At 34.9% G+C, this 230686-nt stretch carries 211 protein-coding genes, 2 tRNA genes, 11 pseudogenes and 1 riboswitch (1 of these 225 cut by a window edge); of the genes and pseudogenes, 52 read left to right on the top strand and 172 right to left on the bottom strand.

The window, feature by feature from the left end:
- Both vicK and yycF read right to left on the bottom strand, forming a co-directional pair.
- On the bottom strand, positions 1-1248 hold the 5' portion of the coding sequence (gene vicK, locus QOR44_RS03435) for a cell wall metabolism sensor histidine kinase VicK (protein ID WP_001065469.1). 102 nt of this gene lie to the left of the window's left edge; 1248 of the gene's 1350 nt are visible here — the first part of the coding sequence; the start codon lies at positions 1246-1248; its stop codon lies off the left edge, out of view.
- Positions 1241-1951, bottom strand: a complete 711-nt coding sequence (gene yycF, locus QOR44_RS03430) for a response regulator YycF (RefSeq protein WP_000722052.1) — start codon at positions 1949-1951, stop codon at positions 1241-1243. Before yycF ends, vicK begins: the two co-directional genes overlap by 8 nt.
- Positions 1952-2290: 339 nt before the next feature.
- On the opposite strand from yycF, the gene QOR44_RS03425 reads away from it, so the two are divergent.
- The 4 genes from QOR44_RS03425 to QOR44_RS03410 are packed head-to-tail and all read left to right on the top strand — an operon-like array spanning position 2291 to position 5228.
- On the top strand, positions 2291-3046 hold the full coding sequence (locus QOR44_RS03425; RefSeq protein ID WP_000053151.1) for an amino acid ABC transporter ATP-binding protein: 756 nt from the start codon (positions 2291-2293) through the stop codon (positions 3044-3046).
- A gap of 11 nt (positions 3047-3057) precedes the next feature.
- Positions 3058-3858 carry a transporter substrate-binding domain-containing protein gene (locus tag QOR44_RS03420; protein ID WP_000946165.1) on the top strand — a complete coding sequence of 267 codons (801 nt, stop codon included), beginning with the start codon at positions 3058-3060 and terminating at the stop codon, positions 3856-3858.
- Positions 3859-3870: 12 nt separating this feature from the next.
- Complete coding sequence (locus QOR44_RS03415) at positions 3871-4566, top strand: amino acid ABC transporter permease (protein ID WP_000173642.1); 696 nt, start codon at positions 3871-3873, stop codon at positions 4564-4566.
- A gap of 11 nt (positions 4567-4577) precedes the next feature.
- Positions 4578-5228 carry an amino acid ABC transporter permease gene (locus QOR44_RS03410; RefSeq protein WP_000100034.1) on the top strand — a complete coding sequence of 217 codons (651 nt, stop codon included), beginning with the start codon at positions 4578-4580 and terminating at the stop codon, positions 5226-5228.
- Between the two features lie 48 nt (positions 5229-5276).
- Here QOR44_RS03410 and QOR44_RS03405 read toward each other — a convergent pair whose 3' ends face one another.
- The 8 genes from QOR44_RS03405 to ccpA all read right to left on the bottom strand — a co-directional run bounded on the left by QOR44_RS03405 (position 5277) and on the right by ccpA (position 15435).
- Positions 5277-5843, bottom strand: coding sequence for a PepSY domain-containing protein (locus tag QOR44_RS03405; RefSeq protein WP_000592390.1), 567 nt, complete (start codon positions 5841-5843; stop codon positions 5277-5279).
- Positions 5844-6009: 166 nt separating this feature from the next.
- The gene (locus QOR44_RS03400) at positions 6010-7029 is read right to left on the bottom strand and encodes a DUF3114 domain-containing protein (protein ID WP_141444570.1); all 1020 of its coding nucleotides are present in this window, start codon (positions 7027-7029) and stop codon (positions 6010-6012) included.
- Between the two features lie 97 nt (positions 7030-7126).
- On the bottom strand, positions 7127-7831 hold the full coding sequence (locus QOR44_RS03395; RefSeq protein WP_001261248.1) for a response regulator transcription factor: 705 nt from the start codon (positions 7829-7831) through the stop codon (positions 7127-7129).
- Positions 7832-8053: 222 nt separating this feature from the next.
- The gene (thrS, locus tag QOR44_RS03390) at positions 8054-9997 is read right to left on the bottom strand and encodes a threonine--tRNA ligase (protein WP_000591012.1); all 1944 of its coding nucleotides are present in this window, start codon (positions 9995-9997) and stop codon (positions 8054-8056) included.
- A gap of 456 nt (positions 9998-10453) precedes the next feature.
- Entirely contained in the window at positions 10454-11788 is a 1335-nt protein-coding gene (locus tag QOR44_RS03385) for a glycosyltransferase family 4 protein (RefSeq protein ID WP_001219475.1), read from the bottom strand.
- A gap of 1 nt (position 11789) precedes the next feature.
- Positions 11790-12788 carry an LTA glycolipid anchor biosynthesis glycosyltransferase, IagA/BgsA family gene (locus QOR44_RS03380; RefSeq protein WP_141444569.1) on the bottom strand — a complete coding sequence of 333 codons (999 nt, stop codon included), beginning with the start codon at positions 12786-12788 and terminating at the stop codon, positions 11790-11792.
- 44 nt (positions 12789-12832) lie between these two features.
- Positions 12833-14299 carry an alpha-amylase gene (locus QOR44_RS03375; RefSeq protein ID WP_017649583.1) on the bottom strand — a complete coding sequence of 489 codons (1467 nt, stop codon included), beginning with the start codon at positions 14297-14299 and terminating at the stop codon, positions 12833-12835.
- A 131-nt stretch (positions 14300-14430) separates the two neighbouring features.
- Positions 14431-15435 carry a catabolite control protein A gene (gene ccpA, locus QOR44_RS03370; RefSeq protein WP_001090621.1) on the bottom strand — a complete coding sequence of 335 codons (1005 nt, stop codon included), beginning with the start codon at positions 15433-15435 and terminating at the stop codon, positions 14431-14433.
- Between the two features lie 209 nt (positions 15436-15644).
- Between ccpA and QOR44_RS03365 the strand changes: the two genes are divergently transcribed.
- Positions 15645-16730 (top strand): M24 family metallopeptidase, encoded by a 1086-nt coding sequence (locus QOR44_RS03365; RefSeq protein ID WP_000040811.1) that lies wholly within the window; start codon positions 15645-15647, stop codon positions 16728-16730.
- Positions 16731-16787: 57 nt separating this feature from the next.
- On the opposite strand, the gene QOR44_RS03360 is transcribed toward QOR44_RS03365, so the two are convergent.
- The 12 genes from QOR44_RS03360 to QOR44_RS03305 all read right to left on the bottom strand — a co-directional run bounded on the left by QOR44_RS03360 (position 16788) and on the right by QOR44_RS03305 (position 31165).
- Entirely contained in the window at positions 16788-18578 is a 1791-nt protein-coding gene (locus tag QOR44_RS03360) for a glycoside hydrolase family 3 protein (protein WP_000149441.1), read from the bottom strand.
- Between the two features lie 15 nt (positions 18579-18593).
- Entirely contained in the window at positions 18594-19406 is an 813-nt protein-coding gene (locus QOR44_RS03355; RefSeq protein WP_000228632.1) for an HAD family hydrolase, read from the bottom strand.
- Between the two features lie 152 nt (positions 19407-19558).
- Positions 19559-20398, bottom strand: a complete 840-nt coding sequence (locus QOR44_RS03350; RefSeq protein WP_000034790.1) for an SDR family oxidoreductase — start codon at positions 20396-20398, stop codon at positions 19559-19561.
- 123 nt (positions 20399-20521) lie between these two features.
- Positions 20522-21568, bottom strand: a complete 1047-nt coding sequence (locus tag QOR44_RS03345; protein ID WP_000426046.1) for a mannonate dehydratase — start codon at positions 21566-21568, stop codon at positions 20522-20524.
- 17 nt (positions 21569-21585) lie between these two features.
- On the bottom strand, positions 21586-22986 hold the full coding sequence (gene uxaC, locus QOR44_RS03340) for a glucuronate isomerase (protein ID WP_000143795.1): 1401 nt from the start codon (positions 22984-22986) through the stop codon (positions 21586-21588).
- Between the two features lie 16 nt (positions 22987-23002).
- On the bottom strand, positions 23003-23656 hold the full coding sequence (locus QOR44_RS03335; RefSeq protein ID WP_370457901.1) for a bifunctional 4-hydroxy-2-oxoglutarate aldolase/2-dehydro-3-deoxy-phosphogluconate aldolase: 654 nt from the start codon (positions 23654-23656) through the stop codon (positions 23003-23005).
- 80 nt (positions 23657-23736) lie between these two features.
- Positions 23737-24408: a FadR/GntR family transcriptional regulator gene (locus tag QOR44_RS03330; protein ID WP_000113632.1), complete on the bottom strand. Its 672-nt coding sequence runs from the start codon at positions 24406-24408 to the stop codon at positions 23737-23739.
- A gap of 28 nt (positions 24409-24436) precedes the next feature.
- The gene (gene uidA / locus QOR44_RS03325; protein ID WP_283571842.1) at positions 24437-26236 is read right to left on the bottom strand and encodes a beta-glucuronidase; all 1800 of its coding nucleotides are present in this window, start codon (positions 26234-26236) and stop codon (positions 24437-24439) included.
- Positions 26237-26252: 16 nt separating this feature from the next.
- The gene (locus tag QOR44_RS03320; protein WP_141444567.1) at positions 26253-27278 is read right to left on the bottom strand and encodes a sugar kinase; all 1026 of its coding nucleotides are present in this window, start codon (positions 27276-27278) and stop codon (positions 26253-26255) included.
- Between the two features lie 66 nt (positions 27279-27344).
- On the bottom strand, positions 27345-28895 hold the full coding sequence (locus QOR44_RS03315; protein ID WP_000416099.1) for an MFS transporter: 1551 nt from the start codon (positions 28893-28895) through the stop codon (positions 27345-27347).
- A gap of 205 nt (positions 28896-29100) precedes the next feature.
- Positions 29101-30093, bottom strand: a complete 993-nt coding sequence (locus QOR44_RS03310; protein ID WP_283572663.1) for a D-lactate dehydrogenase — start codon at positions 30091-30093, stop codon at positions 29101-29103.
- 13 nt (positions 30094-30106) lie between these two features.
- Positions 30107-31165: a PTS sugar transporter subunit IIC gene (locus tag QOR44_RS03305; protein WP_001286423.1), complete on the bottom strand. Its 1059-nt coding sequence runs from the start codon at positions 31163-31165 to the stop codon at positions 30107-30109.
- 192 nt (positions 31166-31357) lie between these two features.
- Between QOR44_RS03305 and QOR44_RS03300 the strand changes: the two genes are divergently transcribed.
- Positions 31358-32242 (top strand): LysR family transcriptional regulator, encoded by an 885-nt coding sequence (locus QOR44_RS03300; protein ID WP_000354837.1) that lies wholly within the window; start codon positions 31358-31360, stop codon positions 32240-32242.
- A gap of 36 nt (positions 32243-32278) precedes the next feature.
- Here QOR44_RS03300 and QOR44_RS03295 read toward each other — a convergent pair whose 3' ends face one another.
- From QOR44_RS03295 to QOR44_RS03285, 3 genes are all read right to left on the bottom strand, one after another.
- Positions 32279-33097 carry a hypothetical protein gene (locus QOR44_RS03295; RefSeq protein ID WP_000600997.1) on the bottom strand — a complete coding sequence of 273 codons (819 nt, stop codon included), beginning with the start codon at positions 33095-33097 and terminating at the stop codon, positions 32279-32281.
- Positions 33098-33260: 163 nt separating this feature from the next.
- Positions 33261-34034, bottom strand: a complete 774-nt coding sequence (locus QOR44_RS03290; protein ID WP_141444566.1) for an ABC transporter permease — start codon at positions 34032-34034, stop codon at positions 33261-33263.
- On the bottom strand, positions 34031-34687 hold the full coding sequence (locus tag QOR44_RS03285) for an ABC transporter ATP-binding protein (protein WP_000121094.1): 657 nt from the start codon (positions 34685-34687) through the stop codon (positions 34031-34033). The genes QOR44_RS03290 and QOR44_RS03285 overlap by 4 nt, the downstream gene beginning before the upstream one ends.
- 216 nt (positions 34688-34903) lie before the next feature.
- On the opposite strand from QOR44_RS03285, the gene QOR44_RS03280 reads away from it, so the two are divergent.
- Positions 34904-35542, top strand: a complete 639-nt coding sequence (locus tag QOR44_RS03280; protein ID WP_000478529.1) for a VTT domain-containing protein — start codon at positions 34904-34906, stop codon at positions 35540-35542.
- Between the two features lie 77 nt (positions 35543-35619).
- On the opposite strand, the gene QOR44_RS03275 is transcribed toward QOR44_RS03280, so the two are convergent.
- Positions 35620-36405 carry a DNA/RNA non-specific endonuclease gene (locus tag QOR44_RS03275; RefSeq protein WP_000825437.1) on the bottom strand — a complete coding sequence of 262 codons (786 nt, stop codon included), beginning with the start codon at positions 36403-36405 and terminating at the stop codon, positions 35620-35622.
- Between the two features lie 260 nt (positions 36406-36665).
- Between QOR44_RS03275 and QOR44_RS03270 the strand changes: the two genes are divergently transcribed.
- Positions 36666-38111, top strand: coding sequence for an FAD/NAD(P)-binding protein (locus tag QOR44_RS03270; RefSeq protein WP_050140939.1), 1446 nt, complete (start codon positions 36666-36668; stop codon positions 38109-38111).
- Positions 38112-38167: 56 nt separating this feature from the next.
- Here QOR44_RS03270 and QOR44_RS03265 read toward each other — a convergent pair whose 3' ends face one another.
- From QOR44_RS03265 to QOR44_RS03105, 32 genes and pseudogenes are all read right to left on the bottom strand, one after another.
- A complete protein-coding gene (locus QOR44_RS03265; protein WP_000462434.1) occupies positions 38168-38839 on the bottom strand; it encodes an ATP-binding cassette domain-containing protein in 672 nt (223 codons plus the stop codon).
- Between the two features lie 211 nt (positions 38840-39050).
- Positions 39051-39245 (bottom strand): hypothetical protein, encoded by a 195-nt coding sequence (locus QOR44_RS03260; RefSeq protein ID WP_000560510.1) that lies wholly within the window; start codon positions 39243-39245, stop codon positions 39051-39053.
- A gap of 8 nt (positions 39246-39253) precedes the next feature.
- A complete protein-coding gene (locus QOR44_RS03255; protein ID WP_000962057.1) occupies positions 39254-39382 on the bottom strand; it encodes a hypothetical protein in 129 nt (42 codons plus the stop codon).
- 100 nt (positions 39383-39482) lie between these two features.
- The gene (locus QOR44_RS10255) at positions 39483-40277 is read right to left on the bottom strand and encodes an ABC transporter permease (RefSeq protein WP_346780978.1); all 795 of its coding nucleotides are present in this window, start codon (positions 40275-40277) and stop codon (positions 39483-39485) included.
- 9 nt (positions 40278-40286) lie between these two features.
- Positions 40287-41516, bottom strand: a complete 1230-nt coding sequence (locus tag QOR44_RS03240; RefSeq protein ID WP_001055323.1) for an ABC transporter permease — start codon at positions 41514-41516, stop codon at positions 40287-40289.
- Positions 41517-41639: 123 nt separating this feature from the next.
- The gene (locus QOR44_RS03235) at positions 41640-42701 is read right to left on the bottom strand and encodes an alpha/beta fold hydrolase (RefSeq protein WP_141444565.1); all 1062 of its coding nucleotides are present in this window, start codon (positions 42699-42701) and stop codon (positions 41640-41642) included.
- Between the two features lie 34 nt (positions 42702-42735).
- Positions 42736-43755 carry an alpha/beta fold hydrolase gene (locus tag QOR44_RS03230; protein ID WP_001033939.1) on the bottom strand — a complete coding sequence of 340 codons (1020 nt, stop codon included), beginning with the start codon at positions 43753-43755 and terminating at the stop codon, positions 42736-42738.
- A 34-nt stretch (positions 43756-43789) separates the two neighbouring features.
- Positions 43790-44820: pseudogene (locus QOR44_RS03225) on the bottom strand (alpha/beta fold hydrolase).
- A gap of 31 nt (positions 44821-44851) precedes the next feature.
- Positions 44852-45034, bottom strand: a complete 183-nt coding sequence (locus QOR44_RS03220; protein WP_071659942.1) for a M13-type metalloendopeptidase — start codon at positions 45032-45034, stop codon at positions 44852-44854.
- On the bottom strand, positions 44959-45777 hold the full coding sequence (locus QOR44_RS03215) for a M13 family metallopeptidase (protein WP_001865683.1): 819 nt from the start codon (positions 45775-45777) through the stop codon (positions 44959-44961). Before QOR44_RS03215 ends, QOR44_RS03220 begins: the two co-directional genes overlap by 76 nt.
- Before the next feature lie 20 nt (positions 45778-45797).
- On the bottom strand, positions 45798-46883 hold the full coding sequence (locus QOR44_RS03210; RefSeq protein WP_001868414.1) for a gluzincin family metallopeptidase: 1086 nt from the start codon (positions 46881-46883) through the stop codon (positions 45798-45800).
- Positions 46884-47066: 183 nt separating this feature from the next.
- The gene (locus tag QOR44_RS03205) at positions 47067-50384 is read right to left on the bottom strand and encodes a hypothetical protein (protein WP_181432719.1); all 3318 of its coding nucleotides are present in this window, start codon (positions 50382-50384) and stop codon (positions 47067-47069) included.
- A 45-nt stretch (positions 50385-50429) separates the two neighbouring features.
- Complete coding sequence (locus QOR44_RS03200; protein ID WP_000165742.1) at positions 50430-53087, bottom strand: S8 family serine peptidase; 2658 nt, start codon at positions 53085-53087, stop codon at positions 50430-50432.
- 51 nt (positions 53088-53138) lie between these two features.
- Entirely contained in the window at positions 53139-53654 is a 516-nt protein-coding gene (locus QOR44_RS03195; protein ID WP_000145149.1) for a putative cross-wall-targeting lipoprotein signal domain-containing protein, read from the bottom strand.
- 33 nt (positions 53655-53687) lie between these two features.
- Positions 53688-54029 carry a hypothetical protein gene (locus tag QOR44_RS03190; protein WP_001288731.1) on the bottom strand — a complete coding sequence of 114 codons (342 nt, stop codon included), beginning with the start codon at positions 54027-54029 and terminating at the stop codon, positions 53688-53690.
- Between the two features lie 342 nt (positions 54030-54371).
- A complete protein-coding gene (locus tag QOR44_RS03185; protein ID WP_001068960.1) occupies positions 54372-54947 on the bottom strand; it encodes a hypothetical protein in 576 nt (191 codons plus the stop codon).
- A complete protein-coding gene (gene cylJ / locus QOR44_RS03180) occupies positions 54916-56127 on the bottom strand; it encodes a glycosyltransferase CylJ (RefSeq protein WP_000033001.1) in 1212 nt (403 codons plus the stop codon). The genes QOR44_RS03185 and cylJ overlap by 32 nt, the downstream gene beginning before the upstream one ends.
- A gap of 4 nt (positions 56128-56131) precedes the next feature.
- Positions 56132-58327 (bottom strand): beta-ketoacyl-[acyl-carrier-protein] synthase family protein, encoded by a 2196-nt coding sequence (locus QOR44_RS03175; RefSeq protein WP_283572662.1) that lies wholly within the window; start codon positions 58325-58327, stop codon positions 56132-56134.
- Entirely contained in the window at positions 58324-59277 is a 954-nt protein-coding gene (locus tag QOR44_RS03170) for an aminomethyltransferase family protein (RefSeq protein WP_001092618.1), read from the bottom strand. The genes QOR44_RS03175 and QOR44_RS03170 overlap by 4 nt, the downstream gene beginning before the upstream one ends.
- Positions 59274-61277 carry a hypothetical protein gene (locus tag QOR44_RS03165; RefSeq protein ID WP_000650746.1) on the bottom strand — a complete coding sequence of 668 codons (2004 nt, stop codon included), beginning with the start codon at positions 61275-61277 and terminating at the stop codon, positions 59274-59276. The genes QOR44_RS03170 and QOR44_RS03165 overlap by 4 nt, the downstream gene beginning before the upstream one ends.
- Positions 61274-62152 carry an ABC transporter permease gene (locus tag QOR44_RS03160; protein WP_000462408.1) on the bottom strand — a complete coding sequence of 293 codons (879 nt, stop codon included), beginning with the start codon at positions 62150-62152 and terminating at the stop codon, positions 61274-61276. Before QOR44_RS03160 ends, QOR44_RS03165 begins: the two co-directional genes overlap by 4 nt.
- A complete protein-coding gene (locus QOR44_RS03155) occupies positions 62145-63074 on the bottom strand; it encodes an ABC transporter ATP-binding protein (RefSeq protein WP_000403526.1) in 930 nt (309 codons plus the stop codon). The genes QOR44_RS03160 and QOR44_RS03155 overlap by 8 nt, the downstream gene beginning before the upstream one ends.
- Positions 63064-63540: a 3-hydroxyacyl-ACP dehydratase FabZ gene (fabZ, locus tag QOR44_RS03150; RefSeq protein ID WP_000164166.1), complete on the bottom strand. Its 477-nt coding sequence runs from the start codon at positions 63538-63540 to the stop codon at positions 63064-63066. The genes QOR44_RS03155 and fabZ overlap by 11 nt, the downstream gene beginning before the upstream one ends.
- Complete coding sequence (locus QOR44_RS03145) at positions 63524-63829, bottom strand: phosphopantetheine-binding protein (protein ID WP_000611493.1); 306 nt, start codon at positions 63827-63829, stop codon at positions 63524-63526. The genes fabZ and QOR44_RS03145 overlap by 17 nt, the downstream gene beginning before the upstream one ends.
- Positions 63822-64544, bottom strand: a complete 723-nt coding sequence (gene fabG / locus QOR44_RS03140; RefSeq protein WP_000861303.1) for a 3-oxoacyl-ACP reductase FabG — start codon at positions 64542-64544, stop codon at positions 63822-63824. Before fabG ends, QOR44_RS03145 begins: the two co-directional genes overlap by 8 nt.
- Positions 64541-65389 carry a hypothetical protein gene (locus QOR44_RS03135; protein ID WP_000859501.1) on the bottom strand — a complete coding sequence of 283 codons (849 nt, stop codon included), beginning with the start codon at positions 65387-65389 and terminating at the stop codon, positions 64541-64543. Before QOR44_RS03135 ends, fabG begins: the two co-directional genes overlap by 4 nt.
- A complete protein-coding gene (locus QOR44_RS03130; RefSeq protein ID WP_000533775.1) occupies positions 65389-65694 on the bottom strand; it encodes a hypothetical protein in 306 nt (101 codons plus the stop codon). The genes QOR44_RS03135 and QOR44_RS03130 overlap by 1 nt, the downstream gene beginning before the upstream one ends.
- Before the next feature lie 624 nt (positions 65695-66318).
- Positions 66319-67104 carry an ABC transporter permease gene (locus tag QOR44_RS03125; protein WP_000170564.1) on the bottom strand — a complete coding sequence of 262 codons (786 nt, stop codon included), beginning with the start codon at positions 67102-67104 and terminating at the stop codon, positions 66319-66321.
- A gap of 1 nt (position 67105) precedes the next feature.
- Entirely contained in the window at positions 67106-67924 is an 819-nt protein-coding gene (locus tag QOR44_RS03120; RefSeq protein WP_001080088.1) for an ABC transporter permease, read from the bottom strand.
- Between the two features lie 2 nt (positions 67925-67926).
- On the bottom strand, positions 67927-68919 hold the full coding sequence (locus QOR44_RS03115) for an ABC transporter ATP-binding protein (RefSeq protein ID WP_000061734.1): 993 nt from the start codon (positions 68917-68919) through the stop codon (positions 67927-67929).
- Positions 68920-69118: 199 nt separating this feature from the next.
- Complete coding sequence (locus QOR44_RS03110) at positions 69119-70270, bottom strand: serine hydrolase domain-containing protein (RefSeq protein WP_000251790.1); 1152 nt, start codon at positions 70268-70270, stop codon at positions 69119-69121.
- 60 nt (positions 70271-70330) lie between these two features.
- Positions 70331-70600, bottom strand: a complete 270-nt coding sequence (locus QOR44_RS03105; RefSeq protein WP_000254083.1) for a hypothetical protein — start codon at positions 70598-70600, stop codon at positions 70331-70333.
- Between QOR44_RS03105 and QOR44_RS03100 the strand changes: the two are divergent.
- Positions 70550-70864, top strand: a pseudogene (locus QOR44_RS03100) (transposase); the annotation flags it as partial. The gene QOR44_RS03105 and the pseudogene QOR44_RS03100 sit on opposite strands and share 51 nt — an antisense overlap.
- 1080 nt (positions 70865-71944) lie before the next feature.
- Here the strand turns inward: QOR44_RS03100 and QOR44_RS03095 are convergent.
- The 6 genes and pseudogenes from QOR44_RS03095 to aroA all read right to left on the bottom strand — a co-directional run bounded on the left by QOR44_RS03095 (position 71945) and on the right by aroA (position 77902).
- On the bottom strand, positions 71945-72121 hold the full coding sequence (locus tag QOR44_RS03095) for a hypothetical protein (protein WP_000557949.1): 177 nt from the start codon (positions 72119-72121) through the stop codon (positions 71945-71947).
- A 490-nt stretch (positions 72122-72611) separates the two neighbouring features.
- Positions 72612-72984: pseudogene (locus tag QOR44_RS03090) on the bottom strand (phage tail tip lysozyme); the annotation flags it as partial.
- Positions 72985-73221: 237 nt separating this feature from the next.
- Positions 73222-74583, bottom strand: coding sequence for a 23S rRNA (uracil(1939)-C(5))-methyltransferase RlmD (gene rlmD, locus QOR44_RS03085; protein WP_000902653.1), 1362 nt, complete (start codon positions 74581-74583; stop codon positions 73222-73224).
- A gap of 100 nt (positions 74584-74683) precedes the next feature.
- Complete coding sequence (locus tag QOR44_RS03080; protein ID WP_000089337.1) at positions 74684-76057, bottom strand: LCP family protein; 1374 nt, start codon at positions 76055-76057, stop codon at positions 74684-74686.
- Between the two features lie 56 nt (positions 76058-76113).
- On the bottom strand, positions 76114-76626 hold the full coding sequence (locus tag QOR44_RS03075) for a shikimate kinase (protein ID WP_001127193.1): 513 nt from the start codon (positions 76624-76626) through the stop codon (positions 76114-76116).
- Positions 76619-77902, bottom strand: a complete 1284-nt coding sequence (aroA, locus tag QOR44_RS03070; protein ID WP_000772014.1) for a 3-phosphoshikimate 1-carboxyvinyltransferase — start codon at positions 77900-77902, stop codon at positions 76619-76621. Before aroA ends, QOR44_RS03075 begins: the two co-directional genes overlap by 8 nt.
- A gap of 228 nt (positions 77903-78130) precedes the next feature.
- On the opposite strand from aroA, the gene QOR44_RS03065 reads away from it, so the two are divergent.
- Positions 78131-79195: a DNA/RNA non-specific endonuclease gene (locus QOR44_RS03065; protein ID WP_141444630.1), complete on the top strand. Its 1065-nt coding sequence runs from the start codon at positions 78131-78133 to the stop codon at positions 79193-79195.
- A gap of 107 nt (positions 79196-79302) precedes the next feature.
- Here QOR44_RS03065 and eno read toward each other — a convergent pair whose 3' ends face one another.
- Positions 79303-80610, bottom strand: coding sequence for a surface-displayed alpha-enolase (gene eno / locus QOR44_RS03060; RefSeq protein ID WP_000022832.1), 1308 nt, complete (start codon positions 80608-80610; stop codon positions 79303-79305).
- A gap of 197 nt (positions 80611-80807) precedes the next feature.
- Here eno and QOR44_RS03055 point away from each other — a divergent pair, with 197 nt between their 5' ends.
- Together QOR44_RS03055 and QOR44_RS03050 are read left to right on the top strand one after the other, a co-directional pair.
- Positions 80808-81263: a YueI family protein gene (locus tag QOR44_RS03055; RefSeq protein WP_000137373.1), complete on the top strand. Its 456-nt coding sequence runs from the start codon at positions 80808-80810 to the stop codon at positions 81261-81263.
- 12 nt (positions 81264-81275) lie between these two features.
- Positions 81276-81761 carry an NUDIX hydrolase gene (locus tag QOR44_RS03050; protein ID WP_000409124.1) on the top strand — a complete coding sequence of 162 codons (486 nt, stop codon included), beginning with the start codon at positions 81276-81278 and terminating at the stop codon, positions 81759-81761.
- Positions 81762-81781: 20 nt separating this feature from the next.
- On the opposite strand, the gene serB is transcribed toward QOR44_RS03050, so the two are convergent.
- The 7 genes from serB to QOR44_RS03015 form a co-directional block, all read right to left on the bottom strand.
- Positions 81782-82423 carry a phosphoserine phosphatase SerB gene (gene serB / locus QOR44_RS03045; protein WP_000589685.1) on the bottom strand — a complete coding sequence of 214 codons (642 nt, stop codon included), beginning with the start codon at positions 82421-82423 and terminating at the stop codon, positions 81782-81784.
- Between the two features lie 93 nt (positions 82424-82516).
- Positions 82517-84241, bottom strand: a complete 1725-nt coding sequence (gene ezrA / locus QOR44_RS03040) for a septation ring formation regulator EzrA (protein WP_000094341.1) — start codon at positions 84239-84241, stop codon at positions 82517-82519.
- Between the two features lie 93 nt (positions 84242-84334).
- Complete coding sequence (gyrB, locus tag QOR44_RS03035) at positions 84335-86287, bottom strand: DNA topoisomerase (ATP-hydrolyzing) subunit B (protein ID WP_000134196.1); 1953 nt, start codon at positions 86285-86287, stop codon at positions 84335-84337.
- A complete protein-coding gene (locus QOR44_RS03030) occupies positions 86288-86848 on the bottom strand; it encodes an HAD-IA family hydrolase (RefSeq protein WP_001106189.1) in 561 nt (186 codons plus the stop codon).
- Positions 86849-86966: 118 nt separating this feature from the next.
- Positions 86967-88172 (bottom strand): FtsW/RodA/SpoVE family cell cycle protein, encoded by a 1206-nt coding sequence (locus QOR44_RS03025; protein WP_000078931.1) that lies wholly within the window; start codon positions 88170-88172, stop codon positions 86967-86969.
- 424 nt (positions 88173-88596) lie between these two features.
- Positions 88597-88785, bottom strand: coding sequence for a competence regulator inhibitor paratox (locus QOR44_RS03020; RefSeq protein ID WP_000027835.1), 189 nt, complete (start codon positions 88783-88785; stop codon positions 88597-88599).
- Between the two features lie 41 nt (positions 88786-88826).
- Positions 88827-89006, bottom strand: coding sequence for a CsbD family protein (locus QOR44_RS03015; protein ID WP_000076709.1), 180 nt, complete (start codon positions 89004-89006; stop codon positions 88827-88829).
- A gap of 177 nt (positions 89007-89183) precedes the next feature.
- Between QOR44_RS03015 and QOR44_RS03010 the strand changes: the two are divergent.
- Positions 89184-89831, top strand: a pseudogene (locus tag QOR44_RS03010) (IS3 family transposase); the annotation flags it as partial.
- Between the two features lie 51 nt (positions 89832-89882).
- Here the strand turns inward: QOR44_RS03010 and QOR44_RS03005 are convergent.
- The 5 genes from QOR44_RS03005 to QOR44_RS02985 all read right to left on the bottom strand — a co-directional run bounded on the left by QOR44_RS03005 (position 89883) and on the right by QOR44_RS02985 (position 95250).
- Complete coding sequence (locus QOR44_RS03005; protein ID WP_000734168.1) at positions 89883-91184, bottom strand: sensor histidine kinase; 1302 nt, start codon at positions 91182-91184, stop codon at positions 89883-89885.
- Complete coding sequence (locus QOR44_RS03000; RefSeq protein ID WP_000699093.1) at positions 91181-91834, bottom strand: response regulator transcription factor; 654 nt, start codon at positions 91832-91834, stop codon at positions 91181-91183. The genes QOR44_RS03005 and QOR44_RS03000 overlap by 4 nt, the downstream gene beginning before the upstream one ends.
- 96 nt (positions 91835-91930) lie before the next feature.
- On the bottom strand, positions 91931-93307 hold the full coding sequence (locus QOR44_RS02995) for an ABC transporter permease (protein ID WP_000594351.1): 1377 nt from the start codon (positions 93305-93307) through the stop codon (positions 91931-91933).
- On the bottom strand, positions 93307-93963 hold the full coding sequence (locus tag QOR44_RS02990) for an ABC transporter ATP-binding protein (protein WP_000353149.1): 657 nt from the start codon (positions 93961-93963) through the stop codon (positions 93307-93309). The genes QOR44_RS02995 and QOR44_RS02990 overlap by 1 nt, the downstream gene beginning before the upstream one ends.
- Positions 93964-93972: 9 nt before the next feature.
- A complete protein-coding gene (locus QOR44_RS02985; RefSeq protein ID WP_000594367.1) occupies positions 93973-95250 on the bottom strand; it encodes an ABC transporter permease in 1278 nt (425 codons plus the stop codon).
- 741 nt (positions 95251-95991) lie between these two features.
- Here QOR44_RS02985 and QOR44_RS02980 point away from each other — a divergent pair.
- Complete coding sequence (locus tag QOR44_RS02980; RefSeq protein ID WP_000508795.1) at positions 95992-96153, top strand: TM2 domain-containing protein; 162 nt, start codon at positions 95992-95994, stop codon at positions 96151-96153.
- Between the two features lie 172 nt (positions 96154-96325).
- On the opposite strand, the pseudogene QOR44_RS02975 reads toward QOR44_RS02980, so the two are convergent.
- A pseudogene (locus QOR44_RS02975) lies at positions 96326-97703 on the bottom strand (IS3 family transposase); the annotation flags it as partial.
- A 5-nt stretch (positions 97704-97708) separates the two neighbouring features.
- Here QOR44_RS02975 and QOR44_RS02970 point away from each other — a divergent pair.
- Together QOR44_RS02970 and QOR44_RS02965 are read left to right on the top strand one after the other, a co-directional pair.
- The gene (locus QOR44_RS02970) at positions 97709-97975 is read left to right on the top strand and encodes a hypothetical protein (RefSeq protein ID WP_001872365.1); all 267 of its coding nucleotides are present in this window, start codon (positions 97709-97711) and stop codon (positions 97973-97975) included.
- A gap of 35 nt (positions 97976-98010) precedes the next feature.
- A complete protein-coding gene (locus QOR44_RS02965) occupies positions 98011-98592 on the top strand; it encodes a site-specific integrase (protein WP_001865706.1) in 582 nt (193 codons plus the stop codon).
- Here QOR44_RS02965 and QOR44_RS02960 read toward each other — a convergent pair.
- From QOR44_RS02960 to add, 6 genes are all read right to left on the bottom strand, one after another.
- Positions 98555-98626, bottom strand: a tRNA-Arg gene (locus QOR44_RS02960). The two genes, QOR44_RS02965 and QOR44_RS02960, sit on opposite strands and share 38 nt — an antisense overlap.
- A 110-nt stretch (positions 98627-98736) precedes the next feature.
- Complete coding sequence (gene rplS / locus QOR44_RS02955; protein ID WP_001068667.1) at positions 98737-99084, bottom strand: 50S ribosomal protein L19; 348 nt, start codon at positions 99082-99084, stop codon at positions 98737-98739.
- Positions 99085-99663: 579 nt separating this feature from the next.
- Positions 99664-100860 carry a voltage-gated chloride channel family protein gene (locus QOR44_RS02950; protein WP_000595709.1) on the bottom strand — a complete coding sequence of 399 codons (1197 nt, stop codon included), beginning with the start codon at positions 100858-100860 and terminating at the stop codon, positions 99664-99666.
- A complete protein-coding gene (locus tag QOR44_RS02945; protein WP_000418127.1) occupies positions 100853-101128 on the bottom strand; it encodes a chorismate mutase in 276 nt (91 codons plus the stop codon). Before QOR44_RS02945 ends, QOR44_RS02950 begins: the two co-directional genes overlap by 8 nt.
- Positions 101129-101204: 76 nt before the next feature.
- A complete protein-coding gene (locus QOR44_RS02940; RefSeq protein ID WP_001162136.1) occupies positions 101205-101648 on the bottom strand; it encodes a flavodoxin in 444 nt (147 codons plus the stop codon).
- Positions 101649-101706: 58 nt separating this feature from the next.
- The gene (add, locus tag QOR44_RS02935; protein ID WP_000189647.1) at positions 101707-102729 is read right to left on the bottom strand and encodes an adenosine deaminase; all 1023 of its coding nucleotides are present in this window, start codon (positions 102727-102729) and stop codon (positions 101707-101709) included.
- Between the two features lie 265 nt (positions 102730-102994).
- On the opposite strand from add, the gene QOR44_RS02930 reads away from it, so the two are divergent.
- Both QOR44_RS02930 and QOR44_RS02925 read left to right on the top strand, forming a co-directional pair.
- Complete coding sequence (locus QOR44_RS02930) at positions 102995-103930, top strand: DHH family phosphoesterase (RefSeq protein WP_000583238.1); 936 nt, start codon at positions 102995-102997, stop codon at positions 103928-103930.
- A gap of 108 nt (positions 103931-104038) precedes the next feature.
- Positions 104039-104299, top strand: coding sequence for a type B 50S ribosomal protein L31 (locus QOR44_RS02925; RefSeq protein ID WP_000710757.1), 261 nt, complete (start codon positions 104039-104041; stop codon positions 104297-104299).
- 112 nt (positions 104300-104411) lie between these two features.
- Here the strand turns inward: QOR44_RS02925 and QOR44_RS02920 are convergent, their stop codons facing one another.
- The 5 genes from QOR44_RS02920 to rapZ form a co-directional block, all read right to left on the bottom strand.
- Positions 104412-105932 (bottom strand): zinc ABC transporter substrate-binding protein AdcA, encoded by a 1521-nt coding sequence (locus QOR44_RS02920; RefSeq protein ID WP_001227406.1) that lies wholly within the window; start codon positions 105930-105932, stop codon positions 104412-104414.
- 141 nt (positions 105933-106073) lie between these two features.
- Positions 106074-107471, bottom strand: coding sequence for a C69 family dipeptidase (locus tag QOR44_RS02915; protein WP_000752457.1), 1398 nt, complete (start codon positions 107469-107471; stop codon positions 106074-106076).
- A 14-nt stretch (positions 107472-107485) separates the two neighbouring features.
- The gene (gene whiA, locus QOR44_RS02910; RefSeq protein WP_000011316.1) at positions 107486-108397 is read right to left on the bottom strand and encodes a DNA-binding protein WhiA; all 912 of its coding nucleotides are present in this window, start codon (positions 108395-108397) and stop codon (positions 107486-107488) included.
- The gene (locus QOR44_RS02905) at positions 108394-109368 is read right to left on the bottom strand and encodes a YvcK family protein (RefSeq protein ID WP_001231102.1); all 975 of its coding nucleotides are present in this window, start codon (positions 109366-109368) and stop codon (positions 108394-108396) included. Before QOR44_RS02905 ends, whiA begins: the two co-directional genes overlap by 4 nt.
- Positions 109365-110255 (bottom strand): RNase adapter RapZ, encoded by an 891-nt coding sequence (rapZ, locus tag QOR44_RS02900; protein WP_001278848.1) that lies wholly within the window; start codon positions 110253-110255, stop codon positions 109365-109367. Before rapZ ends, QOR44_RS02905 begins: the two co-directional genes overlap by 4 nt.
- A 153-nt stretch (positions 110256-110408) precedes the next feature.
- Between rapZ and QOR44_RS02895 the strand changes: the two genes are divergently transcribed.
- The 3 genes from QOR44_RS02895 to QOR44_RS02885 all read left to right on the top strand — a co-directional run bounded on the left by QOR44_RS02895 (position 110409) and on the right by QOR44_RS02885 (position 112605).
- Positions 110409-110822 carry an OsmC family protein gene (locus QOR44_RS02895; RefSeq protein ID WP_000965180.1) on the top strand — a complete coding sequence of 138 codons (414 nt, stop codon included), beginning with the start codon at positions 110409-110411 and terminating at the stop codon, positions 110820-110822.
- Between the two features lie 57 nt (positions 110823-110879).
- Positions 110880-110924: riboswitch (PreQ1 riboswitch) on the top strand.
- Positions 110925-111067: 143 nt separating this feature from the next.
- Positions 111068-112051, top strand: a complete 984-nt coding sequence (locus QOR44_RS02890; RefSeq protein WP_001031097.1) for a nucleoside hydrolase — start codon at positions 111068-111070, stop codon at positions 112049-112051.
- Positions 112048-112605, top strand: coding sequence for an ECF transporter S component (locus tag QOR44_RS02885; RefSeq protein WP_000167487.1), 558 nt, complete (start codon positions 112048-112050; stop codon positions 112603-112605). Before QOR44_RS02890 ends, QOR44_RS02885 begins: the two co-directional genes overlap by 4 nt.
- A gap of 39 nt (positions 112606-112644) precedes the next feature.
- On the opposite strand, the gene asnS is transcribed toward QOR44_RS02885, so the two are convergent.
- The 4 genes from asnS to QOR44_RS02865 form a co-directional block, all read right to left on the bottom strand.
- Positions 112645-113991 carry an asparagine--tRNA ligase gene (asnS, locus tag QOR44_RS02880; RefSeq protein ID WP_000038466.1) on the bottom strand — a complete coding sequence of 449 codons (1347 nt, stop codon included), beginning with the start codon at positions 113989-113991 and terminating at the stop codon, positions 112645-112647.
- A 20-nt stretch (positions 113992-114011) separates the two neighbouring features.
- Positions 114012-115205, bottom strand: coding sequence for a pyridoxal phosphate-dependent aminotransferase (locus QOR44_RS02875; protein ID WP_000221826.1), 1194 nt, complete (start codon positions 115203-115205; stop codon positions 114012-114014).
- A gap of 85 nt (positions 115206-115290) precedes the next feature.
- Entirely contained in the window at positions 115291-117756 is a 2466-nt protein-coding gene (locus tag QOR44_RS02870; RefSeq protein ID WP_000192260.1) for a bifunctional DnaQ family exonuclease/ATP-dependent helicase, read from the bottom strand.
- A gap of 149 nt (positions 117757-117905) precedes the next feature.
- Positions 117906-118670 carry a (S)-acetoin forming diacetyl reductase gene (locus QOR44_RS02865; protein WP_000048144.1) on the bottom strand — a complete coding sequence of 255 codons (765 nt, stop codon included), beginning with the start codon at positions 118668-118670 and terminating at the stop codon, positions 117906-117908.
- A 230-nt stretch (positions 118671-118900) separates the two neighbouring features.
- Here QOR44_RS02865 and QOR44_RS02860 point away from each other — a divergent pair, with 230 nt between their 5' ends.
- Positions 118901-119536, top strand: coding sequence for an MBL fold metallo-hydrolase (locus QOR44_RS02860; protein ID WP_000708402.1), 636 nt, complete (start codon positions 118901-118903; stop codon positions 119534-119536).
- Complete coding sequence (locus QOR44_RS02855; RefSeq protein WP_001022579.1) at positions 119533-120243, top strand: alpha/beta hydrolase; 711 nt, start codon at positions 119533-119535, stop codon at positions 120241-120243. Before QOR44_RS02860 ends, QOR44_RS02855 begins: the two co-directional genes overlap by 4 nt.
- A 52-nt stretch (positions 120244-120295) precedes the next feature.
- Here QOR44_RS02855 and ftsX read toward each other — a convergent pair whose 3' ends face one another.
- The 5 genes from ftsX to QOR44_RS02830 form a co-directional block, all read right to left on the bottom strand.
- Complete coding sequence (ftsX, locus tag QOR44_RS02850; protein ID WP_000236202.1) at positions 120296-121225, bottom strand: permease-like cell division protein FtsX; 930 nt, start codon at positions 121223-121225, stop codon at positions 120296-120298.
- Positions 121209-121901, bottom strand: coding sequence for a cell division ATP-binding protein FtsE (gene ftsE / locus QOR44_RS02845; RefSeq protein WP_001173889.1), 693 nt, complete (start codon positions 121899-121901; stop codon positions 121209-121211). The genes ftsX and ftsE overlap by 17 nt, the downstream gene beginning before the upstream one ends.
- Before the next feature lie 18 nt (positions 121902-121919).
- Positions 121920-123018, bottom strand: a protein-coding gene (gene prfB / locus QOR44_RS02840) for a peptide chain release factor 2 (protein WP_011324939.1) whose coding sequence is annotated in 2 segments (ribosomal slippage) — positions 121920-122945 and positions 122947-123018 — 1098 coding nt in all. Because the reading frame shifts where the segments join, the coding sequence is not laid out codon by codon here.
- Between the two features lie 68 nt (positions 123019-123086).
- Positions 123087-124211 (bottom strand): tRNA epoxyqueuosine(34) reductase QueG, encoded by a 1125-nt coding sequence (gene queG / locus QOR44_RS02835; protein ID WP_000351637.1) that lies wholly within the window; start codon positions 124209-124211, stop codon positions 123087-123089.
- An 89-nt stretch (positions 124212-124300) separates the two neighbouring features.
- On the bottom strand, positions 124301-126232 hold the full coding sequence (locus tag QOR44_RS02830; RefSeq protein ID WP_000064640.1) for a fructose-1,6-bisphosphatase: 1932 nt from the start codon (positions 126230-126232) through the stop codon (positions 124301-124303).
- Positions 126233-126383: 151 nt separating this feature from the next.
- On the opposite strand from QOR44_RS02830, the gene QOR44_RS02825 reads away from it, so the two are divergent.
- On the top strand, positions 126384-127244 hold the full coding sequence (locus QOR44_RS02825; protein ID WP_000163483.1) for a metallophosphoesterase: 861 nt from the start codon (positions 126384-126386) through the stop codon (positions 127242-127244).
- Between the two features lie 44 nt (positions 127245-127288).
- On the opposite strand, the gene QOR44_RS02820 is transcribed toward QOR44_RS02825, so the two are convergent.
- Both QOR44_RS02820 and QOR44_RS02815 read right to left on the bottom strand, forming a co-directional pair.
- Positions 127289-129973, bottom strand: a complete 2685-nt coding sequence (locus QOR44_RS02820) for a calcium-translocating P-type ATPase, PMCA-type (RefSeq protein WP_000910750.1) — start codon at positions 129971-129973, stop codon at positions 127289-127291.
- A 343-nt stretch (positions 129974-130316) separates the two neighbouring features.
- Entirely contained in the window at positions 130317-130703 is a 387-nt protein-coding gene (locus QOR44_RS02815) for a YwiB family protein (protein ID WP_000764120.1), read from the bottom strand.
- Positions 130704-130778: 75 nt separating this feature from the next.
- Here QOR44_RS02815 and QOR44_RS02810 point away from each other — a divergent pair, with 75 nt between their 5' ends.
- The 6 genes from QOR44_RS02810 (at position 130779) to QOR44_RS02785 (ending at position 137796) form a co-directional block, all read left to right on the top strand.
- Positions 130779-132095: an HD domain-containing protein gene (locus QOR44_RS02810; RefSeq protein ID WP_001003543.1), complete on the top strand. Its 1317-nt coding sequence runs from the start codon at positions 130779-130781 to the stop codon at positions 132093-132095.
- A 70-nt stretch (positions 132096-132165) separates the two neighbouring features.
- The gene (gene yidA / locus QOR44_RS02805; protein WP_000200668.1) at positions 132166-132978 is read left to right on the top strand and encodes a sugar-phosphatase; all 813 of its coding nucleotides are present in this window, start codon (positions 132166-132168) and stop codon (positions 132976-132978) included.
- Positions 132978-134198 carry an aminoacyltransferase gene (locus tag QOR44_RS02800; protein WP_001865557.1) on the top strand — a complete coding sequence of 407 codons (1221 nt, stop codon included), beginning with the start codon at positions 132978-132980 and terminating at the stop codon, positions 134196-134198. The genes yidA and QOR44_RS02800 overlap by 1 nt, the downstream gene beginning before the upstream one ends.
- A gap of 12 nt (positions 134199-134210) precedes the next feature.
- Positions 134211-135422: an aminoacyltransferase gene (locus QOR44_RS02795; RefSeq protein WP_000285514.1), complete on the top strand. Its 1212-nt coding sequence runs from the start codon at positions 134211-134213 to the stop codon at positions 135420-135422.
- Between the two features lie 18 nt (positions 135423-135440).
- Positions 135441-136676, top strand: coding sequence for an aminoacyltransferase (locus QOR44_RS02790; RefSeq protein ID WP_001185391.1), 1236 nt, complete (start codon positions 135441-135443; stop codon positions 136674-136676).
- 187 nt (positions 136677-136863) lie between these two features.
- Entirely contained in the window at positions 136864-137796 is a 933-nt protein-coding gene (locus QOR44_RS02785; RefSeq protein WP_000254063.1) for a dihydroorotate oxidase, read from the top strand.
- Positions 137797-137839: 43 nt separating this feature from the next.
- Here the strand turns inward: QOR44_RS02785 and QOR44_RS02780 are convergent, their stop codons facing one another.
- From QOR44_RS02780 to QOR44_RS02700, 17 genes are all read right to left on the bottom strand, one after another.
- A complete protein-coding gene (locus tag QOR44_RS02780) occupies positions 137840-138037 on the bottom strand; it encodes a hypothetical protein (protein WP_001290370.1) in 198 nt (65 codons plus the stop codon).
- Between the two features lie 196 nt (positions 138038-138233).
- Positions 138234-138509, bottom strand: coding sequence for an HU family DNA-binding protein (locus tag QOR44_RS02775; RefSeq protein WP_001284634.1), 276 nt, complete (start codon positions 138507-138509; stop codon positions 138234-138236).
- A 102-nt stretch (positions 138510-138611) separates the two neighbouring features.
- On the bottom strand, positions 138612-139214 hold the full coding sequence (locus tag QOR44_RS02770; protein WP_000806954.1) for a YpmS family protein: 603 nt from the start codon (positions 139212-139214) through the stop codon (positions 138612-138614).
- Entirely contained in the window at positions 139189-140028 is an 840-nt protein-coding gene (locus QOR44_RS02765) for an SGNH/GDSL hydrolase family protein (protein ID WP_001035227.1), read from the bottom strand. Before QOR44_RS02765 ends, QOR44_RS02770 begins: the two co-directional genes overlap by 26 nt.
- Positions 140021-140857, bottom strand: a complete 837-nt coding sequence (locus QOR44_RS02760; protein ID WP_000034840.1) for a DegV family protein — start codon at positions 140855-140857, stop codon at positions 140021-140023. Before QOR44_RS02760 ends, QOR44_RS02765 begins: the two co-directional genes overlap by 8 nt.
- 112 nt (positions 140858-140969) lie before the next feature.
- Positions 140970-142628, bottom strand: coding sequence for a DNA repair protein RecN (gene recN / locus QOR44_RS02755; RefSeq protein WP_000923619.1), 1659 nt, complete (start codon positions 142626-142628; stop codon positions 140970-140972).
- Positions 142629-142639: 11 nt separating this feature from the next.
- The gene (locus QOR44_RS02750) at positions 142640-143113 is read right to left on the bottom strand and encodes an arginine repressor (protein ID WP_000747940.1); all 474 of its coding nucleotides are present in this window, start codon (positions 143111-143113) and stop codon (positions 142640-142642) included.
- Positions 143100-143927 carry a TlyA family rRNA (cytidine-2'-O)-methyltransferase gene (locus QOR44_RS02745; RefSeq protein ID WP_001041040.1) on the bottom strand — a complete coding sequence of 276 codons (828 nt, stop codon included), beginning with the start codon at positions 143925-143927 and terminating at the stop codon, positions 143100-143102. Before QOR44_RS02745 ends, QOR44_RS02750 begins: the two co-directional genes overlap by 14 nt.
- A complete protein-coding gene (locus QOR44_RS02740; protein WP_000256279.1) occupies positions 143920-144792 on the bottom strand; it encodes a polyprenyl synthetase family protein in 873 nt (290 codons plus the stop codon). Before QOR44_RS02740 ends, QOR44_RS02745 begins: the two co-directional genes overlap by 8 nt.
- Positions 144792-145007: an exodeoxyribonuclease VII small subunit gene (locus QOR44_RS02735; protein ID WP_001280900.1), complete on the bottom strand. Its 216-nt coding sequence runs from the start codon at positions 145005-145007 to the stop codon at positions 144792-144794. The genes QOR44_RS02740 and QOR44_RS02735 overlap by 1 nt, the downstream gene beginning before the upstream one ends.
- A complete protein-coding gene (gene xseA / locus QOR44_RS02730; RefSeq protein ID WP_001286939.1) occupies positions 144985-146325 on the bottom strand; it encodes an exodeoxyribonuclease VII large subunit in 1341 nt (446 codons plus the stop codon). The genes QOR44_RS02735 and xseA overlap by 23 nt, the downstream gene beginning before the upstream one ends.
- A gap of 125 nt (positions 146326-146450) precedes the next feature.
- A complete protein-coding gene (locus QOR44_RS02725) occupies positions 146451-147287 on the bottom strand; it encodes an NAD(P)H-hydrate dehydratase (protein ID WP_000634981.1) in 837 nt (278 codons plus the stop codon).
- On the bottom strand, positions 147284-148138 hold the full coding sequence (locus QOR44_RS02720) for a bifunctional methylenetetrahydrofolate dehydrogenase/methenyltetrahydrofolate cyclohydrolase (protein WP_000137498.1): 855 nt from the start codon (positions 148136-148138) through the stop codon (positions 147284-147286). Before QOR44_RS02720 ends, QOR44_RS02725 begins: the two co-directional genes overlap by 4 nt.
- A 138-nt stretch (positions 148139-148276) precedes the next feature.
- Positions 148277-149971, bottom strand: coding sequence for a phospho-sugar mutase (locus QOR44_RS02715; protein WP_001106845.1), 1695 nt, complete (start codon positions 149969-149971; stop codon positions 148277-148279).
- A gap of 286 nt (positions 149972-150257) precedes the next feature.
- On the bottom strand, positions 150258-150992 hold the full coding sequence (locus tag QOR44_RS02710) for an amino acid ABC transporter ATP-binding protein (RefSeq protein WP_000230130.1): 735 nt from the start codon (positions 150990-150992) through the stop codon (positions 150258-150260).
- Positions 150985-151677 carry an amino acid ABC transporter permease gene (locus QOR44_RS02705; protein WP_001011647.1) on the bottom strand — a complete coding sequence of 231 codons (693 nt, stop codon included), beginning with the start codon at positions 151675-151677 and terminating at the stop codon, positions 150985-150987. The genes QOR44_RS02710 and QOR44_RS02705 overlap by 8 nt, the downstream gene beginning before the upstream one ends.
- A gap of 141 nt (positions 151678-151818) precedes the next feature.
- Positions 151819-152049, bottom strand: a complete 231-nt coding sequence (locus QOR44_RS02700) for a DUF1797 family protein (protein WP_000443582.1) — start codon at positions 152047-152049, stop codon at positions 151819-151821.
- Between the two features lie 297 nt (positions 152050-152346).
- On the opposite strand from QOR44_RS02700, the gene QOR44_RS02695 reads away from it, so the two are divergent.
- From QOR44_RS02695 to QOR44_RS02685, 3 genes are all read left to right on the top strand, one after another.
- On the top strand, positions 152347-154608 hold the full coding sequence (locus QOR44_RS02695) for an ATP-dependent Clp protease ATP-binding subunit (protein WP_141444603.1): 2262 nt from the start codon (positions 152347-152349) through the stop codon (positions 154606-154608).
- A 185-nt stretch (positions 154609-154793) separates the two neighbouring features.
- Positions 154794-155249 carry an NUDIX hydrolase gene (locus QOR44_RS02690; RefSeq protein WP_000184292.1) on the top strand — a complete coding sequence of 152 codons (456 nt, stop codon included), beginning with the start codon at positions 154794-154796 and terminating at the stop codon, positions 155247-155249.
- Between the two features lie 63 nt (positions 155250-155312).
- Positions 155313-155615 (top strand): DUF1827 family protein, encoded by a 303-nt coding sequence (locus QOR44_RS02685; RefSeq protein ID WP_001237035.1) that lies wholly within the window; start codon positions 155313-155315, stop codon positions 155613-155615.
- Positions 155616-155731: 116 nt separating this feature from the next.
- On the opposite strand, the gene ileS is transcribed toward QOR44_RS02685, so the two are convergent.
- The 17 genes and pseudogenes from ileS to QOR44_RS02605 form a co-directional block, all read right to left on the bottom strand.
- Positions 155732-158524, bottom strand: coding sequence for an isoleucine--tRNA ligase (gene ileS, locus QOR44_RS02680; RefSeq protein WP_000768163.1), 2793 nt, complete (start codon positions 158522-158524; stop codon positions 155732-155734).
- Positions 158525-158808: 284 nt separating this feature from the next.
- Positions 158809-159579 carry a DivIVA domain-containing protein gene (locus QOR44_RS02675; protein ID WP_001131467.1) on the bottom strand — a complete coding sequence of 257 codons (771 nt, stop codon included), beginning with the start codon at positions 159577-159579 and terminating at the stop codon, positions 158809-158811.
- Positions 159580-159588: 9 nt separating this feature from the next.
- The gene (locus QOR44_RS02670) at positions 159589-160377 is read right to left on the bottom strand and encodes a YlmH family RNA-binding protein (protein ID WP_000171108.1); all 789 of its coding nucleotides are present in this window, start codon (positions 160375-160377) and stop codon (positions 159589-159591) included.
- Position 160378: 1 nt separating this feature from the next.
- Positions 160379-160633, bottom strand: coding sequence for a YggT family protein (locus QOR44_RS02665; RefSeq protein ID WP_000604717.1), 255 nt, complete (start codon positions 160631-160633; stop codon positions 160379-160381).
- A 2-nt stretch (positions 160634-160635) separates the two neighbouring features.
- Positions 160636-161241, bottom strand: coding sequence for a cell division protein SepF (locus tag QOR44_RS02660; protein WP_001185359.1), 606 nt, complete (start codon positions 161239-161241; stop codon positions 160636-160638).
- 11 nt (positions 161242-161252) lie between these two features.
- On the bottom strand, positions 161253-161927 hold the full coding sequence (locus QOR44_RS02655) for a YggS family pyridoxal phosphate-dependent enzyme (RefSeq protein WP_000981485.1): 675 nt from the start codon (positions 161925-161927) through the stop codon (positions 161253-161255).
- A gap of 5 nt (positions 161928-161932) precedes the next feature.
- The gene (ftsZ, locus tag QOR44_RS02650) at positions 161933-163213 is read right to left on the bottom strand and encodes a cell division protein FtsZ (RefSeq protein WP_000232007.1); all 1281 of its coding nucleotides are present in this window, start codon (positions 163211-163213) and stop codon (positions 161933-161935) included.
- A gap of 21 nt (positions 163214-163234) precedes the next feature.
- Entirely contained in the window at positions 163235-163441 is a 207-nt protein-coding gene (locus QOR44_RS10295) for a cell division protein FtsA C-terminal domain-containing protein (protein WP_370443801.1), read from the bottom strand.
- Positions 163415-164608 (bottom strand): annotated as a pseudogene (ftsA, locus tag QOR44_RS02645) (cell division protein FtsA); the annotation flags it as partial. The gene QOR44_RS10295 and the pseudogene ftsA, both read right to left, overlap by 27 nt.
- 271 nt (positions 164609-164879) lie before the next feature.
- Entirely contained in the window at positions 164880-166016 is a 1137-nt protein-coding gene (locus QOR44_RS02640; RefSeq protein ID WP_001124859.1) for a cell division protein FtsQ/DivIB, read from the bottom strand.
- A gap of 3 nt (positions 166017-166019) precedes the next feature.
- Positions 166020-167096 (bottom strand): UDP-N-acetylglucosamine--N-acetylmuramyl-(pentapeptide) pyrophosphoryl-undecaprenol N-acetylglucosamine transferase, encoded by a 1077-nt coding sequence (locus tag QOR44_RS02635; protein WP_000516700.1) that lies wholly within the window; start codon positions 167094-167096, stop codon positions 166020-166022.
- 2 nt (positions 167097-167098) lie between these two features.
- Complete coding sequence (gene murD, locus QOR44_RS02630) at positions 167099-168454, bottom strand: UDP-N-acetylmuramoyl-L-alanine--D-glutamate ligase (RefSeq protein WP_000849681.1); 1356 nt, start codon at positions 168452-168454, stop codon at positions 167099-167101.
- A gap of 129 nt (positions 168455-168583) precedes the next feature.
- Positions 168584-168829, bottom strand: a complete 246-nt coding sequence (locus QOR44_RS02625; RefSeq protein WP_000499533.1) for a DUF3165 family protein — start codon at positions 168827-168829, stop codon at positions 168584-168586.
- 44 nt (positions 168830-168873) lie between these two features.
- Positions 168874-170715 (bottom strand): translational GTPase TypA, encoded by a 1842-nt coding sequence (gene typA, locus QOR44_RS02620; RefSeq protein ID WP_000183433.1) that lies wholly within the window; start codon positions 170713-170715, stop codon positions 168874-168876.
- Positions 170716-170946: 231 nt separating this feature from the next.
- A complete protein-coding gene (locus tag QOR44_RS02615; RefSeq protein ID WP_000367664.1) occupies positions 170947-171327 on the bottom strand; it encodes a rhodanese-like domain-containing protein in 381 nt (126 codons plus the stop codon).
- Between the two features lie 11 nt (positions 171328-171338).
- Positions 171339-172307: an ROK family glucokinase gene (locus tag QOR44_RS02610; RefSeq protein WP_000038547.1), complete on the bottom strand. Its 969-nt coding sequence runs from the start codon at positions 172305-172307 to the stop codon at positions 171339-171341.
- A complete protein-coding gene (locus tag QOR44_RS02605; protein WP_000865866.1) occupies positions 172304-172513 on the bottom strand; it encodes a YqgQ family protein in 210 nt (69 codons plus the stop codon). The genes QOR44_RS02610 and QOR44_RS02605 overlap by 4 nt, the downstream gene beginning before the upstream one ends.
- 154 nt (positions 172514-172667) lie before the next feature.
- Between QOR44_RS02605 and QOR44_RS02600 the strand changes: the two genes are divergently transcribed.
- Entirely contained in the window at positions 172668-173063 is a 396-nt protein-coding gene (locus QOR44_RS02600) for an A24 family peptidase (protein ID WP_000606045.1), read from the top strand.
- Here QOR44_RS02600 and nth read toward each other — a convergent pair whose 3' ends face one another.
- The 4 genes from nth to QOR44_RS02580 form a co-directional block, all read right to left on the bottom strand.
- Complete coding sequence (gene nth / locus QOR44_RS02595) at positions 173064-173696, bottom strand: endonuclease III (RefSeq protein ID WP_000949176.1); 633 nt, start codon at positions 173694-173696, stop codon at positions 173064-173066.
- Positions 173697-173808: 112 nt separating this feature from the next.
- Entirely contained in the window at positions 173809-175038 is a 1230-nt protein-coding gene (locus QOR44_RS02590) for an AMP-binding protein (protein WP_000894050.1), read from the bottom strand.
- Positions 175031-176149 (bottom strand): thiolase family protein, encoded by a 1119-nt coding sequence (locus QOR44_RS02585; RefSeq protein WP_000796106.1) that lies wholly within the window; start codon positions 176147-176149, stop codon positions 175031-175033. Before QOR44_RS02585 ends, QOR44_RS02590 begins: the two co-directional genes overlap by 8 nt.
- Before the next feature lie 9 nt (positions 176150-176158).
- Positions 176159-176653, bottom strand: a complete 495-nt coding sequence (locus QOR44_RS02580) for a hypothetical protein (protein ID WP_000732601.1) — start codon at positions 176651-176653, stop codon at positions 176159-176161.
- Positions 176654-176777: 124 nt separating this feature from the next.
- Here QOR44_RS02580 and bioB point away from each other — a divergent pair.
- Positions 176778-177770 (top strand): annotated as a pseudogene (gene bioB, locus QOR44_RS02575) (biotin synthase BioB).
- Positions 177771-178310 carry a biotin transporter BioY gene (locus QOR44_RS02570; protein WP_000857895.1) on the top strand — a complete coding sequence of 180 codons (540 nt, stop codon included), beginning with the start codon at positions 177771-177773 and terminating at the stop codon, positions 178308-178310.
- A gap of 66 nt (positions 178311-178376) precedes the next feature.
- Here the strand turns inward: QOR44_RS02570 and QOR44_RS02565 are convergent, their stop codons facing one another.
- The 11 genes and pseudogenes from QOR44_RS02565 to rsmD all read right to left on the bottom strand — a co-directional run bounded on the left by QOR44_RS02565 (position 178377) and on the right by rsmD (position 188836).
- The gene (locus tag QOR44_RS02565; protein WP_000925634.1) at positions 178377-178943 is read right to left on the bottom strand and encodes an aminodeoxychorismate/anthranilate synthase component II; all 567 of its coding nucleotides are present in this window, start codon (positions 178941-178943) and stop codon (positions 178377-178379) included.
- Positions 178944-179070: 127 nt separating this feature from the next.
- Complete coding sequence (locus tag QOR44_RS02560) at positions 179071-180810, bottom strand: ABC transporter ATP-binding protein (protein ID WP_000841525.1); 1740 nt, start codon at positions 180808-180810, stop codon at positions 179071-179073.
- Positions 180800-182545, bottom strand: coding sequence for an ABC transporter ATP-binding protein (locus tag QOR44_RS02555; RefSeq protein ID WP_000022475.1), 1746 nt, complete (start codon positions 182543-182545; stop codon positions 180800-180802). The genes QOR44_RS02560 and QOR44_RS02555 overlap by 11 nt, the downstream gene beginning before the upstream one ends.
- 178 nt (positions 182546-182723) lie before the next feature.
- Positions 182724-183239 carry a VanZ family protein gene (locus QOR44_RS02550; protein ID WP_000919803.1) on the bottom strand — a complete coding sequence of 172 codons (516 nt, stop codon included), beginning with the start codon at positions 183237-183239 and terminating at the stop codon, positions 182724-182726.
- The gene (rlmN, locus tag QOR44_RS02545) at positions 183239-184345 is read right to left on the bottom strand and encodes a dual-specificity RNA methyltransferase RlmN (RefSeq protein WP_001124990.1); all 1107 of its coding nucleotides are present in this window, start codon (positions 184343-184345) and stop codon (positions 183239-183241) included. Before rlmN ends, QOR44_RS02550 begins: the two co-directional genes overlap by 1 nt.
- 50 nt (positions 184346-184395) lie before the next feature.
- Positions 184396-184974 (bottom strand): YutD family protein, encoded by a 579-nt coding sequence (locus tag QOR44_RS02540; protein ID WP_001224500.1) that lies wholly within the window; start codon positions 184972-184974, stop codon positions 184396-184398.
- Between the two features lie 68 nt (positions 184975-185042).
- Positions 185043-186375, bottom strand: a pseudogene (locus tag QOR44_RS02535) (bifunctional metallophosphatase/5'-nucleotidase).
- Positions 186376-186449: 74 nt separating this feature from the next.
- A complete protein-coding gene (locus QOR44_RS02530) occupies positions 186450-187523 on the bottom strand; it encodes a SepM family pheromone-processing serine protease (RefSeq protein ID WP_000796095.1) in 1074 nt (357 codons plus the stop codon).
- Entirely contained in the window at positions 187513-187998 is a 486-nt protein-coding gene (gene coaD, locus QOR44_RS02525; RefSeq protein WP_000161892.1) for a pantetheine-phosphate adenylyltransferase, read from the bottom strand. Before coaD ends, QOR44_RS02530 begins: the two co-directional genes overlap by 11 nt.
- A complete protein-coding gene (locus QOR44_RS02520; protein WP_000384889.1) occupies positions 187995-188285 on the bottom strand; it encodes a hypothetical protein in 291 nt (96 codons plus the stop codon). Before QOR44_RS02520 ends, coaD begins: the two co-directional genes overlap by 4 nt.
- An 11-nt stretch (positions 188286-188296) precedes the next feature.
- Positions 188297-188836 (bottom strand): 16S rRNA (guanine(966)-N(2))-methyltransferase RsmD, encoded by a 540-nt coding sequence (rsmD, locus tag QOR44_RS02515; RefSeq protein WP_001266831.1) that lies wholly within the window; start codon positions 188834-188836, stop codon positions 188297-188299.
- 129 nt (positions 188837-188965) lie between these two features.
- Between rsmD and QOR44_RS02510 the strand changes: the two genes are divergently transcribed.
- Positions 188966-189415 carry a DUF6568 family protein gene (locus QOR44_RS02510; RefSeq protein ID WP_000592263.1) on the top strand — a complete coding sequence of 150 codons (450 nt, stop codon included), beginning with the start codon at positions 188966-188968 and terminating at the stop codon, positions 189413-189415.
- A 44-nt stretch (positions 189416-189459) separates the two neighbouring features.
- On the opposite strand, the gene asnA is transcribed toward QOR44_RS02510, so the two are convergent.
- Positions 189460-190452 carry an aspartate--ammonia ligase gene (gene asnA / locus QOR44_RS02505; protein WP_000748011.1) on the bottom strand — a complete coding sequence of 331 codons (993 nt, stop codon included), beginning with the start codon at positions 190450-190452 and terminating at the stop codon, positions 189460-189462.
- 113 nt (positions 190453-190565) lie between these two features.
- Complete coding sequence (locus tag QOR44_RS02500; RefSeq protein ID WP_000021304.1) at positions 190566-191630, bottom strand: MmcQ/YjbR family DNA-binding protein; 1065 nt, start codon at positions 191628-191630, stop codon at positions 190566-190568.
- Between the two features lie 305 nt (positions 191631-191935).
- Here QOR44_RS02500 and QOR44_RS02495 point away from each other — a divergent pair, with 305 nt between their 5' ends.
- Complete coding sequence (locus tag QOR44_RS02495) at positions 191936-193111, top strand: IS256-like element ISSag11 family transposase (protein ID WP_000191652.1); 1176 nt, start codon at positions 191936-191938, stop codon at positions 193109-193111.
- A gap of 46 nt (positions 193112-193157) precedes the next feature.
- Here QOR44_RS02495 and QOR44_RS02490 read toward each other — a convergent pair whose 3' ends face one another.
- The 8 genes from QOR44_RS02490 to QOR44_RS02455 form a co-directional block, all read right to left on the bottom strand.
- On the bottom strand, positions 193158-194021 hold the full coding sequence (locus tag QOR44_RS02490) for a magnesium transporter CorA family protein (RefSeq protein WP_000492958.1): 864 nt from the start codon (positions 194019-194021) through the stop codon (positions 193158-193160).
- A gap of 160 nt (positions 194022-194181) precedes the next feature.
- Positions 194182-195141 carry a Gfo/Idh/MocA family protein gene (locus tag QOR44_RS02485; RefSeq protein WP_000049319.1) on the bottom strand — a complete coding sequence of 320 codons (960 nt, stop codon included), beginning with the start codon at positions 195139-195141 and terminating at the stop codon, positions 194182-194184.
- 170 nt (positions 195142-195311) lie between these two features.
- On the bottom strand, positions 195312-197963 hold the full coding sequence (locus QOR44_RS02480; protein WP_000032207.1) for a valine--tRNA ligase: 2652 nt from the start codon (positions 197961-197963) through the stop codon (positions 195312-195314).
- Positions 197963-198529 (bottom strand): AAA family ATPase, encoded by a 567-nt coding sequence (locus QOR44_RS02475; protein WP_001021308.1) that lies wholly within the window; start codon positions 198527-198529, stop codon positions 197963-197965. Before QOR44_RS02475 ends, QOR44_RS02480 begins: the two co-directional genes overlap by 1 nt.
- Positions 198526-199110, bottom strand: a complete 585-nt coding sequence (locus QOR44_RS02470) for a GNAT family N-acetyltransferase (RefSeq protein ID WP_000590589.1) — start codon at positions 199108-199110, stop codon at positions 198526-198528. The genes QOR44_RS02475 and QOR44_RS02470 overlap by 4 nt, the downstream gene beginning before the upstream one ends.
- Before the next feature lie 97 nt (positions 199111-199207).
- Entirely contained in the window at positions 199208-199777 is a 570-nt protein-coding gene (locus QOR44_RS02465; protein ID WP_001166196.1) for a GNAT family N-acetyltransferase, read from the bottom strand.
- A 267-nt stretch (positions 199778-200044) separates the two neighbouring features.
- The gene (locus QOR44_RS02460; RefSeq protein WP_001119098.1) at positions 200045-200356 is read right to left on the bottom strand and encodes a helix-hairpin-helix domain-containing protein; all 312 of its coding nucleotides are present in this window, start codon (positions 200354-200356) and stop codon (positions 200045-200047) included.
- Between the two features lie 108 nt (positions 200357-200464).
- Positions 200465-200719, bottom strand: a complete 255-nt coding sequence (locus QOR44_RS02455) for a DUF1912 family protein (RefSeq protein ID WP_000119699.1) — start codon at positions 200717-200719, stop codon at positions 200465-200467.
- 310 nt (positions 200720-201029) lie between these two features.
- Between QOR44_RS02455 and QOR44_RS02450 the strand changes: the two are divergent.
- The 3 genes and pseudogenes from QOR44_RS02450 to QOR44_RS02440 form a co-directional block, all read left to right on the top strand.
- Positions 201030-201693 (top strand): annotated as a pseudogene (locus QOR44_RS02450) (class I SAM-dependent methyltransferase); the annotation flags it as partial.
- Positions 201667-201864 carry a cupin domain-containing protein gene (locus QOR44_RS02445; protein WP_370657590.1) on the top strand — a complete coding sequence of 66 codons (198 nt, stop codon included), beginning with the start codon at positions 201667-201669 and terminating at the stop codon, positions 201862-201864. The pseudogene QOR44_RS02450 and the gene QOR44_RS02445, both read left to right, overlap by 27 nt.
- Positions 201865-201934: 70 nt before the next feature.
- Positions 201935-202005 (top strand) — tRNA-Thr (locus QOR44_RS02440).
- A gap of 135 nt (positions 202006-202140) precedes the next feature.
- On the opposite strand, the pseudogene QOR44_RS02435 reads toward QOR44_RS02440, so the two are convergent.
- Together QOR44_RS02435 and QOR44_RS02430 are read right to left on the bottom strand one after the other, a co-directional pair.
- Positions 202141-202586 (bottom strand): annotated as a pseudogene (locus tag QOR44_RS02435) (tyrosine-type recombinase/integrase).
- Between the two features lie 611 nt (positions 202587-203197).
- The gene (locus tag QOR44_RS02430) at positions 203198-206263 is read right to left on the bottom strand and encodes an alpha-like surface protein (protein ID WP_283572661.1); all 3066 of its coding nucleotides are present in this window, start codon (positions 206261-206263) and stop codon (positions 203198-203200) included.
- 241 nt (positions 206264-206504) lie between these two features.
- On the opposite strand from QOR44_RS02430, the gene QOR44_RS02425 reads away from it, so the two are divergent.
- A complete protein-coding gene (locus QOR44_RS02425; RefSeq protein ID WP_000564874.1) occupies positions 206505-207698 on the top strand; it encodes a YSIRK-targeted surface antigen transcriptional regulator in 1194 nt (397 codons plus the stop codon).
- 194 nt (positions 207699-207892) lie between these two features.
- Here QOR44_RS02425 and QOR44_RS02420 read toward each other — a convergent pair whose 3' ends face one another.
- The gene (locus tag QOR44_RS02420) at positions 207893-208417 is read right to left on the bottom strand and encodes a TetR/AcrR family transcriptional regulator (RefSeq protein ID WP_000237802.1); all 525 of its coding nucleotides are present in this window, start codon (positions 208415-208417) and stop codon (positions 207893-207895) included.
- A 131-nt stretch (positions 208418-208548) separates the two neighbouring features.
- Between QOR44_RS02420 and QOR44_RS02415 the strand changes: the two genes are divergently transcribed.
- From QOR44_RS02415 to QOR44_RS02380, 8 genes are all read left to right on the top strand, one after another.
- Entirely contained in the window at positions 208549-209412 is an 864-nt protein-coding gene (locus QOR44_RS02415; RefSeq protein ID WP_000203282.1) for a cation diffusion facilitator family transporter, read from the top strand.
- Positions 209413-209496: 84 nt separating this feature from the next.
- Positions 209497-210351, top strand: coding sequence for an aldo/keto reductase (locus QOR44_RS02410; RefSeq protein ID WP_000132676.1), 855 nt, complete (start codon positions 209497-209499; stop codon positions 210349-210351).
- Positions 210352-210460: 109 nt separating this feature from the next.
- Positions 210461-211498: a zinc-dependent alcohol dehydrogenase family protein gene (locus tag QOR44_RS02405; protein WP_000861550.1), complete on the top strand. Its 1038-nt coding sequence runs from the start codon at positions 210461-210463 to the stop codon at positions 211496-211498.
- 15 nt (positions 211499-211513) lie between these two features.
- Positions 211514-211903, top strand: a complete 390-nt coding sequence (gene nmlR / locus QOR44_RS02400) for a stress response transcriptional regulator NmlR (protein WP_000547676.1) — start codon at positions 211514-211516, stop codon at positions 211901-211903.
- A gap of 9 nt (positions 211904-211912) precedes the next feature.
- The gene (locus QOR44_RS02395; protein ID WP_001158467.1) at positions 211913-212308 is read left to right on the top strand and encodes a cupin domain-containing protein; all 396 of its coding nucleotides are present in this window, start codon (positions 211913-211915) and stop codon (positions 212306-212308) included.
- 23 nt (positions 212309-212331) lie between these two features.
- The gene (locus QOR44_RS02390; protein WP_000660666.1) at positions 212332-212649 is read left to right on the top strand and encodes a carboxymuconolactone decarboxylase family protein; all 318 of its coding nucleotides are present in this window, start codon (positions 212332-212334) and stop codon (positions 212647-212649) included.
- Between the two features lie 86 nt (positions 212650-212735).
- Positions 212736-213020 (top strand): DUF2316 family protein, encoded by a 285-nt coding sequence (locus tag QOR44_RS02385; RefSeq protein ID WP_000955820.1) that lies wholly within the window; start codon positions 212736-212738, stop codon positions 213018-213020.
- Between the two features lie 238 nt (positions 213021-213258).
- Positions 213259-213690, top strand: a complete 432-nt coding sequence (locus tag QOR44_RS02380) for a GyrI-like domain-containing protein (RefSeq protein WP_000948275.1) — start codon at positions 213259-213261, stop codon at positions 213688-213690.
- Positions 213691-213733: 43 nt separating this feature from the next.
- Here the strand turns inward: QOR44_RS02380 and QOR44_RS02375 are convergent, their stop codons facing one another.
- The 10 genes and pseudogenes from QOR44_RS02375 to rlmD (QOR44_RS02330) all read right to left on the bottom strand — a co-directional run bounded on the left by QOR44_RS02375 (position 213734) and on the right by rlmD (QOR44_RS02330) (position 229185).
- Positions 213734-214123, bottom strand: coding sequence for a pyridoxamine 5'-phosphate oxidase family protein (locus tag QOR44_RS02375; RefSeq protein ID WP_000632623.1), 390 nt, complete (start codon positions 214121-214123; stop codon positions 213734-213736).
- Between the two features lie 12 nt (positions 214124-214135).
- Positions 214136-217303, bottom strand: a complete 3168-nt coding sequence (gene hupY / locus QOR44_RS02370; protein ID WP_000162167.1) for a leucine-rich repeat adhesin HupY/LrrG — start codon at positions 217301-217303, stop codon at positions 214136-214138.
- Between the two features lie 62 nt (positions 217304-217365).
- Positions 217366-219534 (bottom strand): class 1b ribonucleoside-diphosphate reductase subunit alpha, encoded by a 2169-nt coding sequence (gene nrdE / locus QOR44_RS02365; protein ID WP_000194371.1) that lies wholly within the window; start codon positions 219532-219534, stop codon positions 217366-217368.
- A gap of 1 nt (position 219535) precedes the next feature.
- Positions 219536-219949 carry a class Ib ribonucleoside-diphosphate reductase assembly flavoprotein NrdI gene (nrdI, locus tag QOR44_RS02360; protein WP_000378632.1) on the bottom strand — a complete coding sequence of 138 codons (414 nt, stop codon included), beginning with the start codon at positions 219947-219949 and terminating at the stop codon, positions 219536-219538.
- Positions 219950-220960, bottom strand: coding sequence for a class 1b ribonucleoside-diphosphate reductase subunit beta (nrdF, locus tag QOR44_RS02355; protein WP_001192439.1), 1011 nt, complete (start codon positions 220958-220960; stop codon positions 219950-219952).
- A gap of 553 nt (positions 220961-221513) precedes the next feature.
- Positions 221514-222422 (bottom strand): glycosyltransferase family 2 protein, encoded by a 909-nt coding sequence (locus tag QOR44_RS02350; RefSeq protein WP_000848920.1) that lies wholly within the window; start codon positions 222420-222422, stop codon positions 221514-221516.
- Positions 222423-222639: 217 nt separating this feature from the next.
- The gene (locus QOR44_RS02345) at positions 222640-226341 is read right to left on the bottom strand and encodes a S8 family serine peptidase (RefSeq protein WP_000357579.1); all 3702 of its coding nucleotides are present in this window, start codon (positions 226339-226341) and stop codon (positions 222640-222642) included.
- Positions 226342-226528: 187 nt separating this feature from the next.
- Positions 226529-226957: a GNAT family N-acetyltransferase gene (locus QOR44_RS02340; protein ID WP_000267395.1), complete on the bottom strand. Its 429-nt coding sequence runs from the start codon at positions 226955-226957 to the stop codon at positions 226529-226531.
- Between the two features lie 33 nt (positions 226958-226990).
- A pseudogene (locus QOR44_RS02335) lies at positions 226991-227561 on the bottom strand (phosphorylase family protein).
- A gap of 268 nt (positions 227562-227829) precedes the next feature.
- Positions 227830-229185, bottom strand: a complete 1356-nt coding sequence (rlmD, locus tag QOR44_RS02330; protein WP_001103627.1) for a 23S rRNA (uracil(1939)-C(5))-methyltransferase RlmD — start codon at positions 229183-229185, stop codon at positions 227830-227832.
- A gap of 98 nt (positions 229186-229283) precedes the next feature.
- Between rlmD (QOR44_RS02330) and recX the strand changes: the two genes are divergently transcribed.
- The gene (recX, locus tag QOR44_RS02325) at positions 229284-230060 is read left to right on the top strand and encodes a recombination regulator RecX (RefSeq protein WP_000704972.1); all 777 of its coding nucleotides are present in this window, start codon (positions 229284-229286) and stop codon (positions 230058-230060) included.
- Between the two features lie 83 nt (positions 230061-230143).
- Complete coding sequence (ntdP, locus tag QOR44_RS02320) at positions 230144-230677, top strand: nucleoside tri-diphosphate phosphatase (protein WP_001239184.1); 534 nt, start codon at positions 230144-230146, stop codon at positions 230675-230677.
- Positions 230678-230686: the final 9 nt, after the last annotated feature.

The raw sequence follows: 230686 nt of genomic DNA, 5'->3' as shown, positions 1-230686 counted from the left end.
AATAAATCCCTTATGCTGCTTAACAATTTCTTTTGCAATTGACAAACCAAGTCCAGTCCCACCCTGTTGACGACTTCTCGCCTTATCAACACGATAAAAACGATCAAAGATGAGAGGTAAATCTTTTTTGGGAATACCTAAGCCTTGGTCTGATATTGATAAAATCATCTGCGTTTTAGTTGTGCGTAGATTAACTGTGATCTTACCACCATCTGGTGAATACTTGACTGCATTATTTAAAATGTTATCAATCACTTGAGTCATCTTATCTGTATCAATTTCCACCCAAATTGACTTAAGAGGATAATCTCTGACAATTTCATAAACTTTTCCTGTGACTGTTTTTTGATTTCTAATCTGATCAAATCGATTCAAAATTGAGGTCATGAAAGCTGTAAAATTCGTCATTTCAACATCTAAATGCGTTACTTCATTATCAATGCGCGATAAACTTAATAAATCTGATATCATACGCATCATACGATTTGTTTCATCTAGAGATACCTTAATGAAGCTTGGAGCAACTTCTTCATTAAGCGCTCCCTCATCTAAAGCTTCTAAATAAGATTTTACAGATGTCAAAGGTGTACGAAGTTCATGAGAAACATTAGATACAAAAAGTCTTCTTTCACGCTCTTCTTTCTCTTGCTCAGTAGCATCGTGTGACACTGCAACTAAACCGGAAATAAAACCACTTTCACGACGGTTCAAAGCAAATCGAATCCGTAAGGTAACAAATTCACCGTTTTCATCACGTCTATTAAGAACTACCTCTGGCGTTTTAGAGACTAAATCTTGGAACGAATATGGACTTCCCGACCCTAACATATCAACAATATTCATTGATAAAGCTTCATCATATGCTAGATTGAACTGCTGTTGGGCTGTCTCATTAATCATAACGATTTTTCCTGAACGATCTGTAGCCAGCACACCGTCAGTCATATAAGTTAAGATACTTGCTAAGCGATTCTTTTCTTGTTCTAAGTTATCATGTGCCATTCGGAAGACATCAGATAAATCATTTAGACTTTCACCTAATTCTACCAAATCTGCATCACCTTGAATTAGAATACTATCTGAATAATTTCCTGCTATCAAATCTCTGACTTTCCAATTCAAAAGCCGGATATTTTTAGACATTTTAAAATCTCTAACCGCTAGATAAACAAAATAAACAGCAACAAAAACTAGTAAAAAAAGTAAGGCTAGCTCAAACGACCTAATATTTGCAGCACTATTATTCATAAGACTTCATGTAATAACCTACACCACGTCGAGTCAAAATATATTCTGGACGACCAGGAGTATCTTCAATCTTTTCACGTAAACGTCTCACCGTCACATCAACTGTACGGACATCTCCAAAATAATCATATCCCCAAACTGTTTCCAATAAATGTTCGCGTGTCATGACTTGTCCGATATGTGTCGCTAAATGGTGAAGTAATTCAAATTCTCGGTGCGTTAATTCAATTTCTTCGCCACGTTTCTTAGCAATAAAGGCATCTGGTAAAATTTGCAACTCACCAATAGTAATATCTGAAGAAGCATTTTGAGCACTTTCTTCTGCTACAGCTGTTTCAATATTTTCAGTACGTCGTAAATGTGCTTTGACCCGTGCCAAAAGTTCACGATTTGAAAAAGGTTTAGTAACATAATCATCTGCACCGATTTCTAAACCAATGACTTTGTCAAACTCACTGTCTTTTGCAGAAAGCATAATAATAGGAATATGGCTGGTTTTACGAACTTCCTTAGCCACTTCTAAACCATCTAGTTCAGGAAGCATTAAATCCAAAATGATTAAATCTGGTTGAAATTCTGCATATTGTACTAAAGCTTCACGGCCATCGAAAGCTGTCGCCGTCTCATATCCTTCTTTGGTTAAATTAAATTTGATAATATCTGAAATTGGTTTTTCATCATCAACGATAAGTATTTTTTTCATATTTTACCTCTATTACTTTCTGGTCTCCCACTTCCATTCATAAACTGAAAAATAAAAGTGACCGAAAATATGATAATATGGGCCTAAAGCACCACTATTATCACTAATTATAACAGATTTCCTAGTTAATTGGAAACTTTCAATACATCCTATTAAACTGAAAAATAAATGATACGAGAACGTAATATTTTTACTAAAAATACCGCTCTAAAAATAGCAATATTTAAATCAATCCTACTCTTTAATATTCTGAATTTATTGACAAGCTCACAAACAGGTGATACACTTATCTATAATGTTAGGTAACCTAACAATAAACTGTTATTTTAGGAGGTTCTTATGTCACTCATATCTTATAAGAATGTTAACAAGTATTATGGAGATTATCACGCCCTTCGTCAGATTAATTTGGAAATAGAGCCAGGGCAAGTGGTTGTTCTATTAGGACCTTCTGGATCAGGTAAATCAACACTTATTAGAACAATGAACGCTCTCGAATCTATTGACGATGGTAGTTTGGTCGTGAATGGACATGAATTAGCAAATATTTCATCTAAAGAATTGGTCAACCTCCGTAAAGAAGTTGGTATGGTTTTTCAACATTTTAACCTTTATCCTCACAAAACCGTGTTAGAAAATATTACATTAACTCCTATTAAAGTATTAAAACAATCTAAAAAAGAAGCTATGGAAATTGCTGAAAAATATTTAAAATTTGTCAATATGTGGGAAAGAAAAGATTCCTACCCATCTATGCTATCAGGTGGTCAAAAACAAAGAATTGCTATTGCTAGAGGGCTTGCCATGCATCCAAAACTCCTCCTCTTTGATGAGCCTACCTCTGCCCTTGATCCCGAAACCATCGGAGACGTTCTTTCAGTGATGCAAAAATTGGCAAATGACGGAATGAATATGGTCGTTGTAACTCATGAAATGGGATTTGCACGAGAAGTTGCTGATCGTATTATTTTTATGGCTGATGGGGAAATTTTAGTGGATACTACAGATGTACAAGACTTTTTTGATAATCCCAGAGAACCACGTGCTAAACAATTTTTAAGCAACATTATCAACCATACCAGTACTGACCTTTAGGAGGACGAAATATGCTGAGACGAAAAAGATTAACGTTCTATCTATTATCCTGTATTTTTATTTTCCTGTTATTTTATCCTAACTCAACGTCAGCTAATCAATTATCAGAAATCAAAAAATCGGGCGTCCTTAAAGTTGGAGTCAAACAAGATGTGCCTAACTTTGGTTATTATAATGCTGAGACGAATCAATACGAAGGAATGGAAATTGATATTGCCAAAAAAATTGCCAAATCCTTAGGTGTCAAACCAGTTTTTGTACCGACAACCGCACAAACCAGAGAGCCTCTGATGGACAATGGGCAAATTGATATTCTAATCGCAACATACACTATCACGCCCGAAAGAAAAGCTAACTATAATATTTCTAAAGCTTATTATCACGATGAAATTGGATTTTTGGTGCGTAAAAATAGTCATATCAAAACTATAAAAGAATTGGATGGTAAACACATTGGTGTGGCTCAAGGTGCCACTACAAAAGTCAATTTAGAAAAATATGCTAAAGAACACAAGCTAAAATTTAGCTATGCTCAATTAGGGAGTTTCCCAGAATTAGCGATATCGCTGTACGCTAATCGTATTGATGCTTTTTCAGTTGATAAATCTATCCTTAGCGGCTACCTTAGCCCTCATACAACCATATTAAAAGAAGGGTTCAATACGCAAGAATACGGTATTGCAACCAGTAAACAGGACAAAGTCTTGATTCCCTACGTTAATAAGTTACTGGTATCATGGGAAAAAGATGGTAGTTTAAAACACATTTATCAAAAATTTAAGCTTAAACCCGCTAAAGTAAAAAAAGAATAGGGAGGATTTTTTATGACTTTATTAAACATCAGTCCTTTTGCCATTTCAAGGTGGGGCGCTTTCTTTAACCATTTCGACCTATTCTTTAAAGGCTTCTTATATACTCTAGGTATTTCGTTTGGTGCACTCCTACTTGCTCTGATATTAGGAATTCTCTCTGGTGGTTTATCAACTTCTAAAAGTAAAGTTGGTAAGTTGATATCACGTATCTATGTTGAAGTTTTTCAAAACACACCTCTTTTAGTTCAAATGGTTTTTGTCTACTATGGACTAGCAATCATTAGTAATGGACATGTTATGATTAGTGCTTTTTTCACCGCCGTTTTGTGCGTTGGACTATACCATGGTGCCTATATTTCTGAAGTTATTCGCTCAGGAATTGAAGCTGTCCCTAAAGGACAAACAGAGGCTGCTTTAGCTCAAGGATTCACAGCTAATCAAACCATGCAACTTATCATTTTGCCTCAAGCTGTCAGAACAATTTTACCACCAATGACCAACCAAGTTGTTAATCTAATCAAGAATACCTCTACCGTAGCAATCATTTCTGGAGCCGATATCATGTTTGTAGCTAAGGCCTGGGCTTATGATACGACTAATTATATCCCAGCTTTTGCAGGAGCTGCTATCTTCTATTTTGTTATTTGTTTCCCACTAGCAAGCTGGGCAAGAAAACAAGAAGAATTAAATAAGAAAACTTATTCTTAAGGAGGTTTGATATGTCATCAGTCTTAACACTAACAAATATACTATTTCTCCTTCAAGGGTTCGGTTTAACCTTATATATATCTTTTATTTCCATTTTACTATCAATGTTTTTTGGAACTCTATTAGCAATTATGAGAAATAGCAAAAATCCTATCTGGAAATTAATAGCTAGTATCTATATCGAATTTGTCAGAAATGTTCCAAATCTACTTTGGATTTTTATCATTTTCTTAGTATTCCAGATGAAATCAGTCAGCGCTGGTATTACTTCGTTTACAATTTTTACCTCCGCTGCTTTAGCAGAAATTATTCGGGGAGGTTTAAATGGAGTCGATAAAGGACAAACAGAAGCTGGACTTTCTCAAGGATTCACTTATTTGCAAGTTTTCATTATTATTATTTTCCCACAAGCTTTTCGCAAAATGTTGCCAGCCATTATTTCTCAGTTTGTAACGGTTATAAAAGATACATCACTACTTTATTCTGTTATAGCTATTCAAGAAATCTTCGGAAAAAGTCAAATTCTAATGGGAAGATATTTCGAAGCTGGACAAGTTTTTACACTCTACGCTATTATAACTGCTGTCTATTTCATTACAAACTTTATCATCTCAAGTTTTTCACGTAAACTTTCAAAACGTTGGGAGCAAGCTACTGAGTAATTAAAACGAAGGCCTTTTAGACCTTCGTTTTTTTATATCTTATTTAAATTAATCATTCATATGATCTCTAGAACGTTCAATGATTTTTCCAGTTTCTGAATCAATTTGATAATCAACTTCATTTTTATTTTTCAGGTCCACAAAGTCAATATCATAAACTGATTTTCCATTTTCAATTTCTTCTTTGATCTTAAGATTACTGACTTCTGATTCCTCTATATTAGCATCTTTAAATGCAATCTTTTTGGCTTCTTCTTGACTTATTTTATGAGATTTTTGACTTGACGATGAACTTGACTGAGAAGTAGATTTTGAAAAGCCATTATTATCCATGTCCCGCTCAAGGATTTGTCCAGTCTTAGCATCTACATGATAGCTGTATTCTGCACTTTTGGTATTGAATTCAATTTCGTAGCTCCCTCTAAAGTTTTCAAATTCTTTGTCAATTTTTTGATGTATGACATCCTTCTTAGCCACTTTAGCATCTTTATAAGCAATAGCTAACGCTTGATTAGTTGTCTTTTGGAATTGTGATTGGTAAAATAATACACCACCTCCAAGGATAACAACAAGGACTAAAAGAACTCCTAAAAAAACTTTATTTTTTTTAATCATACAGCACCTTCTTTCTATTATTCAATTATATTTTAACATAAGCTAGACACTTTTTCAATTTTGACCACTCGTTTATAAAAACATGTGGTCAATAAAAACCATTTGACATTAATACCTCAAATTAAAAGATACCATAGTACTATGGTATCTTTTAATAGTATATGTATCAGTTGATGCGCATTTTCTGCACAGCCTTCTTCAAGTATTTGACTTGTTTATCAACCGATTGCTTAGCACTACGCCTTCCAAATGCGTAATATCCTTTTTTATTGAAATAACTACAATCGTAATCCTCTTCTTTAAAGAAAAACCATTTCCTTCTAGATAGATTTGGCGATCTATAACCTCTAGTCATATCGTTTCGAAATTTTGGGTCTAACTTTACAGGATCAACATCTAATTCTTTATGACGTGTATTATTTTTAAAAGCATAATTAAAGCTAGCACCATTGATAATGCCATTACGTGTGATTACTTCTGCGTCAATCTCGTTTAAAAAGTTTCCTTTGTCGTCAATAATAAATTCCGTATGGAATGAAATTAAAAGCTTACTATTAATAACCGGCTCATCATCTGGGAAACCAAAGATTTCACCATTTCTCCGACGTTTATTATGCAAGCGAGCAGATTCATAGTAGGTGATACTATCTGGTTCTCTTAAACATGATAGGTAGTTTACTAAAGCATCTCTATCAGTCATACCAACATCTTTAAAGTATCGTCGAACATACTGTGCTTGCTGACTAGAAATCAAATAGCGGAATTGATGGAGTTTCCTATTTAATACAGTATCTTCGGCTAGACTATTCCCAGGAAAAGAATCATAAATAACTTGTGATAAGGCTATCCAGAAATCATCATGTGGAGCTAACTCATCTGAAAACTGTGCGACCAAGTATTGTGTTTCTGATAATTCTCCTGACAATTCAGTTGGCATTTTAGCCTGCTCTAACACGAATTCTAAAGCTTTGAGGGATGCTTGTAAACTTAAAGAAGTCCAAAAATACTTAAAAATAGGAGAGCCAACTTTTATATCATCAATAGCCTTGAGTCCCTTTAAAAAGAGTAATAGATCATCTTTAGGTATGCTCCATTTATCTGCTAAAGACAGTATCATTTTTATATTTTGATAATAATTTTCTATCCCTTCAACTGTAAAAGGAATATTAAGAGCGGTCTTTGCCATATCTCTCCTCTCCAATTTTACTTATTATAGCAAAAAGGAAAGCTTAAAACCAAGAAATATCTTCACTAAAAAATGGCTCTTACTAGCCATTATATTTTTAAACAAGATACTGCGGTTTTTCGATTTTATATCCTACTCCTCTAAGTGTTTTTATATATTTAGGATATTTACTATCATCTTCGATTTTGTCACGGATATTAGAAATATGCACCATAATCGTTGTCTCATCACCTTCTAAATACCTACCATTAATCTTCTCATAGAGTTGTGTTTTAGTATAAATCCTTCCTGGTGATGACATTAAGATATGAAGAATCTTAAATTCTGTAGCAGTCAACTTGATATGTTTACCATTTTTAGTTAGTTCAACATGTTCCTCATCTAATTCCAATTCCCCTATCTTTATAAATTGATTTTTAGGTTTGGCAAGACTATTGAATTCATAGTAACGACGCAGTTGCGAATTAATTCGAGCTAAAACCTCCAAAGAATTAAACGGTTTCGTGATAAAATCATCTGCTCCAATATTCAATCCTAATATTCTGTCCATATCTGTTGTCTTAGCTGCTAGCATAATAATAGGAATCTGACTATCTTGACGAATGAGTCGCGTCAACTCATATCCATCTATTTTAGGTAGCGTAATATCTATGATTGCTAAATCAATCTGATGTTGCTGAAATAAAGAAAAAGCCTCCTCACCATCACTAGCCATCACAACCTTATAAAGAGCTCCCTCTAAATACGACCTTAATAACTCTATTGTTTCGTCATCACCTTGCACTACTAATACTGTTCGCAATGCTCCATACCCCTTTTTATTAATACTATTTTCCTTTATGTGTCAATCATATTAATTATACCAAAAAAATCTAATTTTGTGAATGTTATATGAGATTATTTATCTATAATTAGCTTATAATTAAACATAAAGAAAAAAATTAGCATCTAAAAAACTGATTCTGTATCATACAGTAATCAGTTCACATCATTTATTAATGATTTTTATAATGACTAATAAAATTTATTTAACTTCGTCAGGTCTAGATTTTCTTGCAATATCAGCTAAAATACTTTCTACAAATTCCTCTATAGATTTTGTTTCAGTCGCTTTGCTTCCATAGCGGCGCACATTTACGGCTTTTTCTTCCATTTCCTTATCACCAACAATCAATTGATATGGAATTTTTTGGGTTTGAGCCGCACGAATCTTATATTGCATCTTTTCGTTACGGTCATCCACTTCAGCACGAATACCACGATCTTTAAGGACACGAGCCACTTCCCAAGCATAATCAATGTGGGCTTCATTTGAAATTGGAATAACAGAAACTTGTTGTGGAGCAAGCCAAGTTGGAAAGGCACCTTTGTAAGTTTCAATTAAAATAGCTGTAAATCGCTCCATTGTTGAAATACCACCGCGGTGAATCATAATTGGACGATGTTCTTCACCATCTGCACCGATGTATTTAAGATCAAAGCGTTCTGGAAGAAGGAAATCTAGTTGGATAGTAGATAATGTTTCTTCATTACCAAGAGCAGTTTTCACCTGGATATCCAATTTAGGACCGTAAAAGGCTGCTTCGCCTTCTGCTTCAAAATAATCTAATCCAAAATCATCCATAGCCTCTTTTAGCATAGCTTGTGCATTTTCCCACATCTCATCGTTATCATAATACTTATGTTTATCTTCTGGGTCACGATAAGATAAGCGGAAACGGTAATCTGTTAAATTAAAATCTTCATAAATTTCTGCTATGAGATTAAGAGCTTTAAGAAATTCATCTTTAATTTGCTCAGGTGTAACGAAAATATGGGCATCGTTGAGTGTCATTTCGCGTACACGTTGCAATCCTGTGAGGGCCCCTGATTTTTCATAACGGTGCATCATACCAAGTTCAGCGATACGAATTGGCAATTCACGGTATGAATGAACATGATGTTTATAAACTTCAATATGGTGTGGGCAGTTCATTGGACGAAGAACGAATTCCTCTCCATCTCCCATATCCATTGTGGGAAACATATCTTCACGATAGTGGTCCCAGTGCCCAGAAGTCTTGTAAAATTCAACAGATGCCATCGGAGGTGTGTAAACGTGTTGATAACCTGAAGCAATCTCCTTATCAACAATGTAACGTTCCAATTCGCGGCGAATAGTTGCTCCATTTGGCAACCAGAATGGCAATCCTTGACCTACTTCAGGATTAACCATAAATAAATCAAGTTCTTTACCTAATTTGCGGTGGTCACGTTCCTTAGCTTCTTCACGGCGTTTAAGATATGCTTTCAAATCTTTTTTATCAAACCAAGCAGTACCATAGACACGCTGCATCATAGCATTATCACTGTTACCACGCCAGTAAGCACCAGCGACATTTAGAAGATGAAAGACTTGAATACGTCCTGTTGATGGGACATGAGGTCCACGACAAAGGTCTACAAATTCACCTTGACGATAAACAGTTAAACCATCTTCAGCATGTTCACTAATTAATTCAACTTTATAAGGGTCATCTTTAAAAAGTTCTAACGCTTCTTCTTTACTGATTTCTTCACGAATACAAGGGTGATTTTCCTTAACAATTTTTTTCATTTCTTCTTCAATACGAGGAAGATCATCATTTGAAATTTGACCTGATTTATTATCAGTATCGTAGTAAAAACCATCTTGAATAGCTGGACCTACACCTAAACATAAGTCTGGAAAAAGGCGTTTTGCAGCTTGAGCAAATAAATGCGCTGCTGAGTGACGAAGAACTCCTAAAGCATCTTCATGGTCAGGTGTTACAATCTCAATACTACCATCTTCTTCGATAGCACGTGTTGTATCAATAAGTTGACCATTAAATTTACCAGCTAAAGCTTTTTTAGCTAAAGAGTTAGAAATTGATTGTGCAATTTCAAATGTTGTGATGCCAGATTCAAATTCACGAATTGCACCATCTGGGAAAGTGATTTTAATCATCTTGTTCTCCTTTTCTTAATAACTGTTAGGATGATACCAATTCCTAAACACATTAATTCACTAATAAACAAAGGGATTGACCTTTGATTGAATTCCACATTATCCTAGCTAGGGATAATAAGTATAACATTAGCAAAGCAATCTGCCTCTTTTATGCAACCATTTCTTTTATAAAAAAAGAGCCTTTACATCCAAAAGGACGTAAAGACTACGTGGTTCCACCTCAATTTATCCAACACAAAAACTCGAGTATACTTGTGTCAGACCTCTAGTGGCGATAAGGGAACCACCCTTTTATGTTTGCATAAAATCAAGGAAGTAGTACTAAGTTCTCTAATTGCACTCTTTCCACCAACCAGTGCTCGCTCTTGAAATCTATTAGAACCTAACATGTCTTCATTTTTTATTATAACAATATTTTTTATAATTTCAAGACATTTACTAATTTTATTCGTCTCAATCTAAAAAATCTCGAATAGATGAAATACGACGTTTAGGTGCTTTTACCACTTTTTTAGAAGCTCTTCCTGTAAAGGTAAAAACTTTCTTAGGTAAATATACCGCTTTTCTGACAAAACGAAGAGTAGAATGGCTATCCTTATTTCCTATTGTCAGAGAGACTTTTTCTTTCACACTAGCTTTTTGTGAAATCAGAAAGTCTAGGTAAAAAGCATATACAGACTTGCTGAAATTCTCAGCAGAAATCTCATATAATTTCTGTTCATAAGCTTCTTGAGTCATTTTGGGTGTCTCTGCTATTGCATCTAGGATAGCATCTGCCAAATCACTTTCCTTCTTGTACAGAGTTCCAAACATTTTATCTGAAATAACATCATCTAGATAAGGATTACTTTGCGCAATGATTGGACGTCCACTCGCCAGACTCTCAATGTAAGTTAATCCTTGCGTTTCACTTGTTGAAGCACTAATAAAGAAATCACATGCTTTATAGTAGATAGCCACTTGGCTATGCTCAACCATACCTGTAAAAATAACTGAATTTTCAAGTTCTAGAGAGTGAACAAGTTCTTTTAGATCTGAAAGATAAGGACCATCTCCAACTATCACTAATTTTACGTGAGGATTTTCATCAACGACAGCTGATAAATGCATCAAGATTGCTTGAATATTTTTTTCAAAAGATACCCGTGATAAACTCAATAGCATTGTATCATTATCCGCAAGTCCAAGCTCCGTTCGTAGATTCTTGATTGTTTCTTCAGAGATATCCTCTCGACGATAGTTCTCAACAGGAATACCTGTCGGAATAACTTGTTTTGGAATTTTGACACCGTAACCATCTAGAAGATTGAGAACAATTCGAGAAGGACATATGACACCATCCAAATCACTTAGGTAGGTACGCATGATATATTTGACCATACTTGGCTTAATCAATTTGCCTTTTGCGATATAACCAACGTAATCCTCATATTGAGTATGATAAGTATGCACAACAGGTATTCTTAAAGCTTTTGCAACTAATTTTCCTAAAAGCCCTAAGCTGAATTCTGTTTGAGTATGAATAATATCAAGTTCGTAGTCTTTAGCTATCCTATAAGCAGAAATTAAACCTCTATAAACTACTCGACGATCCGTAAAAGAAATAAAAGGGACACTTGGTAAACGAATAATTGTAGGGTCTTCAAAACGTTTGACATTACGGTCGGTAGTTGTGAAAATATAAACTTCGTGTCCTTCCTTCTCCAACCCTTCCTTTAAAGTGCGGATACTTGTTGAAACTCCCGAAACTTGGGGGAAGTATGTATCTGTAAATAGACCTATACGCATCTTACAACTCCATTACTTTTTGATAAACACTTGCCAATTCATGGGCAATTCGTTCGATACTTCGACTCTCAGCCACATGATAACCTTCTTTAATCTTATCACTCTTACCAGATAAGACTTTATCCAACTTTTCAACAAAACCATCAACATCAGTCGCTAATTCAACACTGTCTTCGGTCACCCAACCGTGATACACAGGGATATCTCTTAAAACCACATGCTGATGACTAGCTAAAGCCTCTAAAACTACTATCCCTTCTGTCTCTTCACGACTCGGAAAGAAGAAAGCATCGCTAGCACTCATGGCACCTTCATAAACATCACCTTTTATGTAACCAGCAAAAGTAACATTTGAGGGATGTTGCTTGGTAACGATTTGCCTAACCTTTCGAGGAATAACCCATTTATTTGTTTCTCCAAACCAAATAAAACGAATATCAGGCATTTTTGCAGCTACTTCAACAAATTGGTCAATTCCCTTACGCATGAAATAAAGACCGGCCCCTATAACAACTTTATCATCCTTACTTAAGTGAAAATAGTGACGAAATGCAGATTCTTTCTTTTCTGACCTCTGATAGCGACTTAGATCAATCCCGTTAGATAAAACAAAAATTGGTTTCTTGATGCCATATGCTTTTATTAGTTGTTTAGAATAATCAGTTGGGGTTATAATGGCATCTGCTTTTTGATAAAAACGGCAAAGGTACCATTTAAAAAGCGGGGATACTAAATTTGAGCCAATAAAAGAATTTCTAAAGTCCTCTTCAGTGGAATGGCCATGCATAATTACTTTTTTCCCAGTTTTTTTAGCTTTACTCATCAAAAGCCAACTTCTAATACCATAGGTATTCATATGAACAAGGTCAAAGTCATCTGCAGGATTAGTGGTATAATCTATCCCAGCAATTTGAAGAGCTTTCTCTTGATGTTTGATAGCACGACCGATACCTGACTTTTTCAAGTATTCTTCAGCCTCTAAATACAGTAAAACTTTCATAGGTCTTATTATATCTCATTTTACCTTTTTTTTCACCTGATTTATCAGTTAGCTTCCTCTATTTTAGGGACCCAAGCCGAGATAGACGCAGATGCAACTAAAAAATCACCCCAACCATCATCTCCTATAACAACCTCTTGTTCACAATTGCCTAAATAATCAACAAAAGTTTTGCCTGCATAAATTTCCCCTACTTCCATATGTTTCCATCCCTGATCACCATTTGTTAGGACCACAGCTAAACAAGAATTATGTTCCTCATCCCCAAGACAAGTCCAACCAATACAATTTGAATGCGTAAAATAATCGACTTGTTTGCCAAATACATAGTTTTGGCGTAGCTCAGTCATTTTATCAATAATCTCTTTAAAGGATGGTTGACCAAATTCTCCTTGAATGCCATAGTAATCACCATAAAAAAGACATGGAGTCCCTTGTTGGCGTAAAAGTATCAAGCCATAAGCTAAAGGTTTAAACCAATCTTCCACTCTACTTTCTAGAGCTTGTCCACTTTGCGTATCGTGATTTTCTACGAATGTAACAGCATACTCAGGATTATCAATAACAAGACTATCATCAAAAATTGTTCGCATATCAAAATCACGGTTTTGGTGACTGGCATCAAAAAAATTCATATGTAAGGTAACATCAACAAGAGAAAATTGAAATTGTGTTGCCTCTAAATAGTCCTTCATTGATGTTTGGTCAGATTTCCAATATTCGCCAAAGACCTCTAAATCGGGTTTTATTTTTGTACGAATATCATTAATGAAAGTTTGAATAAAGTAAGAATCGATATGTTTCACAGCATCCAAACGAAAACCTTCAATACCGGTAGTTTCAATAAACCACTTAGCCCAATCTTGTAAGTTTTTTATAACTTCAGGATGCTTAAAATCAATGTCATTGTACATGAGATAATCGAAATTACCATTTTCATCATCAATCAAATCATCGTCTGCCCAACCTTTATTATCGCCTACAATCATAAAGATGTCTGTTTCATTATTTTTAGCATCGTAATCTAAACCAGTAAAGTGGTACCAGTGCCATTTAAAATCATTGTACTCACCCTGTCTACCTGGGAAATCAAATCCCGTCCATCCTTCAATTTCATAGGGTTCACTTAATGCTTCTTGACGATTTTCAGGATTGACTTTGATGACTTGAAATTTTTCTTTATGATCACCATTGGCTTTATGGTTAAGAACGATATCTGCAAACGGTTTAATGCCATTTGCCTTTAACGACTTAATAAGCTTTAGATACTCTTCTTTCCTACCATATTTTGTTCTAATTGTTCCATTCTGGTCAAATTCTCCTAAATCAAAGAGATCATAAACACCATATCCTACATCATCACTGCTAGTTCCCTTAAATGCTGGTGGTAACCAGATTTTACTAACTCCAAGTTTTTTAAGGTCTGATATAGAGCCCTCTAATTTCTTCCAGTGATTCCCATCACTAGGTAAATACCACTCAAAAGCTTGCATTATCAATTCATTTGTCATATTACACCTCTAAAAAAAGATTAGGAAGCTAAGCTACCCTAATCCTCTCAATATATCATGTTAAGTATCAGAAAGTTAAGCGCTAAGCTACTACCATTCTACCACTATTTTTCAAATAACATACTCTAACACTAATTATTTGTTGTGCCACGTTTAACAATCCCGTGATTAAGCACTATTTCTTTTTCTTCCAACTCTTCTTTGTGCATAATTTTTGTTAGCATACGCATGCTAACAGCACCCAAATCATAAACCGGTTGACTGATAGAAGTTAAGTTAGGACGTGTATATTGTGCGATTGGCGAGTCATTGCTTGTGATAATTTCAAAATCTTCAGGGACACGTTTACCTGCCTCAAAAAGACCATTTAACAAACCTGCCGCTAACTCATCCTCAGCAACATATGCTGCTGTTGCTCCAGCATTAATCACGCGTTGAGCTAATGCAAAGCCTTCAGCATAACGGTAGTTGGCTTCAAAAACCAACCCCTCTTTAAAGTTTAAGCCATTTTTCTTGAGACCTTCTTTGTATCCTGCCAAACGAACCTTGCCATTAATATCGTCAATAAGTGGTCCTGATACAAAAGCAATGTCTTTATGATTGCCAGCTAAAATATCAATAACATCAACTGCTGCTGCTTTGTAATCGATATTAACACTTGGCAATTGATGCTCAAGGTCCACAGTACCTGCTAAAACAATCGGTGTGCGTGAACGAGAGAACTCTGCACGAATCTTTTCAGTTAAGTGGTGTCCCATAAAAATAATACCGTCTACTTGCTTAGCGAACAAAGTATTAACAACATTAACCTCTTTATCATCGTCTTCATCACTTGAAGCAAGGACAATGTTATATTTGTACATTGCTGCAATATCATCAATACCACGCGCTAAAATTGAAAAGTAGCTATTTGCGATATTAGGAATGACAACACCAACAGTTGTCGTTTTTTTACTTGCTAAACCACGCGCCACAGCATTTGGACGATAGTCAAGACGATCAATAACTTCAAGGACTTTCTTACGTGTATTTTCCTTGACATTTTTATTTCCATTTACCACACGACTAACAGTTGCCATCGAAACACCTGCTTCACGGGCAACATCATAAATCGTAATCGTATCATCTGTATTCATATTGATTTAACTTCCTTTCTATTTGAAAATGACGCTTTCACTGATATTTTATCACCTTTTGGAAACACTTTCAAGCTTTTATAAAGCTTTTTTATGAAAAACTTTCAAAATACTAACTAAACTTGATTTTTTCCTATTTTTTTGGAAAAATAATAGGCATAAGAAACTAGCCTAACTAGACTAAGTTCCTTTTAGGAAGAAGGGTTATTATGTCAAAACTTAATCGTATACGCCATCACTTACATTCAGTCCAAGCTGAACTTGCTGTCTTTTCTGATCCTGTGACAGTCAACTATTTAACAGGTTTCTTTTGCGATCCCCATGAAAGACAAATGTTTTTATTTGTCTATGAAGATCGCGATCCTATTTTATTTGTACCAGCACTAGAAGTATCGCGTGCAAAACAAAGTGTACCATTTCCCGTCTTTGGTTACATAGATTCAGAAAATCCTTGGCAAAAAATAGCTAGCAACTTACCATCCTTTTCTGTTTCTAAAGTTCTAGCCGAATTTGATAATCTTAATGTTACTAAATTCCAAGGTCTCCAAACCGTTTTTGATGGTCATTTTGAAAACCTAACACCTTATATTCAAAACATGCGCCTAATTAAATCACGAGATGAAATTGAGAAAATGTTAGTCGCTGGAGAATTTGCTGATAAAGCTGTTCAAGTTGGATTTGACAATATCTCGCTAAACAACACTGAAACCGATATTATCGCTCAAATCGAATTTGAAATGAAAAAACAAGGTATCAATAAAATGAGTTTCGACACTATGGTTTTGACTGGCAATAATGCAGCAAATCCACATGGTATCCCAGGAACTAATAAAATCGAAAATAATGCTTTGTTATTGTTTGATTTAGGTGTAGAAACACTAGGTTATACGTCAGATATGACCCGTACAGTAGCAGTGGGGAAACCTGATCAATTCAAAAAAGATATTTACCATTTATGTCTTGAAGCACATCAAGCGGCTATTGATTTTATTAAGCCAGGAGTCCTTGCTTCTGAAGTTGACGCAGCAGCAAGAAATGTTATTGAAAAGGCTGGTTATGGACAATACTTTAACCACCGCCTTGGTCATGGATTAGGTATGGATGTCCATGAATTTCCATCTATTATGGCTGGTAACGATATGGAGATTCAAGAAGGCATGTGCTTCTCTGTTGAACCAGGTATTTATATACCAGATAAAGTTGGTGTGCGAATTGAAGACTGCGGTTACGTGACTAAAACCGGCTTTGAAGTATTTACCAAAACACCCAAGGAACTACTCTATTTTGAAGGATAAAAAAAGAGCTTAAAGCTCTTTTTTTATGTTACATAAAAGTACATTATCTTGTTTCTATTAGCATTGACGCCATAAATGTGTATCAATTAAACCACAGTAAGCATCTACTGGTGAAACTCCTGTAAATTCTGATTCTCCAGCCAATTTCGCAACTACTGCACTTATCGTGCTAGGAAGCCCATCGTAAGCATTAATATAAGTCCCTACCTGTGGCATATCTGCTAAAGCAAATGCATGTTGCACTGAAATCACAATAGATGGTATTTCATGAACGTAAAAAGGCTGATCAGGGGTGCCTTTAGCTGCTGGCCAAATAATACGTTGTGTTGTTCCTCCAGCATTGACATCTACCAAGTTAATAATCAGGTCATAGTGTTCTGTTAGATTTGCGATTGGCTGTTTTTGTGCGTAAACATTAGCGATAGCTGCTGCCCGCTCCTCTTGAGGCAATTTCATAATACGCTCTTCGGTAGACTCCCAGACAGTTACTTCATGGCCACGTTCCTCAAGTAACTCTTTCATGTAATCCGATGCACGTTGCTTGTTTCCAGCAATCATCGCACCAAAACCTCCCTTATATCCTTCAACGTTAACAAGTAAGATATGACGATAACGTTCTGGATTTACTGGAAAGATATCTTTTTGTTTATCTTTTACCAGAGTTACTGCTTTATCAGCAACTTCATCAGCTATTTTTTGCGACTCTAATGTGTTGATTAAAGCCATAGCCTTATCTTTAGGCATAAAGAGTTCTTGGCGACGTCCCTCATAGTTATGCAAGCCTAATTTCGCTTTTAGACCGAGAGTACGACGTAAAGCGTCATGGAGACGTTCCTCTGTTAGAATACCTTTTTCGTAACCTTCTTTCATCCATTGAATGTCTTCATCGGGGTCATTAAAGAATAAGAACAAGTCACAACCTGCTTCAATCGCCGTTGGCAACAAATCTCTCCTTGGCATTGAAGCAGTCATTCCAACCATATGAGAAGCGTCCGTTACAATAGCTCCATTATAACCTAACTCTCCTCTCAATAACTCATCTAAAAGTGTTTTATTCAATGAAGCTGGTAACATATCATCAAGGTCTCGCTCTGGATGCATTTCTTTTTCAACATTTGGTAAATGTATGTGACCTGCCATGACTCCTGGTAGACCTGCGTCAGCCAATTCACCATAAATGCGGCCAAATGTCGACATCCATTCCTCTTTACTCATAGGATTGGAAGCAAATGACAAATGATGATCACGCTCATCAATACCATCCCCTGGAAAATGTTTAGCGAAAGGTACAATATTATATTGCATGATTCCTTTCATATACTCTTTTGAAAGTGAGATAATTTGATCAACGTTAGCACCCCAATTTCGACTAGCTATGATAGGATTACGCCAATTACGTGTCAAATCTACAATTGGAGCAAATGAAGCATTACAACCCACAGCAGATGCCTCCATCCCTGCGATTCTTCCCATTTCATAAGCATATTTCGGATCATTTGTAGCAGCCACTTTTATTTCATCGCCAACTTTAGTTCCATCTGTGACAGCACCGTCTCCACCAGCTTCTGTATTTGCAGCAATCAACATCGGCAATTTCGACTTTGTCTGTAAAATTAAATTCTGATCATAGATTTCACTTGAACTACCTCTATTATAGCGAACAGCAGCAATATGATACCGATCCAAAACATCTGTTAAATATTCTTCTGAACGACTAGCTCCCATATTGAAAAAAAGTTGCCCAATTTTCTCATCCAATGTCATCTCATTAATTGTTTTTTCAATCCACTCAATTGCTTCTTGATTTAGGTTAAAGGGTTTTTTTGTTAAGTCAACTAAATGTGTCATAGCCTATCCTTTCTATTAGTTATCTAAATTAGCCCAAAAGGTATTAATAGATTCTTTTTGCCTTTGCTGTTCGAATTGACCTTTTGCAAAAGCTTCACCAATATCTTCTCTAAGAATTTCCCATGATTTGACTTCCTTACCAACAAGTACTGGGTAAAATGCAATACCATTTTGTTCTGCTGCAGCCAAATCACCCGGGGAATCTCCTACCATCAAAATAGTTTCACGGCAGTAACCACTTGCAATTAAAGTAGCGATAACATCTTCTTTTTTACCTCTATCTTGACAATAGATATCATCAACATACTTTAGCAATCCCTGTTCTTCCCACTCTTGCCAAACAGCTTCCTTGTTAGCAGAACTCACGACATAAACATTACCAAATTGACTTAATCGTTCTAAACTTTCTAACACACCTGAAAACGCTAAAGAATCTCCCTCATAATTTTTGATTTGGCGATTCACTTCATCGGACCATTCTAAAGCCTTCTCTAAATCTCTACTAAAATCGTTGGCAAGCGCTAACTCTAAGGAATTATTGGACAATGAGTCTGTCGTTTCGACCCATTCTTTTAATTTATCAATATGTTCTACTCCGGCAAACTCAAGGCCCATAACCAATCCCACAAACCGATTAACTCCACGAGTTCTTGAATAAAGATTGACTCTATCCCACTCTTTTAAAAAACTTGTTCTTTCTTGTTCTGATATCCCAAATATATCTGCAGCAATTGGACCAAAAAAGAGTTGATGCTTATATGTCATTGTATCCATTGCGCAACCATCGGAATCTATGCAAAAAGCGATTTTGTGATTTGTATCTACCATATTATCTCCAGTTTCTAAATTTATCTAACTTATGAGGATTTTCCAATTAGCAACCTACCCATCATTTAGTGGTAAGAGCATTAAACAAATTTCCTTAAAAAACCACTCAACTCAATAATCTCTTATATGTTAAGTGGCTATTATCTTATAAATTAAACACCAGAGTAAGCAGCAAATCCACCATCAATCGGAAGGACAACGCCATTAACAAAACTTGATGATTTTTCATCTGCTAAAAAGAACAATCCGCCAATCAGCTCACTTGCTTCTCCAAATCTTCCCATTGGTGTATTATTAAGAATTTTCTCAGCACGCGCAGTTGGCTGACCGTCCTCAGTAAATAACAAGCTTCGGTTCTGATTTGTTACCAAGAAACCAGGTGCAATAGCATTACAACGGATACCAACTTTTGAGAAATGAACAGCTAGCCATTGTGTGAAGTTACTAATAGCTGCTTTAGCTCCAGAATAAGCTGGTATTTTGGTCAGAGGGGTGAAAGCATTCATTGAAGAGATATTAATAATATTCGCTCCTTCACGTCCAACCATATCTTGGGCAAATACTTGCGTTGGCAATAATGTTCCTAAATAATTTAAGTTAAAAACAAAGCTAATACCAGCTTCATCTAACTCAAAGAAGGTTTTTGTTTCTGAAGGTAAGTCTAATTCGTGAAATTCATTATCAGTTGTAGCTTTAGGATTGTTGCCTCCTGCACCATTAACTAAAATATCAGTTGGTCCAAGATCCTCTAAAACGGCTTGATGCACTTCTTCAAGGTTTTCTTTAGACAAAACGTTAGCTTTATAAGCCTTGGCGATACCACCTTCTTCTACAATTTCATCAGCAAATGTTTGAGCAGCTTCTTGATTCAAATCTAATAATGCCACTTTAGCGCCTGCTTTCGCAAATTCTTTAGCCATATAACCACAGAGAACACCGCCTGCACCTGTTATGACGACAACTTTATTGGTAAATGTAATTATTTTTGACATCTTATCCCTCTCACTAACTTCTATAAGTATTCTACTCTTAGCTAAGTACAATCATATTATGATAATAACTTTCCAAATTTCTCTTGCAGGAGATTGGAGCAGGAGAAATTTGGAAGCATCGCCTTATTTTGAACCTTTAATCACAGCTTCGTATAAACCAGAAAGGTAAGTGGCTCCTAATGCTCTATCGTATAGGCCATATCCTGGACGACCTGTTTCTCCCCAAATCATACGCCCGTGGTCAGGTCGAATAGCACCCTCAAACCCAAATTCATGGCATAACTTGATAACTTCATACATGTCTATTGACCCGTATTCTGATGGATGAGCCGATTCTTTAAATGACTTTCCATCACCTAATTTAATATTGCGAGCATGAACAAAGTTTACACGTTCTAACTCAAAAGCACGTCGCGAAATCTCTAAAACATCATTCTGGGGATCAGAAGCGTAAGAACCCACACATAAAGTGATGCCATTACTTTTACTATCGTACAATTTCACAAAACGCTCAATAGCCTCTAACCCAGTAATAATGCGAGGTAAACCAAAAATAGAGTATGGTGGGTCATCCGGATGAATGGCCATTTTAACGCCTACGGCTTCCGCTTCAGGAATAATACGTTTAATAAAATAAGTGAGATTTTCCCAAAGTTTTTCCTCATCAATTTCAGCATAGGCATCCATGATAGCCTTCATTTCTTCTTTACTATAGCTGGCATCCCATCCTGGCAAAGATAATTCACCGTTTACTGGATCCATTTTTTTAGAAACCGTCTCATCAAATATCAAAGCTGTAGAACCATCTGGATATTGATATGCTAAATCAGTGCGTGTCCAGTCAAATACTGGCATAAAATTATAGCAAATAGTATCAATACCTTCCGCAGCCAAATTTTTGACGGTTTGAATATAATTATCAATCAAGAGGTCACGTGTTGGACGTCCCAATTTGATATCTTCATGAACAGGAACTGATTCGATAACCGAAATTTTAAGCCCTGCTGCCTCTACCTTTTCTTTCAGCTGTTGAATGCGCTCACGTGACCAAACTTCTCCTACTGGTACATCATATATCGCTGTAACAATCCCTTTCATTGTTGGAATTTGACCAATATTTTCTAAAGTAACGGGGTCGTCTTCACCATACCACCTAAATGACATTTCCATGATTTCACTCTTCCTTTTTAGTTCTTAAAATAATTAACTGCATTTTGATAAGCAATGTCTTTAGCCATACTTCCTAAAGCTTGATAATCTTCTGGAACTTCTCCTTCTTCAATCCATTCTCCTAAGTAGGTACATAAAATACGTCGAAAATAGTCATGACGTTGATAAGATAGAAAACTTCTAGAATCTGTTAACATACCAATAAAATTCGCCAACATGCCTTGCTCTGCTAAGGCATTCATTTGACTAATCATCCCTAATTTAGTATCTGCAAACCACCAACCTGCACCAAATTGAAGGTAAGATCTCACTCCAAGTTCGTTAGCTTGAAAATTTGCCAAAGTGTTAGCTACTGCTATATTGTAAGCTGGATTGAGATTATACCAAATCATTTTAGGCAGACTATCTTTTTTAACTAAGGAATCCAATAAACTGTTCATATTAACAGTTAAAGCCACTTGGTCACCAAGTGAATCCACACCCACGTCAGCTCCCAATTTTTCAAAAATAGTAGAATGATTATTTCTCAAAGCTCCAAAATGCACCTGTGTTACAAAACCATATTTTTTATATAATCGGCAAAGTTCCATAAAAACAGCTGTTTGCCATTTGCTGATTTCTGATTGATTTGGGATATAGCCTTCACAAACTTTATTAAATAAATCGTTCAACTCCAATTCATCAGTTTGTTCAAAGACGATTTCCGTAAAACTAATATCGCTAGCCCTACAACCATTTTGAGCAAAATACGCAATGCGTTCTTCCATTGCTGCTATAAATGTTGAAAAATCTGTAATCTCTTTTTGAGTAATGTCACCCAGTTTAGTTATAAAATCAACAAAATGTCGATGTTCAATAAAAGCTTCATCTGGCCTAAATGTCGGAGCAACAACTGTTTTAAAACTCTCATCAGCAGCCAACTTTTTATGCCACTCGAGAGTATCAAGAGGATGGTCTGTAGTACCAATAAACATAACTTTGCTATCTGCAATTAAACGTCTAGGATTTATTTTATGCTCTTTCAAGAAATGATTTAAACGATGATAAATTTCCTCAGCATTTGATTCTGTCAAAATCTCATTAACACCAAAGACATTTTTCAATTCCATAGCAGACCAATGGTAAACAGGATTACCATATGCTCTTTCTAGTGTTCTAGCAAATGCTTTAAATTTCTCAAGGTTGGATGCTGGACCTGTAATTTCTGCTTCAGAAATACCATTAGCCCTCATAAGACGCCATTTATAGTGGTCACCACCAAGCCACAAATCCACAATATTATCAAAAATACGATCTTCAAAAATGTCCTTTGGATCTAAGTGGCAATGATAATCAAAAATAGGTTGTCTCTTGACCTCTTCATACAGCTGTAAAGCTGCTTGATTTTTTAACATAAATGTTTCAGTATTAAACGTCATATTCTTCTCCTACTCACTAATTAAGTGCAGAAACAAACTGTTTAGCTATTTTAGTAACACTATCATAACCTTCTGTGGCGACTTTACTAGATAATGCTGAGCCAACACCAACCGCAACTGCTCCTGCTTTTCTCCATTCAGCTACATTTGAAACAGAGACGCCACCTGATGGCATTAAATCAACATCTGGAATAGGACCATGAATATCTTTGATAAAACCTGGACCCACAACTCCACCTGGAAAAAGCTTTATAATCTGACATTTATACTTTCTAGCTACCACGATTTCTGTTGCCGTTGCACAGCCTGGGAAATAATAAACCTTGTTTTCATTAGCTAAATTAGCAATATCTGAATCAAAGTGTGGGCTAACCAAAAATTTAGCTCCAGCATCAATAGCCTCTTTAGCAAGTTCAGTTGTCATAACCGTTCCGGCCCCCACAATAATTTCTTTATTATTTTTAAAATCATCTGATAATTGTTTGATGACTTTGCTTGCTTCAGGAGTCGAAAAAGTTACTTCAATATTTCGAATACCACCCAAAATAGCATGCTTTGCGATTTCGAGCGCATCCTCAGATGATTTTCCTCGAATAACAGCGAAGAAATAGTTGTTTTTCAATTGATTTAACATAATACCTCCCAAAATGTAACCGTTATCTTTATCTATATTATATAAGTCATCTGATGAATTGTCAAGAAAAATACTAAAAAAATAGCTATTCAAGAATAGCTATTTTTCTTCTTATATTAAGCTTTCAATGCTGAACGTCTAACACTCATGATATGCATAAGCATAGCATCATGTGCAGCTACTGGATTTTTTTCTCGGATTGCTTTGATAATTTCTCTATGTGCTTCTAAACTATCCGACTTCATCTGACGATTTGTATAATTCGCATTTATCAGATGAATTGACTGGTTGATGACTGGCAAAAGACTATCCATTGCAATATTACCACTGTATTTAGCTAGCATGGAATGAAATTCCACGTCTAAAAGTAAATGTTTCGGATCGCCTGCGTGAACAGCATCTTCAATATCTCCAACAAGCTTTTCGAGTAATTGTAACTGATCATCTGTAATTCTATAAGCTACCAGCTCCGCTATTCGAGGTTCCAATAAAAGGCGTAGTTCAAAGAGATCTGATGTCAACCTATCTGTGTCCTTTATTAGAGAGAACCCTAATGGATCCTCAGAAACACCCTTTTTAGAACTAATATATGTTCCAGAGCCCTGTCTGACTTCTAAAATATTACGCGTTGCTAAACTTCTGACTGCTTCTCGGATTGTGCTGCGACCAACATCTAGATCTTCTGCTAATTCATATTCATTGGGGAGCTTAGCACCAACAGGGTATTCTCTTTCTAAAATTAAATGCAATAGACGATCTGCTGTTTGTTCTACTAAGGGTCTAGCCATATCATCACCTCTTCTAAAATAACTACCCCTATTTTACACTATTTTTTTTATTATGGTAATGAGGAATAGTCATCCAGCGTTTTTTAAATTCTTTGACGACTTGTTTCGGCTGACGATTCCTTGAAAAGAGACCTTTGTGATTCCCCTGTACACGAAGTATCATCAGATTAGTTTCAAAGTCTGCAAAGTTCCAGACTTGCTCACCAACTAAATTAGGAATACCATCAAAAACACGATGACTCATTTCATAAAAATCACATTGAAATTCTTCTGTATATGGAATATTCCAAGTAGAGTGTAATCCCGGCAACGTATCAGCGCCATACTCCGTTATGATAATTGGTTTGTCAGGAAATTTATCTTGCCATTCTAATAACTCTTTTCTTAGACCTACTTCTGCATTTGTTAAATCACCGTGGTCAACGTACCAACCATAGTAACGATTAAGGCAGACAACATCAACCAGGTCCATCACTTGGTCTCTATCTGGGGTTGCCATTAAAATATTAACCAAGGTGACAGGACGTTTTTGAGGGTCTAAATCTTTATAAAGTTTTACTAACGGCTCAAAATAATCGTGTGCTCCCGCTTCATGACTAGCCGGTTCGTTAGCGACTACCCACATCACGACGCTAGGATGATTTTTATCACGCTTCACTAATTCTTGGATAGCTTGTTCATGCGCAGCTTTTGTTTGCATCAAACTCCACGTACCATTGTCTTTTGGTGACAAATCTAAGGAAGCGTTAAAGTTTTGAAATAACCCTACTGCTGGAACCTCATCTATCACTAACACTCCCATTCGATCTGCTAAACGCATCATTTCTTCAGAATAAGGATAATGGGATGTTCTAAAAGAGTTTGCCCCTATATCCTTCAAAAGGTTCAAATCCATTAAGTTAGCAGCTTCATTCAAACCTCTGCCATTAATGAACGTATCTTCATGTTTACCAAATCCTTTAAAATAAATAGGTTTGCGATTCAATAGGAATTGACCATTTGTCACTTCTATTTCTCTAAGACCAAAATTTTCCTCATAGACATCTTGGAGTTGATTATCAACAAAAATTTCAACACGCGCTGTGTACAGATAGGCATTTAAAACTTCCCAAAGATGGACATCACTAAGAAATAATCTGCTATCCTTCGTTTCACCCACTAGTTTGTTATCTTCATCAAAAACGCTAATTCTAACTTCGTCAACCTTTTGATTAGTCTCAACTAAAAAATGTAAATCTGCTGACTGTAAATCATCTGATAGACGACTTGTAATTGTAATATCAGAAATATGATTTTTAGGACGTATCATCAACTTAAGAGGACGATGCACACCTGCATAATTGAAGAAATCAAAATTCTCACGTACTTTCTTCTTAATGCTACCATCTTCTTGAATGATTTCACTATAATTTCCGACCGGAAGCGTGGTATAGTCTAAAACGTTATTAGCACAAATTGATACCTTAATTTTCTCATTATTGTACTTACATTCAGGAACAAGAACTTCAAAATGAGTAAAACCTCCCTTATGCTCCCCTACCAATATACCGTCAACATAAATTTTAGCTTGATGTGTCACTGAGCCAAAACGTAGCACCATCTCTTCACCCTCTGATACTTTAGGTACTTCAATGACTTTTTCATACCAAAAATCACCTATATAATCACGTTTTTCTTTACTTACCATCAAATCATTAAATGAAGTCGGGATAACCATGACTTCATCTGAAGGTAGTAATTCATTTGGATTATGTTCTCCTAATTTAAAGTTCCAAATACCGCCTAAATCATAAGTATTTCTTGTTTTTGTCAATAATGGATATAACATACACTCTCCTTTTACACTATCGTTTAATATCATTTGTTTCTTTTTCAATGAGGTAAGCAATATCATCTCGTGTCATGATATTGATATCTCCTTGAATGGTATGTTTGTATTTAAATGTAGTCATAGCAATTTCTAAGGCCCTTTGAGGAGTTTCTTTTTCCAGAAGCGCATGAATTAAACCTGCAGCAAAGGCATCTCCCGTCCCCACACGATCTAATACTTCAACGCCAGTTTTATCAGTTTGATATAACATATTATTATGATACAAATATGATTTTAACATATACTGATTAGTATATCCCATTTCCCTTTGAGTAAAGGCAATATAGTCTAACCCATATTCTTGAACAATCTTTTGAGTTATCTTTTCAAGTAATTCAATATCAAGGTAAGGTCTGGATAAGCCCAACTCATCTTTTAAATCTTCACTTTCGCCAGCTAAATAAATCGGCTCTAAGCCAAAGCAAACATCTGATAATCCTAATAGTGGCGATAATTGCTCACGCGCCTCTTGAAAAGATGACCATAAACTCTCACGAAAATTGAGATCAATCGATATTTTTACACCTCCTTCTTTAGCTTTTGTCATAAGGAACCGAATCACCTCATATAAGTCCTTGGTTAGTGCTGGAGTAATTCCAGAAACATGAAACCAATCCACTCCCTTAAAAATAGAAGTAAAATCATAATCACTCAAGGTACTTTCCCAAAAAGATGAATAGTTACGATCGTAGATAACCTTATTTGTTCTTACCGAAAATCCTTGTTCATAATAATAAATTCCTAGTCGTCCTTCTTTTTTAATTATAGCAGCTGGACTAATTTGCTGTGACAATATAAATTGTCTTGCCATCTTGCCCAAATCATTATCAGGCAAAGCTGAGACCAATCCTACATGGTGACCTAGTTGAGCAAGGCTTGCTAAGACATTAAGTTCTGAACCGCCGAATTGGCATTTTAGGTGATTAGCCTGCATCAGTGTGTGATATTGAGGTGGAGATAATCGCAAAAGAACCTCACCTAATGAAATAATTTTTGCCATAAGAATCCTCCAATGGTAGCTCTTATTTAACAAAATAGCTGCTCTATTGAAGAGCAGCTAAACTTTTTAATCTTTATCAATAGGATATTTTGTTACATCAACATAATCCATATCTGTCAAAGGAACATTACGAGCAATATCTTTAGCACGTTCCTTAGTAGTTGCTGCTTTCATAACTTGAATCTTCTCTTGAATACGAACCATTTCTTCTTTATCTAGTTTGTAAAATTTTATTAAAAGAAGGGCTATAGACAAAGCTATAAATGGAATGGCCACAAGGAGACTAATAGCTGCCATTTTTAAATCAGGGGTCAGTGGTGTTTCGATAGTTGGAAACGATTTTGAAAATCCAATTCCTGCTAACACAAAACCTACTACCATAGGAGCAAATGAAGAAGCAATCGAATCTGTTAAGGAGAAGATAGTTCCAATCATTCCTGATACATAACGACCGGATTCAGAAGTTTCATAGTCAGAAATATCTGCTCCCATAGTCAATACTAAACTAGCAGGTGCTTGTGAAGCGTATCTCGCAATAATATTAGTAACGATAAATAAAATAGTATAAAGATTTAGGCTTGTTAAACTAAGGTCACCAGGCTTACCAACGTAAAGAACTGCACCAAAAGCAAGTAAACCAATCATACCGATCTGAATTGCTCTGACATATGAAAAACGAAGACCTTTTTTACGAGCAATTGTTGAGAACAAAATATTAATAATAACACCAGGAACAATGAAAAGAAGTGAGAATTGTCCTGATAAAGCATAATTACCAAATAAAATACCAAACAATAGAACCATAACAACGGAATCGCCAAAGAATTGGATGGCAAATTTTACCAAAGCTGCAGCAATGGATAATATCTGAAGCGGTTTATTTCCTTTCAACACCTTCCAGTAATCTTTTAGAGCAGTCTTTTGGGTATTTTCTCCTAAACCAAAGAATTCTTTTCTGTCTTTTGCCCAAATCCCAATAATTGCAACGATTGCTAAAATAGCTGAAATAAGAATTGTTCCAAAAATAAGGACATTGAAGAATTGAGGTGTAAAATTACCAAATTTTGGTACTAAGAAACCTGAAACGACAAACTGACCGCCTGTCATTAATGATGTTGTCATAACTGCATCAACGATATTAAAAATAGGACGTTGCTTAGGGTCATTTGTCAGTGCTGTTTGCCCTGCTTTAGTTATTGTCTGTTGCATTGAGTATCCAATTTTATGGATAATTAGAACAAGGATAAATAATGGGAAACGAATATTTTCATCGACACCTCTCAATGCAAGAAGAAAAATCAATGACAAAGCCGTAATAACGTTCCCAATAATCAAAATAGGACGATACTTACCAAATTTTGTATCAGTTTTATCAATCATAATACCAATAGCTGGATCAATAAAACCATCAAAAATACGGATATAACCCATAATTTGACTGACAAAAATGGCTGCCAAGCCAAGAACGCCAGTTGAGAAATAGGTAACAAACATAAACGTAAATAAGTATATATTTGTAGAAGCATTGTTCATGGCAAACATAACTAACTGCCATACTTTCGCTCGGTTATAAGATACAACTTCTTCACGTTGTTCCATATCCATTGTTTTCTCCATGAGAGAACCCTCCTTGTTTTTTGTAAACGCTTTTATGATTAAATAATACTATTCATCTGATGTTTTGTCAATATTTTTATAAAAAATATCTTTTTTTATTATAAAAAAGACTTTTAAGCTATAAATACATAAGATGTTTTTTACTTTAAGATTCATAATCATCATATGTTTTGTTAGTCCACAAAAAAAGATGCCTAAGCATCTTTTAGTTGACTCTCGTAGTAGTTGTTCCCGTTTCAACCACTTCTACACAAGCATTTAAGGCACCCTCTACTAGATTTTTGACCGCTTCATCTGTATAATAAGCCGCATGAGGAGTGTATATTACTTTCGGATGGTTAATCAGTCTTAGGAAATCCTTGTCTGAAATGTCCTGACCTTGACAATTTTTAGGTATATATGGCCCCTCAAATTCATAAGTATCAATACCAGCTCCCTCCAAAAGCCCTTGATCTAAAGCCTCAAGAAGATCTTTGGTTTCCACCAATGCTCCACGTGCCATATTCATTAAAATATCACCTTTTTTAAACTGTTTAAACATATCTAAATTAAATAGATGCGTATTTTCAGCAGTTGGTGGCATATGTAAGGACACAAGATCAGCTTTTTCAACAGCTTCTTCTACCGAATTGACATACTCAAGGATACCATCTGCCATTGGATTATGGTAAATATCATAACCAATAACACGACATCCGAACCCTTTAAAAATTTTAGCAGTCGCTAGACCAATGCGACCAGTTCCTATTATAGCCACAGTCATGTTACCTAGGACTCGTCCTCGAATTGGCAAGGTCCATGAAAAATTCTGTTCACGAACATTAGCTCTAATAAGCTCAACTTTTCGAATAAGGTTAAGAGCGATTGTCACTGTAAATTCTGCAATAGACTCCGGTGAGTAACTTGGCACATTGCTAATGATAATACCATGTTGCTTAGCTAACTCAAGATTATACATATCGACACCAGCACTGCGCTGAGCGATTTGCTTAATTCCCATTTCTTTGAGAAGAGGATAAATAGCATCATCTAAAGGCCCAATCTGTGCATTAGCAATCCCATCAAAACCTTCTACCTCATTAACAGTTTCCAATGTCAAAGGTCCTTCACTCATAGAAAGTTCCACATGATTTCGGTTTGCCCAATCTTGTGCTAATGTTGCTTCTTCTTCTCTAACATTAAATACTTTGAGTTTCATCACTAATATCTCCTTAAATATCTAATTTATAGTCCATTGGATCAATAATTTTAAGTACTTTTATAAAGAGGTAATTAAAAATAAAATTCAATATAATTGGTGCAGCAACAAATATTATAATTATCAATAACATATTCATAACTGACCATCCACCTTTTGCTAAATTAAGAGCATTAATCGGTCCAATCAAACCACTGATACCAAAACCTGCACTAGCTGGTGTTCCTTGAATATTAAAGAGAGCTCCGAGAATTCCTAGTATTGCTGCTGAAGATATCATAGGTAGCATAATCTTCGGTTTTGCTAATACATTAGCCATCGAAATCTTAGGAGACCCTAAAACATGCGCTAAGGCTGTCCCCTTAGAATTGACTGACCACCCAGCCATACAAAGCCCAAAACTAGCAGCACAGATACCTAAATTAGCAGCACCAGAACCAATTCCGGACAAACTAATTGCCAAAGCAATCCCAACTGTTGTGATTGGAGATACGATCAAGAAACAGAAAATCATCGCAATTAAAATTGACATCAAAACAGGTTGTAAACCAAGTAATGAAGCAATCCCTTGTCCAATCATGGTGGTAATCATTTTGACATAAGGTAATAACACATGACCTACTCCTCCAACTAGTAAGAGTGTTACTGTTGGAATGACAATCAAAGTGAATGATTTCGTCTTGTCAGATAAAAATTGGATCAAAAGGACACCTAAGGCAGCAGTAATTCCCATATTAATGATATCGCCTGTTCCTTTTAGCATAATAGCGCCTTTAAGGAAGGTTGCAGCTCCACCTGCAAACATAACCGCTAATCCTAGTGATGCTGATTGAATGGGATTAAATTTAAAATTGAGACCAACCATAATACCAATAACAAGCCCCATCATACTTGTTGCAACTGCTGTTGCAGCGATTAAAGTTGCAAATCCGCTCCACATTGGCAGTAAAGCTTTCATTAATTCTCCAAGGATTGCTCCTGGTATCAAGACAATAACAGTCCCTAAAGCTAAACCATTTAATACGTTCATTATAAACGATTTAGCTGTTTGCTTTTCGACAACATCCGACATAAGATGCCTCCTACTAATAATGATTGTTTGTGATTTCACTAACTATATTAACTATATCATAGCTATTTGCAAAAGGAAAATTGGAAAAAATTATATAAGTATAGCTTTTACTAATATTATTGTGGAAATAATCATAAAGGTCAGATTGATAGACTTGTGCTATACTATTACTAAGAAAAAAGGACAGATATTATGGATATTAGACAACTTACTTACTTTATTGCTGTTGCAGAAGCAAAAAATTATTCACACGCTGCAAAAAGTCTTTTTGTGACCCAACCTACACTTTCACAATCCATTAAAAAATTAGAAGCAGAATTAAATACTATTTTATTCTTACAAAATGGTCGTCAACTCGCTTTAACTGAAGCAGGAGAAATTCTCTATGAGAAAGGACAATTGTTGATGACTAATTTTAATCAAATGGTTACGGAAATCCAGCAATTAAATCAAGAAAAAAAGGAAGGTATCCGTGTAGGGCTTACTTCTCTTTTTGCTATTCAATTTATGAAACAGATTTCAACTTTTATGGCTACACATTCAAATGTTGAAGTATCTTTGATTCAAGATGGTTCCCGTAAATTACAAGAATTGTTAGCAAAAGGAAAGATCGATATTGGCTTATTGTCCTTTCCAAGTACCCGCAATGATATCACTATCGAACCACTGCAAACCTCAACTAAAGGATATAAAGTAAGCATTGTCATGCCAAAATCGCATCCTCTTGCAACACTTCCTGAAATTGAACTTAATGATTTAAGAGATTACAAAGTTGCCTCACTCAACGAACATTACATGCTAGGAGAGATGTTGCCTCGTAAATGTCGTGCTTTAGGATTTGACCCCCATATCGTCTTTAAACACAATGACTGGGAAGTTCTTATTCATAGTTTACAAGACCTCAATGCAGTCACTATTTTACCAAGTGAATTTGAAAGCATTAGCCAAGTTCAAGATTTATGCTGGGTCCCACTTAAGGATAAAAATAATTTTTATCCGATTGGTATTGCTTACCGAAATGATACTTCTTTTAGTCCTATGATTGAAGAATTTTTAAGTCTTTTAAAGACCAATTAATAGCAGTTAAACCAAAAAGTTTAAAACTTTTTGGTTTTATTTATTTTCCAAATGACAAAGAAAATCATAAACTTTTTGATTCCACTCATAAAGTGTTTCGTTACAGTAATCTAAATAATAAACTCTGTGTTTCAAGTCATTAGGCACAAGGCTTTGATAATCTTCTTGATAATGTTTTGGGATAACACATGCAACTAAATGTTCTGCTAAAGAAAGTTGATTTTTAATTTTAGCAGGATGATAACCATCAAAAATAGAATCAGGATGATTGATGATATCTTGATAATTAAAATGAAAGCTGACCCCTGGCTTAAAAGCTACTGTTAACTCCTGTTCAGATGGTGCTTTGCCTAACAATCTTTCCATTACTAAACGATAACCAGAATTGGTATTTGACCAGTTCAACATCACATAGTCAAAGTAATCTTTAGGGTCTCCAGCAGCATTCCTCTTATCATTTACCAGTACTTCAGCAGGCTTATTAAAGGCTTTAACTGCTGATAAGATTTTACCTTCTTTAAAAATTAGTTTTGCAGTTTCAATCGTACATGTATGGCTTAAAAAATCAGAAGTTAAACTAATACCATCCTCATTAAAAGTAGCTGCCGCTTCTCTATATTTGGGAATATAGGGAAAAGTAAAACTATTGTATTTTAAAAAATGAACAATTTTTGTGAGGAGATGTTTATCGTCACATTGTATCTCAATTTTTCTTTTATATTGTTTCTCGTAAGCTATGAAAGCTCCTATCCTTTCCAATTCAAACGCCTTAATTCGAGGATAATCCAGCAAAGCTAATTGGTAAACACCTCCCCATTGTAAACTATATGCTGCACGACAAATTTTTAAAATCATTTCTTCCTCCTTTTGATAATCCCTATAACAATTTCTATTAAATAGTAGCATTTAAACGTAATCGACTCAATAACTTAGTCAATTTTCGATCAAAAATAAGATTAAGATACCAAAAAAGCCTGGACTATACTTACCAGACTAACATACTGTTTATTAAAATGAATCAATCTTTTGTTACTACTAATTGCTTACGATTATTAAAGAAAATTTTATAAGCCAAATAAGTAGCTACAAAAGAAGCTATCGAAGTCGTTGCTAATAGCATAAACGTCACCATCATTTGGTATTTAACCGCTTGGATAGGTGAAGTTCCAGCAAGAATTAACCCTGTCATCATCCCTGGCAAAGATACAATCCCAAGTGTTTTAGCTGAATCAATTGTAGGTACCATACCGGTTTTGATAACATCACGAATAATATCAATCGAAGCTGGCAAAATATCTGCTCCTAAAGCTAATTTTGTCTCCACTTCCTCTTGTTTACTTCTAAATTCGGACAATAATTGTTTATAGCACAAACCGATTGCTACCATAGAATTACTAATAATCATACCACCTACAGGAATCATTTGATTCGGAACAAATTTTAAAATTCCTGAAAAAATCAAGACAGATAAAGTGATTATAGTCCCTGACCCAATAGCTATAAATGAAATAACAAACCCTTTATTAATCCCTTTACCACGCTTAGCTGCGTTATAAGAAGCATTAATAATCATGAATAGCATTAAAAGAGCTGTGAAAATAGGATTTTGATAACCAAATATATAGTCTAGCAAAAACCCCACTACTAATAATTGAATCACTGCTCGGATAGCGCTAATAATCACTTCTTTTTCTAGGTTTAACTTTTGCCAGTAAGAAAAAAATAAAGTAATCAAAACTAATGATGATGCCATTAGTAATGACATTAAAGAAATAGAATTTGCACCGCTCATTTTATAACCTCCATTGCTTCAATACTACCATTGACAACTTTTAAGACTTTATTGGCAAATCGACGACTCTGCTCCTCATCATGCGTAATCCACAAAATCGTTATTCCTTTGTCATGTAATGATTTAATAACCTTTTCAACAATAGCTTTATTATGATTGTCTAAAGCCGAAGTAACTTCATCTAAGAGTAAAACTTTAGGTTCAAACAATAATTGCCTAATCAGAGCAATACGTTGCTTTTCTCCTCCTGATAGTTTTTTGACATCCTGTTTCAGGTAAGACTGGTCCATTTCAAAACGTTGAAATAAATCATCAACGCGTCTATAATCTACTTTTTCGTGTCGAATGTGGTAAGGAAAACTAATATTGTCTTCCACTGTATTACCAAATAAATGTGGCGTTTGAAAACAGTAAGAAATCATTTTTCGACTTTCAATCGGTTCTAATTGGTTCAAATCTTTTCCATCAAAGAAAATATGACCTGCAGTAGGACTCATTAAACCACTGGCCAATTTTAAAACAGTACTCTTACCACTTCCAGATGGTCCTACAATAGAAACAAAATCACCTTCATCAATTGCAAAGTTGATATCATTTAAAACCAACTTATCATCCGTTTTAAAATCAACGTGTTTAAAGGTTAAATAGGACATTGTTAAGCTCCTTTACTTCTTATTTATAATCATTATAATTAAGTCTAACATAAAAATCAAAAAAAAGCTCTTTAGAATAATTCTAAATTAATAAGTAAACTTATTTTACCTCTTATTAAAAATTTTCTGATAAAATAGGCTTTGTAAGAGGCCTTATAAACAAGATAGTTATCATCCAAGTCTCTGCACTTTAGTTGATCAATAAAGGAGACTCCTATGTTTTTAATCGATTTTATTTTACATATTGATACTCATATCTATGCTATGGCTAACACTGTTGGTAATTGGACCTATCTATTGCTCTTCCTCGTTATTTTCGTTGAAACTGGGGCTGTCATCTTTCCATTTTTACCAGGTGATAGTTTATTATTTGCTGCTGGAGCCCTTGCTGCAAATCCAAAAATGTCCTTCAATATTGTAACTTTCCTTATTATTTTCTTTATTGCAGCATTTATTGGTGATAGTTGCAATTTCTTGATTGGTCGTACATTTGGTTACCGTTTTATCAAACATCCTTTCTTTCGTCGTTTCATTAAAGAAAAAAATATTCGAGATGCTGAGCTTTATTTTGAGAAAAAAGGTACTGCTGCCATCATTTTAGGGCGCTATATCCCTATTATCAGAACCTTTGTTCCTTTTGTAGCAGGTATTAGTCAGCTCCCTCCAAAAGTATTTATCAAACGCGCCTTCATTGCAGCATTATCTTGGTCAGTTATTGCAACAGGTTCTGGTTTTCTCTTTGGTAATATTCCTTTTGTGAAGCAGCACTTCTCGCTTATTATCTTGGGAATTGTATTTGTTACCTTAATTCCTGTCCTTATTTCTGGTGTCAAATCATATCGGAACACTAAGTAATGTATCCAAAAATTTCTATTTAACACTATTAATCACTAAGAATGACAACAAAAAAAGAGCAATTAGTTGCTCTTTTATTAATTTAGTGTTATTTCTCCTGTTGCATAATCCATAGTGTATGATGCTTGTGTGTTTGGAATAGCAACATTAAATTCTAATGTGCCATCTTGTGATTTAGCTTCTAGGTGCATTGCAAATGGAACTAAATCAGTATCATTACGGTACAATGGAGTTACACGGTAACGAACACGTTTGTTTTGGTCAACCGCCTTACGAACTAAGCTTTCATAATAATTTTGTCCACGATTGATTTTTTGATTTGATTGGTTGGAATGAGCTGTTTGTGTGACAACATTTTGAGGATTTGACACGGAAGCATCCCAACCTTTGAAATTTCCAGCTAAAGCATAGGCAATTAAATGCCCCTTGTCGACTGCATGCCCATAATGGTCATTAGTAGCTACTTGATGCCAACCTAATGGTTTCCAATTTGCATCGGGAAGAGTGGTATCTCTGCGATTTTGATATTGACGAATGGTTCTATCAAGCATTGCATTAGCAGTTGATGGTCTTTGTTGATTGTCAATTGTATTTTGAACATACGCTTTAACATTGACATCAGCATTTAAATTTGTTTGATTATTATTTAATTCATAAATACCATTAACATATTGAAATGGTAGGTTACCAATAGCATTTTTTAAATTATTTTGAAATTCCTGGCTCGTATCAACAGATGAATTGACATCAGCATGTACTATCGGTGTTACGTTTTGCGGCTGCGTTGGAAGACCAAAGGTCATTACCCCCAACATACCTAATGTAGCAATTACGGTTATAAACAGTTTATGTAATCTTTTCATAAGCTTTACCTCTTTCTAATTACATTAAACAAGCGTCTACCATATTGATATCCGTTTTAGCTAATTGCTCTCCTTTTGTCACAACCATATCATATGCCTATTATTTAAGCATGTCAATCATTTATTTAATCTTATCTTAATTTAATATTACTTTAAATTTAATTTACTCGTTAAATTAGAAATTCTGCAAATAATAGCTTTGTTCATCCCCTAACTTAAATCAAAATTTATGCTATGATAGTGGTAAGGAGGCTTGTTCTGTGAAAAAAACAATTGGTATTATAGGTATGGGAGTTAGTGGTTTAGCTGTTCTACTAGCACTTTCTCGTAAAAAAGAGAAAGTGTTAAAACAGTTAGCTATTTTTTGTTTTGATGATACTGTCCACTTTGGACGAGGAATTCCTTTTCAAGAAGACGTTGACTCAGCTTTAATCAATTCCCCAATCAACGATATTTCATTTGATTATCGCCATATGTCTGACTTCATGGATTGGTTAGAAGAAAATTACTATGACACAAATCTAACCTATGTATCAAGGACACTTTACGGACAATACCTTTCAGAAAGAACTAAATTACTTTTAGATAAACTCCCTGTCACGGTTATTAAAACAAGAGTGGATAAACTAAACTATTTATCAGATAAGCAACAATGGCAAGTCTATATTCAAGATAAGCTTTTTCCTGTCACATTTGATGAATTACATTTAGCTTGTGGTGCTCTGCCTGTTATAGACCCTTATCATTTGGAAGGGAAGACTGATTATATCAAAGACCCTTATCCTATCAAACACTTGGCTCAGGAAAATTGGAAGGGAAAAACAGTTGCTATCATCGGGACTGGTCTAGCTGCAATTGATGTTATAAAATGGTTGCTACTCAATACACAATCTTCTGTTAAAGCATTTTCAAGAACCAACTACTTCCCTAGCGTCCGTATTGTTAATGATTTACCACTTACTTGGCACTTTTTTACCAATGATAACCTTAAAGCATTTCTATCACATCCTTCAAAAACCTTCACTATTGCCGATTTTAATGATTTGATGTCTGGTGAATTGGAGCATCTTGGCTTTAAAAACTGGAAAAATACAACAGAAACCTTTTTATCCCCAGGAATTGATGGTCTCAAGAGAGCCTTTAAGTACCCTAAGCAACTCTATCTATTACAACAACTAGCTTCACGAATCACTGTCTGGTTAACTGACCTTTGGCCACTCATGTCATTATCAGATAAGAAAGAGTATAAAGCACTATATGGAAAAGCGATTATTAACTTGCGAAATCCTATGCCTGATGAATCTGCTAAAGTAATTTTGAAAGCTGCACAAAAAGGGACTTTTTCCCTGATCAATAACGTCAAGACAATTGCAAAAAATGACGAAGGATTTTCAATAGAAAAAGAAAAACAAAATCATATATCTGTCGATCGCGTCATTAATGCTACTGGTTACCAGTTAAATACTAAAAACTGGACAAAAGCCAATCCACTCCTAAAATCGCTCATCAATCAAGAATTTTGTCAAATTGACGATCAAGGAGGGATTACTATTTTAACTGAAAATGCACAAGTTTTGTCTCCAAAATATGGTCCAATGCCAGGTTTATATGCGCATGGTGCACTGGTTAATGGTGTCGTTTATCAGAATAACTCTACAATTAAAATTCAACAAATGGCAGAGCGAGCCTTTTCTGATAATAAATAACCATTTCTAAAAAATACCTCCTCTTTTATTATTTAAGAAAGGGAGGTATTTTTTTATTATAAATTCCTTTGTTGTAATATAGACTGTGCTATACTTTCTTTTGATAATTCTTTTAAGTTATCTCCTGTCAATTGTAAAGCAGTATCAGCCATATGAGCGATTTCTCTACTATGTGTCACCATAATAACACATCGTTTTTCCTTATGCGCAAAATCTTTAAGACGCATCGTAATATCACGTGCAATGTCAAAATCTAAATTCCCCGTAGGTTCATCAAGTAAAATAGCTGGTGTTCCTGCAACCAAAGCCCTCGCAATAGCTACACGTTGTTGTTGCCCTCCTGATAATCTCAAGATATTTCGCGTTAACATATCTTCTTTTAAACCTAAATCCAACAATAATTGTTTATCTGCAGTAGGTTTTACCAACTGAACATTTTCCAATGGGGTTAGATAGTCTAAAAGGTTATAATTTTGAAAGACCAAAGCTATATTCTTTTTGCGATGCTGAGCATAACCTGCTTCTTTAATATCTTTTTTGTTAAATAATACTTGTCCCTCAGTGGGCGAATCAAGACCTGCCATCAAGGATAGAAGGGTTGTTTTACCTGAATCAGAATTCCCTAATATAGTATAAAATACCCCTGACTGAAAACTATAATTGATATTTTCTAATGTTTTATTGTCGTTCCCCTTATAACGATAAGCAATATTTTTTAATTCGAACATAGATTTCCCTTTCTTGAGCTATGTATTCAATAGCAGAGCATATTCATTTTAACCGTTAATATAGATGTCACTATTGGTCGGTATACTTATGGCACTTTAGGACAGTTTTGATAAGATTTCCCTTGGTTTGTAGCGAGCAATAATTAAACTAGTAGTAATAATAGCAAATAAGACGATTGCTAAACCAACTAGAATTACTAACCAGACTTCCTCAGGCTTCACTTGTACATTTCGTTTGCATAAACATATCTGTATCACTATCAGACCCAAGCTGCATATTCCCAAACCCTTTCATAAAGTCTGCTCTGACAGTTCTAGAGGCCTGATACACTAAGGAGTCTGCTAATTTTTGACCAATAAATTGACTGATAAGTACTGATAAAGCAAAGGCTGGAATAGCAATCATTAGTACTTCTACTGCGTACTGACAATGATAATTGCTTTAGACTTACCAATAGCTAATAAAATACCTGTCTCATGGGTTCTACCACCAATCCAGAATAGCAGAGCCATCATCACTAGAATAATAGATACTACTAACATGCCGCCTTGTAGAGAAGTAATTAATTGATTCAAGACATCTATACTTTTTGCATAACTTGTTAGCAAGGTTGCTGTAATTGTCAGTTGGTATTTATTCCAATCAATAGGATTGTTTTTTGATAAAACTTTTAAGAGTTTCTATATCAGCATTCTTTTTAGGATATACAGTTGTTTGGCGATAAAAGGCCTTACCTTTAGAATAGCCGTATAAATCCTTAATCAATTGCGTATCTGAAAAGGCTGTATTTTCTAGCATCTCATAAGGGTAATTTGATTTTTGTACCGTTTTACCTTTATATATGCCAACAATAGTTGCTTCAACTAATGTTTTATCCTTACTGTTTCTAACGGGGTCTTTTGAAAACATTAACTTATCGCCAACTTTAAGATGATTTGTCTTCGCAAAAGCCTGATGAACAATTATAACTCGCTGATCTTTCGGCGTGATATGTCGCCCTCCCTTAAGAGAAATCATCCCCGCTGTGTATTTAGGATCTGTATCGGAGTAACTATTACCATGAACTTGTAAAACTTGTTCTTTATATTGTTCTTTATCATTTGGTCGTGTAACCATTTTTTCCGAGGTTAGTCCAGCATAAGCCATCAAATTATTATTAACGCGCTTAACATTTAGGTTACTTGCTATGTTAACTATTGCTTTTTCAGGGATTTCTCCAGATCCGTAACCATCACCAACAAGGTCAGTACTATCCGATGAAATATGCAAAATTGATCCAGTTTGCCTTGAAAATGTCTTATTAGCAGTAAGACCAGCATTTTTTACCGCAATACCGCTAATTAATGTAGAAGCAACTAGCCATAAACATACGAATAAAGTGATACTCTTACGCTTTTTACGGCTAACATATAAAAAGGAACGTTTAAATAAATTCATATTAACCTCCTATGACATTCGTGACAATATTTGCTTTGGTTGTAGTTTAAGAATAGAATAACTAGATAATACAACTGCAAATAAGCAAATTAAAGCACCCTGAGCATAGAGTCTAAAGACATCCATTACTCCAACAGAAACAGCGAGGTTATCAATTCTATCAATAATTAGACTACTATTTTGTACAATTTGTGAACTCACACCACCATTAACTTGTGATAAAAGGCCAGCTGCAAATGTTTTTCCAAGAAAGACACCACCAATAATAGATAGTGTGAAGGCAGCACCTGCTACTAACAGTACTTCTATCAGATAATGACCTATGATTTCAAACTTAGTTTTTCCGATAGCGAGTAAAATTCCCGTCTCTTTAATGCGGTTATTAATCCAAAATGTTAGCATGACAACTAATATTGCCATCGCCACGAGACTAACAATAAGAATGATTCGTCCCACTAGACGATGCAATGTCTTGATATTACGATAAGAATCTCCATAAAACTCTTTAGCTGTTTGAACATCTAATTTCCCGAAATCAAGCGGCCATTGTTTGATGTTTTGGATAACTGTATCCACTAAACGTTTATCACTTAAGCGCACTGCAACCGTCTGATAACCTTTTTGTTTACTAATCTTCCTAACCAATGTTGCCTGAGCAATCAATGTATTATCAATATTGGGATTAAAAGTATTTTTAGACTTAGCACTATTCGCATCATAAATTCCTGCAATAGTAACATTTTCTTTGCCTAATCTCAATTTGTTACCCACACTTAAATGATTCTTTTGTGCTAATTTCAATGAAACTAGTACTTGTTTTGTATTATCGGCCGCTAAATGGCTTCCTTTCTTTAAGACCAATGCTTTTGTCTGAAAAGCTCGTAAATCTTCTGTACTTTGATAACCTGCTAATGTAACTTGATTCTCTTCTTTAGAAGAGTTATATGGTGATACAGATTTTAAACGGCTACCAACATCAATGCTTAAACTTGCCTCTACTGACTCAACCATTTTTGCTTTTTTCAAAGCTTCGTATGCTTGTTCAGGCCAATAAGCCTTTTCTTTGGAGGTTAAATAAATGCTTTTCCCTTGTTTTGTTAGGATATTTTTTTCCAAAGAATGCTGAATACTCATCAGACTGATTAAACATGTGCCTATAGTTAGAAAAACTAAGAACAAGGTTACTGTTTTCATTTTTTGACGTTTCAAATAAGCTAAACTTAATGTCCATAGGTTCACTATTTTCCCTCCTTTTTCTATCTTAATAATCTCTAGAATAACGATAGAAGTCGTTAGATATTCTCTATCGACTTCTACGTTATCTATCAATTAGTGATTTTATAGCACTGTTTCTAAAAACAATTATTTCTCAAATGTTTTCATAAATTGGTTAGTATAATCAATTACTTCTTTAAGGTTAGTATCATAAATTTGGTGAGTTCCGTCTAGTGTATGAATAGAGACTTCTTTTGGATCTTCTGATAACTCCTTATGTTGCTCTTGCCAACTGCCTTTAATTGGTATATCTAAACTACGTAATTGAAGCCCTAAGTCACTTTCACGTGCTAATAAATACATAGCAGGAATTCCCTTTGGAATCTTATAGTTGGCACTTTCGTTAATCATACTAGAAGAATTCTTCGCTTCTTCTTTCATATTAGAATTATTAAGTATCTTATGTCCAATAGCAAAAAATTGTGCATTAATATCGTCGGATACTTTAGGAATTTTAGGTAATTCTTTTAACACTGGAGCAGCGAAATCAACTTGCTTACCACCTTCCATACCCGGCGTTGATGTATCTAAACCTATTAATCCTAGCACTTCCTTTGGATAAGTACTGATGTATTTAAGGGCATAAACACCACCAATTGAATGAGAGGCAATTACATATTTTCCGGTAATACCAACTTTTTGTAAAGCTTCGTGGATATCTGAGGTAATATTAGCTAGATTTCGTGGTTGGTCAATGACATCACTTAAACCTGAACCAAATGGCTCAACTACCACAACCTTATGAGTTTTACTTAAATTACTAATCAAATTATGGTACTGATGTTTGGCAGTCACCGTCCCTTGACCAGGAATAAAGACAATTGGTACTTTACCTTCTCCAACAGTATAGACATTCATCTTCTTGCCTTTGACTTCAACCTTTTGACCATATTCTTTGATAGGTGTTTTGATATATTTTTGATATTGTTTGTTACTAATAAAGCTCTCTGTGCCTTTATTATATTTTTCAAGTTCTTTCGTTAACTTCATTCGCTTGGCTGCTGTTGCCTTGTCTTCCTTCGGATTTGCAGTTACGTTTTCTTGCTTAGGATCCTCAGTTTTAGTTTTTTGATTATCTTTATTGGCAGAACATCCAACGCAAAGCATTAAAGTCAGGGCGATGGTTGATAATGTCGTTATTTTATTCATCTTTTCTCCTTAGTAAAATAATTGGGGGGAATAATTATTTTTTATGCGATTGAATCCACTCGTCAATAGCCTTCGCCATATGTTTATATTGCGTATGATAAATCAAGTGGCTAGCATCTAGTGTCTCAACAGAAACGTCTTTTGGATCTTCAGATAAGTCAATATGTTGTTGTTCCCAGCTTTTAAGCTTAGGGAATATTTTTTTACGCATTTTTATATCTTCTGCTGACTCATTAGCTAAGAAATACTTAGCTGGCATACCTTTAGGGAACTTAACTTTTTCCATTTTATGAAGATTGTCACTAACACGCCTATCTTCATCGCGCTCTGTTTTATTACCTGATTTTTTAGCACCGATTGATAAGTATTGTTCATTGGTTTTCTTATCAACTTCTGGAATGGATTCTGCCCATTTTAAGGTTGAAGCTGAAGATTCTCCAGTTGTGCCATCACCTTCCATATTTGGTGTGCTTGTATCCATGCCAATGAAACCTTTGACATCGTTAGAATATGTCTTAGCATAATTTAGACCGTATATGCCACCTAACGAGTGAGCCATAAGATAGAAATTTTTGACACCGACTTTTTCAAGAGCTGTATGAATCTCTTTGGTAATATTTTCAATCGTACGTGGCTTATCTGTCATATCACTAAGCCCATAACCGAGCGGTTCAACCGTATAAATTTTATATTTTTTCCCTAATCTATCAAGCAAGTTTTTGTAAGCATAACGTGGTGAAATTTCAGCTTGACCAGGGAAGACTACTAGCGGAATTTTCCCTTGACCCATTGTATATATGTTCATTTTTTTACCGTCACCGACATCAATTTTTTGTCCGTAATCTTCAATTGGTTTCGCTTTATATTTAGTTAGGTCAATAGCACCTTTAGCAATCATAGCTTTTTCTGCTTCTCTCTCTTGTTTTTGCTTAGCGATTGACTTTTCTTGCTTAGGCTGCTCAGTTTTAGTTTTTTGATTATCTTTATTGGCAGAACATCCAACGCAAAGCATCAAAGCGAGGGCAACGGTTGATAATTTCGTTATTTTATTCATTTTTTCTCCTTGACTTAGGTATTTCATTCAACGATTACTTTTGATGGGATTGGATAAATCCATCAATAGCTTTAGCCATATGTTCATATTGTGTTTGGAAAATATTGTGACTACCTTTAAGAATTTCAACGGAAGCATCTTTTGGATCTTCAGATAAATCAATATGCTGCTGATCCCAATTTTTCAAACCTTTAAAATCTGCTTGACGTAGCTTGATTCCCTCCACAGATTGATCAGCAAGAAAATACTTAGTTGGCATCCCTTTAGGGAATTTTACATTCTTCAATTTACCAAGATTATCACCTAAGCGCTCATCTTCATCTCGTTGAGACTTATTGCCGTTAATTTTTTCGCAATTGACAGATACTGTTCGTTAGTCTTATCATCAACATCTGGTAATTTCATTGCCCATTTAGCACTTTCAGGGTCATACTTTGTTTTTTGTTCCCCTTCCATCCAAGGTGTACTGGTATCCATACCAATAAATCCTCTGACTTCTTCTGGATAATTTTTAGCATAATTTAAAGAATACATACCGCCAAGTGAGTGAGCTGCAAGGTAGAAATTTTTAACTCCAATTTTATTTAGGCCTGTGTGAATTTCTTTTGTAATGTTTTCTAGCGTACGTGGTTTAGTAGGAATATCACTGAGACCATAGCCTAATGGTTCTACTGTATAAATTTTATATTTTTTACTTAACCGCTCAATTAAATTCTTATAAGCATAGCGTGGCGAAATCTCAGCTTGACCAGGAATAAAAACAATTGGAATTTTTCCCTGACCAGTTTCATAAATGTTCATTTTCTTGCCATCACCAACATCGATTTTTTTACCATAATCTTTGACCGGTTTTGCCTTATATTTTGTCAAATCAACAGCGCCTTGGGGATGCATCTCTTGATCAGCAGCTTCTTTGTTTTTGGGTTCTTCTTTTTGCTTATCTGTGAGTTTAGTTTGTTTAGGATGATGAGACTGTGTTTTAGATGTAGACGTGTTTGATGCAGCACACGCCGTACAAAGTAGTAGGCTTAAAGCAACAGTTGATAGCTTTGTTATATTCTTCATGCATTCTCCTTATTGTCTGGAAAACATAGCTTTACCAAAGTGTCAAACGTTTTTCTGGTTTTAGATACATTGAATCGCCTTTTTTAACACCAAAGGCATCATAAAATTCTTGGAAATTACGTACTGGGATGTTAGCTCTCAATTCATATGGTGCATGAACATCTGACTGAATTGAGGACTTACTTTGTTCTTTGGTTGCTTTTTGACGCCAAATACTTGCCCATGATTCAAAAAATTCTTTATAGTTTGGATTTTTTCAGTCTTAAGAGCTTCTAGAGATGCCATAACACCACCATTATCTGCAATATTTTCTGCTAAAGTTAATTTACCATCAACTTTACCGCCATCTGCTTTAAGGCCATCCCATTGGTCAATCATAGCTTGTGTTTTTTTCTTATAATGTTTTAAATCTTCTTTAGTCCACCAATCGTGAAGATTCCCTTTCTCGTCATATTTCATACCATTAATATCAAATGAGTGTGAAATTTCATGACCAATAATTGCTCCGATAGCTCCATAATTTTGACTAACTGTTTTAGTTTTATCGTAGAGTGGTGATTGAAAAATCGCTGCTGGAAAGACTATGGAATTGGTATTAGGATCATTATAAGCATTTACAGCATTGGCACTCATTTGCCAATGTTCACGTTGATTAGACTGGTTAAATTCTTCAAATGTTTTCTTGTTCGATAATTTTCTGTAGTTATCATTGTTTTCAAAGAAGCTTGCTTTACTATCAAATTGGTACTGACGATAAAGATCAGGATAATCTTCTGGATAGCCAATCATTAATCTCATGTTATCAAGTTTCTTAATGGCCATTGCTTTTGTATTTTCTGATAACCAAGTGTTGTTTTTTAACCGTGTTTTATAGACATTAATGATTTTCTTAGCCATATGTTCGACGTCTTTTTTAGCTGCCTCACCAAAATATTTCTTACCATAATAATCACCCAAAATATGGCCAAAAGTATATTCTAATTGGGTGTAAGCATTTTTTCTTTCGATTCAATCTGAGTCAAACCAGACGCAACATTCTTAAAAGCACTCGCTGCTTGACGATTTTGTTCTCCTAGAAAATCTGATTGATCAACTAGCATAGAAATCATCATCCATGCTTTCATATTGGCTAATTGTTTACTATTTATAACATCATTAACCTGTTTAAAATAAGTTTTATCTTCTACATTGACTGCCTTATTCGTTGGCCCAACTAGTTTTTCAATCAATTCTTTAAAGTCAAATTCCTTGGCGTAATTGTGAACCGTTTCCATACTTTCAGGGTTATATCGCCCCGCAGCTGTCTCACTTTCAGCTGTGATTTTACTTTGATCAACTTGCGTTTTTTCTGATAAGAGTCTATCAAATGCTATAGCTTGTTTAACTAGTTTTCTATCTTCAATGTTACTTTTTCCAGCTTGTTTAAGCAAAGCCATTGCTGAAGTACGGTAAGCTGATAATTTAGCCTCACCTTCTTTATTGCCCTTCTTATATTGGTCAGGTGATTCAAGTAATGCGGGTGCTTGACGAAGCACCAATTGCTTTTGGCTATTATCTCGAGCATTGGTTTCCACAGTCAAACCAAATGGTAAAACAAAACCACTCATCACAAAATCATGGGCCAAACTTTGAAAGTCTTTCATTGAAGAGACTGCTTCAAGTTTTTGTAAAACTGGTTTTAGAGGTTTGAGACCATTTTTATCTCTTGTTTTAAAGTCCATACCTTGTTTATAGTATGCAACCATTTTTTTCTGTTCATCATTGGTTGTTTCAATCTTTCCTGAGGCCATTTTAGCCATATCAGACACTAACAGTTGCTTTAATTTATCCTCAATTTCTGAAAAACTATTAACACTAATCTGCCCTTGTTTGAGTTTTGTATTGGCTAGCCAATTATCATTGACAGCCCTGTAGAGATTTTCTCTCGGACTGACATTATTTGCTTTCTTCTCACTGGCAGATACTGCATGTAACATAGCAATATCTTTAACCACATATCCTGATATAAGACAAGCTGTTAAAGTAAGAACACTCATGGATTTTAAATAGGATTTTCTTTGCATAAATGACACCTCTCTTTCTTATTCACTTTTAGTATAGCAAGTAGAGTGTTAAATTCTTGTTAAGAATTCACTTTTTTACACTTATACAAAAAAGTAGTAGCTAATGAGCTACTACTTTTGATTTAAGAGATAAAACCTTTTATCCATCACAATTAATGTTGCTAAATAGATTTTATTTTATCATTAATATTTGCTTTTAAACTTTTTAGCTAAACTAAATAATACACTCAGCATAACGATAGCCATTCCAGTGATATAATAACCACGTTTGCTGTCACCAGTGGATGGCAATGTATTTTTAATTTGTTTTTCAACATGTGTCTGATGTGAAGTTATCTGTTTATTGTCTGTTCTAGCCATATGAACTGCGGAAACTGTCTTAGTCTTTGGTAAATCAGACGCTTTAACTGTAGTATCAGTTTGATGAACGTTATTAACCTTGTAGCCTTCTTCAACTATAGGTGCTTCTTGGGTTTTATGTCCCTCTTCAGCTTTACGTGCTTCTTCGACTTTATGTGCTTCTTCAGCTTTACGTACTTCTTCAGCTTTATGTGCTTCGTCAGCTTTACGTGCTTCTTCAGCTTTACGTGCTTCGTCAGCTTTATGTGCTTCTTCAGCTTTACGAATAGCTTCTAAGTCAACTACTTTAATCGGAACATCAACTTTATCAACACCACCATTTACATAATGAATCGATACTTTAGCGTTTGTTAACATTCCTGATTCATTTGTGTTTGGAGCTTCGTCGATTGTTAATGTATAAGCTCCTGCCATTTCTGGAACAACTAAGTGCTTCATCAACATATCCACAGTTACTTTAGCTCCTTTGTCAGCTGTCATTTGGCTTGCTTTAACATCAAAACGGTTTCTATAGATATGAAGGGTCTCATTACGACGATAATTTGATAAGTCAACAGCAGATAACTTAATAATATTATCTCCAAATTCTAGTGGTACTGTCATATCTTTAGTGATTTCTACACCATTTCTAAAACTATAAAGACCGGTTTTATCAACAGATTCAAGTAATGAATCATCTTGATATAATTTTAGTTTTAGAGAGTCATCTTTGGCAACGATGTGGATAAGAGCAGTATCAGAAGTCAAATCACGTTTAGCAACTGCTGTGTTAAGCTCTGGAACTGATTGGTCAAAGAACATGCGACGAACAATACTTGCTTTCTCTCCTGCTTCTGTTACCACTTCAACCCTAATCCAAGTGTTAAAACGACTAAGTGGTAATTTAGCCCGGAACTCATATTGTTTATCGGCATAAAGTACTCTACGTCCACTCATTAATGGTTTTGTTCGATTAGTCAAGTCTTTACCTTGAATAATAACAGGGGTTCCTAGCATGTCTCCATTTTCATTCACCATTTTGACTTCAACATGCTTGCTTTTATCACCATCCTTGATGTGACCGATAATACCAGATGCTGTGATTTCCTTACCATTTAGAGTTGCCTCACTAGCAGTTTCCAATAAGGCAGGAGTTAAGAGAAATACTGATGGGTATTTATGTTCACTAACAGGATCATCTTGTGGTCCAGCAACTGCAAACTGTCTCATCATCATATTTTCAGTAAGAGCACTCGCTCCTTTAACAGCATTAAAATTAAGTTTAGTATCTGCAGTGAGATTAATTCGAAGGACTAGACTGTCACTTGTTTCGTAATACGCTGAATCTTTTTGCATAGTAAGTAGCATATCCCTCATATGCTTATTTTTAGATAATCTAGGACTTAAAGGAAGTTGTTGAACTTTCTTACTTACACTACCCGTCTCCATAATCAAACTTTTAACATTTAATGAATTTTCTGTTTTATGTAATACAAATGTTGTCCATCCTTTAGTTAAAGGTAACTCACTACCTTTACCAACTTCTTTTCCATTCACAGTAACCTTACTATAATGTGACCAGTCAATATTAGCAAAGGTTACTTTTGCTGTATTTTCATTGGCTTGAGTTGAATGACTGAGCTGTTCACCTTTTTTAGTCATATCTTCTTTCTGATGACTATATGGATCTTCTTGCCCTTTATAAACAACTTTAAGACTTGCACCACTGGTTAATTTAAATTTAAGGTTAATTGCATCTTTATAAATATAGTATCCATCTATCTGACTTTCAGTTAAACCAAAACTAGAGTCAAATTTTTTCAATTCATTTGGAACACCATTTTGGATAAGGTATATTTTTTTAATAATTGAAGCTGGGTCTTGAGATTGTTTGAAAAACATATCTAATTCAACTGTTCCAGTTTTTGCAATAAGTTGTCCCTTAAATTCAGAATCCTTTCGTCCAAGTCGAATAGTTTTAAACTTACTCATGTCCATATCGTTTATATCCAAAGAAACATCTTTTTGTTCAACCAATTCTGGCATCTTTCCATCTTTGAAAGTGGTCATGATTTCTGAACTTGAGTTAATGTTATTAATAGTAAACTCTAGACGACGATTTGTCGGGTTGTATTTTAATTGGTAAGTTTTGCTGAGATTAATGTCTTGTTCATCATTTTTCAAGATATTATCAACAGTTTTAACCTCATTCAAACGACGAACAGATAAACTATCAATATGTCTGACATCATTTGGTAATTCAATACCAATCTTAACAGATTTATCTTTAAGCGCTATACGAGAAGTTTCTTGCAATTTATCGTTAACATAAATCTTACCACCCTTGTCTTTAATAGCAGCAAAGCTTGAAAATACAATGGCATGGTAATCTACTGTTTCACCAGTAGCTAATTGCTCAAAAGTAGTATTGCTCAAATAGTCAACCGCTGTGATATTGACATATTTTGTATCTGCAAAATAATCTGTTGTGATAGTAATTTCTTTATTGCGATTATTATTACGATAAATTTTAAGACTAGTGTCATCAAATTGATTAGCTGACAAAGCATTTCTAGGAATGACTAATTTGCCATCAGATTCGACTTGTAATATTTTGCCATTTACTTTGCTAGCTAAAATAGGGTCATCAACAAAGCTAAGTTGAAGAGACTTAGCATATTTAATTGCTCCTGATTTATCTTCAATAGCGTCTTTTTTACTATCCTTTAGTGCTTCATCCGGCGGCGTGTTTAAATCTGGGAAACCTGGAGGAGTTGATAAACTATCTTTGGGTTTGCTTGGCTTAGTTCCCGGTGGGGTTGAATAATCAAAACTTCTCATTGAAGTTGGTGCTGGTAAATCAATTCCTGGTGGACGGTCTAATTTTGGTTTTTCAACTTTTTTATCTTCTTTTTTAAATCCTGGAGGTGTGATAAGGTCTAAATTATTATTGCCACCACCAACATACTTAACAGATTGAAGATAAACGTCTTTCAAACCAATGCCAGTATCCTGAACTTTGAAAGTAATTTTTTTCCAGCGATCTTCTAACTTCTCTACAGTAGTCTTATCTTTGGGACTTAAGTAAGGTTTATTGTTGTCCATTTTGATATAGTATTGATAAATTTGGACACCATCGCCACCGACACCTTTATTATTCAACTGTACTTTAATTTGATAAATGTATTGTTTATCCCCTTTTGCAATTTAATCTTTAATCTTACCATCCCAAATAGAATCTGGCATCATGGCAAAACTATTACGATAATCTAGGCGATAAAGTTTTCTAACGTCGTGTGATCTACCAAGTACACGAACTTCTTTATTGGTATCTGGATCTATAATAGAATATTGAACATACTCCATATTACGCAAAGCTGCAATACGAACTCCTGCTTTGTCATAGAAAGGACTATTAGGAGAGAAAAATACTGTATTGTTATAGATTGGAAGACTCAACATGCCGTTAGTTGTAAAGGTTGATGAGGTCTTGTTGGTTTCTTTATTAACATAGAATTGAACGCGACGTTTTTTGTCACCGTTACCAATTTCAGAAATGCCTTCAAAAGCATCAATAGCTTTTTGCTCTGTCCATGAACCGTAAAAACCTAAAAATGGTAAGTGTAAATCGGCTACACCTTCAGTATCTTTTAAGTTAAGATAACCTTCCAAGAAATTATTGCGAGTTAAAGCCTCTGCATCAGAATAATCCACATCAAGGTCAACAGCTAATGTCTTACCTGCTTCTACAGTAACTTTCCTTGTAACTGCATCAGCTTTTTTTGATACTAGGTGTTCTGAATTTTGCGTACGAAATCCTTTTTCATCAACTGGGTCCGCAATCGCTTCTGATGAGATGATATACGTTTTATTAGTTTTTCCAAAGTTACGAAGTAGAATGCGTGCTTTAAATTTTTTCTCTTTTAATTCACGTAACTCCAACTTACCATCTGCATTATTATCGTTAGTCCCTGTTACAGTTGCAACGACTGTCGTAACAAGAGCTTTGGCAAGATTCATTGCTCCGCTACCTTGTTGGCGCACAAAGTAAGGTGTTTTGCCATCTTTTGATTGTTTATTGATAATTGGCTGTGCAGTGTTCATCAAGAGTAATTTAATAAAATCAGCAGCATTATCAACAGGAATTTTTTTATCTGTAATGTATTGTTTTAAAACTGCAGCTGCCCCAGCTACCTGAGGTGCAGCCATTGATGTTCCTGATTTATCAGCATATTGATTATCCTCCACAGTTGAGAAAATATGACCACCTGGAGCTGTAATCTCAGGTTTTAGACGTAAGTCTGGTGTAGGTCCCCAAGAAGAATAAGAAGATAATTGTCCTGCTAAACTATTATCAATAGCTTGACGCTCTGTTAAAATAGTAATAATTTTATTGCTATTATTTTTGATATTGTTATACGTGCTTCTGGTAATGCGAGCAATATTAAATTTAGCTGCTTCTGATTCAACTAATAATTGACTGCCTAAATCATCTTTAACCTTCGCATTATTGTAAAGCAAGATAGCAGCTGGATTTAACTTAGTAATCGCCTGTACTTTTTCTAAAAATCCATTAGATTTATTATCTTCTGGAATTTCAAGCATGGCGATTTTACCACTTAAATCAAAATGTTTTGACAATTCCGAAGGAGCTCCTGCTCCCAAATCTACAGCCAATCCAATAATAGTTTTTGAAGCGTTTGGGGCAACATGAAGATTAATGACTTCTGTAACTTCTGTTCCAGATTTTTTATCTTTAAATTTCAAAACATGAGCATGCTTTTTAAGGTTCTCCATAGAGGCAACAGCCAAGGTATTATCATCGAGGGCTGGGTTGGCAATCAAGGCTGTATCATAATTTTCTGCTAGCGGCTTAACACCATAAGTATTACCGTCAGTGATATTTCCTTCATTACCTGCTGCTACTGCAATGACGATTCCTGCCTTACACGCTCTTGCAATAACTTCAAGTTCAGGATAGTCTTTCCCCTCATGTACAAATCCAGCAGGTGTTCCAAGACTCATATTAACAACATCAGCTTTTAGTAAAATAGCATCGTCTAGAGCTTTTAGCCACACATCTGTGAAGGTTGTGGGATTTTGTTGGTCATCTGAAAATACCTTCATCGCTAAAATTTGAGCATTTGGTGCAACACCATACAATTTTTGATTATCATCATTAGCTCCTACGATACCTGTTACATGCATACCATGCATTACACCGTAGCTATCCTTGAGGTTATCATTATAGTCATAATAGTTATAACCATAAGGTACTTTTTCGGAATAGAATTTTCCTTTGAGATTCTTTTCATGAATCAGTTTTTCAATACTAGTTTTATTATACTTAGCACGATTTGGTTCTTTGATTTTTAGTGCTTGGTGTTTGAAATCAACCCCTGAATCAATAACTGCAACAACAGTTCCCTCACCTTTATACTGGGAGTTGTTCCAAACTTCTGGCAAACCAATAAGTTGCCCTGAGGAAGATAGTAAAGGTTTTGTCTGAACATATTCTTGTGAGACATAGACCCTTCTAACATCAGCAATCGTTTTTAATTTTTCAATTTCTTGAGCTTGAATATCAAGTGCGACACCATTAATAATAGCATCGTAACGCTTCACTTTGCTTGAATCAAAGTGAACACTTTTTTCAATATTCTTAAGAACTTTATCTTGCTCTTGCTTGATGCTTTGTAATTTTTTCTCAACATCAGCTTGATTTAACTGTGCAACTGTTTTTTTCTGTTCTGTCGCATAATCTAAGATAGATTCCTTATTAAATTCAACAATTACTCTTACTTTTTGAGGCTTTGGCACAGCCGGAGTAGCTTTCTCAGCAACCGCCCCCTGTGGTTTAGTCACAGTAACTGCCTTAGTTGCTTCTGTACTCTTATTGCCTTTCTCTGAGTTTTCTTACTCGTATTTAGGCAACTGCTTTGGCTGATTAACAACTTCTGGTGTAACAGTTACTTTTGGAGCTACCTTCTTAGTATCTTGAGCTAAGTTAGGAATCTCAACTGTTTTTTCATTAATTGTTGGGGGTGTGGTTGTAATAGGTTGGCTAACGTCTGAGTTAACACTAGCTTTTACTGTTTCTGGCCTTTCTACTACCTTATCTCTAGGCATTACTCGGCTCTCAGATTGAACAGTTTCACTTTTGACAACCTTATTCTCCTTAGCTTCAACAGGAGTTGTAGTTGCTTGTGTACTGTGAGTCTTAGAGGTATTTAGAGCTGTTGTGTCTGCTTGAACTGGCTGAGGTACTTTCGTTACAGTGGTAGGTGAGGTTGTTGCTTCATCAGCGTGAATCTCTGTACTTGCTGTAGCTAGACTAACAACTGCTACTGTACCCAATAAAGCACCGCATAGGCTGCGGCACACTTTACTTTTCCTAAATCCAAATTTGTCCGTCTTTTTATAAAATGTCATGGCTTCCTCGTTTCTAAATTTTTGTCTACATCTTTAATCATCATTAAGAAATAATCCATGCTGAATACTCGGCAACGGATCAACCATATCATCACCATTGTCATAAACAATATGATTATCTAGCCCTAAATTGGTTATATTATCAACGGTACTATTTTTCAAAACAACAGTTACATACCGACATATGTCTGAAAATTCTAAATAATGAAGACGTGAATCCATAAAAAAGACTTTGATAGGCTCTTTTTGAGGAGGAATTTCGACAACAACTTTTCCATCATAGTGATGAATATATTTCGTATTCTCTATAATTCTTAAAATAGTATTAGATGAATCATTATGACCAATAGGTTTGGCTGAAAGGAATTCACTCATAAAAGAACCTCACATTACTTAACCGGTTTGTTAACCAGCTAACGAAATTTTAGCACTCCTCTAAGTACTTGTCAATGGCAAATGTTAAGTTAAAATCGTTTTCAGCAATAAGTTCTTTTATCTTTTTTTACATTAGAAAATATTTCAGTTTTTATTATTTCTAATTATTATCACAAAAAAACACCTCTATTTTCTGATTTTCTCATAAAATGTGGAAATGATCAGTTTATCATATCAACTCTAACCATAATTGTTAAAGACTACCCAAGGTATTATAAAAAGCCCTTGAAATACTTCAAAGTGCTTTTTATAGATGCATATGTAGGAACAACATGTTGCGAGTTAGTTATCTGGTAATAATTCTTTTAAGTAAACCGCTTCTACTTTAAAAGTATTATCAAAAGCATAACCATAAATATAGCCATCTATCATTGTTTGATAGGTAATATCTATAGATTTCCCACATTTATAGGAAATTTCTTTTTGTAACCATGCCTTATAAAATAATAATTTAGAATCCATATCACTACTAACTGATTCTCCTAGGTAGTTTTGGTAGGTTTGTTCTGATCTATCTTTGTATTTCTCAATATCAACCCCAGTTGAACCACTGGGAGCATAGGTTAGAATATGATAGTCACCAGAATTAGAGTAACTAATTTTCCCCTTTGGCAAACCAATTAAATAACTACTAACACTAGAAAAAGATTCCTGACAAATCTTATTGGTAAAACCTAACTTTTTTAAGCATTGGTACACAAAATAACTCCCTGTTAACAGTTTATCTTTGCTTACCTGTCTATTTGCTTGTTGATATCTCATCAACCGATCGCCAGATAAATTATTCTCCAATGTAGACTGCCTATTTTTATAAATCATAATATAGTTAACTTTGTCTTTTTCTGATAAAGGATTCAATTTCTGCCTCCGCTTTTTGTAAAGATGCCTCTGCTTCTTCTTTAATTCCTTGGCTTAGTCTTATCATATAACTTTTATAGATATCATAGTCTCTTTCAAGACAGCTAATTGCTTTACGTATCTCTCTTACATCAGGTTTCTTTACCAAATAAGCGCACTTTTCTTTACTGAACTTCTTAATATTCCAAAATTGTTCGTTAAAGAAAGGGATACCTATAAAGGGAATACCTTGTGCAGCCATCGCATAAACTGTTCCTTGCCCACCGTGTATAATAGCGAAATAAATCTCTTTATCTATGGTTTTAAAATCAATAAAATCAACTATCTCAATATAACTTCCTGGAATGTTTATAGCCTCACCACAGCTTGTCAGTAAATAATGATAATGCCTTGGTAATGTCTTTAAAAAAGATTCCACCCAATCTCGTTTAAATGAAGTACCAAAGCTGAGCAGTACAGTCTTATTGTCTTGATTAATTTGGCTGCATTTTGAAAAACCTACATTATCTATCAAAATAGGTCCTATCGTTTTATAGGACGAATCTTTATCAAATTCATAAAACAAAGAGTAATCTGTTACCAAGTTTAGATCACCAGTAAATAATTCTAAAGCATTATTAAAAGGTTTGCCACCATATTTTTTAATATAGTTATTCCACGTTTTAACATTTGTTGAATAAGTAGTGATTACTCTTTTGATAAAATCCTTTGTTTGAGGCTTACTAGCTTTACTTATCTTCCCATTAGGCAATATTCCTTCTGAGTTTTCAACAATTTCACTGATATGCGTTGCCCCTGAAATAATCCAAATTAATGGTATGCTTTCTAAACGACAACTTGTAACAATAGATAGACGGTAACCTGTCAATACAGCATCAAATTTTTCTTGGCGTAACAAGTCTCTTTCAATAGAACAGATGCGTTCAATTTCTTCTTCTGATAAAAAATTAAAGTCTGTTGAAAGAGAAAAGAAAGCATCATATCGCTTACTATTATAAACAGATTTATCTTCTACACAGTGGTGATAGCGATAAGCATCATTATTAAATAAAAATGGATAATAATTGTCTCCAAGGATATGAATATCATGTCCTTGTTCATATAAACAATTAGCCAGTTTTGATAATCTTTGGCTCTCTCCTAAATTCATCATGAAAGGAGCAAATAAAAATTTACTCATTTTATCACCTTTTTTCAATAATAGCAAAAGAGATACCACCGAAGATCGAATAAGATAGGACTAAATAATAGCCCTTTTCTATACTTTCATTAACAGTATAGTCCAGTTCTTCACCAGCACCATTAGATGAAAATCCAAACTGACCAGAAGCAAGGTTTGGCATATTATAATACTCAGACAAGTTCGCTAAGAAATCATAATCTGAACTAACTGCCTTCTTCCGCTCATTCCAAACGAAACCTTTGATATCTTTTATGGTTAGTCCTAAGTCTGATAATAAATTTTGAAGCGCAGCATCAAAAATAGTCATCACATCTGTGAATGTTTTATGGCTATATTTTAATTGTTTACTACCTAATATTATAGGAGAATTATCCAATGCTTGACGAGAGAGGACTTGTACTGAACAATAATCAGAACCGACAAACATTTGACTATCATAGTTTAATTGTTGCCACCACATAAAACTCATGTCTGTCCACTGATTAGCAGAAACAAGAATCACATAGTCTAGATTATCGTTACGCATCATTTCCTTGGCATATTGTATACCATCAAGCGCTCCACTATTTGTCGAAATGACAGATAAAGGACCTGTTATTTTAAAAATGATAGAAAGCATACCAGCTGCTGCATTCATTACTGTAAACGGGAATCGTGAAGCAGAAACATGTGCATATCCTTCTGTTGTGATTTGCTTTTCAATACCTTCAACAACCTCAACTGGTCCAGAAAGTGTTGTAAATACAATTCCTACTTTTGAAGTATCTTGTTTTTTTAGATTAATATTGCTTTCTATTAGTGCTTGAGCTGTTGTTACGGCAACCATTTTGGAAAAATCATCCATTTTCCTAAATTGTGCTGGGTTGACAGTTTTGGGTGGTCTAGCCCCTTTAAAGCGTAATGCTTCAAAGTCGTTGAAATTACTAGCAACTTTTTCATAGGTTATAGAAAGTGATTCATTCTTAGAAATGGAAGCAACAGATGATAAGATAGCCATTTTAAGATTTTCTCTAGCAGGTAATGTTTCTAGAGGTGAATCTAAAGATGACAATAAGACACCACTATTATTTCCACCAAAAGCAAACGAAAAATTTAAAGCATTTCTTATTGGGTATTCTCTCTTTTGATGATAGACAAAATTTTCTGGAAAACCTTCTATCCCAATCTCATTTTTAGTTGCTGGTACAGTCTGTTCCTCTATTGCCGCTAAACAATTAATCAATTCGATAATACCTGCAGCCCCTAGAGTATGACCCGTTTGCCCCTTGGTACTGCTGATCAATGTCGTTGTCGGGAAAAACTTACCATACATATTTTTTTCCATTTTATCATTAGCTTGAGTACCTGTACCGTGACCGTTAATATAGTCAATCTCACTGTAGTCAATACCTGCTTGAGTCACTAGCTGCTTTGCAATCTGTGCCGCCCCTTCACCTGTTGGCTTAGGTGCTGTTATATGATAACCATCTGAAGTAATAAGACCACCGATAATTTTTCCATATTTAGCTAAGGACTGATCTTTGACAAGAACAACAAAACCAGCGCCCTCACCCAAATTGATTCCTTTTCCAGAAGAATAGGGCTGACATGCCATTTCTGTATTAATAGCTCCTAGTGATGTGAAGCCTGCTAAAGAAATATCACTTAACTCATCACAGCCACCACAAATAGCTAAATCACAATCGCCATCTTGAAGTAATTGTGTTCCTAATATTACGGCATTATTACTTGCAGAACAGGCGGTTGAAATAACATACGAAGCTCCCACAATATCATGATAAGCCATCAATTCATCAGCAATATGGTAAACAGATGCTTTTTCTAATAAACTAGCATCTACTTGACGCTCTCCTTCTTCAAATTGATACAAGGCATTTTGACCAGCACTCTTTCCCCCAAGTGAGGTCCCTAAACACACAGCAATATTATGATAAGCTTTTAAATTAACACCTGAAGAAGCAAGAGCCTCTTCAAAAGCGGTAAAAGCAAATTTAAAATTACGTGTCTCATCTTTGTATTGCTCAGGAACCTCTGGGTCACTAGTTATGCTTCCTGTATAAGATTCTAAAATAGAGTCGTGATTTTTATATAAATGTTTAGAAATTCCTTCTTTTAAGTCGAAGAGATGCTGTTTATGCTCGCTATAATTCTTTCCCAAAGAAGAAATAATTCCTATTCCACTAACATATACGCTCATTCTTTGTTCCAACTTTCTGGGATACAATAAGGGCTTGATTGTGTTTTCAAAATTTGGCCATCTTCTGTTACAAAAGTAACTCCTGAATGAGCATATGTTTGGTTAACAATCATCAAACCTAGGTAATTTTCCGAAGAGTCTTTCTCGTCTGCTATCCAAAAAATCTTTCCAACAATTTGGTCATCAAATAGCACTGGTGTTCCTGAAGCGAGTTTTTCCTTCGTTGAGAATCCAACACTTTTAACTGTTGCTGATCTGATGTGCTCTAACAAGCTATCGCGACCTCTAAATTCTTCCTTTGTGAAATCTAGATTCCAAGAATAACCTATTTCATATAAAGAATATTCTTCTTGTTGATAAATATCAGTAATGGGTTGTCCCACTTCAAACCTTAAATATCTATCAAGTTCATCCCCATACTCTGCTATACCTTCACAGACATCCGAAACAAAAGTAGCAAAAATAGAAGATGGTAGGAAAAATTGATAGCCAAATTCTCCAGAAAAACCAAATCTAGCAAGATAACCTTTCTCACCTTTATAAGTCATCTCTATCAAAGTACGAAAATTAAGTGTTGAAATATCATATTCATAAAATGACTGAGCAATTTCTCCCGAATATCTTCCTTCAATTTGCAGCATTTTATACTCGTCAGAAATATCTGTTACGGTATAGTCAAAATTGATGTTGTCTAAATAAGAATCCAAAGCTTTATGACTAGCCAACCAATATTTATCATCAAATTTGTAGAAAGTCACATCATCATAAACTGTTCCATCTTCATTGAGTAAAAAAGTGTAGCCACAAGTATCTGTATCTGCAAATACAATATTCTTAGGAATCACAAGGTCTAAGGCTTCTTCACATTCTTCACCAGTAATTTCATATAAATACCCCTCATAAACTTTATAACCTTTATCTGTTCTCAATGTATTATAAATAGTATTCATTTTTCTTCACACTTTCTATATTCTGTAATGCTCACATTTGTAGCATAAGGTGAGTTCCTTTTAAACATGCACCTTATTTTTAAATGATTGTTCTCTTTGTAAGAATAAAATATTCCATTTTTAGCAGAAATTAGTATATATTTATCATCGCTAGCTACATACAATACTAATTGTTGACTATTTTCCAAAACATAGGATTTATTATCATATTTGACATGTTCCCCTTGGCGGATTTGGACAAACTTTCCTCTAATTCGATAATCAAAAGAAATAGAATATAATTCACTGTCTCTTGGAATTTCATTCTTAGGCAAAACAATCTGATTATAGGCTAAAACCAGTTTGTGACTAGGATAATGCTTTCTGTTAGCTATCATTCTCTTGATGCCATAATCCTTCTCTTCTTCTAATGTTAGGTTAGAGATATGTTTTAAAAGGTCAGTTGCTGACGCTTGGTAGTTGCTGTCCCATATTGGCTGTTTTTTTAGATTGATTAACGCCTCCTCCGATGATGCTTGTGAAATCCTAAAATGATAAGTCAGTGGAAAAGAAAGGCTATCTGTATCAATAAGACATAAGGGTCTAAATTGCATTTGATTGCTGGCTTTGCCAGGAGGAGAATAGGAAATCATTTTATCTTCATTCGGGAGGTAATAATGGAATTGTCTATCTTCAAACTTATCTGCTCGAAGAAAATCATCATGCTCAATCGGGTAACTTCCTGGAACATTCACAAGATAACCTTCACTATCTCTAATCAACTGCTCTTGGCAGTGTAACTTGAAAGTCTGTTTCAATAATTTTGGGAACATCTCTTTAGCCTTTTGATTACATTTATAAACACAAGTGATTTCTTCGTCACTTGTAAATGTCATGATTTTCTCAATTAAAGCACCTTGATAGAAACATTTGATTGTAATGTGATTTTCTTCTTCTTTTACAACTAATTTCTTGTCCAAAGGTTGGCTAAAAATCAAAAAACTATCTTCAAGTATCTTTCTTTTCTGCTTTTCAAAAATAAGGCTGCCATTTGGAGAGATAAGTAAATCATAACCTTGAAAAGTTCTCTTAAGACAAATAGTTGCATCTCTATAATGCTTTTTTCGACGTTCCAGTTGAACATCGATATTACCATAAAGGGTTTCCACAGTTGCTTGAATGTAATAATAATTGGCAAAACGACTTAAAGTTAGGCTAGGGTGAGCCCTCGTTAAGTTTGCCAAGTGATATTTTCCAGTTTTAACCCGAACCCTCTTTACTTGTTCCGATAAAAAGTCAACTTGTAAAACATAACGGTTATCTAACCTAGCAATTTCCATTTGAAACAAGCTCATTTTTAAATAATAAGGAAGTGAAGCACTGTCTTCTGCTTTAAATAATATTTCTTCATCAGAGACTTTGGTCCTAATTTCTGTCTCCTCTTCCAAGGGATTTTCAATTTCCTCCATAATTTGAAAAGTTGATATGTCGTATGTTTTACCATAATAATTCGAAATACGAAACGTATTCAATATCTTAGGGAGGTGACTACGCAATGATCGACAATGCAGTATGTCTTCATATGTCTTATCATACTCTTTGAAGCCATTCAATTTTGATAAAGCTAAGGAGGGTTTATTGTAGTTACTGATTTCGGTATAGATATTAGAAAACTTCAGTTTTGTTATCTTCTTTAAGATAGTTTTATATAGATAAGTGATTGCCTGTCCACTACGACTTTTCGAATCAATTAAAAGAAAACCACTAAAGCTACTATTCCAATCTAAACAACCATAGGTAATAAATTTAAAGAAAGCTGATGTTCCAATCAAAACACCATGATTTTTCAGTAAAAATAAATGTGTCACTTCTTTAACTTTTAACGTTAAATCAAGGTCATCAACAGTTAAAGGCCTACCGTCTGGAAATTGATAAACATGATTCCTATTAAATAAATGAACCACTTCAGAATAATCTTCTAAGGAAGCTTCAGAAATCTTTAATTTATTATCATCTTTCATTTTTTAACCTTTTTAATAATAAAATGAATTGCCAATAAAATAAGAATGAGGGCAATGATATAAATCAACATAAAGTGATTACTCAGCCTTTCTCCATCAGCATTACGCAAAACAACACCATATGATTCTTTATAGTTAGAGACAGTGGCTTCGTTGGCTTTGTCAAATACCTTCGCAATAGAACCCTTCATTAAGACCTGTTTCAAAAGAGAATTGATTTGAGTCAATGGAAACCATGTCATAACCTGTTGTAATGCTTTTCCTACCGAGCCAATTGAGAGATATACTCCTGAAATAAAACCAATAAAAGTCCCTACAATTGTGCTAAGAGTCGTAAAAGCTGAACTAGTATGAATAAAGGCTAAAATAGGTAAAATCATCGCCGCAGATAAAACAGTCCCTAAGGAAACGATCCCTAAAATAGTTAAATAATCCATAGCTGAATACTCTAGCAAGGAATTAAAGCCGTTAAAAATACCGATAGCAAAGATGCAAGAGAACATCGTCATGACAATACCAAATAAAACGGCAAATATAGCATAGGACAATTCAATTTTGATATTTGATATAGGACTGACCTTAAAATCTTCATTTAATTTTTTTTCTTTGTCGGACACCATAACTCCAAAGGCACCTAATGTACTAGTCATTGAAATAATAGTCGTCAAACCTGCAATGAGCCAATAATTAACCATGTGAATAGTATCACTGGATACTGTATTACTCCTCAATGCTGCTTTTATAGCATCTAATTGAATTTTTCCCAAGAAAATCTGATAGACCAAAATTAAGATAATAACTGATAAAAAAGACATGAAAAACGCTAACCGATCTCGCGTGTAAACTTTACGATTTCTAGAAATTAGTTCAAACATTGTTTTTCCTTTCTTTTTCTCTAAGCAAGTTGAGATACGCCGCCTCTAAGTTCGAATATTCAACATTAAATGTCTCAATAATAGATTTATCTTGATTGTCTGAGATAACCTGCATCATTTCCTCAACAGAAATATCCTTAAATACTATCTCCCTTTCTGAAAGGACTTGACATTTATTAACAAAATCAGCTATCGAAAGTTGGTCTAATGACTTTTCTGGTTTCAATACCACATTCAAGTTTGTTGTGGAATGTTGCTCAATAAAGCTTTTAATATCTCCCGAATAATAAATGTTTCCTTCAATAAGAACATTTAAAACATCACAAGCAGACATTTCTTCAAGATAATGAGTAATTAGTACAACTGTCATCTGCGATTGTTGATTTAGTTGTGCGATAGCATCCCATAAATCGCGACGAGATTGAGGGTCTAAACCAGTCGTTGGTTCATCTAATAATAATAGAGAAGGTTGTGGCAGCAAGGCGCGTGCAATATCAACTTTTCGTTTTTGACCTCCTGATAAACTGCCATATTTTTGTTTTTTTATTGCTGTGATATCTAGATACGTTTGAAGATCTTTAAGGCGATTACGTACTTGTGATTTAGATAAACCGTACAAAGCACCTCTAGAAATTAGATTTTCCTCAACCGTTAAATTATCATCTAAGCGATTACTTTGGAAGACAATACCAATGTGACGATAAAAATCTTTAATAGATAGAGGTTTTCCATCCACCTCCCACTTAATATCGCCTGACGTTTGCTTAAAATTTTGAATTAAAAGGTTAAATAAAGTTGTTTTACCAGCTCCATTAGGTCCAAGAAGGCCATAAAATTTTCCCTCTTCAAAGATGAGATTAATGTCTCTCAATGCTTCAAAAGAACCATATTTTTTTCCAATATTTTTGAGTTTAATTTCCATTTTCTGATACCAACATCCTTCCTGAGGCAACCTCTTTTTTATTCTCATCTCTAATAACGACTTGAATTTCTAAAAGATGCCCCAATTTTGATTGAGATTTACATGTAATGTTTAGCTGGTCTCCTGGAGTAACAATTTTCTTGAATTTGAAATTCTTCACACTGGCTAAATAACCTACTTTTTCTGCTATTTTCTCTGCTGTTAATTCATCAAGAGAGGGGAGGCTACCATCAAGTGCATCTAAAATATAAAGTAAAGCTGCAGATTGAGCTGCCATCTCAATCATCAAAACACCCGGAACTATAGGACGTTGTGGAAAATGTCCTTGAAAGTAAGGTTCGTTGATAGTAATATTCTTACGACATTCAATGATACCTTTTTTATAACTCTGCACTCTATCCACCATTAGAAACGGATAGCGATGAGGTAACATTTTTATAATTTCTTCACTACTTAGCTTGGTCATCTATATCCTCACTATTTTCAATCACAAAATCTGCTAGTCTATTTACTGATGATAATATTGAAATATCATCATCATTTAGTTCAACACCAAACGTTGTTGAAATCCCTATTGACAGTTCTAGGGCATCAATAGAGTCTAGCTCTAATCCACGACCAAATAATGGTTGATCATTCATAATCAGATCTTTATCAATATCCAACATTAAAGAGTCAATCAAAATACCTTTAATTTCATCAACTACTTCTTGACGTGTTTTTATTATTTTACGTTCTTCAGCCCAGTTAATCATTAATCATTCCTCCATCAATCACAATATTTTTTCCTGTAATATAGTTTGCCTTCTCACTTGCTAAAAAGCTTACGAGCCAAGCCACCTCTTCAGGTTGTCCAAACCTTTTTAGAGGAATAAGATGCTCTTTTAGCTCTTCTTTATTTTGCAATTCATTTGTCATATCTGTTTCAATGAATCCTGGACTTACACAATTAATCGTAATACCATCTGATGCAAATTCTTTCGCTAGAGTTTTAGTAATGGAAATGATAGCGCCTTTCGTTGCTGAATAGTTCGCTTGCCCTATCTGCCCTGCTATACCACTAGTTGAAGAAATATTGATAACCTTTCCCTGTATACGCTTAGCCTTCATGATTTTTAACACGGCTTTACTCATGTTAACTAGCCCCATAATATTTATGTTAATGACATCCATCCATTTTTCCTTAGACATCATCAAGAAAAAGCCATCTCTAACAATACCAGCATTATTAACTAAACAATCAATACCGCCATATTCTCTAAAAATTTTAGTCACCAATTTTTGTACTGCTTTTGCATCTGAAATATTGCATTTATAAACGTCTAATTTTGGTAACTCCTCTTGTAAAGCTCTTGCCTTAGCATCATTGCTATTATAAATAGCAATGACTTTGTAACCTTCTTTGTATAACTCTTTTGTAATAGCCCTTCCAATTCCTCTGGTACCACCAGTAACTATTGCTACTTTCATAACTGTTTCCTCCCCCTCTTTTTCATTTTTTGCAACTGACTAGAAATAAACCTATTAGGAGAAATATCAATAATCTCCGCATCCTTTTCTATGATAGTTTCCTTAATCGCACGCCAGTTAAAGAGATTGGTCCACTGATATAAAATTTCATCTACCAATTGATCACAATGAAAAATATAGTCATAGTCATCATTTTGCGAAATATCTAGGCTTTCAATCAATTGTTTATACTGCTCTTTAGATTCATTTAAAAAATCAGTATGATATGGTGCTTTTACGCCTAACTGCTTTAATTTATAAAAATAACCTTTGTTAGTCATCACGTCATCAAAGAAAGAACGGTTGACTTGATCCATAGCAATTACACCAGCTCTATCATCAGTAATAATAGCTAATTTTACTTTCTCAGACTGTTCTTTTAAAACATCCTTACTAAACATATCAATGTTTTCAACCATCAAAAGCCAAAGCTCTTCAGACACATGACAATTTTCTATAAGTTGGGCACGACGTTTAATAAAGTGAATAATGTTTTCAAAACTAGTACTACCACTAGCATATAACACATTGAAAATACCGGCGCTATGAGCTGAAAATCCTATCCCAGATACTATTTTTTCATCGTTTGTTAGCCAATCATTATATAAAAAATTTGCTAACATAGACGCATGAACATTGTCTAAACTTACCTTGTGGTTAATGACATCCATCATTAACTGATATGATTCTAAATCAGTTGCTTGTAACTTTGAAAAAAGAATTTCACCTTTTGGAGTTTTAACTAGTTGACAAAGGTGTTTTGACTGAACATTACCCTGTCCTCCATATATTATTACTGTTTTCATTATTCAATCCTTTCCATTAATAGTATTGGCATGTTATAATCAACGACACTGCCATCAGCACAGTACTTCTTGATTACTTTGATATCCCCATAACTTTTATATTCATAAGAAATTCCTAAGGTTATAACTTCCAACAAGGTTTCTCCCTTATGATATACACCACCTTCCGTAAGAAACTCAGAATACCTAATATTTCCAACCAGTTGGACTACTAATAGTAACTTGTCTTTAAGCCGCGTTTTATACAAGCCACATTGATTATCAGAACATTGTTCACACCTACTCAAAATATTAGAACGTCCCATATTATCACCTTCAACTAATCATCTTCGCTCTGATATCAGTACTGTTGGAAAATAAAATATTTCTAAACATCTACTTCAAACACTACTATGGACAAGCCGTGCATTGCCTTTCTTATGTTTTCTTCCTTTCTGTGTCGTCTGAAACTCTTTAAAATGAGGTCATGACTTAAGTGTTGAATTCACAAAATCATGAGTAAAACACTGCTATAAACATTAGTTTAAATTTAAAATAAACATTATAAAAATTAATTATAAATTCACACTCTAATTAAAATATCATTATTATGTTAAAATAGTAACAAAGTATTTCATCTTTGTCAACACTTTCATAAATGACATCTGCTTTTTGCTTACCTTTTATAGACCAAAAAACGCTCTTAGAAAGCACATCTAAGAGCGTTTTTAACTTTATTTTGGTAAAGATATGGTAATTATTGTTCTATGAGGGACATTATTCTCAACACTAATAGTCCCTCTTCACCTGATATACTCCCCTTATAGTGGACAGTAAAAAAACAAAAATTCACTAGACACTATAAGGGGAGTATATCATCACTAACAAAGCTAAGTTAGTAAGCCTAAAACTTCTAAACACTCAAAAAAATTAATGGCTTGCCTTACTAATCAAGAACCCGCACTCTCATATACTTCTACTCCTTTATGCCAAAGTATTAGTGATACCATAAAAGAAATCAAGGAAATCAAGATAACCCCACCAATATTAAAATAGACATTTCTATCTTGTAAGAAGTAAGCAGCGGGATAATAAGCTGTAAAAGCAAATGGAATGACAAAACTAATGATCCAACGCAATAGATTATTATATATTGCGACAGGATACTTAGCAAAGTCATTAAACATATAAAAAATATAGATAACAGCACCAGATTGTTTGGTCCAAAAAGCGATACTTGACGTAGCAATCTTCAAGGAGGTATAAATCAAAGTTGCAAAGGGGATAATAAATATAAATAATAATACTTTTGGCACGGTCCAGCTTATACTAGATACTGTGGTAGATAACAGAATAAAACCAACCAATAACTCCCCCAATGCATCTACTTGAAAGGTTTCAACTAGGACATGAAATAAAGGACTGATCGGCCTGGTTAAATACTTATCAAATTCTCCTTTTCGAATAAGCCTTTGACCAAGAGCCCACAAGTTATCAAAGAAAAGGTGATCAATTCCTTTTGGGAGGAGAGAAAAACCATAAATAAAAGCTATTTGCTGAAAAGTCCATCCTTCTAAAGAAGGGATATGTTGAAAAAGAACATTCAGAAATAAAAGATTTAGCCCTTGTGTTAAAAATACTCCTAAAACGCCTACAAAAAAGTCTATTTTATACTCCATGATTTGCTTCATGTATTGTTTAATAAAAATAAAGTGCATTCGCTGATATTTTGTCATCTCAACCTCCTTGGATAGTGATATGCGACTGTACTTTTTTCCATATTAATTGAGATAAAGCTACCATTACTATTAGCCAAAATATTTGTAAAAGTAAGGCTTGCACAATTTGACTGCCATCATATTTACCAATAATAATCATTACTGGTGTGTAAATTAAAGATGAAAATGGTAAAAATCCTAAAATATCAGCAACGATTTTCGGAAAAAAAGTAAGAGGAATCAAGCTCCCCGACATAAATGCGACTAACGAATTTTTTAACAGGTTTGACCCCCATAAATTTTTAAAAACAAATGCCGAGAAGCCAAAACAAATATTAAAAAAGAAGTTAATCAAAAAAGCTAAAATAATGCTAATAATATAAAATACCACTAACACTATAGCTTGAATCAAATCAGTCCCCAAGAAGAGGCGTACCCCCGTAATAACAAGCAAAAACGGTACCCCTATACTTAAAAAGATGAGCCATCTAGAACCAATCTCCATGAAAAGGTAGGAAGCAGCAAAGTGAACTGGACGTAAGAGTCGCATAATAATTGAACCGTCTTTTACTTCGTCACCTATCATAAATGAACTATCAGTTCTTGTTAATAAATTAGTCACAAAACTCATAATAATATAGAGAATCATATCTGACAGCTGAAAACCTTGGATTAAGGATTGACTTGAGGAATCGAAAACTGCTTTCCATAGATAAAATGCAACAAATGCTCCTATCACATCACCTATCCTATAAAGGATGAAATCAACACGATATGTGATTAATCCTTGGATTCCTGTACTAATAAAAGGTTTATAACGTCTCCAAATTCTGTTCATCCTTATAGCTCATTTCTATAGAAGCGACGAATGATATCTTCAATATCCGCATCTGTCATTTTAAGGTCACGTACAGAAAAATCTGCTAATGTCTGCTGAATTATGTCAGCAGTTTGGTAGCGAGAACTATCATACTGAATATCTAAAACTAAGTCATTACGTTTAATATTAATCTCCGACTTTCCAATTAAACTAGAGCTGATATGCTCTTGTCCTGGGCGCAAATCAAAAGAAAGAGTTTTCATCTTTCCAAATGTCTCTTTTAGCTGAGAAACTGTGCCATCAAATATTTCTTGTCCTCTATCAATCATAAAAATACGATGACAAAGTTGTTCAATATCACTGAGGTCATGTGTCGTTAGTAAAATCGTTGTCTCTTCTTCTTGATTAATTTGTGTGATTGCACGTCGGATATTATCTTTCACTGAAACGTCCAAGCCAATGGTGGGTTCATCTAAGAAAAGAACCTTTGGGTTATGTAATAAAGAAGCTGCGATATCCGCTCTCATACGCTGTCCGAGAGACAAAGTTCTAACAGGATCCTTTATAAAGTCATTTAGTTCCAAAACCTCATTTAAAAAAGCCATGCGTTTGCGAAATTCTTTATCAGGAACGTCATAGATTTCTTTTAACACTGTATAGGTTTCTTGTAGAGCTAAATCCCACCACAACTGCGTACGTTGCCCAAAAACGACTCCAATATCCTTAACATAATTTTGTCGGTTTTCTTGTGGCAATTTGCCATCAATACGGCAAAAGCCCGAAGTTGGTTTTAAAATCCCAGTTAACATTTTAATTGTTGTAGATTTTCCTGCACCGTTCGCTCCAATAAATCCCAAAATTTGTCCTTTAGGCACATCAAATGTTAAATCTTTAACAGCTTCAAAGGTGTGTTTTTCAGGACGAAGAAATGATTGAAATGCTCCTTTTAACCCTGGTGCTTTAACGGTTTTTATAAAATTTTTCTGAAGGTGAGAAACTTCAATCATTGACATATTAATACCTCTTTTACTCAACAGTATTTTTATAGCTTAAATCAGCTCGACAGTTAGATTATTAAACTATAATAATGATTAACAGCTATTTATTATAGCACAATTAAAAATTCAATGCAAACGTTTTCTTAGATGGTGTTACTGCTTAATATTGAATAAAAAAGAAGGCCAACTTAGCCTTCTTTTTTATTCATGTGATTTAGAGACGTTTCTTATACCTTCTTTTCCTAAACGAATGACGTATTAAAAGCATTAAAAAGAAAGAAAATACAAAGTAAAAGACTAAGTGGAAAATCTTATTAAGGAACATAAATTTTTGATAATATTCAAATGCTTTTGGTGCCACGTGACTAGCATCACTATAGACTTTGTTATTCATAAAAAGCACCATTGTATCATGCGTCTTTAGATCTGCATAACCAAAACTTGAATACTGGAAAAAGGCCCCATTAGAATTAACTATACGACCATGCATGTAAAGCCCACCATAATAATGTGATATCGCATCATTTTGATGTTTGGTATATTCATCCGTTGGGAAAAAGTACCCTTTAGAAAAAGACCGCATCAACACCCAAAAGTTCAGCGGAGTTGTGAAAAAATCTCCAGCTCCATATGCTGTGGATACTTGATTAAAGATATTAATTTTATTTAACTTGCCGTTCTTTCGCATTGGGCTAACTAAGTCATGATTAACAACTGATTGGTAACTTTGGGTATCATCTAATCGCAAAGGATTTTTTATCACATCATCAACAAGTTCAGCGTAGGTCCTTCCCGTAACTTGAGTGGCTATACCTGTTAGGAAACTAAAGTTGATATTAGAATAATACCACGATTTCTTATTAACAAAGTTATAGTGTTTTAAGCAAAATTGTAATTGTTCTCTCTCATTTTTTAGATAAGGAGACACCTTAACACCTTTTTCTCTTAACCCACTCGTATGGGTCAACAATTGGTGGATGGTAATACTATTACTACCTTTTACTTGGGGAAAGAACTGAGACAATCGGTCGTCTTCACTCAAGACATCTTGATCAATTAATCTTTGGATAATAATTCCTGTCATGAGTTTTTGGAGAGAAGCCATTGGAAATAATTTATTATTTTCAATATCCGTTTCAACTTCCCCACGGTTAATCCCATGCGAGATGGTAATCGGTTTACCAGTATTATCGCTAACAATCATCATTCCATTAACATTATTTTTTCGCATAAAGCGATGCAATAAAATCGGTGTAATATTCCCTTTATTTTCTGGAATAAAAAAGAAACATGCCACTGAAATACCGGTGGCGATTACTGCTATAAGAAAGAGAGATAGGAGCGATTTTAAAAATTTACGTACCATAAATAACCTCCTTAATATCATAACACAGGGCTAAATTATTTCAAAGACATTTTATATATTCTAGCAAAAAATATGTTCGTCGCTAATATTATTTTCAACTCCTATCATTGCTACCTCAATATTTCCTTTTAGATTCTCACTATGATCTTGATAGTTATAACTCTTCTGATAAGTACGGATTCCTAAAAAAACTTGGTAATTATCTTCAGTCACTTTAGCCTTCTCAAAATTTTCTGTTTCAAGATAAGAAGATATCGCTTCTCTATAAAAAACATTATGAAACTCTATCAACTCCTCCTGCTTTACTTTCAAGAGAAGCAAGCTCACCATTTCTTTACCCTGTTTAAAACACTTTCTCTAGTGTCACTCCAATCTTTTAAACTGTTTTTAGGACATTTTTTAAAGACAGAGATAAGGTTATCAATGTCCTTGAATCGCCTTATTCAAACACCAAACTTGAGCAACCAATAATCTCATCAAAATCATCAAGCACAAACATTTAGCTTTAGAAACTTTGAATATTTTAAAAAGAGAATTCATATCACTTTGAATATCAAAAAGGAGAAAACCAATTTGGTTTTCTCCAGAATATAATTTTTCATCAACCCACTACAGTTGACAAAGAGCCAAAAAACAAGGAATCAATCAAGAAATTTTGATTGATTCCTCGTTTTATGCTTATATGAGATACTTTAAACAAATTTTTTCAATGAGATCCAACTATCTAGTGACTCCTCGATATCCTTTTATATCTCTCACGATAGCTTTGAGGAGTAAGTACTATTCCATTCGTTTTACCTATAATTTCACCAAATGCATACATACCATATCCTATATAACGGCTATCGTTTTAAGAACAATTTATTTATGTTGGCAGAAAATAATAATAGGAAGCAGAAAAATCCAATAATATTCAAGAGAAAAAGTATAGGTGATAGCTCTCTAAAAAAATTTGATATTGAAACTATAAGAAACCCTGTAGATACGATAGTTGAAACAACCTTTTTCTTATCCATATTAATAACCACCCCTTAAAACAATTTCATATCCTATATACTTTGTACGCATAACGAATCCCTCCTAAATTATTTTTTTGTCTGTTGCAACCCTGACAAGTTAGTGTAGCACGAAAAAACGATTATATTCTCAAAATCTTATCTTCTAGCTGCTCAACTTCTTCTTCAATACGAGGGTCTTCATCATTCTTAGTGTTAAATAAAGCGAGATTGGATCAACCAGTGTCACGTTAGCCTCTCCAAGCTATTTATTTTTCTAGTAATCAAAGGGATTGGTTCATAATTCCAAATCTCTAGCCGATGACTTTGAAGGATGTATAGTTGAAGACTTGATTCGAAACTTTTGTATCTTTTCCTTGAAATAGTATAGTCTCCGTATTTTTCCGAATCATCAAGCAAGCCTAGATATGATAAGTCTTTAAAATAAGTCGGTTAAAATAATAGCTCTTGTTTTAATTTTTGAAAATCCTTATCACTTATAATCAACGCTTCTCTAACTGGACTATCTATTAGATCTTTGGACTCTTCAAATATCATATTTTTTGGCTTCGCAAATTGGTAAGATTTCTGTTTATTATGAAGCCATCCACGCTCTTTAAAATTTCTAAAGCAACAATATAAGTTTTAGAATAGAAAGATCGGTTAGCTGACTTACTTCTTACATATCAATGATTAAACCTTTAGTATGTAATAATAAGGTAATCAATAACTTTTGTTCAGTCGGAGACAACCGATTATCAAGTTCAATTTTTTTAGTTAATTTAGAATATAGAAAACCTAATTGTGGGATAAGAGCATTTTCTTGATAGTCAAAATAAGACTTCCCAACATGCATTAACTTCTCCTTCTGCTGCTCATCAGATAGCTTATTAAAAACTAGAGTAATGCCCATTTCAAACTATTTTTAGATAGCTTGAGCTTGTTTGACAAAGTTATCTAAACGACCTGACCTTTTTTCTTTAACCAAAGGGAGGTGGAATCCTAACAGTTAAGATTGAAAATTCATATCGTCGACGAAAAACAATTAGAAGTTCTAGAACTATTAGCTATATTTGAATTTCAAAATGGAAAGCACTTAGGATACTCTTGATTTTTTAAATATCCATATTTAGCTCCTACTATCATTATATTTGCATCTTATCAAACATAATGATAATATGCAAACTTTTCGATAAAATGGACAAATACGATAATAAATATTTCATTTGTTAGTATATCCTCACTTTACTTGGTCATATAAGCAAAATTCATGGTACTATCTGTAGATGTAATGTGACGAAAGATATAGTTCCGTAGCCTATATACGAACCATAACTACTTTCCTAAAAAGAGAGAATAGTACCTTCTTTTGGAACTGTATCAGTTTCACCATCTAGTCTTTCGGCTGTTCCAACCCAATCCTGACCATTTCCCATTGAACTGGTAATGGTAATCTTCTCACCATTTCAACCTTTGAGTTTCAGTCCCACTGATTAATTCGTGCCGCAACTCCCCAAGTACATTTGCTATAAGCATAACCCATGACATCATTACCGCCCGAAATCGAATCATTACGGACACTTTCTAGTGCCTTTGGATCATTCTGGGCGGTTCCCCTTTTGGTTGACTAAAGCTACGATCGACTTGGTAGTACCACCCCGTTGCGCTGGTTTGGTGTTCAATGAGCTTGTCCCCAGAATTCCCCTCCCAATGGATGAGAACTCGTGAATCCTGTTTTTCCATATATATTTTTCCTCCGTAAACTAAAAAAAGAGAACACTCTAGAAATGTTCTCGTAATGCCAGAAATTTATCTGACGTATCTATTTTTTTGTCTACGCAAGCCACTTCAAAACAAACGGTCACGTCAATATGTTTTTTAATACCTTTTTTATGTTAAAATCACTCTTTTCAATAAAGACAAAATGCTTGAAAAAGTGCTTAAAATAAAGGATTTTTACCCTTTGCTTCGTTGTAGCAACGCTACGCACTCCACATGATGTGTCATTGGGAATAAGTCTACTGGTTGAATTTTTACTAAATGATACCCTAATTCTTCAAATAGTTTGATATCACGCGCCATTGTCGCTGAATTACAAGAAATATAAGTGATTTTATCTGCTTTTGTTTGGGCAGCAGAATATACAAAACTCTCCGTTAATCCTTTTCGTGGTGGATCAACCATTATAACAGTTGGTTTTATACCTTCTTTAAGCCACTTTGCCATTGCATTTTCAGCCGAATCAGCAACATAGGTACTGTTAGTTATCCCATTTCGAGTAGCATTTTCTTTGGCATCACTTACTGCTTTTTCAACAACTTCAACACCATAAACATGTTTTACTTGTTTAGCAACAGATAAGCCAATTGTTCCTATACCTGAATAGGCATCAATAACGATATCCTCTGAGTTTAAATCTGAAAAATCGATTGCTTTTTGGTACAGTTTTTCAGCCATTTCAGTATTAACTTGGTAAAAAGATTGGGCTGATATAGCGTAAGTATTTCCTAACATTTGGTCCTCAATAGTATCAGAACCATATAGAGTACGAAATTCTTTCCCAAAAATAACGTTGCTATTACGATCATTAATATTTTGCATAATTGAAACAACAGAAGGAAAGGCAGACACCAACTTTTCAATCATTTGGTCAATGCGGAATATTTTAGGACGTGTTGTCACCAAAACCAACATTAATTGCCCTGTATAATGTCCTCGACGAACAACGAGATTTCTAATTAAACCAGATTGCTGCTCTTCGTCATATGGTTTAACATCAAATTTTCTTAATAAATCTCGTGTAAAATTAATCAGAGCATCAATCTCTTTTTCCTGAATTAAATAATCTTCAATGGATACCAGAGTATGTGAATTTTTTCTGAAAAAACCTGTCTCTAGCTGTCCATCAACACGACGAACTGGTACCTGAGCTTTATTTCGATATGCCAAAGGGATTGTCATACCAAGAGTAGGTTCTACTAAAACATCAGATATATGAGCAATTTTATAAAGGTTATCAGCTACTTGTTTTTGTTTAAATAACAGCTGTTGTTCATAAGTAAGATGTCCCAAATCAGCAATCCCTGTACGTAAATAGGTATAGTCTAATCCTTCATTTCGGTGAGGAGAAGTCGTTAAATATTCCTCAACTTTTCCATATCCTATACGCTTACGTAATTTCAAGACGCGCATCTTAATAATCTCACCTGGAAGAGCATTTTCAACAAAGAAAACAAAGCCATCTACTTTGGCAATACCCATTCCCTCATGGCTAATGTCGCTAATTTCAGTTTCAATAATATCATTTTTATGTAACATAATTTTCCTTTTATATCTATCATTTGAAGTCTTTAGTTTATACACTAAAGATAAAAATAGAGTGACAATAAATCACTCTATTATATCATAATTAAAAATGTTAACGCAGTCCCATTTTCTTTAGGATCTTTTTGTACTTAGCAAAATCAATTGTTAACCCTTGACCACCATACTGGTCATAATCATCTACCCAATCTCCTTCTCTTGGAATTGTCATTTGCTTAATACCATTTTTAGCATCTGATAAAATTGGAATGCCATCTGTTAGGACAAAGCTATAAGATAAATTACTTGAAGTTAAAGCATAGGCTTTACCGATAGCAGCAGAACCTGTAAAGAGACGACGTGGGTCTTTTATTTGAGAGACAATAGCTCTCATAACTTGTTGTTGACGTTGTGTTCGACCAAAGTCCCCATCATCGTCTTTTCTGAAACGAGCATAATTTAGAAGGGTCCTTCCATCCATGTACTGAATCCCAACCTTAATTTTTTGGCTAGGTACAACGCCATTTTTCATCCTTAAATCATCAGGAACTTTAACTGAATCAGCAGATTGTCCACCGACAAGTCCAAATTTAGCATTAATCTTGACACCATTAGGAAACAGTGTATCAATAGCATCTGCAAATGTCTCAAAGTCAACCATAACATAATATTTTATATCAATATCAAAATGATTTTTCAACGTTTGTCGAACATACTCTGCTCCTTTATGATTATCTTGTTCTCCCAAATTAAAAGACGCATTTAATTTCATATCATAGTAACCTTCCGTACTATAATTAGGAATATTGACTAAGAGATCTCGCATAAAACTCACCATCTTAACCTTATTATCCTTGTTACCAACATTAGCAACCATTATGGTATCTGTTCTCGCATCAGTAGATCTCTCGCTGACACGTTTATCACTACCTAAAATTAAGATATTAGTCCCATCAACAGCATCTTTTCCCTTAAAATCTTCAATAATTGCAGGGCTATAATGTGACTTCCCATTATTCACATCACGCATTCCTTTAACAAACATGAAAACCATACCTGATAAAACAATTAGTAATATAATACCTATGAACTTTAGGAAACCCTTAAATTTTTTTTTCTTTCTAGGGGGGGTTATAGCCTTTGGAGGGAAAGGCGCCATAACCTTCACCCTCTGTTTTTCTTTTCTGGCCCTTTGTTTTTTCTTCTTCGGAGCTCTCTCTTCTTGATAAATTGGTAAACCTTGTGAGGTTAGCTGAGGCTCTGAGTAAAAATCGTCATCTTGATAATAAGAATCAGAATAAGGTTCCTCATAATAAGAATTAGTTGGTGGACTTTCTGTCCTTCTCTGTGGTCGTACTGCTGTTTTTTTATAATGAAGGTACTGAAATTCCATCTTTTCACGTTCATTAAGATAATGGATGTTTTTTAAAAGATAGTTATATCGTAGCTCTTCATGATGATTTAGCTGACCGTAATTATTTCTTGACATATTTTCAGGTGATTTACTTTCAATAATAATAGTTCATACTACCAAACTGTGATAACTTAGTTAGATAAATTAACCAGTGACTCTCCAATTACAGTAGCTATTTTTTGTGGTGTAAGATAATCGGTATCAATAATCATATCAGACAAACCACTATAGAGTAACATGCGTTTTTGATAAATATCATAAAATTCTTCTTTTGAATGGTTTAAAAATAATGGTCTTCTATTCTTCTCATCTTTTTTTATACGATGATATAAGACTTCAAAACTTCCTGTTAAAAGAATATTATTATGACGATTTAAAGTTAAAAGACGACGATTTTCTTCAAGGAGTACAATACCTCCTCCACTAGCTATCACAAGTCCTTCATTTTTTTTCTTTAAAAGTTCGTTTAAAAATTGAGATTCTAAAGCACGAAAGGAGGCTTCTCCTTCTTCTGTAAAAAATCGGGAAATTGACATACCAATATGTTTTTCAATCAGACTATCCATATCAATTACTTCATTTTCTAAGCAGTTGGCAACACTAGTCTTGCCAACTCCCATGAATCCCAATAATACCTTAGGCATTAACTAATCCCTCCAAATGTTCTAAAAAGTTAGGATAGCTTGTATTAATAGCTTCTTCACCAGATAAATCTACTTCGCCTTCTTTGACCAAGAGAGCAGCAATAGCTATCATCATTCCTATTCTATGATCTCCATGACAATCAAGTGAAGCAGCGTGAAGAGGGGTATTACCACGTATAATCATACCATCTGCTGTAGCAGTAATATCAGCACCCATCTGTTTTAGCGATTCGACAACGACCTGAATCCGATCTGTCTCTTTCACCTTTAATTCCTGAGCATCTGCTATGACTGTGGTGCCTTGAGCTTGTGTTGCTAAAAGAGCAATAATAGGTAATTCATCAATCAGACGTGGAATCATAGCCCCAGAAATATGAGTAGCTTGTAGATGAGAGTAATCAACTGTAAGGGTTGCTGATTTTACTTGATTATCAACCGAAGATAACTTAATTTTTCCACCCATTTTACTGACGACATCAAGGATTCCAGTTCGTGTCTCGTTTATACCTACGTTTTCTAAAATAATATGACTGTTAGGAATAATAAGACCCGCTACTATCCAAAAGGCAGCACTCGAAATATCACCAGGAACTCTTATATCTTGTCCTACTAAGCTCTGACCGCCATTGAGTCGAATTTCTTTATCTTTAATATCCAAATGTCCACCAAATTGCCGAATCATGTCCTCAGTATGATTCCTTGTTTGCTCTTTTTCTACAATGAGAGATTCTCCCTTAGTTTGTAAAGCCGCAAAAATTAAAGCTGATTTTACTTGTGCAGAAGCTACGGGTAAATGGTAAAAAATAGGTTTTAATTTTTTTGTACCTTGAAGTTTTAATGGTGGTAAATCACGGTTAGTTACTCCCGAAATTCTAGCTCCCATTTTGCTTAAAGGCAATGCTATACGATCCATAGGTCTCTTTGACAAACTATTGTCTCCAACCATCGTCACTTCAAACTCTTGACCAGCTAACACACCTGCTATCAGACGCATTGAAGTACCAGAGTTTCCCATGTCTAAGAGATTATTCGGTTGTGTTAAACCTGCAAATCCTTTGCCATAGATAGTGATTATCTCGCCATCGTCTTCAATTAGAACCCCCATTTGTTTAAAAGCCTCTATAGTTGATAAAACATCCTCGCCTCTTAAGACATCAACAATTCGGGTAACTCCCTGAGATATACTCCCAAAAATAATAGCCCTGTGACTTATTGATTTATCGCCAGGAACACGGATGGTTCCCTTGAGAGTATTTGCATTAGTCAGTAATTTCATGATAACTCCCAAAATCTATTTTGCTATTATTGTATCATAATATATGCTATATTTTGAATTTTTTATTTATACTATAGCTCCTCTATATAGCTGTAACATCTTTTATAAATTAACTTCACATGTCATACATCATTATGTTATAATATTGTTACAAAAATCACATTTTAATTTTCAGAATGCATTTAAAAATAAACAGCTACTATTTTATGTTATTTTAGAGGTTAACAGATGAAAAGAAAACAGTTTATAAAATTAGGAATTGCAACCTTACTAACGGTTATTTCGCTTTACACACCAATAAACCTAGCTACAAATCATACCACAGAAAATATTGTTACTGCTCAAGAGTATAAAACAAAAGAGAATGGTACTTTACCTTTTAAACACAAACGACAATTGGTTTTAGGAGAGTTGGATGACAAAGGTCGTGCCACATTCGCACATATTCAGCTAAAAGTTAAAGATGAACCCAAGAAAAAGAGAGTAAAACGTTTAAAAACAACCCCTGTTGGATGGCACAATTTTAAATTCTATTATAATGATGGTACTCAAAAAGCTTGGCTAATGAGCCGAGGCAGTCTTATTTGCCACCAATTTAGTGGACTAAACAATGAAAGAAAGAATTTAGTTCCAATGACGAATTGGCTAAATACTGGAAACTACAATAGCACGAATTCATCTAACCCTGAGAGCATGCTATTCTATGAAAAACAACTAAAGACTTGGCTTTCGACTCATAAAAACTACTACTTAGATTATAAAGTAACACCAATTTATCAAAATAATGAACTAATTCCAAGAAAAATTGAATTAAAATATGTTGGTATTGATAAGACTGGGAAATTATTACCTATTTTTATCGGAAACAAATCCACTCAAGATCAATTCGGCATCAGCACTGTTACCTTAGAGAATACCTCACCAAATGCTACCATTGACTACCTCAGCGGAAAGGCTCAAAATACTGTCTTATCAGCTAAAGAACAAAGAAAACTTATCGCTAAGCACGAAGAAGAAAAACGACTTGCAGAAAAGAAAGCTGAAGAGGAAAAAGCTGCTGCTGAAACTCAGAAAAAACTGGAAGAAGAACAAGCAAGGCTTGCTGCTGAAGCTCAAAGGAAGCAAGAAGAGGAGCAAGCAAGGCTCGCAGCTGAAACTCAGAAAAAACAAGAAACTCTAGTACAAGAACAAACTAGTCAAGGCTACAAACGTGACTATAGAGGGAGGTGGCATCGTCCAAATGGACAATACGCTTCAAAAGCAGAAATCGCTGCTGCTGGATTGCAATGGTAGAACTGTTTATTATCAAATCAATTCTATTATTATAATGTGTACATAAAAACCATCTTGCATATGCAAGATGGTTTTTATTATATTTTCAACTGTTTAATAATCTGAGACTATTTTTTTAAGTTGTAGAATGATTTGATACCTTTGTATTGAGCAACTTCACCAAGTTGGTCTTCGATACGAAGTAATTGGTTGTATTTAGCAATACGGTCAGTACGTGATAATGAACCTGTTTTAATTTGACCAGCGTTAGTTGCAACTGCGATATCAGCGATTGTTGAATCTTCAGTTTCACCTGAACGGTGTGATACAACCGCAGTGTAACCTGCTTCTTTAGCCATTTCAATGGCTTCGAAAGTTTCTGTCAAAGTACCGATTTGGTTAACTTTGATAAGGATTGAGTTAGCAGCTTCTTCTTTGATACCACGTGCTAAGTAATCAGTATTTGTAACGAAGAAATCGTCACCAACTAATTGTACACGTCCACCAAGGCGTTCTGTAAGAGCTTTCCAACCATCCCAGTCGTTTTCATCCATACCATCTTCAATAGTGATGATTGGGTATTTGTTAACCAATTCTTCAAGGTAATCGATTTGTTCTGCAGCAGTACGAACTGCTCCACCTTCACCTTCGAATTTACTGTAGTCGTATACTTTACGTTCTGCATCGTAGAACTCTGATGAAGCACAGTCAAAACCAATCATGATTCCATTTTCGCCAGCTTCGTAACCAGCTGCTTCAATAGCTTTAAGAATAGTTTCTACACCATCTTCAGTACCTTCAAATTTAGGTGCAAATCCACCTTCATCACCAACAGCTGTTTCAAGACCACGTTCTTTAAGGATTTTCTTAAGAGCATGGAATACTTCAGCACCCCAACGAAGTGCTTCTTTGAAAGTTGGTGCACCAACTGGCATAATCATGAATTCTTGGAATGCGATTGGAGCGTCTGAGTGAGAACCACCGTTGATGATGTTCATCATTGGAGTTGGAAGAACTTTAGTGTTGAATCCACCAAGGTAGCTGTAAAGTGGTACTTCAAGGTAATCAGCTGCAGCACGTGCTACGGCAATAGAAACACCAAGAATAGCATTTGCACCTAATTTACCTTTATTAGGAGTTCCGTCAAGAGCGATCATAGCACGGTCGATAGCTTGTTGGTCGCGTACATCATAACCAATGATTGCTTCTGCAATAACGTTGTTTACGTTGTCAACAGCTTTTTGTGTTCCAAGACCACCGTAACGAGACTTGTCGCCGTCACGAAGTTCAACTGCTTCGTGTTCACCAGTAGAAGCTCCTGAAGGAACCATACCACGTCCGAAAGCACCTGATTCTGTATAAACTTCTACTTCAAGTGTTGGGTTACCGCGTGAGTCAAGGACTTCGCGTGCGTAAACATCAGTAATAATTGACATTACAATACTCTCCTTATGAGTTTTAATTTTTTACATATTCATAATATCATAATCTTTAGTTAATAACAAGGAAAAACCCAGTGAAACCGCTTTATTACGTGATTTTTGATAAAAAAATCACTAATTCTTTTCAAGTTTACCTGTGCTAATGCAACCCTTTTAGGTTATAATAAAATTAGCAAATTCAAGGAGAAATTATGACTGAACTTGACAATAAAATCCTACAAAAAGCAAGTGGTGAAAATCGTCTTGATCCTGATCAACAACGTTACTACCTTGGTACTTATAAAGAAAGAGTTGTGCTCCACTTAAGTTTAAAAGAGGCACAAGAAGAAAAGTTTCAACTTGCTATAACATCTGCTCTTAATAATCTGATACTTGAATATCCTAATCTTAGTTTAAAATTATCACCAAATCTCCCTACTGATGTTCAAATGTTCTACATGAAGTTAGCTAACCGTCTATCACTAGCTGCTACGATTGTTAATGAAGCAAATGCCAATTCTCCATTTGGTATTATTATACATAGTGATAAGGCTGAAAACGTTGAATGGAACGATTTTGAGACACAATTCCCTGATTTATTCAATTCACCAAAAAAAGAGGAGTCTCCTAAAAAAAGTCTATGGCAACATTTCTTTAGTCAAAAATAACAAGGAGGTCTAATGGAAATTTGGGATGCTTATGACCAATATGGGTTCATTACAGGTCTTACACTTAATAGGGATCAAAATATCCCACAAGGCTTATTCCACTTAGTTGTTGATGTTATCCTTTTTCATGAGGATGGTGACGTATTGATGATGAAACGGCACCCTAAAAAGAAAGCTTTTCCTGCTTATTTCGAAGCCACCGCTGGCGGATCTGCCCTTAAAGGAGAAAATGCTAAGCAAGCTATTCTAAGGGAACTCAAAGAAGAAACTGGTATCGTTCCTCAATGTCTAACCTTTCTTAATAGAGAGTGGTTCTCTGAGCGTTCTTACTTTGTAGACCATTTTATCGCAAAATATAATGGTGCAAAAGATATAATTACATTGCAAGAAGGAGAGACCGTTGACTATATCTGGTTAAAACCAGAATATATTGATTTATTTTTATCTAAAAACAAATTAATACCCTCTCAAATAAAACTCTTAAAATCCTTAATCTAAAAACTAGGCTTAATAAAGGCCTAGTTTTCATTTGCATCAATAATATCAAATACCTTAAGCAAATTTTTTTCATTAATCTGATACGCAGCTTCTTCTCTGACAATTGGTTTTGCACAAAAAGCAATTCCTACCCCAGCGGATTTGATCATTGGTAAATCATTGGCACCATCTCCCATTGCGATGGTTTGTGAAAGGTCTAAGTGATTTTCAGAAGCCCACTCTTTTAACTTTATTTTTTTCACTTCTTTAGTGACAATCTCTCCCTCAACTTCGCCAGTGAGAAAACCACCTTTGACACCAAGACGATTCGCTTTGACATAATCAACTTGTAATTGCTTAGCTAAGATATCAATCGTCTCGTGAAAACCTCCTGATACAAGACCAACTTTCATCTGACGCTTGTGACACTCTTTAATCAATTCATAAGCCCCTGGAGTAAAATGTATTGAGGATAATATATCTGTCAAAATAGTAACAGGCAAACCTTTAAGTAGCGCTACTCTTTTCTTCAAAGCTTCTTCAAAATCTAACTCGCCACGCATTGCAGCGTCAGTCAGTGCAGCAACCTGTTTCCCCACCCCTGCTTCAATAGCTAATAAATCAATAGCTTCTTCCATTATTAAGGTTGAATCAACGTCCATGACTAACAAACCTTTAATCATTTAAAACCTCCAAAACTTTTTTACTATTGTACCTTAAAATTAGCACCTTTCATAGATAGCAATTAAAAAAAGAAGAGTACTAACTCTTCTTTTTTAGAAACGAATACGTTCTTGTGTCTTTTCATAAGACGTCACAAAACGGTCAGTTACACCTGGTTCCACAGTCTCAAGTGCGTATGAAATTTCATCGAAAGATGCTTTATAGTTATGTTCAACTTCAAATAAGTACAAAGCTTGTTCAAAGCTCTTTTGCACATTTTGTTCAAAACTACGATAACGGTTTGAATACTGTAGTAACTGCTCTGTGAGAGTCGCATCTTGAACAACTAGATATGTAGCTTGCTCTAAATTAGCGATAGCATTTGTAGTCACATCATTTAAACGTGAAACAGCCTCAATATCAATACGACCGCGACTGAGTTCATTAATAAGTGCCTCAATTTGAGAACTTGTTGTAAAGAAAGTGCTTAAGAAGTCTTGCGGGATTCCTGGAAGATTGCGTTTTTCCATGAAACGTTTAATCATATGGAGCTTGTTAACATACTTATCCATATTTTGGCGTGCTCGTGTCTCAACGCTTTCAATAGTTTTAACGGCTTCAAAAACTTCCATTTGATTTTCTTCAACAGTAGTCAATGTTTTCAACGTACGCTCAAATAAAATTTGTAGATGAGTATAAGGTGAAGCTTCTTGACCAAAATTTTCTACAGAAGGTAAAACCTTTGTTTCAATTTCTTCCAAATCATTTGTGAAGGAACGTAAACTTAAGCTTTCATTTTCATTTAAGATATATTTAGCAGATAATCGTTTGATTTCATGCCCCAGTTGTTCATTGTTAGATTTTGCATGAGCAAGGAATTGAGGAATAATTTTACTATCCTTATGAGCTACTTTATAAGCAGCAATCTCACGTTCAAAAATATCATAAAGTTTATCAATTTTTTCTTGAATATGTTCATTTTCATCGCGAGCACGATCTAGATCCAAACTAACTAAACCATCTGAATTCGAACGAATAGCCTCACGAACTTCTTGAAAACGTTGTTCAATATCCTTTTCAGGGAAATGGTAGTTTTCCTCTAAAAGACGACGATATCCTGTCTCCAAATCATCTAACTGATCTGGAAAATCGTCTTCTAATTTAGCAACAATAGCTGGAATTTGTTCTGTAATTTGCCCTAAAGCAATCGTATGCTCCTCTGCTTTATTCAAAACTTCAGAAGCTTCAATCGGGTCACCAGTTGAGTTTAAGGTCACAAAATGTGAAAATTCAGCCTCGATATTTTTCAACTGCTTTTCAATTTCTGGCATGGTTGTCCCGTAATTATCTTCTTTTTCAGAAATTGATTTTTGAAGTGTTTCGTATAGGTCCAAAGCATGTGTTACACGGGCACTATTTTTCTCTTCTTGCTCTTTTAAAACTTCTAAAGCTTCACGAATCGAAACAATATCTTCTTCTATAATAGTTAGCTGACTATCAACATTATCAATCTCGTGCTTAGCACGCACAAAATTAAATGAATCATTAAGATTTTCAGCTTCAACTAAATGAAAATCAATATCTTTAAATGAATTAGTTGATAAATCAGTCCATTTTTGGTTCCATTCTCTAAAAGTTGATTGACTTTGGCCAATCAAATGAAGCAATTTGACTTGCTCAATCTCCTCTTGCACAGGAAGGTCAACTAACTCTTGTTTTCTAGTTTCTAAGTTTGCAATTAATGTATCATTACGTTTTCTTATTACGACGCCGACTACGTAGGCAATAATCACAAGCAGGACTATAGCCACAAGCAGCAATATGATTCCGCTCGACATTCAACTCTCCTTATAATGGTCTAATTTTCTAAAAATCTACTATAACGTTAAGATTATAGCATACTTGAACTGTTTTTCAAAGCTATCTTTGGACTAGATATCTAAGTTACTATAAACAGCATTAGCTTCAATGAATTCACGTCGTGGTTCTACTCGATCTCCCATTAGCATATCGAAAATCTTATCTGCTTCTGCTGCATCATCAACTGAGACACGTGCCATCAAGCGGTTTTCAGGATCCATTGTTGTTTCCCAAAGTTGATGGTCATCCATCTCACCTAGACCTTTGTAACGTTGTACAGTAGGTTTTGAACGTCCTGAACTATAGGTATCTAGAGCTTGACGTAATTCCTCTTCTTGATTGACCCCTGGCTGAATATAAGCTTTAATCTCACTTCCTACTTTGACACCATAGATTGGTGGTTGAGCGATATAAACATATCCTGCTTCCAAAACAGGTCGCATAAAACGATAAATCAGAGTTAAAAGTAAAGTTCTGATGTGAGCTCCATCAACATCGGCATCAGTCATAATGACTAATTTTTGATATCTGACTTTTGATACATCAAAATCTGCACCAAATCCAGTTCCCATAGCTGTGAAGAGACTTCGGATTTCTTCGTTTGCTAAAATTTTATCCATTGTAGCTTTTTCAACGTTTAGAATCTTACCCCTAATCGGTAAAATTGCTTGAAACTCACGATTACGTCCTGATTTTGCAGACCCTCCCGCAGAATCTCCCTCCACTATAAAAAGTTCATTCATCTCAGCATTATTAGATGAGCAATCAGCCAGTTTCCCAGGTAAGTTTGAAATCTCTAAGCCTGACTTTTTACGTGTTACTTCACGCGCCCGTTTTGCTGCAATACGGGCTTTAGATGCCAAAATTCCTTTTTCAACAATCTTCTTAGCTACTTGTGGATTTTCTAATAGGAATCGATTGAAAGCTTCGCTAAAGAGACGATTTGTAATTTTAACAACTTCAGAATTTCCAAGTTTTGTTTTAGTTTGTCCTTCAAATTGTGGATTTGGATGTTTAACAGATATAACTGCTGTTAAACCTTCACGAACATCTTCTCCAGTTAAATTATCTTCATTTTCTTTGAGAATCTTATTCTTTTTAGCGTAATCATTAATCACACGTGTCAAGGCAGTACGAAATCCTTGTTCGTGCGTTCCTCCTTCATGAGTGTGGATGTTATTTGCAAAACTCATAACAGTCTCTTGATATCCAGTAGTATACTGCATTGCTACTTCAACTGAAATACCATCTAATTCACCGTCAGTATAAATAGGATTTTCAAAAATCACTTCTTTGTTCTCATTGATAAACTCAACGTATGAACCTATACCACCTTCATAGTGATATTCTTTTTCAACTTCTTGACCTTCTCGCTTGTCTGAAATGGAGATTCTTAGTCCACGATTTAAAAAAGCTAATTCCTGAATACGTTTGGCTAATTTATCAAAATCAAATACAGTGGTTTCAGTGAAAATTTCTGGGTCAGGCGTAAAGTGAACTGTTGTTCCTGATAAGTCAGTATCACCGATAATTTCAAGATCATTAACAACAACACCGCGTTGGTATTCTTGATAATGAACCTTGCCATTTTTATAAACCTTGACATCTAATTGTGTTGACAATGCATTAACAACAGATGACCCTACACCATGTAAGCCACCAGAAACCTTGTATCCGCCACCACCAAATTTACCACCGGCATGGAGAACTGTAAAAACTGTCTCTACAGCTGGTCTTCCAGTTTTTTCTTGGATATCTACCGGAATACCGCGACCATCATCAACAACTGTAATAGAGTTATCTGGTTCAATGTAAACTTTAATATGTCCTGCAAATCCAGCTAAGGCTTCATCAATTGAGTTATCAACAATTTCCCATACAAGGTGATGAAGCCCTTCTTTCGAAGTCGAACCGATATACATGCCTGGACGCATGCGAACAGCTTCTAAACCTTCTAATACTTGAATCTGACTTGCGTCATATTCTTGAGCACGTTGTTCCATATTCTTTGTTTCTTCTGTCATTTACTCTATTATCTCCATCAATGATTTTGACCCATCGACTAATAAGGTATCAAAACCAGCCGATTCTCCTGCTTGCTTATCTATATCACGATCGCCTATTACTAAACAATTATCAATTTGGTATTTTTCTTTCAAATAAAGCATACTCTCGGGACTAGGTTTCCTTGAAAAGCCGTTATCAGCAGTCACTACTTCTGTAAAATAGTCAATAATTTCTGTTTTTTCCAGAATAACTATAACTTGATTATCACGATGAGACACCAAAAAATTACGACTACCTTGTCTTTGAATTTTCGCTAAAAGTTCTTTTGCCCCTTGGAATAGAATTGGTGTTTCCAAAACCTTAGCTTCATTAGCCTTATACTCTTTTAAAAAATCAGCTTCTTCAGGGATAAAATATGCAATTGCATCTGCTGTTGACTCTTTTAATTTTTGATACACACTATCGTGGTCTGCTTGATATCCAAATTCTTTCAAAGTCTCTACAAAAGCACGTGTGGAACTTTCGTAATTATCAAGTAGTGTACCACCCAAATCCCAAATATAATCATGATAATTCATGCCCTTTATTATATCATATTATTACGATTTTTTATAGCTACCACCTTACTTAATTAACTCACTCCTCTAAAATATTTCGATTATTAAAAGGCTGGATTATCTTTCCAACCTTTTTTTGTTATATACTACGATACTTCAAATGTGATCCATTAGCCTTGGCCTGACGAACTGTATTTTGATAAGACATGGATAAGACCAATCCAATTCCAATAAGATTACTTAGTAATGAACTTCCACCTTGCGAAATAAACGGAAGTGGGATTCCTGTTAGAGGTAATATACCAACTGCTGCACCAATATTTTCAAAAACATGGAAAACAATCATCATGATAAAACCAGTTGATATAAAAGTATAAAATTGATTATTAGATTCAATGGTGATCCTTAACATACGGTAAATGATAATGAGATATAACCCTAAAACAATCGCCGAACCAATGAAGCCAAAATTCTCAGCAATGACAGTAAAAATCATGTCACTTTCACGAACAGGAACCGAGAGCTCTAAAATATTAAAACCTTTACCTGTTACCCCGCCACTTCCAATTGATACCATACCCTGTGTTTGTTGATAAGCAATTGAGTCTGCAAAACTAAATGGATCAATCCAAGCAGATAAACGGTTGATTTGATATGTATCCATCCCCAAATTATAAAACCATTCCTTGCCGTTTGGTGAGATAAAAATCATCAAAAAGCTAGCTATAAAAAGAACGATAGTAGATAAAATTGGCAAGATTATCCACCAAGATATGCCCGATAAAAGGATTAAACCTGACAAAATGGCAAGGAAAACTAATGCTGTTCCTAAATCTTTTTGTAACATTAGAAGAATCATCACTGGCAATGTAACCAAACCAAACAATCCTAGCAACTTCCAATCATCTTGAAAAGTTTTGCGATTTTTCTGATGAAAACTAACAGTTATTCGAGATAACATTAAAATATAGGAAATCTTCATAAACTCTGACGGTTGAAACAAAGTTACCGAGCCAATGGTCACCCAATTTTTAGCACCTGTTGCCGCAAAAAGCTGTGGACTATAAAAAATTAAGGGAAGAACCATTAGGGTTAGTCCTAAAGCATACAGATAGGGCGTGGCTTTCCATAAAAATTCAGTACTGAAAAGCATAACGACAAATGCAATAATACACCCCATAATAATCCAAGACACCTGCTGAAACATCGCGATATAGATATTAGAAGGATAATCATTCATCGTTGCAACATAAATTGAGGCTAAACCAATCATTAATAAAAAAAATACTGGTATCACAACAGCATAATCAATTTGCCCTTTAAAATAGTTTGATTTTTGTGACATAGGACTTCCTTTTTTATTCATGGTAATTATTATAACATTTTTTCAGAATCTGACTTATATTTTTTGCAATAAAAAATGCAACTCAAATCATTATGAGTTGCAAATATTAGGAGATTGTTCTTCATCAGTAAAACAAAGAACATGAAAAGAAAAGTTTATTTAGGATATTTAAAGTATACAAAGTTCACCTTAAACAAAACTTAAATAATCTTATTTAAGTTTTGTTATTTTCTCAACACTAGTCTAAAGAATAAAATCCTTCCTAACATCTCAAAAAAGGTTTTAATATGTCCCCTGCCAACTTCTCTACCATTAAAATAGGATATATTAAAGGTTAAAATACACGATACATCCATAATAAAAAGCATATTTTTTTATTTTATTCTATTTTAAAATACTTTTTGGGGCGAATTTTGGTCCGTTATTATGATAACTTCCTCAGTACATCAAGCACTCTCTCAACTGTAACAACCTCTTCTTCTCTCACTTCTTCGTGTAGTAACACATAATCAAATATCTTTCCGTTTTTACGCACTATCGCTACTGTGTTCCCTGAAATATAGCCTTTATCAATCGCTTCTTTAAACTCATCTATATCTGTTCTGATAGACAAAAAGATAACAAATAACCGCTCGTTAAATGAGCGGTTATTTGTTACTTCAGTTTTTCTTTGACAGCATCTTTAGCATCATCTGCTAGTTCTTTGCCTTTAGCAATTGTTTTTTCGATAAATCCTTTTGCTTCTAACTCTTTATCACCGGTTATTTTGCCAAAGCCTTCTTTAGCACCACCTTTTGCTTGATCTAATTTTGATTTTAGTTTTTCTTGTGACATACTGCACCTCCTTATTATTTTTATTAATCATAACATCTATATCTTTCTTTAGCAAATAAAAACAAGAGTCGCTAGTGTCAGGCGACTCTTGTTTTAGTGATTATCTCATGGTTATGCGAGTATGGATGTATACTATAAAAATAGACAACACTTTGTGTGTTATAACCTGTTTTAAAAGACACAAAAATCTCTGAAGGAAGAATTTACCGTCTGATGAAGAATATGGCGCTCCCTAAAATGGCTACCGTTAAGACAAAAACAGCTCTTAAAAAGACTCAAAAAACGTATCCTCAAAACTTACTCAACCAGAAATTTAATCCTGATAAACCTAATCAAGTATGGTCTACTGACTTCACCTATATTTCTATTGGATATAAGAAATATGTCTATCTCTGCGCAATAATTGATCTCTATTCTAGAAAATATATTGCTTGGAAATTGAGTCATCGTATGGATGCAAAGTTAGCATGTGACACTCTAGAATTAGCTCTTAATAAAAGAAAGATTGAAGGAACACTTCTCTTTCATTCCGACCAAGGGTCACAATTTAAGGCCAGGGAATTTAGAAAAATAATTGATGACAACAATATCATGCATTCTTTTTCTAAACCTAGATATCCTTATGATAATGCCGTAACTGAAGCATTTTTCAAGTATTTAAAGCATAGACAAATCAACCAAAAAAATTATCAAAATATCAAACAGGTTCAATTAGACTGCTTTGAATACATTGAGAATTTTTATAACAATTACATCCCACATACGGCTAATCTAGGACTAACCCCTAATCAGAAAGAAGAAAATTATTTTAACGCAATAAAATAACACGGTTTTCTGTCTACTTATTTGACATTAGTCCAATAGTATGATTATTACTCAAGAGATTATTTTTATTTTAAATATAAAATAATTTTCACCATGTAATATTTCATACTTTATATTATACTTATTAAGTATATTCTTTACTATATTTAATCCTAATCCATTACTATTATCCAATTTTAGATCAAAACTAGCATCTAAAATTTTATTTTTATCATATGAGTTTTCTATAAGTAACCAATCATTAGCTATTTTGATATTAATTATTCCATTTCGATTAGTATATTTTACTGCATTGCTAATCAAATTAGAAAATACAATATTTAGTGCCGTTTTTCCTATATAAATATTATAGTCTAATAATTCCTTATTAATATTTATTTTTTTTTGATTTACTAAGATAGAGTATTTTTCTAATACTTCATCTAATGTATCACCAACATTTAAATATTCTTCATCATTATTCAAGTCTTTTATAGAATAAAAAGATAATATTTGCGAGACATTCTTTGTTAAGTTATCTACAATATTAATACACTCACTGATATAAAAGTCTCTATCTTTATATTTTCCGATATTATATTTCATATTCTCAAGTAATATCTTTAGGCTGGAAAGAGGAGTTTTAAGTTCGTGGGACGCCCCCTTAAAAAAATCATATTTCAATTTTTCTAACTTTAAAATTTCCTTATTTTTAAATTCCAAATCATTAATTGTATTCAATAAAGCACAATATAAGTCATTGATTTGCTGTTTTAGTTGTCCAATTTCATCATTAGAACTAATTTTCAATCTTGTTTCTTTGTCAAGTTTTATCATTTTATCAGTAACCATAGTTATTTCTTGTATATTGTTTTTTATAGATTTAGCATAAATTAAAGAAATAACAATGGAAAAAAGAAATGATATCGATAAAGAATATGGTAAAAACTTAAGGCTCAAGTCTTTCGCGTCTTTTTGCATATCAGCTGTTGAAACAAATTGAAGATGTATTTTTTTGCCATCATGAAGTTTAATTTCCCTTTCTTCAATTATTAAAGAATTACTATCACTTTTTACATTAACATTTATATTATCATTTATTTGTAATTCATTTTTGTTATTATTTTTTTTTATAAATACCTTTATGTCACTACTTTTAGAATAAAGCTCCAAAGTTTGGTCTAAATATTTTAACTCTTTTCCATTCATATTTTTAGAAATTTCATCTGCCATAATGTGGATTTTTACTTTCCTCGTCTCCAAATATGTTTTAGGAAAGATAAAAAAGAATAATGAATGAACTAATATAATTAGTATTCCAAGAATAGAAAATATTTGTATGAACATTTTTGGGAATATTTTTAATTTCTTCATTTTCTCTCCAATTTATATCCTACATTTCTTATAGTAGTTATACAGTCTAATTGTAATTTTTTTCTAAGTTCTTTTATATATACATCTACTACTCGATCATAAGGGATCTCTTCGCTATCCTTCCAGACATAATCAATAATTTGCATTCTTGTTAAAACTTGTCCATCATTATCCAATAAACATTTTAGTATTTCGAGTTCTTTTGCATTTACATCTATTTTTTCATCATTTATTTTAGCTGTATAACTATTAAAATTTACCGAAAGATTCTTATATTCAAACTTCTCTAAATGTCCAAAATTCTTCTTAATTAAAGAATCTATTCTAGCCTTTAAAACAGGCAATGAAAATGGTTTTTCTACATATCCATCTACTAAATTAGTAAATGCATCAATTTTATATTCTTCATCACTAAATGCAGTCAAAATTAGAATTGGTAAATTGCTTTTCTTTCTAATTTCTTTCAACACTTCTAAACCATTTATAAAAGGTATCTGAATGTCTAAGATAACCAAGTTTATATCACTATTAAATTTTGACAAGGCTTCCCTTCCATCTTTAGCCTGAATAACAGTATATCCAAATTCTGAAAGGTATTCACTTATTCCCTCTCTTATCAACTTATCATCTTCAACAGTTAATATTTTCATAGATACCTCCATTTAAATCTATACATAATATTATACAGTATATTATTTGATTTTTATAAGTCAAAAAACATTCGGTGATATAAATCACCGAAAATTTTAATTATTATCAATTAATAACTCTTTTGGATTCTTTCTTAATGTATAAATTGAAGAAAGAATCAATGATACAAGAAGTACAAAACTCATAAATATAACTACATAAATTATGAATTTAGGTAATACATTTATATCTAAACCTGAAAGAGTCTTGTTGAATCCTTCAGCTTCTGCCCCCCCGCCTAATTGACTAGATGCAGATTGTCTAGCTATTTGTTTAGCTATATCGCCAGTAACTTTATTCAATATATTATTCCCTAGCTTATCAGCTGTATATTGAGCTAAGAAATAAGATCCAAGAAGTGCGGGAATGGATATAAATACCATCTCGATTATAAATTGACCAAAAATTTCTAATTTAGATATACCTAATGATAGTAATACTGCTATTTCTTTCTTTCTGGCATTCATCCATAAGAAAAGTAATAATGAAACTACAACTCCTGCAAATATTAATGAGCCAACAAATAATTTGTTTGAAATAGAATAGATACCGGATATAGATTGTTGCAGCGCAGGATAATTTGATGAACTTTTAATCAAATTATATTCTCTCCAATTTATATCTAGTTTCCCAAGATCTTTTATTACACTATCAAGATTCTTATCACCTTTTACAAAGAATGTTGCATCTTGGTATACGGCTGTATCTTCTGTATTACCATAAACTTTAGCAGCTGAATGAACGTCAGTGATTAGTGTATTTTCGTATAGTTCTTGTGCTGCACTTACCCCACCGCTATTATGACCATCAAATAAACCTTTAATTTCTACTTCTACAGTTTCATTTGCAACTTTTTCATTGTCAGCATCAAACAAATTAGATTTTATTTTTATTTTATCTCCAACTTTGAGATTGTTTTTTTTTGCCAAATCTTTATGCATTAAAATTTTATTTTTATCTTTATTTTCTAAATGCTTTCCTTCTACTAACTTATATGCTTCTGATACAAATTTTGTTTCTTTTGCTGAGTCATTAACCCCTGTTAACATAACTGTTCTCTTAAAATTCTTTGCTCTTTCAGGTGATTGATTTGCAAGTGTATCTTGAGTTTCAATTATATCATGATCAACTAGGTCTGCGACGCTGTTTATTCTTTTTACATAGGAGTCTATACTGTTTGTTTGAGATATCTTTTTAATATCTTCACCTTTTACATTTCCTCCACCCCTAGGTGTTCCTGGATTTACTTGTCTATTTATTTCCATAGAAAAACTGTTTGTTATATTAGCAAATGTTTCCTTAGAAGCTCTATCTGTGGCATCTTTAATAGATAAACTAATGATGCTTAAAGTTGCCATTGATAGAATAACTAATATAATAATTAATGATTTTAAGCTTTTTCTAGTTACATAAGCAAATGCATTTTTTATCATTATTCAACCTCCAAATTCATTTTATTTACTTTTTTCAACTTTTTACCACTTAGTTCTAAAATGATATCCGCAGAATCTGCTACTTCCTTACTATGTGTTACAACTATTACACATTTATTTCTATCTTGAGCTAATTCCTTTAATATATTAATTATTTCTCCAGCAGTAACACTGTCTAGGTTACCGGTAGGCTCATCAGCTAGTATTATTGGGGCATCTGATACCAGTGCCCTAGCAATAGCTACCCTTTGTTGCTGACCACCAGATAATTTCATAACATTTCTTTTTATTTGTTTTTTATCTAAACCTAATTCGAACAAGATACTCTCATCTACTGATTTATTTACTAGTCTAATATTTTCAATCGGCGATAAATAATCTATTAAATTATAATTTTGAAATACCAAAGATATATTATTTTTTCTGTGATTACTATATCCTTTCTTTTCTATATCTTCATTCTTAAACAAGATTTTTCCTGTTTGAACTTTATCAAGTCCTGCAAGTAAGGAAAGAAGTGTGGATTTTCCTGTTCCTGACTTCCCTACTATCGCATAAAACTTTCCAAGTTCAAATTTTTGATTTACTCCTGACAAAACTTTTTCTTTAGAATTTGCGTAACTGTAATTTACATTCTTTATTTCTAATATATCCATTATTTGCTCCTAACTTATTTTTGATAATATTTCTTTTGGTTTCTTAAATAATATTAATGAAGAGGCCATTACAACTGATAAAACAATAATACTTATTAATATTAAATAACTTTCTGCAAGTGTTGTTATGTTTAACATAAAACTGCTTTTATTTATTAAACTTCCACCGAAAATCATTGAGTTCTCTGAGTTAATAAATCCTTCTACAATTACTTTTAATAGTAGATTCCCTAAAAATAAGGAGGATATTATACTTGGTATTGATATGAATATTAACTCAAATATAAATTGCCTTATAATTTGTATCTTAGTTGTTCCAATAGATAAAAATATACCTATTTCATAAATTCTTTCTCTTAACCATAGAATCAAGATTAATGAAAGAACAACTATTCCACCTAACATAATCGAATAAGTCATTATTTTAATTATATGTTTTATTCCACTCACTGACTCTAAAGACTCTTCGAATGCTTTATTATCTTTCTTAATAGAATACTTTGACTTATCAATTTTAAAGTCTTTCAATTTGTTTAAGGCAAGCTCTGTAGATTCTAAACTACCAGAATACATTAAAATTTTATTTGCAATTCTATTATTCTCTGATTTATTTAATATTTCTTGGCTAGTTGAATAATCTACAAAAACCATATTTTCGCTAAAATCAGATGATAATCCTGTATATGTTTCCTGTTTTTTACCAGAAAAGATTCCTATAATTTTAAATTTATGACTTTTTATTTTTCCACTTTTTTCCGTATCTAGTAATTCAAGATCAATTTCATCACCCAATTTTAGTTTGTTTTGTTTAGCAAATTCTTCATGAACAAGAATTGAATTCTTATCATTTTCTTCTATATTTTTTCCTTCTTTAAAACTAAATACTCCACTACTAAATAAAAGATTTCTTTTAGTATTACTTGTAGCTTCTAGTGAAACAACATTTTTAAATTCGTCAGATAAATCTTCTCTATTTATACTTTGCTTACCACTAACTACTTTAAGATCTTTCAATTTTGCTAATCCATCATATTGAAATATTTTTTCTTCAACCTCTTTTATTTTTTCAATATTCTTAAATTGATTAATATTAAAATATTTACCATCTTTTTTTGTAATTGATATTGAAGAATTAGAACTTTCATATAAAGCCTTTTCTATTTCATTACTTGATTTCATTATTGTTAAACATGAATACAAGCAAGAAAGAACAATTGTTAAAATAGCAAATATAATAAGTGTTCTATTTTTTTTTCTGGTAATATATGCTATAGCATTTTTTATCACTTCCTAATTACTCCTCTCTATTTTTACTCCGCAACTATTGCATCCACTGGATTAATATTTTTACATCGCCTACAACTAATGTTTTTAAAACTATTTCCATTAAAATTTCTTCATTTGACAAACTATCTCAATGATAGAGCTGTTTATATATGAAGTTACTGAATTTCGTATCTATTTATTCAAAGGAAAATCTCAAATAACTCATTATGAAGAATGCGATACGAAATCTAATTCTCATGTTTATATAGTTTTATTATCAAAAACTACCTAATGCTCTATTGAAAAAACTAGACTTAGGGTAGCGATGATAAACAATGAACTGATGTCTGGTTAAGGAAATAGTTATTAAGCAATACAGATTTTATGATGCATACTGGCTGTTTCAATAATCATCCCGTACTTGACAGTACCTATCTAATTTTACATAAGTTCACCTCCCAATTTAGCTTACAATAAATAGACATTTAACTCTTAAAGCGAAGAATTACGTTTACTAGTAAAATTATCAATCTATAAGTTACTAGACACCAGTGACAAAATAGTGTTGCCTAAATACTAGATTACATACCTTTTATGAAACGTTTATGAAATAAAATTTTTTCCATATTATATTAATTTTTTTATTTTCAAAAGAGCTATGCTAATTTCTTTTATCCCTTACTCTAATCCATTTATATGAAATTCAGTTGTAAAAATAAAGTCTTATGCTAACATAGTAGTTTATGTTTTATTAACGTTCTTTTGGGCGGCATTGGAGCGCATAAATTTTACGCAGGAAAAATAGGCCAGGTTTTTTTATATATTATTTTTAGTATTACCTTTATTCCTGGAATTATCGACCTTATCGAAGCTTTGATGGCTCTCGGAAAACAAACTGATGAATATGGAAATATCATCGTTTAATGAAACAAAAAGCCTCACGCTCAATTTTTGGTCGAGGAGAGCGTGAGGCAAGACAGTATAAGAAATAAGCATTAAATGGCTCGTTTTCTTGTAGCTATTTTAGCAAATTTAGAAAGGTTAAGCAATCTGAACGGCTCCCTGTCAAGTAGACAGTCAAATAATAAAAGATAAGTTATGCAACCTGATTCCTGAATTCTAGAGGAGTCAGGTTGTTTAATTTTGATTGATAACGTTGTGTGTTGTAGAATTCGATATAACGTGCCACATCATTGACCAACTCATCATAAGAGTTGTATTTCTTAAGGTGGTAAGACTCAGTCTTGAAAAACCCAAAGAAACTTTCAGTTGGTGCATTATCAATACATTTGCCAATCCGGGACATGGATAAGGTCAGACCAGCTTGTTGTATGATATAACGGTATTCTTTGGAAGTATATTGACTACCTCAATCGCTATGGATGATAGGTGTGGCTCCTGGATTGAGCTCTAGCCCCTTTTTAATGGTCTTCATAACAAGTGGATTTCATTGTTGTGACTAATCTCATAAGCGATAATAGAACCGTTATACAGGTCTTTAATCGCACTGAGATAAGCTTTAGCTCCCAGACCGTATTGAAGATAGGTGACATCTGTGCACCATTTCTGGTTATGAGCTGTGGCTGTAAATTCACGATTAAGAATATTTTCTTCGTAAAATCTGTCACAAGCTTTTGTACAAGCATGGCTAACACGACGAATGACTGAACTAATCCCCAGAATGTTCATCAATCAACGAATCCGTTTCTTGTTTTAAGTTGTCCCAAGTTGACGATTAATAAATGTTGTCATACGGCGATAACCTAAGATACCATTGTAGAGTCTATGAAGTTCCTTGATTTTAGCCATTAGCTTTGTATTTTTTGTCTCAAAATCTGTTTTTTGACGATTGAGCCACTTGTAATAGCCTGAACGAGACCCCTTCAAGAGTTGGCATAAGGCCTGAATAGGCACATTAGATTCCTCATCGTAATAATTCTTGATTACTTGGAACTCCGCTAAATGCTTACCTAGTCTTACCGTCTGTTTCCTCGTTTGATGTCTTCTAACTTTTTTAGTAAACTAACCTCGATTTCTAAGAGACGATTACGTTCCTCCAATTGTTTAATCTTGAGTTAAAGTTGCTCAATCTCGGTTAAATCAGGCCTACTCTCCAACCCTTTCACACGTCTATCAACCAAACCTTGTGAGCCATTCTTCTCAAGCTTACGCACCCAAGAATAAATTTGTTGGTAGGAAACACCAAACTTCTCAATAGCTGCTTGATAGTCTTTCCCATGGGCAATGGTGTAGTTAACAATCTCTACACGTTCTTCAAATGTGGCTTGCCTTCCTTGTTTCATACGGCTATATCCTCTACTAGTGGCTTTCAAGTCTTCACCACTAGTATACCGTTTTATCCACTTTTGGAGAACAGAGCGACTTGAGATATCATACCATTTACAAATATCTCTAAGAGAGCCTTTTCCATCAAGGTAGCCTTGAACACCCTGTTCTTTAGCTAATGTGGAGTATATCAATGGCGTATTTCCGTAAACGCGACAACGGGTGGGAATATCGAATATCGTATAAACATATAATAGGAAATATATTACTTTGCAATATTACTTCCACTAAATATCAACAAGTCATAAATCATTATAGTCAAACGCATGTGCAAGATACAGTAAAGCGTTTTAACATACATGTAAAAGCCTGCGTATCCATGGCTGTTCACGAGGGATATATAGAAAAAAATTTTTGTTTATTCACTAAGGTTAAAGCAAAAAATAAGGGGCGTAAATAGAGATAAAATTTCTTGAAACCAATGAATACTTACGCTTGATAAAAATTTGTAAAGAAAAATCACAACATCAATCGTATGCAGCGTTATACCTCATCGCTAAAACTGGCATGCGCTTCGCTGAATGTTTAGGTTTAACAGTTAATGATATTGATTACACTAACAAATATTTATCAATTAATAAAACTTGGGATTATCATTTCAACCAAAGATACCTGCCAACAAAAAACAAAAGTAGTATCAGAAATATACCAATTGACAATGATACATTATTTTTTTTGCATGAATTTACAAAAAATAAAAACGACAGATTATTCGACAAACTTTCAAATAATGCAGTCAATAAAACTATCCGAAAAATAACTGGTCGCGAGGTACGAGTGCACTCTCTCAGGCATACATTTGCAAGCTATCTAATTTCCATCTCTCAAGTTTTAGATCACGAGAATTTAAATATCACTTTAGAAGTTTACGCACATCAATTACAAGAACAAAAAGATAGGAACGATAAACTTAATCAGAGAAATTTGGGGCGGATTTGGGGCAAAATAGCTCTAAACCGCTATTTACATGCAATGAATATGTCCCCTGCCGGAATCGAACCAGCAATTACTCCTTAGGAGGGAGTTGTTATATCCATTGAACTAAGGGGACCTAGTAAAAAAACTGCCCACAGGCAGATTTTTTACGTCTTGGTTGTCCAGTTTTAAAACATAGTTACTATCCTCAAACAACCAAGCATTTTTAAAATCTGATCATCAAAATTAACGACGGATTTCTTTAATACGTGCAGCTTTACCTTGCAATGCGCGTAAGTAGTAAAGTTTAGCACGACGTACTTTACCATAACGAACAACTTCGATTTTATCAACACGAGGAGTGTGAATTGGGAATGTACGCTCTACACCGATACCACCAGAAATTTTACGTACTGTGTACATTTCTGAGATTCCTTGACCTTTACGTGAGATAACAACACCTTCAAAGATCTGAATACGTTCGCGAGTACCTTCGACAACTTTAGCGTGAACACGTACAGTATCACCAGCACGGAACTCAGGGATATCAGAACGAAGTTGACCTTCTGTCAAACTTTGAATTAATGGATTCATTTTTATTCTCCTTCTCTTACTAATCTTAAGTACTTGTCTCAGCGGATTAGCCGTTTTTTGTGCGTCCATCACACACTCTCACAATTCTACCAAATTTTAACCTACTTGTAAAGCTATTTTATCTAGAAGAACAAGGTGTCATCCTTTAGAATAGTTATTTGTATATTATTTAAATTTGATTTACTGTTTCTAGGTTAGCTTTTTTCTGATTTTTGAGAGTTTAATTCATTTAATATTTGATTTTTTAAGCTACGTTTTCTATATTAGCTTTCGTGTCACTTAACTCTTTCCCATAAAGTTGAAATCCACATCAACTTTTTATCTTATAATGCATTTCACCATCGCGACTTAAATGCTTGTAGACATTATCCTAACCTAAGTTCCTACACATTCAATTGGATTTTACAGTATTTTAATGACAATCATAAAATCAATTTCTTTGAAGAAATTATATTAGCCACATAATTTTTGCATTCATAAAATTGACAAACTCCATTTTTATAAACTTTAAGAGAATAAAAAAGAGAACGGAATATTCCGTTCTACAAACTGATAAACTCTTTTAAAACTCATCACTAACTATCTAGATTGAGCACCATAAATCGTATGAGCATGTGATATGGAATAAGCAACAAGACATACAATAACAAAATAAGGAGTGTTGGCAAAGCCAAAGACTTCGCCTCCTATTAAGATAGGACCTAACAGAGTATTCGTTGCACTCCCAAAAACGCTAGTATAGCCTAAAGCAGCAACTAAAATAACTGGCAAACCTAAAATGGGCGCAATAATCACTCCTAAACTTGCTCCGATTGCAAATAAGGGAGTTACTTCTCCTCCCTGATAACCTGCAGCCAAAGTAATAACTGTCAAACACAATTTTAACAACCATTCATAATCATAAAGGTTCTTATTAGTGAAGCTAGCCTCAATTAGATTTGTTCCCAGTCCTGAATATCGTCCAAAATGGAAGATAAACAATAAAAAAGTAGCTAACAATCCAAGTGTGAAAATCCGTTTATATGGGTTTAGCAACCTACTAGAAGCAATTAATTTAGCTTTAGCCAATAAATAAGCAAATAAATTACCACACAGACCAAAACATAGTCCTAAAACCAATAATTTTAGAATAATATCTGGTGTTAACGCCATTGATGTTGCTATACTATGAGAAAATTTTTCTAAACCTAAAGAATGTGAGACGAAATTTGCTGTCAGGGCAGCAATTAAACTTGGTAATACATACGAAACCATTAAACGACCTACTACCAAAACTTCAATCGCAAAAAAAGTAGCAGCTAAAGGAGTCTGAAATAAACCAGCAAAACCTGCTGCCATTCCCATTACTAGGAAAAGTTGAGAAGCGTTTTGTAAACGGCAATATTTTTGAAAGTAGTGTGAAACGGTAGCCCCAATCTGTACAGCAACCCCCTCACGACCTGCACTACCACCAAATAAGTGGGTTAACCAAGTTGTTAATATCACGAGAGGAACAAGACGTTTCGGAATAGTCTCCTCATTACCATGACCTACTTCAAATACCAATCCCATCCCTTTAACACTCTTACCCCCAAATTTTTGATAGACAAAAACTATAAATAAACCAACAATGCTAAGAAAAGGGAGTAGGTAAGCTATATAATCACTTCTAAAGGCTGTCAGGAATAATAGAACACGTCCAAAGACTGCTGTAATAGCCCCAACCACACCACCAATTAGTAAGCTAAAACCTAAAACAAGTACGTACTGAGCATAATTATCAAATCGTTTAATCACCGTCTACAATATTCTCCTTTTGATAAACACGAGATTCTGTCATAATGTCTTTGAAAGTTGCTCGTATCACATCGTCAAATTGATGGTTTTGGACTTTCTTCAATACATTGTTAAGCACTTCGTTTTCACGATTATTATCTAAAACTGGAAGTCGATGTTTCTTTTTAAATGCTATGACCTCTAAAATTAGACCCATTCTAGTTTCTAAAAGGCTTACTAATTGCTGATCTATTTCATCTATTTCTTGACGAATCTCTTCTAATTCCATATCTATATCTCATATTCTAGTTACAAAAGATGGTAAAAAAGTTAAAAAGACGACTCGTGTTCGTCTTTTTGGTAGCTTAGTTAAGTTTAGAAGCAATTTCTTCAGCAAAAGCTTCTAAGTTTTCAATGTCTTCGTCTTCTGCCGCTAAATCAACTTTAACACAATCAGCACCTTTTTGTGCTCCTGTTAATGCGAATTGAGCCTCGAACTCATCAACAGATTTGCAGAAGTAATCATAGAAAGTATCACCTGAACCCACTACGCCGTAAACTTTACCAGATAAATCAACCTCTGCTAAATCTTCATAAAAGTCCACGATTTCATCTGGTAAATCTCCATCACCATATGTATAAGTGGCAACAATTGCAATGTCAGCATCTTCAAAATCTGCAGCATCAACCATCGTACACTCTTCTACTTCAACATCTAGACCCAAGTCACGTAATTTATCAGCAACAATGTCAGCAATTTCTTCAGTATTTCCGGTCATGCTAGCATAAACAATCTTTGCTAAAGCCATATCTTCCTCCACTTGTAAATTACCACTATTCTATCATATTTTTAAAGAATCGTGAAGGTTATTTTAGATAGCTGTCATAGTTTTCTTGTAGCTTATGTAGTAAAGTATCTTTCTCTGAATCACTTGTAAAGGAGGCCTTCACAGCGTTTTGATTGAAAACAAGAAAGTCTTCTATTTTCGTTCCAAAATAAGTTACGAAAAGACTATATTCTTTCGTCAAATTTGTATCGGAAACAGTACGATTATCTGTATTAATTGTAATCTTACCTCCAGCATCATAAAGTTCTTGATAAGGAAAACTTTGAATACTTGAGGCTGCTTTTGTTTGTAAATTGCTAGTTAAACACATCTCTGCTACAGCATCTTCTTCGACAAATCGCTTTATTAAATCCCTCTGTCCTGTTAAAGCTGTCACATGTCCCATACGCTTAATCCCTAAATTTAAACTATCCGCAATATGCTTAGCACAACCACACTCACCTGCATGTAAAGTCATCGGGTAACCTGAGCGTTTTACTTCCTGAATAAGATCTACTAAACTATCTGTTGGATAGGAAAATTCATCACCTGCAAAATCAAAACCTACCAGGCCTTTGGGAGCCAAATCAACAATGTGTTTAATAATGTCCTTGGTCGTTTTATGAGACGATTGGCGCATACCGCAAACAAGGGCGCGTGCAACGATATTAAATTCTTTCTGAGCGTCTGCTAAACCTTCTAAGACTGCAAGGACTGTATCACTTGCAGTTAAACCTTTATCCATAGAGAGTTCTGGCGCAAAACGAATTTCAATATAAATAACATTTTCTAAAGCTGCCTGTCTAGCAACATCATAAGCAGCAAAACGTAATGCTTCCTTCGTTTGAAGAAGCGGTCTGATAAACTCAAACGTTTTAAGGTAATCTACCAAGCTTTCTGTTTGAGCTGGAGCTATAACATATTTTCTTAATTCTTTATCACTATTTGGCAGTATTATATCAGCCATATTAGCCAATTTTCTAATAGCTGGTAAAGAAAGTGTGCCATCTAGATGACAATGCAACTCCGCCTTAGCCAATTCTTTTAATACTGCTTGTGTCATAATTTATCTCCTATTAAAAAGCATTTTTACTATATTAACAAAAGTTAGCTAAAAAGCAATACATTTACAAAATATTATCATAAAAAAGATTGTTAGTTAGCAGTATCCGAATTTTATAAAAAAATAACATACCATCATATAAAAATAAACAAACATTGCGGCCGCTATCTTAATTTCTTTCCTCAATAAAAGATTTAAGCTATAATATAGTCAACAATATAGCCTTGTTCTTCACTAAAAGACAAAACAGTTAGGTAGGTAAAAAATGATTATTTTTCAACAAATTCTTGATAAAATCAAAGAGTACGACACCATCATTATCCATCGACATATGAGACCAGACCCTGATGCTCTTGGTAGCCAAATCGGCTTAAGGGATATCATCAGGCATAATTTTCCAAAGAAAAAAGTACTTGCTACTGGTTTTGACGAACCCACTCTCGCTTGGATTGCTAAAATGGATCAAGTGACCGACCAAGACTATCAAGGCGCTCTTGTTGTTGTTACAGATACAGCAAATACCCCACGCATTGATGATGAACGTTATAAAAAAGGTGACTTTTTAATTAAAATTGACCATCATCCAAACGATGAAGTCTATGGAGATCTCTCTTATGTAGATACTAACGCCTCTAGTGCAAGTGAAATTGTGACAGACTTTGCTCTTTCTTGTGATTTGTTGTTATCAACAAGTGCAGCAAGAGTTCTATATAATGGTATTGTAGGAGATACAGGACGCTTTTTATATCCTGCTACCACAAGTAAAACACTGAAGATTGCTAGCAAACTTCGTGAATTTGACTTTGATTTTTCTGCAATGGCACGTCAAATGGATTCCTTTCCTTTCAAAATTGCAAAATTACAAGGCTTTATTTTTGAGCAACTTAAAATTGACAAGAACGGCGCTGCATGCGTTACTTTAACACAAGAAGACCTAAAACGCTTCGATGTAACAGATGCAGAGACTGCTGCAATCGTTGGTGTACCTGGAAAAATTGATATTGTAGAAAGTTGGGCAATTTTCGTTGAACAAAGCGATGGGCATTATCGTGTGCGCCTACGTAGTAAGTCACACATCATTAATGAAATAGCTAAACGTCATAATGGTGGCGGACATCCTTTAGCCAGCGGAGCTAATTCTTATAGTTTGGAAGAGAATCAAGCTATTTACCAAGAAATCCAGGAAATACTTTCTTTATAATTTTACTTTTTTTATCAAAACACTTGTCAAGACTATTCTTATTTGATAGAATAGAGTGGTTAATAACTATGACTCAGACGAGTTATGGCAGAAAGGAAATTTTTAAAGATGAAAAAAGACATCCATCCAGATTATCGTCCAGTTGTTTTCTTAGATACAACTACAGGTTACAAATTCCTTAGTGGTTCAACTAAATCAACTAAAGAAACAGTAGAATTCGAAGGTGAAACTTACCCACTTATTCGTGTGGAAATCTCATCAGATTCACATCCATTCTATACAGGACGTCAAAAATTCACTCAAGCAGATGGACGTGTGGACCGTTTCAACAAAAAATATGGTCTCAAAGACGCAAACGCTGCTCAATAAGCATAGCATTAATTTTAAAAGCACTTCTATTAGAAGTGCTTTTTTCTATGTTTGAGCCTATCACGTACAAAGAAAAAAAGATGATATCGTATCCGATATCATCTTTTAAATATTAATGAGACATAAGGTCTTGGGCAACTTCACGTCCAGACATTTTAGCTGGGAAGTATGTTGGCCAGTTTTCCATTTCCTCAAATAATTTTTCTTGGCTTTCTGAACCCCAGAAGATATGGAAGTGTTCAGCTTTATTCGGTTTAATACCATGGTCACTAAATTGGATATATTTGAATTGACCAGCATCTTTTTCTTTAGCTTCAAAGAGATAACGTACTCCACGATTACCTTTTTTATAAGTTAAGATTTTGTAACCTGCATATTTGTATGTAAATGTTTGTGATTTACCATTACGTACAAAGGTCATTTGATGTTTTTTACCATCAATCTTGATTGATTCTACGTCAGTCTTGTAACCTGCTGTATAATATTTTTTGTACTCTGCAGCAGTCATATCTTTTTTAGATTTAGCTTTGTAATCCCAAACTGGATCAAGTGTCCCATCTTGAAGAAGAGGATATACTGATTGCCAATTACCAGAGTAATCTGTCAATTTACGGTCTTTAACATCTTTAGTTTTAAAATAACCTGTTTCAACTGTTTTAGTTTTATCTTCTTCAGGAGCTACTTCTTTACCTGCAACATCTGTTGTCTTTTTAAGAACTTTCAAATTACGTCTCATAACTGAGAAGTAATCTTCGCCAGCTGCCATTTCTTTTTTAGAAAGTCCTTCAAGTGGACTAAGCACAGCTGTTTTCACGCCAACTTCATCTGCTAAAGTTTTAGCAACTTTATTTGAAGCATTTTCTTCAAAATAAATGTAGTTGATGTTATATTTCTTGATGTATTTAGCTAATTCGCCTAAACGTTTTGATGAAGGTTCTGCATCTGGAGTAAGACCAGCAATTGGAACTTGATTTAAACCGTAATCAAGCGCCATGTAACCAAACGCTGCGTGTTGAGTCACAAAACTCTTTTGTTTAGCATTTGACAAACCATTTTTGTATTCTTTGTCAAGCTCTTTTAATTTTGCAATGTAAGCATCTGCATTTTTGTTAAATGAAGCTGCATCTTTTGGATAAGCTTTGACAAATTTATTACGGATGTTTTCTACAACAGAAATCGCACGTTCTGGAGACAACCATACGTGTGGGTCAAGTTCATGATGATGCCCTTCATGACCATGTCCTTCATGTTCTTCACCTTCTTCTTCGACGCCTTTAGTAAGTAACATATCGCCAGTACCTTTAATAGTTGTTACTTTTTTGGATTTAACTGACTTAGCTACTTTTGGAGCCCAAGTTTCCATGTTATCATCCATGTAAACAAAAGCATTTGAATCTTGGATGGCAGCGATGTTTTTAGTTGATGGTTCAAAATCATGCGGTTCTGTACCTGCTTTAATTAACATAGATACATCAGCTTTATCACCAACGACATTTTTTGTAAACTCATAAACTGGGTAAAAAGTTGTTACCACTTTAAGTTTACTATCAGCCCAAACTTGTTTAACTTGAACAAGTTGCCAAGCTGCAAACATAGCTACAAAGCTCATCAATAAAAGAAATTTCTTTCTCATTTTTTCTCCTTTTTATTTAACCCGTTATTTACCGGTTAATATTTTACTAGTAAAGTATAGCACGATATTTTTTTTTTGCAAGTTTTATATACTTATGCAAGCGTTTTTATCTTAAAAAACCCGGAAAATATTCCGAGTTTTTTAATCTCCCATTGAAAAGCGATTTGTCATTAAATTACTTGCATCAAATAGAATACGATTTAACAATTCTTGGCTTTCTTTTTGGATATAGTCACTCATTTCTTGATTTTTCTGTTGAAAATCAATCTCTTTATTCTCAGCAACTTCTCTATCAACACCGTTAATATGTGCATGTCCTTGAGCCATCGTTCTCTCGATATAGCTTTCAATATCAGCTTCATGTTGATAAAAGTGTGGATCTGCTAGAGCTGCAATTAAACGATTGGTCCAATAAAAATTATCTGTTGAAGCATCCTTGGTTGTATTCGAAAAATAGTTTGGTACAGTCTCAACTTGTGTAAACAACGGCACCATGGTTGCAAATGGCATAGAGCCATAAGATAACCATTGAACACCTGTCGTTTCAAGTGATTTATTTGGTCGTAATTGTAGAATAGACGTTTGACTAGTTCGGTTGATACCAACTGAACGAAAAGCTCTCCTACTTACCGCATCCCCTTCTGGTCCATATGGGTCATACACACTGTCTTGATAATGATCACTCAACACATATTTAATATCCTCAACAGTAATTTTTCGGTAAGGCTTTTGACACCAGGGAATAAACAAGCTACGTGGATCCTGTTCAATTTCAGGATTTAAAAAACGCTGCATTGCCCAACTTCTTGGTGTGTTGTAATGACGATCTTTATCACGTTGGCTACCAAAAGCATATCGAGGATTGAAATGCTCATTAGAATAGGTCAAATCTAAATGGTATTGTTCGATAAACTCTTTCAAATCACTAGAGCACATGTAGTCATCACAGTTATTAAATTCAAAATGATCAATTCCTAGTTGGTTAGGATTAGTAACATAAACATCATCAGGTACGCGACGAGCAATCCAATGATGCCCACCAATTGTTTCTAACCACCATATTTCTTCGGTATCTGAAAAAGCAATACCATTTGATTCATAGGTTCCATATTTTTCCAAAATAGCACCTAAACGCTCCACACCTTCTCGCGCTGACTGAATATAGGGAAGCACTAAAGTGAGTATATCCTCTTCCCCTATACCATCTGAAACCAAAGGATCTGCACCCAAAACGCGGGAATTCGTTGTAATAGTTTCTGTAGCACTCATCGCTACATTTTTACTGTTAATACCGGCTTCACCCCATATACCATCTTTTCCCAATGCGTCCGGTACTGAAGTATAAGGAAGTGGGTTATCTGGTAAATCTACTTCAAAATTTGATAAAACTGATTTGTAATGACGCGGTTGATCTTTAGATGTCATTACCTTTAATTTTTTGGGTGTGAAATCGCCATTAACAGAGTCTTCCGTTCTAGCGATCATAGTCGAACCATCATAAGAAGCCTTTTTACCAACCAATATTGTTGTACAAGCCATGTGAATATCTCCTTCTATAATTCATCTGCAATTTTATTTATTTTCCGTAAGCGATGGTTAACGCCACTCTTACTCAGAGGCGTTTCTAAACTGTCTGCTATTTGTTGAATAGAGTAATCTGGATGAGCCACACGCACCTGAGCTACTTGTCTTAAATCACTAGGCAGTGCATCAAAACCAATAGTATCCATAATCTTGATAATATTATTGATAGTCTTCATACTAGCTGTGATTGTTCTAGCAATATTAGCTGTTTCAACGTTGTTAGCACGATTAATATCATTACGTGTCTCACGTATCATTTTAATCTCTTCAAAAGCATCTCTAGCTTCCATGGCATCAATGACTATCAAGAAATCCATAATATCTTCTGCTTTTTGCAAATAAGTTACTGCTCCATGTTTATGTTCAATAACCTTTGCATCTAACATAAATTTTTTCATAAGATTAGCTAAGTCTTGTGCATGGTCTAGATAAACAGAAAAAATTTCTAGTTGATATTTCCCAGAATCAGGTTCTCTAACAGTACCCGTTGATAAGAATGCTCCCCTGAGATAAGCTCTTCCATTTTCATCATTGTCCAATATAGAGTGTTCAATACCAGTTTCAATACCAAAAAAAGCATCAGCCAACTTCAAATCAGCAAGAATAACATCAACTTTTTCTTCAATAAAAACAGTATACACACGATTCTTTCGTAAGTTCGTTTTTTGATGGTATTTGATTTCTGGCTGCAAATGATAATGTTCTTCTAGCATGCTATAAATATGACGAGCAATTTTAGCATTTTCTGTAGTAATAGAAAGGTTAAGGCCGTGGTTAGCTAATCCTAAACTACCTGACATTTTGATAATAGCTGACAGTTCCATCTTATTTTCACTCTTATGACCTAGCAGCTCTTCTTTGACTTTTACTGTAAAACTCATAAATGTGTTCCTACTAAATTCATTAGTTCCTCAACAACGAAGTCACCATGATGGAAGGCTCCACCTTTTTCTAATTTTAAAAAGTTAGACGAGATGACACGTCTGGCATGTTTTCTAAGCCCTGAAAAATCATGTTCAACCTGTACCAAATACTCATCAAAATGATTGTTTTCCATATAAGACTCTGGCACTTTTTCAATATTAACCAAAACTGTATCGATAGCATCTTGTCCTAAATGACGTTTCAATACTTCAACGTGGTCTGCGTCTGTAAAATGCTCAGTTTCACCACGTTGTGTCATAATATTGCATACATAAGCTACCTCTGCCCGAGTTTCTAAAAGAGCTTGTTTAATTTCTGGAATAACTAGGTTAGGTAAAATAGAGGTGAAAAGTGACCCTGGCCCCAACACAATCATATCACTTTCTAAAATTGCATCAACAACTTTGCGGCTGGCCGTAGGAGTCTCTTCATTATAAGTATTAGTGACATACACATGGTCAATCATGCCTTTATAATCGGCTATTTGACTCTCTCCAACCACTTCATGGCCATCTTTAAAAACAGCATGCAGAGTGAGCGGATGTTCACTAGATGGATATATCTTTCCTGTTGTATGAAAGAACTGTGTTAAACTCTGCATAGCGTTATAAGTTGAACCTTGCATTTCAGCAACACCAGCAATAATAAGATTTCCTAAAGGATGACCTGCAAAATCCCCATCACCTTCTGCAAAACGATATTGGAAAATTTGTTCGTAAAACTTCGGCATATCACTCAAGGCAACCAAAACATTTCTTAGATCTCCTGGTGGTGTTAGTTGCATAACTGAGCGCAACTCACCTGACGAACCACCATCATCTGCAACCGTGACAACCGCTGTAATCTCAACATCTTCTAAGCGAAGACTTTTCAAAATAACTGGAATTCCCGTTCCTCCGCCGATAACGGTTATTTTAGGTTTTCTCATGAACGATTTACCGTCTCCTTACGCTTATTTTTATCACGATGGCTTTCATTAACTGTCCAATCTGCTTTTAAATCTTCTGATAATCTATGAGCAAAAGCGGTGCTACGATGTTGCCCACCTGTACATCCGATTGCCACAGTCAAAACAGATTTCCCTTCATTTTGATAGCCTGGTAAGATTGGCTTTATTAAGGCAAGAAGATGGTCATAAAAATCATCTGATTCATCAAAACTCATGACATAGTCATAAACCTCAGTATCTAAACCTGTCTTATCTCTTAATTCTGGTTTATAGTATGGATTTGGTAAAAAACGCACATCGAATACTAAATCCGCATCCAAAGGTATACCATATTTAAAACCAAAACTCATAACTTCGATACGAAAAGAACTTTGACTATCTTGATTTGAGAATTCTTTAGAAATGACCTTACGTAGTTGTCTTGGTGTTAATTCACTAGTGTCCACAACGTTCTGACTCATACTTTTAAGCGGTGCTAATAGTTCTCTCTCTAGAGAAATACCATCTAACACTCTGCCGTCGGCAGCAAGAGGGTGGCTACGACGTGTCTCTTTATATCGTGACACTAGCTCGGTGTCAGTAGCATCTAAAAATAGAATCTTAAAGTTAATATTATCATTAATTTCAAGGCTATCCAAAATAGAGTTAATTTCTCTAAAGAAAAGACGACTACGCATGTCAACTACCATAGCAATCTTGCTTGTATCTCCTGATTGTGCTGCTAATTCTAAAAACTTAGGCACTAGAGTAGGCGGCATATTATCTATTGTAAAATATCCTAAATCTTCAAATGACTGAATAGCCACTGTCTTTCCTGCCCCACTCATACCTGTTACAATCACAAGTTTGATTTGTTCGTCTGACATTACGATTACCTCTTTCTCTTATGTTTTATGCCATTATACCACAAATGGCTAGCAATTAGGATTTTACTTCAGAGGAAAAGAAACTCATTCTAAATAGTAAAATCTTGTCGGAATGCTCCCAAATTTGGTAAACTAGACCCAAAGGAGTTTATTATGCTTTATGAAGTAACCTCATCAAACACTCAAGGCGTTGATGGAAAAGTTTATCTCTCCAATGGAAAAATTGTGGAGACCAATCACCCTTTAAATCATTTACCAGGATTTAATCCTGAGGAATTAATTGCTTTAGCATGGTCAACATGTTTAAATGCAACTATAAAAGCTATTTTAGAACAAAAAGGATTCAAAGACCTAAAATCTCGCGTTGATGTTACTTGCCAGCTCATGAAGGAAAAGCAAGTAGGTAAGGGATTTTATTTCCAAGTTAACGCTGTTGCTAGTATTGAAAAACTGTCATTATCTGATAGTAAGCTAATCGTTAACAAAGCACACAGCAGATGTCCGATTTCAAAATTAATTTCAAATGCTAAAACAATCAATCTAGACACTGTTAAATGGTCAGTTTGAATCTTTACAAGTTAGTGCTTTCATATTATAATAAAACACGTGCATAATCGAGTATTTCTCGGACTGGTTCGAAAACTTCCCAGAATAAAAAACTAAGTGACTGAAAATATGATTGAATTTAGAAAACTAAATTCATTTTTTCGTGTGATCTTGGTAACTGCCAAGATCTTTTTTATTGCCATGACTATTGTTAATAGTTTCATAAAAGCATAGAACATTCACTAATATTAAAAGAAAGGAGACAAATGAATAAAGAAAAAATTATTATCGATTGCGATCCCGGTATTGATGATACCTTAGCACTGATGTATGCTATTCAGCATCCTAAGTTAGAAGTTGTTGCTATTACTATAACAGCAGGCAATTCGCCTGTTGAGCTAGGACTAAAGAATACCTTTGTAACGCTTGAATTACTAAACCGTCACGACATTCCAGTTTATGTTGGTGATAACTTGCCTTTACAACGTGAATTTGTATCTGCTCAGGATACTCATGGAATGGATGGCCTTGGAGAGAATAACTTTACATTGGCGCAACCAATTATCTTTCAAGAAGAATCAGCAGATTGTTTTTTAGCAAACTATTTTGAACACAAAAATGATACTTCTATTATAGCTCTCGGACCTCTGACCAATATCGCTCGAGCCTTACAAACTAATCCCAAATTAGGCAAACATTGCAAGCGATTTATTAGCATGGGAGGAAGTTTTAAATCACATGGCAATTGTTCTCCAGTTGCTGAATACAACTATTGGTGTGATCCTCATGCTGCACAATATGTATTTGAAAACCTTGACAAAAAAATAGAGATGGTTGGACTAGACATCACACGTCATATTGTATTAACCCCCAATCATTTATCTTATATGGAGCGTATTAATCCAGACGTATCAAGTTTTATCCAAAAAATCACAAAGTTCTACTTCGATTTTCACTGGCAATATGAGCATATTATTGGATGTGTGATAAATGATCCTTTAGCTATTGCTTACTTTGTTAATGAAAATATCGCTACTGGTTTTGATAGCTATACCGATGTTGCTTGTCACGGAATCGCCATGGGACAAACAATTGTAGATCAGTATCATTTTTATAAAAAAGATGCTAACAGTAAGATTTTAACCTCAGTCAATACTAATTTATTTTGGAATGATTTTATGACCGTCCTATTACATGCACAAAATTCAGTCATCATTGAAGACTTAGAAATGTTAGGACTTAACAAATGACAAAATCACCTGCTCGTTTAATTTCATTTATCTCAATCGCTATCGCCATCAACCTTGTTGGGGCTAATTTAGCTCTATTTTTACGCCTACCTATCTATCTAGATACTATAGGTACATTGTTAATAGCAGTTATCCTGGGACCATGGTACGCTGCCAGCACTGCTTTTCTCAGTGCATTCATCAATTGGATGACTACTGATATTTTTTCACTTTATTATTCACCAGTCGCCATCGTGGTTGCTATCATTACGGGTATCTTGATTAAAAGGAATTGTAAACCCTCTAGCCTATTGTGGAAATCACTGATTATTTCTTTACCAGGAACTATTATTGCTTCAGTTATAACAGTTATCCTTTTTAAAGGAATTACCTCTAGTGGCTCAAGTATTATAGCACAATTCTTACATGGAATTGGATTAGACATGACAAGTAGTTTGATACTTGTTCAAGTTGGAACAGATTATATGGATCGACTAATCAGTCTTATCCTTGTCTTTTCGACAATCACATTGTTAAAAAAACATAGTCCCAATTTAATTAACCAACGATTCTAAAGACCATAATAAAAAAGCGCACTAGCTAGCGCTTTTTTATTATGGTTTGATACGATGTAACATACGTGGGAATGGAATAGCTTCGCGAATATGTTTGGTACCAGCAACAAAAGTTACCATACGTTCAATACCTATACCAAAACCGCCATGAGGAACAGAGCCGTATTTACGAAGGTCAAGGTAAAAGTCGTATTCTGATTTATCCATACCTAGTTCATCCATTTTAGCCACAAGAGCATCGTAGTCGTCTTCACGCATTGAGCCGCCAATGATCTCTCCATAACCTTCTGGAGCTAGAAGATCAGCACAAAGAACGCGTTCTGGATTTCCAGGAACTGGTTTCATATAAAATGCTTTAAAGCTTGCTGGGTAATTCACTACAAATGTCGGCACTCCAAAGTAATTAGAAATCCAAGTTTCATGTGGTGAACCAAAGTCATCACCATGCTCTAAATGTTCATAATCTGTATCTTCATCTGCTTCATGCTCTTGAAGAAGTGTAATAGCATCATCATAAGAAACACGCTTGAATGGCTCTGCGATATAACGTTTGAGAGCCTCAACATCACGTTCTAAAATATCAAGTGCTTGAGGCGCACGATCTAGAACGCCTTGGATCAATGCTTTAACATAAGCTTCTTGGAGGTCAAGTGATTCCTCATGTGACAAGAAAGAATACTCAGCATCCATCATCCAAAATTCTGTTAAATGGCGACGTGTTTTAGATTTTTCAGCACGAAAGACTGGACCAAAGTCGAAAACTCGGCCTAGAGCCATTGCTCCAGCTTCAAGGTATAATTGACCAGATTGGCTAAGAAATGCTGGTTTCCCAAAATAGTCTGTTTCAAATAACTCTGTTGAATCTTCTGCTGCATTTTCTGATAAAATTGGGCTATCAAATTTGATAAAACCATTTTGGTCAAAGAATTCATAAGTTGAATAAATAATAGCGTTACGAATTTGCATAACAGCCATTTGTTTACGAGAACGCAACCAAAGATGACGGTTGTCCATCAAGAAGTCTGTCCCATGCTCTTTAGGAGTTATAGGATATTCATGTGACTCTCCAATGACTTCAAGGTCAGTAATATCAAGCTCATAGCCAAATTTTGAACGTTCATCCTCTTTAACAATCCCTGTTACATAAACAGATGTTTCTTGGTTGAGACGTTTAATAACGTCAAATTTTTCAAAACCTGATTCTTCACCATATTTTTCAATGAAGTTTGGTTTAAAAGCGACACCTTGGAAAAAGGCAGAACCATCGCGCAACTGTACAAACGCAATCTTACCTTTACCTGATTTGTTAGCAACCCAAGCACCAATAGTAACTTCTTGACCAACATAATCTTTAACATCAACAATTGAAATAAGTTTTTTTGACATAAGTTTCTCTCTATTTTTATTTAATTAATTTCATTACTTCCCATAAAGACATGCAGTCTACGAACAGCTTCTTTAAGGGTTTCAAGATCTGTAGCATAACTCAGACGAACATTTTCCGGCGCTCCAAAACCAGCACCCGTTACTAAAGCAAGTCCAACTTCTTCAAGAATGGCATCCGTGAATGCTGTAACATCCGTATATCCTTTCATTTCCATTGCTTTTGTAACATTTGGGAAAAGATAAAAAGCACCTTGTGGTTTAACAACCTCAAACCCAGGGACCTGACACAACAATGGATAAATGATATTAAGGCGTTCTTCAAATGCTAGCCTCATTTTTTCAAATGACTCTTGAGAACCATTTAAAGCCTCAATAGTAGCATACTGTGAGACAGCCGTAAGGTTAGAAGTTGTTTGACTGACTACTTTAGACATTGCCGCTATAATATCATGATTACCCACTGCAAAACCAACACGCCAACCTGTCATCGCATAAGTCTTAGAAACTCCATTTATGACTATCGTTTGGTTTCGAATAGACTCTGAAAGGCTTGAAATAGGGGTAAAAATATTGCCATTGTAAACCAATCGACCGTAAATATCATCTGCTAAAATTAGGATATCATGTTCGACTGCCCAATTTCCAATAGCCTCCAACTCCTCAGCTTTATAAATCATACCTGTAGGATTTGATGGACTATTAAGAAGTATGACTTTTGTCTTATCAGTCCTAACAGCTTCTAACTGTTCCACAGTTACTTTGAAGTGATTAACTTCTTTTGCTGTGACAAAAACTGGCTTACCTTCAGCCATCTTAATCTGATCAGCATAAGATACCCAATAAGGAGTCGGAATAATTACTTCATCACCGGGATTCAGTACTGTCATAAAGAAAGTATAAAGGATAAACTTAGCACCAGTTCCCACAACCACCTGATTAGGTTTAAGGGAGTAGCCATAAAAACGTTCAAAATACGCATTAATTGCTGACTTCAACTCCGGCAAACCACTTGATGGTGTGTAAAAACTTGCACGTCCATCTGTTATAGCCTCAATAGCCGCTTGCTGAATGTTTTTAGGAGTAGCAAAGTCAGGCTCCCCTAAAGTTAAACTAAGAATATCTCTTCCTTGTACTCTGAGTTCTCTTGCTTTAGCTCCCGCAGCTAAAGTAACACTCTCTTCCATATTGAGTACACGTTCTGACAAATAGGTCATTACTCCTCCTTTTATCAACGTACTACTATTATTTAATCTTGAGTCGCACTGTCAAAATCTTATTTTTAGACAATGATCTTTACCATTATATCAAAAATTTAGCCATTTCAGTCAAGACCTTGTTAATTTTTTCCTTAGAAATTTCAAAATCTCTACCAAGAGAATGCATGATGGTTTGTCCATAAGATTTAATAACCAATCTGCTATCCAAAATAATTACCGCTGACTTTTGTTCTTCTCTCCTTGTAGTACGTCCCAAGGCCTGTTTTAATTTTAAGACAGTCATTGGTAAAGAATAGTCATAAAAGAAGTTTTTCCCCTCTTTTGTTAAACTCTGCGATAGTTTCTGGATAAAATAGTCTTTGGGATTATCAAAAGGCAATCGCGTGATAACTTCAATAAGACGATCACGATGTACAAAGTCAACACCTTCCCAAAAAGATCCTGTACCTAAAAGAAGATTGCTTTCTCCACGATCAAAACGTTTTTTAACGTTATAAGCTAAGCCATTTTTATCTTGAGTAAGATGTTTTATCTCCCACTTATCCAAATAATCAGATACCATAAACATTGTCTGTTTAGAAGTTAATAAGACTAAGGTAGGCTGCTTTAACGTCATTATATCTTGTAAACGCTTGGCTATTTCGTAAGCATACTGTTCCGGTGATAAATCAAGTATATTGGGCATAGAGGTATCAATCCATACTTTCTGATTGGCATTTTTCTCATGCGCTATCTTTTCTGTACTTATACTTGAAAATCCTCCTAAAAGATCTGACAAGTAGACTTTGGGACTGATTTGTAAAGTCGCTGATATCATATAGGTCTTTTTTGTGGGGGGGAGGAACTTTGAAAATTTAAGAAAATCTTCTCTCGCCCCACGTAAAATGGTTAAACGCTTCTCATTGACTTTGTCAGTTTCAAACCAATAGTTAGTATAAGTAGCTGTGAAAAAAGTTTGTAACTCATCTAATCCTACTACTTCTAAAGCGTTTATACTATTTTTTAGACGTTTCAACCAGGTCTCTGAAAATTCAAAAGAATTATGACGATAAAAAAGTTCTACTGCATGACTTAGCTCATAAGAGATACTTTCCAGAAGGCGCTTTTGTAATAATGGAATAGAACTATCAATTATTTTTTGAATAACCTGCAATTGGTGACTAATATCAAGTTGCCCACGAGAAAAATTTTCCAGTCCCAAAACAAGTTTCTGAGCTTCATCAAAAACTAAAACCTTCCCCTTTGCAAAATCTTTGTCATCCTGAACACGCTCAAGAAAATAAGCATGATTGATAATAACAAGTTGACTTTGTGCAACTTTATCATAACTGCGTTTCCAAAAATCCAGATCATAAAAAAGTGATGATTGAGTCACTTCTCCATCGTGTTTTAGCTGGTCAAAGTAAGATTCTAATCGTTGTTTTTGTTTAATTTCATCCAAATCACCTGTAGTCGTTTCCGTCAACCACACTAGCAGTTGCATTTTAAAACGATTTATCAATCGATTTCGATCCTGCACTTGGAGGCTCTTATAAAACGCATCTAACTTCAAGTAATTTCTCGGTCCTTTGATACTGTGACAGGGAATATGAAAAAGTTCTTGAATGTGCTTTATTTCTTTAGCCATTATTTGATCTTGCAAAATCTTTGTTGGAACAGATACTATTATTTGTTGTTTTTGAGACTGATCCAATAAAGGCAAGAGATAACCATATGTTTTACCAAGTCCTGGTTGAGCTTCTAAAAACGTTGTTGTTTGATCATTAAAATGCGCTTTAACCAAGTCAGCAAAAACAACTTGCTTAGGGCGAGCATCCATACCTAACAAAGCCATGTTAACTTGAAAATCACTAGATAATTTCTTAGGCTTTCCAACAGCTTTTTCTTTTTTTAAGACCAATCCTTGCCAGAAATAATATTCTTTAGGATTAACGAAATCAGCTTCTTGATAAGCTTCTTCAATCAATAAATAAGATTCGAACAAAAGATTATCAGCAAATGTTAAAATGGTCTCCAACACTTCTTTAGGTAAACTACTAATTTTAGCTTTTAACTTAATGAATAACTGTGCTGTAGCTCTTGCATCTGCAATAGCAGTGTGCGCATCTGTTAATTCAATATTTAAGCTTTCTGCTAATGCCCCTAAAGAATATTTTTCTAAACAGGGATAAAATACTTGTGATAATTCTACTGTATCTATCCTTGGTGTACGTAACTCGCAGCCTTCTAAAAATAGTTGCTCAGCCAATAAATTTGCATCGAACTTTACATTGTGGGCAACAAAAATACAATCTTCAATCAATTGATAAATGTGATGCGCCACTTGACCAAAATCCGGAGCTTTAGCCAACTGCTTATCCGTAATACCTGTCAAATGAACAATATGCTCATCCAAAGATTCATGAGGATTAACATCTGTTTCATAACTATCAATAATTTTATTTCCTTGGATAATAACAATCCCAACCTGAATAATAGAAGCATTGGGACCTGCTCCAGTAGCCTCCAAGTCAACTACTGCATATTTTCTAAGTTTTTTCTGGGTCATAGTAAGTCTATTATAGCACGCTATATCTATAAAACAAAACATGACTATACCTCAAAGATGCCATCACTCCAATAACCAAGATAAGATAATTTTTTAAGAAATATAAAAAACACTGTGAGTGAAACTCACAGTGTTAGCATTAATCATTTTTAATGGAATACCATACCCCCATCGACAACTATTGTTTGTCCAGTGATATAATTTGAATCATCTCCCGCTAAGAAGCCTACTGCATTAGCAACATCTTCTGGTTCAGACAAGCGTTTCAAAGTGATATCTTTGGCAAACTGCTCCATACCCCATTCATCATCTTTGCCTGCATTCTTACCAACTTCATGGGCAATATCAAACATCATAGGTGTTTTAACAATACCTGGTGCGTAAGCATTGACTGTGATTCCTTCTGATGCTAAATCTTTTGCCAAAGTCTGTGTAATACCACGAACTGCAAATTTTGTACCACCATAAACAGTCAAATTAGGATTCCCTTCACATCCTGCTTGTGAAGTTGCATTTATAATTTTTCCGCCATGACCTAATTCTCTAAAATGTTTCTGAGCTGCTTGGCTTCCCCAAATAGTTCCTCCGACATTGATTGCAAAAGCCTTTTCAAACTGCTCTTCAGTAATAGTGTCAAGAGGAGTTGTTGGGGCAACACCTGCATTGTTAACAACAACATTCAAATCACCAAAAGTATCTACAACTTTTTGGAAAGCATCAAAAACTTGATCACGTTTTGAAACATCTGCTACAACTGCAACAGCATCCTCAGGTGATAGTTTATCAACCGCAGCCTGAGCAGTCTCTTCATTATAGTCTAAAACGCCTATTTTAAAGCCGTCTGCATGAAGACGTTTCGCAATAGCAAATCCAATTCCTTGACCAGCACCAGTAACAATAGCAACTTTTGACATATCTTCCACCTCATATTCTTTAGTCAACCAATTAGGTTGCTCTCAAAAAGTCAGTGTTCTTAAACTAAGTTCAGCTTTAGGCTTGGCTTATTGATTACTTTTATGATACACCTTTATGAAAACGGTGTCAAGAAATTGCTGTGAGATCCCATATTTTCTGAAACTAGTTGCCATTTATTTTCCGCCACTCTTTTTTTAACAAAGTCTTGATTTTTTGGTACACTATCATTATGAAAATCTATAAAACAATAAACCACATTGCTGGTGAAAATACTTATTACCTCGTTAATGATCAAGCTGTTATCCTCATTGATCCAGGGAGCAATGGCCAAGAAATTATTGCTAAAATTAAATCCTTTGAAAAACCTTTAGTGGCTATCCTCTTAACTCATACTCACTATGATCATATTTTTAGTTTAGATTTGGTCAGAGATACTTTTGATAATCCACCTGTTTATGTTTCAGAAAAAGAAGCCGCTTGGCTATCTTCCCCAGATGATAATTTATCTGGGTTAGGCCGTCATGATGATATCATTAATGTTATAGCAAGACCGGCAGAGAACTTTTTTAAATTAAAGCAACCCTATCAACTAAATGGTTTTGAATTCACAGTTTTACCAACACCTGGTCATTCTTGGGGAGGAGTCTCGTTTGTTTTCCACTCAGATGAATTAGTCGTTACTGGCGATGCTCTATTTCGTGAAACTATCGGTCGTACTGACTTACCTACCAGTAACTTTGAGGACCTCATTACTGGTATTCGTCAAGAACTATTCACCTTACCTAGTCATTATAGTGTTCACCCAGGCCATGGCATGAATACAACTATTGGCCACGAAAAAAACTTTAATCCTTTCTTCCAATGAACATAAAACGTCACTCTATTTTTCTTTGGTTAACAACAAGTATCCTTGCTATTTTAATGGCCGTCGGGATGACCATTTACTTCAATACTTACCAAGCCTCCCCATTAGCTAGGAGAATTGCTAAAACCGCTACAAACCATAAGAACTACCTTCTTTTTAGAAGCAAGGGTAAGGTAAAAGCAAATATTATTTTCTATCAAGGGGCTCTTGTGGAAGAAGAAGCTTATTCTCAACTTGCTAGAGATTTAGCTTACAAAGGGTATAATACCTATATTTTGAAGACACCTTTAAATTTGCCAGTTTTATCGCCTCATAAAGCTAAAACAATTATTAATCAGAACCACTTAACTAATGTTTACCTTGCTGGACATTCTTTAGGAGGAGTTGTTGCTAGCCAAAATGCCAAAGTAGCCCCTGTTAGAGGGCTCATATTATTAGCTTCCTACCCTTCACGTAAATCCGACCTATCTCATAAAAAGTTAAGAGTACTCTCCATTACAGCAAGTAATGATCATATTTTAAACTGGGAAAAATATGAGGAAGCTAAAAAACGCCTCCCAAATTCAAGTACTTTTCGAACTATTGTCGGAGGAAACCATAGCCGATTTGGTAACTACGGACATCAAAAAGGGGATGGTAAAGCTACCCTTTCTCACAAATCATCTGAAAAACAATTGGCTACGTTTATTTCGAATTTTATCCACTAACATGATATCTACAATTAATAAAAAGAGATGAAATAGATTTCATCTCTTTTTATTAAATCTTAAGGTAACGTCTCATTGATAGGACAGACCCAAGTGAGCCAATAATAATACCAATAATCACCATACCACCAATAATTGCTGGAACCATAATATCCATAGGATACAATGAAACATGGCTTGTCTCAAATTTTGGATTAAACTTGTTAAACACAAATTGATAACCAAAATAGAAAATCAGCGATGGAACGATAGCCCCTAAAATCCCTACCCAAGCACCTTCAAAAAAGAACGGTCCTCGAATATAAGAATTTTTAGCGCCAACTAATCTCATGATTTCAATATCTGTACGGCGTGACATAATCGACATACGAATAGTATTTGAAATCAAAAAGATAGCAAGGACAATTAATAAGGCAACACCACCAAATCCCCATATACGGATGTTATCTGTGAGATTAGATAGTTTTGTTGAATCAATAGGTTCTTTAGTATAATCAACACCTTCAATGCGTCCAATTGCTTCACTGACACTCTTAGAAACTTTTGCAGAACTTGTCCCAACTACGTAAACATCTAACAAAGCATCTTTATAGGTATCATCAATAACATCTGAACCATACTCTTTTTGAACTTCTTTTAATTGTTCAGCTTTACTTGAATAAGTGACTTTCTCTACACCAGAAATACGTTTAATTTTGTCGTAAACTTTATGATAATCAGGATTATCTTTTAGCTTTCCGTCCTTATCTTTGACTTGTTTTTGAGCATCCGTTGAGTCAACATTTAAAAAGGCACTGATAGTAAAATTACCTGAAACATCAGTTGTTAACTTTTCAACATTCAGTAAAACTGATGAAAACAAGCCTACAAGAAGTAAGGTTATGGTAACTGATGTTACAGAAGCAAAAGTCATCCAAAAGTTACGTTTCAAGTTTTTAAGCGATTCCCAGAAATGTCTAAAGAAATTAATCATGATAACCATATTCTCCCTTCTCTTCATCTCGGATAACGCTACCTGCTTCAATCTCAATGACACGATGACGAAGTGTGTTAACAATTTGACTATTGTGTGTTGCCATCAAAACAGTCGTTCCTTGAAGGTTAATACGTTCCAATAGATGCATGATTTCCCAAGCAATTTCTGGATCCAAATTACCAGTAGGTTCATCTGCAATTAATAATTTTGGATTATTAACAATCGCACGTGCAATTGCCACACGTTGTTGTTCTCCACCAGATAACTGTGTTGGAAAAGAACGCATCTTGTGTTTTAAACCTACTAATTCTAGAACTTCTGGCACGCGTTTTTTAATATGACGGCGCTTAGCTCCAATAACTTGCATCGCAAACGCAACATTCTCATAAACTGTTTTTGTTGGTAGTAATTTATAATCTTGGAAGACAACTCCAATACTACGACGTAAAATAGGAATTTGACGACGTTTGAGTTTATTGAGATTGAATTCCCCTACCTTTAATCTACCTGAACTTAATTTTTCTTCACGGTATAGGAGGCGAATCAAGCTAGATTTACCAGCACCTGACGGACCAACTAAATACACAAACTCACCTTGCTGAATTGATAAATTTAAGTTTCTCAAGGCAGTTGTTGAACGGCGATACTTTTTAGTAACACCAGACATTTCTATTAGTGCCATGTTTCTCCTTCATTATTTTTAGTCTTCAATGCGCCACTTAAGGTAGGCATCAATAAAGCCATTGATTTCTCCATCCATAACCTTATCTACCTGAGCAAGCTCAAAGTTAGTACGATGATCCTTCACCATCGTATAAGGGGTGAAAACATAAGAACGAATCTGACTTCCCCAAGTGATTTCTTTTTTATCACCCTTAAGAGCATCTACTTCTTGTGCTTTCTTTTCTTGTTCTAACTGATATAGCTTAGCCTGCAACATCTTCATAGCGCGATCGCGGTTCCCATATTGAGTACGGTCAACGGTAGACGATACCACAATTCCAGTTGGAATATGCGTCAAACGAACACCTGTTGATACTTTATTGACGTTCTGACCACCAGCTCCTCCGGAACGGAAAGTATCCATTTTAATGTCATCATCACGTACTTCTACTTCAATCGTATCATCTAACTCTGGCATCACTTCAACTGAAGCAAATGAGGTATGACGACGTTTAGCCGAATCAAAAGGTGATATACGAACGAGGCGATGAACTCCCATTTCTGATTTCAACAAACCATAAGCATTGGGGCCTTCAAAAGAGAGGGTAACCGATTTAATACCAGCTTCATCCCCTGCTTGATAATCTAATACTTCTACTTTGAAACCATTAGCATTGCCAAAACGGGTATACATTCGTAAGAGTAAATCTCCCCAATCTTGCGCTTCAGTTCCTCCTGAACCAGGATGGATTTCTAAGATAGCATTATTGTGGTCATAAGGCTCAGATAAGAGAAGCGTCATTTCATAAGCACCCATTATCTTATCTAGCTGCATTAGATTTTCTTCTAATTCTTCTTTCAAAGAATCATCTTCGTCAAGCATCTCAAGTAAGAGTTCTGTTTCGTCAGATAATTCTTGCATATTATGGAAAGTATCATACTTACCTTTTAACTCATTCAGTTCTTGAGATGTCTTTTGCGCTGCAATATTGTCATTCCAAAAGTCTGGCTCAGTCATTTGATTTTCAAGAAGAGCAATCTCCTCTTCCAAACGATCTAAGTCAAAGAGACCTCCTGAAGCTAGTCAACTTCTCTTTATTTTCTACTATTTTTTGGCGAATTTCAGCCACTTCCATGAGATTTCTCCAATCTTTGTTAATCTGTTTTATTTTATCATAAGGTTCTTAAAAATACCATAAAAGGCTTAAAATTGCCATTTATGACGGATTAATTCCAACTCTTTTCGGCTATCTTCATCTTTTAAGGTTAAATTACTCATAAACTCCAGTATCTCATCGTTTGGTTTTTTGACAATTTCTCCCAATGCCCATATAGCTGTTGCAGTATGAATAGGGTTATTATTTTTATCAATAATCTCTATTAATTTGACCACTGCGGTTTTATCATGAGCATTTGCTAGCGCAATAATGGCATTACGCTGTAAAATATTTTTACCTCGCCAACTTCCAGCAATCATACCAAATTTTTCTTTAAATTGTCCATTTGATAAACTCAAAAATGGTATTAATTCTGGTTGAGCCAACTCAGGATCAATCTCTGTCGCCAATGGATTATTTATACCTTTGTTATAAGGACAGCAAATTTGGCAAATATCACAACCATAGATAACTGTTTTAATCTTTTTTCGAAACTCTATGTCCATCATTCCCTTATCTTGGGTTTGAAATGATAGACAACGCTTGGCATTCATTGAGCCATCACCAATTAAACAAGAAGTTGGACAGGCATCTAGACAACGACGACAGTCACCACAATCATAATCGACAGGCTTGTCTGGCTCGATCTCTAAATTGGTAATTAATTCTCCCAAAAACATATAAGAGCCATATTCTTTAGAAATAACTAGACCATTTTTTCCTATAAAACCAATACCTGCTCTTTGGGCAACTGCAGTATCAACTAAAGCTCCAGTATCGACCATTGCTTTTTGTTGCAAAGGAAAATCTCGACAGAGCTCTTCAATGCCTTTTGATAGTCTGTCTAACTTTTCGCCGACCACATAATGATAATCAAGCCCCCACGAATTAGGTGTAATTTTTCCTCGTTTATAAGATGTTTTTTGAGGTTGCTGAGGAAGTTTGTGAGGATAAGCAACGCCAATTGAAATAATCGTTTTAGCCGATTCTAAAAGCCTTTCAGGGTAGATACGATCCTCTATGACTTTATGTTCAAATCCTGAATTGCGCCCCTCTTCCACAGAAGCACGCAATGACTTTTCCAAATAATCAAAGTTATCTGCCGTCGTAAAACCAATTTTAGAGATACCAATTTCTTTTGCTAATTTTTGAATTTCTGCCTTTATGTCCATAATATTATTTTAAGTCAATTTAATAAAAGAGACAAGGTAAGAAACTGAAAAATTAAATCCTACATATCAATTAGTAAATTACTTAAACACTAGTCATCATATTCCTGAAAATGACGATAAAGGTGATCTAAGTCTTTAATCTCTTTGGTTAACTTTTGTCCAATAGTTGTATCTTTTACAAGAATCCTATCCTTGGCTTCTTCTACTAATCGCTTCGTATCAATGATATAGTTGGTTCCACTTAAAACTTCCTCAATGGATGTAAAAGGAAGGTGTGAAATTAATTGTATCCCATAGCTATTATAAATCAAAGTGTAGCCAGCTAAACCTGTATTTTTCTGATAACCTTTGGCAAAGCCACCATCAATTACTAACATCTTACCATTTGCTTTTATCGGTTGCTCACCATTTTTTTCTTTGACTGGCGTATGACCATTGACAATATGCCCAAACTTAGGCAAATCAAACTCTTGTAAAAGAGCAGTGCAAATATCATCTTTATCTCTCAGTTTAAAGTAGGGATTTTTTCTTTCTTGATGAGTTACTTTGTCGGAAACATAATAGCGCTCAAAAGTAGTCATGGCATTCTTACCAAAAAGAGAAGAATTTTCACCACACCAAAGATACCAAATGATATCTGTCGCCAAATCATCATGTTTCTCTGGTCTAGCATATGCTAGACGTATTTGACTTTCAAATAAATCCAGTAAATCCCTACCACCATAAGTTTTTCCTGCAATTTTAAAGCTTTTAAAATCACCATTACTATGCATTGGTATGCAACCATGGAATAAAAGATTATCATTATATGTTAAATACATACTTCCTTTTTCAAATAGGAAATCAATATGTTTCTTTAAACTTTCAGAAGTCTGGAAGGCTATCATCAATTGTTGTAAAAGCTCTTCTTCCTCACTTGTTAATCGACTGGGATTTTTCGAATCAATGCATCTACTATTAAAATCTTTAAGTTGATGCACAACTTCCTTAATAGATATACTTAAATCTTTATAATTTACCTGGTTAATAAGTTGCCGATTATGCATTTGAAATTCTGGACGCCTGTCAATCAATTGGGCTTCCAATTTAAACTGTAAAATTGCTGTTGCTTGTTGTATCATATTTAACAAGTCTAGTTCATCTGGATGAGTCATTTCCTCTCCATCTAATATAGGAACGAAAGAAGGTAGAGGTTCATAGTAACGGCGTGAGTAATCAACCAAGCGACGCAAATTGATACCATATCGGTCTTCAATTAAAGTAATATTATTATAACGTGCAGCAATACGGATAACATTTACCATACAAAGGTAAGAACCAGATGCTGCTCCCATCCAAGTGACATCATGGTTCCCCCATTGGATATCCAAATTTGGAAAAGCCATTAACCTATTCAAGATACGATCAGGATACCTACCACGATCGTAAATATCCCCTACAACATGTAAATGGTCAATAATCAAAACTTGAATTGTTTGGGACAATACTATAATTAAATCTTCTACTTGGTCTAATTCAAATAATTTTTCAATAATAGTATCAAAATAGCTTTTCTTCTCTGGGTTACGGTCAATCTCAGCTAAAAGTTCTTCGATAATGTAAGCAAACTTACCTGACAATTGCTTACGTACTTTAGATTTTGTATATTTACTAGAAAAATATTTTAAAACTTGTATTTGTAACGGAATCATTTCCCATAACTTCGTTTTATAAGCACTTGCTGACAAGTTCATTTTATCGAAGGCTAATTTTTCCTTTGGGTAATAAAGCAGTATACAAAAATCATCTAAATCAACAGCAACTATTTTCTGCCAATCAAAACAGTCTAATAATTTAGCTCTAATAGACCCTGCACCTGTCCGTAAGAGATAATCAACAGCATCGTATTCCCCGTGTAAATCACTAATAAAATACTCCGTCCCTTTGGGTAATTGACAAATAGCTTCTAAATTGATCATTTCTGTTACGATATCTTCTTTTCGAGGAAATTTTTCTTTCAAGAGCTTATAAAAATTAGACATGAGACCTCCTTAAGGCACCTTAAATATAAAACTTCTAAACACACTTATGAAAGCGCATTCTACAATGATATATCTATTATAGAATGACTCTAAAACTATTTCAAAAATTTACTGTTTAACTCTTTGAACTACAATATGGTACAATACCCTTATGACCAAACTTGCTATCATGAGTGATTTACATATTGACCTCAATCATTTTTCTACCTTTGAGACGAAAACGTTAATTAATTTGCTTAAGAAAGAAAAAATTGATCACCTCCATATCGCTGGAGATATATCTAATCATTTTACTAAAGATACACTTCCCTTTATCAATAACTTAAAAAAGCATATTAAACTTAGCTATAATTTAGGAAACCATGATATGCTTGATTTAACAGAAACAGAAATCCAACGTCTTGACTTTCAAACCTATCGATTTGACAAAAAAATGCTACTAGCTTTTCACGGCTGGTATGATTACAGCTTTTCAAATAATAGAGACATCAAGGATGTTGAAAAATTAAAAAAGACTTTTTGGTTTGATAGACGTTTAAAACGTCCAAATAATGATGTAACTATCCAAGCATCAATTTTAAAACGCTTAGACGAAATATTAGCAAAAGTCGATTCTTCAAATATCATTATTGCTATGCACTTTGTTCCCCATAAACAATTCACGATGACTCATCCTAGATTCTCTCCTTTTAATGCTTTTTTGGGGAGTCAGGCTTATCATGATTTATTCCAAAAATATCATATCAAAGATGTTGTTTTTGGTCATGCACACCGCTCATTTGGCGACGTTAAAATTGGAGAGACTACTTATCATTCTAGACCACTTGGATATATTAGAGAATGGAATTTAACTATTGACTTTGTCAATCAGAATCCCAATCATAACCCTAATTTAACCTGGAATCTTAGCAAAAGGTATAATGCCGTTAAGCATTTGGATAGTTTTGAAAACTATCGAAAAAAATATTTTGAAGACGAATTACGCAACTCTATGACAATATTTGATTGCTAAAAAACTCACTTAGATATTCTAAGTGAGTTTTTTTATCAGCTAAACTAAATAGCTTTTTCGTCTTGTCCTAATTTACGTTGGATAAATTTAACAATTTCCGTTAACACTACCATCAATAAACTTCCGATAACTACAGTTAACCATTGTGTTGAACTTAAATGAGTTACATGGAAAAGTTTATTAAATCCAGGAACAACAATAGTCACCATCAAAAGAATGAAAGCTACTGGAATAGACCAGTTAAAGGTTCTATTTTTAAAAGCTCCAACTGTAAAGATTGATTGGTAAACTGACTTAACGTTAAATGCATGTACCAATTGGATTAAACCAAGCGTTGCAAAGGCCATCGTAAGGGCATCTGCGTGAATCATGCGATAACCAGCATGTTCTGGATACATCAATGCCCAACCATAGACACCAAGTACTAAGATAGTTTGTAAAATACCTTGATAGATAATAGCTCCCATAACACCACCATCAAAGAAGTTTGACTGGCGACCACGAGGTTTATGTGTCATAACTCCTGGTTCAGCTGGCTCAACTCCAAGAGCGATGGCTGGAAGAGTATCTGTTACCAAGTTAATCCAAAGAAGGTGAACCGGTGCAAGTACATCCCATCCTAATAAAGTTGCAAAGAAAATTGTAAATACCTCTGCCATGTTGGCTGAAAGAAGATACTGAATAGATTTTTGGATATTTGAGAAGACTTTACGTCCTTCCTCAACAGCCACAATAATAGTTGCAAAATTATCATCAGCAAGGACCATATCAGAAGCACCTTTGGAAACTTCCGTACCAGTTATTCCCATACCAATACCAATATCTGCTGTTTTTAGCGATGGAGCATCATTAACACCATCACCAGTCATGGCAACGACTTTGCCATCGTTTTGCCAAGCTTTCACGATACGCACTTTATGTTCAGGAGAAACACGTGCATAGACAGAATATTGTTTAAATACTTTTTGAAACTCTTCATCACTTAATTCATTAAGTTCAGCACCCGTAAAGACATGATCTTCTGTGTCATTTGCATCAATAATACCTAGACGCTTTGCAATAGCTTCTGCAGTATCTTGATGGTCCCCGGTAATCATAATCGGACGAATTCCTGCTTCTTTAGCAACTCGAACAGCTTCTGCCGCTTCTGGACGCTCAGGGTCAATCATTCCCACTAAACCTGAGAATACTAAATCTGACTCAACAATATCAGTCTCTAAAGTTGGAATTTGTGTTTCATATTTATAAGCCATCATCAAGACACGAAGAGCTTGTTTTGCGAGTTCTTTATTGGTATTTAGGATAGCCTCTTTATCTTCAGCCGTGATATCACGAACCAAGCCATTATCTTCAATTTTAGTAACTCGTTTTAATAATTGATCAGGAGCACCCTTGACTGCGATAAAGTAGCGACCATCTGATTCTTTATGAATCGTAGACATTAACTTACGATCTGAATCAAATGGTAACTCAGCTACACGTGGTTCATTTTTCAAAACTTCACGGACATCAAAATTCTTATCTAAACCAAATTGTACCAGTGCAGTCTCTGTTGGGTCACCAATTAATTTTCCTGAAGGATCAATCTTAGTATCGTTGGAGAAATTCATAATACGTAAAGTGTTATTATCAACTGAAATTTCTTCCGAAGATGATTGGAGAACACCATTAGTATACACTTTTTCGACAGTCATTTGATTCATTGTCAGAGTTCCAGTCTTATCTGATGCAATGATTTCTGTAGAACCTAAAGTTTCAACTGCAGGGAGTTTACGAACGATAGAATTGCGTTTAGCAAGAGTTTTTGTTCCCATTGATAAGACAATCGTAACAATTGCAGGAAGCCCTTCTGGAATAGCTGCAACTGCTAAAGCAACTGAAGTCATCAATCCTTCAATCCAACCTTCTTTACGGACAAATATCCCCACTAAGAAAGTAATAACCGCAATAATCACGATTAAGTAAGTCAATAATTTAGAAAGTTGAACTAAACTTTGTTTCAATGGTGTTTCAGATTCATCAGCATTTGCCAACATGTCCGCAATTTTACCAACTTCAGTATACATCCCTGTGTTAGTAACAACACCATATCCTCGACCATACGTGACATTTGAATTTTGATACGCCATATTCACACGGTCACCAATACCTGCATCCTCTGCTACTACTTGAGATATGTCTTTCTCAACAGGTACTGACTCACCAGTTAGAGCTGCTTCTTCAATTTTTAGAGACGCGGCTTCTAAAAGTCGTAAATCTGCGGGAACAACATCTCCTGCTTCTAACATAACGAGGTCACCAGGAACTAGTTCTTTAGAATCCACCTCAATAGTATGACCATCACGACGAACACGCGCAATTGGGCTTGACATATCTTTGAGGGCTTCAATAGCTGCTTCGGCTTGCCCCTCTTGATAAACACCAAAAGCTGCATTTAAGATAACAACCGCCAAGATAATCAATGCATCCGTTAAGCCATGCATACCTTCCGTAATAACAGAGAGAGCTGCAGCAACCAGTAAGATAATAATCATTAAATCTTTGAATTGGTCAAAAAACTTAGCTATTAGACTACGTTTTTTCCCTTCTTCAAGCTCATTGCGACCATACATCTCTAAGCGATTTTTCGCTTCTGTCGTTGATAATCCTTCACGAGAAGATTCTAAAGACGTTAGAACCTCTTCTTGACCTTGTGTGTAAAACAAGGATTTTTTCTGTTCTTTTAACAAAACCTTTCCTCCTTTGGTCTCTCCACAAACAAAAAGAGACCTGTTTTTATGAAAACAAGTCTCGCTGTTTAAGACAACGCCGGAAATTTCTTTCGTAATGACGACATTGCCACGGTAAACCGTCTGCTACTCCCTTGATATGTTAATCATTGTAACAGAAAAAAATCCATTTTTCAATTAATTATCCTTGCTATCACTAATAATCTCAAGGGAAAAAACGAAGTTCATCTAGTCGAAATAAACCACACTGCAGTTTATCAAATAAATGGCTCTCATAAAGAGATCCCAGCGTCTTCAGTAAACGAAATTCATAACGACTACTCTTTTGTTAATGGTAGTTATCTTAATACCATTGAATCCTTAATTCATAATTTGCAAAACAGTCTCCTGTCTCCGTTTGCTTAAGGACATAATTGATATGCAACCTTTGCTGTGACAAATCAAACTGATAGTGACTTGTCTCTGTAATCAAATGTTGAACACCAAGTGGAGTGGGGATATTAACCAAAGCAGGCGTTTCACGATGAAAACGCATTACAGACTTAGGATTTGAAAACCTCGTCATAAGCAATTCCTCATGATTTGCCTTAATAACTACCCTCTCGCCCTCAGCATTAATATAATTCAAATAAACGTAACTTCCTTTTTCAATAAATTGACAATCGTGAATCTCATGAATCATTTCGGTTTCGTTGTCAATTTGAATGTTATTGTTAATTTCTAGTTTCATGACTTCTCTCACTTCTTTTATCCTTCTATTCTACCAATTTCTGACTCAAGTTTCAATTTTTGCTATAATATATATATGAATGAAAAAGTATTTCGTGACCCCGTTCACACTTATATCCATGTAAATAATCAAGTCATATATGACTTGATTAACACTAAAGAATTTCAACGTTTACGACGCATTAAACAAACCTCAACGACTTCTTTTACCTTCCATGGTGCAGAGCATAGTCGTTTTTCACATTGTCTCGGAGTTTATGAACTGGCTCGTAAAGTTACAGAAATCTTTGATGAACATTATTCTGATCTTTGGAATAAAAATGAGTCCCTGCTAACGATGGCTGCCGCCCTACTACATGATATCGGACATGGCGCATATTCTCATACATTTGAGCGTCTCTTCAATACTGATCATGAAGCTTACACTCAGGAAATCATCACCAATCCTACCACAGAGATTAATGCTATTTTACGAAAGGTGGCTCCTGATTTTCCTGATAAAGTAGCTAGTGTTATTAATCATAGCTACCCCAATAAACAAGTTGTTCAATTAATTTCTAGTCAAATTGATTGTGATCGAATGGACTATCTTCTCAGAGATTCTTACTACACTGCTGCTAGCTATGGACAATTTGATTTAACACGAATTTTACGCGTTATTAGACCAACCGATTCTGGAATTGCTTTTGCTCGTAACGGGATGCACGCTGTGGAAGATTATATTGTTAGTCGCTTCCAAATGTATATGCAAGTTTATTTCCATCCAGCCAGTCGTGCTATGGAATTACTCTTACAAAATTTACTAAAACGTGCTCGCTTCTTATTTGATACCCATCGCGATTTTTTTGAACAAACTTCTCCAAATCTTATTCCTTTCTTCACGGATCAATATGATTTACAAGATTATTTAGCCCTAGATGATGGGGTAATGAATACTTACTTCCAATCTTGGATGCAAGCTGATGATAACATTTTGGCAGATTTAGCTAATCGTTTTATCAATCGAAAAGTCTTTAAATCAATTACCTTTGAAGAGTCTGATAAAGAAAATCTAGTTAAAATGAAAGAACTAGTCTCACAGGTTGGTTTTGATCCCGATTATTACACTGGTGTCCATGCTAATTTTGACTTACCTTACGATGTTTATCGGCCTGAACATTCAAATCCACGAACAGAAATTCAAATTATCCAAAAGAATGGACAACTTGCTGAATTATCAAGCTTATCACCGATTGTAAAAGCATTAACTGGATCTAATTATGGTGATCAACGTTTTTATTTTCCAAAAGAAATGTTGACATTAGATAGCCTATTTTCAAGTACAAAAGAAGAATTTCAATCTTATATCACAAATGAGCATTTGACACTCACGAAAGATAATAGCCATTCATGACAAACCCTTTATTTTTTAGTAAGATATAAGGTGAGTATTTTAGGATATTGAATAAAGAGTGGGAGATAAAATGACTTCAATTAAACTTGTTGCCGTAGATATTGACGGCACCCTATTAAATAGTAAGCGTGAAATTACACCTGAAGTGGCTAAAGCTGTTCAAGAAGCAAAATCAAAAGGCGTTAAAATTGTTATTGCTACAGGACGTCCAATCATCGGAGTCCAAGATCTTTTAGAAGAATTGAAACTCAATGAAGAGGGAGATTATGTTATCACCTTTAACGGCGGTCTAGTTCAAGACACAGCCACAGGAGATGACATCATCAAAGAAACCTTAACCTATGAAGACTATCTGGATTTCGAACTGTTAGCGCGTAAATTAGGCGTCCACATGCACGCCATTACAAAAGAAGGAATTTACACAGCAAATCGTGATATTGGTAAATATACAATACACGAAGTAACTTTAGTTAATATGCCGCTCTTCTATCGTACTCCTGAAGAAATGGGAGACAAAGAAATCATTAAACTAATGATGATTGATCAACCTGACATCTTAGATGCAGCAATTGCTAAAATTCCAAAAAAAGTTCTCGATAACTACACTATTGTAAAATCAACTCCTTTTTATTTAGAAATTTTACCCAAAAACGTTAATAAAGGCACTGCACTTCTCCACCTTGCAGAGAAAATGGGATTAACTGTAGATCAAACAATGGCTATTGGTGATGAAGAAAATGACCGTGCTATGCTTGAAGTTGTTGGAAATCCTGTTGTTATGCAAAACGGCAATCCTGAACTAAAAAAAATAGCAAAATATATCACCAAATCAAACGAGGAAAGTGGCGTAGCCTACGCACTACGTGAATGGGTAATAAACTGATGTATCATGTTACCGTTGGAATATCCGAAAAAGAATATGATGCCTTTGCTATTGCATCGTCTCAAACCAATCTCCTCCACTCTTCAAAGTGGGCACAAGTAAAATCAAATTGGCAAAATGAACGTTTAGGCTTTTATAAAGATGACCAATTAGTTGCTGTAGCTAGCATCTTAATTAAATCATTACCACTTGGTTTTACAATGCTTTATATTCCACGTGGACCTATTATGGACTACAGCAATAAAGAATTAGTTAACTTTGTGTTAAAAACACTAAAAAACTTTGGACGAAAGAAACGTGCTGTTTTTGCAAAATTCGATCCAGCACTTCTTCTACGTCAATATCACCTTAAAGAAGAGAATGTCGCCGAAGAGATAGATGAAAGTAGACAGGCAATTGATAATCTTAAGTCAGCAGGTGCCCAATGGATAGGTCCAACGAAAGCCATTTCCGAAACCATCCAACCTCGTTTTCAAGCGAATATCTATACCAAAGCAAATATAGAAGAAAACTTTCCAAAACACACTAAACGTCTGATAAAAGATGCAAAGCATCGCGGTGTTCAAATTTATCGTGCCAACATTGATGATTTACCTAAATTCGCCACGGTTGTAGCATTAACCGAGAATCGTAAAGGTGTAGCTTTACGTAATGAAAACTATTTCCATCAACTAATGACAATTTATGGAGAAGATGCCTATCTCTATTTAGCTAAAGTCAATCTTCCTAAAAGATTAGCGCAATTTAAAGAACAACTTCTTCAAATCCAAAAAGATTTATCAGAAACTCCATCCCATCAAAAAAGTCGCCTGACAAGGCTAAATCAACAAGAAGCTTCTGTTAAACAATATATCCTTGAATTTCAGGAGTTTAGCAAGAAATATCCAGATGAGCCTGTCATTGCAGGAATTTTGTCCATTCGTTTTGGCAATGTCCTGGAGATGTTGTATGCTGGTATGGATGATAGCTTCCGTAAATTTTATCCACAGTATCTCTTGAATGCTAGGGTGTTCGAAGATGCTTTCAAAAACGATATTGTATCTGCTAATCTAGGCGGTGTCGAGGGAAGTCTTAACGATGGTTTAACAAAATTTAAAAGTAACTTCAATCCAATGTTTGAAGAATATATTGGCGAGTTTAATCTAGCAATCAATCCATTATTATATAAATTGGCCAACCTAGCCTATACTATTCGAAAAAAACAAAGACACTCTCACTAAGAAAGGAAACTCATGTATAGAGAAATTACCGCTGTCGAACACGATCGCTTTGTGAGCGAATCCAACCAAACAAACCTACTTCAATCTTCTAATTGGCCCAAAGTAAAAGACAACTGGGGTAGTCAATTACTTGGCTTTTTTGACGGTGAAACCCAAATTGCCAGCGCTAGTATTCTCATCAAATCACTTCCTCTTGGCTTCTCCATGCTATATATTCCGCGTGGACCAATCATGGATTACTCCAATCTAGATATTGTAACTAAGGTCCTTAAGGACCTTAAAGCTTTTGGCAAAAAACAAAGAGCTCTCTTTATCAAGTGTGATCCTCTCATCTATTTAAAAATGGTCAATGCCAAAGATTTTGAAAATTCGCCCGATGAAAAAGAAGGGTTAATCGCCATTGATCATTTACAGCGTGCAGGTGCTGATTGGACTGGTCGGACAACAGATTTAGCTCATACTATCCAACCACGTTTTCAGGCAAACCTATATGCTAATCAATTTGGACTTGATAAAATGTCTAAAAAAACTCGTCAAGCTATTCGAACTTCCAAAAATAAGGGAGTAGATATACAATTTGGTAGCCATGAACTACTTGAAGATTTTGCAGAGTTGATGAAAAAAACGGAAGACCGTAAAGGGATAAATCTTAGAGGAATTGACTACTACCAAAAACTCCTTGATACGTATCCTAATAACTCATACATCACAATGGCTTCGCTAGATGTTGCAAAACGATTAGAAAAAATAGAAAAAGAATGTCAGATAGCCCAATCTGAAAGAATAAAATCACTTGAACTTAATCGTGAGAAAAAAGTTAAACAACACCAAGGTACGATTGATCGATTAAATAAAGAAATTGATTTTCTCAAAGAAGCTCAAAAAGCCTATGACCGAGACATTATTCCATTGGCTGCAACCCTCACTCTAGAATTTGGTAATACATCAGAAAATATTTATGCTGGTATGGACGATTACTTTAAATCTTATTCTGCTCCTATTTACACTTGGTTTGAAACAGCTCAAAGGGCTTTTGAACGTGGAAATATTTGGCAAAATATGGGGGGGATTGAGAATGACTTATCTGGTGGTTTATATCATTTTAAGTCTAAGTTCGAACCAATCATTGAGGAATTTATTGGAGAATTTAACATTCCAGTGAACAGATTGCTTTATAAAGCCTCTAATTATGTCTATGCCTTACGCAAAAAACGTAATAGCTAGTTAGGAAAGGATACTTTTATGGCGCTTAAAGAATTAACAGCTAAAGAGTTCGAAAGTTATTCAGGAAATTACGATTTACAATCGTTTATGCAAACCCCTGAGATGGCAAAGCTTCTAAAAAAACGTGGGTATGACATTACCTACATGGGCTACCAAATCGATGGGAAAATGGAAATCATCAGTATTGTTTATACCATCCCAATGACTGGTGGACTTCATATGGAAGTCAATTCTGGTCCAGCCCATTCCAATTCTAAATATCTGAAACATTTTTATAAAGAACTACAGAACTATGCCAAATCTCAGGGCGCTTTAGAATTATTAATTAAACCTTATGATACCTACCAAGAGTTTACTGGTGAAGGTAAGCCTAAAGGTGCACCGAACACCTATCTTATTGATGACCTGACTAGTATAGGTTATCACCACGATGGGCTTCATATTGGTTATCCTGGCGGTGAACCTGATTGGCATTATGTTAAAAATCTAGAAGGTATCACTCCTCAAAATCTTCTTAAATCTTTCTCTAAAAAAGGACGCCCCTTGGTTAAGAAAGCCATGTCTTTTGGTATAAAAATACGTGTCCTCAAGCGGGAAGAACTACATATCTTTAAGGATATTACTTCTTCTACTTCTGATCGCCGGGACTATATGGATAAATCTCTAGATTATTATCAAGATTTTTATGATAGTTTCGGAGATAAGGCGGAATTTGTCATTGCAACTCTAAACTTTAGGGAATATGATCATAACCTACAATTAAATGCAAAGAAATTGGAAGAACAGATTACAGTCCTTGATAATCGCCATCAAAATAATACAGATTCTGCCAAATACCATCGTCAACGTACTGAGCTTGTCAATCAACTAGCTAGTTTAGATAAACGTCGCAAAGAAGTCGAACCTTTTATTCAAAAATTTGGAAATCAAGATGTTGTTTTAGCTGGTAGCCTCTTTATTTATAGCCCGAAAGAAACTGTCTATCTTTTCTCTGGCTCATACACAGAATTTAATAAATTTTATGCGCCTGCAGTTCTTCAAGAATATGTTATGCAAGAGGCTTTAAAGCGTCAATCAACTTTCTATAATTTTTTAGGTATTCAAGGAAATTTTGATGGTTCAGATGGCGTACTTCGCTTTAAACAGAATTTTAATGGTTACATTGTTCGTAAAATGGGTACTTTCCGCTACTATCCAAATCCATTAAAATATAAGAGTATTCAATTACTAAAGAAAATCTTACGCCGAACATAAAAAATAAGCTTACATAAGCTTATTTTTTTATGCATTATAGAAAGCATCATTTATTTCTTTACTATTATTGTTTATACAAACAATAATGTTCGTTATTTAGCGAAATTTTATTACCATTATCATTATTTTCTTGCAGCTCTATTAATCAAGTGATAAAATAGTAAAAATTTATCTTCAGGAGGATATTATGGTATCGCTAAAAACGGAAATTGCTGGTTTTAGTTTTGACAATTGTTTGATGAATGCAGCGGGTATTTATTGTATGACTAAGGAAGAGTTATTAGCTATTGAAAATTCTGAAGCTGGTTCCTTTGTTACAAAAACAGGTACCCTTGAAGCTAGAGAGGGAAACCCTCAACCACGTTATGCAGATACTGACTGGGGATCAATTAATTCTATGGGACTCCCTAATAAAGGTATTGACTATTATCTTGATTTCGTGACTGAATTACAAGATCAAGACAATAGCAAAAATCACGTTTTATCATTAGTAGGTTTATCACCAGAAGAGACACATATTATTCTTAAAAAGGTTGAAAACAGTAGTTACAATGGCCTAATAGAGTTAAATTTATCGTGCCCAAATGTTCCTGGAAAACCTCAAATTGCTTATGATTTTGAAATGACTGACCTCATCCTTTCAGAAATCTTTAGCTATTATCAAAAGCCATTGGGCATCAAATTACCACCTTACTTTGATATCGTTCACTTTGATCAAGCAGCTACAATTTTTAACAAATATCCTTTAGCTTTTATTAACTGTGTTAATTCTATCGGAAATGGACTTGTTATTGATGATGAAACTGTCGTTATAAAGCCTAAAAATGGCTTTGGAGGTATCGGTGGGGATTTTATCAAGCCTACCGCCTTAGCTAACGTCCATGCTTTCTACAAACGTTTAAATCCTTCAATTAAAATTATCGGAACAGGTGGTGTTAAAAACGGCCGTGATGCCTTTGAACACATTCTATGTGGAGCTAGTATGGTCCAAATCGGAACCGCTTTACAAAAAGAAGGACCAGAAATTTTTCAGCGTGTAAGCAGAGAATTAAAAGAAATAATGGCTGATAAAGGCTATCAATCATTGGAGGATTTTCGAGGACAACTTAATTACCTTTAAAAATAATAAAAGAGCAAACAAGGTTTGCTCTTTTATATTGATTTTACCAATCTTTATCAAATTCACGTTCTTCACGTTCCTCGGGTGTTAAATCATCCTTTACAGGCTTTGTTATGATGTTTCCTTCATTATCTACTTTAGGTTTTATCGTATTCATATATAACTTTAACAGAGCTATCTTTATAATAGCGATAATAACAAAAGCAATAAGGATAATTAATAGTATAGCTTTTTCTGACATTCTCTTTCGCAACCTCTCTTTTAACTTATCTTTTAGGAATTATAACATCACAGTTAAGATAATTCAAGGGTATGCTCTAACACATTTGAAACTCTAAATTCCTTTAATCTCTCTAGTCATTTATTGAGTATTGGATATAAAAAAGAACCTTGTCGCTATCAATAAACATTGATATGACAAGGTTTTTCTAGACGAATTATTTAACAGCGTCTTTAAGAGCTTTACCAGCTTTAAATGCTGGAACTTTTGATGCTGCAATTTCGATTTCTGCACCAGTTTGTGGGTTACGACCTTTACGAGCTGCACGTTCACGAACTTCAAAGTTACCAAAACCGATTAATTGTACTTTTTCACCTTCAGCAAGGTAATCTGCTACAGCTGCAAAAACTGCATCTACTGCTGCTGCTGAATCTTTTTTAGTTAATTCTGTAGCTTCTGCTACTTTTGCAATTAAATCTTGTTTGTTAGCCATGTTAACAAATCCTCCAAATAAATTCTAAACTTATACAACATAAGTTTTAACAGATTATATGATATCTAAAAAAAGGCTTAAGGTCAAGTATTTAACGTCATTTTAGGGCTTTTTCTTAAAAATATCGAAACTAAAATTATCGTTTACTAAATCAATTGCAGTCGCTTTCAAATAAATACCTTCTTTATTTTTTAAATCTTGCAAATTAATATTAATAACCGATTTTTTAGGTTTTATATCTACAAAGTTTGGCAATTTATAAGATGATTTTATATATTGTAACACATCTTTTTCTGGAAGCGGAAGAGTTCCTACTGAAAATGAGGTCACTTTAAGTTGAACAGCGCCATTTGTTAAACGATAAGGTTCAAAATAGATGTATAAAGGCACTTCATAACCTAATAATTGATAAGAGCCTTCAAATAGTATAGAAGATGAAGCAGCATAAATCTTATAATTCATCTTCTTAGTTTGATATTGTTTTAAATAAAGTGCAATTGTCTTATTCAGTTGCGACTTATTGGTCGTAAAAGTACCTACTTTTACTTTATCTTGTACCCCAGTCGAAATTTTTCCTGTATTAGGCTCACGTACTTGAATTAAGCGACTTGCAATCACTGCTGTGAAGGAAAGGTTAATTGCCAACAATAAGAGAAATGCCCATTTCCAGAAATTTAAATTACGGCCAGTTTTTTCTTGTTTCATTTATTTTCTCCATAACGGCGTTAGACATGATTTGATAGCCAATATTATTGGGATGAAAATGGTCTCCAGTAAAGAGAGCATCATTAGTGATACTTGCCTGACTATTTGATGACTCTGTAATACCCTCTTTACCATTTATTCCCTTATAAAGGCGGTCATTAATTGGGACAAAATAAACATTTTCTGAAGCATCAACTACTTCTTTTGTAGCTTTATTCCAATTATCAATAACGGTTTGCATTTTAGTTAATTGTGGAAAGTTTAGGTAAAAAGGATTATAAATGCCTAAAACATAAATAGGCAATTTAGGATTATCTTGTCTTGCTTTTGCAAGGATTTCTTTCAAACGTTCCTTATATGCTTCTGCTGGTTTCTCAAAGGAATTTAGTGATAAATGACTGAGCTCTTTACGAATAACAGCCAAGACATCATTACCACCAACAGTTAGCGTCAATAAATCAGCTTTCTCTAAATCTTTTTCGATTTGAGGATCTGTCGTCATACGTTTTAAAATTTGTTGACTAGTATTCCCAGACACACCATAATTAACAGAAGTCACTTGGTAAGAGTATCGATTATGGAGTGATTCTGATAGCAGTGGAACAAAACCACCTTGAGAGGTTGTATCGCCCACACCTTCGGTCAGAGAATCTCCAAGAGCAACATAGTTAAGTGGGATAACTTTCTTTGTTAGGAAGTCTTTTTTTGTTAATTTAGGATTTGATTTTGGAATGATCAAGGAAAAAATCCCAAAAGATAAAAGAAGACTTACCAGAAAAAAAGAAAGTCCGGTAAGTATTTTTTTCTTATTCATAACGAACCATAACAGCAAATGCATCCTCACCAGTATGAGTTTGGATGATTGAGCCAGTTTCTAAAACGGATATAGGAGCACCTAGAACAGCTAGTTTTTCTCTAAAGTTATTAGCCATATCAGCTTTACCACAGTAGGAGATGCCAATTTCAGCAATTTTTCGTGTTTGGGCACTTTCAACAAAATTATCTAACCATTTGCTGAAGGTCTTTAGACCGCGACCTTTAACAATCGGTACTAATTCATGGTTTGTTAGCTCCATAATTACTTTTATATTAAGCAATGAACTTAGAAGACCCGTTACACGTCCAATACGACCACCTTTTACTAAATTTTCAAGGGTCGATACGCCAATAAATAATTCTGACTTCTGGCGTACTTCTTCCACACGAGCCAAGATGGTATCTAAATCAGCTCCCTCTTTAGCTAATTTCGCAGCTTCTACAACCTGGAATTTTTGACACTGGTCTGTAAAAGTAGAATCAATAACTGTAACATCTGCACCAGCAATATTAGCTCCCTGGCGTGATGCTTCAATAGTTCCTGATAGTGTATGCGTTAAATGAATTGCAATGACATGTTCCACACCTTCATTCATTAATTTTTCATAAATTTCTGCAAAAACACCTACAGGTGGTTGACTTGTTTTTGGCAATTCCTTACTTCCACGCATTAGGTTCAAGAATTCCCCTTGTGCTTTTAAGTCATTGTCTGAATACAAGGTACCATCTATCATAACTGACAAGGGAACAACTGTAATGTCAAGCTCTTTAATAAGTTCTGGTTCAATGGTAATGGAAGAATCCGTTACAATTTTGATTTTACTCATATCCTATCCTATTCTATACTTTAATATTTCAATACCCTTATTATAACAAAATTTAAGTGTATCAACATTAATTTCTCCTAACAATGTTAGCTTTTTAAAGACGTTACCAAAGTTAACTACCAAGTAATTCTTTAGCTTGAGTACGTGCAGTGTCTGTTACATTGTTTCCTGCCAACATTTTAGCGATTTCTTCTACACGTTCTTCATAGCTTAAAAGCCTTACCGTTGAAACTGTTGAAGAGTCACTGGAAATTTTTTCAATAAAATATTGGTAATCCGCTATTGCAATAACCTGAGCTAAATGAGAAATTGCTAAAACTTGTCCATGACTACCAATCTTGTGAATTTTTTGAGCGATAGCCTGGGCCACGCGACCAGAAACTCCTGTATCCACCTCATCAAATACAATGGAAGTTTTATCTTCCTTACGTGAAAAAGCAGATTTAATAGCTAACATCAATCGAGATAACTCTCCTCCTGAAGCCACTTTTACCAATGGCTTAAAGCCCTCTCCGGGATTCGTTGAAATATAAAATTCAACGATTTCGTTCCCTTCTTTATTAAATTTTCCTTTTGTAAATTGAACTTGGAAATCAGCTTTCTCCATATAAAGCTCTGTTAATTCTTGTTTGATTTCATTTTCCAATTGTTTAGCTAGCTTATGGCGCTCTAAACTTAATTGATTTGCTGATTCAATCAAATCGTGTTCTAAAATCTTTAATTCTTTTTCTAAAGCATCTGAGGACTCTTCACTACCTGTCAATAGACTATATTCTTTAGTAATGTTATCAAAATAGTCTAAAACATCATTCACATCACCGCCATATTTTCGCGTTATTGTGTTAATAACATCTAGTCTATTTTCAATTTCTTGTAGTAAACCAGCGTCAAAATCTAAATCATCGATAACGTCACCTAAACGTTTAGTAACTTCTTCAATAACGTAGTAAGCTTCTGAAAGATTGGTGGAAAGATCTTTATATTCTCGATCAAATTCTTCTAAAGCCATAAGGTCATTCATTGCAGAACGAACATTCGATAAACTTGAAAACTCTTCGTTATCTAACATAAGATATGCATTTGTCAAAGTATCTGCAATATTCTTATGATTCATTAATTTATCACGTTGCTTGAGTAGCGTTTGGTCTTCATCTGATTTAAGGGCTACAGACTCAATTTCTGCTATTTGAAATTCTAGCATTTCAATACGTGATTTATTCTCTTGTTCATTTTTTTGCTTATCCAATACGCGTTTACGAAGCTGACGATAAGCATCAAAAAGACTTTGATAACGTTCTTTTATGACATTAAATTCTGTATTACCAAATTCATCTAACATCAGAATGTGCATGTTAGGTTTCATTAGTTCCTCTTGGTCATGCTGACCATGAATGTCTACCAAATAATGCCCCACAGCTTTTAGTGTTGACAAATTCACCATTTGCCCATTAATTCGACTAACGCTGCGCCCATTTTGAAAGATTTCTCGGCGAATAATTAATTCATCTGCTAATTCAATGCCATTTTCTTCCAATAATTGGACTAATGATTGATTTTTTTCAACAGAGAAAAATCCTTCAATTTCTGCTTTGTTAGCACCATGGCGAATCACTTCAACGCTAGCACGGGATCCTAACATCATATTCATAGCATCAATAATGATAGATTTCCCTGCACCAGTCTCACCAGTTAAAACAGTCATTCCTGTTTCAAAATTAAGTGAAATTTCTTCGATAATAGCGAAATTCTTAATAGAAATTTCTAAAAGCATAAGGTCCTCTACTAATCTTTTTTCTCCAACATTGCAATCATTGATTGACGAATGTGATCAGCATCTGCTTCTGATTTTGCAATCAAAAGGAGACTATTATCGTCAGCTGTCAAACTAAAAATATGTTCTTGACAATGTGACATTATGAAGGTTTTAATTAATTGACTGTTACCTGGTATGACATTAATATTGATAAATTGCTCTAAACCTAGTAGCTTATCTGATATTGATAAAATACTTGTTTTAATAGGCTTTGCCACAGCAGTTGTAAAGATAGGGTCGTTTTCATTTGACAAACCGTAAATATAGCGACCTTTTGCTGATGGCACTTTTATAATGCCAATTTCATTCATATCACGTGAAATAGTTGCTTGAGTTAGAGTTACCCCATAAGCTTCCAATCTGCGTAACAACTCATGTTGTGTTTCAACAGCATGGTTAAGAACAATTTGCTTAATTAAATTTAAACGTTCACTCTTCTTCATTTTTCTTAAATTCCTTATGTGCTTTTTCTATAACATCTTGTATTTGGTCAAGCACAAGATTTTGTGGATCTTGACACTTTTGCAAATGCATTAAAAACTCAATATTTCCATGTCCACCTTGAATGGGCGAAAAATCAAGATGTTTAACCGTATATCCATAATCTTTCGTGAAATTGGTCACTGTTGTCAAAACCTTTTCATGAACCAACTTGTCTTTGACAATACCATTTTTACCAATTTGCTCACGACCTGCTTCAAATTGTGGTTTAATTAATGCCACTACTTGTCCACCATCCACTAAAATTTCTTTTAGAGCTGGTAAAATCAAATTAAGAGAGATAAATGAGACATCTATCGATGCAAATTCAGGCAGTCCCTCCTTGAAATCTTCTTTTTGGGCATACCTAAAATTATATTGTTCCATAGAACGAACACGATGATCCTGACGTAACTTCCAAACTAATTGATTTGTTCCTACATCTACTGCGTAAACTAAACGCGCTCCTGATTGTAGCATAACATCAGTAAAACCACCCGTAGAGGCGCCAATATCTATAGTTAGCTTATCTGCAACTGAAATTTCAAAAACTTGTAAAGCTTTTTCTAATTTCAATCCACCTCTACTAACATATTTTAGTTTTTCACCTTTTAGTTTTAATTCAGTATCGTCTGCAACCTTTTCACCTGGTTTATCATAACGTTCTCCATTGATAACGTTAATCACCATTCCTGCCATAACACCACGTTTCGCTTGCTCTCGTGTATCAAAAAGTCCCTGTTTATAGGCAAGAACATCTACCCTCTCTTTAGCCATTCAACCGTAATCCCTCTATTATATCTATTATTTTTCTAGCATTAAAGTTAGCTTTTTTCTCTAGATTTTGAAAAATTGCCTGAGCTTTTTTCAAAGTATCATCAAGTATTTCCTGTGACTTATCCAAACCCAATAAATTTGGATAAGTTGTCTTTTCTGCTACAATGTCTTTATTTGGTGTCTTCCCCAATTCTTCAAAACTAGCAGTCACATCTAAAATATCATCACGTACTTGAAAAGCATGACCGATTAAAAGGCCAGCTTGATGCAGTTTTCCTTTTACTTCTTCCGACTTCTCAGCTAAAATACCTGCTGCAACAAAGGGATAAGCTAACAGGCGTCCCGTTTTATTAATATGAATCAAGCTTAAATCGTCAATAGATAAAACTTTGTTTTCTCCCTTCATATCTAACATTTGTCCACCAACCATGCCAAAACTACCCGCAGACATAGACAATAACTCTATTAACCTAACAGTAACATCAGCTTTAAAACCAGCTTTTACAACTAAATCAAATGGGTCTAAAAAAAGGGAATCTCCAGCTAAAACCGCTGTAGCTTCATCAAACTTTTTATGGTTTGTTAAGCGGCCACGACGAAAATCATCATTATCCATCGCCGGTAAATCATCATGGATTAAAGAGCCGGTGTGAATCATCTCCAAAGCAGCAGCCACATCATAATGACCATCTATTAGTTCAACTCCAAATCCCTCTAAAATTTCTAAAAGGATGCGTGGACGAATACGTTTCCCACCTCCATCAACTGAGTAGAGGATAGCCTTAATCAAATCAGGAGAAACGACACTATGTGTCTGTTTGTAATAACGATGAATAGCTTCATCAATTTTTTCAATAGTAACCATCAAGTATCCATTTCTACTTCCGTTCCGTCAGCTTGCATCACTTTTACAAGCGTCTCTTCAGCTTCTTTTAAAGTTCTTTGTAACTCTTTTGAAATAAGCATTCCTTTTTGAAATTCAGCAATGGCATCTTCTAAGGCAACATCACCTGTTTCTAAACGTGAGACAATTGTCTCTAATTCCTGTAAATTTTCTTCAAATGTTTTCTTGTCTGACATCCTTCACCTCAACTTCTAAAAGACCATCTTGCATCTTAACTTGCAAATGATCTCCTTCATTTATTCCATTAGTAGTAGATACTAAAGTATGGTTTTTTTCGATAATAGCGTAACCACGCGCTACAATTCTAGAACTATCCAATGATATAAGCGCATCTTGAGCCTTTTCAAAACGTGCTAGCTTGCTGTCATACTGACTAGTCATTGTACTTGATAATAGTCGTCTACTTTGCACAACACGCTCTTGGTAAATATGAATACGCTGTTTTAAATCTATGCCTTGCAGTTTTTGATGAAGCAAACCTTGCTTTTGTCTTACTGTTTGTAGTTTATCACGCATAGAATATGTTAACTGCTGATTTAGGTTATCTAATTTTTGAAGGAAACCATCATATAGACGCTCTGGTTGCCTAAAAATAACTGATTGCTTTGATTTTTGCAACCTCTCCTCTTTTGTCCTGATAAGACGAAGGCTAGACTGATACATTCTATTTTCACGTTCAGTAATCCAAGACAAGATATCAATTTTAGTAACCGGTGTAGCAAGCTCAGCTGCTGCAGTTGGAGTTGCTGCTCTGCGATCGGCTACAAAATCTGCTAAAGTTGTATCAGTTTCATGTCCGACACTAGAAATAACGGGAAGACGAGATTCAAAAATAGCTTCTACAACACATTCTTCATTAAATGCCCATAAGTCCTCAATAGAACCTCCCCCACGGCCAACAATTAATAGATCCAAATCCTTTTTCTCGTTAGCTAAAGCAATAGTTTGTGCTATTTCCTGAGCTGCGCCCTCTCCTTGAACTTTTGTGGGGAAAAGTAATATTTCCACTCCTGGAAATCGACGAGATACTGTTGTAATAATATCCCGAATAACGGCTCCACTTGGACTAGTCACAACTCCTATTTTTCTAACAAATTGAGGAATTAATTGCTTATGACGATCATCAAAATAACCTGCTTGAGAGAGTTTCTTCTTTAGTTGTTCAAATTGGATAGCAAGAGCTCCTATACCATCCGGTTCTGCTTTTTCAACAATAATAGAGTAGGAGCCGCTTGGTTCATAAAGTTGAACACGGCCAACTACATTAACCTTCATCCCTTCCTCTAATTCAAAACCCAATTTTTTGAAGTGACCTGACCACATTGTCGCCTGAATGACTGATTTATCATCTTTTAAAGAGAAATATTGATGGTTTGGGCGACGACGAAAATTAGACACTTGCCCAGTTAAATAAACCCTCTCTAAATAAGGGTCTTTGTCAAATTTTAATTTTAAATACTTAGTCAGTGTCGACACGGATAAATAGTCTGACATAGCACCTCCTCATGAGAGTTTTATTAACTTCATTATACCAAAAAAACTTAAAAAATACCTATTTGCTCTACAAATAGCTCGATAAAGCAAAAGAAGTGTCATGCTAACACCTCTCTACTTATTTTTTATTTAGATAGTCTAGCCATTTCTTTTGGAATCTCATCACTAATCGTTGTCGGTAGAACAACATAGGCTTCTTTAGATAATCCTTGAGCAATTGCCGAATGTAGATAAACTCCCACTGATACCTTATCTAGAGGAGAGGCTTCTTTAAATTGCGCTAACATACCTGCAATCATACCACACAAAGTATCCCCCATCCCTCCAGTCGCCTGGTAAGGACCTCCTACTATAATTTCTTTTTCGTCTAAATCTTGAAAAATACGCGTATGCGAACTCTTAGCGACTAAAATCGTCCCTTTGGGAAAAGATTTAAGAGCGGTTTGGGTATTTTCTTTTGTCTGTTGCGATACAGCGATACCTGACAATCGCTCCCATTCTTTTTGATGAGGTGTCAACACTAAATTTTTAGCCTTTGTTTGCGGAAACGCACCTTCTGATAACAGAGTCAAGGCTGATCCGTCAAGGATGACACTTTGATGTGATTGAATCTTCTCCATGGTCTGGTTCAAAATTTTTCGAGATGATTCTGATACTCCTAATCCAGGACCAATTACAATAACATCACTTTGAACAATTGATTTTTCCAACCATTTGTAATCATCACTATCAAACGCCATTACCTCTGGTAGTTGACTATGCAAAGAGGGGATATTGCAACTTTGGGTTGCTACAGTAACTAATCCTGCACCAGTTTTGACACAGGCCAAAGCTGCCATTATAATAGCACCTCCATAGGGATAAAAACCTCCTATCAGAAGAACACTACCATAATCACCTTTATGGCTTGATTTAGGGCGTGGCTTAATTAACGCCCTCGCTTCTTGTTCACCAACAATCATAGACTCACACTTCTAAGAGCTGCTTGATAAGTTTGTTCCAAAAGCATTGTAATCGTCATAGGTCCTACGCCCCCAGGAACAGGTGTTATCATACTAGCAACTTCTGCCACTTGTTCAAATACAACGTCTCCAATCAATTTACCATTTTCATCGCGATTCATACCAACATCAATCACCACAGCACCTTCTTTAACGAAGTCTTTTGTAACAAAGTGCCCCTGACCAATCGCAACAATAAGGATATCAGCCTCCTTTGTTACCTCAGAAAGGTTTCGAGTTCTTGAATGTGTCAAAGTAACTGTTGCGTTTTTATCAAGGAGAAGTTGTGCCATTGGCTTACCAACAATATTGGACCTTCCGATGATAACAGCATGTTTTCCCTCTAAATCCACATGGTACTCTCTAAACATCTCCATAATACCAGCTGGCGTACAAGGTACCATCATCGGTCGTCCTGACCAAAGATGACCCGTATTCATTGGGTGGAAACCATCAACATCTTTCTTAGGATCTATTGCTAAAATAATTTTTTTATCGTTAATATGTTGTGGTAACGGAAGTTGAACTAAAATACCATGGATACTTTTATCTTCATTGTATTGATGGATAATATCAATCAGTTCTTCTTGAGAAATGGATTCAGATAATCGTAGAGTCTCACTTTTAAAACCAGCTTCTAATGCAGAGCGTTCTTTATTTCGAACGTACACTTGGCTAGCTGGATTATCCCCAACAAGGATTACAGCTAAACCAGGTATGATACCATGCTGTTCCTTTAACCTTTCAACTTTTCGCCCTAACTCAGCCTGCATTTTTTGTGATAAGGCTTTACCATCTATTAATTCAGTCATTGATACTCCTTCTTCATCCGTTTTTTCTATATTATATCAAAAAATAGCGATTATGCTATTTTATATCGCTATTCATTTTGTATCAATTTTAATCAATAGAAAAGGCAATGAATCCCTCATCGCCTTTTTACATATGACTTATTTAGTACTATTCATTTTAGCACGACAAGCCGACTCAATTGCATTAAGTTTCGATAAACTATCTGCTTCTGTACAACCAATCGTATAAAGGTAACATTTTATCTTAGGTTCCGTCCCTGACGGCCTTAAAGCATACCATGAACCCTCATTAAAATAATATTTTAAACAATTTTGCTTTGGAAAATCCTTATAACCATCCTTGAAATCAATAGAATTCTCCAATGTCATCTCACCTACTTGTAATATTGGGTCCTGTCTAAAATCCTCCATAATACGACTAATACGTTCTTGCCCCTCAGCACCCTCTAACTCAAGAGAAAATTGGCGCTCGTTGTAATAGCCAAATTTATCGTAAATGGTTTGCAAAACGTCTAAAAGTGTTTGCCCTCGTTCTTTATAATAGGCAGTCATTTCTACTACCATCATTGAAGCACTCACAGCATCTTTATCACGTACAAAAGTGCCATAGCAAAAACCAATACTTTCTTCATAGCCAAAGAGATAAGTTTTATCCTTTGAGATATCATATTCATTAGCTTTTCCACAAATATTTTTAAATCCTGTTAAAGTTTCAACAGTTTCAATATTATATTTATCTGCAATAACTTTTGATAGATCACCAGTTACAATGGATTTTACCAATACAGGATGATGTGGCAAATTCCCTAAGGCACATCGTTGTGAAAAAATATAATAGGAAAGAAGTGCCCCTATCTTATTACCATTTAAGAAAATATATTCTCCCTTACTATCTTTGACTTCCAATGCTACTCGGTCACAATCTGGATCTGTGGCAAGTAAGATATCTGCATCAACTGACTTTCCTAGAGATTCTGAATAGGCAAATGCTTTAGGAACTTCAGGGTTTGGATAGCCAACCGTTGTAAAATCAGGATCGGGCATTTCCTGCTCAGGTACCACATAAACATTTTCAAAACCACGGCGTCTTAAAACTTCGCGCACAGGTAAATTTCCTACGCCATTTAAAGGAGTATAAACTACCCGGACTGACTTATCAATATTAGTATCATTAATAGTTAAACCAAGCACTTCTTTTTTATATGCTTCTTCAATACTCTCATCGATATAACTTGCCGAACCACTTGCCAGAGCCTCTTCAAAGGGTATTTGCTTAATTTGCTGATAATCGGTTATAGCATCCATATGATTGGCAATTTGATCAGCAATATCATCTAAAATCTGAGATCCTTCTTTCCAATATGCCTTATAACCATTATAAGCTTGAGGATTATGACTAGCAGTAATCATCACACCCGAAACACATCCTAGAGCACGAATAGCATATGAGCACATTGGTGTTGGGCGAATCCCTTTATAAATATAAGACTTAATACCATTTGCTGCCATAATGGAACAAGTTAATTCTGCAAATTCCTTAGATTGATAACGGACATCATAACTAACTGCAATTCCACGTGCAATAGCTTCAGGGCCATGATCAATAATCGTATTAGCTAATGCTTGTGCTGCTTTCCCCACCATATAAGTATTCATACGATTGGTTCCTGCTCCAAGTTTACCTCTCAATCCCGCCGTTCCAAATTCTAATGTTTTGTAAAAACGATCCTGAATTTCAGATTCATCGCCTTTAATAGCTTCTAAATCTGACTTAATATCTTTACCGAGTGAGTCGTTTTCTAACCACTCTTGATAAATCTCTTTATAATTCATATGAGACATCCTATTCTAAGACCAAAATGGTAAAAATCAGCTCCATGATAAGAGATTTTAGTTCTTCAGGAGCTAACTGAATAGTATCAAATTAACCTTATAAAGTCAACTTATTTTATAAATTAACTACACTTAATATATTTAAAGCGTCTAAATTTTTTTCATCACCCTATCATTCTTAGTCTACATTATATATAGACTTACCAACTTCCAAACAATACAGTAACAATTTACTCATAACAATGGAATAATAAAAGTCTAAAACAAGTTGTTTTAGACAATGAAATTATAATACTTTACTTAAGAAATCTCTTGTGCGGATTTCTTTTGTCTGCTCAAATACTTCCTTAGGGGCCCCTTGCTCAACAATAATTCCTGCATCCATAAAAATGACACGATCCGCTACTTCACGTGCAAAACCCATTTCATGAGTGACAATAACCATCGCCATACCAGATTTAGCTAAATCTTGCATAACAGTCAAGACTTCACCTACCATTTCAGGATCAAGAGCTGAAGTAGGTTCATCAAAAAGAAGGACATCAGGATTCATTGCAAGACCTCTTGCAATAGCAATTCGTTGTTGTTGTCCTCCAGATAAGCTAGCTGGATAAGTATTAGCCTTCTCTTTGAGTCCAACTTTTTCAAGTAGCTCATATGCTTTTGTCTGAGCATCAAGCTTAGAAAGCCCCTTTGTCTTAATAGGTGATAAAGTAATATTTTCTAGTACAGTCATATTGGGAAATAGATTGAACTGTTGAAAAACCATGCCCATTTTTTCGCGCATTTTAAAAATATCATTCTTTTTGTCTGTTATATCAATCCCTTCAAAAGTCACTGTTCCCTTTGTTGGTACTTCCAAGAGATTCATTGTTCTTAAAAATGTTGACTTACCAGAGCCAGAAGGGCCAATAATAACCACTACTTCTCCTTGATGAATATCCAAGTCAATGCCTTTTAAAACCTCATTTTTCCCAAAACTTTTATGAAGTCCTTGTATTGAAATAATTGGCTCAACCATCTATTTTTACCCCTTTCCCAAGATATTTCTCCATTTGTTTTAACAAAGCTGAGAGAATCGTTGTCAACATTAAATAGTAAAATGCTGCAAATAATAACGGTGCAACTGGTGAGTAAGTAGCCGTTACAACTGATTGTGCTCCGTTCCATAATTCCATGACACCAATAGTTTGAAGGAGAGCACTATCTTTAATAATTGTAATAAATTCATTCCCTAGAGCAGGTAAAATATTTTTAAAAGCTTGGGGTAAGATAACATAGCGAAGTGTATTTTTAGGTCGAATCCCCAACGAGTAAGCTGCTTCTATTTGTCCAGATGGTACAGCCTCAATCCCTGCACGTACAATTTCCGAAATATAGGCACCACTATTTAAGGAAATGATAATGATACCAGGTAAAAGTCGTGTAAAATCTAAATCTAAAACACCAAAGCTAATCGTTGGTAAATTGTTAAAATGCATCCATGCGAAAGCAATCATAATTTGAACTACCATCGGTGTCCCACGAAATACCCATACATAGAAATTAGCTAATATTGTGAGAAAATGTAAATTAGTACGCTTTACTAAAGCAATTAACACACCTATAATAGTTCCAAAAAAAACAACACATGTTGAAATCATAATGGTTACCATCACACCATAATTAAAATAGGACCAATATTGTGGTAAAAATGAAAAATTCATTGACATCTCCTAAAAAAGTAATTGCCAATAGTCTATCACACAAAGAATAAAAATACAAGTCTAAATAAATATTTTTGTTTTTATTCTATTTTACTGTATATTTAGATATAAAAAAAAGACCTTCAAGGTCTTTTATAATTATCAGTATAATAAATCGTAAATTTCCATTGCGATAAGGTCAATGCTGTCAAATGAATATGATTCACGCGCTTCTACATCACGTAATGTGAAAACAGGACCGTTTTCAGGGTCATTACTAAAAGATACTTCTGCTACAACAACACCTTCACGTTCAAAATTACGTTTTAAATTACCACCATCAGTCGCCATTAATTCGAGGCGATTGATGATTCTCACTAAATGTGATTCCATCTTACTTACTCCTATATATTTTCTAGTCTTTTCTATTTTAACACAAAAGTGACCAAAGCAACATGAAAAGCAACATTTTTACTAACTTTTTAACGATTTTATCGTCTAAAATCCGCAAATAACGATTTTTCTCAGTAGTCATCTATTTTTCAATTTAGCACTCTAATATATTCAGTGCTAAAAACAGAACTTTTTTCTTGATTTCTAGGCTTTAGGTGCTATAATAAAAGCATAAAGTTTGACTATATTTGACTATATACACATCAATAGTTAAATGTCATAAGAAAGGGGTAGCCTATGCTCTGTCAAAACTGCAAACTAAACGAATCAACTATTCATTTGTATACAAATGTTAATGGAAAACAAAAGCAAGTTGATCTTTGTCAAAATTGCTACCAAATTATTAAAACTGACCCTAATAATCCACTTTTTTCAGGTTTAAATCATGTTTCACATGCGCCTGGTGGCATCAATCCTTTCTTTGATGATTTCTTTGGAGATTTAAATAATTTCAGAGCCTTTAATGGCCAAGATTTACCAAACACTCCTCCTACACAATCAGGAGGAAACCGAGGTGGAGGAAACGGTAATGGACGAAATAATAATCGCAACCAAACTGCAACTCCTTCTCAAGCCAAAGGGATTCTAGAAGAATTTGGTATCAATGTCACTGAAATAGCCCGCCATGGTGATATTGACCCTGTTATTGGACGTGACTCAGAAATTATTCGTGTTATCGAAATCCTTAATCGTCGTACAAAAAATAATCCTGTACTTATTGGCGAACCCGGCGTTGGGAAAACTGCCGTTGTTGAAGGACTTGCTCAGAAAATTGTTGATGGTAATGTGCCTCATAAACTTCAAGGCAAACAAGTTATTCGTTTGGATGTTGTGAGTCTAGTACAAGGAACGGGCATTCGTGGTCAATTTGAAGAACGCATGCAAAAGTTGATGGAAGAAATTCGTCAACGTCAAGATGTTATTCTATTCATAGATGAAATTCACGAAATAGTTGGAGCTGGTACAGCTGGCGAAGGTAGTATGGATGCAGGTAATATTTTAAAACCTGCCCTTGCACGTGGAGAATTACAACTAGTAGGTGCTACTACTCTCAATGAATATCGTATTATCGAAAAGGACGCTGCCTTAGAACGCCGTATGCAACCTGTAAAAGTCGATGAGCCTTCTGTTGAAGAAACCATTACTATTTTGAAAGGTATCCAAAAAAAATACGAAGATTATCATCATGTAAAATATAATAATGATGCCATAGAAGCAGCTGCAGTACTATCTAATCGTTATATCCAGGACCGCTTTTTACCTGATAAAGCAATAGACTTATTAGATGAAGCTGGTTCTAAAATGAACCTAACACTAAATTTTGTTGATCCAAAAGAAATTAATCAACGTCTCATTGAAGCAGAAAATTTAAAAGCGCAAGCGACTCGTGAAGAAGATTACGAACGTGCAGCTTACTTCCGTGACCAGATTGCAAAATATAAAGAAATGCAACAACAAAAGGTCGACGATCAAGATACACCTATTATTACCGAAAAAACAATTGAGCACATCATTGAAGAAAAAACGAATATCCCTGTTGGTGATTTAAAAGAAAAAGAACAATCTCAATTAATTAATCTCGCAGATGACTTGAAACAACATGTGATCGGCCAGGATGACGCTGTCGTTAAGATTGCAAAAGCTATTCGTCGTAATCGAGTTGGTCTTGGTAGCCCAAACCGTCCTATTGGTTCCTTTTTATTTGTAGGACCAACCGGCGTTGGTAAAACTGAACTTTCTAAACAACTAGCAATTGAGCTCTTTGGTTCAGCTGATAGTATGATTCGTTTTGATATGTCAGAGTACATGGAAAAGCATGCTGTTGCTAAATTAGTCGGAGCGCCTCCAGGATACGTGGGATACGAGGAAGCTGGACAATTAACTGAAAAGGTTCGTCGAAATCCTTACTCGCTCATCCTTCTAGATGAAATTGAAAAAGCTCATCCTGATGTCATGCATATGTTCTTGCAGGTCCTTGATGACGGTCGATTAACAGATGGACAAGGAAGAACTGTTAGTTTTAAAGATACCATTATCATCATGACCTCAAATGCTGGTTCTGGTAAAACTGAAGCAAGCGTTGGCTTTGGTGCCTCACGAGAAGGTAGAACGAATTCCGTACTAGGTCAACTAGGTAACTTCTTCAGCCCTGAATTTATGAACCGCTTTGACGGTATTATTGAATTCAAGGCTTTAGATAAAGAGAATCTCCTCAATATCGTTGATATTATGTTATCTGACGTTAATGCACGTCTCGCCATCAATGGTATTCATCTAGATGTCACTGATAAAGTGAAAGAAAAATTGGTTGATTTAGGTTACGATCCCAAAATGGGAGCACGTCCATTACGTCGTACCATTCAAGAACATATTGAAGATGCTATCACAGATTACTATCTTGAGAATCCAAGCGAAAAAGAACTTCGTGCTATTATGACTAGCAATGGAAATATCATAATAAAATCTTCTAAAAAAACTGAAGAAAGTACAAAAGGTTGAGTAAGAAACTCAACCTTTTTTCACACTCTTCTCAAAAAATAATAGCCTCTATAAAGCTGTTTCTCTCCTACCTCGTCTTTAAATTTTAATACAATTATTAAGGAAATATTCCAAAAATTTTAGTATAATAAATAAAAAATAATTAAAGCTTTTAAAATCATAAAACACAATCAGGAGAGAGAACTATGACTAATCCTACTTTCGGTGAAAAAATAGATAATGTAAACTATAGGTCACGATTTGGTGTCTATGCTATTATTCCAAATCCAACTCATGATAAAATTATTTTAGTACAGGCACCTAATGGTGCTTGGTTTCTTCCAGGTGGGGAAATTGAAGAAAATGAAAATCACCTAGAAGCTTTAACTCGTGAGTTAATTGAAGAATTAGGTTATTCCGCAACAATTGGCCATTACTATGGTCAAGCTGATGAATATTTTTACTCTAGACACCGTGATACTTACTACTATAATCCCGCCTATATTTATGAAGTTACTGCCTATCATAAGGATCAAGCGCCACTAGAAGATTTCAACCATCTAGCCTGGTTTCCTATCCAAGAAGCTAAAGAAAAGCTAAAACGAGGAAGCCATAGATGGGGTGTCCAAGCTTGGGAAAAAAATCACCATTCTAGGAAATAATTCATACCTTTCTTCCTAAATAGTGTTATAATAAACCTAATAAGAATCAGGGGGAAAATAGTTATGAGACTAATTAATACAACCAGTAGTCATCCTGAACTAGTTCGAAATCAACTCCAAAATACAGATGCAAAATTAGTGGAAGTCTATTCAGCTGGCAACACCGATGTCGTTTTTACAAAAGCACCTAAACATTATGAATTATTAATTTCAAACAAATATCGTGCTATCAAAGATGAAGAATTAGAAGCTATTCGTGAGTTCTTCTTAAAGCGTAAAATAGATCAATCTATTATTATTCAAGAGCAGATGAAATCACTCCATACTGCCAAGTTAATTGAAATTTCATATCCAACAACAGCATAATTAAAAGAAGCCTAATCAAGGCTTCTTTTTTGATGACTACTAAACAAATGTCTTACCAATTTCTTCCATTAAAACTGGTAAGATATTTGTCAAAATATAGCGTTAAATAATTTTTATTAAGCTTCAAAACCTTGAGCTACTGCTTCAGGATAATATTGCTCAATAATTGCTGCACTAGCATCACAAACAGCTACACCATACGAACGCATCTTTGTGGTTGGATCAATACGGCGTGAGCGTTCGCAGACTTCACCTTCAGCGTGTTCAACAGTAAATGCAACACCTTCAAATGATACTGAGTCAGCTGGTTTGTCTGCTTCATCAGCAATTGTTAATTGTGAGACAATCATCAAGAGTGCAATATCGCTATTTAACGCTGTTAATAACGTTTTCACTTCTTGACTAGCATAAATTGTTAAATGTGCTTCTAGAGATTTACCAATAACTTTAGCGTTACGTGCTTCTTCGAGAGCTTTTTGAGCTTGTGTTCGTAACGTCATGAATGCTGACCACTCTTCAAGAATTTCTTCTTGACCAGAGAATGTCTGTGCAACAGGCATTTCTGCTAATTGAACAAACTCCTCCTCCTCATGTTCGAGGTATGACCAAATTTCTTCAGCAGTATGTGGTAGAATCGGAGTCAAAAGTTTTGTAAGTTTAACTAAAATATCATAGAAAACAGTTTGCATACGACGTCGTTCTGGACTGTTAGCCGCTTCGATGTAAACCACATCTTTTGCAAAATCAAGGTAAAATGCTGATAGATCAACTGTTACGAAGTTAACGACAGCTTTATAAATTGCCATAAAATCATAAGCAGCATAAGCTTTGTTGATTGTATCCACAACTTGATTAAATTTAATAGTCATATAACGATCAACGGCACCTAAATTTTCATAGGCTACTGCATCTTGTTTAGGATTAAAATCGGAAGTATTTGCAATCAAGAAACGCAATGTATTCCTGATCTTACGATAAGTTTCTGATGTTTGTTTTAAGATATCCATTGAAATACGAACATCATTACTTGAGTCAACAGAAGTTACCCACAGACGCAAGATTTCCGCACCAAATTGTTTTTCAACATCACTAGGAAGAATTGTATTTCCTAGAGATTTAGACATTTTCTCACCTTTACCATCAAGTACAAAACCTTGAGATAAGACTGCTTTGTATGGAGCGTGACCATTAACAGCAACTGATGTAATTAGTGATGAGTTGAACCAACCACGGTATTGATCAGAACCTTCAAGATAAAGATCTGCTGGATAGGAAAGGTTTTCACGAGCATTCATTACCCCATTCCATGATGAACCAGAATCAAACCAAACATCCATGATGTCTGTTTCTTTCTCAAAGAGACCATTAGGTGAACCTGGATGAGTATAACCTGCTGGTAGAAGGTCCTTAGCATCACGTTGCCACCAAACGATTGAGCCGTATTCAGCAAATAAATCTGCAACGTGATCAGTCACTTCTTTTGTCATGATAGCTGTACCATCTTCTGCATAAAAAATTGGAAGTGGAACACCCCAAGCACGTTGACGTGAGATTACCCAGTCGCCACGGTCACGGATCATGTTATAAAGACGTTTTTTACCCCACTCAGGTTGGAAATTTGTCTTTTCAATTTCATCGAGGATTTCTTGACGGAATTTCGAAACAGAGGCAAACCATTGTGGAACCGCACGCCAAATGATTGGCTTTTTCGTACGCCAGTCAAATGGATATGAGTGGTTGATAACTTCGCTGGCTAAAAGAAGATCTCCCAATTTTTCTTTTACAAGTGGTGTTACTTTGTCATAGAATTGACCTTCAAAATCAGGACCAGCATTTTCCATCATCAAACCACGACTATCTACGGTAACTACAACATCAAGTCCATTAGCAATACCAACGTTATAGTCATCTTCACCAAAACCAGGAGCCGTGTGGACAATACCTGTACCAGAATCTGTTGTAACATGGTCTCCAAGGATAACCAACTCTTCTACTTCTGTATCCCATGGATGTTCTGTAACAATGTGATTAAGTTCTTTACCAGTGTGATGAGTCACAATTTCAAAGTTTTCCCAGCCAAACTTAGCAGCGAGACTATCTACAAGAACCTCTGCAAGAAGGTATTTACGCTCACTACCTACTGGTACAACTACAACATACTCCATATCTGGTCCTACTGTTAAACCGCGTGAAGCTGTTACAGTAAATGGTGTTGTCGTCCAAACGACGATATAGGTATCTGTATCAAGAATTCCCTTACCATCTTTAACTTTATTGGCATAGTAGAGTGATGTCGAATCAATATCATGATATTCGATTTCAGCCTCAGCAAGGGCAGACTCTGATGACCATGACCAATACACTGGTTTAGCACCACGATAGATATATCCTTTATCTGCCATAGCACCGAAAACACGTACTTGATCTGCTTCATAATCTGGTGTTAGTGTAATATAAGGATTTTCCCAATCGGCAGAAACGCCCAGACGTTTAAAATCATCACGTTGTTTGTCAACTTGGCTGAGAGCATAATCACGACACATTTCAAGGTATTCAGCCAAGTCCATTTCTTTACGTTTAACCCCTTTTTTAGCTAATACTTGCTCAATTGGGAGTCCATGAGTATCCCAACCAGGCACATAAGGAGCTCGAAAACCTGACATTGATTTTGAACGTACAATAATGTCTTTCGAAATTTTATTTAGTGCATGTCCTACATGAATATTCCCATTAGCATAGGGAGGTCCGTCATGAAGGTGAAAGGCTGGTTTTCCTTCATTCAATGCTTGACGTTTTTTATAAATGTCAGCTTGATCCCATGCTTCTTGCCATTGAGGTTCCTTATTTGGAAGCCCTGCACGCATTGGAAAAGCTGTTTGTCCTAAATTCAAGGTTTCTTTTAATTTCATACTAACTCCTTATCTTATAGTAATAGTTATCACAATTTTTTAAATTGCTAAATAAAAAAGCTTTCATCACATAAAGGACGAAAGCTCGTGGTACCACCTTAATTCAGAGCAGAAAATAGCTATTTCTTACTCCCTCAACAACCCGTAAGGTGGGTTAAGCCTTCTACCTTACTTAAATAATAGTTCAGGTAGAATGATTGAAAATGATAATTTCAATATTAGGGATTGTAGGGCTCTCACCATCTCCTACTCGCTGATAATATAATATTAAAACCTTGTTTTTCTTAATCTTCAATATTTAATTTAAAAGTTTGAGTTTCACCTAAATTGATCGGTTCTTCCATTTGGAAATTATTAGTATCTAATAAACCTGACTCTTCAAGTTGTTTGTTACTTTCTTCAACACGACGCTGTAATTCTTCCATTTCATCTGGTGAGAATTGACGAGTAGCATCAAATGACTCAGTGTCATCCACCACTGGTAAAGCATCATCTTCATCAAGAACTTTTTCAACAACTTCTTTGAAAGAAGCATCAGAATTTTGAAGATAAATAGCTGTTGGTTTCAACAATTCTTCCCAAGCAGATGAGTTAGCTAATTTTAGCTGCCCTTCTAACTCAGAAAGCAAACGTTGGTGGAAAACACGTGATTGACGTTTCAAATCTTCTGTTTCTATAGCAACACGCTTAGCATCATCTGTCGCATCTCGAAGGATTTGATTTGCTTTTAATTTAGCCTCATCAATTAAATGTTGAGCATCAAATGTAGCTTTCCCCATTAGGTTAGATGCTTCATCCTGTGCTGAAATTTTCACACGCTCAGCAGTTTCTTGAGCTAAAATAACTGATTGACTTAACGATTCCTTCATTTCGTTGAAGTAAGCGATTTTCTCTTCTAAATCTTTAATGTATTGCTCTTGCTCACGATTACGTCTAATCAAGTCCTCGTAATCGTCAACAACAATCTCTAAAAATTCATTAACTTCTTCTTCGCTATAACCGCGAAATTTTGATGAAAATGTTTTATCTTTAATTTCAAGTGCTGTAAGTGGCATGTTTTCTCCTTAGTTATGTATCATTTTGTCTACTTCTAACTTATATTTTTGATTTTTAGTTAACCCTAGGTTATGGTTCAACGTAAATCGACCATATCCTCTAACACTAATCAAATCCCCCTCTACTAATTGTTCAGAAACTCGATTGACGGTTGCATAATTGACCTTGACTTTATCTGCCTCAATCAATTTCGTCGACTGTGTTCGTGAAATCTTTAAAATCGTTGCTAAAATTTTATCAAGACGTAAACTGGAAGCAATAACAGTTAGTTTTTGAATATCTTGTTTGGGAGTTAGAAGTTTGGACAAGGGAACTTCAGCTAATTGTACACTAGCAGTTCCAATTTTTGTAACTGAATGAACAAGGTGATTTGTCATTTGACTATCGACCAAAACCTGAGCACAGCCTTCTTCAACTAGGATATCCCCTAAAATTGATCGTTTTACACCTAAGTAATTCAGTAAAGTTCCCATAATTTTAGCATGGGTAAGGTGATTAAATTTAGCATTATACTTTATTTCAATTAGGCTAAGGTTAAAATCAACCATATCTAACTGATAGTATTCCGGTGCTATTATTACTTTAACATATTCTGTTTGAAAATACTGACCAGAAGTGTAATAATGACTACCTCGCCTCTCTAGAACACTTTCGAGTATTTTAAATTCCCTAGGATTTAGAAATTCAGTGGTAATAAACGAATAGGTGTTTTCGACATATTGAGCTAAATGGTCTATTTTATGGATAAACGCATACTCTTCTGGTCGAAAATGCTGATAAATATCATCTAACGTCATCTTATGTAAAAAGCAAGATTAAAAATCTACTCAACATATTTAGTAAAAAGAATGCTACTATTACTGTAAAATCTAGACCTAAAAATTGTAGATTAAATCTTCTGAGTGGGCGAATAATCGGATCAACAATCTGTACCACTAGTCTACCAATCCATGAATCGTATGCTCCTGGAAACCAAGATAACAAGGCATAGGCTAGTAAGATATAAGAATAGACCCTAATTGTTTTTAATAATATTAATAGTACTAATATCATATTTATCGTCTCTTCATATCAAAATCAAAACTCGTCTCTTGACCAGTCTTTGGAATATTCATCTCCTCAATATCAACCATAACATTGGCTGGTGTTAATAGAAACATTGAACTCCCAACCTTTTGTAATGAACCATATAATACTCTACTTGCACCATCAATATAATCCAAGCAACGTCGTGCTTGCGCATCAAGCATATATTGAAAATCAATCAAGACACATTCATTAACGATAAGTAAATCAACAATTTCTTGTGCATCCTCATACTTACGGGGATACTTCAGAGCAATTGTTACTTGTTCTCTCTGTTGTCGAACTGAGTCTTTATTTTGAACCCTAGGAGTAGCTTGCTGATAAGCATTGTCTCTCTGTACCCTTTGTCTCTCCTGACGATTAGGATCATAGGTAGAAGTTCTCGGACGACTACCAATCATCTCTTCCTCTGCGGAGTTAGTCATATGACTACGCTGAGAAGCTTCCTGTGCTGTAGCTGCTCTGGAATCTCTTTGCACTGAAGTTCTCTCTTGTACTTCGTGTACTTCATTTTCACTTACATCGTCAGTGTCAAAATAAGAAATAATTTTGTCAAATCTATCTTTTAATGCCATATTCCCCTCCATTATTTAAAGAATGAAGTTCCTATCCTTACAAATGTTGATCCATTTTGAATAGCAATATCATAATCTCTACTCATGCCCATGCTTAATTCTGTAAACGGCATTCGTTCTATGTTCCTAGCTTGAAGCCTTTTCCTAAGACTCTCAGTCTCTTCAAAAATTGATGATATTTCCTCTTTAGTTGCTTTTAAGGGAGCCATAGTCATGATGCCGATAAGTTCAATTTTATCGTACCGAGAAATTAAGTTCAGTGCATCATCTATTTGCTCAATAGTAAAACCATGCTTACTGTCTTCTCGTGATATATTAACTTGTAGAAAACATTTAATTGGTTTTTGAGCACGTTTTTGAATCTCAGCTGCTAACTTAACAGAATCTAAAGCATGAAAATAATCAACATAATTAATGACATCTTTAACTTTTCGACGTTGTAAACTACCAATGAGATGCCATGTAAGCTTTTCATCTTTTAATGCTTGATATTTTTCAAGAAATTTATCAACACGATTTTCACCGATATGATTAACACCTGTTCTAATAAGCGCTTCTGTTGTTTGACAGTTAACATATTTTGTTACAGCTACGATATGAACTGATTCATGAGCGCGACCTGCTTTTAGTGCTAATTTACTAACATTGTCAAAAATCGCTGTTTTATTTTCTTGTAAATTCATCATTTTAATTAACGGTTTTTAAAGAATGGAGGTGTTTCAAGTTCATCATCCATATCATCATTTTCTGAAAACGTTGACATAGACAACTTGCTATCAAGTTCACCTTCTGTCGGACGTGAAATATTATCACGACGAAGGTCCCAATTACCAAAAGCAGAACTTTGTTGCTGATTTTGTGCATGAGGCTGATTTTGTTGAGTTGGCATTTCGCGAGACTCTGTCATATCAAAGTTGCCACGACGATCAAAGTTTGAATTTGAAGTACTTTGACGTTCTGAAGGTGCTTGATTAGTTGGAGCTGATGTTGTAAAACCAGATACTTGATTAGTTTTATCTTTACGTACACCTGTTGCAACAACTGTTACGCGGATTTCGTCTTTCATATCCATGTCAATTGAAGTACCTAACCAAATATTGACACCTTTACCTGCTGCTTGGCTAACAATCTCTGATGCTTCCTCTGCTTCAGTAAGTGTCATATCCATACCGCCGGTAACATTGACAATAACGTCTTCTGCTCCATCAATCGTTGTTTCAAGAAGTGGTGAATAAATTGCTTTTCGAGCAGCTTCAGTAATACGTTCCTCACCAGAACCGATACCAATTCCCATCAGTGCATTACCTTTATTTGCCATAACTGTTTTAACATCTGCAAAGTCAAGGTTAATTAAACCTGGGTTAGTAATCAAATCCGTAATACCTTGAACACCTTGACGTAAAACATTATCTGCTTCACTAAGAGCTTCAAGCAATGGTGTCTTCTTATCTACAATTTCAAGAAGATTATTATTTGAAATGATAAGCAGTGTATCAACTTGTTCTCTTAATTCTTGAATACCTTCGATAGCGAAGTTAGAACGTTTATTACCCTCAAAGCCAAAAGGACGTGTGATGACCGCTACTGTAAGTGCTCCTAAACTCTTTGCAATACGTGCAATAACTGGAGCCGCACCTGTACCAGATCCGCCCCCCATACCTGCTGTGATAAATACCATATCAGCGCCAGTAAGTGCTTCTGTTAAAACTTCTTCACTTTCTTCAGCTGCTTTACGACCAACTTCAGGTTGTCCTCCTGCACCAAGTCCGCGAGTTAATTTTGGACCAAGTTGAATGACAGTTTCAGCTTTTGAGCTACTTAAGGCTTGAATATCAGTATTTGCTGCAATAAACTCAACGCCAGCGACACCTTCGTCAATCATGCGGTTAATAGCGTTACCGCCACCGCCTCCAACACCAATAACTTTAATAACTGCACCTTGTACTGATGCTGTATCAAATGAAAATACCATTTTTATTCCTCACTTATTGTTTTAGTCAAACATACTTCCAAAAATTCCTCTGATGCGCTCACCAATATTAGCTTTAGGCTCAGTAGGCTCTTGAGCGTTTTCTCTTGCTCGGATTGGTTCTAAATTAGAATCTTCCATAGAAGAGGTTAACGGCTCAGAATAAGGCATTGTCGACATTGTATTTGTTTTTTCTTTATAATCAAAGTCGACTGGTTTATGTCTTAGCATTTCGTCGCCAGTTACAGCATGTTGTGCGATAATGTCAACTTCTGACATCATTCCTACATAATCAACGATACTAATAACATTAGCAAACATTGGATTGCGAATACCTACTTGGTTTGGAACGTGCAATTTAACTCTAGTTCCAAAAATTTGTTGAGCAACCTCGACAACTCCTGGCATAATTGCACCACCTCCAACAAGAATAATACCACCAGGTAAATCAAGTAAACGACCTCTACCCAAGTCTTGTTTGACATGTTCTAAAATTTGACGAATACGTCCTGAAATAATTTGCGAAAGATAGCTTTCTGTAATTTCAACAGGTTCCTCGTTACCAACAACATTAACTTGAACTGTATCAGAAGTACTTGCTTCTTCAACATTAGCTTGTCCAAAGTTGAATTTCAATGCTTCGGCGATTTCTACTGTTGTACGTAGCACTTTAGAAATATCTTTGGTAACATAATCGCTACCTTCAGAATAAATATTAGTATATTGCAATTCTTGATTACGCATAGAAGCGACTGTTGTTTGTCCGCCTCCCATATCAATCACAGTTGCACCAAACTCACGTTCACCTTCGTTTAGAACTGATTTTGCTAAGGCTAGAGGGGCGATCACAACATGCTCTACTTTTATACCTGCTCGTTCAACAGTTTTACGAAGATTATGAAGGATAGTTGTTGGTCCAGTATAGATAAGACCACGCATCTCAAGGCGAATCCCCATCATCCCTCTAGGGTCTCTAATCCCTTGGAAACCATCTACAATGAATTCAAGCGGAATCAATGAAATAACTTCTCTTTCAGGAGTAATGCTTTTAGTCAATGCTGATTTAACAACACTTTCGACATCTTCATCCTTAATTTCTTTTGATTCATTAGGAACAGGAATCATTCCTTGAGTTGGTTCAATTTGGAGAAGATTTGCTGGTAATCCAACATTGATTTTGTCAATGGTGATGCCTGCTTTCTCCTCAGCTTGTTTTACCGCCTCTTTGATTGCAGTTGCTGCTGCCTCAATATCAATAATTATACCATCTTTTACACCGGAACTAGGGACGTTGCTAACCCCAATTACATTCATTTCATTTGCAATAAATTCTGCAACTAAAACTTTAATCGAGCTTGTTCCTATATCCAAACCAGTAAAAAAGCCATTTCTAGCCATTCACTCGACCTCGCTATCTTTCCATTCTTTTCTATTCTACATCTGCCAAAAACAGAATTATTCAGAAAATATTATACCATAAAAAAAGCAGAATTGTTACCAAATTACGTTTTTTTATTAAGCAACATCAAATTGAAATATTTCTAACTTATTTAAACCATTCGGAACTTATAACAAACTTAAATTTTTTTCAAGAAATCAATTTTTACTAGCAATCTATGACTGACTTGATATATATAAAAAAGACTGATAAATCCAGTCTTTTTTATTGCTAATTAACATTTTGAGGGTTAGGTGCCTGCTCTGTTGCTATCTGTTGTCCTTGTTGATTAGTATTTGAGTTATTTGTTTGTCCTTGACTATTTTCCGCAACCTGACCATTTTGTGTTTGTGTTTTATCAGTTGATTTATTTTTTGTATCTTCTGCTTTAACAGGGGTTGATTCAATGGTATTTGTTGTTGTGTAAACTCCCACTTCCATATCAACAATAGAAGGTTCCTTAAGGTTCTTCTTAATTTGTTTGTAAAAAGGAAGTCTTTCTTTAAATTTAGATAATGGTATTCTAATACTATTTCCATCGTGCATATCTAACAGCAGGAGGTCAGGTGTCGTTTTAGAATCAGCTAAACTTATCACCTGAATCTCACTTATTAAATCAGGGTCTAAAGCCTTTAAATCTTTAATTAATAGCTTAATACTATCTTCCTTATCAAGGTTAATTGTTAAGAAGTGCTTTGGTAGCTCTGAACTATTTACAGGATCAGCCTTTTTTCCAGTTTCCAAGACAGGTTGATATCCTTGCTTTGTATGTGCATATGCAATAATCTTATTTTCTTGAACTTGAATATGAAACTTATTGGGAAATTGATAAGTCATCTGAGCTGTTTTTACCCATACATCTTCTGCAGCTAAACGTTGTTCAATAGCTTTATGTTTAAAAATTAAAGAAAAGAAATAATCGTTTTTTTGAATATTCGTTTTCTCTATCAAAATATCATCAGGTGTATGCTGATTTCCACTAACTGTTATTGTTTTTTGCTTACTAAAAGGAGTTAGTAGGAAAACGGAAACTAAAATGACTAGGAATGCTACTACAAATATAGGTGCAGTTCTAATGCGATTAGTTTTGGCTAAGCTGTTGACTATTTTTTCTTTTTTCTGTTTCTTTTCAATCTTAGGTCTTGAAATCTTTGGAAAATGAAGCTTCTTAATTTTAGTAGTATTTTGAGGTTCTTCAGGAGAAGAAATATTTAATTTACTTCTTTTATCTAAGCGTAATTTTTCGTTAATACGTTTTTGTTCTTCTTCATCTTCTTTGCGTTTTTTTAAAAATTCAAGGTTACGCTTTTGCCATTCCGTTAAGACAACTTCTTCTTTTTCTGGGGTATCTGATTTCTTCTTAGGCATGTTTTATCCTTTTGTTACTTTTGCCATATCATCAATTAATAATTGATAAAATTCATCTTGAGATTTTATTTCAGATGATTGTGACATGTTTTTTTCGTAACTCTCACTGTTAGAAATTAATAAATTTATCTGTTTCTCAAGTGTATTTATGTTTAATTCAGATTCTGGTAACTGCAATGCGTAGCCCTTTTCTTCAAAATAAGCAGCATTCTCTAATTGGTCACCTCGGCTCGCTTCACGTCCAAGAGGGATAATAAGATGAAGTTTTTTCATAGCTACTAATTCAAAAATAGTATTAGAGCCACCTCGTGTAACAACCACATCTGCTAAATTCATTAAAGGCTGATAAAGGTCTGTAACATAATCCACGCGATAAAGGTTCTTCTTCAATCGATTGAGAGAAGAATCGCCTGAAATATTGATAACATTATATTTTTCTTCCAGCTCAGGTGTTTGAGTAATAAAATCATTGAATACTTTTGCACCTGCTGATCCTCCAATAAATAGTAAGGTCTTTAGGTTTGGATCGAAGGCTTCTTTTATACTAGTTAAGTCAGTATTTTCAAACGACTTTTTACAATCCATGACTTTTGTTACAGCACCAATATGCTTAGTTTTGATTAAATCTTTAGATTGTTCAAAAGTCGTATACATAATAGTCGCAAATTTATAAGCAATCTTATTTGCTAACCCCATTGATAAATCTGATTCATGAACAAAAACAGGAACTTTTAATAGGCGTGCAGCTACTACAGGAGGTACTGAAACAAATCCCCCTTTTGAAAATAAGGCTTGGGGTCTAAGTTTAGCAATAATAGCAATCGATTGAAGAACGCCAACCCCTACTTTAAAGACATCTAACATATTTTGCCATGAAAAATAGCGACGTAGTTTCCCAGTAGCTATAGAGTGGAATGTGATATCAAGTCCAGACTGATTAATTTGTTCATGTTCTATGCCATTTTTATCACCAATATAATGTACTTCCCAACCATCTTTGATAAATTTGGGGATTAATATTAGGTTTAGTGTTACATGACCTACCGTACCACCACCTGTAAAAACAATTTTTTTCCCCATAGTTACTCTCCTCTAAGACTTTCGAAAGTATCAATGAATTCATCACCACGGACTTCGAAATTCTTATACATGTCCCATGATGCATTTGCAGGACTTAGCAAGATAACATCGCCCTGTTGTGCCACCTCATAAGCTTTATGTACCGCATCTCTAACATCTAAAGCATCGCTATAAGTTACTCCTGCTTTTTGTGCAGCACGTTTTACTCGAGATGCCGATTCCCCTAAAACAACCATATGTTTAAGTCCAGTGATATCTGGTATCAATTCATCAAACTCATTACCGCGATCAAGACCTCCTGCAATTAGGATAACTTTAGTATTATCAAAGCCAGATAATGCTTTTTGAGTTGCCAATATATTAGTTGACTTGCTGTCGTTATAGAAACTAATACCATGAACCTTACCGAGTGATTGCAAGCGGTGTTTAACACCTCCAAAATTGCTTAAAGTTTCTCTAATAACTTGATTACTGATACCAGCCAGTTTAGCAACCGCAATAGTTGCTAGAGCATTCTCTACGTTATGGCTTCCTGGGACACCAATGTCATCTACTGACATAATATTCTCCCCTTTATAGAAAAGTTGCTTGTCTTGTACGTAAGCACCATCAACTTTTTCCGTAGTAGAGAAAGGAACGATTGTTGCTTTAGTAGTTTTAGCTAACTCTTTAGAAATACCTTGATTAAAATTAAGTACCAAAAAATCAGATGAAGACATTTGATTTTGGATATTCCATTTTGCAGCAACATAATCTTCAAAAGACCCATGATAATCTAAATGAGTTGGCATTAAATTAGTAATTACTGCAATATGAGGACGAAATTCCTTAACTCCCATTAGCTGAAAACTTGATAATTCCATAACTAGAGTATCTTTATCATTCGCAGCCTGAACAACTTCACTAGCAGGAAAGCCGATATTCCCAGCTAACAAACCTCTCTGACCTCCAGCATTTAAGACTTCTGCAATCATCGTTGTCGTTGTCGTTTTCCCGTTAGAGCCTGTAATACCTATTAGCTGAGATTCTGAAACTAAGTATGCTAATTCCACTTCAGTCAAAACAGGGATTTGTTTTTCTAATGCTTTTTTGACCATAGGATTGTTATAAGGTATTCCTGGATTTTTAATCATGTAACAAAAATCCTCATCTAACAATTCTAAAGGATGACTACCACAAACCACTTTAATACCCTCTTCCAACAAAGACTGTGCTGTTGGATTTTCATCAAATGGTTTGCCATCATTAACTGTCACTATTGCTCCTAACTTAGCTAACAAACGTGCAGCAGCTTCTCCAGATCGTGCTAAACCAAGGACTAAAACTTTTTTATTTTCAAATGTTGTTATTGTTTTCATTACTCGTCCCATTCTATCATTATTATCCCTATTATTTTACCTTTAATCAGTGGCTTTTTCAAGGTAAAGGATATGTCTCTAATTTCTCAAAACAAAAGAACTTAGGAGACAAAATCCTAAGTTCATAAGCTATTTCTTCTTTTCTGACAAATTCAATGTTTCTTTAAATGCTGTATATCCTAGAGGAATCATTATAAGCCCAATATACAATTCACCTGGCAATTGAAGGATTTTAATAAAACTCATAACTGCCAAGACAAGTAATAAGGCTACCAAACCTACTAAACCAATAGCGTTCAAAGTATTACGTACTGTTTTTGGTGCCATAAAAAAGTAATACAAGGCAATCAAAAGGGCAACAATTAAGTAAAACATAGAACTCCTTTCTTATTAATCATAAATAAGAAATACTTTGGATATTATTCAGCTGATTTTTTCTTTTTATTAGCTTTGTCACGTGCTGCTTTATTTAAAATTTGTTTACGAAGACGAATAGACTCAGGAGTTACTTCCATGTACTCATCATCTGCTAAAAATTCAAGTGACTCTTCTAAAGTAAGGATACGAGGCGTCTTGATGACTGCAGTTTGATCTTTAGTTGCTGAACGGACATTTGTCATTTGTTTAGCAGTTGTAATATTGACTCCGAGGTCATTATCACGAGAATTCTCACCAACAATCATTCCTTCATAAACTTCTGTACCTGGATTTACAAAGATAGTCCCACGTTCTTCAATACGCATAATTGAATATGTAGTTGCTTTACCATTTTCAATAGAAACCAAGGCACCACGATGACGACCACCAATTTCTCCTTGAACAACCGGTAGATACTGGTCAAAAGTATGATTCATGATACCATATCCACGTGTCATTGAAAGAAACTCTGTTGAATAACCAATCAAACCACGTGCAGGAATCAAGAAAATCAAACGCGTTTGACCATTACCAACCATCTGCATATCAAGCATATCACCTTTACGCTCTGACAAACTTTGGATAATAGCACCCTGATATTCTTCTGGAGTATCAATTTGAACACGCTCAAACGGCTCGCATTGAACACCATCAATTTCTTTGATGATAACTTCTGGACGTGATACTTGAAGTTCATATCCCTCACGACGCATTGTTTCAATAAGGATAGATAAATGTAATTCTCCACGCCCTGAAACCGTCCATTTATCTGGCGAATCTGTTGGGTCAACACGTAAAGAAACGTCTGTTTGTAATTCTGCTAAAAGACGTTCTTCAACCTTACGTGACGTAATCCATTTACCTTCGCGACCTGCAAATGGTGAATTATTCACCAAGAAAGTCATTTGAAGTGTTGGCTCGTCAATACGTAAAACTGGTAGTGGTTCAATAGCATCTGTCGGAGTTACTGTCTCACCAACGAAGATATCTTCCATACCAGAAACAGCGATTAAATCACCCGCTTTAGCCTCTTGGATTTCTTTACGTTCAAGTCCAAAGAAACCAAAAAGTTTTGTTACGCGGAAGTTTTTAGTTGTACCATCAAGTTTTGAAAGAGTAACTTGATCTCCAACTTTGACAGTCCCGCGGAAAACACGTCCAATACCAATACGTCCTACAAAATCATTGTAATCAAGAAGAGAAACTTGGAATTGAAGTGGTTCTTCCGAGTTGTCAACTGGGGCTGGAATGTGATCAATGATAGTATCAAAAATCGGTGCCATTGTTTTTTCTTGATCTGAAGGATCATCTGACATTGAAGATGTTCCATTGATAGCTGAAGCATAAACAACAGGGAAATCTAGTTGATCATCATCAGCACCGAGCTCAATAAATAGTTCAAGAACTTCATCAACAACCTCTGATGGACGAGCTGACGGCTTATCAATTTTATTTACAACAACGATTGGAATTAAGTTTTGTTCAAGAGCTTTCTTCAAAACAAAACGTGTTTGTGGCATTGTTCCTTCGTAGGCATCAACGACTAAAACAACACCATCAACCATTTTCATAATACGCTCAACTTCACCACCAAAGTCCGCGTGACCAGGTGTGTCCATAATATTGATACGAACATCGTTGTATGCTACGGCTGTATTTTTTGCAAGAATGGTGATACCACGTTCTTTTTCGATATCATTTGAATCCATTGCACGTTCTTCAAGCTCTTTACGCTCATCAAGAGTATGTGATTGTTTTAATAATTCATCAACGAGAGTTGTTTTACCGTGGTCAACGTGGGCAATGATCGCAACGTTACGGATATCTGTTCTTAAATTTGTCATGTTTTCCTCTATTTTATAATGTAATTCTGTTAACTTATGAATTATAACACAATTTTTCTTAAAAAACAGAATTTACACAAGTGTAAATGTTTTCATATTAACTGCCTATTTGTGATAAGAAAACTTTTCATCATTTCATTATTTATGCCATTTATTTTCTACTTTTTTCAATTTAATTCATTTCTACAAAAAGTGAAGAGAGTTATTAATAGTAACTCTCTCCTTAGTATATTACTTAACTCTACCCGTCCAGTAATTGAAACCGTCCTTTAACACGTAAAGTTGATTAAAACCTTCTTTTCTGAGTAACAAAACAATCCTTGGAATAGATTGACCACGGCTTGCGTCATATAAGAGGACAGGTTTATCTTTGCGCAAAGCCGATAAGGCAACTTTAAATTGACTTGCTGGAATGTTACGTGCTCCGAGAATATGCTTTCTATGAAAAGCACCAGCTTCTCGGATATCAATTAACTGTCCTCGTGACATTTCTTTTTGAAAAGACTCGTTATCTAAAAATTTAGCTGCCCTACGAACCCTCCAATAATTCCAAGATGCCCAAGCAACAAAAGCCAGAAGAATAACAATAATTAAAATAACAGACATATCCATACCTTATCTCCTTAACTTGCTTGTTGATTGGCTAAGCTTGCTGCACCAATAATACCAGCATCATTACCTAGTTCAGCAATCTTAATTTTAGTTGACTTTTTAACTTGTGGGAAAGCAAATGTGACAAAGTATTTCTCAACGCGACTACGTAAAAATTCACCTGCTGCTGAGACACCGCCACCAATAACCACAGAATCAGGGTTTAAAATATTTGAAATATTAGCTGCTGCCAGTCCAAGGTAACGTGATACACGTTCAACAACAGAATTAGCAAATTTATCCCCATCTTCTGCTGCTATAAAAATATCTTTACTTGTAACAGTATCACCGTTGTCAATCGCTGCTTTAATGGCAGACGAACCCTCATATTGTTCTGCGAGTTGACGTGCTACTCTAACAACACCTGTCGCTGATGCAACTGTCTCAAGGCAGCCTTTGTTACCACATGTGCACGTAAATCCATTTTCTGGATCAACAATCATATGCCCAATTTCTCCACCTGCTCCTGCAACACCATGGATGAGGTTACCATCTGCGATAACACCTCCACCTACTCCTGTTCCGAGGGTTACGAAAACAACGTCGGGATTATTGGCACCAGCACCTACCCAGCGTTCACCAAGTGCTGCAACATTAGCATCGTTATCAATAAAAAATGGAATTCCAACTTCTTTTTCAATAACTGAACCTACTTCTTGAGTATCAGCCCAATTTAGATTAAAAGCACCTGTTACTGTTTTACTAGTTCTATCAACAGCTCCTGGAGAACCCATACCGATACCGAGAAAGTCATCTTTTGTTAATCCATAGAGGCTCAAACGATGTTTGAGAGATTCAACGATATCAGAAACGATATGTCTTCCGTTTTCTAAAGTATTGGTCTCAATTGCCCATTTTTCTTGTACTTCTCCCTCAAGCGTCAAGATACCAAATTTAATGGTCGTTCCTCCGAGGTCAATTCCCAATAATTTCTTACTCATTTTTTATTTTCCTTCTCCAATTCTAGTCTGTGCTCTCTTCTTAAAATCAGTTCTGCTTTTAAATAATCATCTCTACTTATCAGACCATTATCGTAGAGACGTTGCAATTCAATCTTCATAACTTCGATATCATAAAGACGTTTACCAATATAAACATAAATACCAAATTTTTTCAAAAGATTCTGCACATCGAATAAAACTTTCATATATGAATTTTAACAGAAAACCATTCAATTTTCAAGAAAATCCGCAACCGCTTGCTAATTGTCATTATGACGTTAGACTGACTATCTATAATAGAAATCGTAATCTCTTTTCTACCATTTTTCGAATATAAATATAAACTATAAAAAGGATTTTATGATTATGTCTACCATCTATTTTATTTCTTTATGCATGAGTTTTATCTTAAGTTATTATGATATAAAATACCAAGAGTATCCTATTTTTCTATGGATATTATTCACCATTTCAACGATAATTCTCACACCGATTACAAAAGTTTCTATTGTTTTGTGTTTATTTGGGATTTTAGCTGAAGTGGTTGATATTAATATCGGAAGTGGAGATTTCCTTTATTTAGCCACAATTGGCTTATCTTTACCTCTTCATCAAATGCTTTTTATTATTCAAATAGGTGCTTGGTTAGGAATTATTTATTGTTTAGTTATGAGAAAAATGAAAAAAACGATAGCTTTTCTACCGTTTTTAAGTATCGCTTATATAATCGTCACCAGTTACTCTCTTTTATTCTAATCACTTTAAATTATCAGGAAAGTGATAAAGTTGTGGGTACTGGTCGCATTTTGGATTTTTAGGATGACAAATTGCACGACCAAAATAAATCATGGATTGATGTGCAGCTAGCCACTCTTCTGGTGGTAAAACCTCCATGACTCGTTTCTCAATTTCCAGTGGAGAAGCCGACTGTTTGCAAATCTGGTGGTGTTTACAAATCCGAGTGACATGAGTATCTACGGCAAAAGCCGGAATACCAAATCCAACACTCATGACCACGTTAGCCGTTTTCCTTCCAACGCCAGCCAAACTTTCTAGCTCTTGACGAGTTCGGGGGACTTTTCCATCAAAATGCTCTATCAATTGTTTAGCGCATTGATTTAAGAATCGAGCTTTATTACGGTAAAGCCCAATTTTAGAAATATAGGGTTCAATCTCTTTGGGATCAGCTTGTGCCAAAACTAAAGGATTTGGAAAGCGTTCAAAAAGGGCGGGTGTAACTTTATTAACAGCTGCATCAGTTGTTTGAGCTGATAGCATTACAGCTACCAAAAGCTCAAAGACATTAGTAAAGTCTAAGCTAGGTTTAGCATCTGGAAATAACTTAATAATCTCACGGATAATATATCGTGATTTTGCTTTTGATAACATTTTATTCCTTATCTTTCTTTTTTATCATTATATCACGATATCTTTCAAAATAAAGAATATCAGAACTGAGGTTTGCAATCCATTAACCCTATTTTATTTTTTTAGTAAAAGCTCATGCTAACTGTCTTTTGAGTTGTTGATAATCAATTTTTCCAGATGGCATCAAAGGAATTTTAGATACAATATGATAATGCTTAAACCCATACTTCTTTTCAAAATGTTCCGATAACCACTTCAAACACTCTTGTTGCATCTGATTTTCAATTAAAACAATACAGCAATGTGACTCTTGTCCATGACTTTGACTCTCTTTTGTAAATGCTACTGCATCCTTGATATAAGGGCATGTTTTTATTTTTTCGATTAATCTAGGTAAATAGAGCTTAATGCCCGATTGATTGCACCAATCACCACCACGGCCAAATAGATATAATTTGCCATCTATCAGTTCACCATAATCACCAGCACAATATTCACTTGAAAGGCCACAGATACTATACGGTGTTTTTACAAAAATTCTTCCCTCTTTAATCCTAACAGCTACATTTGGAACGATTTCTCCAACATACTGTGGCTTATCTCGGATATCACGACCATCGTACCATGACACATAATTGAGCTCACTAGCACCATAGAAGATTTTCACTGACACTTTAGGATGCTTTCTATATAAACCTTCCAGTAATGAGTCAGAGACATATTGCGAAGAGGTAATAATAGTTTTATTGTCTAACGCAGTCTCCTTGCTATATTGTTCCACTAACTTGAGATAACTAGGGAGCAGATATAGATGCGTTACACCAGTTTTTTCCCATAAAGTCTGCCAGTATTTTACAGAATTTTTCTGTGTGACAACAAGTGTTCCCCCCAGTAATAAAAGGGATAGCGCTAAATTTAAGTTACCAGTAAATGAAAAATCACCTTGAATAAACAGTTTGCTATTGGAAGTGACCGAAAAATAAGCATTCTGAATGCTAAAAAAATCAGACCACGAAGTGAAGCTCCTCCACAATAGTTTAGCATCAGCTGTAGTCCCAGAAGAAAGAACACCAAAATCAGCTAGTTGAGGAGCATACTGCACTTCTTTTTCTAATCGACTTATTTCATTATGAGTAAGGTTAGGTTTACAAATAATAGGAAGAGCTTTTTGACATAACTTTGAAACAAATCTTACTAATTGGTTAAGCAGAGAGTGTGTGCTAATCACATGTTTCCTATTGTCTTGTGACGCCATATCTTGTCTTACTAAGTTATAAAATTCTCCATAACTGACCTGTAAATCACCATCAAATAACTTTTTATCGCTATTGGTTTTAACTATCGTTTTCAATGATTCAAGCATTCTTAACTCCTAAGTACTCTATTGATATGGCCATTCCGACTCCTCCTGCCCCTGCAATGGCAGTTAGACCCATAGGTTTATTTTTATATTTTAATGCCTGCATAAGATGAAGGATATTAATAATTCCTGAGCAGGCATAAGGGTGTCCGTCGTAAGCTAATGTCCCTCCAAAAATATTGAATTTTTCTCTCTCTTCAGGATAATAATGATTAAATAGAGCATCAATCGCTGCAAATGGTTCATTCCATTCAATTGCATCATAATCCGATATTTTAGTATGAGTTTCTGTTAATAGTTTTTCCGTAGCCGTGTGAACCAATTCTGGACTAAGCTTGGGATCTCCTGCTACTTCTACAATGTGAACAATCCGGAATTCTGTTTTCTGACTCTGAAGCGTTAGAAATGCAGCAGCATCGTGCATTAAACAAACATTTCCAATAGTGAGCAAAGGTGAATTTTCCATCAATCTTGGTAATTTTTGAAAAAATGTTTCTTTTAGTTTTCTAACGCCTTGATCTCGCATCCCTTCCATTGGTAAGATTACCTCTTCTAAATAGCCACCTTGTTTAGCTGTTAAGGCGCGTTTATGGCTCAAGAATGCCAATTTATCTAACATTTCTCTTCTAAAACCATATTTTTGACAGACTCTCTGGGCCCCTTCTAACATTACAGTTTCAGCATAAGAGTCAGGAGAAAACTGAGCAACTGTATATTCTCCGTTACGATTATCTTCTTTAGCATAACGTCTCATAGGTTGAAGAGAACTACTTTCAATCCCCCCAACAAGAACTTTTTCATTAATACCGGTACTGATTTTTAGATAACCAAAAAACAAGGCAGAACTTGATGAAGCACACTGCATATCAATCGTTTGTACTGGAATATAGGATTCATAATCAGAAAAAAGAGTCATCAAACGACCAATATTGCCCCCAGTACCAACTGTGTTCCCACAAATAATACTATCAATGTTAGATTCTGATTCTATTTTTTTTATTTGATTTAAAAGGTGTGCTCCTAAAAGTTCTGGACGGTAATGTTTAAATTGCTTCCCTTTTATACCGATAGGTGTTCGTAGCCCAAAACCAATATAAACATCTCTATTCTTCATATGTTCCCCTCACCATAATATTTGATGCTGAAAAATAATCACTGTGTTATCCACTACTTGCACTGAGAATTCTTGATTCACCCTTACTGGAGATAAAAAAGTCAAATGAATCTCCTTTATTTTTCCTTTTCTAACTTCCATTATTTTTTCCAATAATAGAGCCGCAGGCACAATAGCTGCTTCCCCTTGGTGAAAAGGATTTTTATCTCGCACTAAGCTAGTGAATTTTTGACATTCTTCTATTGAAATAAGACTAGCCTTCTCTTCCCTTGCAGGACAGTCACTGGATGCTAGTGACATTGGCTTAAGTTTTGGTAAATTAAGCATCCTCAAATGGTAAATCCATTGCTGATCAGTTACCGTTACCTCAAGAATTCTCTTAGAAATCCATTTAATATTATCAGATGAGCCATCCTCTCTTTGATACAAACTAAGTTCAACAATTACAAAATTAAGCGGCAAATCTCGGCACATAGCTATCGCTTTTTTAAATAGTTTTTTCATCTTATCTCCCGTCAAAATATAAGACCAGTATATCATAATTTTTTATATTGTTAACTTATGATATCGACTAAGTTTACAATATAGTTTTTTTATGCTATTATTAATTTCGTTAAAGGAGGCTATCATGTCATTTCAAACAAATTATATCCATTTGGCTGACGAAATATTATCTGGAAAGACTAGCATTTCTTATGAACAAGCGCTGGAAATTCTAAATAGCGATGAGAACTGGTGGGAAATCTACGCTGCTGCCTTATACCTTAAAAATCAAGTTAGCCGAAATAATATTCGCCTTAACGTTTTATTAAGTGCTAAGCAAGGACTTTGTGCAGAAAATTGTGGTTACTGTTCTCAATCTAAAGAAAGCACTGCTGACATTGATAAATTTGGTCTGCTTCCTCAAAATGTCATTCTAAAACAGGCTATTGTCGCTCATCAAAATGGTGCTAGCGTCTTTTGTATTTCGATGAGTGGAACTAAGCCTAGCAAGAGAGAAATTGAGCAGTTATGTTAAGTCATCCCTGAAATCAAAAAAAGCCTCCCTCTAGAAATATGCCTTACCGCTGGTTTTTTGGATAGAGAACAACTTCATCAGCTAAAACAAGCAGGAATTGACCGTATCAATCATAATCTCAACACCCCCGAAGAAAACTACCCCAACATTGCAACGACGCATAGCTTCAAAGATCGTTGTGATACTTTAGAAAGAATTCACAATGAAGACATTGATGTTTGTTCTGGATTCATTTGTGGTATGGGAGAGAGCGATGAGGGGCTCATCACATTAGCTTTCAGACTAAAAGAGCTGGACCCCTATTCTATCCCTGTCAATTTTTTACTTGCTGTTGAAGGAACACCTCTTGGAAAATATAACTATTTGACTCCCATTAAATGCTTAAAAATTATGGCCATGTTGCGTTTTGTTTTTCCTTTCAAGGAATTAAGATTAAGCGCTGGACGAGAGGTCCATTTTGAGAATTTTGAATCATTAGTCACCTTACTTGTTGACTCAACTTTTTTGGGAAATTACCTAACAGAGGGCGGTCGCAATCAACATACCGATATTGAATTCTTGGAAAAATTACAACTAAATCATACTAAAAAGGAATTAATTTAAATGAAAACAAGAACAACTACCTATATTGCACTCATGGTTGCACTACTTATTGTTTTAGGTTTTATCCCAGGGATCCCATTAGGTTTCATTCCAGTCCCAATTGTTTTACAAAATCTTGGTGTTATGCTGGCAGGTGCTCTGCTTGGTAGTAGGAAGGGTTTCCTAGCTGTGGCTATTTTCTTGCTCTTAGTTGCTATTGGTGCACCATTTTTACCAGGAGGACGGTCAGGTCTCGTAACGCTGTTTGGGCCAACAGCAGGCTATCTGCTGACTTATCCATTTGCAGCTTTTTTTATCGGCCTAGGGCTTGAGAAAGTGAAAACAACAAAACTCTGGGTTCAATTCCTTATTATTTGGATATTTGGCGTACTATTGATTGATATTTGTGGTAGCATCGTTCTTTCCTTTCAAACTTCTCTACCCTTAACTAAATCACTATTTTCTAACCTTATTTTTATTCCTGGGGATACCTTAAAAGCATCCATTTGCTTGATTATTTATCGTAAATTTGCAAACAGATTAACTCATCTATACAACTAAATAAAAGACAGTACCTAAGGTACTGTCTTTTATTTATAGAGAGTCATTATCCTACACTAACACATTTTAGTCATTAATTAACGTCAAAAAGTTTTCAATCATTTTCATTCCATCAATACTCCCGATTGACTCAGGATGAAACTGCATCGCATATACCTTTAAGCTGGGGCAATGGAATGCCATGATTTCATTATCCTCATTTGATCGTGCAATAACAGCAATATTCTCTGGTAAATCAGTCACTACCAATGAATGATAACGCATAACTTGGGTTGGACTATCAATTCCCTTAAACAAACTAGTATGGTCGTTTATTGTTACCCAACTTTGTTTACCATGCATAACGTGATTTGCTAAATTTAATCGCCCACCCAAGCACTCGGCAAGCGCTTGATGCCCCAAACAGATACCTAGAATAGGTTTCTTTCCTATAAACTGATTGATTAATTCTACCATTTTCCCAGCATCCTTTGGGTGTCCTGGTCCAGGTGATAAGACGATGGCTTCTGCGCTCTCAGCTAATAAAAAAAGGTTAGGATCATCATTTTTTATGACGAATACCTCTTTATAGACACTTAAATATTGCTTTAAATTATAGGTAAAAGAATCGTAATTATCTACCAATAGTAACATTTTATAGACCTTTCCTTGCACTTTGACCTCATTATACACTAATTGTAAAATATAAAAAAGGCTTAGAGGAATAACTACTCCAACCTCTAAACCTCACAGATTATGCCTTTTGAATAGTCTAAATTTTCTAGACCTCCATCATGCCAGCTTGTAATTGGTACATACGATAATAAGTCCCTTTTAGGTCTAATAAAGACTCGTGATTCCCACTTTCAATTATCTTTCCTCTATCAAGAACATAGATACAATTAGCATCTTGAATGGTTGATAAGCGGTGAGCAATGGCAATTGTTGTTCGACCTTGACGCATTTTTGCTAACGAATCTTGTACAATCTGCTCTGTTTCCGAATCAATATTTGCTGTCGCTTCATCTAAGATTAAAATTTTAGGTTTACTAGCCACAGTTCTGGCAAACGCCAATAGTTGGCGTTGTCCAGTCGAAAAACTTGACCCACGTTCTGAAACAGCTGCATCGTACTTATCTGGCAACTTCTGAATAAATTGATCAGCATCAACAAACTCTGCTGCGTCCTGTACCTCTTGATCGGTGATGTCTTGGTACATTTTGATATTAGATTTAATAGTGCCATGATATAAAAAGGGGTCTTGTAAGACGAGTCCAATATTCTTTCGCAATTGTTCTTGTGAGTAATCCCTAATATCCTTCCCATCTAATAAAACTTGTCCAGATTGAAATTCGTAAAACCTCATAAAGACATTAATAATAGATGATTTTCCAGAACCTGTCGCTCCTACAAAAGCAATCGTTTCACCTTTTTTAACACTAAAAGAAACATTATCAAGGATTTGTTTTTTTCCATCATATGAGAATGATACATTTTTAAATTCGATATTTCCTTCTCTCACAAAAGCTTCTGTATTTTTTTGGCTTGGTTCAAAACCTGTTTCATCAATCAAATCAAACACACGCCCTGCTGATACCATTGATGTTTGTAAGGTTGAAAAATTTTGCGTTACTTCAATTAAAGGGTCAAAGAGACGATTAACGTACTGAATAAAAGCATACATCAATCCTGCCGTAAGACCTCCTTTAACTCCTGTAAATCCAAAATAAGCCATAAGAACAGCATATGCTAGGAGTTTTAAAAGAGACATCGCCGGTCTTAAGAAGAGACTATCAAGAGCCATAGAACGATTGGCATACACAACATGCTCTTTGTTAATTTCCTCAAATTCAGTCTTCAAGCGCTCTTCTTGACCAAAAGCCTGTACAATGCGAATTCCTTCAATACTTTCTGATAATTTACTGTTGATATCACTAAGTAAACTTCTCGTTTTAGCAATGACAGTGACTGATTTTTTCCGATAGACATTCACTAATATAAAGATAACAGGTAATAAAAGAGCGACAAGTCCTGTTAGTTTAATGTCTAGCATCAACATAGTGTACAGAGTAACTGTAAAAATAAATATCGCCGAGATAAAACTCGATAAAATACCCGAAAACATATCAGATATTGCTTCAGTATCATTAGTAATACGTGACACTATAGATCCTGCCGGTGTCCTATCAAAATAAGACATGCCAAGCCTTTCCATATTAGCAAAAGCATCTCTACGAATATCTCTAACAATACTATAAGAAACACGCGCAAAAAAGAGATTCCCAAAATATTGAATTAAGGTCTGCAAGACATACATTGAATAATATCCCACTAAAATAAGAACTGCTGTTTGATTAACATTTGTCAGATAGTGATCAATAAAATGTGAAGCAATTAAAGGAATAATATTTTTAACAACAGTCGTCAACAATAAGAGAGATAGAGCTAATACTGTAAACCATTTATAAGGGCGTAAATAGGAGATTAATCTCTTAAAGACTTGCCATTGATTAGACTTCATCAAATGCTTCCTCCATTTCTAATTGCTGTGAGGCATACGTTTCAGCATACCAACCACCTTTATTTAGCAACTCTTGATGCTGACCTCGCTCGATGACTCTGCCGTCTTGCATAACTAAGATAAGGTCTGCGTGCACAACAGCTGATAATCGATGTGCTGAAATAATAGTCGATTTCCCTTGACGATTCGTTTTAAGATTTTCAATAATGGCATGTTCCGTTTTAGCGTCCACTGCTGATAGAGAATCATCCAAAATAAGAATATCTGGATCTAAAATCATGGCACGACTCATCGCAATCCTTTGTTTTTGTCCACCAGATAATGAGACTCCTTTTTCTCCAATTAGAGTCTCAAATCCTGCTGGCATCTGTTTAATGTCATCGTAAACATGAGCCAATTTAGTTGCTTTTTTAACAGCATTGATAGATAGAGTTGGATTTCCAAAGCGAACATTTTCTAAAATACTGGTAGCAAATAAAAACTGATCTTGAGGAACATAACCGATTAGTTGACGTAACTCAGACAATCGATAATCACGTATATCATGTTTATTTAAAGTAATTTTTCCCTGAGTCACATCATGTTCACGTAGCAATAACTTAATAAGACTTGTCTTCCCTGATCCCGTTTGACCTACCAAACCTAAGGTTTGACCTTTTTCTAAGGTGAAATGAATATCGGCTAAGGTTTCTTCATTGTCGTATCTAAAGAAATCAATATCATATCTTAATGTTCCATTGACAACAGGTCTGATAGGATTTAAAGGGTCAGTTATATCCGATTCTTGCTCAAGTAGGCTATTAATACGGTTATAAGAAACACTACCACGCTGTACCATATTGAACAAGAAACCAATCGCCATCAAGGGCCATACCAACATATCTAAATACGTCACAAATGTTACCAAGTCACCAACAGTAACTTGACCTTTTGAAATCATAAAAGCTCCCATAGCCAATGTTAATACGTAGGAGGCACCTATAAAAAGAAGAACTAAAGGATCAAACATGACATCATAAGTCATGGTCCGCATGTTCTTCACGAAAGTCATCTGATTAACCTCTTGAAAAGAAGCAATTTCTTGTTCTTGATAACCAAATGATTTAGTCACTTTGACGCCAGAGACACTTTCTTGCACTTTATTATTTAATTCTGAAAAGGCTGCCTGAGATTCTTTGAAGGTTTCATGGGTTTTTCGCCCCAATTTACTAGTTGCTAAGGCCATTAAGGGCAAAGGGATAACCGCAATTAATGTCATTTGCCACGAAATAGTAAAGAACATGGTGATAAGCGTTACTAATGCTGTGATAGAGGCATCCACTGCTGACATAACTCCTCCTCCTGCAAGACGTGTTAGAGAATTGATGTCGTTGGTCGCGTGCGCCATTAAATCACCTGTACGATATTTCTGATAAAAAGAAGGAGACATTTTTGTAAAATGTTCAAATAAACGGTATCTGACAACTTGACCCAATTTGTAAGAAGTCCCTAAAATATACATACGCCAAATATAACGCAGCCCATACATAGCTAAAGCTGACAAAACCAAACCTAATAAATTCCAGAGTAATTGTGGTCTTGTTAATTTTCCAGTTGTAATAGCATCAATAACTGATCCCATGATTTTAGGAGGGATAAGATTTAACACCGCAACCAAACTTAATGACAAAATTCCAATAAGATAGCGCTTCTTTTCTTCCTTAAAAAACCACCACAAATTTTTTATAATAGACATATTTTTCCTTTCTCAAAGATTGAAAAACATCATAATTAAGTCAGAAGACATGAAAAGTGTTTTAAAATTCTCATTTAACAACTCTCTATTATGCCTCTATAAGCTTACTTTCGTCAACTAAAGTGATTCTTTTTAAATAGTAAAAGGCTTGAACAATATCATAGCCTTTACATTATTTTCATTTTCTAATAGTTAGAAGCCAACCTTTTATGTTTCGATAAGTCCATAGGGCGAAAGGACCGCCTAAGGTATTTGTCCATAGATCGTCGATTTCAAAAACCCGATTAGCATCTATTAAAATATCTAAAACAACTTGAGTACACTCTATGAAAAGAGACATCAAGAAAGCAAGTAATATAACGCTTTTATATTTCCGTAAACTTGGCTTTAGGGATAGTAACCCTATAATGAGAGGAAACAGCAGTAAAATATTCACTACATTTTGACCAATAACCCAAAAAATCTCTTTAAAGCTAGTTAGCTGATCTAAACTACGAAAAGAATTAAATGGTACTAAAAGAGCTACAATTCTTCCGAAGCGCTGAACATTCGGAGTTGATACCCCCTCAATCATAATTTGAGGCCCAAAACACATCCTGACAATAATAAGACAATAGATAATCACTAACATCCAAACGAAACGACGACTAATCTTTGTCAATTCCCCATCTTCAGTAAGTAATCTTTTAAGCATTACTGCCCTACCTTCGCTTTTTGACGATCGCGTTTCATTGTGTTTGAACGTAATTGCCCGCAAGCTGCATCAATGTCCGTACCATGTTCTTGACGAACAACACAGTTAACTCCATTTTTCTTCAAAACGTCATAGAAAGCTTCTACACGCTCTTTAGGACTACGACTATACTGGTCATGTTCTGAGACAGGATTGTAAGGAATTAAATTGACATAAGATAATTTGCGAATCTTTTTCGTTAAATCTGCTAACTCTTGAGCATTTTCTGGGGTATCGTTGACACCATTTAACATAATATACTCAAATGTTACACGACGGTTAGTCGTCTCAATATAATATTCAATAGCCGCAAACAACTTTTCAAGAGGGAAAGAACGATTAATACGCATGATACTTGATCGTAAATCGTTATTTGGAGCATGAAGAGATACTGCTAAGTTAACTTGTACACCTTCATTTGCAAATTCACGAATTTTATGTGCTAAACCTGAAGTAGACACTGTAATGTGACGTGCACCAATAGCTAATCCATTATCATCATTAACTGTACGCAAGAATTTTAATACATTGGTATAGTTATCAAAGGGTTCACCTATTCCCATGACCACAATGTGACTAACGCGCTCACCTTGTCCACGTTCATCAAAATATTTTTGAACAAGCATAATTTGAGCAGTGATTTCGCCATTGTTAAGATCACGTTGTTTCTTTATTAAACCACTTGCACAGAAAGTGCAACCAATGTTACAACCAACTTGAGTCGTTACACATACTGATAAACCATAATGTTGACGCATCAAAACCGTCTCAATCAGCATGCCATCAGGTAATTCAAAAAGGTATTTAACAGTTCCATCAGCAGATTCTTGAACAATACGTTGTTTTAGAGGATTAACAACAAAATTCTCGTTCAAAAGTGCAATAAAATCTTTGGAAATGTTAGTCATTTCATCGAAGCTTTGCACACGCTTTTTATAGAGCCAGTCCCAGATTTGTGAAGCACGGAATTTCTTTTCTCCATGTTCAATAGCCCAAGCTATTAGTTCATCGCGAGTTAAGCTATAAATAGAGGGTTTATAGGCGGGTGTATCAGTTTTTTTAGGCATAATATTTTCTTTCTTCATGGTGGAATAAACGGTTACAGTTTATCCCTTTCTTATTTTTTCTTACGAATAACAAAATGCTGCTTTGCAGAGGTCATTTCCTTATCTTGCTCTTCTTTAATATGACGTTCTTGACGGCGTTTTGTGTCTTTACGCTTTTTACTTGTAAAATGAGCATTGGCATTTGACTGGGAACGATTATTTCTAGTTTGTGACTTTGATGATTGTGATTTGGATCTTGACTTACGACGCTTATGAGGTCTTTCATCATCAAATTTAATATCTCTAGGATTTGGATTCTCCAACACAAAATAAGCACAACCAAAGTTACAATACTCTTTAATATAATCTTCTAAACGTGAAATCCGGCTATTTTTTCTAATTGTACTAGCATCTTTGTAAAAGCCTCTTAGCCTCAACTGCTCGTTACCCCAATCGCCAACGATAAAATCATATTTTAATAAAATCTCAGAAAAACGTTGTCCAAAGACAGTCACATCAAAAGCTGATTTTTCATTAATAACAAGTTGAAATTCAATATCATCACTTTTAACGATATTTTCAAAGTGAATGAACTGTGGGCCAGGATACTTATTATAGTTAAGCATCTCTGGTGTCACTTCTTTTCGCATAATACTCCTTTCTCTAAAATCATTGAGAGAAACGACTAGCTTCTACTCTTTATTTATCTATTTTTCATTTATAGTGTCATATTTATTAAATAATCTGCTGCCACATCTCTGAGTAATTCAGGAAAAGCAAGTCTACTTTTTTCGTTTTTAAACACTCAAAATACGATGCAAAATAATACTGATCAACGATTACAAGAATCACTTCTTCTTTGGCATCAATATCTTTCTCATTATACACTATTTTTCCATTTTTGTAATCAAATCCCGAATGTAAAACTTCTCCAAAGCACTTGCCACGAAAGCCCATACCATGAATCTTTTGTTGCGCTAAAAATTGACCTTGTTGATAAATAGTTTCATAAATCTCTAAAAGTTCTTGACTACTCACTGTCAATTTAGCGAGGCGCATTTGATGAGGTAATGATTCGTGGAGATTTTTCCTCGAAAAGTCTTTTTCAAATGGCTGAACAATTAAGCCAGAATTGATAATAGCAACATCTGCACCTGCGTAAAACAGCATCGCATCCATGACTAGTTGGTACGATTCTTCTAATGATAATGGTGCTGGAAAGGATATTAAACTTTCTTTTCTAAGCTGTTCTTTACCTTCTGACTCAATCTTCTTAGCCAGTCACTGTCCGAAGGATAACCAGTTAGTTGTTTTGTATCACATGTTGAGATTAAAATATCTTTTAGTGTATGATTATCAAAAGTTATATCAATACTCCCAACAAAGCGACCATATTTACCAGCTGCTGCAAGATATGTACCGTTAATTAGCTCCCCTTCCTCAAATAAATGGTGTGTATGTGCACCTATAATAAGGTCAATTTCTGAAAATTCTTGAGCAATCCTTGTATCAAAACGAATACCTAAATGACTCATCAAAATGCGACAATTTGCCTCTTTTATCTCATTTATTTGTAAATGGCATTTAAGACAGTCAATTGGATCTTCTATCGTCCACCCATTAGGTTCATAGGTTTTATAATAAGGAAAAGTATAAGCTAAAAAGGCAATCTTAGTTCCTTGCTGCGTCTCATAAATAATGTAAGGTTTTGCCCAACTCGGTTCGATTATGTTATCTTTTAGATTGCCAACAATAACCGTAAAATCTGAATCTTTGTAGACTTGGTCCAAGTCTTTTTTGGATAAACCAACTCCTTCATTATTACCAATAGTAGCAAGCTCAATACCCAGTTCATTCATCAATTGGACATTAGCCTTTCCCGAGCTTGCTTCTGTCAAAGGATGGCTTTTATCAATATTATCCCCCAAGTCAAGTGAAATCGTCTCTATTGGCTGCGCTTGATTGTCATGAAAAAATCGTTTTACCTTAGGAAAATTCTCAAAATGAGAGTGCAGATCATTTAAATGTAGTATTCTTATAAGCTCTGTCATACTATCATTTTAGCACTTTGATAGTCAAATGTCGCAAAACAAAAAAGCCGAGCAGACGCCCGAACTCTTTGAGTTTATTTTGTTTTTTTCAAATAATCAATAGCTTGCTGAACATTTTGAACTGGTACAATTTTCATCTTCGTACCTAATCGCTTAGCTGCTGCTTTTGCCTCTTGATAATTCGTCTGAACCTTTGTTTTGCCTTTTTTAGCATTTTTATCGATCGGATTATTAGGAACAAAGAAAATATCCATTCCTTTTTTAGCCGCTGAAACAACTTTCAAACCTGCTCCACCAATATCGCCAACATGCCCATTTTGCTCAATAGTACCAGTACCTGCAATCTTACGTCCTTTACGTAAATCTTCTTTAACCAATTGGTCGTAAATCGCTAAAGTAAACATTAAACCTGCACTTGGTCCTCCAACACCTTCAGTATTAAAGTCCACAGGAACATCAGATAATACTTCTGTATGGTCTGTCAAACCGATACCAATACCATTTTTACCGTTTGATAGTTTAATAACTTTACCAACTGATTCTTTCTTTTTACCTTGACTTGTGTATTGTACCTTTACTTTATCACCTAGATGAAGAGCTGCAACATATTTGATAAGTTGAGAAGAATTTTTGAAACTTTTGCCATTAACTCCTGTGACTGTATCAGCTAAATGTAATCTATCTTTAAATGTCGAATTTTTAGCTAAGTTAAGCACATAAACTCCTTTATAAGTAAGAGATACTTGCTTATTAGCTAACTTTAAAGCTTGATAGATGGACTCATTTTGAGAAGTCTCCATGTAGAATTGATTAATTCTGAGATAATCGTCATTACTAAAGCCACCTGTTGTCTCCTCTTTACTAGATAATTCTGTAAAAGGAGTTAACCAAGCATAAAGAACCTGAGCTGGCGTTGCTTGACTGACAGATACCGCTACAAAATTGTACGAACCCTTAGCTTTATCAGCCTTTTTATTCACTTTCAATACCGAACGGATATCATAAGCTCCACCTGGCATTTCCAAATAATAAGGTAGTCTCACTACAAGGCTTGCTAATACTAACAATAAAAAAGCAAAACCTATAATCCACCATTTAAGCAGACCTAGTAAACTTTTATGTTTTCTTTTTGGATCTCTATTCTTCACTCATTTTCTCCACTTCTCTAACAACACTCTTTGGAACAAAAGGCTTCACAGAAGCCTTAAAATGTATCAATTCACGGATGCGACTAGATGATATCGGACTCAAAGATGGCGACGTTGATAAATAAACTGTCTCAATATCATCTGCCAACTGTTTATTAAAAAACTCCAAATTGGCTTCATAATCAAAATCCTGGCTATTACGCAGACCTCGAACAAAATATTTTGCTCCCACTTCCCTTGCTAAGTCAACAGCCAGTCTATCTTGCGCCACTAAAACTGAAACATTCTTAAACTGACGGATAGCTTCTTCTAACATTTTTTTACGGCACTCAATCGAAAAGTAACCTTGCTTCTCAAGGTTATAAAATAACCCAATGTAAACATGATCAAATAGATAGCTGGCGCGCTCAATAATATCTAAATGTCCATTAGTAACAGGATCAAATGAACCTGTAAATAAAGCTTTCTTTGTCATTCGTCGTCATCTCCACAATAATACAACCATAAAAAGACTACCACAGGAATCAGGCGAACAATGTCTATTGCCTCAAAACCATTAGCTATCCAATTGATAAGATTTGGCAAAAAAGTAATCATTGCCATTAATAGATACAATGGATTTTTTGTTCTTGATAATGAACAAACTCCTTCATCATTTTTGAAGTGATAATGTTTTAGCAACTCTTCTAAATAGTGAAGGCGCAACAACAAATAAATCAATATGACTAAGATGAGAATAATCATCACTAACTTGTAATCCATACCAAAGCCTCCTAACGAACGTAGACCGTTACTTTAGAAATGCCATAAATTTTCTGTTTCCATATCCCAAAAGAAGCAATTTCTTCAGGTAAATCAACTGATTTGTCCGTTTCACAAACAATCATGATATCATCGCCTAATAAACCCTTGCTATCCATGATTTGGATTTGCTTTACAATTTCTTCCTTAGCATATGGCGGGTCCAACAAGACCAAATCAAATTGTCCCGTTAATTGTTCTAAAGCACGGTTGGCTTCCATTTTTAATAATTGAAATTGCTCCGGACTCTTAGTCATTGCAATATTTTCTTGAATAACGACCTGCGCACGCCTATCTTTTTCAACTAGGACAGCTTGGTCCATTCCCCTTGAGATCGCCTCAATAGCTAAGCTACCACTGCCAGAAAAAAGGTCTAAAACACGACCACTTTCAAAAAAAGGACCAATCATATTAAAAATAGCGCCTTTAACCTTATCAGTTGTTGGACGAGTTGTTTTTCCATCAAGCGTTTTTAAAGGACGCCCTCCAAATGTTCCTGCTACTACTCTCATAACCACTATTATAACAAAAAATAAGGTAGAGTTATCAAAAAATTGCTTATAACAAACAGAGAAGATAGTATCTCTTTTCCTTCTTTTTTGATATGATAAGCTAGCAGTAAGAGAAACGAGGTTCCCATAATGATTAAAAAACTATTATTAACTTTAATAGCCATATTATGCCTTACAACGCTAAAATCAAACTTAAGTAGCGCTGACACCATGACTATTTCTCAACAACAATACCAACACATGATAACAAATAGTGACTTAATCGCCATCACAGATAAGGCGTTAGTAAGCAAAAGTCAACAATCTGAAGCGACTATTTTTATAGGACGTCCAACTTGCCAATATTGTAGAGCTTTCTTACCAAAATTATTAAAATCTCAAGCCACACTTCATTCAAAAATTTACTACCTTGATAGTCAAAAATACAAAGGGAAACGATTGAAGAGTTTTTTCAAAAAGCATCATATTACCACTGTTCCAAATTTAGCACATTATCAACAAGGAAAAATGACTAAATATCTTGTTCAAGGAAGCCAAGCTACACCTCAACAAATCCAAACTTTCTTAAGCCAAAAATAAACTTATTGTTAAAATCAGCCAAACAAAACTGCTTGGCTGATTTTTTATAATATATTTTCAAAGGTATCTCTGACTTCTTTTGGCCAGACACTTGACTGTACTTCTCCAATATGTTTTTTACGAAGCAAGAACATAGCTAATCGTGATTGACCAATTCCCCCACCAATAGTCAGAGGGAAGAAACCACGTAATAGCGTCTTATGCCACTCAAACTCTAAACGATCTTCATCACCGGTGAGAACAACTTGACGTTTAAGAGCATCTTCATCAACTCGAATTCCCATTGATGATAGTTCAAAGGCAGTTCCAAGCTGTTCGTTCCACACTAAAATATCACCATTGAGACCTTTAAAACCATTTTCTGATGGTGTTGTCCAGTCATCATAGTCCGGTGCACGACCATCATGTGGTTTACCATCTGCTAACTCTCCACCAATACCAATCAAAAAGACTGCGCCATACTCCTTAGCGATGGCATTTTCACGCTCTTTAGGGCTTAAGTCTGGGTATTTTTCTACCAATTCTTCTGTATGAATAAAGGTAATACGCTTTGGTAAAATGGATTCAATATCAAAACGAGCTTCCACGGCAAGCTCTGTTAGGCGGATAGCTTTGTAGATTTTTTCCACAGTTTCTTTTAGATAGTCCAAATTACGTCTACCATCAGGAATGACCTTCTCCCAGTCCCACTGATCTACGTAAACTGAGTGTGTTGGATCAAGAGAATCTTCATCTGGACGAAGAGCTTTCATATGAACAAAAAGACCTTCTCCCTCATTAAACCCAAATCTTGCCAAAGTATGGCGTTTCCATTTAGCCAATGAGTGAACGACTTCAAATTCAGCTTCAGGTATATTAAGGACTTTCACCGATACAGGATGTTCAATACCAGATAAATTATCTTGCATACCATCCCCGACCTGACTAAGAATAGGTCCTTGCACTTCGACGATTTCTAACTTATCAATCAAATATTGTGTAAAAGTATTTTTGACAAAAGAAATCTCCTGTTGCTGATGAATAAAGCTTTTCTTCATATGTTCCTCCTTAAATTATAAAATGTTAGAGCTATTATACTCCTTCAAGTAACAAAATGGAAGAGGAATTGTAGAATTATTCTGACTTTTTTACAAGTTTTTTCTGAAAGTCATTACTCTAGAATTGTTTTTGCCATGACTTGTCGCAATTCCTTGGTCATTCGCCGTGGTCCTCTCACAGTCTTAACGCCGTGTTCTGCTAAAAATGCTACAGGATAGGTAGAATCTTCAAATTGCCTTATCAGTTTGAGTCGCATATAAGCTTTGACATCTCTTGCTCCTAAGTAAGTACTTGTTTTAAGGTCACGTTCTATCACTTGACAGACATAGCGCAAAGCACGAATAGGTGCTGTAATATAAATAAACACATAATCTCCCACCGCAATCTTTCCTTTTTGAGTCCAATCAATCAATTGATGCTCTGCAAACTCCTTATCAATATCGTAAAATTTAGGATTAGCAGGAATAATCCAAAACTCTGGCTCAGAATTTGATTTTTTATTGTGAGAAACAAGCTTACGACTATCTGATACCAATTTAAAAATTTCTATATCAGACAAAGTATTGTCTAAAACGATAGATACCCAAGTCTTTTTAGACATATGATAAGAAGGATAAATACCTTCTTTTTGTAAAAGTATTTCCATATCTTGAGGATTGACTTTAATATTCAAAACTTCAACCTCATCTTCTGACAGTTGAGCTGGAACATTTTCTAGTTTCCCCATCTTCAATGGAAAAAGCAGAGCATACCATTTACCTGACACACGATAGGAAGCATATTGTGGGTGCTTCGCAAATGGATAATCAACTGAATCTTCAAAAGTTTTAGCTATCTTCTCCGCTAAACGATTACTTTGATCTTTGGTAAATAATAAGTCCTTACAACAAGAATCTGAAATATCACCTAATATAGCCATATAAGCCGATCGTACTTCGCCAACAAACGAACCATTATAATTTGCTGCTCGAAGCGGTAAATATTCTTCTTCAAGTGCCGAATCAATAACCTTACCAGCTATCTTTCCATCCAATGAAATCGTGATAATAGCTTTAAAGTCATTATCCATAAATGTTTGACAATAGATATACTCTTGGTCAGATTTGATAAATCCAAACTCCTCAAGCGATGAAAAAATAAAACGTTTTTTCCGGAAAAAATCTGATTCTATTGACATAGTAACCTCTCTATTCACTGTACATTATCCTCTATTATGTCGTTTTAAGAGCTAGAAAGCAAGCTCAAAGTCAAAGATGAATTCTGCCTTGCGCTAAAGTTTCTTCGTACAAAAAAAGCATGTTACCATGCTTAAAACTAAACTAATTGATAGTACCCTCTTATTAATTCTCTATTTATGTTTGGGATGATTATCCTCTTTATGGACATAAATGTAGGTAGTGTAAAATATCTTGTGTAAACACAAAAAGGAATAAATCCTGTATAGTAGAGTTGCGAGACTTCACTAGAAAGAGATTTATTCCCATGACCCAGTTTACCACAGAATTACTTAACTTCCTAGCTCAAAAACAAGATATTGATGAATTTTTCCGTTCGTCTCTTGAAACTGCCATGAATGACCTTCTCCAAGTGGAGCTATCCGCCTTCCTTGGCTATGAACCATACGATAAGGCAGGTTACAACACCGGTAATAGTCGTAATGGTGCTTATACACGTCGATTTGAGACCAAGTATGGTGTTGTTAATTTGTTGATCCCTAAAGATCGAAACGGGGAGTTCAGTCCAGCCTTAATCCCAAGTTACGGTCGTCGAGACAATCATTTAGAAGAAATGGTTATCAAGCTTTATCGAACTGGAGTCACAACACGTGAAATCAGCGACATCATTGAGCGTATGTATGGTCATCATTACAGTCCAGCAACAGTATCTAATATCTCGAAAGCGACACAGGAAAACGTGGCTAGCTTTCATGAACGTTCCTTAGAAGCTAACTATACCGTATTATATCTTGATGGGACTTACCTTCCTCTGAGACGTGGTACAGTTAGTAAGGAATGCATCCACATTGCACTAGGCGTCACATCATATGGGCATAAGGCTATCCTTGGATATGACATCGCACCCAATGAAAACAATGCTTCGTGGTCAGACCTTCTAGAAAGATTTAAGGGTCAAGGTGTACAACAAGTCTCTCTTGTTGTGAGTGATGGTTTTAATGGACTTGATCAGCTTATCCAGCAAGCCTTCCCAATGGCCAAACAACAGCGTTGCCTTGTCCATATTGGCCGAAATATTGCAAGTAAGGTGAAACGAGCAGATCGTGCTCTAATTTTGGAGCAGTTTAAAACAATTTATCGCGCGATCAATGTAGAGGAAGCAAAGCAAGCCTTAGATAGCTTTATCAATGAGTGGAAACCACACTACAAGAAGGTAATAGAGACCTTAGAATCAATCGAAAATCTATTGATCTTTTATGAATTTCCTCATCAGATCTGGGGAAGTATCTACTCGACCAACCTTATTGAATCACTTAACAAAGAAATCAAACGTCAAACCAAAAAGAAAGTCGTCTTTCCCAATGAAGAATCCCTAGAACGCTATCTCGTCACACTATTTAGTGATTACAACTTCAAGCAAGGACAACGAATCCACAAAGGTTTTGGCCAATGTACGGACACACTTGAAAGCCTATTTGATTAACAATATCAGCTTTGCTAGAGTGTTTACACAAGATTATTGACAGACTCTAAATGTACATAACAATAGAGAGCATAATAGTAATGATAGTCGTAATTAAAATAATCAATACCCAGACAGCATCCACACTATCAAAAGGCAACTTAACATTCATTCCATAAAAACTGGTAACCATAGCAATAATGGAAATACCAATGGAAATAATTGTTAAAGTAGTTACATTGTCGTTAAGGTTATTGCTGAGGACATTATTATAAGAAGAAAGTTCTTGGAAAACCTGTGAATTTAAGGAACACATGTTAGATAATTGTCTTGCTTCAATAATAGCATCTTGAAGTTGCATCTTTTCATTTCTAGTGTTCTCTTTATCTTGCTCAATGTTTTGTAAATCGGTCAGCATTTCAAAATTTTGCTTAATTCCCATCATTAAGTGTACTGTTCCACTTTGTAAATTTGCCAGCCTTGCCAAGTTCGATTTGTTTGGTCTTTTACGCAAATCATTGATTAGTTTATCTCTTTCTTCAGAAATAGTATCTAAAACATCAAAATATTGCTTTGAGAAAGCAGTCACTAATGATAATAAGAGGTGTTTCGGAGAATCTACCTTTTCAACACGATTAAGTGCTTTTTTTACAAGGTTAATATTTTTATGATTAGCTAATACAAACAAGCCATCTTCTTTCAAAAATAGAGTCACTGGTATCACTCTCGGCACATGACGAACATCATCAACGTGACCTTGCGTATCCAAAAGCTGGTAAACAAGTGCCAAATGCCCCTCAATATCACGTACGAAAGAAGACTCATTTTCATCACGTGCATAAGCCAGCAATTCTGAAGGTAAAAATCTCTCCTCTTGCAAGGATAGGTCGTCAACATTAATTATCTCAAATCCAAAATCGCTCGAAAACATAGAAGCACCTCACTCTAAACTTGTCTACATTATGAAATAAAAATCGAGAAAAAACAAGTAAAAAACCCTTTTAAATCTAATTAACCTTATGAGAGCAAAACAAAAAAGGACTACTAAAATAACATCTAGTACTCCTTATTAATATGCTAGATAGCCAGCATCATTTCCCCCATGAACGGTATAAGTCTTCTATAATCTTAACACCTGACAGCGTCAACTGAGGCGTCATGATATGACTTACCCTTTGCCCTTCTAAAATCATTTGACTAACATGATAAGCTTCTTTCTCAAAATCACTAACCATGTCAACTTGAATCGTTCGCGCACTAGTATCATTTCTCACCAATTTTGCATGAGTGGTTTTCCAAAAATGTGGAATGATTAGACGACCTTCAGTTCCATAAATAATCATTTCATGCGGTAAATTTAGACGTGTTGTCAAGAAGATATCTACGAGGACCCCATTTGATAATTGCAAGAGTAGTTTGGATTGACTATCGCTTTGACCTTTTGGAAAAGTCGCAGTCCCACTAGCATGAGTTATAGTCGCATCAAATAGATATTGTAAATAAGACAGGGCGTAGGGCGCCATAAAATGCACTGTTCCTCCACCTAACTCAAGTTCTCTAAACCATGTTACATGGTCAATGTTTGGGTAGGCTGTTGTAGATGAGATGGAGAGCACTTCTCCTATTTCACCAGAGGCAAGTAATTTTTTAATCACTTGTGTCATCGGAATAAATACCGATTTTTGTGCCTCCATCAAAAACAGATTACAACTTTCTGCCAAAGCGAATAATTCATTCGCTTGGTCGTAAGTCAATGTGAAAGGCTTTTCTACCAACACATGTTTTCCCGCTAACAGAGCTGCTTTAGCAACTTTATAATGGTCTTGATTAATTGTTGCCACATAAATCACATCAATTGACTCATCTGCTAACATATCCTCTAACTTATCGTAAGCCTTTGGGAGATGATATTTGTTGGCAAAAGCTTGCGCAGACTCAAGAGTTCGACTCGATACAGCCACAACTTCACCATTTCCTGCTAAGCGGACTCCTTCAATAAAACGAGGCGCCACCTTTGCCGTTGACACAACACCATACCTTACCTTTGACATAAAAACTCCTTTGACATTGATAGAGTTATTATAGCATAAGAACTAGCATCAAACAGTTTAAAGCGACTATACATAATAAGGCTGCACAATTTCTACTTATTATCTCTAAAGATCCATAATCAAATTATATCAAAAAACGCCATCATTTATGATAGCGTTTTTTTATTTTTTTACCTCACCAACTTCTTCATTTCTTCAATACGTGCTATGGTTGCGTCGTATTTAGTTTGGTAGTCGGTCTGTTTATCTTTTTCTTTTTGGACGACTTCTGGTTTAGCGTTAGCTACAAAGCGCTCGTTGCTGAGTTTTTTGCCAACCATATCTAGTTCTTTTTGCCATTTAGCAAGTTCTTTTTCAAGTCGTGCCAACTCTTCTTCAACGTTAAGGAGGTCAGCAAGTGGGAGGAAAATTTCTGCACCTGTGATGACTGATGACATGGCAAGTTCTGGTGTGGCAATTGCTGAGCTGATTTCAAGCGTCTCTGGGTTTGTGAAGCGTTTGATGTAGTTGCTATTGTCTTTGAAGAAGCTTTCGAGTTCGCTGTCACTTGTCTTAACCAAGATAGTGATTGGTTTAGATGGAGCAACATTGACCTCTGCTCTGCTATTTCGCACTGAACGAATCAAATCTTTCAAGCTTTCAACGCCTTTGTGAGCTGTTTGATTTTCAAATGTCGCGTTAACTTGTGGATAACTTGCAAGGACAATTGATCCTTCTGCATATTGTCCAAAAATTTCTTCTGTCACAAATGGCATGATTGGATGAAGAAGACGCAAGATTTGATCTAAGGTATAAAGAAGAACAGAGCGAGTGATGACTTTCTCGTCTTCATTGTCACTATAAAGAACCTCTTTTGTTAACTCAACGTACCAATTAGCAAATTCTTCCCAGATAAAGTTGTAAAGGATGTGACCAGCAACACCAAATTCAAACTTGTCAAAGTTTTCAGTAACTTTACCCACAGTCTCATTTAAATTGTGGAGAATCCAACGGTCTGTTACATTTCCAACTTGACTATTAACAACTTTTTCCACATTTTCTCTGGCTTGATCCAACGTTAAACCTTCGTTATTCATAAGGATATAGCGTGAAATGTTCCAAATCTTATTAATGAAATTCCACGAAGCATCCATTTTTTCGTATGAAAAACGCACATCTTGACCAGGGGCTGAACCATTTGAGAGGAACCAACGAAGGGCATCCGCACCATATTTCTCAATGACATCCATCGGATCAATCCCGTTGCCGAGTGATTTAGACATTTTACGTCCTTCTTCATCACGGATGAGTCCATGAATAAGAACATTTGAGAATGGTTGGCGTCCTGTAAATTCAAGGGATTGGAAAATCATGCGCGATACCCAGAAGAAGATGATATCGTATCCAGTTACCAAGGTTGACGTTGGGAAGTAGCGTTTGAAGTCAGCTGCTTCGGTGTCTGGCCATCCCATTGTTGAAAACGGCCATAAAGCAGAACTAAACCATGTGTCTAGAACGTCTTCATCCTGTGTCCATCCGTCACCCTCTGGGGCATCTTCTCCAACATACATCTCACCATTGACGTTGTACCATGCAGGAATTTGGTGTCCCCACCATAATTGACGAGAGATAACCCAGTCATGGACATTTTCCATCCAGCTCATAAAAGTATCGTTAAATCGTGGTGGATAAAACTCTACCTTGTCTTCTGTATCTTGGTTGGCAATGGCATTCTTAGCCAATTGATCCATCTTGACGAACCATTGAGTAGATAAACGTGGTTCAACCACAACGCCTGTTCGTTCTGAATGACCAACAGAATGAGTCGTTTTTTTAATTTTTACTAAGTTTCCTAACGATTCTAATTTAGCGACTACTGCCTTACGAGCTTCGAAACGATCCATACCATTAAATTCATCCGCAAGTTCATTCATAGTACCATCATCGTTCATAACGTTAACTTGTGGTAAGTTGTGGCGTTGACCTACAGCAAAGTCATTAGGGTCGTGAGCCGGCGTAATCTTAACCACACCTGTTCCAAATTCTGGATCAGCGTGTTCATCAGCGACGATTGGAATAGGTTTATTGATGATAGGAAGGATAACATTTTGACCAATCAAATCCTTGTAACGTGCATCTTCTGGATTTACCGCTACAGCCACATCTCCAAACATAGTCTCAGGACGAGTTGTTGCTACTTCTAGGGCGCGTGAGCCATCTTCCAGCATATAATTCATATGATAGAAAGCACCCTCAACATCCTTGTGAATAACTTCAATATCTGAAAGGGCTGTGCGAGCTGCTGGATCCCAGTTAATGATGAACTCCCCACGATAGATCCAACCTTTATTGTACAAATCAACAAAGACTTTTCTTACCGCTTTTGAAAGTCCCTCATCAAGGGTAAAACGCTCACGGCTATAATCAACCGAAAGACCCATTTTTCCCCACTGAGATTTAATAGTTGCTGCATACTCGTCTTTCCATTCCCAAACTTTATCTAGGAATTTTTCACGACCAAGATCATAACGTGAAATGCCTTGCTCACGAAGGCGCTCCTCAACCTTAGCTTGAGTGGCTATACCAGCGTGGTCCATACCTGGAAGCCAGAGTGTATCAAAGCCCTGCATACGCTTTTGACGAATAATGATATCTTGTAGAGTTGTATCCCAAGCGTGACCCAAGTGCAATTTACCCGTAACGTTTGGTGGTGGAATTACGATAGAATAAGGCTTAGCCTCAGTATCCCCTGATGGCTTGAAAACATCTTGGTCAAGCCAAGTTTGATAACGGCCTTCCTCAACCTCGGCAGGATTGTATTTTGGTGATAGTTCTTTTGACATTAGTTTTTCTCCTTAATTTGGTTTATTTTTTGAATAATAAGATATGCTGTTTCAGTAGCAGTTAAGCAAGTATTATTGATTTTATGATAATATGTAAGCGCTTCTGGGGCTACTTCAGGATTAAAGATAGCGTAATCCATGGTTGAACAAATATCGCTCTCTGACCATTTGATATCACGTTTTGAAGGCTTATGCTTGAGGCGATTTTCTGTGCGATTTCGTTTGAGACGCTCACTTAGCTCTGTTTCTAATTCTACAAATAATACCTCTTGGTTGTGAGATTGAAAAACTATTTGAATCTTTTCTAGAAATACTACATCTCTTGAATCATTGAAATCAATTACAATAGTAAAAATCATTTCTTGACCAGTCTTAGCAAACGTTTCAAAAAATTTAAAGCGAATAGACTCCGTTAGAGCAATACTATCTGGAGACCATGGCATGAAGCGTAAAACAAAATCTATAGAATCATGGTTATGGAATAAGGTCATGCCTGTCTGTTTTGCGATTTCCTGACCAATTGTCATTTTCCCAGAAGCTTGTGCTCCGATGATAATAATATTCATCTTCTTTTTTTCTCCCACTCGCTTCGCAGTAAACCAAAGCGCATATCGCCACAACGTTTCCCCTGGGCATCTCTTCGATCACGAATATTAGCCTCTAAAGTAAAACCTAATTTGCGCGCAACCGCCTGACTTTGCTTATTATAGTCATAGCATCCCAGCTCAATCTTATGTAGTCCTAGCAGTGTGAAACCTATCTCCACAAGGGCTGAAGCTGCTTCTGGCACAATGCCTTGTCCCCAATAATCAGGGTGGAGCAGGTAGCCAATTTCAAAAATGTCATCTTCGTGGCGATGGTTAAAATCTACTGAACCAATTACCTTATCATCGCCTTTTAGAGTAATAGCATAACCAGAGGGTAACTTTTCTTTTTCAAGATTAGTTGGATAAATCTCTTGAATATAGGTTATCTCTTCTTCCAAGCTTTTAACAGCCGGAAAACCTGCTGGATAACTCACCTCATCAAGTTTGACAAATTCAAATATCTCCTTAGCATCTTCTAACTTGCGTTGACGCAACAACAGACGATTCGTTTCCACAACAGGTAGCTGGTTATCTACGATTTCTCCAAGTATCTTAATCATTTGTCTCCTCCATATCTACGATATTATTGATGACTTAGTTAAGTGCCCTGCACAGCCAAATTAGTCGATCTAGTAACTTCTATGAAGAGTAGAATAATTACTCCCACTCACTCCTCAGCAAACCATATATCAAATTGACACAGCGATTGCCTTGATTATCCTTACGATCACGAATGGTAGCTTCAAGGGTGAATCCTAGTTTTTCTGCCACGCGCCGGCTTTGCTTATTGTAATCATAGCAGCGGATTTCGATTTTGTGGAGATTGAGAAGGGTAAAACCGACTTCAATCAAAGCGGCGACAGCTTCTGTCATATAGCCATGACCCCAGTAGTCAGGATGAAGCAGATAGCAAATCTCGAAAACATCGTCTTCATGGCGATGGTTAAAGGCGCAGGATCCGATAATACGATCACTTCCTTTAACGGTAATACCATAACCAGATGGTAATTTTGCCTTTTCCAGATTTTGATAGTAGCGATTTTCAAAATAATCGTACTCATCTTCTAAAGAAGCTATTGGGCTGAGTCCTGCTGGATAGGCAACCTCTTCCAAGCAAACGTAATCAAACATGGCTGGGACATCCCCCACCGTTCGCTGACGCAAGATAAGCCGATCCGTTTCTAGTTTTGGTAATGCTTTGCCATCGAAATCTTCTAGAATCTGCATATACTTCAATCTCCTCACTCCTAAATACAAAAAATCCCTGTCAATTCTGACAGGGACGAATTTCGTGTTACGATTTCCGCGGTACCACCCAAATTCGGATGATAACATCCGCAACTCGTTTTGTTTCAATTATTGGACTTAGCAACAAGCTTTGACATTTGTGCGGATTTCTCAGTATGACCGCTTCCTGTGACAAATGGGATTTCAAAACACCTCTAAGTTAATTTATTCTAGCAAAATAAGGCTACTTTCGCAAGGTAAATCAAATTATTTTGCAAAAACAACACCATTATCAACTAACTGTTTAATAGCTGCTGGACCAATACCTTTTAGTGCTAAAACATCTGCTTCACTTACTTTCGCAAATGCTTCAAGGCTGACAAGGCCAGCTTCTTTTAAAACATCTTGTTTATTAGCAGTTAAACCTTCTAAAAGATCGACTGCCTTTGGCGCTTCAGGAGCCGTCTTTTTCGGTAATGCGACTTCTTGTAAAGTTTGAGATAGTCGAACATCCTTCCAATTGATCCCTTTAGCTTTCAAAAGCTCTCTTTTTTTATTCGGTTTAATACGCTTTGCCATTGTATAATGCTTTCTCCTCATTTATGAAATCTATCATAGTATCTAAAAACTACTATAACAATGTATCATAGAAATGCCTATTTGACAAGCTTTCTAGCGATAAACCTTTTAATAATGACGTTGTCCAAAAAGACCATCAGGCAAATCATGGAAAGATTTTTGGTTATGATAGTTATTAAATTTCCCTTGCAAAAAGCGATAAGCGTCTAACTTACTCTCATAACGAATATACGCATCTGCTGCTCGCTCATCCTTATCTTCCTCTAAAACTTTCTTTGCACTGTCCATTGCCATTTGGTTGATACTTATTTGCGATTGTAACCACTCTTCAAAGTCTTTTAAAAATTCTTGTTCGTATGACATGATATTCCTCTTTTTTAGTTTTTTTCATTATAACATATAAATTAAATACTCAAAAAATCATTATATCAAAAATAAATTATGATTTTTCTGACAGATATAAAAACAACTAGTTTTATCTAAGGAAGACCTTTTGAGATGTATGGTTCTCTATGCCATTCTAGTTTTGGCATCACACCCCTAGTTAAAAGAAAACGCTCTCTAAAATTCATCACTTATACCATTCAATCACTATTACTCCTTGTTATCTTAGCATCTATGTGTTATAATTAATAAAAAATGATATTACTATTAAAAGAAAGAGGTGATCTTATTGTCACATAAAGAAATTGGACATCAATTCTTAGCACGACTAGGAAAAAACGCTTAAGACCAGGAGGTGTCCAAGCAACGAATTGGCTTATCAAAAAAGGACACTTTAGTGCTGACAGTCGTGTTCTAGAAGTAGCTTGTAATCAATGTACCAGTTCCATCGATATCGCTAAAGCATTTTCCTGTCACATTACAGCGCTTGATCTAGATAGTAAAGTAATAGAAAAGGCCAAAGAAAATGTCAAAAAGGCCCAATTAGAAGAATTTATTGAAGTTATTCAGGGAAATGCACTCAGACTGCCCTTTCCTGATAATAGTTTATCGTTATCAACGAAGCAATGTTAACGATGCTTAACAATTCAGCTAAGGAGAAAGCCATAAAAGAGTACTTACGTGTCCTAAAACCTAGTGGACGTTTACTCACACATGATGTTTCTTATCAAGATGAAGACACTGCCAAGCTGATCGATCAACTTAGACATACTATGAATATTAACGTTGCTCCTCTAAAAATAGATGATTGGCAAAATTTATTCTTACAAAATGGTTTTTAAAGTTCAGAATATCAATTTGGAAAAATAAGTCTTATGTCCCCGTTAGGAATGATTAAAGATGAAGGTTTATTCAATACCATTAAAATCATCAGCCGGGGACTGAAAAATGAACGATGCCCTCATCCAAAATTAATAAATGTTTTGGAAAGAAAACTTGAAATTATCCTTGGTGATCAGAAACATATCCTTGAAAAAGATAGCCTTATTAGCCTCTCTCCACAAGAAACACACCATTTAAGAGCTATTGAAAATAGTAAATTTCTCCAAATAGAATTAGACTAAAAAAACGACTATTTTTCTAAGTAAAGAAATACTTGATTTCGTCAAAATCTTATAGTATCATAGAAAAGTAGCCGCTATAGTTAAATGGTATAATAGAGCAATGGTAATGCTCAGTTCCGAGTTCAATTCTCGGTGGTGGCAGAAAATATATGAGTGAAACCTTATTATAATAGGGTTTCTTTTATTTTTGTTCTTAATTTGTTCTTGATAGTCATTTTAAAAACTACCTTTATTATTAAGAATTTTTAAAAGCTGATCATTTTCCTTTTCTTCCACTTACAGAAGCAAATGACCATATGTTTCTATTAATTGTTTGATATCTTTATGCCCCATTAATTTTGCAACTGCCCAAATATCTACTCCGTTAGCCAACAAATAACTTCTATAAGTATGTCTAGCACCTGTTGATGACATCTTAGATTCTATTTCTAATTTTCCAATGAGCTTGCCAAGAATTTGTTAACAGCATTATTTGATATCATACCAAACCTATAGTCATAAAAAATCAATTGATTTGTATTTTTTATATGCAAAGCTTTCAGCATTCTTTCTTGTTGAAATTTTAGTTCAAGCAATAACTCTTTTAAATCATGACTTACTGGAACTCTCCTTATTGAAGTCCTTGTTTTAGGCTTTGTAAAGTCCTTTTTTATTGAAGAATATCTTCGATATGTATAAATACTATTTCTTTCAAAATCAATATCATCCCAAGTTATTGTCATTGCTTCACCAAACCTAAAACCAGTTTGTAACATTGTGAAAAGAAAAAAGGGATTATTGAGTCTGAATAATTAGCTATTCTTTTTAAATATGCTAATAATTTTTGATAATCTTCAATACTTTTTAAATACTTATCTTCTGGCGACTTCTTATATGGTTTTTCAAAAATTTTAACTCCTTCTGTAAAATCTTCAATTAAAACCCCGTCCCTTTTTAAAAAAATTATAACCTTTAATTACTTGAAAAGACAAACAGTCATTTTAGAAAATTTTGCATCTAACCTTACATTTGATTACACCTAAAAATTTTAAATCATCAAAAGAGATCCTAGGATTAAAATCTTAGGCTCTAATGATACACTTCATTTACAAATTTCAACTAAATAATATCATTTCTTCAGTTTTATAGTAAGCGTCCAATAACAAGGTATATTGGACGCTTACACAAAATCAAAAGCCTATCGAAATTAATAATCTCGATAGGCTTTTTTCAAGAATTAATCTCGAAAAATTGAAACACTTTAATTAATTTTGTTGGAGAGAGATGCATAACTTTATTAATGTGTTCACACCAATAAATGGTGAAAAATTTAGTGACATTTTAGGTCAAAAGATTAATCCTCTTTTTTCTTAGAAACAGATAATAAACCAACTGATGATATAATTGTCAAAGCTGCAACATTAAAGAATGGAGTTGCATTCTCACCTGTTGCTGGTAGTTTATTTCCTTTACCGTTGACTTGCTGAGCTTTACCTGTTGGATCATATTTATCTTTATCCGGTACTGGTTTTGGTATCACATGAACCGTTACTTCTACTGTATCCTTTGTTCCATCTGGATACGTTACTTCTACCGTTACTTTATGATCTCCAGGAACGTTAGTATCTGGACGATCACCAACAACTGTCGGAACCCCTTTTGAGCCATCTGGAATCTTAACTAAGTCTGTGATTTCTTTATCTGAAACTGGTGTCCCTTGGGGTACTGTTGTTTCCCCTCCTGTTGGATCATATTTATCTTTATCCGGTACTGGTTTTGGTGTCACATGAACCGTTACTTCTACTGTATCCTTTGTTCCATCTGGATACGTTACTTCTACCGTTACTTTATAGTCTCCTGGTACGTCTGTATTCGGACGGTTTCCTACTACTTTCGGTACGCCGTTTGAGCCATCTGGAATCTTAACTAAGTCTGTGATTTCTTTATCTGAAACTGGTGTCCCTTGGGGTACTGTTGTTTCCCCTCCTGTTGGATCATATTTATCTTTATCCGGTACTGGTTTTGGTGTCACATGAACCGTTACTTCTACTGTATCCTTTGTTCCATCTGGATACGTTACTTCTACCGTTACTTTATAGTCTCCTGGTACGTCTGTATTCGGACGGTTTCCTACTACTTTCGGTACGCCGTTTGAGCCATCTGGAATCTTAACTAAGTCTGTGATTTCTTTATCTGAAACTGGTGTCCCTTGGGGTACTGTTGTTTCCCCTCCTGTTGGATCATATTTATCTTTATCCGGTACTGGTTTTGGTGTCACATGAACCGTTACTTCTACTGTATCCTTTGTTCCATCTGGATACGTTACTTCTACCGTTACTTTATAGTCTCCTGGTACGTCTGTATTCGGACGGTTTCCTACTACTTTCGGTACGCCGTTTGAGCCATCTGGAATCTTAACTAAGTCTGTGATTTCTTTATCTGAAACTGGTGTCCCTTGGGGTACTGTTGTTTCCCCTCCTGTTGGATCATATTTATCTTTATCCGGTACTGGTTTTGGTGTCACATGAACCGTTACTTCTACTGTATCCTTTGTTCCATCTGGATACGTTACTTCTACCGTTACTTTATAGTCTCCTGGTACGTCTGTATTCGGACGGTTTCCTACTACTTTCGGTACGCCGTTTGAGCCATCTGGAATCTTAACTAAGTCTGTGATTTCTTTATCTGAAACTGGTGTCCCTTGGGGTACTGTTGTTTCCCCTCCTGTTGGATCATATTTATCTTTATCCGGTACTGGTTTTGGTGTCACATGAACCGTTACTTCTACTGTATCCTTTGTTCCATCTGGATACGTTACTTCTACCGTTACTTTATAGTCTCCTGGTACGTCTGTATTCGGACGGTTTCCTACTACTTTCGGTACGCCGTTTGAGCCATCTGGAATCTTAACTAAGTCTGTGATTTCTTTATCTGAAACTGGTGTCCCTTGGGGTACTGTTGTTTCCCCTCCTGTTGGATCATATTTATCTTTATCCGGTACTGGTTTTGGTGTCACATGAACCGTTACTTCTACTGTATCCTTTGTTCCATCTGGATACGTTACTTCTACCGTTACTTTATAGTCTCCTGGTACGTCTGTATTCGGACGGTTTCCTACTACTTTCGGTACGCCGTTTGAGCCATCTGGAATCTTAACTAAGTCTGTGATTTCTTTATCTGAAACTGGTGTCCCTTGGGGTACTGTTGTTTCCCCTCCTGTTGGATCATATTTATCTTTATCCGGTACTGGTTTTGGTGTCACATGAACCGTTACTTCTACTGTATCCTTTGTTCCATCTGGATACGTTACTTCTACCGTTACTTTATAGTCTCCTGGTACGTCTGTATTCGGACGGTTTCCTACTACTTTCGGTACGCCGTTTGAGCCATCTGGAATCTTAACTAAGTCTGTGATTTCTTTATCTGAAACTGGTGTCCCTTGGGGTACTGTTGTTTCCCCTCCTGTTGGATCATATTTATCTTTATCCGGTACTGGTTTTGGTGTCACATGAACCGTTACTTCTACTGTATCCTTTGTTCCATCTGGATACGTTACTTCTACCGTTACTTTATAGTCTCCTGGTACGTCTGTATTCGGACGGTTTCCTACTACTTTCGGTACGCCGTTTGAGCCATCTGGAATCTTAACTAAGTCTGTGATTTCTTTATCTGAAACTGGTGTCCCTTGGGGTACTGTTGTTTCCCCTCCTGTTGGATCATATTTATCTTTATCCGGTACTGGTAATACTAACAATTTCTCTAATTCATTAACCTCAACAATTTTATTATCAATATCAGATTGAGTTTTTGGATTATTATCAATATCATTTTTTATAACTTCTATCTTGCTCAGTACATCTTTTCGACTATCATCGCTCCATTTAGGATCATTTGCATTTTCAATTACTTTGTTGATATTATTCCTTAATTCTGTAGTATCATATACTGTTGTTACAAGACTTACAATATCTATTTGACCATCACTTTTAGTATAAGGATTTCCATTTTCATCAAGGATGTTGTACGTAATAGTAGCTGTACCTGGTGTTTGAAGTTGATTAACACTCGTGAAAATCCTTCCACCTTGTTTTATATAATAGTTTGCTGAATAATTAGAAGGGTTTAAAACAATTAAGTTTAAAGGATCTATTTTTCCATTTTTAACATCATATATATCTATATACGCTTTTCCACCAGATACATTTTTTACTAAAGCGGAATTTAATGTAGCAGCACTTCCTGAAATCACCTCAGCTGCAAACACAGTATCTGTAGAAATATTAAATTGCCCTTGAGTAAAACCTCCTAAAAAACTAATACCAATTAGTACAGAAGCTGCACCAAACTTGAACTTCTTAATTGAAAACCGTTGTTTCGTCTGTGAAGTATCATAACTGTTATTTTTAGACCTTCTAAACATAATATTCTCCTTTACTCTGTATAACTCTATACAGAGTAAATTATAGGCTTAAACAACAAATATTAGAATATCTATACTTTTTTATCTAATCTAATCTGCTTTTTTTTTATATATAATTTGACTTTTTCGATTTTTTGAATCATATTTGGTTAAAAAAGTATCGACTACCTAATTATTCTGTTGACTTTAAAGAAATATTCTCTAAAATAGATAACATATTAAATCAAAGGTGGTAACTCATATGATTGATTTTCTACTGTTGAAATCATTACACAGTCTTCTAGGTCTAACTATTACTGTTTGTGATCAAAATTTTTCTGTTATCAGAGAGTATAAATCCGATAAAACTATTTCACTTTTTTACAATCATTACCTTATTTTAAGTAACTTTAGTAAAACTCAACATGATTTTTTATTTCATTATGGCTCTTTAGGAGAACTTTTTCTTGTCCACCATATTCAACAATATTATATTATCATCGGTCCCTGGCGTAGCAATGCTATTGATCCTTTACTTCTTAAGAAAAAGCTGACTGAAACACAAATCAATGCTAGTGAACAAGACTACTTTATTGATAGACTATCCCAATTACCTTTCTTCTCACTTAGTCAAATCCGAGAATTACTAATAGTAACCAATTATTGTCTAACTGGGGTTGTGAAAGATAAATTATCAGAGCCCTTACATTACTACACGAAAGGGTGGAGCAACTCCTTTGATCTAGATAAAATTAAGCAATTTTCTAAACAGAATATGAGTTCTTACAAATATCAGTATCATTTTGAAAATAATATTCTCAAAGCTGTTAAATCAGGTAGTGAATTTCTTTTGAAAGAAACAGTGGAACAATTTAGCAATTCTATCGTACCTATAATCAGTGGAGATGAATTGCGATCTGAAAAAAACTACTCCATCATGATTTATGATCGTCTCTCACAGGCTACCATCCAAGCAGGACTTGATATCGAAACAGCTTATCGAGCAAGAGATCGTTTTATAAAAGAAAACGAGTCAACTATAAGTCTAAATGAAGTTTTAAAATTACGTGATACTGCTATCTTATTCTATACTCAACAAGTTCATTCTTTAAAAAAACATCTCGAAACCCCTCATTCTCAAACTATTGTCGCAGTGATTCGATATCTTGAAAATAATCTAAATCGCTTTATTAAAACAGAAGAAATAGCTAAAGAATGTCACATGAGTGAATCGAAGTTACGAAAAATATTTAAGCAAGAAAAACACATCCCTATTCAACAATATTTTCTAAACTTAAAAATCGAAGCTGCTAAGCAATTACTAGATGAAAATAAGAAAGTAGAAGAAGTTTCCAATTTACTTGGATTTTCCACTTCTTCTAATTTTTCAAGGACATTTAAAAAAATAGTGGGAATTAGCCCACTAGAATATAAGCAAAAGCCTAAGACAATATAGTAATCGAAGAATATTCATTTTGCTTATGGTGACATCAACAATCCCAAAGAAACTCTTTCATCAAGGGGACTTTTTTATCTCCCGAATTATACTCAATTAATCTAATAACTTCAACTCGCTATATTAGACAATCAATCCATTCATCACCTCTGATAACGCTAATGAAATAAGAGAATCTCCTAACTCTCTATAATTTACCTCTCTACCATAGTTAAATAATATTTTAGTAAATCTTCAACAGTCATTTTCTGTCTTTGATGAAGCCACCACTTTAAGGTCTCGATAAAACTGGATAAAAGAAATTGTTTTAAGAAATCTTCAGGAATGTCCACCTTTGTAATATACTCCTCACGCAATCTAGGGTAAACATCGTGTTCTAATTCACTTCTAAAGCGTAATAAAAAATAGGGATCGTCAGATAGTAATAACGTAGCGATACTATCTTGATTTTGTTCAAAATGTTTTAAGATATGAACTAAATACTCTTCAAACGTAACATCTCTACCCTGCTTAAATAAGTGGTGAAAAAGGTCTTCACAGAGCTCCTTGAGTAACACTTCTTTGCTTTCATAGTGAGAGTAAAAAGTTGATCTTCCTACATTTGCAAGTCCGATTACATCTTGAACCGTTATTTTAGAATAATCATTTTCCTGTAGCAAGCTTATAAAAGCATTATAAATCGCTACTTTTGTTTTCTGAATTTGTCTATCTTTTACCATATAGGACACTTTCTAAGTTTTGTTCAGTATTGAACAAGTGTTCTTTTTTGTTTCTAGCAATTCTCTTTTATCTCCTAGATAATAGAAGAAAGAATCACACTACAATACCAGTATAACAAAAGGAGAAAAATATGACATCAAACAAAAAAGTGGCTATCGCTTTTATATTAAATATCAGCTTTTCCGTCCTTGAATTCATCTTTGGAAGTCTATTCTTCTCAGGAGCTATCTTAGCCGATGCTGTTCATGATTTTGGTGATGCAATAGCTATTGGCATCTCAGCTACTTTAGAAAAAAAATCTAAGAAAGATGAAGATACGATATTTTCATTAGGTTATAAACGTTTTAGCCTTTTAGGAGCTCTTATCACAAGTCTAATTCTTATAAGTGGATCTATCTTAGTCATGATAGAAAATATTCCAAAATTGTGGCATCCTACTCCTGTTAATTATCACGGCATGTTTATTCTAGCTGTCATCGCTATTATCATTAATGGTCTAGCTAGTTTTATTCTCCATTCTGGTCAAAGTAAACATGAGGAAATATTAAGCCTTCATTTTTTGGAAGATATTCTAGGGTGGTTAGCTATTATTGTTATATCTCTTATCTTAAATTGGAAACCGTTGTATATCCTTGATCCATTATTATCAGTTGCCATATCTACTTTCATCTTATCTAAAGCACTTCCTAAATTACTATCAACCCTGAAACTTTTTTTAGATGGTGTTCCAGATTCCATAGATTACGCTGCATTACATGATGAACTTAAGGGACTTTCGCAAGTAAGATCTATCAATCAACTCAATATCTGGTCAATGGATGGTATTGATAATCGAGCAATCATTCACTGTTGCTTAAATCAATTGATATCTGAAAAAGATTGTAAAAGAGCTATTCGAACGATTTGCCAACATTATAAGATAAACGATGTTACTGTTGAAATCGATTATTCTTTAAGAGAACATCAAAATCATTGCAAACCATTAAAAAACTAACCTGAGTGTTAGTTTTTTCCTTGACTTGGAGTTAACTCTAAGTGTTAAGATTAGGTCAATACTAATGAAAGAAGGAAAATAAAGATGACAGATACAATGATATTAAATGACAATCATAAAATACCAACTTTAGGTTTAGGTACGTGGATGATAGATAATGATAGGGTAGCTCAAGTTGTTAAAGATGCTATCGAATTAGGCTACCGCCATATTGATACTGCACAAGCATACAACAATGAAAAAGGTGTCGGTGTAGGGATTAAAGAGTCTGGTATTAGACGTGAATCTTTATTTGTTACGACTAAAATTGCCGCTGAACATAAAGATTATGAAAGTGCTACAAAATCAATTGATCAATCACTAGAAGCTTTAGGGCTTGATTATATTGATTTAATGATTATTCATAGTCCACAGCCTTGGAAGGAATGGCGTGAAACAGATAAACATTTTGACCAAGGAAATTTAGAAGCTTGGAGAGCTTTAGAGGATGCTCAAAAATCTGGTAAGATGAAATCCATCGGTGTCTCAAACTTTTTAGAAAAAGACTTAGAAAATATCTTAAAAAATGGTCATGTTAAACCTGCTGTCAATCAAATCTTAGCTCACATCGGAAATACACCTTTCGACTTGATTGATTACTGTCAAAGTAAAGGTATTCAAGTTGAAGCCTATTCACCAATTGCACATGGACAAGCATTGAAATCTGATGGTATTCAAAAAATGGCTGAAAAATATGGGGTTAGTGTTGCTCAATTATGTATTCAATATTTACTACAATTAAACCTGATCGTTTTACCAAAGGCTTCTAGTAAAGAACATTTACAGTCTAATCTAGACTTTGACTTTGTAATTAGTGACGAAGATATGTCGATATTAAAATCACTTATGTTTGACGATTATGGGGAATTTTCTAACTTCCCTGTTTTTAGTGGAAAATGAAACCATATGCGGATTTTTACAGATGTTTAATTTTCAAAATTTTTAAGTTTTTCTTGACTTGAAGTTAACTCTAAGAGTTATAATGAAGTTATAGAAAAGAGGTAAGGTTATGAAAGTAGCTACATTTATTGAACCTGGCAAAATGGTTATAACTGATACACCAAAACCAGTCATTGAACAAGAGACAGATGCTGTTATCAAAATTGTTAGAGCCTGTGTTTGTGGTTCAGACTTGTGGTGGTATCGTGGTATTTCAAAACGTGAAAGTGGTTCTTTTGCAGGTCATGAGGCTATTGGTATCGTTGAGGAAGTTGGTACTAAAGTAACTGACGTGTCAAAAGGTGATTTTGTTATTGTTCCCTTTACACATGGCTGTGGCCAATGTCCGTCTTGTAAGGCTGGATTTGATGGAAATTGTACAAATCATCAAGCTGCAAAAAATGTAGGATACCAAGGTCAATATCTACGTTATACTAATGCAAACTGGGCATTGGTTAAGATCCCAGGACAACCTTCTGATTATGATAATGAGACTCTTAACTCTCTGCTCACCTTATCAGATGTAATGGCAACTGGTTATCATGCTGCAGCAACTGCAGAAGTTAAAGAAGGTGACACGGTAGTTGTCATGGGAGATGGTGCTGTTGGACTCTGTGGTGTTATCGCTGCTAAAATGTTAGGTGCTAACCGTATCATTGCAATGAGTCGTCACAAAGATAGGCAGGAACTAGCATTGACTTTTGGTGCAACGGATATTGTCGAAGAACGGGGTGACGAAGCCGTTAAACGTGTTTTAGATTTAACCAATCAAGCAGGTGCCGATGCTGTTTTAGAATGTGTTGGTACAGAGCAGTCTGTTGATACAGCTACCCAAATTGCTAGGCCTGGTGCTGTCATAGGACGTGTTGGTATCCCACAAAATCCAGACATGAATACCAATAATTTATTCTGGAAAAATATCGGCCTTAGAGGTGGCATTGCTTCTGTAACAACATTTGATAAGTCTGTCCTTTTAGATGCTGTTCTAACTCATAAAATTAACCCAGGCTTAGTTTTTACAAAATCCTTTGTATTAGATGATATTCAAAAGGCTTATGAAGCAATGGATAAACGTGACGCTATCAAATCCTTAGTGATTGTTGACTGAATATCGAGGTTAAAAATGCATATCAAAGAAGTTAGTAAAAAGACTGGCATTACGTCAGATACCATCAGGTATTATGAGAGAATTAATCTTATTCCCCCTATTCATCGGAGTGAATCAGGAATTCGTGAGTTCACACAAAACGATATTGATATTTTAGAATTTGTCCGCTATTTTAGAGGCGCAGGTGTTTCCGTTGAAAGTCTCATTGATTATATTCATTTGGTTGAAAAAGGCGATTCCACTATCCCAGCTAGGCTAGAAATTTTAAAAGATGAACGCGACAATCTTGAAGATAGGCTTCAAGGCCTCCAAGAAGCACTTAATCGTCTAAATCACAAAATAGACAATTATCAAAATAAAGTTGTTCCTAGAGAACAAGAACTTTTTGATCCAACAACGAAATGAGGAAATCTTATGCAAGAAACAACTAAGTCTATCTTTCCTAAGGGTGAAAAAAATCCATATGGTGAATTCTTTATTGGGCAATCCTATCTCGCAGCATTAGCAAAATCTCCAGATGGGAATGTTTCAGTTGGAAATGTAACCTTTGAAGCAGGCTGTCGTAATAATTGGCATGTTCATTTGGACGGTTATCAAATCCTTCTCGTTACAGAAGGTTCAGGTTGGTACCAAGAAGAAGGAAAAGAAGCAGTATCATTAAAACCAGGCGACGTTATCGTTACAGATAAAGGTGTTAGACATTGGCATGGTGCTAAAAAAGATTCTGAATTTGCACATATTGCGATTACAGCTGGTAAGAGTGAGTTTTATGAAGCTGTTAGTGATGAAGAATATTCAAGACTAGGTTAAATTCAAGTAAGGAGGAATCCATTATGAAAGAAAAACAAACAGCCGGACGTCGTCAATTAGAAGAATTTGCACCTGAATTTGCCAGATATAATGATGATATTTTATTTGGTGAGGTTTGGGCAAAAGAGGATCATTTAACAGATAAAACACGTTCTATTATTACTATATCTGCCTTAATTAGCGGAGGAAATCTTGAACAGTTAGAGCATCATCTTCAATTTGCCAAACAAAACGGAGTTACTAAAGAAGAAATTGCTGACATTATCACTCACCTCGCTTTTTATGTTGGATGGCCAAAAGCTTGGTCAGCCTTTAATAAAGCTAAGGAAATTTGGATATAAAATAACAGACATAGCAAGAGAGATACTTTCCCAAAAGCCAAAAAGAAAGATCAACCAATTATTAAACCAACTATTAGGAGAATGATATGCTTACTATTCAAGAAATGAAAGATACAACCTTTGAATTACAAGAAAATTTTAGAAGGTTAAATTATCCTATTAAACAAGTTGCTAAAGACTTGCAACTTAATATCAGTGAAGTTGAATCTCTTTTAAGTCTTGATGTTACTTATCCTGGAGATGTTTGTATGCTGAGAGATTATCTAGAAGATATGTTGAAAAAAGAGGGTAAAGAAGTTTATCCATTTTCTAGATTAGCATCTCATTCAGCAAATCGTTGGTACCCTTATGAGACACCATGGCGTTATTAAAGAATAAAGATTAATCCATCATCTTTAGAGAAATAAACAAAAATAGTCAATAGATTTTTTTTAGAAAAAAGCTATAAAATAAGTGCCTCTTAGAGAATACTCTATATCATAAGATTTCTTCTTTGAACCATATCATTCCAAAAGAAAATTATGATTGCTAACAAGACAATTATTCTAAAAAGAAACTATTTTAACGACTCTATAATTACTTAAGGAATCATAAAGAATAAAGATTTTTATGCTATCATTTCAAATTGTTGAAAAGCCAGCAATGATACTTGCTGGAGTAACTTTAGAAAATGTAAAGTCAAATCAAGAAGGTATCCAGCAAGCCATTGGCATTTGTAAAACACAACCTGATTTTCGTTTCGATTACAGTGCCACTTATCAAGTAGAGACAAGTGTCCAAGCCCCAAAAGGGTTAGAAATTATTAGGATCCCAAGCGCTACCTATGCAGTCATTTCTGTTAAAGGTCCAATGCCATCGAGTCTTCAAGAAACATGGCGAAAAATAATACAAGGATTTTTTCAAGAGAATAATCTAAAACCAGCTAACTCGCCAAACTTAGAAATTTATTCATCTCAACATCCACAAGATACTGATTATCAAATGGAAATTTGGCTTGCTATCGCAGATATTACTAATAACTCGAAAACAAACTTAATCTAGTATTGCTTAATATAAAAAAGCCCCTTCTTGAGGCTTTTTTATATTAAGTGATTTCTTTACCTGCATTAGCACCAGACTGTAAATTAAAAATACGCTCGACATGAATAATACCAACTGCTTTCGGAACCCCCATGCGTCCTTCTGCCCATTTTTTCGCTGCTTCGTAATAAGTACCTTCTGTTTGAATTTCAGCAGTTCCCACAAACCTGTAACCTAAAAGGCGTTCACGATCAACAAAGGCAATTTCAATTTTCCCATTATCTTCAATGTTAATACGAGTTTGACCATCTGTATTTTCATTATAAATAAACGTTTTATCATCCCAGAGACGCATAGAACGTTTTGGGCCAATATTGGGTTGACCTTTAGCATCAACCGTCGCGACCATTGCTAACTGACTATTAATAATCTCTTTCATTTCTTGTGTAATCATATTAATTTCTCCTTATTTTCTTGCTCGTTTTCCTTTTTTCCCAGCAGTTACTAGGAAAAGCAAACATAAACTAACGTATCCTAGAATCTCGTATATAAAATTATTTTTAGAACTTGTTTGAGGTAAATTTACATCAGACTGTGACTTATGTAATTGCTGCTCGGACCTTATTGGTGTTACAGCTACAGAATTATTAGTCTCCGCATTTATATTATGACCTTTAGCCACTCTATCACCGTCTGCCTTTTCATTAGGTAAAGCCTTATCAAAAATCGGCGTTTTATAATCAACTGGTTTTGAATTTTTCTCCACTTGTTTTTTACGATAATTTGGGACTGCATTTAGGTACCCCTTAGGTGTCTTAGGAATCAATCGGTCTGCTTCTGCCGCTGCATTTCGGATAGCTTGGAAAAATCCTAATCTATGATATTTTGCCAAAGGAATCTGACGTATTGCTTTAATCTTATCAAGGGAACTATTTAAAATATCTTTAATATAAAGACCTTCATAATCAGCTAAAGTGGCAACTGCCAAGGCATGATAACCTTCATTATCCTCGTCAACATTTAATACAGGATTACCATATGCATCTTTTTGTCCCTCGCCAATAGTATCACTCATATCAAGTGCATAAATCAATTTTCCAGACTTGTCAAAATAAACGTTCAATCCGATATAATATTCTGGCAATGGTAAAGGCGTCTTTAATAAATAAACTCCTTGTACCATTGTAGCTTGCGCTAATGGTCCTTTTCCCTCGACTAAATCTGTCAGCAAATCTAACTCTTTTTCCAAGCGCTTAACATTAGCTTCTTTAATAGCACTATTATTATAAGCTAATACCGCTTTGTTAATACTCCTCTCAAGCAAATGACCATTCTTTGTTGCCTTCTTGGTCACTAAAGCCTTCTCAGCTTTAGCTATGGCTTTATCCAAATCAACGCGATCAAGGAAAAATTGTGCTTCTTGAAGGAATTTTTGTTTTTCTCCTTGTCGGAGGTTAGATTTTGATAACAACGCTTTACCTGCAGTAGTCATTTCTCTAAACTGAGTTTGAGTAGTCTGACGTAATGTAGAGTAATCTAAACCTTCTAGTGTTTTTAAAACCTTTTCAAGGTCTACCATTGTAGAAGATAGCTTATCTGGATCAATGATAAAACGCTCACCATCTGCTAACATATGAGAATTATTATGTGTCCTAACAACCACTTTCTTATTAAAGCGTTTGTCCCCATCATTTTGATCAAAAGCATTAAAAGCAATCTGAGATAATGTAGATGAACCCTTCACTTCTTTCAAATGATTCCTTTTGAAAGCCTCTTCACGAATAGTCTGTAAATTTGGCGGTAAGACTACTTCACTAAGGGCATTATCCGAAAAAGCTTGGACCTCAATTGTCTTTAATTGTTTTTGCTCAGAGAGATTTACACTTTCCAGTTTATTGGATAAAAAAGCCATTTCACCAATTGTTTTAACCTTATTTCCGATAAACATAAGGTGAAGTGCACCATTTTGTCGAAAAGCTGAACGTCCTATTTCTTGTACAGATTCTGGAAGAACAATGGCGTAAATATGATTAATATGGAAAGCAGCATCACCTATTTTGATAAGTTTGTCTTTCAAGTCTAGAGTTCCAATACGATTATTCATAAAGGCTCCCTCTTTAATCTCTTCTAAATCTTCACTTGCTTCAAAGGATTTCAAGTTATTAGATTGAAAAGCAAAAGCACCTATTTTCCGAATAGTTGAGGGGAGCTTTATTTCTTCCAAATCATATTTACGTAAAGTTTTACTTTGAAAATCAACATTGCGAAAAGCGTTATCACCAATTTCAGTAATAGTAATACCATTGTGTTGTTTTGGAATTTCTAAGTTTTTATTACGTCTTACCTTTTGTAAGCCTTTATTTGAAAAACCTGTAATACTATTTTTTTGATAGGTAAAATCTTCCTCTAACCATTTGGTATAATCCATATCAGGCGTTGCACGCCACAATGATTTGTCCGGATTGACGTAAGTATTCTCAGTCGCAAGTTGATGTGGATTTTGGCCTGTCCGTGTGCGCAATACGACCTGATTGTTGTAATGTTCATCTCCTGGATTTCCTGTAAAAGCTTCTGATTCTATTTTTTCAAGTCCATCCGGAAGCATAACATTACTTAGATTATTATCTTGAAAACTTGCTTCTCCTATAACCTTAAGCTTACTTCCCAAAAACTCAACTGTTTGAATACGATTAGATTTGAAAGCGCGTTCTGCTAATTTTATCAAGTGATGTGGCAAGTAAAGCTTACCACCAATCTGGTTATCAAAAAAAGCTAATTCTCCAATGACCTTTAGGTTATCTGGTAACTTTACTTGTTTTAAAGACATGTGAGCAAAAGCATAGTCTGAAATAGTCTCGAGACTTTCAGGAAGATTAACCTCAGCAATATTCTTATTGTCCACAAAAGCATCTTGACCAATAGACTTATAACCATTTGGAATAGTAAGCTTAGTCAACTGGTAAGCATTAAATATTTCTCCCTCATCAATAATTTCCTTCTGATCAATATCTAAACGACTCGGTTTCCCATTTTCTCCTAGCCTACTTGTATATTCTGCAATGGCCGTCTTTTTATCTGGAGTAAAAGCAAAGCTAGCTACTTGTGTCAATTGAGTTCCATCTGCTGCATGACTTGGTAAAACTAAGTGTGATGTTTGAGATAACTTATTAATTCCAGATTTTGAAAAACCTACTAAAGTATCCCCTCTAGTTACGAAATCTTTTGCCTCCCAAGTTGATGTTTCTATGATTTCCTTTTTTGAAGCTGTATCCTGTTTTGATACTTCTACTTTGCTAGCATTATTACTAGAATTGCTTGCTTCTTGTGTAACCTCTGGTTTTGCTTTGAGGACTTGTTTAGGGTCATTTACTACTGACTCGGTTTTAGAACTAGAGTTATTACTATTTCCATCAGAAAATAAATCACTAACTGTTTCATCAACAGTAGAATTCTCTTTAGAAACATTTGTTTTCCTCTCATTATCTTCTTCGAACCAATCATCTTCTGAAGCTGACTGGGTTTGTTCTTGTTTGACCGATTCCTCTCTTTCTAATCCATATACCTCCTGGCTGTATGTCACTACTGATACTGTAGTAAGTGCCAAGGCAAGCGTTTTAAGATGTTTTTTTGTCATTACAATAAAGCCTTTCTAAAAGCCAATATATTTCTCTTAATCTTCTGATCGAGTATATTTAGTTAAATCATGCAGGACTGACAGTCTTCTAAGTCCGATGAAGTGAAATCATCCAGCATATCATCATCATAACTCTCGCTACCTTCTAGGATGTCCTGTCTCACTCGTACATAATAAATAGAGGCACATTTTTGTTTAAATGCTTGAATATAGGCTTTATTTAAATCTCGCGTAGTTGCTTGATCTGTCATGAAAAGCGTTAGCGAAATAGCTTGATCAATGTGTTTTTGAGCGGCAGCTGCAATATTGATAATCGCCTCAGGTCCCACTTCATAAGCTCCTTTTTTGTAGTAGACATAATTATCTGCATCAATCTTATAAGCAGGTACATAAACCCTCCCCAGTGCTCCTTCCTTGCGTACTTCGACAGGTGATACAACTGGTTGGAGGCTCGGAGTACAAGAAGAAAGATAACTGATTGACCCTGTCGGAGCAACAGCTAATAAATGCGCATTAGCTAATCCTATCTCTTTAATACTTTGCACAAGCTTTCTCCAGTCCTCTTGGCTTGGTAGAGTCAGGCCATACTCAGCTAGTAGATTTTTAACACGCTGTGTTTTTGGCTCAAAGTTTTGTTCGGTATATTGATAGAAATAACTGCCATCAGCATAACTTGATTCCGAGAAGCCTTCAAAGGTTCCTTTTTCTTTTGCTAAATGGTTAGAAGCTTTAAAGGCATAATAAGCCATAGCGTAAAAGAAGCAATCTGTAAAATCAATAGCTTCTTGAGAATCGTAATAAATATGGTTAGTCGCCAAAAATCCATGCAAATTCATAGCACCTAAACCAACAGCATGATTAGCTGCATTACCTTTTTTAATAGATGGAGCACTATCTAAATCAGAAGTTCGAGATATACGATCAAGGGCTCTAATGCTATTAGCAATTAATTTTTCAAAATCCGCCGCTTGATCCATAGCACGCGCAATATTAATAGAACCTAAATTACAACAAACATCATGTCCAACCTTAGTGAAAGTCAGGTCTTCTGAAAATTGACTGGCTGTATTAACTTGTGCAATCTCAGAACATAAATTAGACATAACAATTCGTCCCTCTTTTTTGTGAGGGTTTTTAGCATTTACAGTATCTTCAAATAAGATATAAGGATAACCAGATTCAAAATGAAGCTCTGCTATCGTTTGAAATAGTTTTCGTGCACTAATAAAGGTTTTACGAATATCCGCATTGGCTAATAAAGTTTCATATTCTTCTGTGATAGAGATATCAGACATTGGTTTACCATATACTCGCTCAATGTCATACGGTGAAAACAAGGCCATATCTTTATTTGCCTTAGCCAATTCAAAAGTAATATCAGGAATAACAAGTCCCAGGGAAAGAGATTTAATTCGAATTTTCTCATCGGCATTCTCACGTTTAGTATCTAAAAATGTTAACACTTCAGGGTGATGAGCATGTAAGTAAACTGCACCAGCTCCTTGTCTTTGTCCTAATTGATTGGCGTAAGAAAACGAATCTTCTAGTAATTTCATGACAGGTACAATACCAGTAGCTTGATTTTTAATACCTTTTATTGGAGCACCAAATTCCCGTAAGTTGGTTAAGCAAAGTGCTACCCCACCACCTCGTTTTGATAACTGAAGGCTTGTACTAATAGCACGAGAAATAGATTCCATATTGTCTTCAATGCGCAACAAATAGCAAGAGATATATTCACCACGACGTTTTTTCCCTGCATTTAAAAAGGTAGGTGTTGCTGGTTGAAAGCGATTTGCTAGCATGTCATCTACTAGGTCATAGGCAGCTTTTTCATCACCAGCAGCTAAAAACAGAGCATTCATTACAACACGATCTTCATAGTGTTCCAAATAATAACGATTGTCTTCTGTTTTAAGAGCATAAGCATTATAAAATTTTAAAGCCCCCATAAAATTTAGAAAAGCAAATTTCTTAGCGTATGCATGCTCAAAAATTTGGCAAATAAACTCAAGGTTATATTGTTTTAGAAGGTCCGATTCATAGTAGTTATTAGAAACCAAATAATCTAGCTTTTCAATTAGTGATGTGAACGCCATTGTATTAGGTTCAACATGTTCTATCATATATTGTTCAACAGCCTCTTTATCCGAAGCAAAATGATAATTACCTGTGCGATCTCTAAAGCGTGTCTTCGCGTTCAACGAGAGATATGCATCTGATTGTGTCATCTTATTTATCCTTTCTAGTGAATTGGCAAAGTAACTCCTTTACCCTTGTAACATCTTCTTGTGTTCCCAGTAATTCAAATTGATGAAGCAAAGGAACATTTAATTTTCGAGCAATAATAGGTCCAGCAATGGCATAAGTGTCACCAAAATTGGTATTTCCAGAAGAAATAACCCCTTGGCAATGTTCCCGATTTTGTCGAACATTTAAAAACTGTACAACTTGTTTTGGAACTGCGCCTTTGGTATCATCTCCTCCTCCAGCGTAAGTAGGCACAATCAAAATATAATCCTCAGTAACCAATATATTGCTACCATCTGATGGAATACGCTGGTTAGACCAAGCCAACTTTTGAACAAAACGATGGGTATTGTTAGATTTCGATGAAAAATAGACAACCTTCACTGTACTATCCATTTAAAACTCCCAATCTTCATCCAATGTTTCTTCTGTAATCCCCATAATATATGAAGAGCCGTTTCCTGAGAAGAAATCATGATTTTCATCTGCACGCGCCGAAAGTTGTGCAAAAACCTCAGGAGATATACGAGTCTCTTCTTCTGTAAATGGAGAATCATATCCTAAATTTTGTAAAAATTTACCAGCATTGTAAATGCTAAACCTGATTGCATCTTCAGCCAAATCAAAACCATCATATAGTTCGTAAAGATAGGCTTTTTCTAAATCAATTAACTGATAAAGGAGGTCAAAGACAAATGTCTTCATTTCGGCTTGCTTTTCTACAGATAATTTAGCAACTTTCTGTTGATACTTATAGCCACTGTAATAGTTATGAATTACCTTATCTCGTAAAATTAAACGAATAATATCAGACGTATTTGGTAATTTTCCTCTGGCTGAAAGGTAAAAAGGAAGGTAAAAGCCACCATATAACAAAAATCCTGGCATCATGGCTGCAGCAACCTTAGATTTCAAAGGATCATCACCAGTATAAAAAGGAATAAGTATACGTGATCGATCTTGTAGGCTTTCAGTATCCACCACCCATTCATGTGCTTCCTCAATTTGTTGGCTAGTGCATAAGGTTGAAAAAATCGTTCCATACGATCGCGCATGAATAGCCACCATAAAGGCAAAGTTAGCATAAATAACTTGTTCATGATCTGTCTGAGAATGCTTAATCTGAGCAATATCACCAACAGTAGCCTGCACAGAATCTAATAAAGTTAGACCAGTAAAAGTCCGAGTAATTAATTGCTGCCAATCAGCATCCAATGTTCTCCAAGAATTAAGGTCATTAGAAACTGGGATCTTTTCAGGTAACCAGAAATTTTGAGTTACTCTGTTCCATACCTCTAAGTCTTTGTCATCGTTTAGCTTATTCCAATTAACAGAACGCATAGGAAAAGCTTTTTCTGACAAGGCATAGTCAAGTGGCGATTGAGAACGATCATAGTATGATTGCATTAAACTAGTCTCCTAAATATTAAAATTAAGCGAGTTTTAAGCACCAAAAAAGCCTCCCAAGAGGACTGGATTTTTGTTAAAATCACACAACTATTGGAATGTTCTTCTTGATGTTTTTTATTCTGGTAAGAAGCTAACTCTTGCTTCAAAACCACTGTTTTGTTAAGTTACATTAAACTTTTTTGTCGGTTACCTTTATTAAAGATTTGCTTAAACAGTATACTAACACAAAGTTTTGTGTCTTTCAACATATATCACCACTATATCTTGTGTTTTCATCATAATGTAAAGAATATAAAAATTAAAAAATTAAGCAAGCTTAATTTTTATAAGAAAAAAAGGCTTTTCCTTCATACTTTTCCTGTGTAAAACAAAAAAGGAGTAGCGATTGCTACTCCTTTTCCAAAACCCGAAATTAATGCGAGCCAAGGTTCTACCTTGTTCTTTAATATTATTATACACTAATTTCGTTAAGTGTCAACAACTTTTTGAAAAATAAATATTTTCTATATTTTTAACTACAACTCAACTTGATTTCCTTCAACCAAAAAAATTATGCTTTTGGTTTACCGTAACCTGTTAAAAGTAGGATAGTCATAGCAACTGTTTCTTTCAATGATTTCCGACGGAGTTTTAATTTTGATAAAAGATAAATCCTTCTTATTAGATTGGCATTTTTTAATTCTATAAAACGACTAAAGAAGAGTTTACGCTCCAGGGACATTTTATCGGATACTTGAGCAAAAATAAGCGAAGCACGATCAAAAGAAGTATTTATCATCTGCCAAAACGTAGCCACCCCATATTGTCTCCCGTAATTGTTTAGCGACTCTGCCCCTACTTGTCTACGCCAAAGGACTGTACTGTCAGAAATATAAGCCACATTTCCAACGGCGTAAGCCAGAGTTCCAACATAAGAATCATGGGCGCCAATTTGACGATATTCCCAAAGCTTTGCTAACTCATGATTCATCATGATAACCATACCATTTATTTGGTTAAAGGCAATTTGTTCTTGAATAACTGTTGCTGGATTATGTTCTTTTAATACTGTTAATTTTTCATCTACAGAAGTCCAGTTCGAATAAACAAGCAATGGTAATTCTTGGTTAAATTTCTCTGCTTCTTCAAGGTAACGTTCTAAACGATTTTCTTTCCAAACATCATCCTGGTCTGAGAAAACATAAAAATCTGCTTTTTTATAGTTAACCAACTCGTAAAAACTGCGGTGACTTCCTAACTTTCTGTCATCGTTAGAATTAATAAATATAAAACGTGAATCTCTATTAACATATTCTTTAATAATAGCTACTGTATCATCAGTAGATCCATCGTCCCTTATTAAACAAATCCAGTCAGTATAACCTTGTTGTATTATGCTATCTAATTGCTGGCGAAGGTATTTTTGACCATTATAGGTCGCTAAGCAAATATTTATTTGCCAATCTTTTATCGTTTTCATTGCTATCAAAACTCCTTAAGGCTAGTTCATCTTATGAAAGCTTACAAAGTGAACGGTATCACATACTAATCGTAATTATAATATTATAATATTATAATATTATATGTCATTAATCAATATAAAATTAATCAAAAATAAGAGTCAATACCCTAAAAGTCCAGCTTAACATAATGTTAAACTGAACTTTTCATCATATTGCCGAGTAGTTTACTTAGTTTTATTTACTATTATTTTTAGTCTTTTTGGGTTTCAAATAAAGAAGTAAACTAGATAACAATGCCAAAGTACCAACAAATAGACCATTCGTTGCTCTATCTGATGTACTAGGTAAGGTATGGTTAACAGAATCCCCGTTATGTTTAGGTGATATGATCTTAGCTACTCTGCTACTATTATTGTTTGTAGAAGTGAGGACTTTCTCATTTCCTGATTTAGTTATTTCTTTAGACAATGATTGAGTAGTAACTGTAGTTTGCGGCTTAACTAATATTATTTCTTCTAGATTCTTGTTTACTACTTTTTCTTTTTTAGAAATAAACATAGGTTCTTTTTTCAAGTTATCAAAATATTTGAAACTGTTAGAAATTACTATAGCGTTTTCTTTCTCTGATACTACTGCCTTATTCAAGAGATCAGACAATTTTACCGTTGCGAAATTACCAGCTTTATCTTCCACAACAAGTGTCAAGGCCTTAGGGTCTACCGCAACCTCACTCTCTCCTATCTTAACCGTTTTAGGAAGTGTCACTTTACCTTCTTGATCTATATGGAAATAATGGTAAGAAGTCTCATCCCCATATTCTTCATCTTTTACAACATGAGATAAAACTAATTGTAAACGATATGTAGGAACATAACTACTTTCCTTAGGCATGGCTAAGCTTAATGTTCGATTAGTTTCATCAAACTGAGCTCGTGAAGGAAGATTTGGTGACTTAGTACTTACTTGTACTTTAAAGTCTGACTCCTGACTATTTGCTCCTTCTGCTACTGGTGTGTAACGTAAGCGATAAGTATAAAAACCATCTGCTACAACTTTGCCATCCTTATCTAAACCACTCCACTGAAGAGCATCCATACGATAATGACCATCACTTTGCTTTGGATTATTATGGAAATTTTTACGATAAGATGGTAAAACCTTACTTTGCCAAATAACATTTCCATTTTGATCTAGAACTTGAGCAGAAATATCCTTAACATTTCTTAAGAAAGTTGCCTGGGGAGTGATTTCGTCCCTATTTCCATCTTTATTTGGAGAAATGGCAAAATATGGATTATTCGCTGCATCTCTTTCCAAAAGATGAATTGTTTTATCCTCAACCTTATTCTCAAAAGTTCCTAAAATAATTCTTTTTGGACTCTCCGGTGCTAATTCTAACTCCCCACCATTTTTGACATAATCAACATAGCCCCAAGACGCTGATTGTGTTAACAAGGCAGTATAGTTGTTGCTTTCAAAAGGAGCTGATTCATTGTACTCCAATTGGTCTTTATGAGTTGTATCATTTGGTTTATAGTAGAAACTACCTTTAGAAAGCGTCTTATAAATCGGTGTTTCAAGTGCTTGTAAGTTCGCAAAATCACCATTAAATCCTACAAAAGGAATACTCATTAACTCCTGATTACTATCCTTGGCTTCTTTAAAACGTACAAAACCTTCTAAGAAATAACCATTTGCCATCTGTTCTTTTAATTTCTGACTAAATTGACTAGCATCAATAGTAAATCGAACTTGTGTTTCTTTATCACGAAGAATTACTTTCTGCCAATTAGTATCTAGCAAGGCTTGTGGTTTAAGGGCAAATTTACCTTTATTTACTTGTTCTGTTGCTACATTAGCTTGATAATACAATTCTTTGACACCTTCTACAAGTTTATGAATTGTAACTGTGATATCAAATTTATCTCCCATTCGTTTGAGATTAATTTTAGCTTTGCCATCGTTTCCAGTAATATAATATTGAGCTTGGATAGCTTTTTCAGCATCAACTACACCTGCACCTTGCTGACGTGGTGAATAAAACGCCTTATCCTCTTCACTATATAATGCTGTTGCTGAGCTCATGAGGATGTTTTTAGACAATTCTAGCAATTTTTTAGAATCTAAATTCATCCCTTTATATTTCTCAGCCAAATGACTTTGAAGCATTGTCATTAATCCTGCAACATGTGGTGAAGCCATACTTGTACCAGACATTGTTTGGTATTGATTATTATAGGTTGAAGAATAAATTTCAAAGCCAGAAGCTGTTACATCAGGCTTGATTGCTCCTTCAGCTGTCACGCCCCAACTTGATTGTTCCAGCATACGATTACCACCTTGGCTATCAACTACTTCAAAACTCTGGTTAAATGTTAACTGACTTGAAGTATTTTTTATACGCTCGCCATCTACTTTACTAATAATCCCCACAGGTAATTCACGGTAAGGAATTAGAAAATTTCCACGTTTTTCTTGATCGTTAAAAATAACGATACCAACAACACCTGCATTTGTAGCATGAGTGATTTTAGTCATAAAATCAAGTCCACCACCACGCTCAATTAATGCAATCTTACCTTTAAAGTCCTTACCTTCAAAGTCTTTTTTTGCACCATAATTGGCATAAACCACATCGTAGGCCTTACCTTTGTCAAAAGGTTTAGAAGTCACAATCGGCAACTTAACTAACTTACCTTCAATAGTTGTTTCAACGACCTCACTGATAGTTTTAAGTGATTCATAGCTAGCAACACTCAAAGTATCTTCAGAAATAGCTGGACTATTAACCGTACCGTAGTCAGGATTAGTTGATAATGGTTTGCTATAATCCATACCAAATGCGCCTTCATTTCCGGCAGCCACAACAACTGCAACGCCCTTCTCAGAAGCTAATTTAAGTGCTAATTTAACTTTATCATTGAGAGCAATTAAAGAATCAGCTGTTTTTCCAATACTCATATTAATCGTTTTTGCTCCTAGATTAACAGCGTCTGTGATTGCTTTAGCATATGCTTCACCAAATTTGTCCGAATCAATTTTATCTGGAATACGCATTAATAAGACTTGAGCATTTGGCGCTGCACCTTCTAAAAGAAGACCATTGATTGCTGGACGTTTACTATTACCTACAAAAATACCAGCAACGTGTGTACCATGCGAAATATTCTTTGCTTCTGAACCATAACCATCTTTCATAGCTGCTGCAATATCAGCCACCGTTTCTGTATTGTTGGCGTAGTTATGTGCAAAAACAATCTTATCGTTAACCCATTTCCCATAAGTGATATTATGTTTTGCTTTTAATTCCTCAAATTCTGTCTTAGTTTTAAAGCTGTGCTTATCATCTTTTGGGCTATCTAAACGAAAAATATCATGGTTAATATCAAAGCCAGTATCAATAATAGCTACTACATTTCCCTTTCCTCTTTGGGTTATGGCTTGTAATTTTGTTATTTTAGATGTATCAAGAACAGCAAGCGATGACTTGCTTTCTGGCTTCACCTCTTCATATGCTGAGGGAACTTTCTGTGCTATTGCAGTTGAAGCATTTGTTACTACATTGCTTTCTTTATTGTTGGTTGTCTCTGGTTTAGAGGGATATTCTTCTTCAAGATCAGCCCCCAAATTAGACGTATCAAGGTTTTTAGATAACTCTTCTAATAATTCATCTTCTGTTTTGTCATTTTTTACAGATGTATCACCCATTTCTTTCGCTGTATTACTAGCAGAAGCAGCTGTTACAGATGTTTTTTCAACAGTATTAGTAGTTACCGATGGCGATGGCTGTTGAGCAACATTAGCAATTACAGGTGATTGCTCTTGGTTTTTTAATTCTTGCTCCTCTGCATTCACTTGATTGCTATGCATTAATAAAATACTAGTTGTTATAAGTGTTAACTTTAAAATAGCCTTTTTTGAGTGATGTTTATCCACTTTTCCTATTTCCTACAAAAATCAGTATGCATACTATATTACAACATAATTAATTTATTAGCAATAGAATAATTAGCGATAAATTTTATTTTTATTTTTTAATTTAAATTTTTTAATTTTTTGTTAATTAAAAGGTCTCTCAGCAATACTGAGAGACCTTTTAATTGATAGTTTAAATAGCATATATTTATAATAAAACCATATCAAGATGAGGAATATTATCTTCTAGATAGATATCTGAGACAGGTTGAAATCCGAAAGATTGATAAAAATCTTGTAAATAAGCTTGGGCCTGAGCATAAATAGGTTTATTAGGGTAATTTGCCTCACTAAATTTAATCGCATATTCCACTAATTGATTTCCTAATCCCTTTTTTCTAAAGTCTGGATTAACAATCACACGTCCCAAATGCACCTTATCATCTTCTGGTATCAATCTATAATAAGCTGCCAATTGACCATCTACCCAATTCATCCCATGCAAACAAATCAAATCTTCATCATCAACCTCTTGATAAGGACAATCTTGTTCAACCACAAATACAGATACTCTTAATTTATATATTTGAAACAACTCATGTGTAGTTAAATTATCAAAAGTTTTTACATTCCACATTGCTATCTTCCTTTCAACATCATACAGTAGACCCTAAAAAGTCTCTATAGCAAACTCCATGGCAATATAAGCAATTTTATCTTTCTTTTCTAAATCCTCGCTATTTCCTAAAGATCTTGCTTCCCATACTTCTGCATCTAAATTATCCGCAGAGTAAAAAAATTGAATTTGTGTTTACTGCAATTTCAGAACTTGCTTCCGAATAATGAAATGATGTCCCTTCATCCCTAATAGCACTTCTTGGAATAATAATGGATGTCTCCTCAATTGACGAATCAAGGACGCCACATGTTCCAAAAACAATTAAACTTTCCATTCCAAATACTATAATATCTTCCAAGATTGCTACGCAAGCTGAAGCACCAACATAAGCATTGAAAAAGCCAATCTTTTGTCCTTTAAATTCTAATTCATAAATGGGAATTTCTAAGTTTGCTACACTAGTTCTAGCAATTTCACGATGAGGCAATTCTTCTAAAATACGATTGAAAGTCTCCCGCGCGAAACAGGTAATAACAGTCTTTGGAAAACCTTTTATTGGTGAATTAATATCTTCAGGATTAATAATCGCTTTTCTACTATTATCGAATGAATTTATTATCATAAGCATTTCCTTTAAACCTTAATTTACGATGTTCTATCATCTTGTTAAAAATATTTTTTCTATTTTAACTCAATGAAACTTAAAAGGCAAGGTCAAATTTGCAAAGATGAATATACTTAATGGAACTATTTACCATTTCTAAGGTAAATTTCCGTATCAAATAGCTTAAACCATGTGTTTTTAGACTATGTTATATTAATATCTCACCATTACTATCTAAAAATAAGAATACCCAAAAATACTCTTATTTTTTGATTAGAAAACTTTATTATTCCTTACGTTGTAGTTTCACTACAGCCTCGGTCCTTGCTGTATGTGGAAACATGTCAACGGATTGGATGTAGTGGACATGGTATACTTTTGTTAATGTTACTAAGTCTCTAGCAAGCGTGGATGTATTACAAGAAACGTAAACCATTTTTTCTGGAGGCATTTTTAGTATAGTATTTAGCAATTTATCATCTAAACCTGTGCGAGGAGGATCCACGATTAACGCATTAGCGCGAAATCCCTCACTATACCACCTAGGGATAATATCCTCTGCCTTTCCAGCTTCGTAATGTGTATTAGTAAAACCCATATAAAGTGCGTTCTCTTTAGCATCCTGAATAGCCTCAGGGATAATATCCATTCCACGAACACTTTTAACTTTTCCAGCAAAAGCAAGTCCAATCGTTCCTACTCCACAATAAGCGTCAATTAAATCATCATCTTCCTTCACATCTAAGGCCTTAACTGCCTCACTATATAAAATTTGTGTTTGTTTAGGATTAAGTTGATAAAAAGCACGTGGTGATAACGAAAAACCATAATCTAATACTTCTTCATTGATGGATTCTTGACCCCAAATAACTTCTGTTATTTGACCATAGATATCACTTGTTTTACTAGCGTTGATATTTACAGCAACTGTCTTTAACTCAGGAAACTCTCGAACTAATTCAATAACAACATCATCAAAATCAAGTCTTTTACTTGTGATAAAGATCAGTTGAACCTCTCCACTCGCTTGTGCTCGTCGAATCATAACAGTACGGACACCAGCTATTTTACGTTCATTATAAATAGGCAATTTATATTTTCCTAAAAGTTCTGCAACTCGATTTATCATTTCCTGAGTAAGGCTATCTTGCACTAAACAATCTTTGATATCAATCAATCGATGTGTCCCTTGTGCATATAAACCTGCCTTTACATTCCCTCCAAACGAACGCACTTGAAATTGTAATTTAGCACGATAGTGTTCAGGTTCCGACATACCTATCGTTTTACGGATTTCATAATTCTCATATCCCTCTGGTTTAAATTTCATTAGAGCCTGTCGAATAACATCCGTTTTAAACTCTAGCTGCTTATCATATTGAAGGTGCATTATTTGGCATCCCCCACATTCTTTATAAATAGAACAAGGGGGTTCTACCCTATTTTTAGATTTTTTATTTATCTTTAACAGTTTAGCTTCTGCAAAATTACGTCTAACAGAAGAAATCTGACAAAACACCTCTTCTCCCTTGAGGGCCCCTGGAACAAAGATTAGTGTTTTTTTATAAAAACCTATTCCTTCACCATTAATTCCCATTCGTTTAATTTTTAAAGGAATTCGCTGTTTTAAAACCACATTCATCAGTTCATTACTCCCTAACTAAGAAAATACTATAAATCCATAACATTTAAAAAAAGACTCATCTTTACTATTTTATCATTTTTGCTATAATAAAAACTATGAAAATAACCAAAATCGAAAAGAAAAAAAGACTTTACACTCTAGAGCTAGACAATACCGAAAATTTATATATAACAGAAGATACTATCGTTCATTTTATGTTAAGTAAAGGGATGATAATTAATGCCGAGAAACTTGAAAATATTAAAAAATTTGCCCAACTATCATACGGTAAAAATCTAGGTCTTTATTATATTTCTTTCAAGCAGAGAACCGAGAAAGAAGTTATTAAATATCTTCAACAACATGATATTGATTCTAAAATTATTCCACAAATTATTGATAATCTAAAAAGTGAGAATTGGATAAACGATAAAAACTACGTGCAATCTTTCATACAGCAAAATCTAAATACTGGCGATAAGGGACCATACGTGATAAAACAAAAATTATTGCAAAAAGGTATCAAAAGTAAAATAATTGAATCTGAACTTCAAGCTATAAACTTTCAAGACTTAGCATCCAAAATAAGCCAAAAACTCTATAAAAAATATCAAAACAAACTTCCACTAAAAGCATTAAAAGATAAATTGATGCAGAGCTTAACTACAAAAGGATTTGATTATCAGATAGTGCATACCGTAATTCAAAACCTTGAAATTGAAAAAGATCAAGAACTTGAAGAAGACCTCATTTATAAAGAATTAGATAAACAATACCAAAAATTATCAAAAAAACATGACCAGTATGAATTAAAGCAACGTATAATCAATGCCTTAATGCGTAAAGGATACCAGTACGAAGATATCAAAAGTGCTTTAAGAGAATATTTATAAGATAATAACTCTCAGACGATGTATTTTACAGAAAATTATGATAAACTATAACAGACGTATAAATTGTAGAAAGTTGGTAGGCTATGAGATTACCTAAAGAAGGCGACTTTATTACAATTCAAAGTTACAAACATGATGGTAGTTTACACCGAACTTGGCGTGACACCATGGTATTAAAAACAACCGAAAATGCCCTCATTGGTGTTAATGATCATACTTTAGTAACAGAAAATGATGGTCGACGCTGGGTGACACGAGAGCCTGCAATAGTATACTTTCATAAAAAATACTGGTTTAACATTATCGCTATGATACGTGAAACTGGTGTCTCCTACTATTGTAATCTAGCAAGTCCGTATATCTTGGACCCTGAAGCACTCAAGTATATTGACTATGACCTTGATGTCAAAGTATTTGCAGATGGTGAAAAAAGACTACTAGATGTGGACGAATATGAACAGCATAAAGCTCAGATGAACTATCCTACCGATATTGATTATATATTAAAGGAAAATGTAAAAATATTGGTAGAATGGATAAATGAGAATAAAGGCCCCTTTTCATCATCATATATCAATATCTGGTATAAACGGTACCTTGAATTGAAAAAGCGCTAACTAACACAC

Source organism: Streptococcus agalactiae, from assembly GCF_949788565.1.
Classification (GTDB): domain Bacteria; phylum Bacillota; class Bacilli; order Lactobacillales; family Streptococcaceae; genus Streptococcus; species Streptococcus agalactiae.
The sequence above is the reverse complement of the archived record's forward strand: the minus strand, read 5'-3'. Positions and strand labels throughout refer to the sequence as shown.

Excerpts from the sequence above, each read along its gene's own strand:
- yycF (WP_000722052.1), bottom strand. The coding sequence starts at position 1,951 with ATGAAAAAAATACTTATCGTTGATGATGAAAAACCAATTTCAGATATT.
- QOR44_RS03425 (WP_000053151.1), top strand. The coding sequence starts at position 2,291 with ATGTCACTCATATCTTATAAGAATGTTAACAAGTATTATGGAGATTAT.
- QOR44_RS03420 (WP_000946165.1), top strand. The coding sequence starts at position 3,058 with ATGCTGAGACGAAAAAGATTAACGTTCTATCTATTATCCTGTATTTTT.
- QOR44_RS03415 (WP_000173642.1), top strand. The coding sequence starts at position 3,871 with ATGACTTTATTAAACATCAGTCCTTTTGCCATTTCAAGGTGGGGCGCT.
- QOR44_RS03410 (WP_000100034.1), top strand. The coding sequence starts at position 4,578 with ATGTCATCAGTCTTAACACTAACAAATATACTATTTCTCCTTCAAGGG.
- QOR44_RS03405 (WP_000592390.1), bottom strand. The coding sequence starts at position 5,843 with ATGATTAAAAAAAATAAAGTTTTTTTAGGAGTTCTTTTAGTCCTTGTT.
- QOR44_RS03400 (WP_141444570.1), bottom strand. The coding sequence starts at position 7,029 with ATGGCAAAGACCGCTCTTAATATTCCTTTTACAGTTGAAGGGATAGAA.
- thrS (WP_000591012.1), bottom strand. The coding sequence starts at position 9,997 with ATGATTAAAATCACTTTCCCAGATGGTGCAATTCGTGAATTTGAATCT.
- QOR44_RS03385 (WP_001219475.1), bottom strand. The coding sequence starts at position 11,788 with ATGCGTATAGGTCTATTTACAGATACATACTTCCCCCAAGTTTCGGGA.
- QOR44_RS03380 (WP_141444569.1), bottom strand. The coding sequence starts at position 12,788 with ATGAAAGTTTTACTGTATTTAGAGGCTGAAGAATACTTGAAAAAGTCA.
- QOR44_RS03375 (WP_017649583.1), bottom strand. The coding sequence starts at position 14,299 with ATGACAAATGAATTGATAATGCAAGCTTTTGAGTGGTATTTACCTAGT.
- ccpA (WP_001090621.1), bottom strand. The coding sequence starts at position 15,435 with ATGAATACAGATGATACGATTACGATTTATGATGTTGCCCGTGAAGCA.
- QOR44_RS03365 (WP_000040811.1), top strand. The coding sequence starts at position 15,645 with ATGTCAAAACTTAATCGTATACGCCATCACTTACATTCAGTCCAAGCT.
- QOR44_RS03360 (WP_000149441.1), bottom strand. The coding sequence starts at position 18,578 with ATGACACATTTAGTTGACTTAACAAAAAAACCCTTTAACCTAAATCAA.
- QOR44_RS03355 (WP_000228632.1), bottom strand. The coding sequence starts at position 19,406 with ATGGTAGATACAAATCACAAAATCGCTTTTTGCATAGATTCCGATGGT.
- QOR44_RS03350 (WP_000034790.1), bottom strand. The coding sequence starts at position 20,398 with ATGTCAAAAATAATTACATTTACCAATAAAGTTGTCGTCATAACAGGT.
- QOR44_RS03345 (WP_000426046.1), bottom strand. The coding sequence starts at position 21,568 with ATGGAAATGTCATTTAGGTGGTATGGTGAAGACGACCCCGTTACTTTA.
- uxaC (WP_000143795.1), bottom strand. The coding sequence starts at position 22,986 with ATGACGTTTAATACTGAAACATTTATGTTAAAAAATCAAGCAGCTTTA.
- QOR44_RS03330 (WP_000113632.1), bottom strand. The coding sequence starts at position 24,408 with ATGGCTAGACCCTTAGTAGAACAAACAGCAGATCGTCTATTGCATTTA.
- uidA (WP_283571842.1), bottom strand. The coding sequence starts at position 26,236 with ATGTTATATCCATTATTGACAAAAACAAGAAATACTTATGATTTAGGC.
- QOR44_RS03320 (WP_141444567.1), bottom strand. The coding sequence starts at position 27,278 with ATGGCAAAAATTATTTCATTAGGTGAGGTTCTTTTGCGATTATCTCCA.
- QOR44_RS03315 (WP_000416099.1), bottom strand. The coding sequence starts at position 28,895 with ATGGAGAAAACAATGGATATGGAACAACGTGAAGAAGTTGTATCTTAT.
- QOR44_RS03310 (WP_283572663.1), bottom strand. The coding sequence starts at position 30,093 with ATGAAACTCAAAGTATTTAATGTTAGAGAAGAAGAAGCAACATTAGCA.
- QOR44_RS03305 (WP_001286423.1), bottom strand. The coding sequence starts at position 31,165 with ATGTCGGATGTTGTCGAAAAGCAAACAGCTAAATCGTTTATAATGAAC.
- QOR44_RS03300 (WP_000354837.1), top strand. The coding sequence starts at position 31,358 with ATGGATATTAGACAACTTACTTACTTTATTGCTGTTGCAGAAGCAAAA.
- QOR44_RS03295 (WP_000600997.1), bottom strand. The coding sequence starts at position 33,097 with ATGATTTTAAAAATTTGTCGTGCAGCATATAGTTTACAATGGGGAGGT.
- QOR44_RS03290 (WP_141444566.1), bottom strand. The coding sequence starts at position 34,034 with ATGAGCGGTGCAAATTCTATTTCTTTAATGTCATTACTAATGGCATCA.
- QOR44_RS03285 (WP_000121094.1), bottom strand. The coding sequence starts at position 34,687 with ATGTCCTATTTAACCTTTAAACACGTTGATTTTAAAACGGATGATAAG.
- QOR44_RS03280 (WP_000478529.1), top strand. The coding sequence starts at position 34,904 with ATGTTTTTAATCGATTTTATTTTACATATTGATACTCATATCTATGCT.
- QOR44_RS03275 (WP_000825437.1), bottom strand. The coding sequence starts at position 36,405 with ATGAAAAGATTACATAAACTGTTTATAACCGTAATTGCTACATTAGGT.
- QOR44_RS03265 (WP_000462434.1), bottom strand. The coding sequence starts at position 38,839 with ATGTTCGAATTAAAAAATATTGCTTATCGTTATAAGGGGAACGACAAT.
- QOR44_RS03260 (WP_000560510.1), bottom strand. The coding sequence starts at position 39,245 with ATGATTGCTATTCCAGCCTTTGCTTTATCAGTACTTATCAGTCAATTT.
- QOR44_RS03255 (WP_000962057.1), bottom strand. The coding sequence starts at position 39,382 with ATGTTAGTAGTATCTATTATTCTAGTGATGATGGCTCTGCTATTCTGG.
- QOR44_RS10255 (WP_346780978.1), bottom strand. The coding sequence starts at position 40,277 with ATGAATTTATTTAAACGTTCCTTTTTATATGTTAGCCGTAAAAAGCGT.
- QOR44_RS03235 (WP_141444565.1), bottom strand. The coding sequence starts at position 42,701 with ATGAATAAAATAACGACATTATCAACCATCGCCCTGACTTTAATGCTT.
- QOR44_RS03230 (WP_001033939.1), bottom strand. The coding sequence starts at position 43,755 with ATGAATAAAATAACGAAATTATCAACCGTTGCCCTCGCTTTGATGCTT.
- QOR44_RS03210 (WP_001868414.1), bottom strand. The coding sequence starts at position 46,883 with ATGCAAAGAAAATCCTATTTAAAATCCATGAGTGTTCTTACTTTAACA.
- QOR44_RS03195 (WP_000145149.1), bottom strand. The coding sequence starts at position 53,654 with ATGACATTTTATAAAAAGACGGACAAATTTGGATTTAGGAAAAGTAAA.
- QOR44_RS03190 (WP_001288731.1), bottom strand. The coding sequence starts at position 54,029 with ATGAGTGAATTCCTTTCAGCCAAACCTATTGGTCATAATGATTCATCT.
- cylJ (WP_000033001.1), bottom strand. The coding sequence starts at position 56,127 with ATGAGTAAATTTTTATTTGCTCCTTTCATGATGAATTTAGGAGAGAGC.
- QOR44_RS03175 (WP_283572662.1), bottom strand. The coding sequence starts at position 58,327 with ATGAGCGTATATGTTAGTGGAATAGGAATTATTTCTTCTTTGGGAAAG.
- QOR44_RS03170 (WP_001092618.1), bottom strand. The coding sequence starts at position 59,277 with ATGAATACTATTTATAATACATTGAGAACAGATAAAGGTTATAAAGTT.
- QOR44_RS03165 (WP_000650746.1), bottom strand. The coding sequence starts at position 61,277 with ATGAAAGATGATAATAAATTAAAGATTTCTGAAGCTTCCTTAGAAGAT.
- QOR44_RS03160 (WP_000462408.1), bottom strand. The coding sequence starts at position 62,152 with ATGTTTGAACTAATTTCTAGAAATCGTAAAGTTTACACGCGAGATCGG.
- QOR44_RS03155 (WP_000403526.1), bottom strand. The coding sequence starts at position 63,074 with ATGGAAATTAAACTCAAAAATATTGGAAAAAAATATGGTTCTTTTGAA.
- fabZ (WP_000164166.1), bottom strand. The coding sequence starts at position 63,540 with ATGACCAAGCTAAGTAGTGAAGAAATTATAAAAATGTTACCTCATCGC.
- QOR44_RS03145 (WP_000611493.1), bottom strand. The coding sequence starts at position 63,829 with ATGATTAACTGGGCTGAAGAACGTAAAATAATAAAAACACGTCAAGAA.
- fabG (WP_000861303.1), bottom strand. The coding sequence starts at position 64,544 with ATGAAAGTAGCAATAGTTACTGGTGGTACCAGAGGAATTGGAAGGGCT.
- QOR44_RS03135 (WP_000859501.1), bottom strand. The coding sequence starts at position 65,389 with ATGAAAACAGTAATAATATATGGAGGACAGGGTAATGTTCAGTCAAAA.
- QOR44_RS03130 (WP_000533775.1), bottom strand. The coding sequence starts at position 65,694 with ATGGGACGTTCTAATATTTTGAGTAGGTGTGAACAATGTTCTGATAAT.
- QOR44_RS03125 (WP_000170564.1), bottom strand. The coding sequence starts at position 67,104 with ATGACAAAATATCAGCGAATGCACTTTATTTTTATTAAACAATACATG.
- QOR44_RS03120 (WP_001080088.1), bottom strand. The coding sequence starts at position 67,924 with ATGAACAGAATTTGGAGACGTTATAAACCTTTTATTAGTACAGGAATC.
- QOR44_RS03115 (WP_000061734.1), bottom strand. The coding sequence starts at position 68,919 with ATGTCAATGATTGAAGTTTCTCACCTTCAGAAAAATTTTATAAAAACC.
- QOR44_RS03110 (WP_000251790.1), bottom strand. The coding sequence starts at position 70,270 with ATGGTACGTAAATTTTTAAAATCGCTCCTATCTCTCTTTCTTATAGCA.
- QOR44_RS03105 (WP_000254083.1), bottom strand. The coding sequence starts at position 70,600 with ATGGTGAGCTTGCTTCTCTTGAAAGTAAAGCAGGAGGAGTTGATAGAG.
- QOR44_RS03095 (WP_000557949.1), bottom strand. The coding sequence starts at position 72,121 with ATGCATGTTGGGAAGTCTTATTTTGACTATCAAGAAAATGCTCTTATC.
- rlmD (WP_000902653.1), bottom strand. The coding sequence starts at position 74,583 with ATGTTACATAAAAATGATATTATTGAAACTGAAATTAGCGACATTAGC.
- QOR44_RS03080 (WP_000089337.1), bottom strand. The coding sequence starts at position 76,057 with ATGTCAAGAAATAATTACGGTCAGCTAAATCATCATGAAGAGCTACGA.
- QOR44_RS03075 (WP_001127193.1), bottom strand. The coding sequence starts at position 76,626 with ATGCCTAAGGTATTATTGGGATTCATGGGAGTTGGCAAGACTAGTGTT.
- aroA (WP_000772014.1), bottom strand. The coding sequence starts at position 77,902 with ATGAAATTACTGACTAATGCAAATACTCTCAAGGGAACCATCCGTGTT.
- QOR44_RS03065 (WP_141444630.1), top strand. The coding sequence starts at position 78,131 with ATGAAAAGAAAACAGTTTATAAAATTAGGAATTGCAACCTTACTAACG.
- eno (WP_000022832.1), bottom strand. The coding sequence starts at position 80,610 with ATGTCAATTATTACTGATGTTTACGCACGCGAAGTCCTTGACTCACGC.
- QOR44_RS03055 (WP_000137373.1), top strand. The coding sequence starts at position 80,808 with ATGACTGAACTTGACAATAAAATCCTACAAAAAGCAAGTGGTGAAAAT.
- QOR44_RS03050 (WP_000409124.1), top strand. The coding sequence starts at position 81,276 with ATGGAAATTTGGGATGCTTATGACCAATATGGGTTCATTACAGGTCTT.
- serB (WP_000589685.1), bottom strand. The coding sequence starts at position 82,423 with ATGATTAAAGGTTTGTTAGTCATGGACGTTGATTCAACCTTAATAATG.
- ezrA (WP_000094341.1), bottom strand. The coding sequence starts at position 84,241 with ATGTCGAGCGGAATCATATTGCTGCTTGTGGCTATAGTCCTGCTTGTG.
- gyrB (WP_000134196.1), bottom strand. The coding sequence starts at position 86,287 with ATGACAGAAGAAACAAAGAATATGGAACAACGTGCTCAAGAATATGAC.
- QOR44_RS03030 (WP_001106189.1), bottom strand. The coding sequence starts at position 86,848 with ATGAATTATCATGATTATATTTGGGATTTGGGTGGTACACTACTTGAT.
- QOR44_RS03025 (WP_000078931.1), bottom strand. The coding sequence starts at position 88,172 with ATGTCACAAAAATCAAACTATTTTAAAGGGCAAATTGATTATGCTGTT.
- QOR44_RS03015 (WP_000076709.1), bottom strand. The coding sequence starts at position 89,006 with ATGTCACAAGAAAAACTAAAATCAAAATTAGATCAAGCAAAAGGTGGT.
- QOR44_RS03005 (WP_000734168.1), bottom strand. The coding sequence starts at position 91,184 with ATGAAGAAATTAAAAATATTCCCAAAAATGTTCATACAAATATTTTCT.
- QOR44_RS03000 (WP_000699093.1), bottom strand. The coding sequence starts at position 91,834 with ATGAAAATATTAACTGTTGAAGATGATAAGTTGATAAGAGAGGGAATA.
- QOR44_RS02995 (WP_000594351.1), bottom strand. The coding sequence starts at position 93,307 with ATGATAAAAAATGCATTTGCTTATGTAACTAGAAAAAGCTTAAAATCA.
- QOR44_RS02990 (WP_000353149.1), bottom strand. The coding sequence starts at position 93,963 with ATGGATATATTAGAAATAAAGAATGTAAATTACAGTTACGCAAATTCT.
- QOR44_RS02970 (WP_001872365.1), top strand. The coding sequence starts at position 97,709 with ATGGCGTATTTCCGTAAACGCGACAACGGGTGGGAATATCGAATATCG.
- rplS (WP_001068667.1), bottom strand. The coding sequence starts at position 99,084 with ATGAATCCATTAATTCAAAGTTTGACAGAAGGTCAACTTCGTTCTGAT.
- QOR44_RS02945 (WP_000418127.1), bottom strand. The coding sequence starts at position 101,128 with ATGGAATTAGAAGAGATTCGTCAAGAAATAGATGAAATAGATCAGCAA.
- QOR44_RS02940 (WP_001162136.1), bottom strand. The coding sequence starts at position 101,648 with ATGGCTTTAGCAAAGATTGTTTATGCTAGCATGACCGGAAATACTGAA.
- add (WP_000189647.1), bottom strand. The coding sequence starts at position 102,729 with ATGACACAAGCAGTATTAAAAGAATTGGCTAAGGCGGAGTTGCATTGT.
- QOR44_RS02930 (WP_000583238.1), top strand. The coding sequence starts at position 102,995 with ATGATTATTTTTCAACAAATTCTTGATAAAATCAAAGAGTACGACACC.
- QOR44_RS02925 (WP_000710757.1), top strand. The coding sequence starts at position 104,039 with ATGAAAAAAGACATCCATCCAGATTATCGTCCAGTTGTTTTCTTAGAT.
- QOR44_RS02920 (WP_001227406.1), bottom strand. The coding sequence starts at position 105,932 with ATGAGAAAGAAATTTCTTTTATTGATGAGCTTTGTAGCTATGTTTGCA.
- QOR44_RS02915 (WP_000752457.1), bottom strand. The coding sequence starts at position 107,471 with ATGGCTTGTACAACAATATTGGTTGGTAAAAAGGCTTCTTATGATGGT.
- whiA (WP_000011316.1), bottom strand. The coding sequence starts at position 108,397 with ATGAGTTTTACAGTAAAAGTCAAAGAAGAGCTGCTAGGTCATAAGAGT.
- QOR44_RS02905 (WP_001231102.1), bottom strand. The coding sequence starts at position 109,368 with ATGAGAAAACCTAAAATAACCGTTATCGGCGGAGGAACGGGAATTCCA.
- rapZ (WP_001278848.1), bottom strand. The coding sequence starts at position 110,255 with ATGTCAGACGAACAAATCAAACTTGTGATTGTAACAGGTATGAGTGGG.
- QOR44_RS02895 (WP_000965180.1), top strand. The coding sequence starts at position 110,409 with ATGCTTTATGAAGTAACCTCATCAAACACTCAAGGCGTTGATGGAAAA.
- QOR44_RS02890 (WP_001031097.1), top strand. The coding sequence starts at position 111,068 with ATGAATAAAGAAAAAATTATTATCGATTGCGATCCCGGTATTGATGAT.
- QOR44_RS02885 (WP_000167487.1), top strand. The coding sequence starts at position 112,048 with ATGACAAAATCACCTGCTCGTTTAATTTCATTTATCTCAATCGCTATC.
- asnS (WP_000038466.1), bottom strand. The coding sequence starts at position 113,991 with ATGTCAAAAAAACTTATTTCAATTGTTGATGTTAAAGATTATGTTGGT.
- QOR44_RS02875 (WP_000221826.1), bottom strand. The coding sequence starts at position 115,205 with ATGACCTATTTGTCAGAACGTGTACTCAATATGGAAGAGAGTGTTACT.
- QOR44_RS02870 (WP_000192260.1), bottom strand. The coding sequence starts at position 117,756 with ATGACCCAGAAAAAACTTAGAAAATATGCAGTAGTTGACTTGGAGGCT.
- QOR44_RS02865 (WP_000048144.1), bottom strand. The coding sequence starts at position 118,670 with ATGTCAAAAGTTGCTATTGTTACTGGTGCTGGTCAAGGAATTGGATTT.
- QOR44_RS02860 (WP_000708402.1), top strand. The coding sequence starts at position 118,901 with ATGAAAATCTATAAAACAATAAACCACATTGCTGGTGAAAATACTTAT.
- QOR44_RS02855 (WP_001022579.1), top strand. The coding sequence starts at position 119,533 with ATGAACATAAAACGTCACTCTATTTTTCTTTGGTTAACAACAAGTATC.
- ftsX (WP_000236202.1), bottom strand. The coding sequence starts at position 121,225 with ATGGTTATCATGATTAATTTCTTTAGACATTTCTGGGAATCGCTTAAA.
- ftsE (WP_001173889.1), bottom strand. The coding sequence starts at position 121,901 with ATGGCACTAATAGAAATGTCTGGTGTTACTAAAAAGTATCGCCGTTCA.
- queG (WP_000351637.1), bottom strand. The coding sequence starts at position 124,211 with ATGGACATAAAGGCAGAAATTCAAAAATTAGCAAAAGAAATTGGTATC.
- QOR44_RS02830 (WP_000064640.1), bottom strand. The coding sequence starts at position 126,232 with ATGTCTAATTTTTATAAGCTCTTGAAAGAAAAATTTCCTCGAAAAGAA.
- QOR44_RS02825 (WP_000163483.1), top strand. The coding sequence starts at position 126,384 with ATGACCAAACTTGCTATCATGAGTGATTTACATATTGACCTCAATCAT.
- QOR44_RS02815 (WP_000764120.1), bottom strand. The coding sequence starts at position 130,703 with ATGAAACTAGAAATTAACAATAACATTCAAATTGACAACGAAACCGAA.
- QOR44_RS02810 (WP_001003543.1), top strand. The coding sequence starts at position 130,779 with ATGAATGAAAAAGTATTTCGTGACCCCGTTCACACTTATATCCATGTA.
- yidA (WP_000200668.1), top strand. The coding sequence starts at position 132,166 with ATGACTTCAATTAAACTTGTTGCCGTAGATATTGACGGCACCCTATTA.
- QOR44_RS02800 (WP_001865557.1), top strand. The coding sequence starts at position 132,978 with ATGTATCATGTTACCGTTGGAATATCCGAAAAAGAATATGATGCCTTT.
- QOR44_RS02795 (WP_000285514.1), top strand. The coding sequence starts at position 134,211 with ATGTATAGAGAAATTACCGCTGTCGAACACGATCGCTTTGTGAGCGAA.
- QOR44_RS02790 (WP_001185391.1), top strand. The coding sequence starts at position 135,441 with ATGGCGCTTAAAGAATTAACAGCTAAAGAGTTCGAAAGTTATTCAGGA.
- QOR44_RS02785 (WP_000254063.1), top strand. The coding sequence starts at position 136,864 with ATGGTATCGCTAAAAACGGAAATTGCTGGTTTTAGTTTTGACAATTGT.
- QOR44_RS02780 (WP_001290370.1), bottom strand. The coding sequence starts at position 138,037 with ATGTCAGAAAAAGCTATACTATTAATTATCCTTATTGCTTTTGTTATT.
- QOR44_RS02775 (WP_001284634.1), bottom strand. The coding sequence starts at position 138,509 with ATGGCTAACAAACAAGATTTAATTGCAAAAGTAGCAGAAGCTACAGAA.
- QOR44_RS02770 (WP_000806954.1), bottom strand. The coding sequence starts at position 139,214 with ATGAAACAAGAAAAAACTGGCCGTAATTTAAATTTCTGGAAATGGGCA.
- QOR44_RS02765 (WP_001035227.1), bottom strand. The coding sequence starts at position 140,028 with ATGAATAAGAAAAAAATACTTACCGGACTTTCTTTTTTTCTGGTAAGT.
- QOR44_RS02760 (WP_000034840.1), bottom strand. The coding sequence starts at position 140,857 with ATGAGTAAAATCAAAATTGTAACGGATTCTTCCATTACCATTGAACCA.
- recN (WP_000923619.1), bottom strand. The coding sequence starts at position 142,628 with ATGCTTTTAGAAATTTCTATTAAGAATTTCGCTATTATCGAAGAAATT.
- QOR44_RS02750 (WP_000747940.1), bottom strand. The coding sequence starts at position 143,113 with ATGAAGAAGAGTGAACGTTTAAATTTAATTAAGCAAATTGTTCTTAAC.
- QOR44_RS02745 (WP_001041040.1), bottom strand. The coding sequence starts at position 143,927 with ATGGCTAAAGAGAGGGTAGATGTTCTTGCCTATAAACAGGGACTTTTT.
- QOR44_RS02740 (WP_000256279.1), bottom strand. The coding sequence starts at position 144,792 with ATGGTTACTATTGAAAAAATTGATGAAGCTATTCATCGTTATTACAAA.
- QOR44_RS02735 (WP_001280900.1), bottom strand. The coding sequence starts at position 145,007 with ATGTCAGACAAGAAAACATTTGAAGAAAATTTACAGGAATTAGAGACA.
- xseA (WP_001286939.1), bottom strand. The coding sequence starts at position 146,325 with ATGTCAGACTATTTATCCGTGTCGACACTGACTAAGTATTTAAAATTA.
- QOR44_RS02725 (WP_000634981.1), bottom strand. The coding sequence starts at position 147,287 with ATGATTGTTGGTGAACAAGAAGCGAGGGCGTTAATTAAGCCACGCCCT.
- QOR44_RS02720 (WP_000137498.1), bottom strand. The coding sequence starts at position 148,138 with ATGACTGAATTAATAGATGGTAAAGCCTTATCACAAAAAATGCAGGCT.
- QOR44_RS02715 (WP_001106845.1), bottom strand. The coding sequence starts at position 149,971 with ATGAATTATAAAGAGATTTATCAAGAGTGGTTAGAAAACGACTCACTC.
- QOR44_RS02710 (WP_000230130.1), bottom strand. The coding sequence starts at position 150,992 with ATGGTTGAGCCAATTATTTCAATACAAGGACTTCATAAAAGTTTTGGG.
- QOR44_RS02705 (WP_001011647.1), bottom strand. The coding sequence starts at position 151,677 with ATGAATTTTTCATTTTTACCACAATATTGGTCCTATTTTAATTATGGT.
- QOR44_RS02700 (WP_000443582.1), bottom strand. The coding sequence starts at position 152,049 with ATGGAATCACATTTAGTGAGAATCATCAATCGCCTCGAATTAATGGCG.
- QOR44_RS02695 (WP_141444603.1), top strand. The coding sequence starts at position 152,347 with ATGCTCTGTCAAAACTGCAAACTAAACGAATCAACTATTCATTTGTAT.
- QOR44_RS02690 (WP_000184292.1), top strand. The coding sequence starts at position 154,794 with ATGACTAATCCTACTTTCGGTGAAAAAATAGATAATGTAAACTATAGG.
- QOR44_RS02685 (WP_001237035.1), top strand. The coding sequence starts at position 155,313 with ATGAGACTAATTAATACAACCAGTAGTCATCCTGAACTAGTTCGAAAT.
- ileS (WP_000768163.1), bottom strand. The coding sequence starts at position 158,524 with ATGAAATTAAAAGAAACCTTGAATTTAGGACAAACAGCTTTTCCAATG.
- QOR44_RS02675 (WP_001131467.1), bottom strand. The coding sequence starts at position 159,579 with ATGCCACTTACAGCACTTGAAATTAAAGATAAAACATTTTCATCAAAA.
- QOR44_RS02670 (WP_000171108.1), bottom strand. The coding sequence starts at position 160,377 with ATGACGTTAGATGATATTTATCAGCATTTTCGACCAGAAGAGTATGCG.
- QOR44_RS02665 (WP_000604717.1), bottom strand. The coding sequence starts at position 160,633 with ATGATATTAGTACTATTAATATTATTAAAAACAATTAGGGTCTATTCT.
- QOR44_RS02660 (WP_001185359.1), bottom strand. The coding sequence starts at position 161,241 with ATGGCATTAAAAGATAGATTTGACAAAATTATTTCTTATTTTGACACT.
- QOR44_RS02655 (WP_000981485.1), bottom strand. The coding sequence starts at position 161,927 with ATGATGAATTTACAAGAAAATAAAACAGCGATTTTTGACAATGTTAGT.
- ftsZ (WP_000232007.1), bottom strand. The coding sequence starts at position 163,213 with ATGGTATTTTCATTTGATACAGCATCAGTACAAGGTGCAGTTATTAAA.
- QOR44_RS10295 (WP_370443801.1), bottom strand. The coding sequence starts at position 163,441 with ATGCTAAGACATAAACCAGTCGACTTTGATTATAAAGAAAAAACAAAT.
- QOR44_RS02640 (WP_001124859.1), bottom strand. The coding sequence starts at position 166,016 with ATGCCTAAGAAGAAATCAGATACCCCAGAAAAAGAAGAAGTTGTCTTA.
- QOR44_RS02635 (WP_000516700.1), bottom strand. The coding sequence starts at position 167,096 with ATGGGGAAAAAAATTGTTTTTACAGGTGGTGGTACGGTAGGTCATGTA.
- murD (WP_000849681.1), bottom strand. The coding sequence starts at position 168,454 with ATGAAAACAATAACAACATTTGAAAATAAAAAAGTTTTAGTCCTTGGT.
- QOR44_RS02625 (WP_000499533.1), bottom strand. The coding sequence starts at position 168,829 with ATGTTTTACTTAATTGTTGCCCTTTTGATTGCCTTGTATTACTTTTTT.
- typA (WP_000183433.1), bottom strand. The coding sequence starts at position 170,715 with ATGACAAATTTAAGAACAGATATCCGTAACGTTGCGATCATTGCCCAC.
- QOR44_RS02615 (WP_000367664.1), bottom strand. The coding sequence starts at position 171,327 with ATGGATATGTCTGTTATTTTAATTATTGTTATTCTTCTGGCTTTTGTT.
- QOR44_RS02610 (WP_000038547.1), bottom strand. The coding sequence starts at position 172,307 with ATGAGTAAGAAATTATTGGGAATTGACCTCGGAGGAACGACCATTAAA.
- QOR44_RS02605 (WP_000865866.1), bottom strand. The coding sequence starts at position 172,513 with ATGAAAGTTTTATTCGATGTGCAGAATCTTTTGAAAAAATTTGGTATT.
- QOR44_RS02600 (WP_000606045.1), top strand. The coding sequence starts at position 172,668 with ATGATTATGTCTACCATCTATTTTATTTCTTTATGCATGAGTTTTATC.
- nth (WP_000949176.1), bottom strand. The coding sequence starts at position 173,696 with ATGTTATCAAAAGCAAAATCACGATATATTATCCGTGAGATTATTAAG.
- QOR44_RS02590 (WP_000894050.1), bottom strand. The coding sequence starts at position 175,038 with ATGCTTGAATCATTGAAAACGATAGTTAAAACCAATAGCGATAAAAAG.
- QOR44_RS02585 (WP_000796106.1), bottom strand. The coding sequence starts at position 176,149 with ATGAAGAATAGAGATGTTTATATTGGTTTTGGGCTACGAACACCTATC.
- QOR44_RS02580 (WP_000732601.1), bottom strand. The coding sequence starts at position 176,653 with ATGAAAAAACTATTTAAAAAAGCGATAGCTATGTGCCGAGATTTGCCG.
- QOR44_RS02570 (WP_000857895.1), top strand. The coding sequence starts at position 177,771 with ATGAAAACAAGAACAACTACCTATATTGCACTCATGGTTGCACTACTT.
- QOR44_RS02565 (WP_000925634.1), bottom strand. The coding sequence starts at position 178,943 with ATGTTACTATTGGTAGATAATTACGATTCTTTTACCTATAATTTAAAG.
- QOR44_RS02560 (WP_000841525.1), bottom strand. The coding sequence starts at position 180,810 with ATGAAGTCTAATCAATGGCAAGTCTTTAAGAGATTAATCTCCTATTTA.
- QOR44_RS02555 (WP_000022475.1), bottom strand. The coding sequence starts at position 182,545 with ATGTCTATTATAAAAAATTTGTGGTGGTTTTTTAAGGAAGAAAAGAAG.
- QOR44_RS02550 (WP_000919803.1), bottom strand. The coding sequence starts at position 183,239 with ATGCTTAAAAGATTACTTACTGAAGATGGGGAATTGACAAAGATTAGT.
- rlmN (WP_001124990.1), bottom strand. The coding sequence starts at position 184,345 with ATGCCTAAAAAAACTGATACACCCGCCTATAAACCCTCTATTTATAGC.
- QOR44_RS02540 (WP_001224500.1), bottom strand. The coding sequence starts at position 184,974 with ATGCGAAAAGAAGTGACACCAGAGATGCTTAACTATAATAAGTATCCT.
- coaD (WP_000161892.1), bottom strand. The coding sequence starts at position 187,998 with ATGACAAAGAAAGCTTTATTTACAGGTTCATTTGATCCTGTTACTAAT.
- QOR44_RS02520 (WP_000384889.1), bottom strand. The coding sequence starts at position 188,285 with ATGGATTACAAGTTAGTGATGATTATTCTCATCTTAGTCATATTGATT.
- rsmD (WP_001266831.1), bottom strand. The coding sequence starts at position 188,836 with ATGAGAGTAGTAGCAGGAACATTTGGAGGGCGTCCTTTAAAAACGCTT.
- QOR44_RS02510 (WP_000592263.1), top strand. The coding sequence starts at position 188,966 with ATGATTAAAAAACTATTATTAACTTTAATAGCCATATTATGCCTTACA.
- asnA (WP_000748011.1), bottom strand. The coding sequence starts at position 190,452 with ATGAAGAAAAGCTTTATTCATCAGCAACAGGAGATTTCTTTTGTCAAA.
- QOR44_RS02500 (WP_000021304.1), bottom strand. The coding sequence starts at position 191,630 with ATGTCAATAGAATCAGATTTTTTCCGGAAAAAACGTTTTATTTTTTCA.
- QOR44_RS02495 (WP_000191652.1), top strand. The coding sequence starts at position 191,936 with ATGACCCAGTTTACCACAGAATTACTTAACTTCCTAGCTCAAAAACAA.
- QOR44_RS02490 (WP_000492958.1), bottom strand. The coding sequence starts at position 194,021 with ATGTTTTCGAGCGATTTTGGATTTGAGATAATTAATGTTGACGACCTA.
- QOR44_RS02485 (WP_000049319.1), bottom strand. The coding sequence starts at position 195,141 with ATGTCAAAGGTAAGGTATGGTGTTGTGTCAACGGCAAAGGTGGCGCCT.
- QOR44_RS02480 (WP_000032207.1), bottom strand. The coding sequence starts at position 197,963 with ATGTCAAAAGAACTATCACCAAAATACAATCCTGCCGAGGTTGAGGAA.
- QOR44_RS02475 (WP_001021308.1), bottom strand. The coding sequence starts at position 198,529 with ATGAATATTATTATCATCGGAGCACAAGCTTCTGGGAAAATGACAATT.
- QOR44_RS02470 (WP_000590589.1), bottom strand. The coding sequence starts at position 199,110 with ATGATTAAGATACTTGGAGAAATCGTAGATAACCAGCTACCTGTTGTG.
- QOR44_RS02465 (WP_001166196.1), bottom strand. The coding sequence starts at position 199,777 with ATGCAGATTCTAGAAGATTTCGATGGCAAAGCATTACCAAAACTAGAA.
- QOR44_RS02460 (WP_001119098.1), bottom strand. The coding sequence starts at position 200,356 with ATGGCAAAGCGTATTAAACCGAATAAAAAAAGAGAGCTTTTGAAAGCT.
- QOR44_RS02455 (WP_000119699.1), bottom strand. The coding sequence starts at position 200,719 with ATGTCATACGAACAAGAATTTTTAAAAGACTTTGAAGAGTGGTTACAA.
- QOR44_RS02430 (WP_283572661.1), bottom strand. The coding sequence starts at position 206,263 with ATGTTTAGAAGGTCTAAAAATAACAGTTATGATACTTCACAGACGAAA.
- QOR44_RS02425 (WP_000564874.1), top strand. The coding sequence starts at position 206,505 with ATGATTGATTTTCTACTGTTGAAATCATTACACAGTCTTCTAGGTCTA.
- QOR44_RS02420 (WP_000237802.1), bottom strand. The coding sequence starts at position 208,417 with ATGGTAAAAGATAGACAAATTCAGAAAACAAAAGTAGCGATTTATAAT.
- QOR44_RS02415 (WP_000203282.1), top strand. The coding sequence starts at position 208,549 with ATGACATCAAACAAAAAAGTGGCTATCGCTTTTATATTAAATATCAGC.
- QOR44_RS02410 (WP_000132676.1), top strand. The coding sequence starts at position 209,497 with ATGACAGATACAATGATATTAAATGACAATCATAAAATACCAACTTTA.
- QOR44_RS02405 (WP_000861550.1), top strand. The coding sequence starts at position 210,461 with ATGAAAGTAGCTACATTTATTGAACCTGGCAAAATGGTTATAACTGAT.
- nmlR (WP_000547676.1), top strand. The coding sequence starts at position 211,514 with ATGCATATCAAAGAAGTTAGTAAAAAGACTGGCATTACGTCAGATACC.
- QOR44_RS02395 (WP_001158467.1), top strand. The coding sequence starts at position 211,913 with ATGCAAGAAACAACTAAGTCTATCTTTCCTAAGGGTGAAAAAAATCCA.
- QOR44_RS02390 (WP_000660666.1), top strand. The coding sequence starts at position 212,332 with ATGAAAGAAAAACAAACAGCCGGACGTCGTCAATTAGAAGAATTTGCA.
- QOR44_RS02385 (WP_000955820.1), top strand. The coding sequence starts at position 212,736 with ATGCTTACTATTCAAGAAATGAAAGATACAACCTTTGAATTACAAGAA.
- QOR44_RS02380 (WP_000948275.1), top strand. The coding sequence starts at position 213,259 with ATGCTATCATTTCAAATTGTTGAAAAGCCAGCAATGATACTTGCTGGA.
- QOR44_RS02375 (WP_000632623.1), bottom strand. The coding sequence starts at position 214,123 with ATGATTACACAAGAAATGAAAGAGATTATTAATAGTCAGTTAGCAATG.
- hupY (WP_000162167.1), bottom strand. The coding sequence starts at position 217,303 with ATGACAAAAAAACATCTTAAAACGCTTGCCTTGGCACTTACTACAGTA.
- nrdE (WP_000194371.1), bottom strand. The coding sequence starts at position 219,534 with ATGACACAATCAGATGCATATCTCTCGTTGAACGCGAAGACACGCTTT.
- nrdI (WP_000378632.1), bottom strand. The coding sequence starts at position 219,949 with ATGGATAGTACAGTGAAGGTTGTCTATTTTTCATCGAAATCTAACAAT.
- nrdF (WP_001192439.1), bottom strand. The coding sequence starts at position 220,960 with ATGCAATCATACTATGATCGTTCTCAATCGCCACTTGACTATGCCTTG.
- QOR44_RS02350 (WP_000848920.1), bottom strand. The coding sequence starts at position 222,422 with ATGAAAACGATAAAAGATTGGCAAATAAATATTTGCTTAGCGACCTAT.
- QOR44_RS02340 (WP_000267395.1), bottom strand. The coding sequence starts at position 226,957 with ATGTGGAATGTAAAAACTTTTGATAATTTAACTACACATGAGTTGTTT.
- rlmD (WP_001103627.1), bottom strand. The coding sequence starts at position 229,185 with ATGAATGTGGTTTTAAAACAGCGAATTCCTTTAAAAATTAAACGAATG.
- recX (WP_000704972.1), top strand. The coding sequence starts at position 229,284 with ATGAAAATAACCAAAATCGAAAAGAAAAAAAGACTTTACACTCTAGAG.
- ntdP (WP_001239184.1), top strand. The coding sequence starts at position 230,144 with ATGAGATTACCTAAAGAAGGCGACTTTATTACAATTCAAAGTTACAAA.